Source organism: Pseudoalteromonas sp. T1lg48 (assembly GCF_002964785.1).
Classification (GTDB): domain Bacteria; phylum Pseudomonadota; class Gammaproteobacteria; order Enterobacterales; family Alteromonadaceae; genus Pseudoalteromonas.
This window is the reverse complement of sequence record NZ_PQCC01000004.1, coordinates 460,347-652,175: the sequence shown is the minus strand read 5'-3', so window position 1 is coordinate 652,175 and position 191,829 is coordinate 460,347. Positions and strand designations below refer to the sequence as shown.

Here is a 191,829-nt window from a genome sequence, read left to right as displayed (position 1 = left end):
ATTTATACAAGGCGGCACATGTGTGGTGTAGTTATTCTACATAAACATGTAACAACACAGTAGAAATGCGCTACAAGCGCTGCCCTACGGGTTCATCTAAACGCATCCTGCTCTGTGTTACTCGCTATGAACATAGAATGACTATGCATCATAACGAGCGTCGTGATCAGAATGCGTTTAGATTGAACATAAAGTAAACCGCAAAGATAAACAGACCCTATGGCCGCACAAGCGGCCCTTTTTTTACGTATTGGTATCGCATCCGAGATGATGTAAAATTAACCGCCCCTTTAGCGGGGACTATGTTTTACAAAATCGAGCGACAGATATGCAGTACTTCAAATATACCCTCATCGTTTTAACCTCATTATTTATGTTTGGCTGTGGTGGCCATGGGTATGAAGGGCACTATGTCAGCACCTCTGACAACAAGGTATTTAATGCCTTGTCGGAACTGGCAGGCGCGAAAAAAATCTACATCGGCGAGAACTTTATCGAAGCGGATGGTCAGCGCACCGAGTTTGACGAAATCTTTGTGCGTGAGCTTAAATCGGGTGACTACCTGGTGTTTAAATCGGGTAATGAAGAACAAACCTGGTTGATAGAAGACGGTGACGTACTGGTGCGCGATTTAGGCTTGATGTCTTTACGCTTTGAGCCGGTAGAAAAGTAAACCCCACTTTATATTGCTAGTGAGTGACTACTCGCTAGCACCGAATCCAAGGTCTCTTTTTAGTTTTGATTTATATAATTCCAAAATAAACCAAGACGATTGCACGCAAAAAGACGATAATTGGAACATTAAATTCATTAGATTGACCGATATTGCCACCCAGTCTGCTTAGCAGCGCTGGCAAGCTCGGTCATTGCGATTTTTAGAGTACCGATAACACATGGAAATTAAAGTTAATTTTCTCGATAACCTCAGACTTGAAGCCAAGTTTGATGACTTCACCGTGATTGCCGATCAGCCGATACGTTATAAAGGCGATGGCTCTGCACCCAGCCCGTTTGATTACTTTCTGGCATCATCGGCTTTGTGCGCAGCTTACTTTGTGAAGGTGTATTGCAACAGTCGAGAAATTCCAACCGATGGTATTCGCATTTCGCAAAACAACATCATAGATCCGGAAGATCGCTACAATCAGATCTTTAAAATTCAGGTTGAGTTACCAGAGAGTATTTCTGACAAAGACCGCCAAGGTATTTTGCGCTCAATCGAGCGTTGTACGGTTAAGCGCGTGGTGCAAACAGGACCTGAGTTCCAAATCGATCCGGTAGAGAATATCGACGAAGATGCCCAAGCCATGCTGATGGTGGAGGCCGACCTTGATCACAGCACCTACATTTTGGGTAAAGACTTACCGCTTGAGCAAACAATCCAGAACATGACCGCCATGCTGGCCGATTTGGGGATGAAGATTGAAGTGGCGTCGTGGCGCAATATCGTTCCGCATGTATGGTCTTTGCACATCCGTGATGCGGCTTCACCCATGTGTTTCACTAACGGTAAAGGCGCAACCAAAGAAAGTGCCCTTTGCTCCGCACTGGGTGAGTTTATCGAGCGCCTAAGCTGCAACTTCTTCTACAACGATCAGTACCTGGGTGAAGAGATCGCACACAGCGACTTCGTCCATTACCCCAATGAAAAGTGGTTCCAAGCGGGTGCAGACGATGCCCTGCCAGAGGGGATCTTAGACGACTACTGTTTAGAGATTTACAACCCGGACGGTGAACTGCAGGCATCGCATTTGGTTGATACCAACTCGGGCCGTGTTGACCGTGGTGTGTGTTCGATTCCATATACGCGCCACTCAGACGGCGAAACGGTTTACTTCCCGCAAAACCTGATCGAGAACTTGTTCTTGAGTAACGGTATGAGTGCGGGGAATAACCTCAACGAGGCGAAAGTTCAGTGTTTGTCTGAAATCTTCGAGCGCGCGATTAAACGCCAGATTATAGAGCAAGAAATTGTGCTGCCGGACGTACCACAAGAGGTGCTGGCCAAGTACCCGGACATTGTTGAGGGTATCGAAAAGCTCGAAGAGCAGGGCTTCCCGATTGTTGTTAAGGACGCGTCACTGGGTGGTCAATTCCCAGTTATGTGTGTGACCCTGATGAACCCAAGAACCGGTGGGGTATTTGCCTCATTCGGTGCGCATCCAAGCCTGGAAGTTGCGTTAGAGCGCAGCCTCACAGAGTTGCTGCAAGGTCGTAGCTTCGAAGGCCTGAACGATGTGCCGAAGCCAACGTTTAACTCAATGGCCGTGTCTGAGCCGGAAAACTTCGTTGAGCACTTTATTGACTCAACCGGTGTGATCTCATGGCGTTTCTTCAGCGCGAAAGCGGATTACGATTTTGTCGAATGGGATTTCTCGGGCACTAACGAAGAAGAAAGCGACGCCTTGTTTGGCATTTTAAAGGCGCTGGGTAAAGAGGCATATATTGCTGAATTTACAGAAATCGGCAGCGCATGTCGTATTCTTGTGCCGGACTTTTCAGAAGTATACCCGGTGGAAGACCTGATTTGGGATAACACCAACAAGGCACTGCAATACCGTGAAGATATCTTGAATCTGCACTCGCTATCGGACGATGCACTGGCCGCCTTGGTAGAGCGTTTGGAAGAAAGTCAGCTGGATAACTACATCGACATCATCACCCTCATCGGTGTTGAGTTTGATGAAAACACCGTGTGGGGACAGTTGACCATTCTTGAACTTAAGATTCTGATTTACCTGGCACTGGGCGAGTTGGAAGAGGCCATCGAGCTGGTGGGTGACTTCTTACAATACAACGACAACACGGTTGAGCGTGGCTTGTTCTATCAAGCCGTGAACGCGGTGCTTGAAGTAACCCTGGATGAAGAGATGGAGTTGGCCGACTTTATCCATAACTTCTCACGCATGTTTGGCAAAGAAACCATGGAAAACGCTGTGGGCTTGGTCAGCGGTGAGGTGCGTTTCTATGGCCTAACCCCAACCAATATGAAGCTAGAGGGCTTGGACAAGCACCTGCGTTTGATCGACAGCTATAAAAAGCTACACAAAGCCCGTGGTGAGTTGTTTAACAAAGGCTAGTCTGAATTAGTTTACCGCCCAGAGTAAGGCGTTGAATTAAAAACAAAAAAGCGAACCTCAGTGGTTCGCTTTTTTGTTGGCTATGTTAGCGAATGAGTTTGTGACTGAAAACATGTCGGTGTAAACGCCAATTGCAGGGTATAATGCAAGGCGACGTCATCAATCACATATCGAAACCACGCATCGAAACAATGAACCGTAAAAAGAAAATTTTCACCAAGCTTAAAGCCAAAGACAAGCGCGCGAATGCCAAATTGCACAAAAGCAATAAACCTGCCTATATCTCAAAAGCCGAGCGCGAAAAGTTAGAGCAACAAGAGAATTCGGCATCAGAAGAGTAATTCCACCCGTTTACTGACACGCGATATCCATAAAAATAAATTCGACGATTCACAGCCGGCCGCCAAATAGCCGTTGCTGCCACGCAATGCCTGCTTGATGCCGACCTCCACCTGATAAAACTCGGCGTTAAGCGGCTTGGTGATTATCCTAACTAATTGCTTTTTCTGCTTAATTTCTTAATTGGCTGGCATATTGCCCGGCGCTCATATAGGCTTTTAGCGGTTATTCATTAGCTTATTTACGCAGGGAAATTATGGAAAAGAAGGTTATACAGCTGTCTATTGCCGAACTCATGCTACACAAACGTGGCCCCATGGACGGTGCCGAAGACATTAACTTGTTTCGCTTTGTGCTGAGCTATCCGGCGGAAGGAATTTCGGCCATCGAATCGGTGAAAACCCTGCTGTCGACCGACGACCTGCCGACCGACTGGGACAGCGACTTCGATAAGGCGATTTTGTTTAAAACGCCACTGAGGGGCAAGGCCCAGCTTTCTATCGAGGCCTGCAGCGTCGATAAGGACTCCCAGGCTCAGGCGTCATTTAAAAAGCTGTTAAACAGCATCCTCGGCTCGACCCTGGGCATTTTTACCGGCGGTTTTGGCAGCGCCTATGTGGGTAAGATCACCAATACAGTGGGTAAATCGGTCATCGACGTAATTGGCGACGACGAAGACGTGGATATTGTCGGCAAAGCCACCTATTTGCTCGACTCCGAGCAGTTGCCCGAGACCATTGACCTGCCCTTAGTGGTCGACACGCCCGTAGTAGAGAAAAAATATGTGCTTGTGGGTCATGAAAACAGCGTTAATCGCCGCCGAAAAGTGGTGGAAAACGAGGTGATCCCGGCGGGCAACAACGGCCAAATTCGCATTAAAGTCACCGAGCTTTAGCGGGACTGATTGAATCAGCCTCGCTATTATTAACTCGTTTTACTATTGGCAGCTGACGGCGAAATAGCCGTCACTGTTATTCACCGCCAGCTCTGGCAGTAGGGTGATTAAATGCTGGTATATTTCGGGCTGCTCAAACCTGTTTTTCATCATTAGGCGACGGTGGTGAGGTCGTATCTCGGCGCCGTTATCCCTCAGGTGCTCTAAAAATCGGCGGTAATTGATAGGTCTCTCGGTTCCCGACTCGGGCGGCAGATAGTGATCTAAGCGATAGTTTTTAAGCACAAAATACAGCGGGTCTAAGCGCTCACCATTAGTTGCACCCAAGTAAGGCTCAAGCAGTTTATATTGCGCTATATGCCCCTTGGCGGCGACCGCGTTGGCCAGCTCTAAGGCCGTTTGCTCCGGGATATGAGAGAAGGTCTTTAGCCACAGGGTCAGCTCTTTACTGCCGGCAAACTGTGTCAGTACCTGATAGGCTTCAATACTGGGGGCCAACCCGGCGTTACTGAGTTTATTGACTATCTCCTGCTGCGCAAGCTTGTTATCAAGCACCGCCATCGATGAGATAAACATCCCCATGGCTGCTTTTTGCTGCTCGGACAGGGGCGGCAAATTAAGATTATCCAGCTCCAGGCGCATCAGCTCGGACAGGGGTTTGTTTTGCGCCAGGCTCATCAACAGGGCCGCCGAGTCATTGATAAACAGCTCCATCTCCTTGTCATTATGGCTTTGGCAGTAGTCAAATTCGGGCGATTGGGTAACCGCTTCAACAAACTCTGAGTCGGTGAACTCTTGCCATTGCTTTATGGGCTTTTCTCGTTCTTCAAACCATGTGTTTCGCGCTGAGCAGGCCTCTAATTGCACCTGTTGCTGCGCATCCAAGGCATCGGGGGCTGCAAACGTTAATGGCGTGCTGCCATTATCCCTTGGTAGCTCGGTTAAAGGGTGTATATCGATATGAATACCCAATTGCCTTAATATGCTCGGAGCGCGCTCTATGGCCAGTTGCCCCTGGCGGTGATAATAGTAGCGTTTGCTCCCCAGCTGTGTGCCTTGAATCAGTCGCGATAGGGCGTCTGCGTCGGTCAATGTGCTGCCAAAGGCTTCTATATGTTCAAGCACCACCTGCTGCATGTCACTGATAAACAGAGAATCATTGCGAAAAGCCAGAGGGTATTGCTCACTGAGCATGGCCGCCGCTTCGGTTTTTCCCAGCATCAACAAGGAAGTGAAAGGAATTTTAAGCGGGGTGAGTTGTGGGTCGTTCACCAAGGTGGTGTCCACGTCATAAATAAGGTCTTTGACTTTTTGCGCCAGCTCATAGGCCGGCACATTACCGATTATCAGCTCCTCCAGGCCTTGTTGAGCTAAGGTGTTTCTGTAGAGATAGTCCATGTGAAAGCTTGAAGGCAAGCGTTTATCTTGCTGCATTTGCATCGGCAGTTCGTCAAGACGCTCGATAAAAGACGCCATGGCCCTGGCCTGGGCCGTCTCAACTTCCGTTTGAGGGTTGGCAGGGATATTTTTTTGAATGTAACTTTTAATGGCCGTGCGCTGCTTGAGGCTTGCCTGCAAGGCTGCGGTGCTATTGTGCCAATAGACAAGCGCTCTGGCATCCATGCCAGCGGCCCACAGCGCTAGGCTAATATCGTCCAGGCTATGGCCTTGTTTTAAGGCGCGGGCGGCTAATAGCTCCAGCTGCTGACGATTTTGAAAATGATGCTGATTAAAGAGCTCTTTTAAGTTCTCACACAGCTCGCTATCCAGGGTTTGCTCGGGAAAGGGCTCAGGAACATAGCGCTTTGTGGGCTTCTTTTGTCCTTGGGAAGCATTTTGTTGTTGCGTATTTTTCTCTTCGGAAACCTCAGTTATCTGCATTGCTTGTTGCTTATCCGCCGACGGCAGAAAAAAATAGGCCAGAAGGCCTCCCAAAGCCAGCATCCCCAGGGTCAAAGTCGTTTTTTTCATGGCTTTCCTTGCTTACTATTTGAGCATGACATCATAACGCCATTGTTAATCTAATTTGGTTATAAAACAACCTTATATCCTCTATGTACAGGGGATTGTCCAACAAAGCTTACAGCGGATGAGTGGGTCCAGTGGCTCGGGCTTTTGTTTCTATTTCTTATAGGTGAAAATGCGCCATTAGTTAATAAAGCATTCAGTTATGGAGACATTGGAATGGCAAAATTGCTGCAAGTCGACTTTCAATATAATGGCCCGTATGGACAGCAAATGACGGATCAGCTGGTTGAACTGGCTAAATCTATTAATAATGAGCCGGGCATGATCTGGAAAATTTGGACCGAAAGTGAGCTAGAGCAGTTAGGCGGCGGCATCTACTTGTTTGTGGACGAAACCAGCGCCAAGAATTATCTAGAAATGCACAGCGCGCGTTTGCAGAAAATGGGTATTGATGAGGTGCGTGGAAAGATCTTTGATGTCAACGAAGCGCTGACGCTTATTAATAAGGGGCCTGTTGGCCAAGAATAACAGCGTGTTATTGACGAAAATGCGTATAAAAAAGCCCACATTTGTGGGCTTTTTTGTGGTTACATCTTGCCTAGAGTAAGCATCATGGCGGTGTACATTTTCAGGTTGAGTGCCAGTTGCTCCTCGGTAATAAACTCATGCTCCGAGTGGCCGGTGTAGGGCTTGCCTGGCATTGACGGGCCGAAGGAAACGGCATTGTCGAACAGCTTGGCATTGGTTCCGCCGCCTATGGAGACAAAGGAGGCATCCTGATCGCCGGTGTAGTGTTTAAAAATATCCAGCAGCGCCTGGGCATGGGGGGCATTATCAAGCAGCATGGGGGTGCCTATTTCCACTTCCACATTGCTTAAGGTCACCTGGTGTTGTTGTTGCCACGTCTTTAGAGCAGTATCGATTTGCTGGGCCAAAAGCGCTTCATCTTTGCCCATGGGACGGCGTAGGTTCACCGACAAGGTGATGTCGTTGCTTTGCTCGTCGCGGCTTAGCAGCGTAGGCGCCACCGTCATCGGACCCATAAAATCGTGCTCGTAGGCGATATCTCCGAATTGCTTACCGTATAAGCCCAGGCCAATCAATTCGTTAATAAACATCAATGCCTGACCATCGCTGTTCTTAGCCAGGGCTACGTCGTCAAATATGGCGGCTAGATGAGCAATGGCGTTAACGCCCGCTTCCGGCTCCGATGAGTGTGCCGACGTGCCTTTTACCCTAATATGCAGGCCGTCTTCTTGCTCGACCATGGACACTTTAACGCCTTGTAGGGCGCTGATATTGCGCTGTAGTAGGTTTTTAGTCTGATCGTCGGCGTTATGCACAATGACACTGGCGTCTTCGGGAATTTGGCTGACAAAGGCACCGCCTTTAAGATTTGATGCATACAAGCCGTCGTTTGGATTGGCGCCGCTAAAGGTGGGGGCAATCAGGCTCCAGCCTTTTTCCGCCACCACCACCGGGTAGCTGGCGTCTATGGTGACCGCATATTTGGGCTGCTCATAGGTTGTCATAAACTCACGGATCGGACCCCAGTCCGACTCCTCAGCCAGGTAAACCATCAGCTCGATACGGTTATCAAGCTCTATGTCCTTGTCTTTTATGGCTTTCATGGCATATAAAGCGGTGGCAATGGCGCCCTTGTCGTCTTCACTGCCACGAGCGATAAGCTTGCCTGGCTCGGTGGTTTTATCAAGCTCAAACGGGCTCTTTGCCCATTTGCTGGCATCGGCTGGCTGCACGTCGCCATGAGTCACTATGGTCACCTTGTCGCGTTGCTCACCCATGCCAATGAGCACCGTGTAGCCGAAATCCTGATAGTCGAATCCAAATTGTTCCGCCTTCAATTTTAAGTAGGATTTGAAACCGATAAAGACCGGGTTGTTTGGCGCTTTGATGTCGCCGGTATTGACGGTGGGAAAAGACACCAGGTTTTCCAGGGTATGAATTTGTGCTTCTTGGTACTGGGAGAGAGCGTACTGCGCCACGGCATCTTTGTCGCTGCTAACCGTTGCTGCCAGCGCCGATGTGCTTAGTAACGCCAGGGCTGAGGCCAAAATAGAGATTTTCAATGTTGTTCCTTGATGTTGATGTGCGTTAACGACCAAGATTGTAACGCTAGCACTGGAGACGATGCCAGTTTTTACCGTATCTTGGGTCTGATTATCTTTGCGTTTTACTTTAGGTTCATTCTAAACCCCTTCATTAGCGCGTCGCTGGAAGGACGCCAATGTGTTGCCTGACACACGCATCGGTGAGAATACGAATGGGAAAATAGATACCATCGAAGCCTAAAGTTATTTACCATATCAGGCCTATGGTTAAATTCTTCTTTGTTAAATATCTGGCCTTTTTAGTTGGTTGTACGCTGTGCTTTGTATTGCATGCGCAATTTGCCGTGCCCGTGGTGTTGGCGGCCAGTGTCACCGGCTTGTTGGGCAGCTTTATACCCCTTACTCAGGCCTTTGGCTCACATCCACGGGGGGCCGTTTATGCCGGTAGCTTTGCCGGCATGTGTTCGGCGGAGCTGATCACAGGTTATTGGCAACTGGGGCTGCTGGCCTTTATCGGTGCCTCTTTATATGCACTGACCTTAAATATGTTTACCGGCTTTGGTGGTAAACTCGGTGGTGTGGCCTTTGTCAGCGTGGCGCTGTTTATGCTCACCCGGGAGGGCCTATGGTAACCCTGGCGTTTGTTCTGCTGGCGCTGCTTGGCACCCTAAGCACCTATATGTTGGCGCAACGTCGGCGTTTTGATGCCATACGTGCTTCGGCTTTATCGGCCATATGTGCCTACGGCCTGCTATGGTTGTTTAGCGATAATCCCGACCTCTATGCCTTGGTATTTTTCGGGGGCACCTTTATCGGTATGAGCGCCCCCCATCGTTTCGGTTTTTATACCCTGATCAGCTCGGCCATTATTTTTGCGCCTTTATTTCAATACCTGGTGCCTAAGCTCAATGGTTATGGGGGCGCATTGGGGCTGAGTGCCTTTATGGCCATTTGTGTCTGTCATGTTGCCATCTTGTTGGGGGCACCGCGGAGCATAAAAAAACCGCCGGGTTGAAGCGGCGGTTTATCTTGGTTACTTAATCTTAATAATCGAATTTGTGCTGGCTAAAGAGGCCTTGCACTCGTTGCCACATGGGTCCGGGTCGGCCTTTGCCTATTTGTTTACCGTCGACCTTAAGCACCGGCCCCACTTCTTTGGTGGCCGAGGTGATCCACACTTCATCGGCGCTCAGCAGCTCGTCCTTGGTAATGATCCGCTCCTCAATATGCAGTTCGCTATGGCTGTGTACGATTTGTAAGATTAACCAGCGGGTGATCCCCGGAAGAATCTGTGTGTCCAGCGGTGGCGTGGCAATCACCCCATCCTTAACGATAAAGACATTACTGGAGCTGGCCTCGGTGATCTCACCCAGGGCGTTGAATAAAATGGTTTCCTTGTTACCGGCACGGGCGCCACTTTGATAGTGCATCACATTTCCGAGCAGGGCGGTGGACTTGATATTACAGCGTTGCCAACGTCGGTCTTGTTCCAGGGAGACCTCGTAGCTGGTAGCCGTATCGGCATCGTTGCTGGGCTCGCCGGCCAGGGTAAAGCAAAACGCAAATACCGTGGGAGCGACGCCGCTGGGGTAGGCGTGATTACGTTTGCTGTCGGTGCCTCGGCTCACGTGCAGATAGATGCCCTGGTTTGGTCCGGGGTTTGTGCTTAACAGTGTCTCGCAGATCTCTCGCCATTGCGCGGTGCTGTAATCAAGGGCGATTTCGATGGCGGCCAGGCCCTGTTGCATGCGCTCGATATGAGCATTAAAACCAAGCATTTTGCCATGATAGGCGGGGATCACCTCATAGATGCCATCGCCAAAGAGAAAGCCGCGATCCATGGGCGAGATCTTCGCCTCCTCGGGGGCCATATAGTCGCCATTTAAATACACTTGGCTCATTGTGTTTCCTCATTCAGTGGGCAAAAAGCCCGTTAACCGTCGTAATTCTGTGATCACAGCTTGCCCGTGAGTGGCATCCAGGCTGTCTTCGGTGGCCTCGTTGCGTTTGGTGACGCCATCGACGCTGCCATGCTTGCTTAAATACGCCAACCAATGCTGCGGGTCAATGGCTGCGAGCATGTCTTCTCGTTGCCACAGGGAAAAAAAGGCGATTAAGCCATAGGCGCCCCAGTTAGAGACATCGGCAATAATCAACTCATCGCAGCTGGTCACGCTGGGGGTAATGGCCAACTGGCTTAGTGCCGACGCCACTTTACCCATGCCGATTTCATTACCGCCATCGCCGATAGCAATGCTGGGGCACGGTGCGGTTTCGACAAAGGGATCGAAACTGGCACAGCCTTGGCTAATATCCTCGCCGCGCATATTGCAATAGCCGCCGCCTTGATTGAGCCCCGGGCGTTCTATGGACAGCACACAGCCTACCTGCTCGGTGGCGAAATACTGCTGGGCCAGAGACTGTGCCTGCGTCAGATTGTGGATGGGCAACTCAAAACAATTAAAATCTTCGGCCAGCTTGCTGTAAAGGGGGTTGCCACAGACCAGCAGCGGATCTTTACCTAGCTTTTGCAGTGCTAAATACAGGGCAATGGCGCCAACCGGGCCATCGGTTTCAAAGGTGCCGGCAACCCAAAAGCCGGTGCCGATCAGAATTTTGCCTTCGGCCTGATACAGCGCCTGGGCGCTGCGATACACATAACCTGGCTGCAAGGCCGGTTGTATCTGCGCCATGCCGCGTAGATTTCGGGCTACCAGGAGATCTTCGATGCGGCGACTGAGCTGCAACTCGGGGTTTAGCGGACACATAAGGCGCGGATCTCGATAATGGCGTTCACCGCTTCCAGGTTGTCGCCGTGGACACACAGGGTGTCGGCTTTTAATGCCAAGGTGTTGCCGCCATCGGTTTGCACCGTTCTGTCACTGACCAGTTGTTGCACCTGCGCTAACATTTCGGTTTTGGTTAACACGCTACCGGCCTGGTTGCGCGGCATCAGGGTGCCGGCATCGGTGTAACGACGATCGGCAAAGGCTTCAAACAATAGGCTCACGCCTTGTTTATCGGCCAATTCACGGTAGTTTTCGGAGTTGTTGCCCGCCAAAATCATCAATTTGAGGCTTGGGTCGTATTGAGCCACGGCTTGCAGCACACAGACAAAAATCTGCTCCTTGGCCATCATATCGTTATACAGGGCGCCATGGGGTTTAACATATTCCAGCCGCAGCCCTTGTACCTTGGCCATGCCGGCCAGGGCGGCGATTTGATAGTGCAGATCGGCAATAAGCTCGGTGGGGCTCAGCACCATGGAGCGACGGCCAAAGCCTTGCCGATCTGGGTAGCTGGGGTGAGCTCCAATATGTACCCCGTGTTGCTTGGCCAGCGCCAGGGTGCGTTGCATCACCAGGGGATCACCGCCATGAAAGCCACAGGCAATATTGGCCAAGTCGATATGGGCCATGGCCAATTCATCTTCGCCCATGGTCCAACTACCAAAACTCTCGCCTAAATCACAGTTCAGTAACATGGTGCCTCCTACAAGGTTGCCAATGAGGTATTTTTGATGTCGAGTATCAGCATATGCCCGGGGCTATGGGTAATGCAAAAGTCCGGGCGGGCATTGCTGATGGCCACCTGAGGAGTAACGCCACAGGCCCAAAATACAGGCACCTCACCGTCGTTGATGGTCACCGCCTCGCCGAAGTCGGGGCGATTGATATCCTTAATGCCAATCGCAGCGGGCTCGCCAAAATGCACCGGCGCGCCGTGTACACTGGGGTAGCGACTACATATCTGGATAGCACGAATGGCGTCTTTGGGTGTCATTGGGCGCATGCTTACCACCTGGTTGCCGACAAAAGGCCCGGCGCCGGTACAGGCTTGATTGGTGATATACATGGGCACATTTTTATGTTCGCTGATGTTGCGGATTTCAATGCCGTCGGCTAACAGCGCTTCCTCAAAGGAAAAGGAGCAGCCGATTAAAAAGCTCACCAGATCATCGCGCCATATATCATTAACCTGGGTTGGCTCGCTGACCAACTGTCCTTGCTCAAACACCCGATATTTTGGCAGGTCGGTGCGTATATCCAGATCCTCAGCCAGCGCCTTGAGGCTCACCGCACCCGTCTCGGTTTGTCCCAGCAAGGGACAGGATTTGGGGTTGGCCTGACAAAAGCGCAAAAAGTCATAGGCGTATTTTTGCGGCAAAATTACCAGGTTTGCTTGTACAAAGCCCGGTGCAAAGCCCGAGGTATGGCCGGTGTAATCACCGGCGCGGATCAACTTGCGGATATCCGCGGGGGTGTGTAGCGAGGCATTGGCATCCATTTTCATACGCCTTATCGGTTCGTGCACTCGGAAAAGCCCAAGCGCTTAAGTTATTGCTTAATAGTAACAGGTAATTGCCCGCGTGGGGTTTGCTCTCCGAGCAGCACCTTGGCCAGGGCACTAAAGGCAGGGCCTTGTACCTTCTCGCCCTCATCCACGTCTATGTTATAGGCGTAGGTAGCCAGTATAGCATCGGCATAGTGGCCAAAACGGGCGATGTCGTAGGGGGCGCGCAAACTGACAAATACCGTAGGCTTGTGCGTTTGTTTCGCCTGCTTTAATAAGCGCTCTAAGGCTTCGGGCTGCTGCGCCTGACTCAGGGCAAACTGGGCAATGGCGTCGCCGTCATCCATACCGCCAATTTCCACGGCACTTTGTGCCGGGCTGGCATTACCGGCAATAACCAGATCAACCTCTTTAATTAGCGCCTGTGCCTTAGCAGGATCATGACCTTGCAGGCTCAGGCAGTGAAATTGGATGTCGGTGAGCTGTCCCTTCAGCGCTTGTTCCAGGGCCATGCACTTGCGGGTGTCGGGCATAATAATGGCCACGCTTTTGGCACCCTTGAGCAGAGAAGCGGTGTGCTTGCCATTTTTGATATCTGTTATTGCCGCGCTGGCAAGCTCCGCCTCAGTGGCGCGGTGTTTGGCGTTGCCAAGCACTTGTTTGGCCAGGGCCTGCTGTTTGCCCAGATCCCTATGGTGTTCTGGCAGCAATTGATAGCTGGCCTTGAGCGCCATCACCCGGGCTGCCGATTGGCTAAATTCACCTGCATCCAGATCGCCCGTTTGCACCGCCTTGGCAACGGCATCGATCAGCGCCGAAAGTTTGGCGATATCTCCCTGGTTACGCACGGCAATGGGCATCAGGGCAATATCCACACCGGCCTTAAAGGTGTTGATAACGGCGTCTTCGGCGCTAAAAAAGTGACTGATCCCGGCCATATCCAGGGCGTCCGTGATGGTTACACCGTTATAACCGAGTTCATTGCGTAGCAAGTCGGTCATAATGGCTCGGGACATGGTGGCCGGTTTGATCATGGTATCGCCATCCTTGCTGACAAAGGTGGAGTTGTCCAGCGCCGGATATTGAATATGGGCGGTCATGATCATCCCCGGCGCATGACCGGCATCGATAATGCGTTTAAAGGGGGCAAGATCTTGAGCCATCACCTGCTCCTTATCATGTGCTACGCGTGGTAAACCCGTGTGGCTGTCTACATTGGTATCCCCATGACCGGGAAAATGCTTTAATGCGGCTATTACCTGTTGTTCCTGGTAGGCGTCGACCTGAGCACCGCCGAGTTCGGCCACAAGTTGCGGGTCTTCACCGAAGGAACGGACATTGATCACCGGGTTATCCGGGTTCATATTCACATCGACCGTGGGGGCATAGTTTAGGTTAATGCCCACGGCACGCAGTTCACTGGCGATGATTTCGGCACTGCGGCGGGCAAAGTCGGTGCCATGGCGCGCATAGGTGGCGCCAATGGACATATTACCGGTCATGGCCGTGCCTAAATCCCGAGGGATCCGGGCTACTCGACCACCTTCCTGATCTATGCTGATAAACAGCGGAGCACCAAGCTCGCTTTGTTGCGCCGCCTGTTGCAACTGTTGCGTTAACTTAACCATTTGCTCGCTGCTTTCAAGGTTTTCTGCGAACAGGATCACGCCGCCTATTTGCTGCTCTGTAATGAGCTTGGCCAAAGGCTGGGGTAAGGAGGTCATGGGGGTGCGACAGCGGGCGCTGTTAATATCCTTATCCTCACAGTAATAGCGAAAATCCAGCATGAGTTTTTGGCCGATTTGCTGTTTTAGCGTCAGCGCTGGGGCGGCTAGGCTAGATGCACTCATAAATACACATCCTAAAATGGCGAATTTGGTTAGTCTGTTTGGTTGCAGGCGAAGCGCCAACGCACTCGTTAAGCGGCGGAAAATCATGGCGAGCTCCCTTGGAATAAAGTATTCATGATTTTATAGTGAGCAATGGCGTAAACACAAGGCCTTAAACTCGCCTATTTCTCAGCTAACATCTTCTATTCTTTGTGGGTATCCCCTAATTTGCGAATACGAGTTTAATAATATTTTATTCCAAGCTATGCTAGGGCAATCACGTATCAGCTATTGCCTCATTATGTCAGAGTCTCCTAGGGCTATGGAAGCCTTCATTGATGCCATGACCGCCGTCCTTGGTCGCGAGCAAGTGCTCACCGATTATGCCTTGCGTTATGCCCTGGGCACAGACGCCAGCTTTTATCGCTTAACTCCCCAGTGCGTGGTCTTGGTCAAAAGCGCCGAACAGGTTCAGAAGGTGGTGGTAAGCGCTGCCGAAAACCGGTTGGCGATAACCTTTAGGGCCGCTGGCACAAGCCTTTCCGGGCAGGCTATTAGCGACAGTGTGCTGGTATTGCTGAGCGATGATTGGCAAGACTATAAGGTGGCCGAGGACGGCAGTTGGATCAGCCTGTCGCCCTCGTTAATCGGTGCGCGGGTGAATCGCATTTTGGCTCCCTATGGGCGGAAAATTGGCCCGGATCCGGCGTCTATAAACAGCTGTAAAATAGGTGGTATTGCTGCCAATAATGCCTCGGGCATGTGCTGTGGTGTCAAACACAATAGCTACCATACCCTCAAAGACATGGCGATTATCTTTGCCGATGGCAGCTATCTGGATACCGCCGATAAAAACTCCAAGGCGGCGTTTCGACAAAGTCACAAAGATTTGCTCACCGCCCTTGAGCAACTGGCGCAGCGTGTGCGCGAGAACGAGGCGTTAAGCACTCGCATTGCGCATAAATACCGCTTAAAAAATACCACGGGGTATGGCCTTAATGCCCTGGTGGATCACCATGACGGCATAGAGATCATCAAACACCTGATGATAGGCTCGGAAGGGACTCTTGGCTTTATTGCCAACATTACCTATAACACGGTCGTTGAGCCCGCCTTTAAACGCACAGGACTGTTTACCTTTGCGGATGTGGATAGCGCTTGTGTGCTGATTGAACAGCTGAGCGCCTTGCCCATCGCCGCCGTAGAAATGCTCGATAAACGGGCGCTACTCTCGGTGCAGCAGCATGCGGTGATACCACAAAATGTCGCCGATTTCCCCTCTGAGGCCACCGCTTTATTAATAGAGATTAGCGGTGAAAATCAGCAGGCCCTCGACGAACTTGATAACGCGGTGAATGCTATCTTGGCGCAATATCAATCGCAGCTCGTGCATCACTATCCCCTGAGCGATGATATCGAGCTGGCGCAGGCTCTATGGAATGTGCGTAAGGGCACCTTCCCTGCGGTGGGGGCGGTGCGCGAAACGGGGACCACGGTGATCATCGAAGATGTGGCCTTTGCGCTGGCGGATTTAAGCCGGGGCATTAAGGCGCTGCATCAATTGTTTGATAAACACGGGTACAGCGAGGCCATTATTTTTGGCCATGCCCTGGCCGGTAATCTGCATTTTGTCTTTACCCAGGCCTTTGACAGCCCAGAGCAGCTCCAGCGCTATGATGAGTTTATGGCCGATGTGGCGCACCTGGTGGCGGTTGAATTAAAAGGCTCTTTGAAGGCGGAGCATGGCACCGGGCGCAACATGGCTCCCTTTGTCGCGCTCGAGTGGGGCGACGAAGGCTACGCGGTGATGCAGCAAATTAAGCAATTGTTTGATAAGCAGGGGATTCTTAACCCGGGCGTGATCATCAACGGGGATCCCCGCGCTCATCTCCAGCATGTTAAAACCATGCCCGCCAGCGATATACAAATCGATAAATGCATCGAATGTGGCTTTTGTGAGCCGGTGTGCCCATCCAAGGAATACACCTTAACGCCGCGCCAGCGTATCAGCTTAAAACGACACGAGCAGCAGTTACTTGATGAACGACCCACGCATCCTGATGCCGTTGGCCGTCTCTTTGCGGTGCAGCAGGGCTATCAACATCTGGCCATCGACAGCTGCGCCGCCACAGGCTTGTGTGCCACCCGCTGCCCGGTAGGAATTGACACCGGAGCCTATATTAAATCATTGCGCGTCAAGCAGATGAACGCCAAGCCGGTGATCACTAAAATCGCCAATTGGACGGCAAACCACTTTGCCATGACCAGTGCCTTAGCCCGAGTGGGCGTGCGCGGCGCTCATCTCAGCGCCAGACTCCTGGGTGCGCAGCGGCTTGAGGGTTTTAGTGCCCAATTACAAAGGCGCTTCGGTACACCACTTTACTACAGCGCCTGGCCCGAGGCGCAACACACCGAGCAGAGACGCGTCAAGGCCAATGGCGGCGAGGCCAATGGCGGCGAGGCCAGGGATAAAGTGGTTTATGTGCCCAGTTGCGCTAACCGCATTTTTGCGAACGCCGCCGGGCCGAGTATACAGCAAAGGCTGCAAAGGCTGTGCGACAAGGCGGGATTAAGCCTGGTTATACCCGAGGAGGTCACCGAGTTATGCTGCGGCATGCCATGGCAAAGTCGTGGCTTAAGTGAGGTGGCGATGCAAAAACAACAGCAGTTGCAACAAACCATAGCACGGCTGAGTGAGGGCGGACGCTGGCCCGTGGTTATGGACGCCAGTCCCTGTGCCCTACAAAGTCAGCCTCAGGAGCTGGGCGGCGCTCGGGTGCTCGATAGTATGGGTTTTGCGTGCGAATACTTGCTACCCCGTCTGGCCATTGAACCCAGCAGCGAGCCGCTGTGGCTGCACATTACCTGTAGCTCGCAGCACTTAGATGGCGGTGTCGCCATGCTAACCCTGGCCAGGGCGTTGAGCTCCAAGGTGAGTACCACTGAGGTCAGTTGTTGCGGATTTGCCGGCGATAAGGGCTTTACTCATCCGCAGTTAAATGAGCACGCGCTGCGCCATGTGAGCGCCAATAAACCCAAGGGATGCTCGGTGGGTTATTCAAATAGCCGCACCTGTGAGATTGGCCTAACAAGGCACAGTGGAGTGATCTTCTCTTCCCTGCTGGCTTTGTTGGATGAGCGAGCGGCGACACTCGCTAGCTAGACGAGGGAGCGAGCCTTAAGCAGCAATTGGTGGGCTTTAAGCCCGGCGATAATTTTAATTCTGGCGTCGATGCACCCGAGCAGGGAAATGGCCGCGGCCGTGAGCAGCAAGGCATCGTCGAGTAAACCTGGCATGGGGCTGGTGTCGGCCAAGAGATCGTAAGGAAAGAGGGTATAGGCCATAGTTGTAACGAGTGCGAGGCGATGTATCAGTGTGCACTTATCGCCGCGGATGGCATAATACAAAAGCAAGGCCCGTGTTAGGGTCGCGTGCAGTCGATCAAAAAACCAGCTTGGCGTAGTCTTCGTGACTCCTGCCTTTGAGGCTTTGCAGCGCTGTGATGTATAGGTTCTCTTGTTCATTTCATCCCCTCCAACGGCCACCAATTTACCTCGGGAGGGGACAAAATAATATTACAGCTAATTACGCCGTCGCTAGTTTATTCTTTGCAACTAAAGCGATAGGCGTCGTCCAGCTCAAGGGGCAGGACGACCGAGTAAATGCCCAGTGCGTCGGTAGTGGCGCACATCTCGCTAAACTCGGGGCTACCAACACCACTCACCCCCAGGTATTCAACGTGAAATACGGGTTTGTTGGCATCGACAAAGGGACGTAGCATGTCACATTCATTCCAGCGAATGCATGACTCGTTGATAGCGAAGTCATAGTAGCTGTGCAGGTCCGCCAATTGGCTCAGATTATTCTTTAAACCCACCGCCAGTTGTTGATCATGGGCCGCAGTTGCCAGAAAACGGTTATAGCTGAGCTGCTGTTCATAACTGATACTAAAGCCGCTTTTCTGGGTGTGTACGTCGACATTATCCGGATCGACGGCGTCGCAACCCTTGCTTTTAGCCAAGGCGATACGTGCAGACATCACCGCCTTCACCGATTCATGGGTGGTGTCCAGCCAGTGCTCACCGGGCCAGTCGCCAAGCGGAGCGCCTATGGCTTCGGCGGCGAAATCATTGGCATCAGGGCGCCATTCTTCGTGGGTGCCGGCAGAGAAATAGCAAATCGCTTTGGCGCCGCTGCTTTTAATTTCGGCTATGGTCTGAGCGCTGACATCAAACAGATCAAAGACATAGGCATCGACAGCGTATTCGGTATTGAGTGCCCCTTGGAGCTGCATTTGATAACTGGCGCCGGCACTGAGAAACCCTTCACTCGGTGGCTGAGGTTCGGGCTCGGGTTCCGGCTCCGGATCGGGTTCTGGAGCCGGGTCGACAGGCTCTTCACAGAGCTTACGCGGACGGCATTGTTTGCCGGTATCCGGACCTGCATTCTTAAATATGGTGTAATCCGCAAAAGCCGTGGTTAGTTCTTTTTGTTGGGTGCTTGGTGCGGCGTTTAGCGCACCGCAACTAATCAATAATGACAAGAGTAAGACATTGTATTTTGAGCGCATTTCAAGCCTAAAGTATTAATTTTTAGTATGAAAAAAAGTGTATGACGCAAATTCGAAGTCCACTAGTTTTTTTCGTACAAAAGGGTTAAAAATAAGTAAAAAGTATTAATATTTTGCGTGTTTTAAGCTGAATTTTCCCTGAAAGCCGGCGGTGTTTCGCCTATTGTGATGCCGAGTCACTGACTGCAATCGGGGGGGGGGCATTAGCTATCTGAATTTAATAAGGTAAATGCAGGTTGAAAAACCATCTTAAACGGAGGCGCTGGGTATAAGGCTATTCAGTTTTTTGCATCAGTGCTGAGGGGGGAAGGTGGCTTGATATGGAGTGGGTTTCAGGTGTTAGAGCTGTCGCGGCCAGCAGATGCGAATATGAGCTCCACCTGTCTGCGGATGGTTACCCAAGGATAACTGGCCGCCATGCCATAAGCATATACGCTCGACGATATAAAGACCGAGACCGTAACCGCTGGCAACCGCACTGTCTTTGGAAGACGAGAAGGGCGCTAACAATAAGTCGGCGTCGTTGGGCAGGCCAGGGCCGTCGTCATAGACTTCCAGCACCTGCATTTGCTCTTGTTGATGAAGCCTTAATACCACTTGATGTTGGGCATATTTAACGCCATTAAAGAGCAGATTCTGAACCAGAATTGCAAAGCTATTAGGTTCACAATAGAGCTTGTCCAAGGCCACCTGGGTCTCGATATTGACATCGGTAAAGAGCTGATTTTTACTCGCTTCTTGATTGATAAACTCTTTTGCATCAAGCGCCTGTAATTGCAGGGGCTGAGTTAAATACTCGACCCGGGCAAAATCCAAATATTGACAAAGACGGTTTTCGATTTCGTCGATATTGCGTTGCATGGTGTGTTGAATTTCTTCATCAAGATCGCTATGCAAGGAAAGGACAAAGCGCATTCGTGACAGCGGTGTGCGGATTTCGTGAGAGATGATCCGCGATAAATCTTCGTGTAGTTGAATAAACTTACTGATGCGCTCCGACATCTCGCTCAGGGTTTGCGCCAAGGGATAGACGGTAGAGCTGGGCTTGACCTTGGCGGTGAAGGCTTTCTTTTCTCTGGCGAAGCGTCGAGAGGCGCGTTTTAGCTCGGCTAAGTCTTTGAATACCGGCCAGATAAATGACATCACCAGAAGTGCAATGGCGCTATAGACCAACAAAAAATAGATGCTATGTTCATCCGGCGGCGGCGCCACGGTAATAGGTCCGATGCGATACACTGTGTCGGCCTTATCGCCGCTACCAAGGACATAAACAAAATTGCCCTCACTTTGGACCACCGTCAGCATTTTCTGCTTGTTAAGCTGCTGTGCCAAGGTTGGAGGCAGGGCGAGATCGTGTCGATTTAAACTGACCAGGCTATCGCCCTTATTATCGATCAGCGCTGGCCATTGGCTTACCGGCAGGGCAATGCTGGGGGATTGTTCAAATACATAGTTTTGATAGATTTGCCCAAAGGCGATCAGTGCTGCGATAACACTAACAATGATAAATACGTAGAGGCGAAAAAACTGCTTACGCATCGTGCTCGGTCGGTACTTGAAGCAGGTAGCCTTCGCCGCGAATAGAGATAATGTCTAGCCCTTCAATGCCATGATCGCGAATTTTGCGGCGCAAACGGCTCACTTTAAGATCGGCGGCGCGATCTAGGCCGTCGTATTCTCGGCCGATGATTTCCTTAAACAAGGTCTCCCGTGACAAAGGCGTGGGATAGTTTTGGATAAACAGGGTAAAGAGTCGGATTTCATCGTCATTAAGGTTGAGCTGATGCTGTTGATACTGGAGTTGACGATGCGTGGTATCTAATTTTAATGGGCCTATGGCCTTGGTGGCTTCGCCTTTGCCGCTGATACGCAGGCTGTTGTTGATGCGTGCGAGTAATAATTCCGGGCGAATAGGCTTGATCAAATAATCGTTGGCACCCAGGTTAAGCCCTTTTATTTGTGAGCGATCCGAGTCTAAGGCCGTTAAAAAGAGCACCGGGCAGCTAAAATGCTTTTTGAGCAGGGGAAAGAGCTCGAAGCCATTGCCATCTGGTAGCATTACATCGCAGAGAATGATATCCGGCTGTAGTTGGTCGAAGCAGGCCTTAAAGGCGGCGATACTATTTACTATGCTTACATCAAGTCCATTTTTGCTTAAGTAACGACTAATTAGGCTGGCTAACTCCTTGTCGTCTTCTATAAGTAGAACCTGGTGCGTCAATGTTAAATACCCCAACCAAAACGTCTTCTTACGCGATAGTTTTTTGAGGCGAGTTTCCCCACCTCGAGTTTTTGTTCTGCCAGTACCATTCCGGATTGATCGGTGAGAGTGATAGTGGTGGTGGCTTCAAGCGTGACTCGATAGGTCACCGACACCCTGTTGCCGTTAAAACATTCATATTGTCGCTTTGGCAGAGCAATACTGATACACAGTTGCTCCGCCAAAGCCGACGCCGCATTGACATGGATTTCCATGGTGCAACTGGCGGCTTGCAGCTCGCCGATGCAGGTGTGAGGAGATACCTGAAGGGTACCCTCCACAGCAGATTGCATGGATGCGGGTAGCATAGATAGGGCGACAAAGTAATTAACTAGCATAAGATGTTAGTACTGCTAAAACTCAAAAGTAATCCCGGTAAAGCCAGTCATATACTGGTCTCGATCAAACATAGGTGTATCACTTAAGTCACTGTCAATCCAAGTGTTTGAGATATTTAGCATAGCACTAAATTGCTCACTTAGACGATATTTGTACTCCAGTTTTACATGGTAATTAAGTGCGCTACTTAATTTGTAGCGGGGGATGCGTGACAATGCTTCACCCGGATGGACGCGGTAGTAATATTCTATTAGCTCGGTGCTTTTATGAGTGAGTCCGGCCTCGGCAATGAACTGACCACCGAGCAAATCCTGACTGTAATAAGCAATAAATTTGTTTTCCAAGCCATTATGTACGCTACTGATATCATGCAGGGTGCTAAGTTCAAGGCCCCAGTTTTTGGCGCTGTAACCGAGTGCCAGACCTCCTTCGTAGGCCAGGCTGCGCTCTATCGGCGTCAGATTGATTGGCGTGGCATTGGGTCTTCCTGGGCGCGGCGAGTTGCGTACCGCCGAGGTGGCAAAGAGCTTATCTATGCCGTCGAGCTCGAAGAAAAAGCCGTCTTCGTTAAATGAGCCAATAATATCGACGTACCAGGATTGGTCCTGGTGCAGGCTGTAACCCAGAGCAAAGTCGTCGAAATACCACTTCTCACCATAATAAGCCAGGTGCGGAAGAAGAACAGAAGTGACGTGATCTGCTCCCCGAATCGGGTTTTCGATGCCACCATATCCCACGGTGATAGACGCCTCTAATGTACCTACCTCAATATATTGCGCCGACTCACTGGGCGCATCCTGGCACAGTACCGAGGCGGAAAATAATGTACACGCAAGGGCGATATGTTTATTCATGTTTCAGTTGTGTTCCTTCTCTGTATTAACTGAATCTTAATTATTTGTCGATATTACGCAAGCCACGTTAGCGCAGTGTTAGGGTTTTGGCAAAGCACGAATCGGCGGGTAAAACATTGTAAACTCCGTATGTTTATGATTTTTATAGTGTTCTCATATTGTTAACAGGATTTCCTGTACAAATTGCTACATTACTCCCGTGTTAGGTTTTTCGCTGTTTTCAATGTTAATGGGGTGTTTTTATTTTGTGTTGATACTGTACAAAAGTGTACACAGAGTTGTTGGTGATTGCTGTTGTTAATGTGATTGAATCGGGCTGTTAAAAAATTTCGGCTGGTTCGAAATTACAACTTAATTACTTACTAAGTTAGGGTCCATCATGAAAAAATCAACCATCGCAACAGCGGTTGGTGTGGCACTGTTTAGCGCTACATCTTTGTATGCCGCCGTTAATGCTAATGACCATTCGGTCAGCGCAGAAAATAAACTTAAAGCACCTAGCCTTACCCTTGAAGGCGTTCAAGCACTACAACAAGAACTAAATACTCAAGGCTTGAACAGTGCCGATGTACAAGGCGTAAACGTACAACTAAACGCGCATGGAAGTAAGTTTGTTAAGGAAAACATTGAAGGTGAACATATCTATATCGTGCGCCTGCGCGATGCGTCTGTAGCCGTTGCGGCAAATGATCCCAATTCAGCGCTAACGCGTTCAATCGGTGACAACACGGGTAAACTATTCGAACGTGGTCAACCGACTTCTAAAGCGGTCGTCACTTATGAGCGTCAATTGCGTTCTAAGCAACAAAGCGTGATGCAAGAAGTAACGGCGGTAACCGGCCGCACCGAAATGCGTCGTCAATTCACTAAAGCTATCAATGGCTTCTCGGTGAAAATGACTGAGCAGGAAGCGGCGCGCATTGCTAACCTGGGCAGTGTTGCCTCGGTTATGCGTTCTAAACATTACGATTTACTTTCAGATCAAGGTCCTAAGCAAATTGCAGCGGATCAGGTTTGGTCTGGCATGGCTTCTCCTACGGGAGTAAAGCACAAGGGGGAAGGTCAAATCATCGGTATTATCGATACCGGTATTAACTCAGACCACCCTTCATTCGCCGATATCGGCGGTGACGGTTACGACCACACCAACCCATGGGGTGCGGGTCAATACGTAGGTGACTGTGTTGAAGATGCAGAGCATATCCAATGTAATGACAAGCTAATTGGTGTGCGTTCATACGACGTGATCACAGATACCTACGCAGCAATGATCCCAGGTTGGCCAGCTATTGGCGAAGATTATCAGGGTCACGGTTCACACGTAGCTTCAACGGCTGCGGGTAACGTAGTAAAAGACGTGCCTTATATGCTAGCTGGTACAGGTGAGAACCAAGATGGTGTTGTACTTGCTGAGGCGTTATTCCCTGAAATTTCGGGTGTGGCCCCACACGCCAACATCATCTCTTATCAAGTGTGTCACTCGTCAAATGAAAGTGGCTACCGCGGTTGTCCTGGCGAAGCACTTGTTGCTGGTATCGAAGATGCTATCTCCGACGGCGTTGATGTTATCAACTTCTCAATCGGTGGTGCCGACTCAAACGTATGGGCCGACCCAGTTCAACTAGCCTTCCTATCAGCGCGTGAAGCGGGTATCAACGTTGCCGCGGCAGCGGGTAACTCGGGCACAGGCGTCTGTGGTGGCTCTGAGTGTCTGGGTTACCTTGATAACTCGTCGCCTTGGTTGGCTCAGGTAGCGGCAACGACACACGGTCGTACCGTGGCTATCGATACCGCCGTTGAATACGCTGGCTTTATCGACCCAGCACTGGGCTCGGAAGTACCAAGCTGGGCAGATATGGGCCTTGTTGGTGGTTCAATCAACCAAGAAGAAGTAACCGGTGTGGTAGTTTGGGCGAAAGACTATGCCGATATCAATGGTGAAAAAGACTTTAATGGTTATTGTGAATCGGAATACCCGGCTGGCACCTTTGACTTCTTTAAAGACGGTACGGCTATTCCTGGTGCAGCAGACGGTTCTACAAACGTTATCGTAATCTGTCAGCGTCACCATCCACAAGATCCAAACGCCAATGCGCGTACTGCCAAAGTAGAAAACGTTCAAGCCGGTGGTGCTGACGCATTTATCATGTACAACCGCGACCGTAACCAAGGCACAGTGCCGCAAAGCTACTCACTGCCTGGTGTGCACTTCACCTATGACCAGTGGAATGGTGTGTATCCAGACGATGGCCTGGAAGACTGGGTAGATAGCTTCAGTGAAATGGGTCATATGATCACCATTAAACCAACGGTTATCGAGCGTCGCATAAACGAAGAAGATGCCGACTGGTTGGCAAAATTCTCGTCTCGTGGTCCTTCATACTCGAACGTTGAAATCCTGGCGCCTACTCTTGCTGCTCCGGGCGTAGATATCTATGCCGCAGCTTCGGATGAGCATCCATTTGTATCAACACCTTTCGGTCAAGACTATGCCTTGATGAGTGGTACGTCGATGGCTTCTCCTCATGTAGCCGGTGCCATGGCCTTGATCCGCCAAGCAAACCCAGAGTGGACGGCGGCCGAGGTACAATCGGCGCTGATGATGACATCTGACAATGAAGTACAATACTGGCGTCTAAACCAAGAAGGTAGCCAGTCTGACAAAGCACAGATCTACCGTGCCGGTACTGGTCGTATTAACGTTGCCAACGCGGTTAAATCAGGCCTTATCATGGATGAGTCTGCTGAGAACTTCCTTGCAGCCGACCCATACAATGGCGGTACGCCGCACCAGTTGAACATGCCTAACCTGGTTAACTTCTCGTGTGCTCCTGAGTGTCAGTGGGTACGTACGGTTAAAGCAACCAAAGACGGTACCTGGACGGTAAGCCACGAAGACGTGGTGAACTGGGCGTTTGATATGCGTCAGCAAGCAGCGCAAAATGGTGTGGACATTGAAATCATCCCAGAGACCTTCTCACTGAAAGCCGGCGAAACACAAACTATCGTGGTTAAAGCGTCGGTCATGGATACCCAGGATTGGTTCTCTAACTCAGAAGTTGAGCTGCACACTAACCTTATCTTCCAGGCACAGGAAGAAGGTATTCCAGACGCGCATTGGCCAATGGCATTCAAATATGACCGTGGTGACTTGCCTGCACGTCTAAATGCCGTTGCGCATGCGAACAACGACACCTATGTGGCTAAAGGTATTACTGTTCCTTTGGTAGACAGCCCTGTAGCACGTGCATACAAGCCTGTTAAAGCCGAAGTTCAAACTGCCACTATTGCTAAAGATGATGATTGGACATTCCCTTGGGCCATGAACCGTACATCGGTGCCTGCAGAGGAAGACATCATTGATGAAGCAGTGCACACAGGTTTTGTGACCGTTGCTCCAAATTCGAAGCGCTTAATTGTTGAAGTGCTGGATGTGGTTGACTCAGAGTTTGAAGGTACCTTGACCATAGGTAACCCGGGTATTTACGTGGGTAAAGACTACAATGGCGATGGTATTATTCAGCCGCAGGATGAAATTCTGTGTGTATCTAACCACGTAATTTACGATAACTTCTGTAACATCAATAACCCGGAAGCGGGCGAATACTGGTACATGCTGTATAACCACCGTGACAATGGCTATGAAGGCACTGAAGAGACCTTTGAATATGCCGTGGCTGTTGTTAGCGACCAGGTTGATTCTTCAATCACCGCTTCATTGCCTGCCAGTGATGGTATCAACAAGGTTGATATGAACATCGCCTGGAACATGGACATGGAGCAAGATGATGTATTCTACAGCACCATCGATGTAGGTACGTCTGAAGTGAACCACGGTAACCTGGGCTCTATCCCGTTCAAACTAGAGCGTGGCGTAGACCGAGTGCACCTGGATGTGCCGCAACAAAAAGCGAAAATTGGTGATAAAGTACCGTTCACCTTCGAGGTATTACCAAACAATACGGGTATGGATCGTGAGTTCACCTTCACAGCTGATATCCCTGAAGGCTTGAATATCAGTGAGCACAGCGTATTGAGCTCACGCGGTGACGTTAATATTGAAGTAGCCGATGGCAAACTGATCATCTCTGGTACTCAGGAAGACACCCGTGATGTAACGCCTGATTACATTGTGACGAACAATGTGACTGACGAGTTCTGTCGTACACCAAACTTCGGCGGTTCAAATCCGGGCGGGTACGTTGACCTTTCAAGATTTGGTTTAACGCCACTTCTGTCTGGTTTTGATGAAAACAACGCGATCACCTATGACCGTGGTTATACGCTACCAGTGAACGCATTGTTTAACGGTATCGAAGATGTACACCTTTACAACAATGCAGAAGCAGCGAACATAAGCTATGGCACTATGTCCATACATGGTAACGGTAAAGTGTCATTTGGCCCAACACGTCACTTCACTCCATTTGGTATGCCGTTCCCATACCAATCATTCCCGTATGAGAGTATTGGTGCGCTATGGCGTGGCTGGTTCCCAGGTTTCCCGAATGACATTATGAGTGTTGGCTTGAGTTCTCAAGAGGGTATTACTCTGGCGACTACAGGTACATGGGCAATCATCGAGTGGGATAACGCCGCCGACTACGGTAACCCAGTCTATGACCGTACAACGCGTACTTATGAGTGGACAAAACGTGATAACTCATTCGATTTCGAAGTGATTTTCACACCATTTACTCGCTTCGGTGATAACCAACACGAAATCTATTTGGCCTATGACAACATTGATTTCGGTTCAACGGATACCCGCGGTAGTATCGGTATTCAAGGATACAAGGGTCAATCATACTCGCGTGGTCCTCTTGAAGCGTACCTTGGTAAGCAAGTTAACTTCAACGAAGTTGATGAAGTGGTTAAAGACGACATGGTTATCTGTATGGACTATGTTGGTCCTGAGTCATCACAGTTCGAAGTAACGGCCTGGGCCGATATCACCACTGCGTCTGCAGGTCGTGATATGGAGTTCACTGCAACAATCGAAGTGGATGGCATGGAAACCATGGTTAAGTCACACACTCTGTCTGTGCCTAGCAACATCACCGTTGTTGAGCTAGACGATATGACTACAAATGAAGAAGAGTCAATTACCTTTGACGTGACCTACATCGACGAGCTTAACTCAGCGAATGAAGTTATCGTCAGTGGCGACAACATGGCCGCAGAAGTGGATGGTAACACTGTGACAATCACTCCGGCTCAAGACTTCTCTGGTGAGATTGAAGTAACCGTAAAAGTTGCTGATATTGAGAACCCATCTGATGCTGTGAGCACAACATTCATTCTGACCGTTGAGAATGTAAACGATGCACCAACAGCCGAAGTAGCACAAACTGCTATCTCAGCGACGGAAGGCAACACAGTGACGCTTGATGCGAGTGCTTCAATGGACGTTGATGGTGACGAAATCACATTCGAATGGGCAGGCCCTGGTACGATTGAGTCTCCAAACTCAGCGGTTACCAATGTAACTGGTCTGAGCGAAGGTGAGCATACCTTCACTGTGAGCGTAAGCGATGGCGAAATGGTAACTACACGTGAAGTAGTAGTAACTATCACTGCTGAGCAAATCACAGTAACTCCAGAGCCAGAAGTTAAGAAATCAAGCTCAGGTTCACTAGCCTGGTTGTTACTACTTAGCCCGCTAGCCTGGTTACGCCGTAAAAAAGCTTAACTAACCCAATCTAGTTAACAGCTTAATGCCGCTTACTTAAGTAAGCGGCATTTTTTATGCCTGCGATAAAAGCGGGTTCTACCGCCCTTTATCCAGCTTTTTAATTAGGGTATGTTATTTTTAAAGCTCACGTGCGATTAGGCCCTAATATCATGAAAAAGCGGACTTCCTTTTACCTCGCCTCGTTATTCTTTAGTGCTTTTTTCGGCGCGAATGCAAGTGCGGCTGCCAGTAGCACCTTGCCCGAGGACTTTATTGCCATTGGTGATTTGGACTCCAGCATCGAAAAAGAAATTCGCTACTTTGGCAGCAATAATTTTGTCGGCACTCAAGTAACGGGTTATCAAGCCCCTAAGTGCATTTTGCAGCGCCGTGCGGCCGACGCTTTGGTGCGTGTGCAACAGGCGGCACGTGAACGAGGCCTTACTCTTAAGGTGTTTGATTGTTATCGACCGCAGCGTGCGGTGGATCATTTTGTGCGTTGGGTTAAGGATGATACCGATACCAACACCAAGGCTGAGTACTATCCGAATTTAAGCAAAGATAAATTATTGGGGGGCTATATTGCGGCTCAGTCCGGCCACAGTCGTGGTGCCACGGTCGATCTGACCCTGGTGGACAGTAGCAACGGCCAAGAGCTGGATATGGGCTCGCCCTTTGATATGTTCGATACCCTGTCGAATACGGACGACCCACGTATTAATGACGCACAGCGAAAAAATCGTTACTTGTTGCGGGATTTAATGATGGCCCAGGGTTTTGCTCCTTACTCCCTGGAGTGGTGGCACTTTTCTTTAAAACCCCAGCCCTATCCCAACACCTATTTTGACTTTGTGGTGCGCTGAACCAGCGCCTTAATTTCCTTTAGCACCATCTCGGGTTCATCCCTTTGCGGAAAATGATAGCTTTTATCCGTGAGGACGATTTTCCCTTGCGGGAAGGTCAAAGCCCAATCTCTGTGCAGTTCGCCCCACATTTTTCTGGCCTTATCGGTAAAAAATAACAGCGGCGGATTTTCATAGCGCTTAATCGAGGCGATCACGGTCACCGGAATATCGGCTATCTCCGGGTGATCGGGTAAGGGACGTTTGGCCCAAAAGTCGAGATACTGATTCGACATACCGTTTTTCATATCATCACGCTTTACCTGGGCTATTTCCTGCTCCGCCTTGGCTAAATCGATCTGGCGCATAATATCCACATCATGTTCGGACGCCGGCTCAATCAACATCAGCGCCGCTACTTTTTCTGGATACCGAGCGGCGAAGGTGCGGGCAATATAGGCACCATAGGAATGGGCGATATAAATAATCGGACCATCAATGTTCAGGGCATCAAGCAGTGCCAGCGCCTCGCCGGCGTATTCTTCTGAGCTGTAATTTTTGCGCACCGCGGTGGAACCGCCGTTGCCAATACGCGAATAGCGCAGGGTGCGGTACTCGCTGGCGAGCTGGTCATAGATGGGGTTCCAGTCTTCTAGGCCGGCCGAGCCACCGGCCTCCAGCAGCAAGATGGCTTTAGAGTCGCCTCGCAATTCGTATTCGACCCGATAGTCACCCAAGTCACATAAGCGACTTTGGCATTGAGGCTAAGGGAGATAAACAGCAATAAAAAGGCACTAAATTTAGTCATCCTGACACTCAAAATTAATTATTAGCTAGATGGATTAGGTAAAAGTAGCTCGGGCGAGAGAAAGCCAATACGATCCTGCAACCCAAATTTTGTACAAATAGTACTGTAACACATTGATCCTAGATTAATAATAAATGCGGTTCTGAGGTGCGGTTTGTAGGCAGCAAGGCGGATTTTCATCTCAACGAATAAAAAATATACAAAAAAATGACTTAAAGCTTAGGTGATCTCGCCCCCTTGTGTTAGGATGCTCGCGTCTGATGAGTTCTACCCAGATTCGATTTTGCTTTTGTACTTCAGTTCTTCGTGTGTTCTACCCAGTTAGTGTTCCACCCGAATTTATGCAGCGTAAGCCACTCGTGTTAGCTAGTACTTAGTTCGGCAATTCTGATGTTGCAACGCAACACATTATTTAATTTAAATATTTTGGAGACACTATGTCTAAAACAACTGGTACAGTTAAATGGTTCGACGAAGCAAAAGGCTTTGGTTTTATTACTCCAACTGATGGCGGCAAAGACGTGTTTGTACACTTCCGTGCTATCGTTGCTGAAGGCGGTTTCCGTACCCTTCAAGAAGGTCAGCAAGTTGAATTTAACGTTGAAGAAGGTGCTAAAGGCCCTCAAGCTTCTGACGTTACAGCTATCTAATTAGCTGGCATATCCAGGTGGGGCGCCCTCGCTCCACCCGTTTACCTTTCCTCTTTACCACTATTTTACCTCTCGTTTTTTATTAAAGCTTTTCAAAAGCTTCACTCCCTAATTTGCTTTGAGCATAAAAATTGTAATTGCTAAAAGAAAGCAATAAAGCCCTTAGTAACTCGACTGACGCCCTTTACCCTCTTCATCTCTATCGTTTTTTTCCTGTTAACACTAAGCCTTGCAGCCCTGAAAATTTGGCTCCGTGAGCGGCTATTTTATGTCCGTTAATTTCAATGGCGTGGGCGAGGCGTTTGCATCCATGCTAGCAAGCTCAATATTATGGGTCTGCACATGGGTGATAAGCTCGGGGAAGAAAGCTAAAAAATGTGCTTCAAAGGCATCGAAATGGCGCTCTATATCTTCGATTGCGCCGGCAAAGTCATTGCGAAAACGGATCCGGGTAGCGATCCTATCCAGTGCCAGAGCAACGCCATCGAGCTCGGCATAGGTAGCAAACCAGTCTTGTTCGGACATTTTCCCCACCACATGTCGCATGCGCGCTGGCATCAGGTCGCTACGGGTGTTGAGAAGCTGGTAACTTTGCCGGCAAAACTCGTCAAATTCGGTGCTGGTAAAGTCTTGCCAGTGACGGATCAGCAGATGATCAAACAGCACATCCAGCGCTACCGGCGCAAAGCGCCGCCGTTGTGGCGAAAACAAGGAAACGGCACAGCGCACACTGCTATGCTGATCGGTGAATCTGTCCACCAATAAATGATTCTCTAAACCTAATTGTACCGCTTTGGGCCATTGTTGATGCACCAGACCGCGGCGGAAGTCGCCGAGCAGGTTGCCAAAATGGGAATCGGCATTGGGCTGAGCTAAATACAGATGGGCGAGGTAATTCATGGCTACTGATCGCCTTGCTATAAACACGAGTATGAGTGTAACGCGTTTAAGGCGCTCAGATAAGGGGCGGCGTGCAGGGAGGTTTTACCATTTTTGAATGTGCGCGGTGACAGTTAACCGCAATCAGGTTTGCCCCGGGGTTTTAAGGCATAAAAAAAGGAGCTAAACGCTCCCTTTTTTGGTTTTAGGCCTGGCCCTTTAGCCATTGCATAAAGCCTTGCATATCGGCGTTATTTGCAAACTCGATAAAGCTTTTACCTTGATGGTGACTAATGGCCATACGGCGTTTGTTAATAGAAATACCCGCTATCGGCAGGGTAATTTCAATACGTTGATTGTTATATAAATAGGACATAATAAAACTCATTTCTTGGCGCCATAGGGCGCATTAAAATTGCCTTATTATCGTCTGGAAAGCGGCGTCAATTACGCGGCATTGGGGTTTACTGCTGTTACAAAAAGGCAGCACCCGGTTAATCTTTGTCAGACTTTTAAGGCGTTATAAATTTCGGGATGGGACTGACTGGATCAAGGAAAGGCATCACACGCGCACATTTTAAGATGTGCATTGCCCACTAACTGAGGATGAGCGGGCAATCCGATAATATACCCATGTAAAATAGATAAAGCAAGTGATTTATTTGGCTGTCGCAATCCAGTGTGCTTTATCGCTCTATATCAGGCAGGGGATGAACCCTGCCTGCGATCCATGACTAGCGGCTGATAGCCTGGTTATTAATAAACTTGCTGACGTCATCTACTTGCAAGCTCATGCTCTTCTGAGTTGGTGGAAATTCTTTAAATGTCTCTACGAACTTGCTAATTTGCAGTCCCGCAGGGCCCATAATCCAAGTACGGTTTTCCGCCCACTCATCATAACCACGTGCTTCAGTGAAGCGCTCGAACGGGTCAAGCTTAAGGTTAATCAAGTAAGGTGATGTGAGCGCCTCTTGTGTTGCGCGGAACCAATGATTTTGCTCTGTGAACAGTAGTTTCCAGTCGCTATAGCGTAAACCGTGGAAGGTTGCTTCGGTAAAGTAGTAGAAGTCTTTACGTTTCGTTTTACCATTATTTAGCAATAATTCACTTTGGTCGTACCCGTCCAGGTGTACTTTGTACTTACGGCCGTTAATTTTTTTACCTTTAAGTAGTTCTTCTTTAAGGTTTTTCTCACCGACCCATGACATGATAGTTGGCATCCAGTCTTCCATCGTCATGAATTCGCCAGTGCTAACATCAGCCGGAATGTGACCAGGCCATTTAACCAGCATAGGCACACGGAATCCGCCTTCCCAGCCACCCACACCTTTTTCACCATGGAATGGTTGGTTGCCGCCATCAGGCCAGGAGTTTGATGCTGCACCATTGTCTGTTGAGAACATGACGATGGTGTTATCAGCCACTTTGAGTTCGTCAAGCAGGTTGAGTAACTCACCTACATCATCATCTAACTCCATCATGCCGTCCGCATAAATACCGTAGCCACTGCGGCCTTCATAATATTCGTTGAGGTTGGTGCGATAGTGCATGCGGGTGGTGTTGTGCCAAACAAAAAATGGCGTGTCGGACTTAACCGCATCGCGAATGAAGCGCTTTGATTCCTTGAGTACGTCTTCATCGATATTGCGTTGTACTTCTTGTCCAAATGGGCCCAGGTCTTTGATTTCTTGTTTGCCATTACCCAGTGCTTTTGAATGGACGATGCCACGTAAAGGAGGTAAACCAACTTTCTCTTGGGTTGCTTTGTCTTTAGGGTAGTCATATTGTTCAGTATATTCACCGGCATTAAGGTGATAAAGAATGCCGTAAAACTCATCAAAACCGTGGTTGGTTGGTAAGTGCTCGTCACGGTCACCCAAGTGGTTCTTACCGAACTGACCCGTAGTGTAGCCTTGTGCTTTAAGCATAGTCGCTAAACTTGGATCGGAAGTTTGAATACCTTCTTTAGCGCCGGGTAGGCCCACAGTACTCAAACCTGTACGAATAGGGTATTGGCCGAGAATGAACGCAGCACGACCTGCCGTACAAGAAGCTTGCGCGTAATGATCCATAAACATCATGCCTTCATTGGCAATGCGATCAATATTGGGAGTGGTTCCACCCATCATACCGCGGTGATAGGCGCTGATGTTCCACATGCCGACGTCATCGCCCCATATCACCAAAATATTGGGCTTGTCGGCGGAAAAACTGGGAATACAGGTTAACAGGCAGGATATAAATACTGCGAAACGTAACATAGCTCTCTCCTTGAAATTATATGAGTCCACATTATTTATAGCAGTTCCTACTACTACAACAAGGAAAAGGTTGATTTATGAACGCCTTATCTTCTTGATTGATTTTAATCATAAAAAGTGTCCCGCTTTTGAGAAATCACCGTTATTTTTCAACCATCGTCTATAGTTACTAGGGTTTAATAATTAATTACTCAATCATTTTTTAAACCTATTTTTATCTTGCTAATAATCAAGGAGAAGTTATGAAATTGCCATTGATAGGTGTGATGGCAGGATTGTTATCGCTTGCGGTAAATGCGAAAGATGATCCTAATGTACTCGCCATTATGGTCGACGATGTTGCCCAGGTGTCGCTCAGCGCATACTCACACGGCATGACCTACAACACCCCCAATATCGACCGCATCGCCAACGAAGGCGCGCTGTTTACCGATCACTATGCCCAGCCCAGTTGTACCGCCGGACGTGCGGCGTTTTTAATGGGTCAGCTGCCGGTGCGCACCGGCTTGACTACGGTCGGGCAGCCGGGTAACCCGCTGGGCATTAAAGAAGCGGATCCGACCATGGCCGAGTTCTTAAAAGAGCGCGGCTATATGACGGCGCAGTTTGGTAAAAACCATTTAGGCGATCTGGATGAGCATTTACCTACCCGTCATGGCTTTGATGAGTTCTTCGGTAACCTCTATCACCTCAATGTTTCCGAAGAGCCAGAGCAGGAAGACTATCCAAAGGGCAAAGAATTTAAGAAAAAGTTCGGTCCGCGTGGCGTCATCGAGGCCTATGCCGATGGTCGCATTACAGATACCGGGCCGCTAACGCGCAAGCGCATGGAAACATTCGACGAAGAGGTGCTCGCTCGCAGTCTCGATTTTATGGAGCGGGCGGTTAAAGCGGATAAACCCTTCTTTATCTGGCATGCGCCCAGTCGCATGCATGTGTATACCCACCTTAAACCAGAAAGCCGCCATCTGGCCACGCAGATCAGCTCGGAAGAAGATGTGTTCGGCAGTGGTTTAATCGAGCATGATGGTCATGTGGGTCAGCTCTTGGATAAGCTCGATGAGCTTAAGATTGCCGACAACACCATAGTGATCTACACCACGGATAATGGCCCCGAGCAAAGCTCCTGGCCCGATGCCGGTACTACTAAGTTCCGCGGTGAGAAAATGACCACCTGGGAAGGCGGTGTGCGCGTGCCCTTTATGGTGCGCTGGCCCAAGTCGATCCCGGCGGGGTTAAAGCTCAATGGTATTTCTTCTCATGAAGATGTGTTTCCTACCATAGCCGCGGCGGTGGGCGAGAAAAACCTGCGTAAAGCCATGGAAAAGGAATTTAATGTCTATATCGATGGTGAAAATAACCTCGCGTATTGGCGTGGCAAGACTGAAAAGTCGGCGCGTAACCACTTTTTCTACTATTACGAGTCGCAGTTGACCGCGGTACGTGTTGGCCCTTGGAAGATGCACTTTGCCTCTAAACCTGGCGGTCGTTATTATGAAGACCTGGTAACGCACACCATGCCCAAGTTATTTAACCTGCGTAAGGATCCCATGGAGCACTATGATGGGGTCACCGGTTTCCATCAGATCATGAAGAAAAGTTGGGTATTCCAGCCAGCTATTGCCTTGTTGACTGAACATATCAAGACTTTTGAAAAATTCCCGCCACGCCAAGAGGCGGCCTCGCTTAATATTAACGAGGCCATCAGTAAGGCTAAATCGGCATCGACTAATCGCTAGTCTATTTGCCTCACTCGGCAAGATTGCTGAGTGAGGCTATCTGCTAATTAAAGCCAGCGCCGCACTCGGAGGCAATAGCGCTTGTATTCCTCCTCAAACTTTTGCCGTAAAAAATGTTCTTCCGGCCGTATTTGAAAACGGTTGAGGTAGATAACAAACAAGGGCAAAACAGGGATTGCCGCTAGGTTGGCAAGCCAGAGCGCCCACCCACTCAACATAAGTAAGAATCCCAGGTACATGGGGTTGCGACTGATTCTATAAATACCGCCGCTTACCAGGCGTGCCGATTGCTGTGGGTAGCGTGGATCGACGGTGGTTTGGGCCAGGCGAAATTGCAGCACGCCTAGAGCGGCAACGACAGCGCCGATAAGCATCAAGGCCAAGGCAAAACCAAAGCGCCCCCAAAGCTGGAAGGTCAAACCCGGAGTCAGAATAGCGGCCAGCCACATTATGAGTGCAGCGAGCAGCATCAGAACCAAAGGTGGGATTTTTAGCGCCACTCTTGTCTCCTTATTTTTATGAGCAGTCAGCTAGGGCGTGACCGACTGCATCAGGGTGAGCTTTTCTACCAGTGCCGCTATTTGAGGATCTCGTGGCACCAGCTCTTGTAGCCGGGTGGCATAGCGCAGAGCCTGGCGGTAGTTTTGCTCGTTTATGTGAATTTGTACCAGGGTGTAACACAGATCCGCGTTATTGCTATCAAGGGCGAAGGCCCGTGCTAACTGTGTTAAAGCGCCCTGAGTCTCACCCATTTCGTTCAGGAGCAAGCCGTAAGTGTAGATATGATTTACGCTGCCATATTGGGCGGCGAGTGCAAGATGCTCTTTGGCCTTGGGTCTGTTTTTCTCTCTCACCCAACTCATGGCCAGAGCGTAATGCACATCGGCATTGTTGGCATCCTGCTGTAATGCTTGTGTGAGTACCGCCCGTACCTTGCCTTCATCGCCTTGGCGCCGATATAGATCCGCGAGATTGACGTAGGCGGGGATATAAATGGGTTCCACCGCAATGGCTTGTTCATAGTGTTGGCGCGCCACTTTAATTTGCTCCAGCTCCAAGGCCAGGTTACCTAAATTGGTATGGCTACTGGCGCGCTCGCTATTGTAACGCTCCGTTTGTCGGTATTCCTCCAGCGCTTTTGCCAACTCGGCTCTGGGCGCATCCTGTAAGTTATTTGGAAAGGGTACCACCAACATCGCCGCCAACGCACGGGCTGCACCGGTGCGAATAGCCAGACGCGGATCAGCCAACAAGGTTTTTAGCAGGGTATAGCGCTGTGGCAATGGAAATCCCCTTGCGGCCTCGATGGCCCCCAAACGCTTTAACGGCTCTTCATCCCTAACTGCTCGGCTGATGGCGACCAGGGTGTTTTTATCCGGGTAACGGGCCATACGCGCCAGAGCCGAGGCGCGGATAATATCTGTATACTCACTGCTTTGAGCGATACGGGTCAGCAATTGAGACGCCGTTGGTAGGCCTTGGTCGGCGGCATAAAATGCCTGAGAAAAATGGCTTTTGCCCAAGTAGTTAGAGTCTGGGTGCCAGGTTTTAATGGCGTTCATGGCCCATTGCGGGGTTTTGTCCTCATGGCAGCCGTTACATGCATTTGGGGCCTGGGTTTGTACACTGAGATCTGGGCGCGGTACGCGCAGGCTGTGATCGCGGCGGGGATCAACCTGCATATAGGTGGTGCTGGGCATGTGGCAGTCGACGCACTGGCTGCCGGTGCTGCCAAGCGGATGGCCATGATGCTCTGTGCTTTGATATTGACTGCTGTCATGGCACTGGGTGCAGGTTTGGTTGCCGTCCAGCTTTAGTTTGCCCGAGTGAGGGTTATGGCAGTTACTGCAGGTGACGCCGGCGGCGTACATCTTGCTTTGTAAAAAGGAGCCCCAAACATAATCCTCGTCAAGGATTTGCCCATCCACATGATAAAGCTGCGATGTAATAAGGGCGGGCTTAAAGGTATCCAATAGCTCCGCCTGATTGTTGCGATCGCCCAGTTGCGAACGCCGCGCATGACAGGTGGCACACTGAGCGATCTGTGCGGTCTGTTTGACTTCCCCTTGAGGTAACAGGGAGCCATCGGCATCGCGGCTAAAGAGTGCTATCTGAGTGCCAATGTCTTTACTAAATCCCTGGTGTGCTATGTTCTTATCGCCCTCGGCCCATTGCAGGTGTTGCTCACTATCGCCATGGCAGGCGGCGCAACTGACATTGATGGCTTTATAGGTTGAGGCGAAGCGATTCGATTGGGAGGAAAATTGCTTTTTAAAGTCGGTGCTGTGGCAGTCGGCACACATATGGTTCCAGTTTTGTCCCATTTGTGTGTGATGAAACTCATCCATGCTGCGCTGTTGCGGATGCAAGATAAACCAGCGTTGGCCACCTTCTTCCTTGGCCCTGCTGTCCCACGCCAAGGGGATAAACTGATAGCCTCCACGCTCATCGGCGACCAGGTATTGTTGCAATGGCTGATAACCGAAGGTGTAGTGAATCTTTTCACTCTCTTTGCTGCCGTCCGGGTATTCACGGTACAGCACAAAATCATCCCCTTCCTTGCTGGGAGTAAGCATCTGCTGCTCAAAGGCAATACGCTGCCCATCAAAAGCGCCGAGGACAAACTCGGCGCTGGCCGGGTTCATGGCCCGATAATGGTGGGAGGCCTGCCAGTCGGCAACCTGTTCCTGATGGCAGCTTTGGCACTGCTGCTCTGATGCCTGGGTATTGCTAAGGGCACTGAGCAGAAGTAATGGCGTCAATATCCGTGCGACTTTCCTTAATATACCCAAGTACATGGCAATACTATTCCCTCACTTTCATACTGGCTTTATGCCCTTCGAGCGCTTAAAGACCAGAATATGGACAATTATTCAATAACTTATCCTGCAAGACGCGCCAGTGCAATGCTAATCTGGACGTTAGAGCTGGTAATTGAATTCGATGCGGTGATCGCCATCGAAAATATCGACGTTTTCGTTCCAGTTGGCAAAGTAGCGCACGTTCAGGCGCGGGGTGATCTGGTAACTAGCGGCAAACTCATGGGTCAAAATGTTACGCTCATTGAGGCCGTAATAATTGTCCTTGTAGGTACTCGAACCGGTGAGGGTTGTCAGCCAAAAAGGGTTGTAGTTGAGCCAGATCTTGTCGTTTAAATTAACCTTTGCATACATGCCGATCAGGCCGTAGCTGCCCATTAACGAGTAACCATCGTCTATGCTGCCATCGCTTTGGCGCTCATCTTTACCGATTGAGGCGCCAACCCCCGCCAGGGGATAAAAGTTGAACGCTCCCTTAGGTGGCAGGGCTTGGATAAGAGAGTAGGAAATGTCGGCGCTTTCATCGGCAACCAGGTTGGCGCGAAAGTTATAGTTCACATCAAGCTGGGTGGCGCGCAGGCTTTGCAGGGTAACGGCAAAGTTACGAAAACGCAGTGAGTCGAGGGACTGTGTGGTATGGCGTTCAGAGCGCCAGCCCAAGGTATCGCCGAGTAGGCCCTTGGCCTCCACTACAAACTGGGCGGCGGTAGCGTCATCACCCGTGTCGTAGGCTTGACCCAGTTTAAAATTAACGCCTTTGTCTGTGGCGCCGCCGCCAACCTGGGTGTAGATCGCCAGCGGATCCGACATATCGGCGACGTCTTGCTCTTTGGCTAAAACACCATTGCATAAGGGGAGTGTGCACAGGGTCAACAAAGCGTATTTCATTTTTCTATCCTTACTAGCAAAGTCCCTTACTGCAAATAGGGCATTTAAGTTGTTATTGCCACAGCCTACCAATTGCTGCCGGCTTGAATATATATCGCGTTTTCTTCTGGGCCATGGGCGACATCTATGCCCATGCGAAAGCCATAACGTGGTGAGACCAGGTAGCGAAATCCGGTGCCAAATGTGGTTTTGCTGCTTGCCGAAGACATCTTATCCCATCCATTGGCGGCACGGCCTATGCCGTTAAAGGCAATAACCTTCCAGCGATCGTTGAGGTGATAACCGAGCTCAAGTTCGGCAACGACTATATCTTCACCCTGGTAGCGTGACTTGGCAATACCCCGTAGGTCGATATAGGGCAGCACATAGACGGGTAAATTGCCAGCGCCCTGATTGCTTACCCCTTCATAGTCCAGGCGCAAGGCAACTCGCGCTCTATTGCCTAAATGCCAGTAGTTTAGGGCGCTAAACACATAGCTGTGGTAGTCGCTATCACTGCCAAGGGCACTATCAAAGACCATATATTCCAGATTGTAGTTGTAACCGAGCTCGGGGTTAAAGGGGCTATCCGTGGAATCGTATTCGGCAACCAGGCCCAAGCCAGAGGTGTTGTTCTCTATCTCTATTTGCTCAAGAATGTGATTGATTTCATCAATCCAACGCCCTTCAAAGACGCTTAAGGGCGACTCGGCGAGGCTGATGTCGACATGACGATAGAGTTGTTTGGCACCAAAAAACCAATGTGAGTCGCGCCAACGGGCGCTCAAGGTTTGTATTAGCGCCGGGCCACGCAAGTTGAGCTTTAGCGGCTCACCCAGTTGCAGTTGACCCAGGCTGTAAAAGTCGAGGTTAATATCGCCATAACCGACGGCGCCGCGATAGCGCAGGGTATCCTGGCGCCAAAACGCCAGATGACCCAGGGCGAAAAGGTGTGAGTGATTACTGGTATAGGCGCCGCCAATCACGCTGATGCCGCTGGGCATGATGGGAGTAGCCGTAGTGGCCTTATCCTTATTGCTTTCGCTGTCATGGAAAAATAGCCCGGCCAGGCCCAGCCCGGCACCAACGGCGGGCTCGGTGATGATGGTTGGCACCGGTAAGAAGCGCCGTGGTTTTTCCGGTAATGGCGTTTGGCTTAAGTCGGGCTCCTGCTGCGCCCAGCTTTGGGAAGAGTAGCCCAGAAGTAGCAATAACCAAAAAATGATGCGTCGGGGCCAGGCGCCTTCCATAGTTTCTGTCTTGCTCGCAAATCAAACTGTTAGTATAGCAAATTATTTTTACATTCAATGCGTTACTAATCTGGCAAAAAAGGGGTGTAATCCGCCTAGTATTGGGGTAGCTCGGTGATGGGGCTGTAATCGATTTGCAGCTCGACCAAGGTGAGCTCGGGCAAAGCTTTTAAACGAGCCATTTCGGCGGCCATATCCAGGGTTGCGGTTGCACTTAAGCGATAGTTATCACCGGCAATCTGGGTAATTGTGTACTGAGGTGTCAGCTGCTGATAGGGCAGTGCCGAGCTGGTGACGACAAAGTCTCTGCCGACGAGCCCCGGCTCACCATTGCTGAGGTTGTCGATGCGGGTTCCCGGCAGTAATTTTTGCCCACGCCAGCGGATTTTTTCACCATTATTGTCTAAGGTGAAGTAAGTTTGTGCCGACGTGGTCGATTGGGATTGATCGCGCTCGTCATTACGACATGCGGCTAATGTCATAAGTAATATCAAAATCAGCAAAAGTTTCATTAGCCCTGTTCCATCTCTTCAGTTGCAATACTGATAAGGTAGTTGCATTGGTTTCAAATAGGCAAGGTACATTATGGCTAAACAGCGATGGTTTAAGACCGAGCATTATGTAAAGACAGGCATAAGGCCGTTGCTCTTAACCCTGTTATGGAGCACTTCGGCTGCGTATGGCGCGCCTCAGCAGGGCGATTATTATCAGGCGCAATCGCAGCCGCCCAAACTATTGGCTCGAGAACAATTGCGCATAGCACAGCAACAGACCAAACTCGGTATGCCCTCGCACTTTGATCCCTTGCTTAACCGAGCCACCTTTGTCTGGGCACCGGCTACATCGGCAATTAGCTCCATCTCTCAGGGTTCCCTGCAGCAAAAAGCCCAGGCACATATGCAGCGTTTAAGCGGCATTGCCAACAATAAGTCCGCTCAGCATCAAGCTGGGCATCAAGCTCAGCTTAGTCACTGGCATGACCCGGGGCAGGGCGCGGTGATTGGTCGCTATCGTCAGTATGTGCAGGGTATTGAGGTATTTAATCGCCACTATAACGTGATGCTCGACCGCCGTGGCGAATTAGTCGCCAGCTCCGGCTATTTTGCCGAGGTGCCTAGCGAGGCACAGAACTTCAGTGCCCTTAGGGCTTTTAGCCATGCCTCTACCGCGGTGCGCCATGCCTTGCGTCAGCTAAGTGGAGCCGCGTTACAGCTTGAATCAATGGGCACACAACAGGGCTATAACTGGTTTAGGGTGGGCAGCAGCGACGCCGATGAGCTCTTTGCTGGAGTGCGCGCCAAAGCCGTGTTTTACCCCCTTAACGGAGAACTATTGGCGGCTCACTACGTGGAGGTTGAGCGACAAAATCGCCATACCTTGGTGAGTGATTACTTTGCCTATGTTATAGCCAGCGGCACCAACAAGGTGCTGTTCAAGAAGAATCTGCAAAGTCATGCCACGGCATATAACTATCGGGTGTATGCCGACGGACAAAGCGGCTATCCGATGGAAGGCCCCCATGGCGACGTGATCCCGGCCACGGGGCTGGGGCAGGAAGATGAAACAGCAATTCTCAATGCCAGTTTAGTGAGCCTAAGTTATTATCCCGGGCTGTCCACCGCCGATCCTTGGTTAAGCGACACGGCCACCCAAACCCAGGGTAACAATGTGTATGCTTATGCTGATATCAATGCGCCTCAGGGCTTTAGCGCCGGTGATCTCAATGCTGAAACCACCTCGGCTTTTACCTTTGATTATGTGCTCGACCCAGACTTACCACCCAGCGCCGAGGTCAATATTAAGGCTGCGGTGGTGAATCTGTTTTATATGAATAACTTTCTCCACGACTTCTTCTACGACCATGGCTTTGATGAAAGTGCCGGCGTGGCGCAACTGAGCAACTATGGTCGTGGCGGTGTTGAGGGCGACCCGATTAATGCCGAAGCCCAGGACTACAGTGGCCTGAATAATGCCAATATGGCAACACCTGCGGATGGTGCCAGCCCGCGCATGCAAATGTTTGTCTTTAACTCCAAAGACGCCAGGGTGGGTGAAGACTATGGGGTGATAGGCCCCAATGGCCTTTTAACCTCGACACAGCGTTCGCAATTTGGCCCGGATGCCTTTGATATCAGCGGTGAGCTGGTGCGCTATAACGATGGTAACGATGTGGACTCCGCCAGCGTCAATGACGGCTGTGAAGTGCCCCTCGACCCCAGCCTGCTTGTGGGCAAGGTCGCCATAATCGAGCGTGGTAGTTGTACCTTTGTGACCAAGGTGAAAAACGCCCAGGATGCCGGCGCGCTGGCGGCATTGATCACGAATAATGTTGATGACGGGACTGCGGCGCCCATGGGCGGTGTCGATGACAGCATCACCATAGGCAATATGGGGCTGAACTTTGCCGATGGCCAATTACTTTACACTGCCTTGAATGATGGCGTGGTCAATGTGCGTCTGTTCGACACCAATGCCCTCAAGGATGGCACCTTTGATAATGGTATAATTGCCCACGAATGGGGACATTATATTAGCAATCGCCTGGTAGGGAATGGCGCTGGCTTAGTGAACTTCCAGGGTCAGGCCATGGGCGAAGGGTGGGGAGATTTCCATTCCCTGATGTTTATCGCCAAGGAAGAAGATACGTCCATTGCGGGCAATAGTGATTTTACTAAGCCCTATGCCATCAGTACCTATGTATCAGACTTTTACTTTGGTCTTCGTCGTGTCCCTTACACCCCGGATCTGACTATCAACCCCCTTAACTTTAGGCACATTAGCGAAGGTGCCGGTGCCGATGTCGGTCTGCCGCCAACCTCGGTGGCTTCGCCTCATGACCCAGGCGAGCTCTGGGCATCGGTGCTGTGGGATACTTATGTGGCACTCATTAACCGACATGGCTTTGCCCAGGCGCAACAACGCATGGCCCGCTATCTGATTGGCGGTTACAAGATGACCCCGGTAGCTCCCCTGTACACTGAGGCGCGGGATGCGCTGCTGGCTACCATAGCCGCCGAGGATATGACCGACTACCGCTTGGCCTTGGCCGCCTTTGCCCGGCGCGGTCTAGGCTTGGGAGCGCAGTCGCCAGAGCGTTACAGCGTCACCCTGGCTGGTGCGGTGGAATCATTTGAAACCGAGCTGGCAGCGTTTGCCGTTGAGCAGGTTAAGCTCGATGCAGACAGCGATCTGTATTGCAGTTTGGATGGCTTTTTAGACGTGGGAGAGCGTGGTAGTCTGAGCGTACAGCTTACCAATACAGGTAGCGAAACCCTGACCAATGTACCGGTACAATTTACCCTTATGTCCGCTCAAGGCGTGATTTTAGGTAATGGAGGCAAGAGCACGGTGGCTGAAATTGCCCCCTTTGAATCGGCCTGGAGTGAGCCCATCAGCATCTCCTTGCTCAATGCCGAAGTAGCCAGTGAGCTCGAGCTTGAGGTGAGCTTCCCCGAGCAAAGCGTCGGCGACGATATCGTCGAGCCACAGGCGGTGACCGAACGTTTCACGGTCAACTTTCGCTTTACTGACGCGCCGCTTGTTAGCGCCAGCCAAGGCGATGATATGGAAAAGGCGGTGCTCAGTCGCGCCAATTTGCCGCTACTCTTGCTGAAGTCAGACCCCCGTGCAGAAAACACCTTGCGCTTTGATAACTCGGAACAAATCGCGCTCTTTGAGCAAGGCGGTTTCGAGCTGGGAGAGCAGGCGTTGTTCCTCAATAACAACGGCTATGAGTCCGATGTGGCGCTGACAACTAGGCCCTTTATGGTGTCGACGCAGAGTGAATTCAGCCTGTCATTTTGGCATTACTATGCTTTGGAGGCATTCTGGGATGGCGCGGTGCTTGAAATTAAGGTCGATGATGGCGACTGGCAGGATGTGACTGAGGCCGGCGGTCAATTTAGCGTCGGTTACAATGGCACGCTTAACGAAAGCCCAACGCAATCTTTGCAGTTGCGCAATGCATACACGGGTCGTAACAGCAGTGGTGGTGTGCTTGGCAACGAAGAGCAGGTGAGCTTTGGCACCCAATTAGCCGGACGGCAGGTGCAATTGCGTTTTCGCATCAGCACAGATATTAACGCTAATGATACCGGCTGGTGGATAGATAACCTCACCCTGGTCGGGATGGACAGTGCCGCCTTTTATCAACTCAGTGCTCCGGATCCGGATGATTGTGACAACCGCGCTCCTACTTTGGCGCCTTTGATGGCGCAAAGCGTGGAGGAGGGCGATGAGGTGACGTTAACCGCTCAGGCTGAGGATATCGACGGCGATACCCTTAGTTATCAGTGGCGGCAAACGCAAGGGCCCAGTGTGACCCTCAGTGGTGCGCAAACCGCCAGCGTGAGCTTTACCGCGCCGCAGGTGAGTAGTCAGCAGCAGTTGCATTTTACCCTGAGCGTAAATGACGGCGCGTTAAGCGCCGAGCAAAGTGTAGTGGTTACGGTTAACAATGTGGTTGCTCCACCACCGGTGCCAGAGCCGAGCTCTGGTGGCGGAGGGGGCTCTGTTGGTTGGCTTACGCTTATCTTGCTCGCCGCGATCAGGGTGTTGCGAAAGAACTAAAGAATAAGGCCGCATTAAAAATGCGGCCTTTTTGATGCTTACTGAGTCTTGTTCTCAGCGGATCAAGTGGGATTAGAGGTAAAGCTGAATGATTTCGCGATTCCACAACCCTTCTTTAGAGCCATCGCTTTGCAGCAATTCGTTTTGTTTTTGCAAATAGCTATAGGTCACCGTGTTGCCGATATCACCCAAGGCCTTCAGGGCCATGGCGCGATCCGACCAGGAGCCGGTGCCTTCATACAGGTCAATTAAGAGTTGCACACTGGCGTCGTCTTTCATATTACCAAGTGATGAGATAGCGGCGAGACGAAGGTATTCATCCTCAGATTTAACCAGTTCGCGTAAATAAGGCAGGGCAATTGGGTTATTACTGAAGCCAAGCTCATACACATCCAGGTAGTTGGCTTTAACGCCGGCAGCCTTAATGCTGTCGATCAAGGTCTGGGTTTTTTCATCGGATAATTTGCCGCCCATAAGTTGCTGATTGATTTTTGCGCTTAACTCTTTAACCACCAGGCTCATGGGTTCATTCAACGTTGGCTCAATAATTTCATCAAAGCTCCAGACCGGCACCTTGCCGCGCTTCACATAGACGGCAACGGGATAACTGCCTTTTGTGGTTTCGAGTTTGCCTTTGAGCATGGTGAAGGTAATAAAAGGAGTGAAGCCATTGGTTCTGTGGTTACGCATATTAAAACGTAAAATCTCCAGCTTGTTGTCGCCCTCACCTAAGGTAAGGGGCAAATCACGGGCGGCAAACTCTTCGGCCAACTGTGACTCGAGGAAGTCGACTTGCTTGAGCACCGTGCCTTCATACATCAAGGCGCTGGGCAAAATACCCGAGGTGAATGGCGCGGTTTTATCGCTGCGTTGATCGACCACCTGTATGGTTTGTTTGTTAAGCTGGGCGCTCGACTCATAGGCATTAGGCGAGGGTTGTGGCTTGCTGAGGTTGTACGAGCTGGGCGCGCAACCTTGGAGTAAAAGAGAACAGGATAGTGCAGCTGTTATTGTTATTTTTTTCATTGTAAACATCGTAGGTCCTTCATTCTGCTCAATAATTGGCCGAATGAAAATAGCAAACCGCTGAATCTAAAGCAATGAGTTTGTTACCAATATGTAAACTAAACTTTTGTGAATACCGGAATAAAAGGGAGCAGCGCTCGCTAATGGCTGTGCACGGCAAGCGCGTACAGACGCAGCAAATTAATTATTTTCTCTTTTTTAAGTTTCTTAAGACTTTCTTAAGGTTCGCTTTCTAAATTGATTCCATCGCCTCATCTTCAGTAGGGTTTGTTATGGAATCTTTATCGCTCAGCTACGACGCAATGCAGTCGCAATATCTGTTACCCGAGCCCGCATCTATCGCTCAGGGTTATTTTGTTGCCAATTCAGAGCAGCCCATCCATCGTGGTTTGGCGACCCGTATTCAAGCGGGGTTTGCCAAGCATTATGGCGCTGATGTGCAGGAGTTTATGCCGCTGTTGGCCTGTCTTGGTTACTCCGAGCAGCGCTATTGCTGTTTTGGGTTGCGCAGTGCCAGCCAGCCTTTGTTTATTAACCAATATTTGGATCAGCCACTGGCCGAGCACCTGCAGCAATGGCAATGCTTGCCGTCTCAGTGTATCGAGCTGGGTAACTTGGTATCCACCCACAGTCAGGCAACGCTGGCACACTTTGTCGTTTTGGCTAAGGCGCTGCAACGAGCCGATAAGTGCAAACTGGTATTTTGTGCCACCGCCCATATACGTAATCTGCTTACTCGCATTGGTGCCCCCTTTGAGGTGCTTGGCGATGCCAAGCCGGAGCGCCTGGCAGATTGCGGACTGAGTTGGGGCAGTTACTACACCAATACACCTCAGGTCTGCGTGGTGGATGTTGAGCAGGTTTGCAAGCATGTGGATAGCACCGACACCCTGTCCTATTTTGCCAACTCCTATCAGAATGATATCGCTAATCTGGCCGTTGAGGTGGCGCATTTATGATGGCCGAGTTAACCCGCCTTTGGCACGGCCAAGTGGTCGATGAGCAACAGCACATGGATGCAGCGCAGTTTTGGCAACAAGTCGAGCGCCTGGCCTCCCACCTAAGCAAGATGCAGTTAAGCTGTGTGGCGGTGGAGTTGGATAATGGCCTGCCCTGGCTGGTGGTTGATTTTGCCCTGATGCAGGCAGGCATAGTGTCCTTGCCCTTGCCAGCCTTCTTTTCGCCCGAGCAGCGCCAGTTTGCCCTGGATAGGGCGCGTCCCGAACTTATTATCGGCGCCGCCGACCAGGCAAAAAACGCTGCTCAGAGCTGGACTATTGGCAGTGAAAGCATTGCCCTTCAGCCGAGTAATCTGGCGGCTCCCGAGCAAGCAGTGCCCCAAGGTACGCAAAAAATTACCTTTACCTCAGGGTCTACCGGTCAACCTAAGGGCGTGTGCCTGTCCACGGCGCATATGTTTGAGGTCGCCGCGTCCTTGGTCAGTCGCACCGCGGTGGATGCGCCCAAGCATTTATGTCTATTGCCCTTGCCCGTGCTGCTTGAAAACGTAGCCGGAATTTATGTGCCCATGTTGGCCGGTGGCGATATTTATGTGCCGTCGCTGACAAGCTTAGGCTTCGACGGCGCCCGGTTAACTACCCCACAAAAGCTCTTGGCCACCATCAGCGAGGTAGAGCCTAATACCCTGATTTTGGTGCCGGAATTATTAAAGGCCCTGGTGCAAGCCTGCGCTTCGGGTTGGCAGGCACCCAGTTCTTTAACCTTTATTGCCGTCGGTGGTGCCAAGGTTGCGCCTCAGTTAATTGCACGAGCCCATGATCTGGGTCTGCCCGTGTATCAGGGCTATGGCTTGTCTGAGGCCGGCTCGGTGGTGAGTTTAGCAACGGGTGACGGCGCCGGTGTGGGCGAGCCATTGGCGCATGTTCGCTATGAAATCCGCGATGATGAAATGATCATCAAGGCACCGACCTTCCTTGGTTACCTTGGCGAGCCGAACACTCAGTCACAAGGCTTCGCCACCGGCGACCTGGTGCGCATGGAAAAAGGTGAGTTGCATATTCTTGGCCGTAAAAAGAACCAGCTTATTCTGAGCACCGGGCGCAATATTTCCCCGGAGTGGCCCGAGTCACTCTTACTTAGCCATGGGCCCATATTGCAAGCCGTGGTGGTAGGTGAAGGTCAGGCTTTTTTGAGTGCCCTTATTTATTGTCATGAGGCCGTCGATGACGCCCAGCTAGAGGCGCTTATCGACGCCACCAATACGCAACTGCCCGAGTATGCGCAAATCGTTAAAACCCTGCGCTTAAGTGCGCCGCTCAGTACTGCCGAGGGCTTGCTCAGTGCCAATCAAAGGCCCAAGCGCCCGGCTATCAATGCGCATTTTTCACAACAAATTTCTCAGTTATATCAGGAGTAGTCCGCTATGTTATTTTTCCAAAAACTGGTCGAACAAACCGAACAAGAGCGTCAATACCTGTTGTCTTCCGAGGTGATCCAAAAGGCGTTGGCCGGTCAGGTCAGCGTGGATCTCTATGTGGCCTTTTTACAACAAGCCTTTCATCACGTTAAACACACCATCCCACTCTTGATGGCCTGTGGCGCCCGCATTAGCAGCGAGCAGGAATGGTTACGCGACGCCATCGCCGAATACATAGAAGAAGAGCTGGGACACCAGGAATGGGTGCTTAATGACATCAAGGCATGTGGTTTTGATAAAGAGCAGGCCCGTTACAGCGAGCCCAATTTTGCCACCGAAATGATGGTCAGCTATGCCTACGACAGCATAGCGCGTATTTCGCCGCTCAGTTTCTTCGGCATGGTGCATGTGCTTGAGGGCACGTCCATTGCGCTGGCCGACAATGCCGCCGACACCATACGCACTCAGCTGGGGCTGCCAAAAAAAGTCTTTAGCTATCTCACCTCCCATGGTGCCTTGGATATAGAGCATGTGAAGTTCTTCCAGGGGCTGATGGACCGTATTACCGACGAGCAGGATCAGCAGGTGATAGTGAATGCGGCGAAGCGTTTTTATCGTCTCTACGGCGACATGTTCCGCACCCTGGATACTAACCATGGCCTGGCGCCCCTAAGCGAAGAAGTGGAGGCGTTATGAGCGCGCCGATTGCGGTTTTGACCGGAGCCAGCGGCGGCATCGGCGGTGCCATCGCCAAACGATTGGCGGCCCGCAATTACCGGATGATCTTACTCGGTCGCGACTTGCCCGCATTGGAGCAGGTTCGCCAACAGTTGCCAAGCGACGAGGCGTCTTATCATCTGGCCTTACAGGTGGATTTAAGCAACGACGCCGATATTAGCCGGGTGGTTGATCTACTTGGCGATATTGGCCGCTGTGATTTGTTGGTCAACAACGCCGGGGTGAACACCATGGTGCCCTTTGAATCCCTGAGCAAGTGTGATCTCGACGCGGCGCTGGCGGTCAATGTCCGTGCGCCCATGTTGCTGTCTCAAGGGTTATTACCTCTGCTGCGACAAGGTGGCGGCACCATAGTGAATATTGGCTCCTCGTTTGGCGCCATAGGTTACCCGTTACAGGCCCAGTACTGTGCCACCAAGTTTGCTTTGCGCGGTTTTAGTGAAGCGCTGGCCAGAGAGCTAAGTGATACTCAGGTGCGGGTTAAATACTTTGCCCCGCGTGCCACACAAACGGCCATCAACAGCGACAAGGTCACGGCACTCAATAAGGCATTGGGTAACGCCATGGATACGCCGGAGTATGTGGCCGAAGAATTTATGCGTTTACTCGACTCTGACGAGCGCCGCCGCAGTGTCGGGGCCAAAGAGTCCTTCTTTGCAAAAATCAATGCGTTACTGCCCAAGGTGGTGGATAACGCCCTAGCGAAACAACTTGCGACCATTAAACAATTAATGAGGTGAACTATGAAACCCTATTTCGCAATGGCTCTTGTGGCCGCGGCCCTGTCTCAAAGTGCCTTTTCTCAAAGCACCTTGTCCAGTGCCGATGAGCAGATGAACCTGCAACAACTGATGCGCCAGTGGGCCCATGTCAATTATGAGCTCAAGGGCGACGATCAGGAAGATGCCTTCGCTGAGCTGGCGAAGAGTGCGCAAACCTATCGTCAGGCACATCCGGATGAGGCCGAAGGCCATATCTGGTCTGGCATTATTCATTCCAGTTACGCTGGTGCAAAGGGCGGCTTGGGTGCCTTAGGCCTGGCTAAAGAAGCAAAAAAAGACTTTGAAATGGCCATGAGCATCAATGGTGAAGCGCTTCAAGGTTCGGCCTACACCAGTCTAGGCACCTTGTATGCGCAGGTGCCGGGCTGGCCAATCGGCTTTGGCGATGATGAAAAGGCTCAGGAGCTGTTTAAAAAGTCCTTGGCTATCAACCCTGACGGCATTGATATTAATTACTTTTATGCTCAGTTCCTCTATGATGAAAGGAAGTATAAACAAGCGAAAGCGCATTTGTTGCGTGCCCAGGCAGCGGCACCACGCGCCGAGCGACCGCTGGCCGATAAATATCGCCAACAAGAGGTGGCTCAGTTACTGGCTAAGGTGGAGCGTAAGCTAAAACGCTAACAAGGGAGACAGGGATTGCGGTTGTTACTGGTGGAAGACGATGTCATCGTCAATGAAGGCTTGAGCCGTACTCTGGCTCACGAGGGCTATGCGGTGGAATCGGTGACCTGTTTAGCCGAGGCGCGGCCCATGATAGAGCACGATGATGTGGATCTGGTGATCCTCGACCTCGGCTTGCCCGATGGCGATGGTCTAAGCCTGCTCGGTGACATTAAACGTCGCGCTAAGCCCTTGCCGGTGCTGATCCTCACCGCCCGTGACAGCCTGGATGATAAAATTCAGGGCCTGGACTTGGGCGCCGACGATTACCTGGTTAAGCCCTTTGCCGTGGACGAGCTGTTGGCGCGTTTGCGGGTGCTGGGTCGGCGCGTCAGTGGCGTGGCATCAAGCGTACTGCAATGTGGCTCGGTACAAATGGATCTCGGCGCCCATCAGGTCAGTGTCGATGGCGCCGCGATCAATCTGCCGCGCAAGGAGTACATGCTGTTAAAGGCGTTAATGGAAAACCAGAGCCGGGTGCAGTCCAAGGAGCAGCTGGAACAAAAGCTGTACCAATGGGGGGAGGAGCTCGGCTCCAACGCCATCGAAGTACACATTCACCATTTACGCAAAAAGTTGCCGGCCAAGATGATCAAAACCCTGCGTGGCATCGGCTATGTGTTAGCCACCAATGAAGGCGGCGAACCTTGAGCATTCGCACCAAGCTGATGATGCTCTTGCTGGCCATGTTGGTGCTGATCTTGTTTTTAGCCCTGGCCCAGGGCTATCAACGCAGTTTGACCCGTGCCGATAGCTTGTTTGACCAGCACCTCCAGGCCCGGACGCAATTGCTGTTTGCCGTCGCTCCCGAGGCCCTGCCCAAGCAACAGGCCGAATTTTGGCAGCGCTGGCAAGGTAATACTTTAGTGGGGGGAAGCGAAAGCTTACTCGCCAAGGTGCCGCCCCAGGGCCTGCAAACCATCAACAGCCAAGGGCAACGACTGCGTATCGCCACCTATTGCCAGCAACAAGATTGCGTGGTGCTGGGCGAGCCCATCAGTGAGCGTTTTGCCCTGTCGGAGCAATTGATCATCGCCCTGATGTTGCCCATGTTGCTTGGCATTGTTTTATTGGCGGTGTTTATCAGTTTGGCGGTGAAGCGTGCCTTACAGCCCCTCACCTTACTCTCTCACGAGCTCAAAACACGTGCCGCCAATGATTTTTCCATGTTGCGCACCGAAGCCAAGGCGCTGGAAATCAAACCCGTGGTGGACACTCTGAATGCCCTGTTACGGCGCACCGAGCAGGCCTATTTGCGCGAGCGCTACTTTGCCAGCGATGCCGCCCATGAGCTGCGTACGCCGCTGAGCGCGATGAAAATCAATCTGCACAACTTATTACAGCGTCATAATGATGAGGATGCCAAAGCGCTGAGCCTGAGTGTCGACCGCCTAAATCATTTGGTGGAGCAAATGCTGGCCCTTGGCCGTACTTCCTCCCAGCAGTGGCAGGACAAACTGGCTAAACAGTCGCTGGCCCATATTTGCCAGCAGCTAATCGCCGAGCTCTATCCGCAAATAGCGCAGAAAAATCTGGATATTAGCTTAAGCGGCGAGTGTAGCGAGGTTATCGGTGAGCCCTTTACCCTTAATGTGATGTTGAAAAACATCATTAGCAACGCGGTGAAATATACCCCAGCAAATGGCCGTATCGCCATTCACTTGGCCGATCGGGGTGATAATATTGAGCTGCGAGTGGCCGACTCCGGCCCCGGCATTGCCAGCGAGTTACGGGAGCGCATTTTTGATCGTTTCTTTCGCGTTGGCGGCGACTCGCACCCAGCTCATATTCCCGGTGCGGGTTTGGGTTTGGCCATAGTTCAGCATGTGATTGGCCTCTATCAGGGCGAGGTGCAACTCAAGCAAAGTGAATGGGGTGGATTAGAAGTGATCATTACCATGGCGGTACAGCGGGAGACATTATGCAGCGATTGATATGGATATTGATGCTGCTGAGTATGCCGGCGTTCGCCGAGCTCAAAGAGTTTAAGCTGGTGCTCAAGGATCACCTTTTCTATCCGGCGCGCCTGGAGGTGCCGAGCGGTGAAAAAATTCGCCTCTTGGTGCACAACCTCGACGGCGACCCGGAAGAGTTCGACAGCTTTGATTTAAATCGCGAGAAGGTGCTGTTCCCCGGGCGCATTAACGTTATCTATGTCGGCCCTCTGGCCCCCGGTGAGTACTTCTTTTTTGGCGAATTTGCACCCGACACCGCACGGGGAACGCTGGTAGCGGTGCCATTTGCGGAGCAAAGGCCATGATCAACAGTTTATTAGTCACCATCAATCAATTGTTGCCGCCGGCGGTATTGTTGGTATTTGCACTGGTGTTGCACGTTAAGCCCTTGGGACTTAAGCGCTGGCTTATTTTAGCCCTGTGGCTGGTGGTGCCGACGTTGAACTATATCCTCGCGCTTGAGCAGATCAGCCAGTGGTTCGATTACCTTGGCTTTGAGTATTCACAAATGCTGCTGGTGGCCTTGTTGGTGCTGGCGGCGCTCAGCGGCCTGGCACTGAGGCTGTGGGCCAGTTTTGTGTTGCTGTTGGCCAGTGCCAGTTGTTTATATTTGAGTCACTACTTACCCTGGTTGCTGCAAGGGCACATGGAGCTGGCTCGCGCCCTGGGGGTGTGTCTTGGAGTGGGCATAGTCGGTAGTTTCGCCATTTTATTTTATTTTTTTCTTACCTGGCTGGCCGAGCATTACGGGCCCTGGGGGGTACTCGGCCTATTTAGCATGCATATTGCCGGGTCCATGGTTGGCATGCTGGACATTGCCGCCGGTGCAGGCTTATTGACCATGCCCTCGCCCTTGGTGGATCTGCGAACCCTGTTGGACGAGCACGGTATTTTTGGCCGTTTGGCCAAGGTGGTAGTGGGTTATGAAGCGACCCCAAGTTCGCTGTCATTATGGGTATATATATTGACGCTGTTGGCGCTGCTAGGGGCAGCAAAATGGCAACGGAGTAGACAATAATGCGATATTTAACCTGGGCTTTATTGCTGCTGAGTGCCAGCAGTTGGGCCGATGGCATGGTGGTCGATAAGGTCTACCATCCCTATGTCCTGCCCTATGAGAGGGAGCTGGAGTGGCGCCTGGTATCGCGACAAACCGAGGAAGGCAATGTGCTGGCGCAACGCTTCGGTGTCGGCGGTGCCATCAGTGAAACCCTGAGCCTGGAAGTGTATGGCGTAGGGGAGCGAGACGATGAAGGCGACTTTGGTCTGGCCGCCTATGAGGCGGAGTTGCGCTGGCAAATGGTGGAGCAGGGGCGCTATTGGGCAGACCTGGGTGCCTTATTTGAAATCGAAAAGCAGCACAAGGAAGATAATTATGAAATCACTTCCGGCCTGTTATTTGAAAAAGAGTTCGGCATTACCAGCCTGACTGTCAATGCCTTCTTGGTGTACGAGTGGGGCAGTGATATTGATTCAGAGTGGGAGTCGGAGTTTCGGGCGCAGTATCGCTACCGTTTGCGCTCCGCGTTTCAGCCGGCATTAGAGCTCTACAGCGGCGAAAACTTTGTTGGTATTGGCCCGGGCTTTATCGGTTTGCACCGCTATGATGGTCAGCATCAGCTAAAATGGGAAGCGGGCTTTATCAGCGAGGTGGGTCATGGCGGTAAAGACCATAGCTTTCGCCTGGCCCTGGAGTTCGAGTTTTAAAATGTGGGTTGTCTGTTTATCTGCGCAAGAAACGAAGATAAACAGACCCTAGGTTTTACTTAAAACTTACTGGGTGCCGGCGGCACGCTCAGTGGTTGTCTCGGATTGGCCTCAAGTTCCTTGAGTAGCTCTTCAACGGCGCGCTCAATGGAGGGATCCTTACCCTGATAAATAAGCTCAGGACGATCAATCACCTCGATATCCGGCGTTACGCCTTCGTTCTCGATGATCCAATTTCCTTCGTTATCCAGGATGCGGAAGGTCGCCGCAATCACCTGACCGCCATCGACCAGGTTCGGGTTGCCGGAAATACCGATTAAGCCACCCCAGGTACGAGTACCAATCAGCTTACCTAAACCCGCCTGACGGAAATAGTAAGGCAGGGCATCACCGCCGGAGCTGGAATAGCCATTGATCAGCATGGCCTTGGGACCATCGTGGGCAAACTGCGGAGTTTTCGTCGGCTCAACACCACGGCGCTTCCAGTAGTTTAGCGGCTTACGTGCCAGCCAGGTGATCATGTGCTCGGGAATAAAGCCACCGCCATTGTAGCGGTCGTCGATGATCATGGCGTCCTTGGTGGTTTGCGGCATAAAGTTTTTGAACATGGCACGGTTGCCTTCGTAATGGGTGTTGGGCAAGTGCACATAGCCAATCCGGCCATTGGAAAGCTTGGCCACATAGTCGGCGCGCTCATTCACCCATTGCAGATAACGCAGGCCTTGCTCGCTGGCCACCGGCTTGACGCTGACCTTCCAGGCACCCTTTTGGCTTGGTTTGGAGTTTATTAGCAGTTCAACCTGCTCACCCTGGGTGTTTTCCAGCAATTCATAGAAGTTACTCACCTGGGTGACCGGGCGGCCGTTAACGGCAATAATGAAGTCTCCGTCGCTGGCTTTAACGCCCGTGGTGCCTAGTGGTGAGCGGAAGTCTTCATGCCAGTTTTCGCCTTGGAAAATCTGCTCGATTTGTACATAACCCGAGTTGTGGCTCGCCAGTTTGGCGCCCAGCAGGCCGTGTTTTTTGCGCTCTGCTTTTGGCATATCACCGGATTGCACATAAATATGACCGGCATTGATCTCACCGGCGATTTCGCTCAGCACATAGTCAAGATCGGCGCGGTGCGCCACGGCATTGGCCAACGGCTGATACTTGGCCAAGATGGCATCCCAATCCTGACCATGATGGTTTTCATCGTAGAACCAATCACGCAAGGTGCGCCAGCCTTCCACATACATTTGCTGCCACTCGACTTGCGGGTCGATTTTCAACGTCATCTTGGTTAAATCCAGCTTGGATGCGTTCAAATCCTGATCCGCTTTCGGGGCAATAACGCTGTAGTCCTTACCCGCTCGTACCAAGACATGCTCACGGTTGCTGGAGAGCGTATAGCCATTCACACCTTTGGCCACGGTTTTCAGTTCAGCGTCGTGTTCGGTGCTAAGCAATTGCAAGTCGCCATTGCTTAGCGTCAGTACCCCGCCTTCGACGCCAGCCAGGGTATTGTAGTCACCAGCGGGGGCGTTAAGAGCGGTCACCCGTTGCATAAAGCCACTGCTTTGCAGCTGGTTTTTCTTGCCCTTGTCTTTGCTCTTTTCGTCATCATTGAGGATGGCCGCTTCATCGCTTTGCAGGGCAATTAAGGGGGTGATCTTATTGTTGACCGCGGCGGCATAAATTCGCGTGGCGCGGTTAAACATGTAGTCAAACTCATAGCTGCTAAAGGCAAGGTTGAAGTCGCGCTCAGAGGTAAAGTACAGGTATTGGCCATCCGGGGAGAAGGCCGGGCTATGCTCATTGGTCATCTCATCGGTTAAGCGCGTCACCGTTTGCTCATCGGTATTGTAGTGCCATAGTGAGGCATAACGGTTTTCATTGTTTTTCACAAAAACGATGTCTTCGCTGTTTGGCGACCAGATGTATTGCTGAATGCCTTCTTCGTCATACAGACCGGTATCTATCTTGTGTTGCTTCCCTGATTTTGCATCCAGCCACCACAGGGTGTGGTTCTTATCTGCAAACAGCAGTTTTGAGCTATCCGGCGACCAGACCGGGGTAAAACGCCAAATGGTGCCGTTGTCGGTGAGTTGCTTCACCGCATTGTTGTTGGCGCGATCCTTGACGTAAATCTCATATTCGCCACTTTCATCGCTCATATAGGCAATGTAGCGACCATTGGGCGACCAGCTGGCATCAATTTCACGCCCCGTTGGCGTATAGGACAGGTTGCGTGTGGGCCCTTGTTTAACCGGCACGCTGAATAGCTCACCACGGGCGGTGAACAGGGCGCGTTTGCCATCATGAGACAACGACATGGAGTCGATAAACTCGCTGACATTCTTGCTGTATGGCATGGCGTACTGGCGCACGCCGGCGATATGAATGGTAAGTTTGGTGCTTTGCTCGGTAATTGGGTCAAAGCGATAGAGGTAGCCGCCATTTTCATAGACCAGGGCGTTAGGGCCGGCCGAGGGCCAGAGCACGTCAAAATCCGCGTGATTGGTGAGCTTTTTCGCCTCGGCTCCCTCGCGGTATTGATACAGATTCAGGGTGTAGTCGCTGTCGGAAACAAAATAGATGTTGTCGCCCACCCAGGTCGGTTGCTGCTCGGTGGCGCGACTGCTGGTCAGTTGTTTGGAGGTGTTGTTTTCTAAGTCATACACCCACACATCCTGGGCACGACCGCCTCGCGAGCGCTTCCAGGTACGAAACTCGCGGTCGATGGGAGTGTACACATACTTACCGCCATCGGGAGAGAGCATGCCGCCACCGGTTTCCGGGATTGCCAGTGGCTGCTCTAAGCCACCATCCGCCGGCACCATATAGGGACGGCCCATGCGCTTGCCCCAAGGTGTACGGTTGGCACGAAAGACCACGTTTTTGCCGTCGGGGGTCCAATCCAACACCCGGTAATCATAACCACCGCGCGGCGGCATAGGGCCAACATCGTTATAGTAAGTCAGTTGCTTTAGCCCGGAGCCATCGCGGTTGATCACGTAAATTTGGCGGCTGCCGTTGTACTCGGCGGCAAAGGCGATGCGTTCGCCGTCCGGTGAGAATTTAGGAAAGGTCTCAAAGCCAACATGATCGGTCAGGCGTTGGCTGGCGCCGGTTGCGGTGTTAGCCACATACACATCACCGGCGTAGATAAAGGTGACATGTTCGTTGTGAATATCGGGGAAGCGCAACAGGCGCGTGTCTTCGGTTTCATAGGCCGACACCCAGGGTGCCAGCGTGGTTGCCACGGCTAAAGCCAAGGTCGTTATTTTTTTCATGGTTATCCTATCCTTTTGGGGAGACTGTTACATCATAGCAAGGGAGCGGATAACTGCGACCGAGGTGCGACTAAAAGGTTGTTAAAAATTATGTAGATGGCCGTTTATGAGACCCTAAGCGTCCTTAATCATTAAAGGTTTGCAGCTCATGATAGGGGTTGCGCAGCTTTTGCTGGTACCAGCTTGTATCTTCGATGGCGGCAAAGGCTTCTTTAATGTTGGCCACCGTAGTGGCATCCAGATCTTTGTTGGCCGCCAAGTAGCCATAGACGCTGAGCTCTTCGATGGCGCTGATAAAACGCAAATGACTGGCGGGCAGATTAAACTGCTGCGCCATGGCACCCACATAGTTAGGGTCATCGATGATCAAATCCACCTTGCCCGAAAGTAACAGGCGATAGGAATGTTTGATATCTGTGGTTTGCAGCACGGTAAAGCCGCGCTTAACAAAGAACAAGGCGCTGATGTCATCTCGCTGCACCGCAATGCGATAGGCACGGGCGTCCTCGAGTTGTTTGATATTAATGTGTTTGCTTGAAGCTAAGCTGACAAAGCCCAAACGAAAGTAAGCGACCTTGCCGAGCCAGTGGAACAGCGGCTCGCGCTCCGGTGTTTTCGCTAAACTGTAGATCAGCGTATTGGCCTGCTTTTTGGCGAGGTAAAAGGCCCGAGCCCAGGGGTAGATGTTGATGTCGGCATCCACATTCGCTTCGCTGAGCACATGACGAACGATATCCGTGCTGCTGCCGCCGATATTGTCATTGATTAAAATCTGGTTGGGCGGGCTCAGTTCGGTCACCACCTGCACGGCGTCATCCGCAGCACTGTTAAAGGATAGAAGTGCGCATAGGAAAGATAACAAGGGGAGTGACGTTCGCAGCAAGGGGGTCATGCTTTTTCCTTAAGCCAATAATTCCCCTAAGCATAGATAAATGCATTGAAGAATGCACCTAATAACGAAGAAAACATTCCTTATTTGGGTACTTTAATGGATTTATACCAATTCTGTTAAGTATGTGAGCAGATATAGCGCCGGATAAATGATGTGATAACAAGGCGGAATTTTTCTTATGTAGTTACTCTACATCGAAAAATTCCAACGCCGTGAGCATGACATTTAGCCCGCTAGAATGATTAGCTATTTAAGTGAATTGGTATTAGTAGGGTGCAGAAACGATAAAAGGGCCTTGCGGCCCTTTGGTGAAGTATCGTTCAAGTTAGCTGTTCCCTTAACCCCTTAAGGCAACAACCTAGGTCTAAGACCCTGTTTTGCAACTGTGGCTTCTCTTTGTTTCTAAGCAATAGAGAGGAAAAACCCAGCAATTGCGGCGCTCATGAGGTTGGCCATAGATCCTGCCAACACTGCTCTGAGCCCTAGACGTGCGATGTCCTTTCGCCGGCTTGGCGCCATACCGCCAATCCCGCCTAGTAAGATAGCTATCGATGACAGGTTAGCGAAACCACACAGTGCAAAGGTTACGATTGCTTGTGTGTGCTCACTTAACTCATCACGATAATTTACAAAGTCCAAATAAGCGACGAACTCATTTACGACTAATTTCTGGCCGATAAAGCTACCGGCTCGCATGGCTTCATCCCAAGGCACACCCAATAACCAGGCGACCGGGGCGAAGACATAACCTAAAATCTGTTGTAGCGTCAGCTCCGGGTTATCGAAGAAGCCGCCGAACCAGCCTAATACGCCGTTCAATAGGGCGATTAGCGCGACGAAAGCCAACAACATGGCGCCCACGTTCAGGGCCAGTTGCATACCGCTTGAGGCCCCAGCGGCCGCGGCATCGATTACGTTTACCGGCTGCTCATGCTCGGTATCGAGCTCGGCCAGTGTTTCCTTCGGGGTTTCCGTCTCCGGCACGATCATTTTGGCCATCAGGAAACCACCGGGTGCGGCCATAAAGCTGGCAGCAATCAGGTAGTGCAGTTCAACGCCTATCTTTACATAACCGGCCATGACCGAGCCTGCTACCGTGGCTAAGCCACCGACCATGACCGCGAATAACTCCGACTTGGTCATGGTGGTAATAAAAGGTTTTACTATCAATGGCGCTTCGGTTTGGCCCACGAAAATATTGGCGGTGGCCGAGAGCGACTCGGGGCGCGACGTTTTCAATAGCTTTTGCAGCGCACCGCCTAAGAATTTAATCACCCAATCCATGATGCCGAGGTAATATAAGACCGCCACCAGGGATGAGAAAAATACGATAACCGGCAACACCTGAAAGGCGAATAAAAAGCCCAGGGTGTCTTCCTTGGCCAGAGGACCGAATAAAAAGCTGATGCCATCGGTGGCATAGCCGATTATTTTGGCCACCCCCCTGGACATGGCTTCAAGTATGTTTTTGCCAAATTCAAAAAATAATACAAAGCCACCTATGATGACTTGCAGTAAAAATGCCACACCCACGGTGCGCACGTTAATCGCTTTGCGGTTTGTTGACGCCCCGTAGGCAATCGCCAGTAGCACCAGCATACCGATCAGGCTCATTAATGTTGTCATTGCCGATGTTCCCGTTATTCTTGTAGTAGGTGTTTGATTTTACTTTTTATTATGTCAATTGCTACGCGGTTTTTACCACCTCGGGTAACGACCAAATCGGCGTTATGCTTGGACGGCTCGATAAACTGGTAAAACATAGGTCGCACGGTGCGCTTGTATTGTTCGACAATCGACTGGATTGTGCGGCCACGCTCTTCAATATCGCGTTGCATACGGCGCATCAGACAGATGTCCAGCGGCGTATCGATAAACACCTTAATATCAAATTCATCTCTCAGTGCCGGATCGCTTAATAACAAAATACCCTCGACGATGAGGATCTTTGCCGGTAAAACGCGGCGTGTTTCTTTTGCGCGGGTGTGCTCGTTATAGTCATAAATGGGCACATCCACGGCGCACCCTTCACGCAATTGGCGCAGGTGCTCGACCAACAATTCGTGCTCAAAGGCATCCGGGTGGTCATAATTGGTTTTGACGCGATGCGCCATAGGTAAATGCGATTGATCCCGGTAGTAGGCGTCTTCCTCGATAATGGCGATCGCCCCAGGCTCTAGCTCATTGACCAGTTCGTTATAAATAGTTTGACTAAACAACGACTTACCCGATGCAGACGCACCGGCAATGGCGATAATGGTTTGTGTCACAAACAAAGCATCCAGACTGAAATTAGACAATTGATTACTTTAGCAAATTCGCCACTAATAATCTCAATTGATGCCATCCCTTAGCGCTTATGCGCGCCAAAAGTGACGCAAATCCTCACGTTATTCCGACAAATGTAGCCTTTGTACCGGGTTTTTATTAAGGACTTATGTCCGCTTGAAAAAACATCAGTAAAGAGTCCCTCGTGCTCAGATCAAACCTATAATTACCGTAGGACTTTTGTCCTGTTGGTAAATTTATCAAGTGGTTAAAGTTAGCAACATAGCGTAATAGAGCGAGGCAAGTATGGCACGAGCAGTGATCTTGATGGCCGACAGTCTGGGTATAGGCGCGGCACCGGATGCCGAGGCCTTTGGCGATCTTGGCGCCAACACCCTGGCCCACATTTTAGATGCCTACCAGCAGCACTGGGGTGAACCCCTGGCGCTGGCAAACTTGTCGCGACTGGGTTTGATCGATGCCTGTGAGGCGGCGTCTGGTCGAACCCTTAACGTTGCCAATCGCCAACAGCCAATGGCTGCGTGGGGTTATGCCAAGGAGTTATCCAGTGGCAAAGACACGCCGTCGGGGCATTGGGAAATGGCCGGTGTGCCGGTGTTGTTTGATTGGGGTTATTTCCCCTTAACCACACCTAGCTTTCCTGCCGAGTTGATCGAGGAATTGGTAGCGCGCACCGGTATTCCCGGGATCTTGGGTAATTGTCATGCTTCGGGCACGACCATTATCGCCGAGCTCGGTGAGGAGCATGTGCGCACGGGTAAGCCAATTTGTTATACCTCGGCCGATAGCGTGTTCCAAATTGCCGCCCATGAACAAAGCTTTGGCTTGGATAACTTGTATCAGGTATGTGAAGTTGCACGCTCACTGCTTGATGACTACAACATCGGCCGCGTGATTGCGCGCCCCTTTGTTGGCAATGACAAGGATGATTTTAAGCGCACCGGTAATCGCCGCGATTATTCGGTGTTACCGCCGGCCCCGACAGTGCTTGATAAGCTGGCGGCCGCCGGTGGCGAGGTGATCAGTATTGGCAAAATTGCCGATATTTATGCCCATCAGGGGATCACCCAAAAATATAAGGCGCCGGGCCTGGAAAACCTGCTGGCGAAAACCGTCGAGGTGTTTAAACAGGCGCCGGACAACAGCTTGGTATTTACCAACCTGGTGGACTTCGATGAGCTATACGGTCATCGTCGTAATGCCGTGGGTTATGGCGAAGCATTGAAAGTATTCGATGACTTTTTGCCCCATGTGCTGGCGCAGTTAAAAGAAGATGATCTGCTGATCATCACCGCCGACCATGGCTGCGACCCCACCGCCCCAGGCTCGGATCATACTCGCGAGTATGTGCCGGTAATCGCCTATCGCCCGGGCATGCAAGCCGTGGCTCTGGGTGAGCGTGAGAGTTTTGCCGATATCGGCCAGACCCTGGCGCAATGGTTTGACCTAACAACACTTGAATATGGTAACGGCTTTGTTGCGGCGCTGTCGCTCGATACGCCGGACACAGCACAGTAAGAGGACAAGATATGAGTACGCCACATATTAGCGCAGCCCAGGGCGATTTTGCCGAAACGGTATTAATGCCGGGCGATCCACTGCGTGCCCAATACATTGCCGAGCACTTTCTCGACGATGCGAAACAAGTGACTGGCGTACGCAATATGTACGGTTTTACCGGCACTTATAAAGGCAAGCCGGTGAGCATCATGGGCTCGGGTATGGGCATTCCATCCATGTCCATTTATGCCCGCGAGCTGATCGTCAGCTACGGCGTGAAAAACATTATTCGTATCGGTACCTGTGGCGGCATCGCCGCGGATACCAAAATTCGTGACGTGATTTTTGCCCAGGGTGCGAGCACCGACTCCAATGTCAACCGTGCCCGTGTGCGTGGCTACGATTTTGCCGCCCTGGCCAACTATGGCTTGCTTGAAAATGGCGTACGCGCGCCCGTGAATTGGGTATCGATGCCAAAGTAGGTAATGTGTTTACCACGGATACCTTCTATCAGGCCGACCCCTCGTTCTACGAAGAGCTGCATAAGCTGGGCGTGTTGGCGGTGGACATGGAAACAGCCGGTCTTTACGGCGTGGCCGCCGAATACGGCGCCAATGCCATGGCGCTGTTTACGGTGAGCGATCATGTGATCACCGGCGAAGCAACGCCAGCCGAAGAGCGTCAAAGCACCTTTAACGAGATGGTGAAAATCGCCCTCGAATCAATTTAACTTGCGCACCTAGGGGCCACCCTAGGTTGCAACACCCGTGTTCCTTGGTAATACGTGAAAAACGTTAACCTCAAAGTCCCCGCTTTTTAGCGGGGCTTTTTTATGCCTGCAGATAAGGAGAGCGCTTTGTCTTTTTTATAGTGGGCGTTTGACTAGGGGGAGCAATTAACTTATTAATATTGAGGGTAACTTGTTTGAATTGCCTTAGGTATTTGATATGGAAGTGACTTACCAGAGCTTAAAAGCGCGACAGCGTAGCGAACGAAGTGAATACTCTGAAAACATAGGTTTGCGGGTGCACAGGGCACTGAGCTGGCTGCATAAAGCAGAGCAGATGGAAGGGGATAAAGACTCCCAGTTTATCTTTTATTGGATAGCCTTTAATGCCGCATACTCAAATGTTATTGACGATTGTTACCGTTATACCGAGCAAGATACATTCCGTAATTTTATCGAACGCTTATGTCAGCTGGACGAGCAAGGCCGCTTAGCAGATCTGGTCTGGAATGAATTTGCCAGCAGTATTAGGGTATTGTTAAACAACAAATTTGTGTTTCAGCCCTTTTGGGATTTCCACAATCATAAAAAGTCCGAACAAGAGTGGGAAGAGCGCTTTAAAGCCGCAAATTCCTATGCTAATAAAGCACTCGGCGGTAAAAACACCTCCGCCGTATTATCGGTCATATTTTCTCGCCTATATACATTAAGAAACCAGATTATCCATGGTGGCGCCACCTGGAATAGTTCAGCAAACCGGGCTCAGGTCCGTGATGCGGTTACCTTCTTATCCAAGTTTATTCCGTTCACAATTGAAATCATGATGGATAACGCCCAGGAGTTTTGGGGAGAAGCAAGTTACCCCGTTGTAGAATAAAGCAAATTACCAAGACACCCATCTCAAAGCTTAAAGTATAAGACTGGGTGTCTTGTTTATTACTCAGTTTTTCTAGCGCCTCTCTTTCAGCCCTTGGGTTCTTGAACTCTCTTGGTAGCTTTTAGTCCAAACCTTCCACGATAGAAAAGTGATGGCTGGCTATTCGAAACCCTTCCCTGAGGTAAAATTTATGGGCGGGAAAGCGTTGCACGCCTGAATCGAGGTGGATCTGCGTACAGCCGACTTGTTTCGCATAGCTTTTAAACCAGTTCATAAAAAAAGTGCCGACGCCTTTGGAACGGTATGCTTCATTGGTAACCAGATCCTCAATATAGATGTGCTTTCCCCAAGCGAGTTTTTCGCCCATGCTGAACCCGGCAACCGCCAACACCTCGCCTTCCGATATCACATAGACTAGCTGATAGCCCTGCGCTTTTTGTTTCTCTATCTGCACATGCAAACTTTCACGACTGTACTGCGGGCGCAACTGCAAGAGTACATCAAGCACCTTATCTTGAAGGTCACCTTGACCCATAAACCTAACTTCCATCTACTTCTCCATTTTGGTGTCTTTAAGCAACGAACGTCATCGTACATAAAACTTATCTCAAATCCACATTGTCGACAATTATATTCGATATACATATAAATAAATTGTTTATATGGGTTTGTAAATTAAGATTGTCGACAATGTTAATTTGGGAATTAGATGCTAATGTGGTTTAACTTTTTCGGAACGCTCAATACTTGCTTCATCTTATTTAGTTTAATAGGGGTGTATTCACAAGTACGTACCATATGGCGAAGGAAGCAAGAACACAAACAGCATCCAACGCATATCCTGTCGCTAAAAATGTTTATGGTTAGCTTCTTAGCTTACTACTCCTTCTTTGTATATGGCATGTCGATAGAGCCTTTCAATCACTATATTGTGTGGCCTAGGTTATGCGCCTCAGTGCTGGTTAGTATCATTCTTTATGAAATATGGCGAGACAGGAAGACAGGGCCGTCGTTTCTATGTTTTTCAGCGGCCTTAGCGCTACTTTTGATAGGCGCTTTGTTTGGTGTCATGGGAACTGCTTATGAAGATCAAGGACAGCAAATAATGGCGGTGATGATAGTCTGTATCACTGGGCTTATTGCACATGGCTATTACAGTCAGATCACCTTAGTGCTTAAGGCGGGGGAGACCGGGGCGCTGGATAGAAAAATGAGTGTGTTTATTTTGATGATGGACATTTCAACTATCGCATTTTCTCTGAGTATGGGTCTTAAACAAGGCTGGCCGCTGCTGCTGTTGGCGAGCATCAGTGCCATCACAAAAATCGCCGTGCTTTATTTATTCAGGTGGGTCCGTTTTAGCCCGATAGCGCAGGCCAGACGCGTAGCCCAAAACGCTGGGTCATAGAGAGTCAAGGCGGGCCAGGGCTGATTGAGCATCGTCTATATTAAAGGCGCGCAGGGGTGTTTTGTCCCGTTATTGGGCCCAAAGAGAACGCCAAACTGGTCGTATCAGCACGCCAAATTACTCCTAACTAATTAAAATAATTAAACAAATGCATTTTTATACTTTAGTCGTAGTTGATTTTTCTTTCATTTCGTATTTTTGTTGATAGGATGTTTCCTAAAGGTTAATTCGCAGGCTTGAATTAGCCTTCATAAAAGTGATTTTTATAAATCGATAATACGTGCTTTAACTTACTCTTCTTTGTCTCCACCTTTGGGTGTGTCGATTGATAAAGAAGAGTAGGCAGGATAATCAACGGGACACACATGACAACACATCGTTTAAATATGCTGGCAGTAGCCGTCGGCTTGGCCGTATCCACGGTCTCAGTGCAAGCCGAAGAAACACAACAGGTCAAAGCAGATGAAAAAATTGAGGTAATTTCGGTACTGGGGTCGCGCATGGCCAATCGCACGGCCACGGAATCAACCTCTCCTGTTGATTTGATCGACTCAGACGACCTGAATAAGGGTGGCTTTACCGAGCTGGGTCAAAGCCTGCAGGCTACTGCGCCGTCGTTTAACTTTTCTCGTACTCAGGTATCGGACGGCTCCGACCTATTCCGCCCGGCGACCCTGCGTGGCTTACAGCCGGACCAAACCTTGGTGCTTATCAATGGTAAGCGTCGCCATAACCAGTCTATCTTTGGTCTCAATGGTACGGTTGGCGCCGGTGCTGCGGGTACCGATATGAACGCCATTCCACTGACCGCGTTAAAAGGCGTTGAAGTATTACGTGACGGTGCCGCGGCACAATATGGCTCCGATGCCATCGCCGGGGTGATCAACCTTTCTTTAAATAACTCAACGGGTGTAACAACCGGTTACGTGCAAGCGGGCAGCACAGGCGAAGGTGATGGTGATACCATTTCTATCGGCCTTAACCGCGGCTTTGATATCGGCGATGAAGGCGGTTTTATCAACTTCTCTGTTGAGTATCGTGATGCCGACGGCACTAACCGTGCCCAGCGCGATATCGGTGGCTCGGTAGATGTGCCTGCGGGTACCCTGTCCGAAGAGGTGCGTTGGGGACAAGGTAACGCCGACAGCGAATTTACCTCACTGTTTTATAATATGGCCCTGCCTATGGGCGATAATGAACTGTACTCCTTTGGTGGCTACTCAAATCGTACAGCCTTAGGTAATGGCTTCTATCGTAACTTCGACCAGGCGTCTAAGAACGTGGTCCAGGTATACGGTGATGGCTTCTTGCCACGCATTGATAACGAGGCCGAAGATATCTCTTTCGCTCTAGGTTTACGCGGTGAGATAAACCCGGATTGGAACTATGATGTTTCAGCGGTTTATGGCGAAAACACCTATGACTTCAACTCGAAAAACACCATCAATGCTTCTTATGCCGCCGAGTATGTGTTTAACAACCCAGACGCCACGGACGAAGAGATCATTGCCAATTCCGGCCCTCGTGGCGGTTACTCGGGTGGCTTCCGCTTCGACCAAACAACGGTGAATGCGGATGTAACGGGTATTATCGATATCGGTCGTACCGACCCTGTTTATCTGTCAATTGGTGCCGAGTATCGTAAAGAAAACTATGAAATCGTCCCAGGTGAAGAAGCATCTTACGCCTGTGGCCTAGCAAATATGGATACCTCTTATCCGTCGGTAAACGATCCTGACCAATTTGCAGAATGTGGCTTCCAGGCTTACAACGGCTTACGTCCTGAAGCATCGAACGATGAAAGTCGCCACAGCTATGCCGTGTATGCCGATGCCGAGACCTTGATCACCGATGCCTGGCAGGTCAGTGCGGCGCTGCGCTATGAAGACTTCTCAGATGCCGGCGACGACATTATAGGTAAATTAGCGACTCGCTATGAAGTGAACGACGACTTCGCCATTCGTGGTGCGATTTCATCGGGCTTCAGAGCGCCGTCATTACAGCAAAGTGCTTACACCGCTTATACCACTAACCTGGGTGCCGGCGGCGTGTTATTGCAGTCGTTTACCGCGACGGCAGGATCGGATTTCCCTTCAGCTCTGGGCGTAGACAACTTAGAGCTAGAGACATCGGAAAACTTAAGCTTTGGTTTTGTTTACGATGTGAGTAGCGAGCTATCATTAACCGTTGATTTCTATCATGTTGAGATCAAAGACCGCATCACCCTAGGCAGCTTGATGTCAGCAGAAGATGTGGCCTTTAGCCCAGAAGCGGTTGCCGCGCTTAACGCTACCGGTGCAGAGCAGGCTAACTACTTCTCAAACTCGGTTGACTCAACTACCAAAGGGGTGGATATCATCGCCTCTTATCGCACCGATTTATACGACGGTGACTTCTCGGCGACCTTCGCCGGTAACTTGAATGACACCGAAATCGACGATGTAAACGCACCTGAAGGCGTTCCGGACAATATTGCCCTGGATGATCTACAGCGCAGCTTCCTAACGGATGGTCAGCCGGGTGAGCGTGCTACCTTGACGTTCGAATATGAGCGTGGTGACTACAACAGCATGGTGCGCTTTAACTATTTCGGTGAGACCGACGTTAAATACTTCGGTAATGACCATATCGGCCTACCGGATGAGTTATCGCCTACCGGGTCATTTAAAGACACCAGCACCGTTGAATCGGCCGTGCTTGTGGACGTAAATGTGGGTTATCAGCTTTCCGAGGAGATCATGCTGTCTGTGGGTATCGACAACCTGTTTGATGAAACCCCTGATGAGCTTGGTCAAGACGAAGCGCTTGATTTTATTTCAAATCAGGCATTTAAATACCCGCTTCGCGCAGTGCCTTATGGCTTTGATGGTATGACCTATTATGCGAAAGTAAGCTTTAGCTTCTAAACGCAATCGAATAAAAAAGCACGCGAAAGCGTGCTTTTTTTATGTCTATCACTTCTGAACGGCGCTGAACGCCTAGTGCTTATCACCTATTGCGTAGCAACTAGTTGCTGCACTTTTTACCGCGGCAGGGTTTATCACCGCCGCTGCCACCACCACTTTCGGTGACCTCCACACTCACCCAGCTCGACCAAGAGGATGCGCCGCTATTATTAAAAGCCCGAAGGCGATAGCGAAAGGTGCCGGTGCCGCTGGCATCTACTATGGCGGTCTGATCGGCGCTAATTGGGCCAATGGATGTGCTGGACTGCCACACCCCCGCCAGTTTTTTATGGGCCTTTTCTCGCTGTAATTCGTAGCCACTCTCGCCGCTCACATCATTCCAGCTAAGTTGTGCGGTGCCGTTAACGCCGTCAGCAACGATAAAATTACCGGGAGTAAGGGGTGGTTGCGGATTGCTGCTGGCGCTTAGGGCGCCGGCGAGATTAAGGCGACCGTGCTGCGACCAGGCTTGCATATTTTGCCCCCCAGCACCACTGATGTCAGCGCCTTGCTCCAAGTGCTCACGCACGGCCTGGTTACAAGGCACGCCCGGCGCGGCTTCGCAGGTGGCAGGATCCGCCAGTCCGTCACTATAGAAATGTGCCCAAACCATTGCCGCCGCACCAGCGACATGAGGGCTGGCCATGGAGGTGCCGGAATACCAATCCAGGCAGGCATCGTTGTCGGGGTCAAAAATAGTCCCCAAAATCTCCGCATAGAAGACACAGAGCTCGTTGGGTACGGTGGAGATAATATGATCCCCCGGTGCCATCATGGATATCCAATTACCGAAATTGGAAAATGAAGCCCTGTCATCATTTCGCTCGGTGGCGCCTACGGCCAATACGGGGTCGTAGGCCGCCGGGTAGGTGAGGGTGTTAACGCCGTCGTTACCGGCCGCAGCGATAAGCACTGTGCCTTTGCTCCAGGCATAGTCGACGGCATCGGACTCGGTCTGTGTCCAGCCGCCAAGACCGGCAGGGTCGCCATTTTCATCCACCGAGTCACTGGCATAACTCATGTTGATCACATGGTAGCCGTTGTCGGCGGCATAGGTGATCGCCGCGGCGGATGAGGAAACCGGGCACACCCCGACTATCACATAAATGCCCAAGGGCGGCATTAGATCTATGGTGTATTCAAAGCAGGTTTTCAGGTTGCCAACGGCGCTGTTCCAACCGACGCCGGCAATGCCGATATCATTATTGGTGGCCGCGGCGGCTATGCCAGCCACATGGCTGCCGTGGGCGGCAACATCATCGAGGGTGGTGCTGTAGTCGGCAACAAAACTGACTTCTTCAATGCATTTGCCGGGGGCAATAAATTCAAGGCTGCCGCCGGGTCGTGCAGCTGTTCGGCAGTCGACGCCGGTATCGAGAATAGCAATTTTCACTTGATTGGAGCCGGTGCTGATATCCCAGCCTTCGGGCGCATCAATATCCGCGTCCACCCGACCGACAAATTCTTGTTGCCCTGTTTCTGGGTTCATCAGCAATTGCCCGGTATTATTCAGGCCCCATTGCTCGTTAAACCATTGGTTGTCGGTGCCGGTGGGCGGCGGATCTTGCCCTTCATCGGGGATCAACAAGACCCGGTAGTGATCCGGCTCGGCGTAAACGACATTGGGATTGTTGCTGAACATCTTGATACTTTTGCCAACGCTGCCCACGGGCACTTCAATTACATGCACATTCAGCGGCGACAACACCCTTACTTGCGAGCCACCGGCCATGGCCGCCATCTGGCCGATCTCATTGGCCTTGGTGCCTGGTTTGAATTTCACCAGTACCCGATCAGGGGCGTAGGCGGGGATGTCATGACTGCCCGGAACCACTACGGCGCCAGGTGAGGCAAGGGCATGGGTATAAACCAGAGCAAACAGCAGCGACAGCAAAAGACGATTAAAACTTTGCACTTTCTCTCTCCTTTGAACTTTTTAAATGTTTCCTGTCGGCGCTACCGCAAGGTCACCTCCCGACCTTACGCCGCTTACTGTGCCCACGTTTGCCAAATTTGGTTGCCAAAGTTGGCTGCCAAGAACGGCTGCACAGAACTGCTTAATCTCCTAAGTCTAGAAGTCTTCTGGGGCTTAGCAATGTTCGATGGTGTGATTGGTACTTTAGGAGTAAGCCTAAAAGTAGAGACACAAAAGCCCCGCATAGCAGCGAGGCTCGATATGTTCTTTTGAAAAGTGCTAGAGGTTTTGTTGATGTACCAATTGGTTATGAATGCTGGTCACCAATTCCTGTGGTATGCACAGCTGATTTGCCAGCGCATCGAGGTATAGCCTTGATGCGGGCTGCGTTAGATCGATGGCGTCGACGCTGGCGGCGTAGACCTCAATGCCGGTTTGCGCATCCGGTATCGCGCTCACCAGCTCAGACAAGGTCAGGGGCTGGCGTAATTCGTCAAAGAGCATGGCTTTTTCCTCGACCGTGAGCGCCATATTTTCCACGCTGGCGAAGATTTTTTGTCGTTCTAATTCGTCGATATGACCATCTGCATAGGCGGCGGCGATCATCGCTCGCATTAACAATAATTGTCCCGACTCATTGTTATCATCGATCACGTCCTCAAACGCCTGCTCGGGCATACGATCTGGGGTGTAATCAAAGATGCGGCCACCGTGATTGTCTGAGTGCCCTTGGTACTCTTTGTGTACTTGATTGCTCTGCCTGGCATCGCTTTTTTGCGAGTATTGCTGATAGGCCTTCCAGGCAAGCCCTCCGACCGCGGCCAGGGCTCCGTATTTAAGCGCCTTTTTACCGACTTTCTTGCCTTTTTTTCCCGTGGCCAGGCTGGTCAATCCGCCGCCGGCCACGCCGCCTAAAAAGCCGCTGAGCGCCCCGGATTTATTCAGGCTGCCCACGAGTTTTTGTAATTCTTTCATCACTGCATCCTTTTCTCTGTGTTGGTCACACCTTATGCCAATTGTTTTGAAATGAAAACGCCGGTTTTGTTACAAAGCGCTACAGAGTCGGCGCTAAGTCTACATGGTGTCGACTAACAGCACTTTTTAAACCTGGATTTGGGACAAGTGGCTATCAATCCAGCGTTTTAGTGAAGCGTCTGGCGGCAAAGAAAACGCCAAAAAGGGTAAAGGCGCCAAGCCACAGCGAGTCTTGCCATAAACTGGAGAGCTCAGCGCTGCGCAGCACTAGCCCCCTGATAATACGCATAAAATGGGTGGCGGGCAGGGCTTCAGCAATCCATTGAGCGGCGACGGGCATGCCTTCGTAGGGAAACATAAACCCCGACAGTAAAATGGAGGGCAGCAGCACGAACAGGGTCATCTGCATTGCCTGCAACTGACTGCGTGCCAGGGTCGAAATCAAAAGCCCTAACGCCAGGCTTGCGGAGATAAACAACAGTGAACCGAGCAAAATCTCATGAGGCTTGCCATGAATAGGTACATCAAACATCAGGTAGCCCAAGCCTAAGACTATCACCACCTGAATTAAACCAACGAAAATATAGGGGACAATCTTGGCTATCATCAGCTCCAAGGGGCGCACCGGCGTTGTGATTAAAAGCTCCAGATTGCCTCTTTCGCGTTCACGGACAATGGCAATGCTGGTGAACAGCACCATGGTCATACTCAAGATCACCGCAAGTAATCCGGGCACTATATTCACCGCCGTTCTGCGGCTGGGGTTGTAATAAAGTGCCACTTCGAAGGTATTGTTGGCATCGAGTAATGTCTGCCCGGCATTGGCAGATTTGGGGTCCAGGGTAAACGGCATATTCTGCAAGCCGGAGATGGCGCCGCCAATCACGCTGTCGGTGCCATCCACCAGCCAGTGGGCAAGGGCGCGTTGTTGCGCCAGGCGCTGGTTTATATCATGGGGAATGACGAGCACGGCCCGTACTTCGCCCGTTCCAATAGCAGCCTTTGCCGCTTCCGGGGTGTCAAAGGTCTTGGTGAAATTCACTATTTGGGTCGCCCGCACGGTTTCAAGCAGTAAACGGCCGGTTTGATTATGGCTTTGATCAACCAGCGCAACGGGGATATGACGCACATCGGTATTGATGGCGTAACCAAACAGCGTCAGTTGTATTAAGGGGATCATTACTATCATGGCAAAGGTGAGCCTATCCCGTGCCAGTTGCTTTACTTCTTTGAACATCACCGCACGAATGCGGGCAAAGGAAATCATTCTCTGCTGGCTCCGGTCACGCTCACAAACACATCTTCCAATGTTGGGCGAGCCTGGGTGAGCTCTGCATTGTGTAGCTCTGGGTACTGGGATTTAAGCCAGTCGATTGGGTTGGGTATTTGCTCATAGACGAGGACGCGCAGGCGCACTCCTAGCTGTGCGGCGGAGCGCACCTGTTCATTGGCGATCAGTTTAGATTTTAATGAGCGCAAACCGGAGGTTTTGACCTCAACAATGTTCACCCCCATCTTCTGCATTAATTCATCCGGCGAGCCATCGGCGCGTATTGCCCCAGACTCCATAATCGCCAAGCGGTGGCATCGTTCCGCTTCGTCCATATAATGGGTGGTGACCAAGATGGTGGTGCCTTGCTCGGATAAGTCGAATAGCTTCTCCCAAAAATCCCGTCGATTTTCCGGGTCCACGGCGGAGGTGGGCTCATCGAGAAACAACAGCTCTGGTTTATTGATGGTCGCGCAGGCCAGGGATAAACGTTGTTTTTCTCCGCCACTCATGCCGCCGACCATTTGCTTTTGTAAGGCATGCAGCCCGTAGGTGTCGATTTGCTCTAGGCAGCGAGCTTTGAGCTCTATGCCAGCTAAACCGTAAATCTGCCCCATAAAAAACAGGTTTTCTTCCACCGTTAAATCTTCATACAAGGAGAACTTCTGGGTCATATAGCCGATCCTTAGCCTTAATGCGTCTGCTTGGCGAGGAATGGCCAGCCCCAATACCTCAACTTGGCCGGTGGTTGGCGTAAGTAACCCGGTAAGCACCCGAATGGTGGTCGACTTGCCGCAGCCATTGGGCCCTAAAAAGCCATAGATATTGCCTTTTTCCACCTTCAGCGAAATGTTGTCCACGGCTTTTAAGGTGCCAAACTGTTTGCTGAGATTGTGCGCTTGAATCACCAGTTCGGTCATAATGAGTCCAACTTGATCTGCACTGGAATGCCCGCAGGCAGGGCCTTGGTGCTTGCTGGTAGGTCAATTTCGGTCAAATAGACCAGACGCGAGCGATCGCCTTCGCTCATGCTGCGATAGGGTGTAAAGGCGGGCTCCACAGACACCCAACGTATGATGCCGGCGACCTCTTTTTCCACCCCATCGATACGCACCATGACTTCTTTACCGGCGATTATGTTCGCCTTGTAAGGCTCGGGCACATAGACTCGGGCATAGGGGGTGCTGTTAGCCTGTAAAATGGCGACCACACTGTGTTCATCCACCCGCTCACCTACATTGTATGGGAGTGAGTCTAAAATACCGTCGCGGGATGCCCTGACCGTAAGCTCTGCCAAGACGGTTTGTTCATATTCCACATCCGCTCGGGCCGCCGCGAGTGCCGCTCTGGCCAGTTGAATGTCTTCAATGCGCGCCCCGTTAAGGAGTTTTTTGAGGTTTTGCTGGGCTACCTCGACCGCCGCTTTGGCTAACTCCCAGGCTGCAATGGCACTGTCTAACTCTCTTTGTGAGGCCAGGGATTTGGACACCAACTCTTGTGTGCGACTAAGCTGCAACTCGGCTTCATGTGCGGTGGCGTTTGCCGAGGCCAAGTTCGCTTCGCCAGCGAGAATGTCTTCCTCGCGCTCGCCATTGAGTAATTTTGTCAGCTGCATTTGCGCTTGCTGCTCAACCGCCTTGGCCTTGTTTAAGGTCGCCAATTGTTTGGTGTGATTAAACTCAACGAGAATATCGCCCGCTTTTACCTGCGATCCTTCTGCAATCGGCTGTGCCATGATGATTTCATTGGATGTGGCCAACAGCGTGATTCTGTCTCGCTCAAGAATACCGAACGCGGTATTGGAGTCGCTGTCAGTGCATGCCATTAATGTCATCAGCAAGGTGCACAAGAGCGGGGTGAATCTAAATTTCATTTAGCGAACCTAGAGTTAGCGGCAAATAGGAATAACGCACATTTAGATATAAGTGTAATTTAATTTAAAACTATGAAAGGTTGTTTTTCAAACAGTTGCTCAGCCGCGCGCGTTCAGACGATAAACACGGTATGTGTTTTTCTATTTTCAGTAAATTGATAATGTCTAAATCAAGCCGCGCCTAAGCACGGCGCCAGCTTGGTTCGATTATTACTTTGCTACATTTAACCCCATAAGTTCATTGGCATTAGACCCCAGAACGCAAGAACAACACACCATTGCAGCACCACCAGCATTGCCAAGGTATTTAACCATGCACTGACCCCAACCTCTGGCGAGCGCATTGAGCGCCAAAGCCCATAAATCATCGCTAAAGGTAACAGGGCGGTTACCACACTCAGTACCGCACTGGCGGGTGTCAGATCCCCCAATTGCAAAAAAGATTGGCTGAAAAACAGCGGGATGGGAAGCAATAATGCCACGCAGGAGAGAAAGGGGACAAACAAGGCAGACGACGTCGTTAACTTACGCAGCATCACAGACCCAACACCGCTTATAAACAGCCAAACGATACCGAGCAAACCTAGCACTAGGCTGACCCAGATAGGTACTATCTTCCATGAGCTGATTTGTTGATAGGTTCTAAAACCATCACTGATAATTCGTTTACCATCCGCAGAGGTCATCAGTACGTGAGACGCTTGGGTTCTATCCTTATCTCGAAAAAACGCGTCACCGACGGGGACGAGTTCTTTCGTTTTTCCTTGAAATGGTGCGAGCTGTAAAGCCTGCCCGTCCCAACCAAGGCGCGCGAAGTGCAACACATAATCTAGGTAGGCAAAGCTCTCATTGCGACTTGGCGCCAGTACATAGGTGCCCTGCCAGTCGCTTACATTCGCCAGGGGGGTAGCCGTTGCCTTAGGTACCAATGGCTCAAGACCGAGTTGCTCGATCAACATCTTGTCGAATCTTTTGTAGTCAGCGGTCTCTACGTCGGCATTAAAGGCAACAAAAAACGCCTTATTCTGCTGTGGAAACACGCAGAAATTGGTACGAAAACCCACGGTAGAGCCATTGTGGCATTTGCCTAACACGCCATGCCTATCTCGGCTGGTCATCCCCAATGCATAGCCCACCTCCGTAAGCCCGGCCATTGCCGCCTCAGTTGCTACCGGCACCGCCATAGAATTGAGTAGATCTTCTGCAATAAAGACCTCGCCATCAAGCTCCCCCTTGCTCATTAAAAAGCGTGCGAACAGCGCCATATCCTTGGCCGTGGTGGTGAATTGTCCGGCAGGGCGCAGATAAAGGGGCAAAGTCGCTTGCGTGACCCCGTTTTCAAAGTGTCCCATCGCCAAGGCTGAATCGGCGTGTTGCCCCTGTTGGGAAACAAACTTGAAGGTACTCATGTGCATCCCTAAGGGACGTAAAAAGTGCGTATCAAGATAATGCTCGTAACGCTCACCCGTCACCTGCTCGATGAGCATGCCAATGAGCGTATAGCCCTGGTTAGAATAGGACACGCGGCTGCCTGGTCGACTGCGGATCAACAGTGGCCCCGTCTGCATACCGTCAATAAGTGGGGTGTCGGGCTTAGCTTCCACCGTCATGATTTGCCAAAGGTCTGCATCGTCTAATCCCGAGGTGTGATCCAGCAGATGTCGCACGCGCACAGGATCAGTTGATGCCCATGGGTTGTCGAATACAATATCAGGCAGCAGGGTTGCAACGGGCGTTTCCAGAGTCAATTTCTCCTCGGTGACAAGTCGCAGCACCCCAGTTGCTATCAGGGTTTTGACCACAGAGGCCGTTTGTACCTTGCTGTTGGGGCTCATCGCCTCTTTGCTTTGCGCGTTTGCAAGGCCCACGGCGCCCGTAGCAATTTCATGCTCAGTGATGGTGGCCCATACGGCACCGGTTAGCGCTTCCTGTTTAACCCTTTGTTCAAGTTTTTCCTGAAATTGAGTTTCAACAAGGTGTTCACCTGCTTGAACTGATGTACACAACGCAAGCCAGACAATAGCCAACGTGAGTATCCATTTACACAATGTATTCATTTCTTCCCCGTAAAGAGTGACTTAGCAATTGTCACCCAAGTGTTTATGCTCACTGCATCTCGCTCAGAGCTGCACTTTTTCTTTTTTAGCCCTAGTTGACGCGCCACTCGCTCCAGGGATTTATTTATTGTTCAACTGGATGTGCTGCAAATTGCTGGGCGCAATCACCGATTTTGAACCAAGTTGGTTTGTCCGCAACGAATTCATGGAATGCGTTTTCCATCGCAATATCGCTGTCAATGCAATGAGCATTAATCGGAAATGACGCAGACGACGATAGCATCTCCCCCAAAGCCGTGCCACACAGAGAACAAAAACAGCGATCGTATTTGTGCTCAGCGGTGGCTTTATATGTGGCAATATGGTTACGCCCCGCGGTGATACTCAATGTATTTGCCTTAATCAACGCGAGCGCGCTGGCGCCGACTTTACGGCAGCGACTGCAATGGCACATGCCCAACATATCGGGCGTTTCACTCAACTCAAATTGCACCGCTTTACAGCAACAGCTTCCTTTAATCATGATTTCACCTCCACGGTTCCACTGAATTCGCAGTGTAACCAACAGGAGGTGAAAAGGAGGTGAAATCGGTAATCTCAACTGGTTTTTTCTAGCTTAATCCTGACTAAAATTACTCACCAGAGCTGCTCGGCCAGTAAAAAGTGAGGGTGAATTTATTGTCTACAAAGGTGTAGTCACATTGCCAATGTTGTGCGCTCGCGATGCGATTGACTAAGTAAAGACCTTGGCCGATCCCTGCACTGGATTCTCCCTTGGTATGACGTGACATCGGTGACTTGGGCATGTGGCTAGCATCATTACTAAAGCGCCAATAGTGCTGCGTCGCCTCTATCACGAGTTGCGGGGTCTTGGCGTGGTTGAGTGCATTACCTAGTAGGTTGCGGATCAACACAATACACAATGCTTTGTGGGCTGTTATTTTTAAGTCATAGGGCACATTGATGATGAACTCAAACGCATCTAGTTGTTCCGGGCTCAATGCACTCATCAATGTCTCTTCAATGGTGTGGCGCAGTGAGAAGGTGTGCTTTTCGACGTCTTCGGCCCTCGCCAAGGCGATAAGGGAGTCCACGCAGTTGGTGACATAGTTCACCTGAGTCGTCAGCTCCGCCAACTCACCAGGCTGCAGGGTTCGCCCTCGTTGCAGGGTCAGGTAGTTTTTAATCACCGCAAGCGGTGTTCGCAATTCATGACCGACATCCCGAGTGAAGTCGCTTTCGCGCAACAATGAGTTTTGCAGCGCACTGAGTGCATGCTCGAATTCTCTGGCAAGTAGACCTATTTCATCTTGCCTTTTGAGCACGGCTGACGTCGCAATCAAGTGTGGTTGCGTTGACAGTAGCCCGGCAAGATGAACAAGTGGCGAGGTGATTTTTCGCGTTAATAGGTAAGCAAAGGCCAAGGCAATCAGCAGTGAGATAGCAATGAGTACAGATAAAAGAATCGTCATGTTTTCTTGCAACGACGGCATTGCCAGCCATGCGGTGGCATTGAGAAACAGATACGCGCGCTGGTTATTGGCTAACTCGACTGTTTTGATGTGCCAATGTTGTTCGCCTTCCCCGGTAACTTCGGGATCACCCATGGACGCAGCGTCAAGCAATGTTTGATATTCATCGGGCAATGCGACATCGGGCGCAAACACCACTATATTGGCAAATCGGGAGGTGAGAGGGTGTCCGTCTTGATAGCGTGTTCGCAGGTATTGCGCCTCTTGCGTCAACACGTTCTCTATCATTTGATCTTCGGTTGCAAAGCTCACCAAAAAGGCAATCCCCGAGAACATTGCCGACAAGAGAAATGCAAAAGAAACAAGTAATATCAGAACCTTACGCTGAATACTATAGGTCATGCGTTGGCACCAATTCTAGCCGATAGCCCAGGTTGGTTACGGTTTTGAGCATGGGGTGAGCAAAATTTCTGTCTAGCGCCTGTCTTAACTGATAGATGTGGGACTTCAGCGCGTCGGTGTCGGGTGGGGTATCGCCCCAAATTTTATGAATGAGCCAAGCCCGGCTAACGGGTTGCGGATAGGCCGCTACCAGTAATTCAAGAATTTGAAATGGGATCTGCCCAAGCTGCAGCGGTTGTTCGTCTCTAATCGCCGTTTTGGCAACCGTATCCAGCGCAAGTGGCCCTACCTTCAATACCTTCGGCTGGTACAATTGGTGGCGACGACAGAGCGACTGACACCGGAGCAGCAATTCATGCAAATCAAACGGCTTTGTTAGGTAATCGTCCGCCCCCGCAGCAAATCCCTGGGTTTTATCCGCAAGGGCATTTCTGGCGGTCAACATAAGCACAGGGAGGTGAATGCGCGATTCTTGTTTAATAGTATGGGTAACATTAAAGCCATTGTCGTCAGGCAGCATTACATCGACGATAATCACATCATAGGTTTCACTGAGCGCCAGATGCGTGCCTTGGCGCGCATTCATTGCATGGTCGACAATCAGCGCTTGCTCTTCCATAAACTCAACGATCTGCCTTGCGAGCACCTCGTTGTCTTCGATAAGTAACACCTTCATTGAGTACTCAGATCCTCACATACTTGTTATAAAAATTCGAATTAAATACACCTGTGGACTCTGGGAGACGCCAGTAAAACAACGGAGTGAATAATGGGCGTGAGTTTGCGGAGCAGTTTTTCGTTTGATAGTCACTTATCCTGCGTTCAAGGTCATAATGGGTTTATACCAAATCAATATCCACATTAATATCAATAAATTAGAACGTCATTAAAGTTGCTGGTGGATGGCGCAGAGATGACCGGGGTGTTCTCCAAAAGAGAAGCATGACAAGGTGTTTACCCGAGCCGTAAGCTTTTTATGTTCGGCTGTTTAATACGCTTGCCTTGAAGAGCGAGCATTTCCTCATAAATTTTCAGAAACACTTCCATAGTCATCAGACATTTCGCTGCTTTTTACAACTGACTTTTTGAGTCATGGCCCATTTAAAGCTTTGGATGAACGTATTGGCGGGAACAATATTTTTGTGCAAATTAGCAAAAAGCTATCCAGATTAACGAGAGGTGGCACAAGCCCTATTCGCTTGCACCGGGCTTTTGGCTTGAATCTTTAATCACTGACGCCCAGCAAAACCGCGGCCAATATGTCACTAAGGTGGATATTTACGGCAAAATATGCACTAATAAAATAATCACAAAAACTAAATAACTATTCACGGTGTAAGGCTTATGAGTGGTAGTGAAACCCAAAGCGTGTATGTAGTTGATGACGATCCTGTGGTGCTTGATGCCATTGCCGAGTTGCTGCAATCCGTCGAATTAAACACCCATACCTATGCCTCGGCGCAGCAGTTTTTCGATGCCTACAACGACGACATGAGTGGCTGCCTGCTGCTTGATATTCGTATGCCCGACATGAACGGCATGGAGTTGCAAAAGCGCTTAAGTGACATTAATGCCAAGCTTCCCATTATTTTTATCAGCGGCCATGCCGATGTTTCACTGGCGGTGCGGGCGATGCGCGAGGGTGCCTTTGATCTAATTGAAAAACCATTTAGAGACAATGACCTGCTTGAATGCATTTATGGCGCCTTGAAAAAAGACAAGGAGGCCAGGGCGGGGCAAGCGGGACAGGCCGAGATTAAAAAGCGCCTGGCAACCCTTACTAACCGGGAGCGCGAAATTTATGATCTGGTGGTCGCCGGCAAGGCTAATAAGGTGATGGCCATCGAGCTGGGTGTGAGCCAGCGCACGGTGGAAATTCACCGCGCCCGGGTGTTTAAAAAAATGGCCGTGCGTTCGTTAGCCGAGCTGGTTCGAATGAACACCCTGCTAGACTCTTAGCGCTCATCTATCCCAGCCCTGAGGTCCCAGCCCTGAGGTGCCGACGCTGGTCTCTCAGGGCGCCATTTATCTTTCTATAACACATCTTTTTTACATAAATATAACGCTAACTGACTTTTGTCAGTTAGCGCTCGTGTGTTTTCTGTAAATTGAACTGGCCAAGTATACAAAACCAAACTCAATAAGCGCTCGCGTGTGCATCTGCCGCGTCGGGCAAATGCGTTTCCCCCGCCTTAGGGAAACCGACAAACACATGTTGAGGAGGCTTTTGATGAATTTCAAAAAGTCACAAATTAGCTTATGCATCTCCTTGGGTGCAGCAACGTTGGTTGCTGGCCCGGTCAGTTATGCAAAATCGGCACAGCCGATCGTCAATGAAGCTGTGGTACACACCACAACTCGCCCTTTAATTCAGTTGGCCGCAGCGGTCAATAAAGACGCTAAAGCACGCCTGCAGATCGGTAAAATGGATGCCATCAGCGGTGAAGTGTCGCGTAAAACCAGCGAAGTGATTCAAAACTTCGAGCTGCCGTTTGTAACCAGCGAATCGCAAAAACATGCATCGTCATTAGACACATACAGCAATCTATCCATGCTTGAGCCGTATATGGCGGCGAAAAACGTGCAAACCGACTTTGCCGGCGATACCATGCCGGCGCCGCTGTTAAGCTTTGACGGCGTCGATAACGTCAACCGCGTAGCACCGCCCGACACCGTAGGTGATGTCGGCCCGAATCACTATGTGCAAATGGTGAACGTGTCGTTTGCGGTATGGGATAAGCAAGGCAATATGCTGATTGAGCCAACCCCGACCAATGCCCTGTGGAATGAACTCGGTGGTATCTGTGCGTCGAATAACGATGGCGACCCCATTGTACTGTACGACCAATTTGCGGAGCGTTGGATGGTGAGTCAGTTTGCCATCAACCCAAGCGATTATCATGAATGTATCGCCATCTCCAAAACCTCGGATCCGACCGGCGAGTGGCACTTATACGACTTCAAAATCAGTGAAGTCAAAATGAACGACTATCCGCACTTCGGTGTTTGGCCCGATGGCTATTATATGTCGGTCAACCAATTCTACCTTGATGGTCGTGAAGATCAGTGGGGTGGTGCCGGTGTCGTTGCCTTTGAGCGTGATAAAATGTTGCGCGGCGAATCGGCGCGGATGATCTATTTCGACGATCCGCATCCAGTACTCGGTGGTATGTTACCGTCCGATCTCGATGGTATGACGCCGCCGCCAGAGGGCGCGCCGAACTACTTCTTGCAACCCATCGATGAGTCGCAAGGTTACGACAGCGACGAAATGCATGTCTGGGCCTTTAAAGCAGACTGGGAAAACCCAGAAAACTCAACCTTTGAGCAGGTGGCCGCGGTGCCGGTGACCGGTATGGATTTCAGCAGCTGCAGCGGCGGCTGTATTCCGCAGCCGGGTGTATCAGCCGAAAACTACCTGGATAAAATCCCTTACCGTCTTATGAACCGCTTGGCGTATCGTAACTTTGGCGATCATGAATCTTTGGTGGTGAACCACACGGTTTATACACCAACGGAAACCGGTGCCGCTCGTTGGAGCCCGCGCTGGTATGAAATTCGTAATCCGAGCACCGAAGCCGTACTGCATCAGCAGGGCAGTTATGCGCCAGATGGCGACTCGCGCTGGATGGGCAGTGTGGCCATGGATGCCATGGGCAATATGGCCCTAGGTTATACCGTAAGCGGCGAAAATACTTATCCTTCAGTACGTTACACCGGTCGTTTAGCCTCAGACCCTCTTAATATGATGGCTCAGGGTGAGCAGGAAATAGTTGCTGGTGGCAGCTCACAGCTCGGTGCCAATGGCCGTTGGGGTGACTACAGCTCTATGAACATCGACCCGGTTGATGACTGTACTTTCTGGTATACCCAGGAATATTACGGCGACACCAACCCGGGCGGCATTGACTGGCGTACCCGTATCGGCTCGTTCAAATTCCCTAACTGTACCGCAGGCCCAACAGGTACCCTAAAGGGTCATTTGTATGGCAGTACCGGAGAACCTTTAGCGCAAGCGCAGATCAGCGTAGGTGCCATGACTACCTTTACCGATGAGTCTGGTTACTATGAAATTCTGGCCCCGGTAGGCGAATATGATGTCGCCATGGTGGCTTACGGTTATGCGCAGGTCGACTTCAGCGCCATCAATGTGGTCAAAGATGGCACAAAAGTGGTTGATGCCACCTTGTCAGAGCTACCGAAGACCACACTAGTGGGTCGTGTTGTCGATGGTTCAGGTCATGCCTGGCCAATTCCAGCATCTTTAACCCTGATGGGCGATCTAACCAAAGATGTGAACTTCAGCAACGACTCCAGCACCGGCGAATTCAGCATCGAAGTATATCAAGGCTGGCCTTATGCCATTAAGGTTGCCTCACTGGGCGAGGGCTATGTTGCTCAAGAGGTGAAAGTCGATACTTTGCAAACCAATGATCTGGGTGAAATTGCCCTGATGGTTGACAGCAAAGCCTGTGTAGCGCCGGGCTATCAGTCTTTGGGTATTGTTGAAGATTTCGATGGCACGGCCTTCCCGCCGGCCGGTTGGAACGTGGTAAATAATGCCAGCAGCGATGAAATTATCTGGAAAACCAGCACCGACTGGGCACGTCCTAACTATACCGGTGGCAGCGGTCATGCCGCGGCTATCGACAACGACCGTTATGGTTGGGGTCGTTACGACTCGGATCTGATCACGCCTGAGATTGCGGTTAGCGATCTGAACGGTGTAACCAGCTTGCAGTTCAAAATGGACTTCGTTGGTGGCATCTACGGTGGCTCCATGCTGGATATGGACATCAGTCTTGACGGCGGTGCCTGGAATACGGTGCTGAGCTATGGCAATACCATGCGTGAATTCCGCGTCGATTATGACCTGGCCGAACACCTGGTAGGTGCGCAGAGTTTCCGTTTACGTTGGCGTTATCACACAATCTGGGACGGCGAACAGTTCGATAACTGGGCCCAAGTCGATGATGTGACCATAGCCCAAAGCTGTGCCAGTGTTGAAGGTGGTCTGGTATCGGGACACGTGCTGGATGCCAATACCGGCGAGCCGGTGGCTAATGCGGTCGTCAGTACGGACAAAGGTCGCAGCACATCAACCAAAGCCGATGGTAGCTATCTTCTGTTCACCGATCTGGGTGACGTAGAATTGGCGGTGAAACAGGCCGGTTATACGCTACAAAGTGAGACGTTGAGCGTGGCGGTCAATGAAGTGCTAGAGCAGGACTTCACGCTTAATGCCGGTAAATTGGATGTGGATACGCAAACTCTGGAGCTGTCTGTGACCAGTGGCCGTAGCCTGTCAACGGCGTTGAATCTCGCCAATAAGGGTTCGGACGTATTGAACTTCAATATCGAAGAAATCAATGCGGCGCCGCGCCAAGACATGGTAGGTCCTGCGTTTGCTATCGGTGGCCGTAAGTTTGGCCCTAAAGATCTATGGGACTTAAACACCCGTGATATTCGTGTGCCATTTATCTTCCCGGATGCACCGAAAATGAATGCCGAGCTGGTACAAAGCTGGCCGATCGACCTGGTTGCCACCAATGGTGTTGCCTTTGACCAAAGCACCGGCGATCTATGGCTCAATAACCTGGGTGTATTCGGTGGTGACGATAAAATCTATCGCTTTAAAACCGACGGTACGAAAACGGATCAAACCATGGATGTGAGCCCCTTGCTAAGCACCCGTGGTGCCCATGCCGGCATGGCGTTTAATAAGCGTACCGGTAAGCTCTGGCAGATCATCGTTGGCGGCGACCGTTGTATCTATGAATTCGATACCAACAGCCTAAGCGCTACCGGTAACCGTATTTGTCCAGATCTGCCTAGCTCACAACGTGGCCTGGCGTATGATCCCAATGGCGACCAATTCTTCTCTGGTTCGTTTATTGATGGTCTGGTACACCGTTTTGCCAGCGATGGTACTTTGTTAGAGTCGACCGATGTGGGTCTGCCTGTGGCCGGTCTAGCCTTTAACCCGGCAACCAATCACTTGTTTGTCGCCGCTAACAGCTTTGCGCCTATGGATATCGATATCTATGTGCTGGATGTAAGCGACGAATATCGCGTGGTCGGTGGTTATTCAGTGCCTGGCCGTGCCGACGGCGGTGGCTCTGGTATCAGCCTGGATTGCGACGGCAACCTGTGGGTGTTGGATATCGAAAGCCAGCAGATGATCCAGATTAAGTCTGGTGAAACCGGGGTCTGCGAATTCAAAGAAGTGGACTGGTTAAGCTCGACGCCAAGCAAGGGTCAACTTGCTCTGGAACAGACGCAGCAAGTACAAATCGATGTTGATGCCAAAGACATGGAGCCTGGCTTCTATCAGGCACAATTGTTGATGGCCAATGATTCGCCTTACCTAGCGCAAAATGTGTTGGTTAACCTCAGCGTACTTGAGCGCACCCCCGGTGAGTTGGGCTTTACCGTGAGCCAGTATCGCGTGAACGAAAACGAAGGCTCGGTGACCTTGACCGTATCTCGTCAAGGCGGCAGCGATAATGCCCTAAGCGTAAGCTATGAAACTTTGGATGCTACGGCGGTTGCCGGTAGCGATTACCAAAGCGCCAGCGGTCAATTACATTGGCAAGACCTGGACGACGGCGACAAGGAAATCACCATTGCCGTGATGAACGACGGCGAGAAAGAACAGCCCGAGTCCTTCTCCGTGCGCTTGCACCAGGTTGACGGCGGCGCAACGCTTTCAAGCCAGGTATTGGCAACGGTTGAGATCGAAGACGCCAAGTCTAAGAGCAGCGGCGGTAGCAGCCACCCATTTGTACTAATGCTACTGGCCACGTTAGCCTTGTTTAGACGCGGCCACGGTCGTGCGCTAAAAGCTAACGCATAAAGTAGTACCCTGTAACTAAGGAGCTCTTAGAGCTCCTTATTTCCCTTAGGAGTTAACCATGAATAAATTACTTCTTATCGGTGTTTTTTGCCTAGCTGCCGGCGCTCTTTCCGCACCGGTTGAGGCGCAAAGTTGGCAAGCGATGAAACAGGAGAAAAAAAGCAAGATCAATAAGTTACACGCTTTTAATAGCGAGCAGGAGCGCCTGGTTGCGCGCTTTTTAGATTTAAATGCTCAGGTGCAGCAATTAGCGCTGCAGGTGAGTGATGCACAGCAAACATCCCCTGTGCTGGAGCCAAGCGGTCAACTTGACTTAGATTTCGACAAAGGCAGTTATTATTTTGTCGACCACTTAAGTGCACAGCTAACCCAATTAGCCGATGCCAATAATGCGCTGCTGGCGAACTTTGGCACCGCCGCCGCAGGAGGGAATACTTCCCTACAGGCTAGTTACCTGGCTCTACGTAAGCAGTTACAGGATCTGACGGTGCAACTGAATGAATTTGAACGTCGCAGCGAAAAGTTGTTGGTGTCGGCCTCGCCACTGTTAAAGCGAAAAATCCATGCTTCCTTGTCCAGCGGCTTGTTGTTGGCGGCGCAATTGCCGGCGCAACTTCAGGACAACACCACCTTGACCCTTTCCTTAAAGGCCTATCGTTAATTGATGGCCGAGCGCCAAACATCCTCTTTCCATGTTCTCCGGGCTCTTCAATTGCTGATTTGTCCCGGAATTTTCCCCCGCAAATTCATACCCCTAAGTTAAAAACAGCCGGTAAACAAAAATAACATCCTGTTAACTGATAATTGTCAGTTACAGCCCGACGATAGTTTCGTACTTTGGCATGAGTATACAAAAGGCACAAATGTAACGGCTATTTACACGTATCTAGATCGCATAATTTCGAGTTTGGTTACCGGCAGTGCGAATACGTGAGTCATAAAAGTAAATAACAGGAGACTTTTGATGAACTTCAACAAGTCAAAATTGCAAAGCTGCGTGCTTATTGGCTTGCTCGGGCTAATAGGCAGTAATCATGCCTTTGCCGAGATGCCGCAGGCTCCAGTGGTTGGTGAGTCAGTCAAGAATGTAACAAGCCAGAGTACTAGCAATGCAGCCATGGCGTTAAAACCGGTGAGCCCAACCTTGGCCACCGCGGGTAAGGCGCCGCTTTCAAAGTCAGTAACAGGCCAGTTCGAGGATCAGCTCGAATTGTATAACGCACAACAACAAAGCCTGGTTTCAATGGCTTTAGATGGATTTACCGATCCCCTGGTACAAACGACGCTGGGTGAGCGAGCCATCTCAGAACCCAGTCTTAACCTGGATGGCCAGGGCGCCGATTGGGGCGATGCCGCCGTACCGGACACCAGTTTAGATGTGGGCGGCAACCACGTAGTGCAAGTGGTCAACATGTCCTATGCGGTATGGGATAAGAACGGCCAATTAGTTCAAGGGCGTACGCCAACTACACAGCTTTGGCAGGAGCTTGGTGGCGTGTGTGCCGATCCGGATGCCAAGCCACCGGCTATTGTCGGCTGGACAGCGCAACAAGACCGCGATGGCGCGGTCCTGTATGACGTTTTAGCGGATCGCTGGTTACTAAGCCAAACTGCGTTTGACGGCGCCAAGATGCACCAATGTGTGGCGGTGTCGAAAAGTGGCGATCCCACCGGCGAGTGGCATCTTTACGATTTTATTGCCACCGACTCGAAATGGTATGACAAGGCGCAATTCGGTGTCTGGGGCGATGGCTATTATATGGCCGCGCCACAATATTCTCCTGTCGACAAGTCTAAGCAAGGGATGGCGGTTGTGGCCTTTGAGCGTGAAAAAATGCTCCATGGTCTAGCGGCACAAACCTTGTATTTCGACCAAGCCGATATGCACAACGCCTTACCGGCGGATATGGATGGCATGCGCGCACCACAGGCAGGCTCGCCTAACTACTTTATGCAAATGCTCGATGATCAGGTTCATGGCGTTGCCGCGGACGCATTGCAGCTGTGGGGCTTAGAGGCCGATTGGCAAAACCCGGAGCAAAGTAACTTTGCCTTGTTAGCGACCTTGGCCACCGAGCCTTTCGATATCGATCAAAGCTGTGGTAAAACCTGTGTTGCTCAGGACTCCTGGGGTGGCGACAGCTATAACGCCCTAGACGCTCATCAGCAAGCGCTGATGTACCGCTTGGCTTACCGCAACTTTGGCGATCATGACAGCCTGGTGGTAAACCACACGGTGGCAACCGGTGATAAGCATTTTGGTGTGCGCTGGTATGAAGTGCGTAACCCAGGTAGTGAAGCCACGATTCATCAGCAAGGCACCTATGCGCCCGATGCCGCCAGCCGTTGGCTAGGCACTATGGCCATGGATGCGGTGGGCAACATCGCTTTGGGCTATAGCGTTTCCAGTGCCGATATGTTGCCGGCGATGCGTTACAGTGGCCGTTTAGCCAGTGATCCTCTTGGCCAACTTGGCTATGGCGAAGGCAGCGTCACCGAAGGTTTAGCACCTCAGGTGAACTCGTTCGACGGCAGCTGGGGCGAGCGTGCGCAAATGACCATCGACCCAAGTGATGACTGCACCTTCTGGTTTTCCAGTGAGTACGGTGCTGACACCGACTTCGAAACCCTTTGGGGAACACGCATCGCGAAATTCCAGCTCGATCAATGTCAGGCCGAGCCGCAAGGTGTGGTCACTGGGGTTGTACGTGACAGCGAAACAAATGCTGCGCTGGCCGGTGCCGAAGTACGTTTTGGCGACTACAGCACCATAGCCGATGCACAAGGCGTCTATACACTGTCTTTACCTCTGGGCAGCTATGAATTTAAGGCACGTGCCTATGGTCACCCGATGACCGACTTGGGTTCGGTGCAGGTGGCCAGCGAAGGTGAGTTAACTAAGGACGCGTCTTTGGTTTCCCTACCTAAGGCAACCATTAGCGGTAAGGTGGTTGATGGTTCAGGTCACGGTTGGGGATTACCAGCAAGCTTGCAGCTAAGCGGCGAGTTGGTGCCTTATACGGTGATCAACACCGACCCCATCAGTGGTGAATTTACCCTGGATGGTTACGCCGGATGGCCGGTAAACCTGATGGCCTCGTCCGTCAGTTATAATCCTCAAAATGTGGCGACTCAGGCCAATGGCGATACCGAGCTAGGTAACATTGCCTTGCAGGTGAACAAGGATGTGTGTGTTGCTCCCGGTTACAATAAGGCCGATAGCAGCACCTCCTCTGTGGTCGAATTTGAAGATGTGAACTTCCCACCTACGGATTGGACCGTTGTCGATAATGCCGGTACTGGCGTGGTGTGGAAAACCAGTGAGCAATGGAGTCGTCCTAACTTAACCGCTGGCAGCGGTATGTCGGCGGCGGCGGACAGCGACCGCGGCGGTCGTAACCTTTACGATACCGAGTTGATCACTCCTGTTATCTCTGTTGCTTCGTTGCAAGGCTTTGAAACCGTGAGTTATGAGCAGGCCTTTAAGGCGTATGCCCAGTCGGTGTTCGATTTTGATATCAGCGTTGACGGTGGTCAATGGCTGAACATTCATAATCTGATCACAGACAGCATCGGCAAGGTCGTTGTTGACTTGGGCACTTACCTAGATGGCGCTGAGAGTTTCAGACTAAGATGGCGTTATTACACCCTGAGTGTTGATAATGCCTATGACTGGTATGTGCAAATCGATAATGTTGAGTTCGGTTTAGGCTGTGGCTTTGCTGAGGGTGGCTTGCTGGCAGGGATGATCACCGATGCCAACACCCAGGCCCCGTTAGCGCAAGCTCAGGTACAAAACCAGCAGGGTAAGGTTACATTAACCGCTCAGGATGGCTTCTATCGTCAGTTTAATGCCGCCGGTGAGCAGAGCATGAGCATCGCTCTTAGCGGCTATGCGCAGGCCGAGCAAAGCGTAAGCATTGCTAACGATCAGGTCAGCGAGCTTAATGTTGCCCTTAATGCCGGTCTGCTAACCAGCTCGGCGCAGAAGCTCGAACTGGATGTGGTTGCCGGACGCAAAGTTGCCAGCGATATCACCTTGGCCAACGAAGGCAGTTATGGGCTTAACTACAAGGTTGCTGAAGTCGCACCACCCAGTGGTGATAACCCGAGTGAGGCAAGCCTGGGCGATAACCAGGAAGCACAGGCTTTGAACATTGCCCGCCCATATGGCATGGTGGTTGATAAGGTGACCAACAGCGTTTGGGTTAACAGTGCCAAAGCCTTCGGCGGTGATAACAAGCTCTATCGTTTAGACGAACAGGGCCAGAAAACCGGCGATGTAATCGACCTGAATCCGCTAGCGGCAGGCGATGATCTGGTTGCGGATCTTGCGTTCAACACCCGCACCAACACCGCTTGGCAGGCCATTTTCAGTGATGCAAACTGTATCCATGAGCTTGACCTTAACGCCATGCAGTTGACGGGCAAGCGCGTGTGTCCAGACCTGGACGGTAACGGGGTTGGCGGCTTGGCCTATGATCCGCATGCCGATCAGTTACTGGTCAGTAGCTACAATGCACAGAAATTGTATCGCGTGAACTTCGATGGCAGCGTCAGCGCCGAATACGATCTTGGTCTACCTGCCTTTGGTTTGGCCTACAACCCGAATGTTGGTCATCTGTATGTCAGCGCCAATGGCGAGAATGGGGTAGGCAGTGACAAGGCCGATCAGATCTTAGATCTGTATGTTGTTGACTTGCACAACGAACTAAGCCTGGTTGGGGCAACGCGTGTAGACGGCATGAATAGCTTTTCGCAAGCGGGTCTAGACCTCGATTGTGATGGCACCTTGCATGCCATGGACCTGGTAATGTCGCGCACCTTTAGCCTTGCCTCGGGGCAGCAACAGGTGTGTGCACAGCCGCAAGCAAGCTGGTTCACCTACTCCGAAGATGGTGGAGTGTTAAATGTCGGCGAGCAACAGGCCCTGACCTTGGGTGCCGACGCGGCCGCCTTGGCTCCGGGTGTCTACCAGACCACCTTGTTACTGCAAGACGATACCGCATACGCGGCCCACGAAATTGCCGTAACCCTGAATGTCAACGAACCCGTGTTGGGCGAGTTTGGCTTTGCGGTGAGCGCCTATGAAGTTAATGAAGGTGACAATCAAGTCGTGGTGACGGTACAACGTACCGGCGGCAGCGATGGCGCCGTGGCACTGAACTATCAAAGTCTTGATGGCACAGCTAAAGCGCTGGCGGATTATCAACCTGCGTCAGGCATGCTGTACTGGGATGACCAAGATGGGGAGGCGAAGTCCTTCACCGTTAAGCTGGTGGATGACGCCGAGGTCGAAACCATGGAGTCGTTTAATATCCTGCTCAGTGCCGACGATGAGACGTTATTGAACGCCGAGGTGGTTACCACGGTCAAAATAACCGATAACGACAAGCAGAAGGGCAGCAGTGGTTCACTGTTCCACCTACTGTTCATGCTAGCAGCGTTAACTCTGGTTCGCAGAAAAGCGTAAAACTAACCCTAAGGCGCCGAGTTTCGGCGCCTTATTTGCTTTAGGAGACAGTTATTATGAAAACCTTTAAGCCCGGACTATTAATTGGCCTGACTGCGTTCATGATCCTCAATGTAAGCGCACCCGTTTTTGCCCATAACGGCGAAGTTGACACCAACCAAAGCAAGCCTCCTAAGGTGACAACCAATGTCAAACCTGAAAAGGAAGCACAGCCTGAACAAGCGGCTTCTAAACCGGAGTGTGAGGGCGAAACCAGGGTGATCCCTTTGCATCAATTGCCCGTGGAGCGCAAACTCAATGAACAGAAAACGCCTATGACTGAGCAACAAAAGCCGAACCAAACACAGCCTGCCAAGGCTAAAGTAGCTACGAATGCGGCCAAGGGCGAATCAAAATCGCTACGTGATATCAGCGCCGAGGAGCGTCAGCAAGAGTGCGCGAACGCCAAGCCCGTTAAGGTGATGCCCATTGGCCGCCTGCCGGTAGAAAACGCCATCAGCAAGCAGAAAAAGGACCAAAAGGATAAAGGAAACAATTAATTGTCGCTGTGTTTATAGTGGCTGTTTGCGCCATTTAAGGTATGGTAAAGAGAGTAATACACCGCCTTGGCGAAGGCTAAGGGGGGTAGTCAGTTGAGGACCCATACCATGCGTACCTTTTCTTCCCAGCATAGAACGGTCAGGCGGCTGATCCTCTATATCATCCTGTTTAGCTCGGCGATCACTCTAATATCGTCGGCATTGCAACTGTACTTGGAATACACCAAGGGTGTAAGCGATATCAATGCCGAGATCCATCAAATCAAAGACAGCCAGCTTGAAAGCATTGCCCTCAATGTGCAAGACCGCAATATACAGTTGCTCCAGCTGCAACTTGATGGACTGGTTAAGCTGCCTGGGATCGAGCGTATCAGTATTGTTACCACCGACAGGGTGAAATGGCGTGCCGGTGAGGTGATGTCCAATGAAATTATCGATGAACGTTTTGTCTTGTATCAGCATGGCAGGGAGCAGGAGCCGCCCCTAGGGATTTTGCAAATCGTGGTGGGTCTGGATGAGTTATATAGCCGCCTCACGGACCGGGTGTATTTTATTGTTATCAGTAATGGCATTAAAACCTTCTTAGTGGCCGGTTTTATCCTCTATCTGTTTCAATACCTGGTAACCCGTCATCTCGGTAAAATAAGTGACTTTGCACAAAACCTGACCTTTGATAAGCCTATACCACCCTTGGTGCTGGACAGGACGGAAAAGGAGCGAAGCTCTCCGGATGAGCTGCAAACCGTGGTCACAGCCCTTAATGGCATGCAATTACGCCTTGGCGATGAGCTGAAAAAGCGCCTGGAAGCGGAGCAAAAACTTTTGGCCAGTCGCGACCAAATCGCCCACCTCGATAGGCTTAACAGCATGGGCGAGATGGTCAGCACCATCACCCATGAAATCAATCAGCCTCTAACCGCCATTGCCAGTTATGCCCAAAGTGCCACCCGCCGTATCGACAACGCCCGTCCCGAGCAGCAGGCCGAGCTGCAGCAATGGTTAGCGACGACCCTAAAGAAAATTTCCGAGCAGGCGCTGCGCAGTGGCAAGGTGCTGCAACGGATCCGCAACTTTGTGAAATTGCGGGCCATGGATATGCAGCGGCTGGATGCAAATACCATGCTTCGCGAGGTGAGCGACATGGTGGAGACCACGGCCAACAGTAACCAGGTGAGTTTGGTGCTCGAACTCAATCCGTCGCCCTTGTATGTCGAGGGCGATCCGGTACAGTTGCAGCAGGTGAGCATTAACTTGATTAAAAACGCCATTGAGGCCAGTCACCCGGGCGCTCAAGTGGTTATTTCTACCTGCCTTAACAGCGAGAATAATGAGGTGGAGTTGTGCATTCACGACGAAGGGGTGGGGGTGAGCGGCGAGGCCGTCGAGCATCTTTTTGAGCCCTTTTATACCAGTAAGAAGCAAGGCATGGGCGTGGGGCTGTCAATCAGCCTAGCGATTGCCAAGGCGCACAATGGTACCTTGAAGTATCAGGCCAATGCTCAGGGCGGATGCGACTTTACTTTGACCTTACCTGCCGTTGGCGAGGAGGTGGCTTATGACGTTTAAAATGAGCTTTGCGCTGCGAGTGACCCTGCTGCTGTGCGCCATTTTTATCATCATAGCCGCCTTGGCGTTTTCCCAGCTGCAGCGAGTTGAACAAACACAGGTTGAAGACGAATTATCCAAGGTATTGCAGGTCAATTTACACGGTCACTCCAGCTATTATTCCTTTGAGGGCGAGGGCGACCAAGTACTGGATGACTTTGCCAGCTTTTGGCCAGGGACCTTGCACGGCGCCGTGCGCAGTGCCGGGAAAACCGGCAAGGGTCTAGACTTCTCGGTGCATCAGGACGCCCATATGGGTGTGGATATCTGCTGTAAAATCGGTAAGCCGCTGTCGACTACGCGTTGGCGTGAGGTGACCTTTGAAAATGGTGGCATCAGTATCGCCATGTGGCTCAAGCCCCTGGCCCTGGAAGACAAGCAAATTTATCCCTTGTATGGTGGCTGGTATGGCGATGTACAAAGTAACAAGCTGAGAGTGGTAGACAAACGCGTAGAGTTACTGATCTACTCAAGCTCCGGATACCAGCCAAAATCAGTGGTTAAAAGTAACACTCGCCTGGTAAACGGCCAGTGGACGCACGTCGCTGTGGTGCATAATGGTAAACAAGCGCGGCTGTTTATTAACGGTGAGCTTGATGCCGCCCAAGACGCCAACATTAGCGTTAGCTCTATCGTCAATGATGTGTTTTTAGGGGGGATCCCCAAGCAACATGCCACCCAAGGCAAGCATGCCTTTGCTGGCGTTATCGACGACTTTTTTATGTCGGAATTAATTTTAACGGATAAAGAAGTCAACGCATTGTTTAATAAAGATAAATTGGCGGCGCAGCAGTTGGGAGAAAACTAGCACCCAACTGCTTCAATAGCGCTTAAAACTGGTAGCTGATGGCAATGCCCACGTTTCGCCCCGGCGCGTAGGGTGCACTGTTATCGGCGCTGACGCGATAGAGGCGATCACCGGCATTGTCGAGCCACAGTCGTACCTTGGTTCGTTCATTGAGCTGATAGGTCAGCTTGGTCGAAAGCAAGGTATGGCTGGGCAGGGGTAACTCGGAGGGCCCCACCTCGTCCTTGGCACTGCGTAATGTTGCACCCAGATCCCATTGCCAACGGTCGCCCTGGTAGGTCGAAGTGAGTTTATGTTCGCCGGCGCCAATGTCGGCAAGGGGGCGCCCCTGTTCATCCTCGCCGTTAAGCCACTGACCACCGAGGCCGAGGGAGAAGTTGTCGGTTACCTGAAATGCCGCCTTGTATGCCAGTCCTTTAATTTTCCCGGAGCCCACATTGATATAGCGACGTGTATCGGCATCGATATCGATGCGTTCGATGTAGTCGTCAATATGCTGGGAAAAGGCGCTGACGCTCCAATTAAAATCCGATTTCTGGTAGGAGAGCTTGGCTTCAAAGCCCAGGCTTTGCTCCGGCTCGAGCTCGAGATTGCCTTCCACGCGGCCGCGGGGGGTTTCACCAAAAAAGTAGCTTTCCGTCAGCGCCGGCTGGCGAAAGGCCGTACTGGTGATAAACTTCGCCGCTAATTCGGGCGTGAGTGCCCAGCTAATACCGGCAAAGCCACTGACATTGGTGTCGTTGCGGCTCCCTTGTTGTGCCTTGGTTTTACTGTAATCGAGGCGGGCACCAAGCAATAGGTCGATGTTATCCAGGCTACGGGTCGCATCGTACACCAGGGCGCCCTGATACTGACTGGCATCCAATACGGTGCTGCTGCTGGTTAAACCCGAGGCTAAATCAAGCTCATTTTCTGTCGCTTGCACCCGGGCTCTGGCATCAAAGGACAGGCGCCATTTGCCCTGCCAATCGCCAAAATACTGATAGCCATAGAGCGCCGCGCCATAATCCAAGGATGAATTACTCAGGGTATTGATGCGCTTGTTGGGGCGTTCAATATAGGTATCGAGATGAGCATTGTGCACATAGACATCGGCATAAATCTGGTCAAAATCAAACTCCGCCTTGGCTAAGAGATGATCATTGCGTGGGTAGAGGGTGCGTTTCTTGCTCAGTGGCTCGGCACTGGCCTTACCCAGGTTGTTGCCTTCGCTATAGAGCACCCAGGCACGCGTGAGGTAGGGCAGCTCAAGGTCGGCACTTAAAAACACGTTGTGGTTTTCATAGCCGTTGTAGATGCTGTTGCCGTCGGCGCTTTGTCCTTCATCGGCAGTGCGGGTCGACAGTCCCCAGGAAATGCCTTCCTTGCTCCCTTGCCAGGCCAGATGTTGCGCCTGGTTATTGCTTTGCCATTGGGCATCCAATTGTTGACCTTCGGCGCGGTTCAGTTTGATATCCACGGCGCCGCCCATGGCCCCGGAGCCATAGTAGGTTGAAGCGGCGCCAGGAATTACCTGCACCTGTTTAATTAACGCCGGGTCGATAAACTCAGCGGCGCTGCCGGCGCGACGATCGCCATAGATGGGAATGCCCTCAACAAGGGTTTGCACTCGCCAGCGGGAAAAGCCGCGCATGCTGTACATTTGCATCATGCCGCCCTGACCGTTGAGGGAAATGGTCGGTTCCTGCGCCAGCAATTCCGACAATTGCAATGGCGAGCCCTGGGCTTGCTGCGGGTCGATGTGCTGGACCTCGATTAATTTCAGACTGGATTGATAAAAGTTCGAGGTGCTGCTGAGCACCTCAATATGCTCCATGCCCTCGGCGTGGGCAGCCATAATGACAAATCCTGGAGCGGATAAAACTAAAGGGATGAGTGCGGTGCGTAATAACTTCATGGACAGGCCCCGACCTAGAAAAAAATAACTGATAAGGCACGCTACCATGTTCACTTTTACGTCAATATAGGTAGTTTCCGATCCCCCATAGGTACATCTACGCATAGCGAGCCCCCTTGAAGTTGGCTAAATTAGTGGCTTGCGAGTACACCAAGATCGAATTGAATGTAGCGAGGCACCCATGATTGATCACAACATGCCATTGAACAGTGTGAATTTGGAGCTGGCTATGCAAGGAAGTATTTTTAATCTGTTGGCACCTAAGCTTGGCTTAGGCAAGCAGGTCAAGGCCGCTCAGAAGACACCTCAGGTGCGCCTAAGCGAGCTGGTGAAGGGCAGCAAATCCCTTGACGCCGAGCAGCACTTGTTCCGCCAAGAGGATGAATTTAAAGCCCTTTACCTAGTGCAATCCGGTGCATTCAAAAGTTATCGACTGACTACCTCGGGCAAGGAAGTAGTCACAGGGCTATATTTTCCCGGCGATGTCATTGGCGTTGGCGGTTTGGCGCAGCAGGAACACTTTTATTCGGTGTCGGCGCTGCAGGACTCGCGAGTGTGCGAAATTCCTTTTGCTCGTCTGCTACAGGACTCGGTTGCCAACTCCGATGTATTACTGACCATGCTGAGTCTGATCAGCCAGGAGTTTTCCGCCGATCAACATCTGCGTCAACTGCCTACCAAAAGCATCAAGTCGGCCGTTGCATCCTTGTTGCTGAACCTTTCTTCGCGCCTGGGCAAGAACAAGGTGCCGACCCTGTGTTTTGAATTACCCATGAGTCGTGCCGATATTGCTAATTTGCTTGGTGTGTCATCCGAGGCGGTCTGCCGCGAGTTCACCCGCTTAAAGCAAGAGGGCGTACTCGAGGTTAAGCGTAAAAAAATCTACATCAGTGATATCGACGAGTTATACGCCCTGGCCAATGAGTAAAGGGCGTATTGGTTAGGTTGGCTCATCAACTATGCATAGACTTCTTCTGAGCTCATCCATATAGTCCCAACTTGGGTGCAGGCGCGTTTTTAACGCGTCGGTGCCCATACTTTTCAGCGCTGCCGGAGCAGTTATCTCGGCCGTTGGATTCCCCCAAAACGCATAACTGCCAATCGAGGTAACGGAGTCGGGCAGGATCACCTCGGTGAGCTCGTTACTATCAAAGGCGCTAGTGCCTATATGGATCAGCGAGTCTGGCAAGGTGACGGCCGTTAGGTGTTGGCAATCAAAGACATGAGGGGCTATGCTGGTGACCGAATCGGCCAGGGTAATGGCCTTACGTTCGCCGCCATAGGCAATCAAGGTGCGGTTAGACTCTTCCCCATAAATAAAGCCATGTGTGATCTTGCCGTTTACCTTTTCAATTCGGTTATAGCGAAACGCGGAATAGTGAATATGCTCCAGTGTTTTTGGCAGGGTGATGGCCGTGAGGGTATTGTGCTCAAAGGTGCCTTCATCAATTCGTGTCACCGCCGCGGGAAGAGCGACCGAAGTGAGCTTGTTGACCCGAAAGGCATCCGCCCCCAAATGACTCAGCGAGTCGGGCAGATTAACTTGGGTCAGCAGGTTGTACTCGAACGCCCCGGCGTCAATCCTGCTCAGCGTGTCCGGTAAATCTACACTTACTAACTCATTAAATCTAAAGGCATCTTCGCCAATGTGTGTCAGGGCTGCAGGCAGGCGAACGTCGCTGAGTTTGCTGTCCCAAAAGGCGCGCTTGCCGATGTGGGTGACCGCCTCGCCAATAATGACCTTGGAGAGCCTGATACGCTCAAACGCCGACGGTGCGATGTGGGTGATGCTCACCCCATCTAAGCTACTAGGAATGCGTATGCCGACATAATCCGACAATGGGGTGCGTGGGCCGTATTCGCCCTGGTATTTGACCAGGGTGCCGCTGCTGCGATCTAGAATGACATCCTCTGAGGTCAGCGTGTACGGGGTATAGGTGTAGGCGACAAGGCCAGGTAAAACAATGGCCAATAAGGGCGCTAAAACGAACACCAGTGGTTTTAAATAGCGGCGTAACTTCATCTACTCATCCATGACTTTAGTGGTTAATGTGCTTCCTTGCGTCATTTACGCGGGCGCATTATAACGCACCCGGGTAGGCAATTGAATTTAACAAAGTATTTTACATCAGGGGATTGTTTGGCCTGGCGCCGGTGTTATCGGGGTCGATAAAGTCAATTTGGGTAAGATGAAAGGGCGTGCCCCATTGCTGTATGGTCATCATATCGCGCTGCTCGTACCCACGCAGTTTGATCCTGGCGCCATGGTGTGAGAATTTTGCCGGTAAATTTAATGGCAACAGGCGTTTGCCATCGCTGGTAAGCAGACCAAAAAAGCCCCCTTCGAGGTTAAAATAACAAACCTCGGCCTCCAGCCAGGTGTCGTCCGTATTGTTTTGCTCAGATGCTGATAATTCGGTCATGGCATGGGCTCCGTTGCGTCATGGTCTGCTAATTCGTTGTTTTAGTTTACTCTAGGTTGAAGAGAGTAAGCTTTTTCCTGGCTCGGCCCCGGTATTCGCATCCGGGATTATAAACAAACGCTCTAGCTCTTCTGCCGAGACCGGTTTGCTGAAATAGTAGCCCTGATAAGAATCGACCTTGTAGCTTTTTAGTAGATTAAAATGCTCTTGCATTTCCACGCCTTCTGCCACCACGGTGAGATTAAAGTTATTGGCCAAATCGATAATCGATTTAACCACCAGGTGGGCATGCTCGTCGCTGACCATGTCTTGCACAAAGGTGCGGTCGATTTTTATTTCATCTATGGGCAATGAACGTAAATAACTGAGTGAGGAATAGCCGGTACCAAAGTCATCCAGGGCAATCGACACGCCAAACTCTCTGAGTTTGTTGAGCTTTTCGGTGGCATCATTGATATCGCGGATCAGCACTGACTCGGTAACTTCGACGATCAGCTTGCTGTGGTCAATTTGGTATTGCTCAACCACTTTAATAAAGTCTTCGACAAAATGGGCACGCCATATCTCTTTGGCACTAAGGTTCACCGCGATATGCAGATGCTTGCTATGGGCTTGACGCTGCCACTGTTCGAGTTGCTGGCAGGCCCGTTCCAGCACTATGGCGCCGATGGGCACGATCAGGTTACTTTCTTCGGCCATATGCATAAATACATCGGGGGTGAGTAAGCCCAGGCTGGGGTGCTGCCAGCGAACCAGGGCCTCGGCGCCTATCAGGATGGCATTCATATCGAACTTGGGTTGCAGATAAATGCAAAAATCACGATTGTTGATGGAGTCATGCATGGCTTTTTGCAGTTCACTGATCTGGCGCAGCTCATCCTGCATATTGGTATCGAAGATCATCGCTTTTTGGCCACCGCTGGCTTTGGTGCGATACAAGGCCATATCCGCCAGCTGCAGCAGTTTCATGGTGCACATATCATCGGCGGTAAACACCACACCGCCAATGCTGCCGGTGATCGAGTAGTCGATATCGATATCCTGCACGTCGCTGGCTAACGAGGTCGACTTGGATATTTCTTTAAGTACGCGCTCGGCATATTGCTCTGTGGCCAGCAAGGCTTCGCCTTGATCGGTATTGAGTTGCGGCAAAACAATTACAAATTCGTCACCACCAAAACGGGAGATAACCCCCTGGCCCTGAGCTTGGTCCTGATTGATAAGCTTTAGGCGCTCGGCCACCACCTTGAGCAACTGATCACCGATATGGTGGCCAAAGCTGTCGTTGAGTAACTTAAAACGATCCAGATCGAGAAACAATAACGCGCTATAACTGTTTGTTTTTTGGTTTTCTTTTATTGTTTTTTCTAGCTCTATTTCTAACTGAGCACGGTTTAGCAGGCCGGTCAGCTGGTCAAAGTAGGCAAGGTTAACAATCTTGTCCTGGTTGTTTTTCTCTTCGGTGATGTCCAAAGCCAGACCTACCAACCACAGCGGTTGGTTGTTTTCGTCAAATTCGGCAACACGGCCGCGATCCCAAATCCAGATCACTTCGCCGTTGGGCTTTTTCATACGGAATTCGATGCTGTAGGACTGGTGATTTTGCAGCAATTTTTTCAGAACCTTGGCCACCATGGGGCGATCTTCGGGGACAATACAACTTTCGAACTCTTGGAATGATTTATCGCTATGCTCTATGCCGGTGATCAGTTCCCACTGGCGATTATGCAACACCTGGTTGGTCTGCACATTCCATTCCCACAGTCCTTCTTCGGACACGTCGAGCACATGCTCAAGGCGTTTTTTGTTTCTGTCTGCTTCTTCTTTTAAGCGAGTGATTTCGGTGATGTCCTTGGCTATGACCGCGATATGAAGTTGGTTGCGAACGTCGCGAAATGGCACTTTTACGGAATGAAAATGGCGGATTTCGCCGGTATTTGCGTCGGTGGAAGATTCGTACACTTCTTCTATTTCAAAGCGACGCATGATGGCCTGTACATTGTCGCGAAAGAACTCGGCTTGCTCCTTATTTTGGGTAAAGTAAAAGTCATCTTTACCGACCATATGCTCCGGTGAGCAGTTGTACAGCTTGGCCATGGTGTCGTTGCAAAACTTGAAGTTACCTTGATAGTCCTTGATCAGCACCACATCATTAATGGAGTTCAGCAATCGCTTTATGACGCCCGCATGCTTGTTTACCTTGCGGATCACAAACATCAGTAAGCTCATGGTTAATAACAGCTGTGTGCACAGAAGAAAAAGCACTTTGGAGATGTCATTCATATTTTGCGCAAAGAGCTTATAGACCAGTATCATAGCTAGGGTTGATAAAGCCGATATTGCGACTGCAAACAAAAAAATCTTACCCTTGTAAATTTTGTTTATATCAAACATTTATAATCCTAAATTAGCATGATATGGCAAGTCCTTACCCATATCATTACCATACAAGCTAGGTGAATTTAGCGCCAATTATTCACGTTCCTGGTGTGCAAACGCGTTATTATTATTTTTACTGCTCTGCGCCTACCAAAAACGGCCTTATATAAGGAAGTAAAGCCCACATTCGCTTAGTTGCAAACTCGGTTGAGGACTCGGTTGAGGACTCGGTTGAGGACTCGGTTGAGGACTCGGTTGATAGCCAAGCACCGCATTTAGCCGCATCACTGAGTCAAATGCATATTCTTGGTAACGCATTTTTGCCTATTAGGGCAGTTTAATATTATTTGGTTACTACCCATTATGCCCAAAAATACCAGTTAATCTAGCCACAAAAAAAATATAAGTATTTGTAAAATCAATTAAGTATGGGTTCAGTGAACGGTTAATAATATGGCCATTCACTCCTGTTAATGTTCATTTGAACCTTTATTGTTGTTAAGCAGGTTAGCCAGCTATATTTGTAGCTGGCTTTTTTTTGCCTGCGCGTCGCCAAGCTGGCATCATAGGGGCTGCCAAAAATAAGAGAAAAGGATCTAAGCATGCTGAGATGGGTCAGTTACCTACTAGTTGGTTTTATGTTGAGCGCGTTGACGGTGCCGCAGGTTTGGGCACAAGCTGAGCAGCCATCGGATTCGCTACCAGAGCAGCAAGCGAAAGGTCTTTCTCAAACGCAACAAATGCAGGCGCAGCAAACGGTGTCTGAGTTGAACGAGCCCATGTATCGTCCTTTGATTGAACGCTATATTCTCGATGAACTGCAGGCGGTTCGCAAAGATCAGCAAGCGCTGCGCGCCGAGTACGTTGAAAAGATAGCGCATGCCCAGCTGGACACGGCCGATCGCGCGCTTGGCTACACCACAGACACAATGAATAATCTATTTATCCTGATCACGGCAACCGTATCTATCCTTGTCTTGGTGGGCTGGAATTCATTGCGTGATGTGAAAAACAAGGTAGAAGACATTGTAAACACGCGGGTCAAAGCGATAACCGAAGAATATGAATCGCGACTGGCCGGGTTAGAAAGTCAACTTAGAGAACGCTCTGAAGAAATCCTCAATAACCAGAAAAAGATTACCATTACCAATGAAATCCACTCATTGTGGATGCGCGCGAACCTTGAAAGCGACTTCGGTACCAAGGTGGAGATCTATGACGAAATTCTCTCTCGCAAACCGGAAGACGTTGAAGCCATCGCCTACAAGGCCGATGCACTGCTTGAGCTGGGTGATATTCAAGAGGCGGTTGTTCTGTGTAACCAAGCTCTGGAGGTTGACTCTGACTATGGCTACGCCTACTGGCAACGGGCCTGTGCTTACGCCATGGCTCATAAGCACAGCGATGCCCTTGCCGATATTCGCATGGCGTTAGAATACTCGCCGAACCTGCGCAATGAGTTGCTTCATGAAAGCGCTTTTGCCAGCTTGCACGATAATGCCAGCTTTAACGATATCGTTAACGGCTAATCGAGACAGATGAAGATAAAAAAATGGCGGCCAGTGGCCGCCGTTTTTGTTTTACAATACAGGCACTTGATAGCTGGTCGAGTACAACTGTTGTGCCCCAACGTTATATACATTTAGGTGCCAAGTGCCCGCCGTTTCATTACTTAAACGCAATAAGTTGCTCCATTGCCCCCGGGGCGAACCCCGCTGGATATCATAGCGGGTAGCGAGAAGCTGACCATCGGCGTCTAAATGCTGCCATTTAAGGAAGACGATAAAGCGGCTTTTGCGCGAATCCATACCATCTTCGTCCAATTCATAGCGTAACCCAAAGTAGTCGGCTTGTTGGTGCTGATCGTTGTACGGCCACTGTTGACCCAGGTGCTGGTATTCAGTTTTGCCTAAGTGTTTCTCGCTAAATTGTTTGTGGTAAAAGCCATCGTCGATGAGTTTCAAACTGTATTTCTCATCGGTTAGTTCAAAAGCTTTGGAAATAATGTTCAGGGCCCGTTGACGTTGTGGTTGGGCGAGATTGTTCTCAATCACAATAGCCGCAATTAACTCATTAAAGTCAGAAACGTAGGGGCTTATTGCTCCTCGCTGCTCAGCAAGTTTCAAAAATTCAAGGCAACGTTCATCATCACCTACTGGGGCGGGGGCATTACAACGTAATCTCGCTAACGCCAAGAGGTTATGTTTGTTGCTTTCGAGAGCATACGCTTGTTTAGCAGACGTTAGGGCCTTGTCAAAATCCGGCTTGTTGTTGATGCCTTGCCAGTACAGTTCCGCCAAATACCTGTGAGCATACTGGTTGCCTAATTCGGCCGCCGTTTCATAAAGGGTGGCAGCACCTTCTAAATCTTTGTCTGTGTCCTTGCCATAATGTTTACCGTAAGCTGCGTGCAGCGTTGCTTCAGCGTGAGCTAAATTTGCCGCTTGAGTAAAATAATGTTGCGCCAAGCCAGCCCGAGAAGCAGATACGTCATTGGCGGCTAGGGTATTGGCTATCGACCAGAAGTCGTGCGCAATTGCCGATTTATCCGTGGGACTGTTGAGGCGACTTTGCCAATCGGGAAGAGATAATTTGCGCTGGATAAAATCGGCAACCAATGCGGCATAAGCTTGCTCATGACGCCAAAGGTCGAAACCATGGCCTACGCCTTCAAAAAACACATGCTCAATGTCAGCACCTTGCTGTGTAAGCACATAATTGAACCGGTAACTTTGCTCAAATCCTGAAATATCGTCCTGCTCACCGGCGATTAGAAGAATTGGAGCCTGCAGCTCTTGGTGGCGGTATACGGGAGATAGCTGAGTAAGGCTGTCGTCATAGTCACCCACGGTGCGCGCCACAAATTCTCTAAATTCTTTCTGAGCTCGCAGATTACTCATGTTGAATAATAACGGCAGGTCATAAATGCCAAACCCCGCAATAACACACTGAAAGTCATCGGGGTGCATCATGGCTAATAAGGTCGCCGAGTAGCCGCCGTAACTATTGCCCATGGCGCACTTGTATTTGAACCTTTGCTGGGCCTTGATATGGGCCAGCGTCGCCATGATGTCTTCTTCAATTAGCTGACCAAATTGTCCTACGCCCATTTTTTGGAAGGATTTTCCATAACCGGATGAACCGCGAAAGTTAACTTTTAATACACTGAACCCGCGATTAGCCAAGTACTGTACGGTAGCATTGAACTCTTGTGTATCTTGAACCCCTATAGGGCCGCCGTGAGGATATATGAGTAAGGTATCATTGCTAAAGTGTAGGGGCTGTGTGAGAAAAGCTTCAATGGTGTGGCCGTCGCCAGCCTTAAACTGAATAAACTCTGTTTTTGCTAATTGCAAAGGTTCACCTTCATATTCAGAAAATAGTTGTTCTAAATGTTTCTCTTTGCCATTAAATAAGTAATAGCTGCCGCGGCTATCTGAGCCATGAGTAAAGATAATATATTGCTCGGTGGGTAAATTTACGGCGGTAAAAAAGAAGGAGGTTTCGGCCAACAAGGGGGCAATTTGTTGCTTGACACGGCTGTAGCTGGAGGCCAAATATTCTCGTTTATAACGACCAGATTGATAGTAGGCTATGCTTTGCAAAAGCGGGCCTTGCTCACTGACCCAGGCGTCTTGTACGTCATAGCGGTCGTGGGCATACAGTACCTCGCCTAGTGTTTTTGTTTTAATATCAAAACTATGCACCTGAATTTTGTCGCTTTTCTGGTTGCTTAGAACGGCTAGCTTATTGGCGGTTAAAAACCCGATGGGCAAAAAATAGGAGTCGTCGTTCTTAATTGATAATACCTCTTGCCATTTTCTTTCCCCCATTGCTCGCTGCTTAATTTGAATGCGGTTTTCTTCTTGTTGATAGGCAAAGGAAATGAGCTTATTTACTTTAGTGTCGAAAAAAACACGGGTGTTTTCGTCAATGTTCTTTTCTATTAGCCTAGCCTTGCCAAATTGGCTATTGAGTAAATCCTCAATGGAAATTTTAAACAGTCGATAGCCATGTTCTGTTGATTTTGCATATAAAACGTAATTTGGCTCAGAGGGTAAAAAGCTGGCGATATATCCTGCTTGCTGGAGTTCCTTTTTTTTGCTTTTTGGCTCGCTATCTAGGTCCGATAAAGTCAGGACAAATCGATATGGTTTATTTTTATTAACAACAGTGAGGTAGAGCTGCTCATCGTTAAGCCAGCGGTACTCCCTGATCCTCAATTTTGCGGATATTTCGAGAATATTCGTTTGTTGCATTGAGTCGAGCTTAGTTAATAAGATTCTCTGTTCACCAGTTAGCTTCGGTAAATTAATATGACTCATCCATTGCCCGTTCGGAGAGAGCTGAGCATCGTAATTGTTTGCAGAACGAAATAGCTCTTCACTGGATATGAATTGTGCTTGAGCCAGGGAGCAGAAAAGTGAACAAATTAATATAAGTAAGTATTTCATTTTTGCTCCTGACTAATATTGTGCTGTTGGACGTACTCTAGGAATCCATCTTCACCCGGCCCACCATAGGCGATGTGTCTTTGTTGCAACAGATTAGGAAAGCTTTCTTCGAGGTAAGCTAAGGCTTGAGCACTTCTGTTTATTAATTCGATATAGGACCGTGTACGCCAAAAGCCAGTTGTAGCTATGTCTAAGTGGCCAACATAATTTATTTGGCTTTTTTGCAGGGATATTTGCCAATTTTGTTCATCATCTAGCTTCAGGTAGCTATATCTATTCAAGTCTACCCGCTCTATATGATAGGTTCCTAAGGGCAAAGCAACGAGTATGTAGTTGCTGCCTTGGCGAATGTCTTTAGGGGTCAAAAGAATGTTTTGAGGGCCGCTAATACGGATAGATTTTAAACTGCGGTTAGTGTTGACGCCTATTAGAAGATAACCCTGCTCGTCTGATTCGAGACGATCGGAATCTATCTTCTGGTGGCTCACTTTAGTTGCACAAGCGCTTAAAAATAGCGTCAAGGCGAAAAGTAAAACTCGTTCCATCGATATGTACCATGTCAATATTTGTCATTATCAATTGACATGATACACAAATGTAAAACTTTCGTTAAGTTCTAGGTTTGGTTTTAGCTTTACCTAGTAATAAAACCTTTCTTAGCACCAGTTACTTCCCTCTAAAAAACAGCACCTTGGTGACCTTGGCATTATTGATTTCATAGCTGGCGACCACTTCGCCGCGCTTATCCACCACCTCGGGGTCCTGGCTGCATGACTCTGAGAGCTCCTGATCTATCACGTATTTACCGTGCACGATGCGTTTTATAGGCGTGCTTTTTACACATTGCAGATTCTTGAACATGGCGCCATAGCGGGCAATTAACTGCTCCTTGCCGCTGAACATCAGTTTGTCGGGAAACATATAAAAGGAAATATCTTCGGCAAAATAGCTAATAAAGGTATCTATGTCCTTGTCGTTGTAGGCGCTAAGCAGGGCGTCAACGACGGCTACGGCCTGCTGTTGAGCCGCGCTTAATTGCTTTGCGGTGCGCTTTTCAAGTTGATTTTCAACCAGTTCGCTTTCTTGGGCGCTTAGGGGGGCGGCACTTTCGCTGGCCTGTGCCGGTTGCCACAGCAGGGCCGCGAGAAGAGCGACAATATAGGTTTTCATAGTTAGTCCTTTGGTTACTACCAGTATTGCTCTACGGTTATGTGCCCCGGGGTCCGGCGGCGGTTGCGATTGTAGCCTAAATCGTTTAAACATTGCGTGGTTTCTTTGACCATGTCGGGATTACCGCAAATCATGAACTGTGCCACATCCGGGGTGGCCTCAAGCTGAACGTGTGCAAAAAGCTCGCCACTTTTAATTAATGCTGGGATACGCTTTTTGAGTGGCGTCGCCTCGTCCTCGCGGGTTACTACGGGCACATATTGTAATTGTGGGTGTTGTTCCTGCAGCTCCTGAATCATCTCCTTGTAGCTGAGATCCTTGCTGTGTCGCACACAGTGTACCAGCACTATATGTTGAAATTGTTGCCATACCTGCTGCTCTTGCAGCATAGATAAAAACGGGCCGATGGCGGTGCCGGTACTGAGCATCCACAGCTGCTCGGCGCTCGGTACCTCGTCCAGGGTGAAAAAGCCATTGCTTTGGGCGGCAATTTGCACGCTGTCACCCGGTTGTAAGCGTGCCAAGGCCGCTGAAAGAGCACCATCGTCTACCTTGATCAGATAAAACTCGAGGTTTTTCGAGCTCGGTGGGTTCACAAAGGAATAAGCTCTTGCTACGCGCTCATCGCCGATTTGTAGCGCCAGTTTGGTGTATTGTCCTGCCGTAAATGGGTCTATGTCTGCGGTAACAATCAAACTAAATAGCTTTTCGTTCCACCATACCAGCCGTTTTACTTTTGCCTCTAACCAGTTTGCCATTGTTTGCTCCAAAGCCTTTAGCTTCAATAACTTAAATCTGGCAATACAATGGGATAAAGTCAATGAACAATCATTATGTTAATGCCACCCAAACCTTCAGTATCGCGCTGAATTACTTACGCATGGGGTGGAACGGGCGAGGTGATGACAAGGTACCCACACTTAAAAACGCATCGCTTGTTCAATAACGATACCGTGACGCGCCGCTAAGCGGGCATGATCCTTGTCATAGCCACCGCCTATTACGGTTGCTACTGGGGTATTGTGCTCCAGGCAGCGTTTGAGAACCAGGTGATCCCGACGTGCTATACCCTGCCAACTGATATCCAACTTGCCAAGGCCATCGTCTTGCCAAATATCGACGCCGGCATCATAGAGCACTAGATCGGGGTTTAGGCTCTGCAGTAGATGAGAGAGGGTATCATCGACTACGCCCAAATATTCATCATCACCCATATTATCGGCCAGGCCGATATCCAGGTCACTGGCGCACTTTCTAAACGGGAAATTCTTCTCACAATGGATTGAGCAGGTGAAGGCATAGGGCTGATGCTGCAAAAGTGCCGCCGTGCCATCGCCCTGATGTACATCCAAATCAAAGATAAGCACATTGGTCACCTCGCCCGATTGGATCAGGGTTTGGGCGGTGAAGGCCAAGTCATTCACCATGCAATAGCCGGAGCCAAAATCGTAATGCGCGTGGTGGGTGCCACCGGCCAAGTGACAGGCAAGTCCATGTTCGAGTGCCAGGCGGGCGGTTTTTAGCGTGCCCAAGGGGGCGGTAAAGGTGCGGGCCATCAGGCTGGGAGACCAGGGTAAGCCGATGCGGCGCATGGCTTTGGCATCGAGGCGGTTATGCCACAGGTCGTCGACATAGTTGTCGCAGTGCACCAGGGCGAGATCCTCCGGGTAGCCTATTTCCGGCTGATGCAGGTTGCGCTGCACTAAGCCTAGCTCCTTCACGTGCTTATAAAGGCGCGCAAATTTGCTCATCACAAATCTGTGATTGGGATCAAAGCTAAATGAATAATTAGGGTGATACACCAAGGGTAAATGCGGGTTAAAGCTCATAAGATTCGACAGCCGTACTTTTGTAAAGAGTCTACCGAATGATGAACGTCTTTGCCCAGGTTTCTTCTTTATCAGGTGAGTGACGCTTTATTACCTAGGGTTACATTTTGCAACCTGATGCCGACTTGAAAGCCAGGTGAGCGCCCCAACCTTACTTGAGTAATCATTCAAGAATGCTTAGGAGTTAATAAAATGAACCGTCAAATCCTGTTGAACTCACGCCCGGTAGGGGAGCCCACGGCCGATAATTTTCGTTTGCACCAGGGGGAGATCCCAAGCCCAAAACAGGGTGAAATGCTGCTGCGCACCGTTTATCTCTCGCTTGACCCTTATATGCGGGGGCGCATGAGCGATGCCAAGTCATACGCCGAGCCGGTTGCTCTTGGCGGGGTGATGTTTGGCGGTACGGTCGCGCAAGTAGTGGAGTCTAAACTGGATGGCTATGCCAAAGGTGACTGGGTGCTGTCGATTAATGGTTGGCAGGACTATGCCATCAGCACAGGTGAGATGGTCATTAACCTGGGTAAAAACCCAAGCAAGCCATCCTGGGCCTTGGGCGTCTTGGGGATGCCCGGCTTTACCGCCTATATGGGCTTATTGGACATCGGTAACCCTCAGCCAGGCGAAACCGTGGTGGTCGCGGCGGCCAGCGGTGCGGTGGGCTCTAATGTGGGTCAGATTGCAAAAATTAAAGGTGCCAAGGTGGTGGGCATTGCCGGTGGCGAAGAAAAATGCCGTTACGTGGTTGAAGAGCTTGGCTTTGATGCCTGTATCGATCATAAGGCCGATGATTTTGCCGAGCAATTAGCCGCCGTGTGTGACAAGGGCATCGATGTCTATTTTGAAAACGTCGGCGGTAAGGTGTTTGATGCGGTATTACCGCTATTAAATCCCTGCGCCCGTATTCCTTTGTGCGGCAATATCTCCCAGTACAATAGCGACGAGCTGCCGGCTGGGCCGGATCGCTCATACCAGCTGATGTCATTTTTGCAGGTAACGCGTGTGACGGTAAAAGGCTTTATTATTTATGATGATTACGGCCACCGTTATGACGAGTTCGCCAAGGATATGCAACAGTGGGTGAGCGAGGGCAAGATCAAGTACAAGGAGCATATGATAGAAGGCCTTGAAAATGCGCCGGCGGGATTGAACGACGTACTCAATGGGCGCAACTTCGGTAAAATGGTCGTTAAAGTTAACGAACCGCTTTAATTAGAAAAGAAAAAGCCGAGTTTAACTCGGCTTTTTTCTTCTATTTACTCAACTTTATTGAGCAGTCTTAGGCTCTGATATGAGTAGTCACTTGCACCACTTTTTACGGCAAAGCTGTAACTAAAGAGGATCTGACCACCTTCGCTGTGCAGCGGACGTAGCGAACGCATAAAATACACTGCCTCCGGAGTCGCCAGCGTCTCGGTATAACATTCATCATAGTTTGTAGCAGTAGGGCAATAATAGTTTGAGATAAACTGAATTCTGCCTTCTTCATCAAGCTTCCATAGGTCTCGTCCACTGTAGAGCTCATTCAGGTTTGGCTGATAATTAAAGAGCTCGCTATAATTGCCAAAGCCGTCGCTGTGCAACCACATATAATTAGTGGTGTCTTTGCTATCCAAGCTGGTGAATGCATCCTGATGCTGGTATATGCCGATAACATCGCTCAGCGTGTTAGCCGATGCCAAGTTGGTATCCACCTCCATAAAGGGGTAGGCAAGATAACTTTCTGACTCTGCAAAATACCGCGCAGCCCAGGTTCTCTCTCCATTACTAAAGAAGCTGTATTCCGTGGTTGTAGTACCATCATTTACAGCCAAGATATCCGCGCCTTGAGTCAGTGTGACAGTGCGTTCCTCACTTTGCTTGGTTTTAGGACTGTAAATGTGCGTTTTAGCCTTGGTTGCGGACTCCAGTGTGAGTACCGTACCACCAATCAAATACTCTTCTTCACCAATTGTGGTCGCCTCAGTAATAAAGCGTCCCGAGTAACTAGCACCAGTCGCCAGCGCCGGCGCAGATATCTTATCTACCTTGCTATAAATGAGCACATCCGCTTGCGGCATAAGTGCGTCTTCGAGCTCACTCGGATTAAGCAAGCTGACACCTTGCGACTCTGCCTTTAAATCATTGTGGTGCAGTAACTCAATGGCTAAGCCTTGCTCCGTTTGCGCCAGTACTTTAATGCCGTCTATATGATGGGTAAAAAATAATTCCACATAGTTATAATCGATATCATAGAATGACCTCGAAAAATCCTCTGAAAGAGTAGGAATAACCAGCCGATTACCTTCTATTTGGGTATTGATAGCCGTGCTATTGAAGTCTTTCCCTTTTATTCTTGCAAAGAATACAGGCAGGCTGGCTTTATTGGTGCTTGGCGCAAGCTGGCCGACCCCATAATAGCTTGATGGCTCGTCGATGAAGAAATAGCTCGGTTGTAACTCGGGCTGAACCGTTTTATTTAAATTCATAACGGTTTCTGTTTCACCCGTGCTCAGCACCACACGAATCTTCCCTTGTTCCTGAGCAACAATATTGAACTCCAACCAGTCATATTCTGTGCATGATAGACAGGCATATTTTTTGATATCTGTAGTAAAGCCTGTGTCACTCACTTCATAGGAAAAATGATGGATATCACCATTGGCATCGGTCATAACGCCGTTGTTGCTTTCGGTGAATGCTAAAGAATTGCCATTAGCAGGGTTAGTCCATAAACCTTGGAGTACTCCATCTCCAAGCGCAATGTCTTGCCACTTATCCGGGTTATCCCCTACGGTTAATGTCAGTTGATAATCGACACTGGCCTTGCCATCGCTTACTTTCAAAGTAACTGCGTATTCGCCAATATCAAAAAAGCCTGGAGCGAGAGTTAAGGTTAGCTGTGAGTTTGCTACCTCTGTGCTTAACCACGCAGGTTTATCTGCTACCGAAACCGAGACGGTGTCGCCATCGGCATCGGCCAGATTTAATACCTCCTGGTATTCGGCGGCTGCTTTTACCTCGTAAGTGAGGGTGCCGCTAAGGGTTGGGGGAGTGTTTGTGGTTACCGGAGACGGAGTCGAATCGTTATTATTATCTGAGCCTCCACAACCTACTAATGTTGCAGAGATAAGAGCGGCTAGCGTGAGCTTCTTCATGGATAATCCCTTTATCTTTGTTATTATTTTGTAATTATAATGTGATTATATTCTCTTTTTCGGGACGGTTTCTAGTCATTTATTCCGTTATTTCCGCGAATTTAGTGCATAGACTGGTTATATTTTAACTAGATATAGGGATAAGTCGCCCTTCCAATCCCAATAAAACGCCTTATGTAATGTTAAGTAATGTTAATGAAGAGATGCTTGATATATCATGCCCGCCATCCGCGCGTCTGCTATCTGGCCTGCTGCATAGCCAGGCGTGGCAAAGCAATAATAAATCCAATTAATGAGAAAAACGCAATGACAACAAGAATAGCGCTGCCTCTGGCCGTGTGCTTTATGCTGAGTGCCTGTGACTCCAGCGATACTCAAACCCAGGAGCCACCCGCCGTTGAGGCCTCTGCGGTAGAAATTGAGCTGCAAAGCCTGATCGCCACAGAGCAGATCACGCCATTAGCTCCACCGCAAGAGGCCGTCGCCATTGACAGCCCGTTGGCACAATTAGGCAAGCAGCTATTTTTTACCAAGGCGCTCAGCGGCAATTTAGACACCGCCTGTGCCAGTTGCCATCACCCCAATTTAGGTGGCGGCGATGCCCTGGCCCTGCCGGTGGGCGTTGAAGCCTTGGAGCCGAACTTACTTGGACCCGGGCGCCTTCATGATGCTAACGGGTATCACCATGATGGCGGGCCGACCGTGCCGCGCAATTCCCCCAGCACCTTTAACCTGGCATTTTATCAGCGCACCCTGTTCCATGATGGGCGCATCGAACTGCTGGATGAACAAGGCAGCATGCGCACTCCAGACTCCGCCTTCGGCGAGCGTGATGACAAGGCTGGCGTTTCTCTGGCTCAGGCGCAAGCGCGATTCCCGGTGACCTCAAAAGAGGAGATGCGCGGCTTTGATTTTGTTGCCGATGGCAATAACCATGATTTACGTGCCGCATTACAAGCGCGTTTTCAGGGCGACACCAATGAGCTGGCCATTAACAACTGGCTGGAAGCCTTTCGCCAAGGCCTAGAGCAAGCCGATGGCAGCGCTGCTTCATTGCTGACCTTTGACAACATCACCCTGGCCATTGCCGCCTATGAAAATTCCCAGGTGCTTATCGATAACCCCTGGGCCGCGTATCTCAACGGCGATCACGATGCCATTAGCGAGCAGGCTAAACGTGGCGCGCTGCTCTTTTACAAAACCAGCGAGCAGGGCGGCTTTGCCTGTGCCAGTTGCCATCAGGGTGGCTTTTTCACCGATGAGTCTTTTCATGTGCTGGCGGTGCCGCAGTTAGGTCGTGGTAAAGGCGATGGCGTGTGGGGAGACGATGACTTTGGTCGCTATCGCGAAACCAAGGCTGACGATGATAAGTATGCGTTTAGAACGCCGACCCTGCTGAACGTCACGCAAACCGGGCCTTGGGGGCACAGTGGTGCCTTTACCGAGCTCAGCGACGTGCTTGCCCATCACTTGCAACCTCATCAAAGCATCAATGATTATGTGCCCGATGACACTCAGCCGGGAATACAAATGGCGCATTGGCGAGACAATACCGAGCAGGCGTTAGCGCAATTCGACAGGCTGCAAAGTGAGGGTAAGTCGTTATTGCAGCCAACCAGCTTTGAACCCCAGCAATTGGATGATTTGTTGGCGTTTTTAGCAACGCTCACCGACCCCTGCACACAAACGCCCAGTTGCATGAACAAATGGGTGCCAAGTGAGGATGAACAAGACGCCGACGGTTTGCGTCTAAAAGCCTATGGCCACGGCGGTAACCTGCTTTAATCGCGCCCTGCGGCGTTACAGTGTATTGCTTATTACACAGTTGCGCCGCAACCGTTTGCCTCGATACAGGCATAAATCCGCCTGCTTAAACAGGGCGTTCACCTGAGCCTTGGTGTATTCGGTGCTGGCCACCCCCAAGGTGGCGGTAACTTCTATCAGCTCCTGATTAATGCAGATACTGGCGTGGGCGATCTTCTCTCGGATTTTTTCGGCTACACCCACCCCTTGCTCCTGTGTGGTATTGGGCAAAATAATGGCAAACTCTTCGCCGCCAATGCGGGCAACGATATCGTATTTACGGATCACCGTATTGAGCAACTGGGCCACGGTTTGCAGCACCAAATCGCCGCCATGATGGCCGAAGTTGTCGTTAATTTGTTTAAACAAGTCGAGATCGAGGATGATCAAGGCCAGGGTTTGCTCCTCGCGCACCGCTTGGTCGAGGCGTAGCTGTAACTGCTCGAAGAAATAACGGCGATTATAGAGCCCGGTCAGCGGATCTGTGGTCGACTCCTTACGCAAACGCAGCTCCAGCAGTTTACGCTCGGTAATATCGATCACCATGCCGGTCCACATAATGCCACCGTCGGTTTGCCGCTGCGGTATGGCATGGGCAAACAGCCACTTGTAGCCGACGCTCAGCGTGACCTTAAATTCACATTCGAAATCTTCCAGCTTGGCGGCCGAATGCACGATTTCTTCGAGCATGTTTTCTCTGTCGCCATGGGACACCTTGCTTAACATGCGCGCTGGGTTTTGCAGCGCTTGCTCGGGCGTGACCTCGAAAATACGTTTAACTCCTTCACTGGCATAGAGAAAGTGCCAGGAGCGCGAGGCCGTTAGGACAAATTGATAAATCATGCCGGGGATGATCTGCGCCAGGGCATCCATGCGCGTATGCAGGCTCATGTTCTCGGTTTTATCGAACAAGGAGCCTACCAGGGCATCTTCCGCGCCATTATTACCCCTGGGCGCTTTAAGGCGCTGACTATGCTCACACAGCCACACGTAATGGCCCTGACTGTGACGAAAGCGATAATCACATTTACATACGCCCCGGGCGCCCTGAGCAAGCCAGTGGTTGTATTCCGCCTGCAGCGCCTCTCTGTCTTCGGGATGTATTTGCGCCAGCCACCAATGACTGTTGCGTTGAATGCTGGCGACGTTGTAACCGGTGATTCGCTCGACCTCAACCGACATATAGGTAAAGTGGCCCAGTCGATTGAGCGGGCTTTTAAACACCGCCGCCGGCAAACTATCGATAATAGAGTTGAGCTCATTGCGCACCTGTTGCAGCTCGTTAATGGTGTTGATGCGCGCACTGATATCGATATGGGTGCCGGTGATCCACTCCGGTTGATTATCCGCGGTGCGGGTGGCCACCCGGCCGCAATCCCGAACCCAGACCCAATGGCCGTCCTTGTGTTTTAAGCGCACTTCGCACAGGTAAACATCGTCATCGCCACAAAAGTGGCGCTCCAGTGCGCTGTTGGAGCGCTTAATATCATCCGGGTGGGCAAACTTAAGCCAGGTATCGATGGAAATAGGGGAGAGTTCTTCCAGGGTATAACCGATGATCTGCGCCCAACGTTCGTTGAGTGTGACCTCGCCGGTTTGATAGTTCCATTCCCAGGTGCCGGCGCAGGTGCTGTCGATAATGGTTTGCAAACGCTCGGCATCACTGAGTTGCTGGTAGCCGGTTAGGCGCCGCTGCAAGGACACCATGATATAGGCCTGCTCACCACAGCATACATGTAAGTCACCCTGATACTCGCCGTTCTCACACTCGGTTTTTACCCAATAATGTTCGTCTAAAAGCAGAGCGCTGAAGTCCAGGGTTTCGACACTGGTTCGAAAAGCAAATTCGTTTATATGCAAGCCCAGATATCGTTGCAAATGACGTGGGAAGACCGCATTGCAAAGACCGGCACAATCGAAAAGCAAGATAATGGTATTTTCGTTGTTGCTCAATTTGGTTCCTACAACTGTTTAGCTAAGAGTTATCGAGCCTGATTCTTTAGTATTAGTTGTTGGTGGCAGGGCGCTCGGTGTTAGAAAAAAGTATAGTGGAGGGATTTTTATCTGCGTACTTTTGTTCAGTTTTCATTAAGGGATACGGGCGGTTTGTAAATAAGTGTAAAGAATGCGTTGGTTTACCTGGGGTTCATGGAACCGCCACTAGAGTAAAGATATTACAAAGAGGTCAACTGACCGAAAAAGGAGGTCCTTATGCGACTCACTACATTTTGTATCGGTGCAGCACTATTTTGTTTGGCACCCCTAGATGCGGCCCTGGCTAAACCCGATCACTTTATGCCGCCAGGCCAGGAGAAAAAACTGGTGAATCACGACGACCGTGATCACAAATATCGCCATGAAGGTGACAGAAAGCGGTATGACCACCACGAGCGGGACAGAAAACGCCATCACAAGCACGATCGTAAGCATAAAAAGGACCGTCATTATGACCGTCACCATGATCGCCACTACTACGGCTATCATAAAAAGCATAAACGTAATCGTCACTACTACTGTGACCATTACAGCCATCGCCACCATGATCGTTACTGGCGCGTAGGTCATCATATTGATTACGATCTATACCGTCATGGCAGAATACTGCGCCGCGACCGCCATGGTCATGTGATTGTTGATATGCACGGCGACATTTTCCGGGTTCTGGAAAACAGCCTGGAGATAGTCGAAATTCTCAGCCGTCGCCATTAATTCATATACGCACCAGAACGCCCCGCAAGGGGCGTTTTTTTGTGCCAAGAAAAGCTTATCTGTGTTTGTCATTATTATTGGGTATGTTATTTTCCACTTATAACTATAAGTAATGGAAAGGATTCTGTTTGAGCTCCCAGTTCTACAACCAAAATGCCTCGCAATTAGCCGAGCAATACCTAAGCGCCGATTTTGAAAAAGTACATGCGGCCTGGTTGCATCTGCTTCAGCCGTTACTGCAAAAACCACAATGTCGTATGCTGGACATTGGTGCTGGAGCCGGTCGGGATGCCTTATATCTGGCTCAGCAAGGACAAGATGTTGAGGTATATGCGGTTGAACCGGCGCAAATGCTTGCCGAGCTAGGCGCCAGGCATACCAAAGACTATGCGGTTCATTGGCTGGAAGATTCCTTGCCGGAATTAGAATGTATTACCAGCAAAGAAATCAGTTTTGACCTTATTTTGCTCAGTGCCGTGTGGATGCATATTCCCGAAGGGCAGCGTCCGCGAGCGATCCGCAAGCTGGCAAACTTACTGAAACCCGGCGGACAACTGGTGATCTCCTTGCGCCATGGGCAAGGAGAGGTGGAACGCAAAGAGCGTGGCATGTATCAAGTATGCGCCGATACGTTAAAGCAATTAGCAACGCAAGTTGGCTTGCAGTGTATTTTGTGCACCGAGCTCCAAACTGACGAGCTCAACCGCGCAGATGTACATTGGCAAACCGTCGTACTGCGTTTGCCGGATGATGGTAGCGGCTCCTTTAGTTTAATTCGTCATGTAGCCCTGAATGATGGTAAATCTGCGACTCATAAATTGGCATTGATGCGGGTGTTGTTGCGTATTGCCGATGGCCACCCCGGAGCAGTGATACGCAGGGAGGACAATCGTGTCATCTTGCCTGCGGGCTTGGTCGCCCTGTATTGGTGTCATCAGTATAAAGATTTGATCGATCACTACGAGCTGTATCAAACGCCCAACGCCAGTCCAAACATGGGGTTTATGAAAGACGATGGCTGGCATAAGTTAAGGCACCTGAACTCAACAGATTTTCGCGTCGGCAACCGATTTGTGGGTGAGGATGCGCGAGCCTTGCATCGAACTCTCTCCCACGCGGTGCAAAATATTCGCGATATGCCCTGCAAATACATTACCTTTCCCAACACCGAACGATGCGTATTCGAGCTTACGAGCCAAGTAGTTCGCGCCAAGGACACCCTGTTTTTAGACTTTGAGAGCCTGTGCCAATGGGGCGAGTTTTCCCTGCCCGAGCATGTTTGGACAGCTCTGAATCGTTATGCCTGTTGGATTGAACCCGTTTTAGTCAGCGAATGGGCAAAAACCATGGCAAGTTATCGCGGTAATGCGATTCACTTAAACCAGCAGCCATATATCTTTTCCCAGGCATTAAACTGGCTTGAGCCGAAACGTACCACGACCGAGGTACGTCAGCGAGTAAATGATATCACCGCAAGTGGCAAGGCGATTCATTGTGTCTGGACACAACGTTCGCTGCAGCAAGGTTTTGATGTTGATCATTGCATGCCTTTTTCACGTTGGCCAAACAACGATTTATGGAATTTATTACCGAGTACACCGAAAGCCAATAATGAAAAGCGCGACCGTTTGCCAAGCCACATTCGTTTGCGTCAGGCCGAGGAGCACATACTTCATTGGTGGCAACAGGCTTGGTTAAGCGATAAGGAAAATAACAGTATGCAAGCGCAGCGCTTTTTCGCCGAGGCGAATCTGGCGCTACCCGGGTTAGAGAGGGGTAATCGTTCAATCAATGAGCTGTTTGCCGCTTTGGTATTGCAACGCGGGCGTTTACGTGAATTGCAGCAGTTGCAGGAGTGGTAACTTATCGACTCTATTGCACTATTTACACAATAAAATGGCGCCCATCGGGCGCCACTTCGCATTAAGATTTTTCGTTTTCCAACGGGCCGGCGCCTATGTCTATTTTTTCTTCCTGAGGGGTGAAGTTGGGGTCGAGGGACAGGTTGGCAAAGGGGTTGTCCTTGGCCTTTTTGCTTGGCTCTTCCTCGCTACTTTCTTCTTCGCCTTGTTCGGCTGATTCTGGCGTTTGTTGTGCCAGGGCTGACTCCAATTCCATCAGAGCGTCGTCCAGTGATTGCGCTTCGGCGTCGTTGAGTTCCAGATTGAGCTCTGGCTCAGGCTCGATTTCGCTCGGCTCGTCTGTAATAGCCTGGGTGGTGAGAGGTGGCGCTTCGGCTTGTTCCACTTCGCCTTGCTCGTCTTCAAGCATTGGCGTTGAAAGAGGTTCAACTATCTCAGGTTGGGCCTCAACAGGTTGGGCCGCAACCGGCTGCTCTATAACCTGCTCGTTAACGGGTTCTCCGCTATCTAGCTGTGGCTCTGGCGCTTGCTCGAACTCCGTTGCTTGAGTCAGATTACGGTCACTGGGTTCTTCCTCAACAGGGAGTTGTGACGCATCGCTGCTTGGTTCACTGTGGTGACTTTGCGGCTCTTGCTCAGCAGGCGTGCTCTCAGTCGTTTGCGTTGTGCTCGAGCCGCTTGCCTGGTTTAAATAGGCCTGAAATTCCTCATCGGACATGCTAGACCAATCTTTACCGGTCGGCTGCGATGGTGTTGCCGGCGTATCCTCTTGCGGTTGCGTTTTTGCTTCGGCTTCGGGAACAACACTTGGCTCGTTAGCAGTGCTTGGCTGCTCAATAGAGGCCTCGGTTTTTTTGCGCACAAAGGGGTGGATTTCGGCACTCTGTTGAGGCTCGCCCTGGCTAGAGGCTTTGCTTGCAGTGGCTGTACGACGCAGTGGCGCCACATTTGGCACTTGTGGTTCATCTTCGGCATCAGCTTGCGGTGTTTGCTCGGTTGAGGGCTCGGCTGAGGGCTCGGCTGACGGTGTTCCCAACAGGGCATCCGCTTTTTCGTTCAACAGTGTCCTGGCCAATTCCGGGCTGAGCGCCGCGTGGGCCCCATAGCTTAGCAGATGCTTAATCTTGTCTTTGTGAATGGAGCTTAGCTTTTCGCCGTAGTCATGGGTGCTAATGCTCAGCACATGGTCAACAAACTCTTTCTCATGAAGAACGAAACTCGGCATGGGCGACTTAAATACCGCCTCGTTATTAAACACGATAAGGCAGTGGATCTCCTGCATCGGCATTGCCAGCAGCTCAGCCAAACTCTGCGCTTGTTCACGCAACGCGGTAAGAGGGTTAACAAACTTTTCGTCTTCGCCATGGTGTCGGGCCGTCCAATCCTGGGCCTTTTCGCCGCCATAAATATCACCGACTGCATCGATATGGGCGACCATAAAGACACCAAAGGGGCTCAGCAAGAGATGTTCTATGTTTGTGCTTTTGCCTTCCTCACCCGTGGCGATGGGCACGTTGGTAAACTTGCTGTAAAGCTGCGGGTCCAAGGTGGCTTTCTTATTGCCGAGCAATTTCTTCAACGCCTTTTTAAACTCTGAGGGCTTCCGCATAGCTTGCGGCTTGCCTTCAGAGGAGAGCTTAGGTTTAGCGACCTTAATTGAACTTTGGCGTTTTTTGCGCACCACTAACAGCGTGGCGATGCCAACTATAAGCACAAGCAAACCGAGAAGTGCAGGGAGCATCATGTCCATCAGGCCCGATGTTGCGGTTTGTGCAACGGGCTGCGGTTTTGGTGTCACCTTGGTTGGCGCTACCTGGGCTTTTGGCTCGGCCTTGGGCTGCGTTGAATTTATCTGTGCAGCCTGATTATCGGTTGCGCTCATCTCTACGGCAGGCTCGGTCTTGGCTTGGTCCTGGCCAGAGGCTGGCTGTGGCGCACTCGCCAAGGTAGCCGCTGCTTCTAGAGTGGCGGGCTCACTTTGGCTGTCTTTTGCCTGAGTCGATGCCAGTTCAGTGTCAGCATTGCTTTCGCTTTTAACTTGCTCTGTAAAAGGCTCAGGTTTGACTAAGGTCGAGCGATCGGGCTCGGCCGATGTAACCTGAGTTCTTGTTTGTTGCTGCGCTTGGGCATTATCAAACTGATGACAGTTTCTGTCATAGTCGCGTCGCGCGCTACGGTAAGTGGGATGCGTACGCGAATGGTCGAACTGTGCCATTTGTTGTTTTAATAGAATGCACATGGCGCGGTTATATTCGCGCGCCTCGGCCCCATGAGCTTGCAACAGCACCAGGGTGAAAAATAATATAAAAGCTAATCTCATTTTTCGAATATAAGTAAACATAGTGTTATCTGCACCTAGTCTAACAGTTAATTCATAAATTACGCTAGAGCCTTATAGAGTCATTTTAAAATTCAATAGGTTAATTCGCTTCTGTATGCGACAATGGTACTAAATTAAGTGAGAAAATAGCGCTTTTCTTGGTGCGATTTTATTTACTAATAACAAATTATTAGCATGAGTTTGTGTTACCCTAAATTGGTAATTAAGTATTAGTGGTGGGAAGTTAATGCGTTTTACGCGGTTGTTTGTACTCGATCTGCGCCAAGTGATCCTCGGTTTTACCCTGCTCCTGGTACTCATTACCCTGGCTAACCAGTTTGTGATCAGCTATCGGGTTTACACTCAGCAGGCGATGACGCAAAGCCTGGAAGCAAATCGTGCCTATGCAGGTAAAATGGCCGATATTACCAGCCAGTTTATTCAATCATTACAAATGCAACTGGCCTTTAGCGCTCAATCCCTTAGTCGTGACATGGATAATGCTGCTCGCCGTAAGCAAGAAGTGCAGCGCTTACTGGCACAGACCGAGTCCTTTAATTCCGTGGTGTTAATTGATCATAACGGTGAAGTGATCAGCGCCGCCCCAGAGCAATTAGGGGCCGTGGGCTTAACCTTGCAATCGAGTGAGGCAAGGCAATCATTAAGGGCGCAGCGGCCATTAATGCCGCAGCCCTTTGTCTCGCCTTTGGGCAACCTGGTGGTCAGCCCCTCACATCCTATTTTTTCTGAAGCAGAGCCCAAGCGTTATCTGGGCTACATTGCCGGCACCATTTATTTGCATGGCAACAATATCTTATCGCGGCTGTTAGGCACTCATTTCCATGGTGCTGAAGCGCGTATTTTGGTGCTCAGTGAGAACGGGGCCGTGGTGTACGATAATCAGCGTCGACACATTGGTGTGACCTTAGGTGATACTCACCCGCTTTGGCCTGCGTTTATGCAAGCGCAAGCGGGTGAAAGCGGTGCTATGATCAGCAACAAAGACGACGCACAGTTAATAGGTTATGCACCGGTAAACGACATGCGTTGGGTGGTTTTGGTTGTCAGTGCCCAGCAGCAGGTGGTCACCAGTGTCGGAAACACCATAGGTAACCTAATGGAAAAGGCGGCACCAGTGACCTTAATCACGCTTTTAGCCATTTGGCTGCTCGCCGGCACCATCAGTGCACCATTGCAGCTATTGGCACGGAGAGTACGTGACAAAGACAAAACCTTTAGCGATATTCCCGCCTGGTATAACGAAGCAAAAACCCTCAAGCGTGCCATCGAAGCCTTTAGTAATGAACAGCTGCAGCGCATCAGTGCGCTTAACCTGGCGAGTAACACCGATCCTTTAACCGGCATTGGCAACCGCCGTTATATGCAAGCTTGCCTGGATTCAATGAAAGAGCAGGGACAGTCTTTCGCGGTACTGGCCCTGGATATCGACCACTTTAAGAATATCAATGATCACTTTGGCCATGACATTGGCGACGAGGTGATTAAGACCCTGGCACAGTTACTTAAGCAGGGATGTCGCGAATATGACAGCGTGTGCCGTAGCGGCGGCGAAGAATTTATGCTGTTACTACCCGGGCTTCATGTTGAAAAGGCACAGGAGTTGGCCGAGCGCCTGCGTCAGCATATAGCCGAGCATGGGTTTGCTCCTGTGGCACAAGTGACGGTGTCGGTGGGAGTGAGCTTGTGGCAGCCGGGTAATGAGATTGGCGCGGCACTTAAAGCCGCCGATAACGCCTTGTATAAGGCGAAACATAATGGCCGTAATCGCACCGAGGTGCAGTGGCTGTAGGAGCGGCTCTACCTTTTTCGCTGGCGTTCCAGCAGGGTTAACAAACGTTGAGACAAGGCCCAGACCATGAGTAAGATAACCAGTAATGTGATGATCAACAGCATGGTTTTATCGCTAATAAATAGCCAACTCAGGCTTAAGGTAAAGCACGAAAACAGGCACGTTTTAAATAAGGTATTCTTTTGTTTTTGAGCTGGTTTTTTCATAATTTCAGTCACCTAAGTTCATCGCCCTAGTGTAGCAAAGAAAAACCTGACTTTTTGCTGGAGTAAAAAAACTGTCATCTTAAGGTCATTGTTTTATATTGCCTTGATATATAACAATATGTTCAGGTTCACAGACGATATTGTGCTAAGCTACAAGCAAATAAGACAAAGAATTACTTCACTTCATGACCCAGTCCTTCAACGCACTGTACCAAACAAGCAGCAGCGAGCAAGCCTATGAGCTTGCCTTATCGATGATCGATGAGGTATTTGCCGCCAAATACTGTTTTGTAGGTCGTCTGAGTGATGATGGCTCACGGGTACGCACCGAGGCCTTTCACGGGCAGGGTAATGTATTGGCCAACATAGAGTATGGGCTCCAAGAGACCCCCTGCGCCGATGCCTTACAAAGCCTGGATATCTGTATCTATAACGACCAAGTTGCGTCCTTATACCCTAAAGACACCATGCTCAGAGAACTGGGCATCAACGCCTATCTAGGCGTGACGTTGCGCGATGTGGCCCGCAACCCTATTGGCATCCTGGTGGCCATGTTTGAACAGCCGCAGGACTTTAGCGCGCAAAGCCTGCAATGGTTTCAAGACCTGGCCTTTATCGTGGCTGCACAGGCACGACATGATATAGATATTGAAAGAAAGAATACCATGCTGGCGGAGCTGTCGCTGCGCAATATCGTGTTCGAACAAAGCAAAGAAGCCATTATGATCACCGACAGTGAGAATAACATTCTGCGCGTGAATCCGGCGTTTGAACTCTATACCGGCTATCGTGAAAGCGAATTATTAGGACGCTCACCCGGGGTGTTGGCCTCGGGTCGTCACGACCAACAGTTTTATGCAAACATGTGGCAGCAGTTGCACAATCACGGTCATTGGCGTGGCGAGGTGTATAACCGCCGTAAAAATGGTGAGGTGTATCCGGAGGAGTTATCGATCACCGTTAATCGCGATGATCAGGGTGAAATCTCTCATTACATCGGTCTTTTTCGCGATATCAGCGATTGGAAGGAAAGCGAGCGGCAACTGCGTTTTTATGCCAGTCAAGAGCCACTTACCGGGCTGCATAACCGCCGCAGCTTCCTCGAACGGGTAGAGCAGCATATTGACCTGCATTGTGAGCAGCGCACACCGAGTTCACTGTTGTTTTTAAATCTCGACCGCTTTAAGGATATTAACGATCTTTATGGCCCGGAGGTGGGTGACAGGGTACTGGTGGCGGTGGCCTTGCGATTGCAACACTGCGTATTAAGCTCGGATGTGCTTAGCCGCTATGGTGGCGACGAGTTTACCCTGCTGCTGGCCAACAGCACAGCGCAGCAAGCCTATGCCTGTGCCCAGCGTATTTTAACGCATATCTGCCAGCCCATACGTCTTGGCGAGCTTAATATCGAGCTCACCTGCAGCCTGGGTATCGCCCATATTGACGACCATACCAAGAACGCCACGGTGTTCGTCCGTAACGCCAATCACGCCATGCTCAGCGCTAAACGGGCACAGACACAAAGCATAGTGGTCTACAGCGACGAGATAGAAGGTCAGTACTTACGCAAAATTCAACTGCGCGATAAGTTAGCCAAGGCCCTCAAAGCCAATGAGTTAACCGTGGCTTATCAGCCAATTATCAGCTTACGCAGTGGAAAAATCACCAAGTTTGAAGCGCTTGCCCGATGGCATGATGAGGAACTGGGCACCATTTACCCCGATGAGTTTATAGCCATTGCCGAAGAGTTTGGCTTGATCTCCGTGCTTGGGCAGTTCGTGCTTAAACGGGCATTGGATGATTTAGCGACGGTACACAAACGAGGCTATCGCCATATCGGTGTCTCGGTGAACCGCTCGGCCTCTGAGTTTAATCATTTATTGCAGCCGGTTGAGGCCATTTTAGCGGCGTTGCACGAGCATCAGATTGCCACCCATCAGCTCACCATAGAGGTGACCGAGTCGGTGGCCATTGGCGCACAAAAACAGGTGCAGGATCAGCTTAATGAGCTGCGCGACAAGGGCGTTAAGGTGGCTCTGGATGACTTCTGTACCGGCTATTCTTCGCTGAGTCACCTGATCGATCTGCGCGCCGACTACCTCAAAATTGATAAATCTTTTACCCAGCAACTGCTCGGTGAGCATAAGCACCAGGTGGTGATCGCCAGCCTGATAAAAATTGCCTCCGAGCTGGAGATGGAAGTGATCGCCGAAGGCGTTGAGTGCACCGAGCAGCACCAACAGCTCCGTGATTATGGCTGTCACTTTAGCCAGGGCTTTTATTATTCCGAGCCGGTTAACCTGGCTCAGGCTCTGGCCTTGCTCGAACAAGCGGACGCCTTGGTCAACCCTGTTGAGGTCAGCCAGTAGCGGCGAACCTCAGGCGTTCACCCCTTTGTTGTCAGCGCTCGTGCCCCTAATTAACAGTGTGAATTTTTATCGCCACGATAAAATAATCTTGTTTTACCGACGATAAGTGGCAACGCATAATGCCGCCTTTTGCTTATTGAGAGGGCACTATGCGCGGCTGGATAATCTACACTGATGGCGCCAATTTATTAAAACCAGAGCGATATGAAATCGAGCGACTACTGGCCGTTGCCAAAGAAGAGAATATCGAGCTGGAAGTTTACGCCCCGGATCAATTCGATCTCCTGGTGACTCGTGAAGATGACAAAAGTATCTTGATCGATGGCAAGCCGGTGCCTCTACCGGACTTTGTAATGCCACGCATGGGGGCCGGTACCACCTATTTTGCCCTCGCCATTATCCGTCATTTAGAACGCCTTGGGGTGTACTGCGTTAATGGTGCCCATGCCATCGAAACGGTAAAAGACAAGCTCTATGCGCAGCAAATCCTAGCCAAGCAAAACCTGCCGACGCCAACCACCATGTTGGTCAAGTTTCCCGTGAATATCGCCCTGGTTGAGCAGCAACTTGGCTTCCCCGTGGTGGTGAAAACCCTCTCTGGCTCCCAAGGCAGCGGCGTGTTTCTAAGTAAAACCCGCAATGAATTCGATGATCTGATGCAACTTATCGAGGCGACCAGCCCGCAGGCCAATATTATTCTGCAAAAGTTCGTCAAAAGCAGCCATGGCCGTGACTTGCGGGTGTTGACCATAGGCGGCCGAGCTGTTGCCTGTATGGAGCGCAACAGTGGCGGCGATAACTTTAAGGCCAATGTCAGCGCCGGCGGCACGGGCTCGCTGTATGCCATTACCCCAGAAATAGAATGGTTGGCAACGCAAACCGCCAATGCCCTGGACTTGGACGTGGCCGGTATCGATCTCTTGTTCGATGACCAGCATTTTAAAATTTGTGAAGCCAACTCCAGCCCGGGCTTCGAGGGGCTAGAGCAGGCCACCGCCATCGATGTGGCGCGGGAGATCTTCCACTTTATTCGCATTCGTCTGGGTATTTTCGATAAGCCGCAGTCGACACCCAAGGCAGCGAAAAAAGCGGCTAAGGAAGCCTTAGAAGAGCTGTAAAGACAGGCGGTCGGCAAATTGCTCCAGCGCATAAATACCGGCGCTGGAGTTGCCATATTCGTTGAGTTTGGGTGACCACACCGCGACCGTAAACTGCCCCGGCACCACGGCGATAATGGCTCCGCCGACGCCGGATTTACCCGGCATACCGACGCGGTAGGCAAAATCCCCGGCGGCATCATACAGGCCACTGGTAAAGAGCAGGGAATTAAGCTGAGAGTTTTGCTTGGCGGCGAGAATACGTCTTTTTGACGCCACATCGACGCCCTTATTCGCCAAATACGAAAAGGTGCGCGCCAATTCGGCACAATTCATCTCCATGGCACAAAAGCCAAAATACACCTTTAAGACTTCTTCCACCTCATTTTCAAAGTTATCGAATGACGCCATCAGATAGGCCATGGCGGCATTGCGATGACGATGCTGAAACTCCGAGCGTGATACCTGCTGGTTAATATTGATACGCGGGTTGCCGCTGAGCTGACGTACCGTTGCCAGCATATGATGGGTGGGCGCACTGAGGCGCGAATACAGGGCATCGCAGGTGACGATCGCTCCAGCATTGATAAAAGGGTTACGTGGAATACCCTGCTCAAACTCGAGCTGGGTCAGTGAGTTAAAGGCGGTGCCCGATGGCTCTTTACCCACCCGCTGCCACAGGGTGTCGCCATAGCGCTGCAGCGCCAGGGTGAGGGTCAAAACCTTGGAGACCGACTGAATGGTAAAACGCTGTTCGCTGTCGCCGCTGTAATAGCTTTGTCCATCTACGGTGTGCACCGCCATGGCAAACTGCTCGCCCTTAACCTGCGCCAGTGCCGGAATATAACTGGCTACCCGGCCCGGCATATCGGGCAAACGGCTCCGCACCTCGGTATTAATCTCGTCAATCACCTGCTGAATATTCATAGCACCCCAATCACTGCTTGGCTAATGTGTAATCATACGGAATTCGGCGGACGGTAAAAAGAGCCGGGAAGAAATTGACGCGCCCGAAGGGCATAACCTCGGGCGCGTTTTTGCGAGCGTGTGCCTTAGCGTTGCAGCATAAAGGTTTCGTATTCGAGGCGATCAAACTGGCGGTTAAGCCATACCAGCCCAAGCAAGGTGGTGAGCAGCATGGACATGGCAAAGCCGTAGCCGTACATTTGCGGCCCTAACATAATAGAGACCTCGGTCAGCACAAAGTTGGTCAATGCCATCACCGCCACCAGTGACAGAGCCTCATAACGTCTGTCTAGGTAGAACATCACGTTGAGGATCGCCATGACGATAACCTGCAAAGATACGCCCACCAAATCCACATAGAGCAGGTGCAAATAGGCCAGGTCGATTTGCAGCAGGGTGAGAATTTCTTCACTCCACAGCAGCAAGAGCGCCAGGGTTAACCCCTGCACCTTGAAGATCTGATAGAGACTGTTTTTACAATCCAGGACCATTTGGTCTTTGAGCAGATACACGGACTCCAGGGTGCCGCCGTCACGCACGGAATTATAAAATTTCTCGTTGGATTTGGCGAAATCCGTCTCCATATGCAGCATAAACACGGCCATGCCGGGAATAATTGCCAAGTAGGCGACGAAAATGGGCAGATCGTAAATATAGGAGGCACGAAAACCGCCGATGACCTCGAAGGACACCTCGGGATGCGACCAAAATACAAACTTGTCCACCCAAACCCCAAGGTTATATAAAAAACCAACCAGGGCGAGGGAGAAAAACGCTTGTCGTGGGTCTAAAAAGTCGAACGCGATCAGTTTGTTGGCGCTAAACGTGCGCAAAATAAAGAACAGCAGGACAAAGGCTATCAGACCCTGACAGGCGGCAAAAATAATCAGCAGCCCAAGGACACCGAAAGGAGGTAATAACCAGGCGCCCAGTACCATGAGGGTGTACCCGCCACAGAGGGTAAGAACAATGCGGTAATATTGCTTCATACCGCTTAAAAAGCCGATGATCAGCCACAGGTTACAGAGCACCACAAAGCCACAAAGCAGGCTCATTTTAACCGCCGAATCGAGCTCGGTCAGACCGAGTATGGCAATGCCAAGGACGCTGGCCAACATGGAAACGACCAGCATACAGCCGAGCAGATTCGGGGTCACCTTATGATCATTATGCTCAAATAAGCGGTCGGAGATAAAGCGGGTCAGTAGCACTTGGAATGCCCCGCTCAAGAGCAGCGAGCCCGCCATCATATAGGTCACCAGCACCAAAAACTGCACGATCAGGCTGCTGGGAAAAATGCGCCCTATGCTCAGCAGGCCGATGACCATCAGCGCCAGAATCGACAGCACCCAAGGGCCGGAGCCGACCACGGCGGCCAGGCCATAGGCTTCCACATAGGAGAGCAGGGTGTTTTTGCGCAGAATACGACGCAGCTCAAAACCTATTCCTGCCATGCTAATAGCTCCTCATACAGACCTTGGTAATGGTTATACATGGTGTGTTCCTGATAAAACCGCTGTACCCGCTTATAACCATTGTCACCTAGGCGGCGCCAGGTTCGCGCATCATTGAGCAAGGTTAACATTGCCGCGCTGGTTTGGTTCGGGTCGGCAATATTGGTCACATAGCCACTGCGACCCAATGCTTTGTCTTCATCGTTCATGCCTTCGAGTATCTCCCGGCAGGAGCCTACTTCGGAGGCAACGCAAGGCACGCCGGCGGCCATGGCTTCAAGCAGCACCAAGGGTTGTGCCTCACTGATCGAGGTGAGTACGCAGACACCGATATGGGGCATGATCTCGGCCACATCCTGCATGCCTAAAAAGCGAATATTGTCTTCCAACCCCAGGCTGTTGACCAACAGCTGACACTCATGGAAGTAGCTAGGATCTTCCTCGGTGGGGCCAACAATCCAGCCTTGTAGCTCGGGCTCTGTATTTACCGCGACCCGAATGGCACGGATAAAGGTTTTAATATCTTTAATGGGCACCACCCGACCAATTAAACCGGCGACTTTTGGCGGTGCCACCAGTCGTGAGTCGTAGGCTTCGGCAAAGCGAGCCATATTGATGCCGTTGACTATAATTTGTGTTTTCTCGGCCGGAGCGCCATCGTGGATTTGTCGCTGTCGGTTACCCTCATACAGCGCCACAATTTCATCGGCGCGATCATAGGCGGTGCGCCCGAGCTGCTCGAAGAAATCGATCCAGGTTTGCCGTGTCTGCTCCATCTTTTTATGAATACTGGTGTCCAACGCGCTGTGGCGGTCTTTGATCCAGCTCGCCTGGGTGAGGTCGATTTTACGTTCCTTGGTGTAAATACCATGTTCGGTCAGCAAAAGGGAGCATGTTGATGTTGTTTCGCCAAGGCGCCTAAAAATCCGGCATAACCGGTAGAAATACTATGGAACATGCGTGCCTTAGGCAGGTTCTCGGCGATTTTTACCAGGGTGAAAAGCGGGCTGTAAACATGCCTGAAGGTCCAGAAGTAATCGACGAAGGATTGCTGCTGAGCGTGCTGATAATATAAATCGACGATCACTTCCCAGGAGCGCTCGCTGTAGAGAAAATCGCTAAAACTCAGCCCTTGTTGTTTACCCAGGTTATCGAGCAGGCCTTGCAAGTGCTCGGGAGAAAGCGATTCCTCGGGGCGTTTAAAGCGCTCGATCACCGATTGCCACATGGTAAAGGCGGTTTTTTTACCGCGACGAGGGCGCGGCGTAAAGAGTCCGTGATGGTCCATCAGGAAGTGCTTTTCCATGCCCACCACGTTATCCGGTAATTGATAATATTGCTCGCCATACGCCGACTTACAGCCACCGATAAAAACCAGATAAAAATTATACTGGGGCAAGCCGGTGATCAACTGATGCACCCAGCTGGAGACGCCGCCACGTACATAGGGATAGGTACCTTCAAGCAGCAGGCAGATATCAATAGGCTTCACGACGCCAATACTCCCTTAATTCGTTGAGCGCTTCGCCTCGCTCCGTGGGTAAGTGACTTACCAAGAGTGCGGCATGACGGTAGTCCCCTTGCGCAAAGGCCGCTTCGGCTAAATAGGGGGCCACCTGTTTCATCAACAGGCCACTGCGCCTGGCTTGCTCCAGGTATTGAGAGGCGCCCTGATAATCTTGCAGTTCTAACAGTACCTTACCGAGTTGTAATTCGCTGCGCGCCGCCGGGGCAATTTGTTGGGCTTGCAACAGGTATTTTTTGGCCTGCTCCAGATAATGGGTGCGCAGTGGGCCATCGGCGAGACCCAGATAACACAACTCCCAATAGAGTTCGGCAATTTGAAAGTGTTGCGACGCGCGTTGTGTGGATTGTTGTTGTTTTAGGGCATCGATTTTTTGGTTGATGGCAAATTCAATCTTTTCGATGGCAGCATAGGCAAGCAGACGCACATCATCGGCCTTATCGGTGAGGGCCAGTTTCAGGAGCGGAATCGCCACTCGCTCTGGTAAGAAACGACAGGCATTCACGGCGATCTGGCGGCGCTCGTCCGAAGGGTTAAACAGCAAAATATCTTTGAGTGCGGCGGCGCCGTATTGACCTTGTTCCAATTGCTCTGGGTGCTGCGGTAACTCGAGGACCTCGGAGCGCTTCCACAGTGCCTGAGACTGTCCCTTGGGCAAATACAGGGCGAGAATAAACACGGTGGCCAGGCCGAGCATGCCGATAATGGGCATGCTAAAGGCGATGACAAAAATAAAGGCCATGGACGCCAGTACCGGCTTTTTATAACGCATCGGCAGCGCCAACCAACACAAGAGGGTGAAGGTTCCCGCTGCGGCACCGTGGCTGCTGGCATAGCCTAGCCAGCCAAGTAATCCGAGCTGGCTTTCACCGAGCAGATATAGGCTGGCGGACTCAAAGAGTATCGTTTGAAGAATCAACCAAATCTTCATCAAAGGCTCCTAAATCATCCAACAGCAGATTCACTTGCTGATGCTGTTCAAATACCAGCAGTGGTCCCACTACGTCCAGTTCATCGGCGGCATAGTTATGTTTATCGCTGAGGATCGCTGCTATGCGCTCGATAAATTGTTGCGCTTCTATGGCCGTGGTCATGGGGAGCAGCACACAAAGTACCTGTTTACCCTCGCTGTTTTCGCAGGCCCAATACACATCGGCACCCCGGCGATAGTCGGTGACCCGATACAGGTCGAGGTATTGTTTGGCACTGTTGTCGGTAAAGACCACCAGGGCACTGTCGACTCCGTAATGGCGTTTGTACCACAATTGATTGTCGAGATACTGGCTAAATAGCTGGCGTTGCTCTGGTTGCAAGATGGGTGCAAATAACTGGTGCGACATAAAGTTAGCTATATAGCCCGCAAGTAGCGCCATTAAGGCGATATTACCCTCGGTCAGGGACACAAACTTCACCTTTTCGGCCAAGAGCACGCCTTGAATTTCGCCGCTGACATCAACCATGGGCACCACCAGTTGATAGTGCAACTGATGCTCGTCGGACTCGATAAAGTCCGCAGGAGAAAGCACCGCCTTGGAGACCAGTACATCGGCCAACATGGGATCGCCCGGGTGTAACTGATGGTCGCTGCCCACCGTGGCCAGGGCACCGGGAACGAGCTTGCCGTCCCGTACCTCGTACAGTCCGGCCTGATACATGGTGATCACATCGGCGAACACCTGCAAACTCTTTTGCGCCAAATTGGCCAGGCGATTTTCGGTATGACCGGAAGCCGCCTGTTGCAACAATTGAATGCCGGTGCGCAAACTCATTTGCTTGCCCGCGGCGCGTTGTTCGAGCTGATCGTGAGAGATCTTTAACAGGTGGTAGTTTTGGGTAAAGCTTTTCAGCTTTTGTTCCATATATCTGTGGTTGAGATCGAATCTTTGGTTGATCTCGTGCCAGTGATCGCGAAACTCACCAACCAGCATGGTGACGACGGCGGTGCCCACCGACACCGAGAAACTAAGCTGAATTTGGGTGCCAAGCAGACGATCAAATAGGCCCGCGCCAAGCAGCAATAATACAAAGCTCATCATGCCGCGGCCAAAGCCATAGCGCAGCGCTATCAATACCGGTCCAAACATGGGCCAGTAGAAATAGTCGGTGGCCCTGTCATGACTCAGGGTCGATTGATAACCCCATATACTCAGCGCTAAGAAGGTAATGAACACCAACTCAAACCAGGCTATTGGCTGGTTATCGCTGCCAAGCAAGAGGCGATTGATAAGGGCATTGATACCCCGGCGTTTGCTATGTGGCATGGCCAAATTATTCCCAATCTAATTGGTCGAGTAAGTCTTCAATAGCATCTAAGGCAACGCCAGACAAGGACTCTCGTCCCCAGCCACTGTTAGATGCCGAGCCGCGCCACAGTTGTTCACCCGTGCTGGTGGCCAGCGTCAGAGTCAGGCCCACCGCAGGCTCGCCATCGAGACCATACTTGTATTGCCATTCCTGTACCGAGCCCGCAAGAACATAGCCCGCCGGTTGTTGCATCAGCCAGGCCTGCGCTTCTTGTTGGCGTTGCTGCGGCTCTAAACTGGCTTGCAGGTCGCCGACCTGAGCCTTGGGATACACGCGCACCTTGATGCCTTGCTCGGCCAGCGCCGAGGCCACCAGTTGTTCTGCCTGAGCCTGTGCCATGGGCATATTTGACTGGTTGGCAAAGGGCATAATGTACAGGGTATTGCCGCTATTCAGGGCCGGACTTTGGGCACTGTATTGGGAAGCACAGCCGGCCAAAAAAAGCGCTAACGCGGTAGTAAGTAAAGTTTTCATCTTGCTGTCCTCGGATCAAAAATCTAAAAAGTAACCTAAGTTAAAGGTGAGGCTTTCGCGACCATTCGGATCGGCGCTTTGCCACGCTCCCTTAATAAAGAATTCATCATTGCCAAACACGCGAATACCCAGGCCGATATTGGCGGAGTAGTCCGCTTCGTCGGTGACAAAGTTGTAACCTATGGCGCTGTCGAGCCAATAGCGCATGCCCGGTACCTGCTTGCCTGGCTCGCCGACATTACCATGCAGCAATTGTTGTCCCAATGCCAAACGGCGATAGCGGGGCGAAATAAAATCAGCTGCCACTACCGGCCTACCCAGATAGTCCGAGACACCGGTGAGGGCACGCTGGTCCAGGGTGTTTTCCTGGTGATCATATTGCACATAGGCCTGCCAACTCGGGGTAAAGTTAAACTGCTCGCTCAGGCGCACCGTGCTGTGCCATTGCTGCGCAATGGGATCATCGAAATCGGACTTAAACAGCGAGCGTGACACGCTGACACTCACCTGTTCATAGCGGGTGGGCTGCCAGTTTACTTCCCACTTGGCACTGTCTTCACGGCCGAGCAGGAACAGGTTTTCACTCTGTTCGGTGGCCATATTATGGCCTAGCTCGAGGCTGTGGCTGAGGCGTGACGAGGGTTGCCACATCAGGGTGGCAAACTGACCATAGAGTGTTTGCTGGTGACGGTCGCTGAGGGTCATGCCTACCTCACCGCGGTTGAGCAAATAATGCTGTGGACTTAAACGCCAGGTTAGCTTTGCGGTTCGTTGCTGGTAATCATCAAGCAGATCGCTCTTGGGTCGACCATGGTCATAGTAACCGTCGAGCAGCCACTGTCCGTTTTCAATGGGGCGGTAATACCTGAATTGCTCCGAGCGGACCTGCCATGAATCTTTTATCACATGCTCATAACGTAAGCCGTGGCTGGCCAACGGGTGCTGCTGTGCAAGCAGGCGTTGCAGCGGCGCGATGTCTAGTTTGGCGGTATGTGCGCCCAGCTGTTGCTCCGCTAATTGCCAGGCATGGGCGTTTTCACCTATTTGTGCCAAGGCCGATGCTCGAGTGAAATCATCGAGTTGCGTTGAGTTGTAAGTAAGCTGGTAGATGGCAGCACGGTCTTCGCGCGCCAGGGCCAAGGCCAATTGCACATAGACGTTGAACTGTGCATCCTTCAAATTGCTTTGCGCTTGCCACAACACTAGCTTTTGCAGTGCACTGGGCTGTGAGCTGGTTAACAGCATGCCGATATCCGCCGTGTTGCCTCCGGTCTGCAGGTGTTTGCTGAGCTGGGCATCCGCCAGCGCCGGGGATACGAACAGGGCCACTAGCGAGCGGTAACTCACTTCGCCATCGTCAGATTGGCGCAATTGTTTACTGAGGGTGCTGAGCACCTGCCAACGTAGGCTTGAGGCCTGGGCCAGACTGCCTTGATGCTCAAGGATTTGCGCCCAGCTTAATTTATCGGAGGCACTCATGGGAGCGCTATTATTGAGGCGTTGGAACCATAAATCCGCTTGTTGGAATAGACCCAGTTGTTGTGCTGCGATGGCGAGCACCTGGTATATCTCGCTGCTGTCTTGATCAGTGCCTATCAGGCGCCAATAGAGTTCACGCAACCACAGCTTGTCTCGCATGGAAATGGCCAGCCAGATGGCGCTTTGTTGCACGTCGTCATGCTGTGGATGGCTGCTCAACAACTGCTGTAACAAGGTCTTTGCGCTGGCAAAGCGCTCTTGATGCATGGCCAGGCGGACTCGTAATAGCTGCATATCCAGGCTGACATCGTCGCCATGGTTAGTAAGCAGGGCGGTACTGGTGTCTTTGAGTAATTGCGCGTCGCCTTGCTCCAACGCCTGGTTTAACAGGTAGTTAAGCAGCACTGGCGAATGGGTGCGCTGATAATAATCCCAAAGTAGGTTTATATCCTGGCGTTGTTTGCCGTTATGAGTGGCTACCAAGGAATAAGGATCTAAGCTGGTGTCGCCACGGTCGATACGTTGGTGCTGATAATAACGTTGTAGCTCGGTTGCTGCGGTGTAACTGGCCAGCTCCTGCAAGGTGATGAGCTGGTCGAGCGCCAAGCCCTGCGGAGTTGTGTATTGATGCAAAAGAGCCAGGGCCTGCTGCGGTTGGCCAATGGCCATAAAGCTTTGGGCGAAGTAGTTGAGATCGTTATAGTTGCTTGGCGTAGGAACCTTGAGCTGGTGCCATAGCTCAGTGGCCCTTTTGGGCTGGCCGATAAAGTTATAAAAACGTGCCAGTTGAAACCAATAAAGTGGCTCTTCGGGGAAGCGCTGATATAGCTGCTCAAGGCGCGTAACCGTGGCTGTGGCGCCGTAGGCCTTGTCGTTGAAGTTAACCCATTGCAACCGTTCTTCCTGGCTCAGTTGTTGAGCCTGCGCCAGTTGGTAGTAAAAATCACTTAGCGCCTGAAGGTCGCTTTGTGCCAAAGCTTCATTTATCCCTTGGCGCAGTTGTGCCACTTGTGGGTTGTAGCGCATTAAGCTTTTACTCATGGCGAGCGCATTATCAAGGTCGCCCAGCCATAAATAGTAGCTGTGCAGGGTGCTGATATGCTGTGCCGACGGCGTCGCCTCATTGACCTTGGATAGCCAGGTAATGGCGGTGGCGATATCGCCTACACCAATTGCTAGCTCGCTGGCCTGCAACCAGTCCCGACTATCGGCGCTGATGCTGGCCTTTTGCACCGCAAATTGGCTGGCATAGTTACTGTTATCTGCGCTGCGTGCAAAGTCGATGCCCTGTTGTAAACAGGCAAGCTCACAGAGACCGGCTTCCATATGTTGGTTGATCAGCGCAAGCCCCCGGGGCCAGCGTTGATGCTGCCGATACAGTGCCAATAATTGTTCAAAGTGCGCCTCAGAAGGCTGGCGTTGATAAAGTTGTACGCCGTGCGCCATGGCGGAGTCATACAGGCCGGCTTGCAACGCAAGTGTGAATAAGCGCTGCAGATCGTCTTGGCTATGATTTTTTAATAGTTTATGGGCCACTGCGGGTTGGCCAATTTGCAGGGCATACTCGGCAAAGGTTTGTCTTTGCTCGGGGCTAAGGTCATCGGGAAGGTATTTTAGGTAACGGCTGAGCTCACGTGTTGCCTGCTCTTTAAAGCGCGAGTCATGACTTAGGTACAGTAGGCTGCTGGCGTACATGCTTTGAGCGCGCAGCAATTGATCCGCATCGTTAAACTGGTTGAGCGGTGTGAGGTGCTGCAGCACTTTCTCATAGTCTTTTAAGCGGTAATACTGTTTGGCAAAGGCCATTTGCAGGCGCGGGGAGGGATCATCCGCGTCTTTTAACACCCGTAAAAACGCCAACGCCACGTTGGGGTCCTGCGCTTCGTCCAGGATATCAAGCAGCAGACCGCGGTTAGGTTGCAGTATCCATAACAGGGCTAAGGTGGCCAGGGCCAAACTGATCAGCGTACGGCGGTTGGTCAGAACAATGCGTTTATCCTGTTTGTTACGGCTGCCCAGTACGTACTTAGGTGTGGTCATCAGTGCTTACCACCCTGAGGTTGTGTATCACAGCTAAGGGTAAATCGCACCCGGCCCTTTTGTTTGCTGGTAAGGGTAAGCCGATCGCCGTTGTGCTTTTGTGTAATTGGTGCACCACTGTGTTGTTGTATGCGACAACCACGCGCCTGAGCAAAATGGGCTTGCAAGGGCTGGTGACTCATGAAGATGATATCTGTCTTGCCTCCTTCTTGCTGCCAATGCTCAAGCACCGCATTGGCACTTTGCAGATACATGTCCCCGGAAAAAGGCTTGGAATTTTGCGTCAGCTCGAGGCGAGCGCGCCTCGAAGACAAGGTCACATAGTTGCCATCGGGGCCGGCATTGACCCCGACCACTCCCTGGCTTTGACCACTTGGGAGTTGCTTTTTATGAAGGCGCAGGCTTTTGACGCCGGTGCTGGTGATATACCAGGCATCGTCATTGATTGATCTGGCTAAACCGGTCTCATACAAGGCGCGGGCGCGGTGCGCGTATTCGCTGAGGTACAAGGGCGTGAGCGGATGCTTATCCACCCAATCATAGATCTTTTCCAAAGCATCTAAGGACGCCGGGTAAACGCCGGAGTACATATGATAATAAACGCTCACCGGTTTTAGGCGGCGGGGTTCGCCAAGCAGTTCAAAGGTTTCAATAGCACGGCCAAAACCGCTGAAATTTTCCGTCCACAGCTCGGTATAGAGGTTTTCGTTCATTACCGGCGCATACACTTGCACCGCATCTTCGTACCAATTGAGGTGCGGCGTGACCTGGGCAATGGAGTAATTATCGTTCAGCACATAGGTATTACCGCCATTGATATTGTACAGGCCTAATTGATCGACCTTGGCGATGATATCGGCGGTAGGGTTAGCGGCGCCGGACCATAAGTAAACCTCGACCTGCTTGTCTTTTGGCGCCAGGCGTTCGTTGATATAGCGCACACTGGTAAAAATTTCGCGGTCGTAATCGAGGACATAACCGGGCACGGCTAAGGCATCGCCATAGAGCTTTTCCTTGGCTTTAATGCGCGGATCCCAGAAAAAGGGGTGGCTAAAGGTGTGTGACGCTATTTCAACATTATCCAGGGCAAAGATGTCTCGGGCAATGGCTTCAAGTTCGGGGCTCAGCTCGGGATAAAGCCCGGTTTTCGCTACCTCGGCCTCGATCACCGACACCGTATGAGGCAACTGAGAACGACGCAAGATATTGTTATAGATAGAAGCACCAGCAAAGGGCTTGCCCGGTAGCCAAGCCCGGGAAGGAAAACCATCGCCATCTATGTGAGCGGTAACGATGCGTTGACCCGACTCACTGGTGATATCGGCACTGGGAATAGGCGCCAATTGCAACAAGGGCACCAGATATTCAAATGGGTCAACGGGCCAGCGCTGGCGATCGCCCGGCAGTTCCTGCACCGTTAACGGTTCTAACCAAAGGCCACCCCATTGGCTGGCAGCAACGCCTATGCCTTGCTGTCCCTGCTCGTCGATAAGGGAAAGCTGGTCTTTTTGTGTTTCATCTTGCCAACGGTAGCGGGGAAATTGCTCACCTTGAGCCCGCGGCAGTGGGTACTTAAGTGTGGCGCCTTCCAGTTGTATAGCGCCGCGATAGTTGCCTTGCTGTTGCACACCCAGGCGAGCCAACAGGCCTGATTGTTCAGGCAATTCGCCGACTAAAACCGTAGGCAGCATGTCCAGGCTCTGTAACAGGGCATCGCGGGCGCTGGGTTGCTGATAGCTTACTTGGGGCAACCAGAACACCGCTGCGGCATAGCGATTCCAGTCCAGTTTGGGCAAAGCCGGTCCATGAATATCGATACACTGGGGCACATAGCCCTGGTATTCAATCAAGGTAGCCAGAAAGCGATGGCACTCGGATTGCTTTTTGACATTGACGGACGAATCATACAGGCCTAGCACGCGACGGCGCACCGGATAGCGAGTGGACACGCCAAACTGATAAAGCATGGGGTCGCTGATATAGGGGGTAAAGCCTAACACCGCTATGTCTTGTGCGGCCTTGATGCGCTGTGCATCCTCGGCGGGCAGATAATCAATGACTATGACTTCAATATTACTGGCTTGTACTTGCTGCAATTGCGCCATAAGCCATTGGGTGTCTTCGGCGCTTTGTTTTTGGTAGTGCTTGCCCTGATAATCATACGAATGAAACAAGGATTCGGCGACCACGGCCAGTGGCGGTTGTGCCAGATGAGGATAGAGTTCAAAGCCTCGGTTAAGGAGGATGGGTCCATGCACCTGTAACTCATCAATCAGGCTTATCAAGGCTTGCTGTTGGGCGTTAAATTGCCCTTGTTCTAGTACCAGTTGATAGCTATCCAGGGTGTCGAGAAAGAAACCGTCAAACCCGGCCGCACGCAGTTGTTGCGCCTGTGTAAACAGGTGCTGGCGCCAAGACTTGGCGCTGGCATCCATAATGCTGGCTTGCCACTGCTCGTTGTAACCGAGTACCGCCGAGGAGAAACGCGGTGCCAGTTGTTCATCGGCTTCGCCCAGGCTCAAGTAGGCAAATACCTGGGTGTTGGCACTTTTAAGCTGCTGTAATTGTGCCGCGGAGAGCTGCTCGGGGCTGACGACCACGCGCTCATAGCTGAGTAACTCCCGCGTTGAGTCGATATCACCGTAATAGAAGGCAATAGACTGGGGAGCCTGTGGCGTTTGTGCGACTCCCTGCTTTGTACTTATTAAAAGCATAAAACATAGTAGCGACGCGGTGATTATTGAGCGAAGTGCGTGATACAAGAACGTAAATACCTATAGCTGTTATTGTGTTAGCGCCTTGAGGTGGAGGAAATCCTTTCAAAAGCAGCAAGTTATAATTATCACTAATACTTTGATACTAATTTTATGTTATTTAGTTTCAATTACAAGTGATTTATTTATTTTACAATTGGTTTAACTCTTACATTTGTAAACCTAGGGCTTTTAAAGCAGATCACACCTAAGGCCTGCGACAGCACCACTTTGTAGCGATGTAAATGCAATTATGCTTTTGCGCGCAGTGTCGTTTCAGTAAGTGCCTCAGGTAGCTCTGATTCATTATCTGTTCAGTATAGTAACTCATTGGCAAATTTGGAAAATATTGCCAAGGTTAAAAACTAGACTGGTGAATTAAGGGCGTGAGGTCTCACTTATATAATGACTAATTTGCTAAAAGTTTGATCTAGATCAAGCTTTCACCCTGGAGAGATGAATAAAGCATCATTAAGGCTTTGATCCCAAAGTATTTATGAGGCGCAAAGCCAACTTTTTGGTAATATCCCGCCTTTAAATTTAAGACTATTGTTGTGTTTTGAATGGGGGCCAACAAATGCGTACGAATCTGCCGGTGACACAGAATGAACGTCACTTCGCGAAAGACCAAAAATTGATCTCGGTGACCGATTTACAGGGCAACATCCTTGACTGTAACCAGGCGTTTATCGATATAAGCGGTTATAGCCGCGAAGAGCTTATCGGTCAGCCACATAACCTTGTCCGCCACCCGGATATGCCAGGCGCCGCCTTTGCTACCATGTGGCGTTATCTTAAGGCTGGTCAGCCTTGGATGGGACTGGTTAAAAATCGCTGTAAAAATGGCGACCACTATTGGGTGGATGCCTATGTGACGCCCATTACCGAGCACGGCCAGGTGGTGGGGTATGAGTCGGTGCGCAGTTGTCCCGCCCGAGAGGATGTTAATCGTGCTGCGGCCCTATATGAGCAGGTCAATGCCAATAAAAGTAGGCTCACGCTGCCCGACAACAGTGAGTTTTATGTGCTTATGGTCGCCTTTGTGGCGGCAGCTGTGCTGTGGTTTTTCGAACAGACATTAGCCGCCGAGGTGGTGATGGTGGGCAGCGTCATTCTTTTTGCAGCCTTCAATACCTTCTCTCGATTACGCCTTAAGAAGCGTTTGGACCAGCTTATTGAAGGGCGTTTTAACGATCCGCTGGCGGTATTAAGTTATTGCGATCACAGCGGTCCCCTCGGGCGTCTCCATGTAGCCGTAAAGGCGGAGCGCGCCCACCTTGGCACCATTTTAACGCGTATCGATGATGCCGCAGCCCGCGTGGCCGACGATGCCCAGGTGAGCTTTAATCTGTCTACTAATGCCGGTCAGCAAATCGACGCTCAACATCAGCAAACCGAGCAAGTGGCGACGGCCATGAACGAGATGACGGCGACCATTGCCGAGGTATCGCAAAATGTGAACCTGACCTCTGAGCAGGCCCGGGCCGCCAATGAGCTGGCTATCGAAGGGGCTGAGGTGGCGCAGAAAACCCGCGCTTCAATCGAAACCTTAGGGCAGACGGTGGCGCAGATCAGCGATTCGGTGCGCGGTGTCTCCGAGCAATCCGGCTACATTGCCGCGGCGGCACAGATGATTGAGCAAATTGCCGAGCAGACTAACCTTTTGGCCTTGAACGCGGCCATCGAAGCGGCGCGCGCCGGCGAGCAAGGGCGCGGCTTTGCCGTGGTTGCCGATGAGGTGAGACAACTGGCGCAGCGAACCCAGCGCTCAACCGGTGAAATTCAAGGCATTATTAATGAACTCAATGCCCGCAGCGAGCAAGCCGTGGTGATTGCCGAGCAGGGACAACAGGAATCACTTATGGGCCTGGAAGAAGTGGAGCGCAGCACGCAGATGCTTGCGGGTATCGTCCAGGCGGTGGCCAATATTAACGATATGGCGACGCAAATGGCCGCGGCCGTGGAAGAGCAGGCCCATGTGTCCGAAGACATTAATAGACAAGTAGTGGGTATTGCCGAGCTCGCCAATGATTCACAGCAAAGCTCGGTGCAGGCGCAAAGTGCCATTACCCGCTTGACCAAGGTGGCCGACGATTTATGCGAGTTGGTGGTGCGCTTCGCCAAACACTAGGTGTATTTTGCTGGCGCCTGTCACCCCGAGATGGGGAGTCAGGCACGGCAAACAATTTGAGTTCTGCTGGTTGTTAGCTTAGATTGGCGATAACAGAATCTTCAGGTTTCCCCTATGCATGCACATATTGAGCGCCTTTATGGTATTGCCGCTAAGCCAGAGCGTATTATTATCGGATTAATGAGCGGCACCTCCATGGATGGCCTCGATGTCGCCCTGTGTCGCGTACGTGGTGCCGGTACCAAGACTCAGGTTGAGGTACTTAAATTTACCACCTGCCCCTATCCCGATAGTTATCAGCAGCGGGTGCGCCAGGTCTTCGCCAAGCGTGAGATCGATCTGCAGCACCTTACCTTGATCAATCCCTGGATTGGGCAGTTGCATGGGCAATTGGTGAATGAGTGCTTGGCGCGTTGGCATATAGATACTGACAGCGTCGATGTTATCGCCAGTCATGGGCAAACCGTTTTTCATTGTCCGCAGAGCCAGCACGGGCTCAGCGACTTTGGCAACGCCACACTGCAGCTCGGTGACGGTTGTCACCTAGCCCGTACAACCGGAATTATCACCTTAAGTGATTTTCGCCAAAAACACATCGCCGCAGGGGGCGAAGGCGCGCCATTGGCTGCTTATGGCGATTATTGGTATTTTGCCAGTAACGAGGAAAACCGAGTGCTGCTGAATATAGGTGGCATAGCGAATATTACTGTACTGGCAAAAAATGCGCCTTTAGAGCAGACCTTATGCGCTGACATCGGCCCAGGCAACACCATGTTGGACGCCTATGTGCAGCGTTATTTTGCTCCCCTTGAATACGACCAAGACAGTAAACTGGCTAAACGGGGCAAGGTTGATCCGGCATTGCTTCAGGCGCTCACGGCCCAGCCGTTTCTTGCTAAAGCCATGCCCAAAACCACGGGCCCGGAAGTATTTAATCTCGCCTATTTGGCGCAATGCCAAAAGCAAAGCAATACCCAGGAATTAAATCATCATGATGTACTGGCCACCCTGTGTGAATTCGCCGCGCTGGCGATTGCCAAGCAGCTTAATGTCCTGGCAGAGCAGCTCGGTGAAATTAAGGTCTATGCCAGCGGCGGGGGCATTCACAATCCATTGCTGATGGCGCGCATTCGTGCCCATTGCCGCGCGGGCATAAGCCTGGACTCGTTGCAACTCTTAGGCATAGAGCCGGATGCCAAGGAAGCGGTGTTATTTGCCCTGCTCGCCAATGAGACCTTGGCCGGCAGCACCACGAGCGATGCCGGTCATGCGGGCATGCCGGCGGTAAGCATGGGCAAAGTCAGTTTTCCCGACTAACCCCAAATGCGTTGGCAGTAGTCGACCAAACGGCGGGCTTTGGATTTACTTTGCAGGCTAGGGGTCAGGCTTTCGTAGAGGCTTTGCGGGTGCAGATGAACGCTAAACTGAGCACTTTCTTTGATGATCTCATGACGACCATGCAGGCTTAGCTGCAACAGTCCCTGACCCTGCATTTCAAGTTGAGCCGACGCGGTGTTTGGGCGAAGTGTTAGAGCCACTATAGCACTGTTAAGATCGCGCTCACTGACGCGGTAGTGCGCCTGCAACTGGGCATGGCGTTGTTCGGCAAAGCTCACGCTAGCATGAAGACAGTCCCCGGGTTGGGCATTGTTCGGCAGACGGCAAAGCAGTTGCGGCAACTGTTCGGGCGCGCCTAAAAGCACGGGCTGCTGCGTTAAACTATCAAAGTCTGCTAAAGCATTGTCGTTACGCAGTGAAAACACTGCCAACGGAGAGCGAAACTGGGTCATATCCTGTCAATTATTGCCGATTTGCGGACAATTATGCGCCGTCTAAATGACAGTTTTATGACTTAGATCGAAATTTATACTTTTTTGTTAGCTTAACGTAGCTTTATGCCCGTGTTATTTATTCGCTCGCTCGTTCGTTATTAGGAACCCAGTTTAAAGTCTAATCGGACCTTGGTTGTGGCCGCAACCGGCTGCCCATTTTCAAACTTGGGGGCATAACGCCATTGTTCAACCGCTTTACGTGATTCGAGTTCAAATCCAGCGCCCCCCTCTGAATCCAGTATTTCCGCTTGCTCTACAAAGCCGGCCGAGTCTATGGTGATTTGCATTTCCACCCAGCCATTTTTGCCTTTCTTGGCTTCGGCGACGGGGTATTTTGGATGAACGCGGTATAACGGGGTTTGCTCTGCGTCTGCAGTCCAAGGGCGCATCTTTGCTATGGCCAGGCAATGTTCGGTGGCATTGTCGCTCTCCCCCTTTGCCTCGTAGAGCTCCACAAGCATGGAATGTGCCTGTAGCTCTATGGTGTGATCAAACTCAAAGTTGTCGTCGAAGACGTTAACCACATTAAGCAATCGCTCTATAGCATGGTTAACGTTGCGCTTCGATGCCTCTGCAAATGCCTGATTCAGGTTTAAACGTACATACTCGACCGTGTCTTGTGCGAGTTTGCCATCATAATTACCTTCTGCCTCATCGAGGTAGACCCGAGCTTGGATCATGGCGGCTCGGCGGAATCTATGGCGCTGGATTAACACCTCCGCAGCATTAACCTGGATATCCGCTACAAACTTGGGCTTGTCACTTTCTTTGGCTATCTCTATGGCTTTTTCCAGATACTCTACGGCACTTTTCCACTCATCGGCGCTTTTGGCCAGCCCAAAGAGTGGGTCTATTAAAGTGAGTTCAGACGTCTGCTTGTCCTTGGTTAAAATCGATAAGGCCTGTTGATAAAGCCCTCTGCGCTGCTCTCGTAATTCTTTGGAGTGAACGCCAAGGGTACCGGCATAGTTGATTGCCAGGTTAGCTGCATTGACGGAGTCTTTGCCGAATTTCTCGACGCCTAGCTCGTAGGCTTCTTTGGCGTATTCTCCAGCGGGTTTCCCGGCGGCGACGGCCTCGTTGTACTTTTGGTAAGACTGGCTAAAGTCATCACCTTGTGCCGATACTGAGGTGCTTAATAATGCCGAAACGGCGAGTGGGAGTATGGCCTTTAACATTTCACTGTCCTTGTTATGGTTAGAATCTCAATTACCACAATGGAGAAAATAATTAACTAAATTTATTTAAATATTTACTTTTAGTTACAAGTATCACAGGTAAAAGTGTAAATCAAAGGCTATGGGTAATAGGGAAGCTTTTGACAAATAAGTTAGTGGCAGTGACCTAGTTTTAAACTTGGCTTAACATTCAGGCCAGGGTGTGAAAGCGGGTTTATCGAACACGGCTTAAAAGCAGGCGGAGGTGTTGGTTGAGCACAAAAAATAGCGCCTAAGGCGCTATTTTTTGCTTTGGAGTCAATTAGGCGCCATGGTATTTTGCGCCTGGCATGGATTTATTTAAACACCACTTCTTTTTGCGAGCGGCTATAGTGACGCTGTTGTTCCGGGGTCCATTCACCATTTTTTAAATATTGTGTTGTGACCACAAACTGCCCATCTACGTATGAGCTGGTGGATTTCACCCGAGTGATCCCTTCAATGCTGCCGCTCACATCTTCATAGGCAACAAAAGAGCCGTCGTCAGTGACTTCTAATGTACCCTGAGTGTAAAAGCCTGCGGTGGTGAAGTAGTAGAACACCAGGGATTCTTTATCTTTATCCCAAAAAATCAGAGATTCTCCGCCATAGGCACCGTCATTAATACTGTGCATAGTGCGTATCGCAGTGCCGTTAAGTGCTCGTTCCCACTTGCCCACATCGGTGACATCAGGTTGTTCGGGGCCCATGCTGAAGGTTGACTCCCAGGTACCCAGGTAAGGTTCGAACACTTGCAGTTCGCTGGCAAGTTTGCCATTAGCACTCGCTATATGGGTACACAGTAGTAATATGGCGGTTAGTAAGTATTTCATCGGCGTTTTTATCTCGCGTAACCTTGGTTGCCTTTAAGAGTGAACGACAATCCTTGCGGGATCAAGAAAGAAGCAATAAATACAGTTAATTAGCAAGAATATTCCGGCCCTTTGTGGGTACTCAAAGGGCCGGAATATCGCCAACCATTACAGCAGTGATACAAGCTTGTAAGCGCTTAAGCCGACCACGGTAATAATAATCGGCAGGCTCAATAGGTTTACCAACCAGTTATTTTTATATTGGCCCATCACGTTTTTGTTATTTAGTAACCATAAAAGGTATATACAAACAATGGGCAAAAGTAAGGCATTGCTGGCTTGGGCAAAGATGATCACCGCTACGGGGTCGAGCCCCAAGCTGGCAACCGTGGTGCCAAAAACCAAGATGGCGAGGGCTACCAGCTTAAAGCGCATATCTTCTACCGCGTCTTTGCCTCCGAGCATACCACAGACCGCATAAGCGCCGGCTAACGGAGCGGTAATCGCACTGGTTAGGCCCGCGGCAAATAAACCAATGGCAAAGAAATACTGAGCATAGCTGCCGAGTAGGGGTTCCAGCTGATTCGCCATATTAGCGGCATTGAGTGGACCCGTATGCTGGCCAAAGAAGGCAACGCTGGCGGTGGCGACTATGGCCAGGGTGATAAGGCCACCAAGGCCCACCGAAAGACCCGTGTCCCAATTGTGAGTTCGAATGGCTTGGCCTACATCCTGTGGTTTGGCATCTTCTCTGGCTATCACTCCAGAGTGTAAAAACAGGTTATAAGGCACTATGGTGGTGCCAATCAACGCCAGCACTGTGGTTAATGAGTCTGTAGGCAGGCTAGGCTTAAATCCGGCAAATAGCTCGCCAAACGATGGCGCTGCAAGCACCATGGTGGCTATAAACACTATGCTCATCACACCCACCAGGAGCATCAAGGTGCGCTCAATTAATTTGTATTTGCCGCTGTAAAGAAGCAGGGCGCTGACAAGGGCAATGACCGGTGTCCAGAGGCTACCCGTCTGCTGTCCAAAGAGCCCTTGTAAACCCAGGCTGGCGCCACTGAGGTTACCAGCCTCATAGGCGGCACTGCCGATGCCAATGGCGCTGATCACCAAAAAGATAGCCAAATACTTTAACAGCGGCTGGTTAATATTATCACGCAGGGCCGGCGCTAAGCCTTGACCGCTAACCACGGCCAACCGGGCTGCCATGCTCTGCAATAAAATCGTGGCAAACACCGAAAACACCAGCGCCCAAAGCAGGGTAAAACCAAAGTTGGCGCCGGCGACGGACGCGGTGGTAATGGTGCCTGGACCGATAAAAGCGGCGGCAACGAGCAGGCCTGGGCCGAGTTTTTTCATATTATTAACCCTGTCTTTTTTAGTGCTATCCAGCTAAGCGCTCATCAATATTCTTGTTATCTAGTGCAGGCTAATAAGATATAGAAAAGCTGGCAATAAAGAAACGAGTCTACTTTTCAGTTTTTTCCAGTTCGGGGTGCTCCAGTAACACAGCACCGCTGCTATGCTCCGCTAATTGGTCGTCTGGGTTGTATATAGGGCAATGTTGCATCGACAGGCAGCCGCAGCCGATACAGCCATCAACCTTGTCTCTAAGCCTCTGCATATAGGCAATCTTCTTATCTAACTGCCTTTGCCAATGCTTCGATAGGCGCTGCCAGTCGGCCTTGGTGGGTGTGCGCTGATCCGGCAAGGTACTCAGCGTCTCCTTAATTTCTTCAAGCGTTATGCCCATAGTTTGTGCCGCCTTGATCACGGCGATGCGCCGTAATACATCACGTTTATAGCGGCGCTGGTTACCCTGGTTGCGCCAACTGCGGATCAGTCCCTTTTTTTCATAAAAGTGCAGTGCTGAGATACTTATGCCGGCGCGGTTGGCGACCGTACCAACGGAGAGTTCTGTGGCTGCCATCTGTACTCTGCTCCAAGTCAAGGTCTGTTTATAGAGCGAGATTAATATCGTGACTTAAACAGCGCAAGTAACTTCTTTTTTAAGGTTTAATATGTATCAAATTGTATTTTAGTGCTGAATATAACGCTTCTCTTATTTGGCGTGTTTTACGCAAAAATAAGCGCGTTTTCTAGTCTTTTCGGTGGTAAATCGAGCGCGTTTGTAGCTGCTGTGTAAATAAATATTTATCATCTAATGAAAAAATGTGGGTTTTTTAATCCTTTTTATGTTGTCAAATGTAACTTGAGTCGGTAAAAAAGGAGTGTGCCCAATATTAACTGTGCTGATTCAGCTCAATTACCGGTCTTTTTTTGGGTAGGTGATAATAATAATTCAGGGAATATAAAATGTTTAACAAGTCTAAAATCGGCAGAGCGATTCAATACTCTTTGCTTCTAGGTTCAAGCGTTACAGCGTTTTCCTCTTTTGCCGCTGATGCTGAAACGGCAGTTGAAGAAGAAGCTCCAGAACGTATCGAGGTTACAGGCTCTCGTATCCGTACCGACAGCTTCGCCAGTGATACCCCAATCGATATCATTTCTGTAGAAAGTGCCACCGAGCAGGGTATCAACACCCTGGGTGAACTACTACGTACCAGTACCATTGCCGCAGGTTCAAGCCAGGTAACTTCTGCCTTGACAGTAGGTTATGTAACCTCAGGTGGTGCCGGTGCTGAAACCATTTCAATGCGTGGTCTAGGCGCAAACCGTACCCTAGTACTACTAAACGGCCGTCGCGCCGGTCCTGCGGGTACCCGTGGTCAGGTATCGGCGTTCGACATGAACGCATTACCAATTTCAGCCATTGAACGTGTTGAAGTATTAAAAGATGGTGCCTCGTCACTATACGGTTCTGACGCGGTAGCAGGTGTAATCAACATCATCACCAAAAAAGGCGATGATAAGTCGGTATCTGTAGACATCAGCCAACCATTTGAGTCGGGCGGTGAAACGCAGCGTATTAACTTCTCAATCGGTGAAGAATTTGAAGATGGTTCTGTACGCCTAGTGGGTGACTACAACGTACAGCAAGAGCTACTTCGTGGTGACCGTGATTTCTATGACTGTTCAGCTCGTCGTTTCTATGACCAAGATGGTAACCGTGCCGATCCAATCGATCCGCGTACCGGCGATTACCATTGTAATGACGCCCCATACGGTATTTGGCTAGTGGGTGTGGGTGCAGAAAACGTACCTGGTGGCTCTCGTGCATTTTATGACTATGACGGCTTCTTTGCCGCCAATGGTTACGATAGCTTCAATGACTGGGCAACGGGTGCTCCCGCTGACTTCACTACCCCAGAAGGTTGGTATCCGGTTGGTTACAGTAAAGAAAGCGATGGCCTTTGGCACCGTGATCATCCTTTCCTAGACAAGGAAACGATGACTCCTGAGACCAAAACCTGGTCACTATACTTCCAGGGTGACTTTAGCTTTACCGAAAATGTACGCGGTTACTCTGAGTTGCTGCACAGCTCACGTGAAACAACAACTCAGGCATATCGTCAATTCTGGACTGCCGACTATGGTTTCCAACCTGCGGGTGTGGCTGATGGCTTCGGCGGTGCTGCCTACATCCTGCCGGTGGCGCTAACCGATCATTACGGCTCTGACACCGAAGTAGATTATACCCGCGGTGTACTAGGCCTTGAAGGTAATATCGGTTTCTGGGAATGGGACGTTTCTTACCAGAACAGTTACAACAAAGGTACTTACGGCAATAAGGTCATTTTCCGTGACTCTATGCTAATGGCGCAGGATCACTTCGCCAATGGTACATCATGTAGCGGCGAAACGACCCAATATTCAGGTAAAACTTGTGTCGATGTGCCTTGGACCGATCCTCAGTTCCTATATGGTAACCCTTCTGCCGAAGTACGTGACTTCCTATTCGGTAAGGAAAAGGGCGAAACTATTTATAAGCAACAAACTATTGAAGCTTATGTCACTGGCGACCTATTTGAACTTCCTGCCGGTGCGGTAGGCAGTGCATTCGGTATGTCTTTCCAAAAAGACGAATTAGATGACACTCCTGGATTCCACAGTGCAAATGGCAACTCCTGGGGTCTATCAAGTGCAAGTCGTACTGCGGGTGATCAGAATACTCGCGCGGTATTCGGTGAAGTACGTATTCCAATCGTAGAAGGTCAGTCTTGGGCTAACCGTATGGATTTAACCGCATCGGGTCGTTGGACAGATGTGTCAACTTACGGCAGCGATACAACCTACAAACTAGGCCTTACCTGGGAAGTGGTTGACGGTTTCACCATCCGAGGTTCACGCGGTACATCTTTCCGTTCACCGGCTTTGTTTGAGCTATACCTAGCTGGTCAAACAAGCTTCGGTGGCCAAATGTCGGTGGATCCTTGTTATAACTGGGGTAACCGTCTAAGTGAAGGCTCAGTAACTCAACAAGTTGCTGATAACTGTGCCGCCGACGGTGTTCCTGCCGATTATACTGGTGCAAACACCAGTAGTGCGACGCTCGTAACCAGTGGTGGTGAAGGCCGTCTAGAAGCAGAAACTTCGGTATCTGAAGGCTATGGTTTTGTATGGACCAGCCCAGCAGACACCTATGCGTTCTCAGCCGATTACTACGATGTCAAAATTGATAACCAGGTTGCTAACCTAGGTGGCTCAGATATCACGGGCAGCTGTTACCGTTCAGAAAACTTCCCGAACGATCCATTATGTTCGCAGTTCACTCGTAACGACGGTACGAACGGCGACTACGGTATCGATACTATCTTCGGTGGTTACACTAACGTTGCCAGCCAAGGTACGCGTGGTGTGGACTTAAACTTCACCTATCAGGATGACTTCGACTTCGGTTCACTTCGCTTTAGCTTAGAGCACACAATCCAGATTGAGCGCACTTACCAGCTATTTGCTGATAGCGAGCCAAGCCAGTACATCGGTGAAATCGGTGATCCTAAGCACGTAGGTATCGGTCGACTAACTTACTCTAACGACGATTGGAGCGTTACTTGGACCACTCGTTATATCGATAAGACAAACGATTACGAGTACTTCGACGACAGCAACGAAACTACGTACCGTGGTGAGGACGTGACCTTTATCGCGGAAACACCAACAACCTTCTACCATGCACTATCAGGCAGCATGCAGTTCGATAACCTAGACGTTACTATGGGTATTTCGAACCTGTTCGACAAGATTCCTCCTCAGGTTTCTCCGTCTTACGTGCGTGCAACGGGTAACTCTGCATTGTATTCACAGTATGACAACCTAGGTCGTCGTTTCTTCGCAAACGTGACTTACAACTTCTAATTTAGGTTTTAACCTGGATTAGATGCTGAAATACTAATAAAAGCCCTTCGTTATGGAGGGCTTTTTTTTTGAAAGGGAATATCATGATCAAGCAGCTAACTTATGCGTGTGCCTTGGCTGTAATAGGCAGCAGTGGTTCAGCCATGGCAAAGGTCAATCAGCAAACTCTTGAGGACTACGCCCGTCATGCCAAGTTTATCGATATGAAAATATCGACCAAGGGCTCTTATTTGGCGGCCACGGCACGTGCCGACGACGGCTCAATGCGCTTAACCGTGTTGAGTGTAAAAGACAGAGAAATAGTTTCTATTATTCAGGGTAAACCGGGGGAGTCCATTTTCCAGTTTGATTGGGCCAGTGACGATCGCATCGTTGCCGCTACGGCACGGGATTATGGCATGTATGAGCAGCCATACCTAACCGGTGACATTATGGCCGTCAATGCCGATGGTTCAAACAAAAGAGTGATTGCCGGGCCACGCTCCGGTGGTGACAATATGAAAATCGCCTTTATTGCCGATGTTCTGCCGGAAAATGACGATCAAATTATGATCACCAGCCGATCGCCATTTTCCAATGAACCCTATATTGAATTGGAGCGGGTCAAAATTTCTTCTGGGCGTAAGCGGAGCGAGGGGAAAATTCCATTACGCGCCTATAAAAATGTTGGCGTCGGGGTTATCGTCGATGCAAAAGGGAATCCCAGGGTGGCGCTGGGTACCGATCCTAACGGCGGCAATCAGTCGGTCATTGTGGCGCGTGAAAACGAGGATGCTCCATGGCAGGAAATCATGCGCTTTGACGCCAACGAGGGCAGCTTTACGCCTTTAACCTTGCTTGATGAGCACACCCTGGTCGGGCTGAGCGATAATAATACCAATACCCAGGCCATCACCACCTTAAATTTAAAAACCAACAAGCAAGAAGTGTATGCCGCCCACCCTAAGACAGATCTGCTTCCGGTGTACAGTTATAAGAATGGCCGCCCGGCGGAGGTCATAGGTGCCGCCTATGAATACGACGAGATTGATGTCTTATTCTTCGATGGTATTAAGGATAAGGGTTTTGCTTCGGTTATCCATAGCTTAAGAAAAGCCTTTAAAAACCAGATTGTAACCATTACCTCATCGACCTTGGACAACAAGTTGATGGTGGTTAGAACGGCCTCTGCCAACAACCCGAGACAGTTTTACCTGTTTGATAATGAGCGACGCAAATTATTGCCTTTGAGCAAGGCCAAGCCTTGGCTTGACGTCGCGGTTATTCCTCAAACCCAAATAATCGACTACCAAAGCCGCGATGGCCACACCATAAAAGCCCTGCTGACCTTACCTCTGGGAGAAGCGAAAGACTTGCCATTGATTTTGCTGCCCCATGGCGGCCCACACGGTATTCGCGATTCCATCACCAGTATGGATGGCGATGCCAAGGTACTGGCCAGCCATGGTTATGCGGTGCTGCAGCCGAACTTCCGTGGCTCAGGCGGCTATGGCAAAGACTTTGAACAACTTGGTCATCGCAATTGGGGCACCACCATGATCAATGATATGACCGACGGGGTGCAGCACCTGATCAGTTCGGGCATTGCCGACAAGCAAAGGGTCTGCGTCTATGGGGCCTCTTACGGCGGCTATGCCGCGGTACAAAGTGCTATTCGAGAGCCGGACTTATACCAATGCGTGGTCGGGTTTGTCGGTGTGTACGACCTGGACATGATGTTTAATGAGGGAGATATTTCCGAGGCTAAGGCCGGTATTAATTATCTCAACCGGGTCTTGCCAGCAACCAAGGAAGAGCGCCAGGCGCAGTCGCCTGTGTATAATGTGGATAAGCTTAAGGCGCCTATCTTTATCATCCAGGGAAGTGATGATGCGCGGGTGCCTAAAGAGCATGCGTTTGCCCTGCGCGATGCCTTAAAGGAAAGAAATCATCCTTTCGAATGGATGATGAAAGACGGTGAGGGGCACGGTTTTTACAACCCCGACAATAACATCGAGCGTTGGCAAAAGATGCTCGCGTTTTTTGATAAATACATAGGTGAATAACTCGGGTTATTGATATATAAAAAAAAGCCTGCATAGCGCAGGCTTTTTCATAAAGAAGGGTGTGCTTAAGGCAACGCCTTAGTCTTCTTTTTGTGCGTCTTTTACCGCTTTGAGTTTGGCGGCGTGGTCAATCTTAAATTCCGGCATGTCTTTGTTGCCTTCCATCAAGTAGTTGTCCATCCAGCGCATTAAACGCAGGCTGTAGTCATATTGTGCCGCAACCTTACGGTTACCATGGCCTTCGCCCGGGTAGTACACCAAGCGTACGTCTTTGCCTTGCACCTTCATGTAGCGATATAGCTCCATGGATTGTGCCGGGTGCACGCGAGGGTCGTCTTTACCATGCATAATAAGCAGTGGCGTTTTCGATTGACCTGCCCAGTAGATTGGGCTGCGCTCAAGGTACCATTGCCACTTATCCCACGGGTAAGAGCGGGCGTGAACCAGGTGCATTTCGTTGGAAATATCCGTGGTACCAAACTTTGAAAGCTGGTTGGTCACACCCACGAACATCACGCTGGCGGCAAAGTGTTCGGTCAGCTTGGTTGCACCCCAAGCCGAGGCATAACCACCGTACGAACCACCTGTGATACCCACGCGTTTGCTGTCAACCAGGCCCATGTCTACGAGGTATTGTTTCATGTCGACTAGGTCGTCGAACTCTTTACCGGCATAATCGTTTTGACCCAGCTTAGAGTACTCTACGCCTTTACCCGTTGAACCACGGTAGTTCGGGTAGAACACAGCGTAACCGCGAGCTGCGCCCATTTGCCCCGGATCTGAATAGCTTGTTACCCAGCCATTTTTGTCATGGCTTTCAGGACCGCCGTGTACCGCCATGATCAACGGATACTTCTTACCTTCTTCATAGTCGAGTGGGTAAACCAAGACACCACCGATTTCAACGCCATCGCGGGCCTTAAAGGTCAGCGCTTCTTGCTTAGCGAAGCGTTTGTCATTTAACCAAGGGTTTGAGTCGCTTAAACGCGTCGCCTTTGAGCCACGCACCATATACACCTCGTTCGGGTGTTTGGCGGTGTTGGCACTCAGGGCCAGAGTCTTGTCCGAGTCTGAAATGCTCAAAGAGCCGGCGATAAATTTGCCTTCTTTTACCAGCTTCTTGTATTTGTTTGAGCCTACTTTGATCTGACCGATAAAGCTTTCAGGGCTAACCTGAGCCACAAAGTTTAAGGTGTTGCGCTTGTTCGACCATTCAAAATCGCTGATATGACCCATAAAGTCAGGCAGCCATTCATTGATCTCACCGGTTTCGGTATCGGCAAGGTATAAACGACCGGTAGCCGGATCGTGCTTGTCGTCGGCGCCAAGAATCGCCACGTAGCGGCCATCGTGAGAAAGCTCGGCAGCGCCTAGCTTACCTTCGGTTTTAAATGACAAGGTCACTTGCTTGGATGCGACATCGAATAGGTGCCATTGTGACTTCATATACTTGTCATCAATAAGCGCCGTAGGTTGGGTCTTCACCAAGAGCTTTTTACCATCGGCTGAGTAATTCATGTCGCTGACATAACCATCAATGCTAATGGCTTCTGGGTCTAATGGCTCGTCTGACTGGCTAAGGTCAACCAGGTGCAGTTGTTTGTTGTCCAGACCAAGTTCGTACACCTCGGCCATAAAGCCAAGTTTTTTCAGCTCTTTTTCAGACTTGTCTTTTGCCGGCATGGCCAGCAAGGCTACCTGCTCGCCATTGGGGCTGAGCTCGTAGCTGGCAATGGCGCGACCTTTGAGGGCCATTACCTTTTGGGCCTGACCGCCATCAACGGGGATCTGATACAGGGCCGTGAATTTATCTTCTGCAAGCTTGGCCAGGAAATAGATGTGTTTGCCGTCGGCAGACCAGCTAATGCTCTTGATATTGACCTTGCCGGTAATAAACGGACGCTCAACGCCTTCATCATCAATAACGTACAACTCGCTGTAGTTAAGACCGTTTTTGTCCTTGTATAGCTCACGTGGCAGTGAGCGAGTAAAGGCCACCTGCTCGCCATCCGGGCTTACTGCGGTTTGTAAAACGCTTTTAATTTTTGGAATGTCTTCAACGGTAATGGTGTCATTGGCAAACGCCGGTGCGCTTATGCTCACGGCCATGGCCAGGGCCAGCGTCGATTTTAATAATTTCATGTCTGTCCTTCGCTTGTTGTCAGTAGTCGATATTCTACAAAAGCGCGACACGAAAGCCAGTGTTTGCGATTAAGGCCAGAATCAGTGGGTTAAACAACGGGTTGGAATAAGGTGTTGGCAGGGCCTGGTTGCCGTGCGCCTACCAACATGGGTTGGGAACTGCTGTTTAGAATTTGCGTTAGGGAAAGACGTTGATAACTATTGAGCCAGTTCTTCGCTCTCGGCTGCCACCGTATGCAAGGTGGTCAGCTTATAACCCGAGGCGGTGCTGGCATCGGCCTCCAAGATCAGTATGTAGTTACCATCGGCGGTCACATCCACATTTCCTTCCTGGTGTAGCACTATCTCCTGACCGTTATCTTCTAAAATGGCATAAAAGCCGTATTGTTTATCGAGCAGGGTCAAGGAGTTAGCACTGTAGCTGTTGACGCTATCAAGGTGGTGCTCGGTTTGCGAAATGGGCTGGCCTTCGAGAGTAAAATAGATGTCCAGCTTGTGTACCGGCAAACCGGCGTATTCATCGACCAGGTTTACCAGGGTTACCTGATGACTGACGCTATTAGGCACCAGATTTTGCGCCACACTCATTAGCCTCGGACCGTGTTCGGCATCCTTATAGAAGATGCCCAGGGCACTTTGCTCTTGCTCCAGGGTTAACAGGTAGCTATCTACCAGGGTATTACCCTGCTCATCATGCATGGAAATAGAGTAGCTGTTCGGTGTCAGTTGCAGCGTCTGTGACAGGGTATCGACGGCGGTGCTTGCCGTGTTTAGCTGGAAGTCCCCCTTACTGGCGCTGAATTGGGCGCTTGGGTACTCGTCTATGCTGTTGTAAAACTGCACCCGAGCATGGGCATCCTTGTTTTTAAGGCTATACGGGGTGTTGCCATTGGTAATGATATCCACCGTCAGGTAGTCGCTGTTATTGTCATAGCTGGGGCGAATGGCCATCACTAGGGCGTCGTCCGCGCTGATCCGGGTTTCATCCGATTGCCAAATAGGTGTGGTTGTGCCGGCCTCGGTCAGGTAGAAGGTGTGGGTATCGACCTTATGCTCGGTGCTCGGGCTGAGAGTTTCAAACATTGCCGAGCCCACCAGTTCGGCCTGCTCGAAGACGCCATCCTCCGCGGCCATATACAGATCGAAATTGCGCCCTTCTCTGGTGATATTGAGCATTTGCAACGAGAACATATCACTGGCTTCACGGTAGGGGAGTTCAAGGCTGAGCAGCTTTTTATCTTCGATGTTGCCATACATCATTAATAAGGTTTTGGTGTCGTCCACAATACTCAGGGTGTCGCCGATAATATCGACCAGGTTACCCTGATCATTGCTGTATTGTATGGCGTAGTCGTAATCGTCGGCGGTGTAGTTGTGTGTTGATGTGACATCCCCCAAATCTGCGGTGGTGCGAGCAACATCGGCGATGCTCAGGGTCATGGTTGGGCCATTTATGGTACCGTTGTATAGCTGAATACTGCCCGAGTCGCTGTTGCCGTCGGAGCTGCTGCCGCAACCGCTGAGGGTGACTAGGGCGGTGCCTGCTAGCGCTGCCAGGGTTGGATTAAGGCCTTTATTCTTGTTGTGTTTCATACTTGATTCCATAGTGAACTAGGTGCCCAGTATGACCCATAAAAAAACAAAAAATCCCATGTTTTACATAGTATTACTCCACTTAACAGATGTTTACACAAGTGTGAAAAAGTGTGCAACTTTACGTTTGGCGGGTTACATATGTAGCCCCAAAAAATGCCGCCCGTCTTTCATCTGGTTAAAGCGGTTATTGGGGTTTATACAGGGAGTCCAGTTCGGGAATATTCAACTCCCAACGGGGCACGGGCTCGCCGATATAATGACGCACCGCATCCAGAAGTAAGCGAGTACGCACCGGTAGATCGCGATGAGGATAGAGGGCATACATGGCGCCATAGTCGGGTAAATTAACATCAGGCAAGAGCGGTGTTAGCAGGCCGTCGCTTATTTCATTTTCGATTAAAAACGCCGGCACCAGACAAAAAGCGGTGCCAGAAATCACCTTATCGAGGATAACCTCACCGTCGTTGGAGGTATACACGGCGTTGATCACCTGCTCACACTCCTCGCCCTCGGCATTTATATAGTTAATGGTATCAAGACGGGTATGTGAGGTGGCGTAGGTGGCCGCCGGCAATTGTCCGAGCTCCTCTATGGATTTGGGGTTGCCATAGGTGGCGATAAACTCCGGGCTTGCCAGCAGCAGCATGCGGTTGCGGGCTATTTTTCTGGCGATTAAGGATGAGTCTCGTGGCTCACCGATGCGAAAAGCCAAGTCAAAGCCTTCAGAAATCATATCGACAGGGCGGTCGCCCAAGCGCATATCCACATTGACCTGAGGGAAGCGCTTTTGAAAGTCGTTGATTACCGGCTGAATGTAGCGTCGTCCAAGGGTATGCGAGGTGGCAATGCGCAGCAGGCCGCGAGGTTCCTGATGGTAGTTTTCCGCCAGTTGCACCGTGTCCGTTAACAGCATCCGTAGATCCCGTGCTTTTTTCACCATTTCCGCCCCAGCGGCGGTCAATGAAAACGACCGGGTGGTGCGATTAAGTAAGCGCACGCCCAGCTCATCTTCTAACTTACTGATCTGTTTTGAAATTACCGAGCGATCTATGTTGCGCATGGCGGCGGCCTTAGAAAAAGAACCCTGTTCCACTACTTCAAGTAGCATAATGAGTCGGCTGGTTGTATCCATAGCTAGGGTCTCGGTGGGGCAGCATCAATTGATGCCATTCTGGCATTAATGTTTTTATAAAACCAGTGTATCTGGCGCCGCTGTGGTTATTTAACATGGTTATACCAATTCTGTTAAGTATGTGACCAGATATAGCGCTGGATAAATGATGTGATAACAAGGCGGAGTTTTTCGTATGTAGTATTCTCCATAGAAAAACTCCAACGCCGTTAGTATGATATTTAGCCCGCTAGAATGATTAGCTATTTAAGTGAATTGGTATAAGGTTGAATTTCGGCGTCTATTTACTCAGTATTGAGCGCAGCAATTGACGTCAGCAGTGATAATTACACTCGCCGTAAGGCGGTGATATGAATTCTCAATGAGAGGAATTAGGTTATGCCCGGCCCCACGAATACCATGCAGGCACTTGTTTTAAATGAGCCTTCGCCGTCTTTGGCGTTACAGATGCAGGAGCTGCCAGTACCGCACATTGGTGCTAATGAAGTGCTGGTGGAAGTCGAGTATGTGGGCCTTAACCATATTGATGCGCGCCTGGGTGCCGAGGGCTTTTGTCGTTGGCAATATCCTCATGTGTTGGGTCTGGATGCAGTGGGCACGGTTGTTGAGGCGCCGGTAGGAGTGTTCCCCAAGCGCGGAACTCGGGTGATATTTACCACCAGTTTGGCCGAGCAGGGGGTGCTAAAGCGCTATACCAAGGTGGCCAACTATGCCGTGGCCGAAGTGCCTGAGTCCATTCCCAGTGCTGTGGCCGCCACCTTGCCCAACGCCGGGATGACGGCGCTTGCGGCTCTGGACAAAATCCAGCTGCAGGCGGGGGAGAGCATCTATATTAATTCCGGCTGTGGGGCGGTGGCCCATTTTGCCATTCAATATGCGCGAAAGCGCGGGGCCAAGGTGTTTGTCAGTGCCCCGCAAAGCGAGCATGAGCGCATTAAGGCCTTGGGCGCCGAGGTGTTGTTTGCCAGCGAAGGTGAGCAGTTAGTGCAGGATATCAAGCACGAACTCGGCCCAGACGGTTTTGACACCATACTCAACAGCTGCGGTGGTGAGACCTTTGTTGCCGATTTGGCGCATCTGCGCTTTGGTGGTCGTATTGCCTGCCTTAATGGTTTCGCCCAGATCCCCCAGGAGCTGCTATTTAGCCGGGCACCCATTATCGCAGCCGTGTCTTTGGGCGGAGCCTGGTTGGCAAACAGCCTGTGTGCGCAGCAAAAGTTGAGCTTTATGGGGCAGCAGTTATTGCAGGATGTGGGCGCCGGTCATATTCAGCCCCCCGCCCATCGTACCTTGGCCTTTGATGCCGAGTTGGTCAGTGAGGCACTGCGTCAGCTCTATCAAAAGGGTTCCAGTTTACGTCCGGTAGTCGACGTGAAATCAGGCGTCTTGCCATAACCTTATCGAAGAGCGTTATCTTTAGTACTGGATGGAGCTTTACGCTAACAAGGCAAAATATTTCATCCAGTTAGCGTGGCCTGACTCACTAAAATGAGCGCGAATAGGACAAGGAAATAAAATCCAGTCCCGGGTTTGGGCTTTCAAAACCGGCATTGGAATAATGCAGATAGCGCAGTCCGAATTCGGCATTTTCCAGCTTATACACTACGCCAATTCTGTCCTCAAACTGATAGTGGGTGCTAACGTCCTTACCGGCAAACTGTGTGTCATCTAAAAGCGAAAAGCCAATACCAAATTCAAACAGCAGCGGGTGGCCCCGATATTGCGTGATCGGGTATTGAAACACCGGAGTCAGTGCCACAACAAAGTTGTGATCATAATCATTGTTGTCGCCATAGCGCCAAAAATTCACACTGCTTTCGAAAAACATTTCGACGTTATTGAAGCGCTCCGGCAGGTAGTCGCTGAGATAATACTGATAGCCCAACTTAATCCCTTGTACATCCCCTTCACCCTGAATGTAATGCAGGGTGTAACCGTGTCGCGGCGCTTCCTGAGCCTGACTGGCTGCCATGGGAGCCAGGCTTAGGGCGCCCGCTAAGGTGGCTAAAATTATTGATTTCATACGCTTAACCTCACAACAAAAGGGCGCGTACTATTTATTTTGTGGGGGCTTAGATCAATGCACAAAAATGCACAGCGGTGGTGCAAACACGGCAACAATAAACTAACTTCATGAATAATAAGAATAAAATTATATGTGCATAAATGGAATCAATAATGTGCGTATTTGTTGCTTATGTTCCAAAATACAATCCGCTACTATGGCCGCCAATTCGATGTGAGGAGAGTGGCCAATGCGAGCACCTAAGCTGTTATTACTATTTATTATTACCGCCATGCTGACGCTGTCGGCCGGCAAGGCACAGGCCGCAACTGCTGAAGAGCCGTACACCATGCTTAAACAGGTTGGCGAGCAGCTCTTTGTTGATATCGGTAATATCGATGCCGATGACCAACAGAAAAAGGCGCAATTACGCAACCTGGTAAAGGCGCAGCTAATTCCGCACATCGACACCAAGTTCGTGTCCTTTAAGCTCCTTGGTAAGCATGTTCGCGAGATCAATAAGCAACAGGCACTCACCTTTATCAATGCCATCGAGTCATACCTGACCAATACCTATGCCAATGCCCTGATGAGTTATAAGGGTCAGGAAGTACATTTTATTAAGCCTAATGCGGCACCAAGCAATGGTTATACGGCGGTGAAAACCGAAATCGTCGAAGCTGGCAAGCCGACCATAGATATCGTCTTTAAATTGCGTCAAGACAAGGCCGGCAGCTGGCGCGTCTATGACCTGGTAGCCGAGGGTATCTCGCTACTCGATGCCAAGCAGAAAGAAATTATCGCCCGCATCACCGAGGTGGGTATCGACCAGGTTAATCAAGAGTTGTTAGCCAAGGGCTAATGGAGAGTTTTGTTCCTGCAGTGCTTTGGGGAAACTTGTAGCCTTTTACCCATGAGGCTCTCTACCTGGGGTTATCCCAGGAGTTCCCCTTTTTTTCTCTGCTTGAACGCGTTTGTACTGATTGCTAGTACGTTGTTGTTATTGTTGTGACAACACTTTTTGGGGTGAACTTATAGCCTTTTCCCTGTGGCTTCCTATCAATAAGTTCACCCTTTTTTTTTTTGCTTAGAGACTTTTCTTCGGTGGCAGCACCACATTCGCAAAAATAAGCCCAGCCACAAGTGACATAAAGATCAAAAAGGTTTGTTGGCCGATATGGTCGGCATAGACAAAGTCTTGCCCTTCTATCAAAGAGTTAAGTCCGATGTAGGTTTTTGAACCCGGCACCAGAACGATCAGGCCCTGCATGGCAACGATGGAAGCCGGAGCGTTGGCGATGCGGTTAAAGAGGTTACTAAAAATTCCCACCGCAAGGGCGCCGACAAAGGTACCCAGGGTGTAATCCAGGTATGCGGCGGAGCCTATGCTGGCACCATAGGCAATAAAACCGGCGGCCAGAGACCAAAGCGCATGCTTGGTTTTGGTTCTAAAAATCACCACCAAAGACATACACAACAGCAAAATAGCGAGCCAGGCGGTCCATTTAGGTAAGGGCTCTGGCGTCACAAAGTCCGCTTGTCCAAAGAGAGCAAAGCCAATTCCTATGCCGATAAAGGCACCGAAATAGAGCTTAAACAGCAGCATAAAGGAGTCCATCACTCGCGCCGTGCCGGATACCAGATGTCGCGCCGCCAGCTCGGCAAGACCGAGCGCCAAGGCCAGACCGGGGATAAAGACAATGATACTGGAGAGCACCACCAGACGAATGTTGATCTGGGCGTCCAAATACACGCTAATGGCACAGGCTAAAATGGCCGAGACCACGGCAACCAAGGGCTCGAGCATGTGTGCCACACGGCGCGAATAGCTCGACCAGAGCACGAACAAATACACCACCAGGGTGAGCAGGCCGGAATAAAAGACATCATTCCAGCTGGTACCCATCAACATGGCGAAGGCGCCGCCTGAGAAGGCAAAGGCACTGGCGGTGATCCACTTGTTGTAGGGCGCCGGCATCACGGCGATTTCATCAAGGCGTTTGTCTGCCTCGTTAATGGTTAATTCGCCCTTTAGCAGCAAATTCACCACCTCGTCGGTGTTGGCTAACGAGCCCAGATCGTGCTCGCCCGGGTCAACACGAGCAACATGGGTGTACTCGTTTTCATGACCCTCGGTCCAGATCACAAAGGTCACCGAGGTGGGTGACATTACGAAAGAAGACTTCAGCTCCAGGTAGGTCGCGACCTCCATCAGGTGCGCCTCGAGTCGATAGGCCGGGGTACCGTATTTGTGCAGCATCTTGCCGAGCTTAACGATAAATTTACGTTTTTCTTTAAAGAGAGCGTCTTCCACGCAGCGGTCCTCGGTTGTCGATCATAATGCATAGAGCGTGCGCATTTTATTGATCTAAGGTTACCTGTCTACTGATTTCTATCAAGATTTTATTGAATTTTTTGCTTCAATCCATTGTGCCATGTACTGGGTACTGCGCATGGTGTGGTGTTTTAGCATTTGCCCGGTGAAGTTTGTGTGGCGGTGCTGCATCAGGTTTTGCTGTAACTCCTTGATGCGTGCCAACAAGTTAGAGGACAAAGTATGGCTGTCGTAGATCTGGTTGAGTATTTGCTGGCCGTGACCCTGGGCGGTAATGAATTCGGCTTCATTCTCATGTAAGCGCACCGCGGCATCGGCAAATTGCTGCGGGTCGTTGTGCACAGCTCCGTTCCACGGCAAGTCTAAGTGCATACCTTCGGCGCCAATGCGGGTGGTTACCGAAGGCGTGGCGGTGATCATGGCTTCCAATAGTTTGCCCTTAATGCCGGCGCCAAAGCGCAAAGGCGCCAAACACACCCGTGCCGAGCTCATTACTTCCAGGGCGTCATCGGCCCAGCCCTTAATTAAAAAACCTGTTTTTGGATTATGCAAGGCGGTGGCCTTAGGCGGCGGTAAGAGCCGTAAATATGCAGCTCCGCCTTGGGCAGTTGCTTGCGGATCAAAGGCCAGATCTGCTGTAAATACAGCACCGCATCCCAGTTGGGTGCATGCCTGAAGTTGCCAATGGTCATAAAATGTTGGCGCTCGGCAAAGCTCGGTGTTTGTTTTGGCAGGGCGCTTAAGTCGACCATAAAGGGCAGGTGATGCAGCAGCGCGCGGTCAACCTTAAATACCTCATTGAGCAGCTGCATTTCGTAGGTGGAGATGATCAAGCTGAGATCGCAGCGCAAAATAGCGGCGATTTCGCGCTTGGCCAAATCCGTGTGCAGGTCGCTCGTCTCAAACTCCTTGCCCGCTTTATGGGCCTCATGGCGAGCCCCGCGCAAACACTGAAGGTCTTCGGTATCGAGGATTTTCAGGGCATCCGGTGCATACTTATCGACCCGCCAGCCGAATTGCTCTTCCATCATAAAGCGATCGAACATCACAATATCCGGGTTTAATTCGTTGAGGTAGGCGTCAAAACTACTGCAATTGAGGGCGATATCCGCGCTGCTGATCCCATATTGTGCCAAGTCTTCCATATGTTCTGTGCGCTGCGCCGGTGAGGCGAATTCCACCTGCCAACCTTGATTTCGAAACAGTTTGAGTAACGACATCATATGGCTGCCAGCCGCCGACGAATTGGGCTCTGGCCACACATAGCCAATCACTAATACTTGGGTCATAAACAAGACGCTCGTTTAATAAGGGTTACATCGATAAGCGTGCGGCGGGGCACGTTTTGATCACTGAGTAACGCGGTTAAAATGCTTAGGCTATGCTCGGCCAGATCGCCGCTGCGATAGGCCACCGAGCTGAGCGGACAAGGCAAAACAGCGGAGTCGGGCAGATCGCCAAAACCCACGATCTTAAGCTCCTTGCCGACACTCAGGCCATGACTTGGCAGGGCATCGAGCACGCCATAGGCGAGTTGGTCGCTGGCACATAAAAGCCCCACGGGCGCCGCCCGGTCATCGGTACGCACTTTGGCGATCACCTGGGCCAGTGCTTGGTCATTCAAGGCCTGCTGACCTGCCTGGCGGGTATTATTACAGGGGATGTATTGGCTGCTCGGGGTACCTGGGTGCAAATGTACCGCCTGCTCAAACCCCTCTTTAAAATGTGCATAATTGCTCAGAGAGGGGCCGCCCACCAAGGCCAGAGCGTGACAGCCCTGCTCCAGTAATGCCTGAGTTGCCAAAAACGCCCCGCGCTGAGTATCGGCCAATACACAGGGGGCCTCGCTAAAGGGCACTTCACGGAGCACATTAATGATCACCATGCCGCTATTGTTAAGTGCGTTTTGCCAATTAACATCCGTGCCCGTGGCCGGACACAAAATCACCGCGGTCACATTGGATTCCTTGAGACGTTCCATCAACCGTTGCTGGGTGTCGAGCTCATCATTACTGCTAAGTAGCATGGGCACAAAGCCGCGCTCCAGCACGCCTTGTTGCAGCGTCGTTGCCAGCTCTGTGAATTTGGGGTTATCCAAGGTTGGCAGCATAATGGCTACCAGGCCCGAGCGTTTTGAGCGCAGCGCTGCCGCATCCCGGTTATACACATACCCCAATTCGGCCATCGCCTGGCGCACCTTTTCCCTGGTTGTATCGCTGACCTTGTCCGGTTGCGTTAGCACCAGCGAAACGGTGGATTTAGACACCCCGGCGAGCTCGGCAACTTGGATAATGGTGACTTTGGGATGTGGTGGTGTGCTGTTCATGGCATTATAAGGCGCTGATTAAGCTCTACATGGTAGCAGATTCCGCGCTTTAGCGTCAGTACAAATACAGGAGTTAACCCATGAAAACCGTCCTTATTACCGGTGCCAATCGCGGCATAGGTTTAGCCCTTGCCAAACTCTACTTGGCGCAAGGCTGGCAGGTGCTTGCCTGTTGCCGAAAGCCGGAGGAAGCCATGCAATTGCAAGCGCTTGCCCAGCAAGATAACGCGCTGAGCGTGCACCGACTCGATATCACCGACTTTGAGCAAATAGACAAACTCGCCGAGCAGATTAACGACCAGGCCATCGATGTGTTACTCAGTAATGCGGGTATGTATGGTCCCAAGGGGTACGGCCTGGATGACATCGACTTTGCCCAGTGGCAGCAGGTGATGAATACCAATGTGCTGGCAGTAGCCAAGTTGGCGCAGGCCTTTTTACCACACCTCTTAAAAGCCTCGGCCCCGGTTTTTGCCGCGTTATCATCCAAGGTCGGCAGTCATACGGAGAACACCAAGGGCGGCGGATATATCTATCGTAGCTCCAAGGCTGCACTCAATTCGGTAGTGAAAAGTTTGAGCAATGATCTGCTAAGCCAGGGGATCAAAACCGTCTCCTTGCACCCGGGCTGGGTGAAAACCGAGATGGGGGGTCCTAACGCGCTGATCGATGCGGCCACCTCGGCCAAGGGGCTGAAACAGGTAATCGATGCGCTCAGCACTGAGCAAAGCGGCGGCTTCTACACCTATTTGGGTGAACGCATTCCCTGGTAATTGTGAACAAAACTAAGAAGTTAACCCTATTTAGTTGCTTGGTTTTTATACCGAGGTAGACTGTACCCAAGAGTCTGTTTATCGAGATAAATAGGCTCTGGAGGATAATAATCACAACAAAAGGGTTTTCTATGAAACAACACCTCATCGCCTCAGTGCTCCTTGGGGCATTGGGCCTGGGATGTGCGTCGACGGCGCTTGCTCAGCAAGAGGCGCCGGCCGGGGCACAAAATGACGCTGGCTATCAAGTGCCATCGAAAGAGCTGGCGCAGGTCGTCGATGCCAAGTTGGCACCGCGTTCCATGCTATCACCGGACGGCCAATGGCTGGCGTTACTTGAACGCCGCCGCGTTGAGAGCTTACAGGAGCTGGCCAAGCCAGAGCTGAAACTGGCCGGTATTAAGCTCAATCCAGATAATTTTTCTCGCTCACGAGTGCGTAACAAGTACACGGCGCTGACGTTTAAATCCCTCGAGGGTGATATTAGCCTGGACGTAAGCGGTTTGGATGAGGGCATTATGCGCTCGCCACAGTGGTCCAGTGACAGCCGCTATCTGAGCTTTGTCTATGAAACGCCGGCGGCGGCCACCCTGTGGGTGTACGATATCAATACTCGCGCCCTGAAACAGCTGAGTGAATACGCGCTCAACTCTGTGGTTACCGCCACCCCGTATCAATGGATGCCCGATGCCAGTGGGTTAATCATTAACCATGCGGTGAACCTGGGTAAGGCCCAGCCACAAGACGATGCCAATACGGTTGTGCCTGTGATCCAACAAACCACGGGTGAAAAGGCGCCGGCCCGTACCTATCAGAATCTATTGACCAGTCCCTACGACGAAGCGCTGTTTTCCTTCTATGGTCAGGGTCAGTTGATGCGTGTGAGTTTGGATGGCCAGGCCAAAGCCATCGGCAAGGCCAAGCTATTTAGTAATTTCAGTATCTCACCCGATAGCAACAATATTCTTGTGGCGACCTTGGATCAGCCCTTCTCTTATCAGGTGCCGTATTTCCGTTTTGCCACTACCTGGTCTGTGTGGGGAATGAGTGGCTACGAGCTAACAGAGCTGGTTAAACAGCCGTTGGCCGACAACATTCCCCAGGGTTTTGATAGTGTGCGCACCGGCCCTCGCGACTTTGAGTGGCGCAGCGATAAAGGAGCAACGCTTATTTGGGCCGAAGCCCAAGATGGCGGCGATATGAAAAAAGATGTGCCGCATCACGACCATATTTACACCCTGAGCGCGCCGTTTAAACGTAAGCCTAAGTTATTTGCAAAAACAGAGCGTCGTTTTGCCGGGGTGACCTGGGGCAATGAGAATCTGGCGATGCTTTCCGAGTGGCGCTTTAGCGACCGTCAGGTGCGCAGCTGGATTATCGCGCCTAACGATGCCAGTGCTTCACCTGTGCTCTTCTCCGAGCGCAGTTATAACGATGCCTATAAAAATCCGGGCGACCCCATTTACACCCACAATGATTTGGGTGCGCGGGTAATGCAGGTCGTGGGTGACCGCTATATTTACCTGCGCGGCGATGGTGCCTCGGAGCAGGGTAATATCCCGTTTTTAGACCGTTACGATGTTAAAACCAACAGCACCGAGCGCCTGTGGCGCAGCGAGGCACCTTACTATGAGCGCGTTGTTGACTTGCTAGACGAAGAGGGTGAGCGCTTTATTACCGTGCGTGAGTCTAAAACCGAACAACCCAATTTGTTCGTACGCGATTTGGATGACGATTCCCTGACGCAACTGACTCAGTTCCCTCATCCTTATCCGGCCTTTAAGGGCATTCAAAAAGAGCAGTTACGCTATAAACGTGACGATGGTGTTGAGTTGTCCGGTACCCTGTATTTGCCAGCCGGTTATGAGCCGTCACAAGGCCCAATCCCCGTGCTGATGTGGGCCTACCCACTGGAGTACAAGGACAAAAATGTGGCCTCGCAAGTGCGTGAATCGCCTTATGAATTTACCTACATAGGTTATTGGGGCCCTATGCCTTATTTGGCCAAGGGCATTGCCGTGTTCGACGACCCGAAAATGCCCATAGTTGGGGTAGATGGCAAGGAGCCGAACGACACCTTCCGCAAGCAACTGGTAGCCAGCGCCCAGGCGGCGGTGGATGTCTTGGTTGAAAAAGGCGTGGCGGATAAGGACAAGATAGCCATTGCCGGGCACTCCTATGGTGCCTTTATGGTGGCTAACCTGCTGGCCCACAGCGACCTGTTTAAAGCCGGTATTGCCCGCAGCGGCGCCTATAACCGCACGTTAACGCCATTTGGTTTCCAGGGTGAAGAGCGTAACTTCTGGGAAGGCCAGGCGGTGTACGCCAATATGTCACCGTTTTTCCATGCAGAAAAGATTAACGAACCCATGCTGATGATCCACGGCAAGGAAGACCCTAACAGCGGCACCTTCCCGATGCAAAGTGAACGCATGTATGCGGCAATGAAAGGTTTGGGTAAAGACGCCCGTCTGGTGATGCTACCCTACGAAGCACACGGCTACCGTGCCCGCAAGAGCCTGCTGCATGTTTTATGGGAGCAAGAGCAGTGGCTGGATAAGTACCTGCTCAGCGACACTAACGCTAACGCCGAGTAAATTGCGTTTTAAAAAGTAAAACCCACGCCTAAGCGTGGGTTTTTTATGGGGGAGGCTAAGCCTTTTGCTCGCTGTAGATATCGGGTTGCCAAATCTGCATTAGTATTTCCGGGTTCTCTATCCCTTTGAAACCATATTGAGCATATAAACCATGGGCATCTCTTGTGGCCAACACCATACGCCTTAACCCCTGTAGATCCGGGTGAGAAACAATCGACTCTACAAGCCATTTGCTCAGCCCTTTACCGCGATGCGCTTCGACAACAAATACATCGGCCAGGTAAGCAAATGTCGCTCTGTCCGTGATTAAACGGGCGAAGCCCACTTGTATGCCGCCATTTTCAAACACACCAAAGCACAAGGAATTATCAATTGCCTTGCGCAAGGTTGCTCTTGGAATACCCATGGCCCAATAACTTTGAGAAATGAATTGATAGATTACCTCGAAATCCAGGTCTTCATGTTTGGTACTGATTCGATATCCTTTCATTCAACAATCCTCTCATGTTACTCGCTATCGCTTTGCTGTTGTTCACTTTTTATTGGTAATGTTCCGGTCAAAGTGAGGTAGCCAGTCAAATACACCCATGCAGAAAACGACATAATGAGAATAACACCTATAATTAAGCGTTCGAGGTTAACCCCACAATTAACCATGGAAATATATTGTTTGCTTATGACTGAGTACAACCCGTAAACCCCGAAAGCGAGTAGAGCCCCGGTTAAAATCCGAAAAAATACACTTAATTGAATCTGCTCATTATTTGTTTCCATTTTCCATCATCCCTAAGAAAAATATATAGAGCTCGCGTCACTAGCAAATTGTAACCTTGGTTTTGATCCCAAGTGACGCTTACTGGCACAACAAGCAGACTTAAATTTGGTCCAAGCAGGCTTATTAAAAGCCTAATTTGCTTTGCAGATTACACTTCACCGATGGCCATTCTTTAGCAATGATTGAATAAACCGCCGTATCGCGCAAAGACCCATCTTTCATGATCTGATGACTGCGTAATATACCATCTTGCTTGGCCCCCAGACGTTCTATGGCTTTGCGAGAGGTGGTATTGTCAACATGGGTTCTAAACTCCACCGCTATGGCATCGTATGACTCGAATACTTCTCTAAGAAGAAGGAGTTTGCATTCGGTGTTAACAGACTTCTCCTTACTGCGTCCGAATACCAGGTGTAACCTATCATGGCACGCCGGTTAGAATTATCGACGTTATAGAATCGTGTGGTACCGACAATGTTATTCGTAGACTTGGTGCGTACAGCGTAAGCAATATTACCTTTGCTACTTGCTTCTATCGCATCCTGGACGTATTGAGGCATTTGATTGGGGCAGGGAACATTTGCATACCCTAGCTTCCAGTGCTCACCATCTTTAACCGCTTCAATTAACGCCGGCACATGTTCTAACCTGAGAGGTTCTAAGGTAACGAAGTCACCCTCAATTAATTTTTCTTCAATCCACATAATTTCCATATCCCTTTTGCTATCAAGCGCTTTTTCGGGCCGCGCATGGTTTTCGCGACCCCGCCAAACTTATTTTATGTGACGTTACCTAATTGATGTGACCACATTTTTATCGTCAATCATTTTGAATGCTATTTTGGCTGACATACCTACATCAAGTTGGTCTAGGTGCATTCTAATCAGAGGGTTAGGTAAACCGTATCCTTTATAGAAAGCTGAATTTAAAACCAGGTATTCTTCGTTTTGGCGATCAACAAACTTAAATAGCCATGGTTGCTCCTGTATGAAGCTCACATTGGTTACCCTTACTAGCATTGAACTCCCGTTAAACCAATGCCCTGATTAACCCTAGAAATGAACCGATAGATGCTGACCTTTAGAAAGCTGTTTCCATTGCTGGTTTAGGCTAAGAAGTTCTTTTACCACATTTTCAAATTGCAGTTGAGTGATGCTTGGGGTGGGTATATTGCGACTAACACAGGCTTGCTCAGTCATGTACATAAAGCCATTATAATCGGGCTCACTTCCAGTCCATAGCAGTGACTGTAATGATTCAACCATAGATTCTGTTTGCCAGACGTCAATTTTATCTGCAACTTCTTTAGAAAGCTCATTATGTTCTAATTGAAAGCTGATGCTTGCGCCTGCTTTCAATTGCCCATAAAAAGCACCTTTTACGGCAAAATGCTTTTCTACTACAAAATGGATCATATCGTGAGGCGCAACGCCTTGCTCAGGCATTTTAGTTTCTGTAGATGAGCCATCTTTTCGAATACACTTTAAGTGACCGTATTTTTTATCACCTTTGGTAAATACTATATCCATAATGCCATACTTTTATTTAGGATATACGCCATGCGAAGCTGCAGTAATAGCTGGCTAAAACTGGCGTAAGCGACAACGAGTTAACAGTTATGTATCCGACTATTCAACCGCTTTGTTAGCTGTACTGTACCCCTTAACTACATATAAAACAAAGATATTTTCTTGCATTTCAATAGTGAAATAGCTACCTGCTGATTGATAATTTCAGAATTTTTCATCTACTTTAAGCCTGGCTCTTCGTATCGTTAAGGAAAAATGGTCAATAGAGCGTCTAAAGAATCTTGCCCGCAATAAAGGCACGTCGGAAATGACGAGAAATGCATTAATAGCAAGGAGTATCAGATGTGCTGATCTGGTTTTTACGAGGTGTTTTTATGCGTTATTCTCTTTGGCTGTAGATTGCCTGAAGCCATCAAGTGGCATGGTGATAGCAAAGCATACGCCTCCTTCACTCTGAGACTTATATTCCAGCGTTCCGCAAAAATATTGACTAATAATTTCATGTGCTAGACACAAGCCCAGTTCCGTAACCGTTGCATCGCGGTTACCGACAACAAGGGTATCGAACAGGTTGCCTTTTATAGCATCAGGAATACCGCAGCCGTTGTCGCAAACCCTTATGGTTAGCTCTTGATTAGTTAAACTGGCTTGAATATGTAATTTATATTGGGTGGATGGATGCTCAAAGGCATGATTGAAAGAATTTTCTATCAATATAGCCAGAGGCAGGTGCAGTAAAAATCGAGGTGCTTCAATTTGAATGTGTTCATCGACTTCGATGTCTAACTCTACATCCATCCCTTTGTTATCCGCGTCTTCAACACAGTCGCGTATTTCATCTGCAAGCACGAGCATTTGTGCTTTTTCGTCAAATCCATACTGAGTAATCACTTTTAGCTTGGTCATTATATTGCTGATGCGACTGGCGCTGTTACCGACTAAATTCGCACAATTTTCTATGCTTTCAATTGATTCAAGTAAGGATTTTTTGGCTAATTTATTCTCGTTAACACAGGCTTTGACCTCTTCAAGGGCAAGAAGCTGACTACTTGATGCGGTCACGGCAATGCCAACCGGCGTGTTTATCTCATGCGCTAGCCCTGGAATAAGGCGCATCAAGGTTGCCGACTTCTCGGCGTTAACCAACCTGGCTTGTACCCGCTCAAGATCGGATACTGCGGCACAGAGCGCGTTATTTTTTGATACGAGCTCGTTGGTTTGGCTTTTTACTTCAGAATTCAAAAAAGAAATAATGTTTTTGCGTATGCGTGAACGGGCGTTGTAGAAGAAAATGAGGACGCAAAGTAGGGATAAAAAGCAAATCACTGCAGCGAAATAATAGACGTTGAGCTTCATCGTAGAGTAAGCGATAAACTCGCCCAACTTTTGTTCTCGAATAGATAAAAATTCGTTGATGTGGCTCATTATGCGTACCTTACTTTGCAGGTAGGCTTCGCTATATAAGATTGCTAACGCTTCTTGATTTTTACCTTGGCGCACTAAATCAAAGGCTTGGTTTTCTAAGAGCACCAAAGATTCACTTTGGTCATAGGCACGCGTCAGGGCTGTTAACTCTTGCTCGGACGCGCCATTTTCTTTGAGTAGGTCGAGCAGTGATTTAGGTTCGCCACTGGGGAAGGGGGGTGACCCATCGGCCACCATAAGCATGTCCCAGTAAACTCTATTGAGGTGTTTAGGCCTGGGGCTCTCGCCGGAGCGAATACTCAGGATTTGTTCAAAAAACTCTTTAAACTTGGGATTCGATGTAGCGGCATAGGCTCTTGCCATCATGGTGAGTTGATCTGAACTCAAGCGCAGTTCTTGAGAGAGTCGTACTAGGTTAAAGTTTTGCTCCAAGCCTTTTTGTTGCTCACTCTTACTGACAAAGGCTAGAACCACAAACACTAATGCGGCTATAAATAAGGTTAAACACAGTCCGATAATATATTCGAAGTATTTGAAGCTAAGAAACTTTTGATATTGCTTTTCATTCATTGGCCAATTCAGCTCGTAACTAATATAAAGCTCAACCCTTGGTTCTTAGTATAGGTGAAGTTTTTTTGGCCCTGCGTGTTCTTCTTATTGGGGTGTGAGATTTATGCAGGCGAACTGCTATTTTCCAGCTAATTATTCAGACCTTGATAGCGGCCAGAAAGCAAACCAAAGTAGGTCTATAAACTCCCTGATTTATATCTAAAAGGTAGTGAGTTAGTGGTGAAAATGCAGCACCAAAAAAGTGCTGCATATGTGTTCGGTTTTATATTTAAAGCCCAAAAGGGTTATCGATACTGTGCGCCGGCTCGGTAAACCATATCGGACCTTTTTCCGTGGTATAGAAGTGATCTTCCAAACGCACGCCAAATTCGCCCGGGATCACCAGCATGGGCTCATTGGAGAAACACATGCCCGGCGCAAGCAGCTGCGGGTTGTTTTTAACCAAATACGGCCATTCGTGAATATCCATGCCAATGCCGTGGCCTGTGCGGTGCGGGCAGCCCGGTAGTTGATAATCCGGTCCCAGCGTTTGCTCTGCTAGATAACTGCGCGCGGCAAAATCTACATCACCACAGGTGTTACCCACTTGTGCCGCTGCAAAGGCTTTTAATTGAGCGTTTTTCTCAAATTCCCAGAACATACGCTGGCGCTCGGTGGCTTCACCAAACACATAGGTGCGGGTGATATCGCTTAAATAGCCTTTGAGCTGACAACCGGTATCGATCAGCACCATGTCACCTTTTTTCAGGGTTTGCGGGTCTTTCACGCCATGGGGGAAGCTGGTGGCCTGGCCGAATAGCACGATGCAGAAATAGTTACCGGCCACGGCGCCTACTTTCTTGTGCGCCGCATTGATAAAGGCTTCTACTTCGCGGGTGGTGATCCCTTCATGAAGAATCGAGGCCGCTGCCTTGTGTACTTCCAAGGTCATGTCCATGGCACGCTGGATCAGCGCCAGCTCATTGCTTGATTTGTGCATGCGACAATGGGCTGTTACCTGACCGCCGTTAACCAAGGTGTAATTAGGGGCCGCTTTTTTAATGCCATCGGCAATAAAGAATTGCGCGCTTTCATCAATGGCCAGTGTAGCAGTGTTGCCATAACCTAGTTGTGTCATCACCTCGCGAACCAGTTCATAGGGGTTTTCTTCTTCCTGCCAGGCATGAATTGGCGCATCAATCACCTGGTAATCGCGCAATGAGCCAATTTCAAAAAACGGTGCCACAAAGGCGATGTCACCTTGTGCGGGCAGAAGTGCACCGACTAAGCGCTCACTGGCATACCATTTTAAGCCGGTGAAATAGGTCATATTGGTGCCAGCATTAAGGTAGACGGCATCGATTTGATGCGCCTGCATATAGGCTTGCGCCTTGGCAATACGCGCACGGTATTCCGCCTCTTCAATGGGCGTGATATCCGTGGTCATGTCGCTCAGTTGCGCCAGTGCTTGTTCTTGTGTTTGATAGCCAATGCCTTTCATTGCGCCTAGCTCCTTACTTATTGAAACCGCGAGATGCAAAATGCATCGAGATTTATCGCAGTGGGTTGTTCGTTAATACTTGCTGCAATCAGCTCGCTCGTTATTGCTGCTTGGGTTAGCCCTAAGTGCTGGTGGCCCAGGGCAAAATAAACATTTGGGTGTTTGGGCGCCGGGCCTATCACTGGCAATGAATCCGGTAGTGATGGTCGTGCCCCTTGCCAACAATCCTGTTGTTTGTATTCTTCGTTAATGCAGGGTACCAGCTCTTTGCCATGCTTGAGCAGGTTCTTGGCGCGGCGATAATCCGCTGGCGTATGTAAGCCAGCAAACTCCACGGTTCCTGCCAAACGCAGCCCCTGCTGCATAGGCGTTACGATAAACTGACGTTCAGCACAGGCAATGGGGCGCGTCACATTGTGGTGCGTTTGCAATTGATAGTGATAGCCGCGTTCTGCTTCTATGGGAAGCCTGTAACCAAGCCGTTGGCACAATACTTTACTGTATGCACCGGTGCATACAACCACTTTGCGATAAGCACGTGTCTGGCCTGCGGTAACTAACTGGCAAAAAGGCCCTTTATCCTGTATTGCTTCGACGTGCAAGGCCAAATACTTCGCGCCCGCTTGAATTAATGTATCAAAAAGATGATCGCTCAGGGCTTGTGGGGAGGCGGTATGGCCAACCTCGGTGAAATAAAGTGCATAAGTGATATTGGCGTTTAGCTCAGGCTCCAGGGCCTGCACTTGCGCTTTATTGAGCACTTCAACGGCAATGCCGTGCGCTGCGTATTTATCGGCAAGTGCCTGAACCCTGCTCAGTGGCGTGCGCTCAAAGGTCAGCAATGAGCCATTGCATTGAATATGAGTATCAAAATCATCGGCCAGTAGACATTGCCAAGCGCGAAGCGCCTGTCCATTGAGCGCTTTAAGGGCCTGGGTATGGCGCGTAAATGGGCGCTGTCGCATGTTCATACAAAACCGCCAAAGCCAGGGCAGTAGTTTAAAAAAGTAAGCAGGGCGAATGCGCAGCGCACTGGTTGGCGTGAACAGCATTTTAGGTAACTTAGGCAGTAAGCTTTTGCAGGCAAGGGGAAATACTTGCTCGGTAGCAAAATGCCCGGCATTACCAAGCGAGCATTGACTGCCCGGTCGCTCTGGGTCGTATAAATGGACCTTGTGCCCTTGGCGCTGTAATTGCAACGCACAACTTAAGCCGACAACTCCCGCGCCGATCACCGCTATGGGTAAATCGTCTATGTTTACGTCGCTAGAATGATTTTGCATCTAACCCTTCCTGATCCTACACCGCTATTTTCTTAGGTTTCTTTGTTTACTCTTTGCAATGTGTTGCATTTTTCTTGTGTGCTTAAACGGGTGTTGCAAGCACTTTGTCAATCTAATTTAATTTTGCATGTTGAATATTGTATACAATATATCTATCATGGCAAGCACAACGACAACATGAGGAATAACCATGAAGGTAAATTGGCAGGGTGTATACCCAGCAGTCACGACCCAATTCAATAGCGATGACAGCATTAATTTTGAAACCACGGCAGCGATGATCGACACCCTGATTAAAGAGGGAGTGCACGGCATTATTGTGCTCGGCACCGTGGGCGAGAATTGCTCATTACGCAGTGATGAAAAGCGCCAGGTATTAGCCATGGCCAAAGAGGTGGTGGCAGGTCGCGTACCATTGCTAAGCGGTGTGGCTGAAACCACTACGCAATTTGCTATCGAGTTTGCCCAGGATGCCGAAAAGCTGGGTATCGATGGTTTAATGGTGCTACCGGGTATGGTGTATCGCAGCAGTGAGCGTGAGGCCATCGACCATTACCAAAAAATAGCCCGCGCTACCGCATTACCCATCATGATTTACAACAACCCGGTCACCTACGGCGTTGATGTGTCTATTGAAGGTATGCGTGTGCTGGCCGCGGAAGCCAATATCGTGTCGGTAAAAGAAGCCACCGAAGACACCCGTCGTATCACCGAGCTATTTAGTGCCTTTGGCGATCGTTATGTGGTGTTCGGCGGCGTTGATGATATCGCCCTTGAGTCTATGATGCTGGGCGCAACCGGTTGGATTTCTGGCTTAACGAATGTGTTCCCTCGCGAGTCTGTGGCCATTTATAAACTGGCGCAACAGGGGCGTTATGAAGAAGCGCGTGAGTTGTGGCGCTGGTTCTTACCACTGTTACGTTTGGATACCATCCCTACCTTGGTGCAGTGCATCAAGTATGCTGAGCAGTTGGCTGGTCGCGGCAGTGAGCGCACCCGTGCTCCGCGTTTATCCCTGACCGCCGATGAAAAAGCGTACGTTGAGCGCCTTTACAACGAAGCGCTTGAGAATCGCATCGACCTTAGCAAGTACAACCTGGACTAGCCTATGAACCGCGGAACCTTCTTTTGTATCGACGGCCATACCTGCGGGAATCCGGTGCGCTTGGTCACAAGCGCCCATCCTTCTTTAGAAGGGCAAAGTATGAGCCAAAAACGTCAGCACTTTTTGCGTGATTATGACTGGATCCGCAAGGCGTTAATGTTTGAGCCGCGCGGCCACGACATGATGTCGGGCTCATTTCTCTATCCGCCGACAACAGCAGACGGTGACGCGGCCATTTTATTTATCGAAACATCGGGCTGCTTGCCCATGTGTGGTCACGGCACTATCGGTACCGTGACCTTTGCCATCGAAAACGGCCTGCTAAACCCAAGAACACCAGGAGTGGTCAAGCTGGATACTCCGGCAGGAAGAGTCGAAGCTCACTACCGCATGCAAGGTAAAAAGGTGAAGGCGGTGAAAATTTTCAACGTGCCCGCCTACCTTGCCTATGAGCAAGTGCATGTTGAGGTGCCTGAGCTCGGTTCCTTGTGCGTTGATATCAGCTTCGGCGGAAACTTCTACATCATAGTCGAGCCACAGGCGAACTTCCCCGGTATCGAGTATTGCACGGCGGCGCAGTTATTACGCTGGAGCCCTTTACTGCGTGATGCCATCAACGCGCAGCTTGAGTGTGTGCATCCGGATGATGCAACCATGCGCGGTGCCTCTCATGTGCTCTGGACCGGGTTACCTAAAAATGGCAATTCGGATGCCGCTAACGCTGTGTTTTATGGCGACAAAGCCATTGATCGCTCGCCCTGTGGCACAGGCACCAGTGCCCGTATGGCGCAGCTCTTTGCCAAGGGCCAATTAGCGCAGGGGCAGTCGTTTGTGCACGAAAGTTACATTGGCAGCCAGTTTATCGGTTGCATCGAGTCGGTGACCGAAGTGGCGGGCAAAACCGCCATAGTGCCCAGTATTGAAGGCTGGGCTAGGGTAACCGGTCACAACGCCATCGTGGTTGATGATGACGATCCCTATGCTTTCGGGTTTCAAGTTTTATAAGGAGACAGTAATGCCACATACACTGAAGGGTTATAGTTACATTGCCGGGCAATGGCAGCAAGGCAGCAGTGAGCGCTTTTTTAGCTTTAGCCCTGTAAACAATGAGCCACTAAACCAGGCCTATTACGATATCACTCTGGATCTAGTCGATACCGCATGCGAGGCGGCACAGCAGGCGTTCGTTATTTATCGACAAACCAGCATGCAGGTGCGCAGCGCGTTTTTACACGCCATCGCCGATGAAATTGAAGCCTTGGGCGAACAATTACTCGATGTAACCCATCAAGAAACCAACCTGCCCATAGCGCGCTTGCAGGGCGAACGTGGTCGCACCATTAATCAATTGCGTGCGTTTGCCGATGCCTTGGCGGATAACTTAGCGCCTTTGCATGTCACCCGCGAAGATCTGGCCGATCCAGAACGACAGCCGTTGCCAAAGCCGCATACCAGACTTAAATATTTGCCGGTTGGCCCAGTTGCGGTATTTGGTGCCTCTAACTTCCCTTATGCCTTCTCTACGCTTGGCGGCGACACCGCTGCGGCACTGGCGGCAGGGTGCCCCGTGGTGATGAAAAGTCACCGCGCTCACCCAGGCACCAGTGAACTGATGACCCGTGCAATCGATAAGGCCATCCAGCGCTGTGATATGCCTGCGGGGGTGTTCTCTATGCTGCAAGGCGTAAACTATGACATCTCCCATCGCCTGGTAGCCGCACCGCAAATAAAAGCAGTGGGCTTTACCGGCTCCATGGGGGTTGCCAAAGCCTTGATGGCCACTATTCAAAGCCGGGCTGAAACAATCCCCTTTTATGGGGAACTGGGCTCCATCAACCCTCAAGTTATCTTGCCAGAGGCATTGCAAAGTAAGCCTGAACTTGCAGGGCAATTGTGCGCATCCATGTTGATGGGCAACGGTCAATTTTGTACCAGCCCGGGGTTGTGGTTGGTGCCGGCCGATGGCTGTGATGCCTTTATGGATAAGGTGATAGAAAGTATTAACTCTGCCCCTTCCGATACCTTGCTAACACCGGGGATTGTGCGCTCATTTGAACACGCGATTGAAAGTCTCACCGACTGTAAGGCAACTAGGCTGGTGGCACAGGGGGAAAGACAGCGAGATTTCCACGCCAACGCCCATGTGTTTAGCTGTGATGCCAAGGCATTTTTGCAAACGTCCTTGCTCCATGAAGAGGTGTTTGGTCCTTGCGCCCTGATTGTGCACTACCAGGACTTGATGCAATTGATGGAGGTGATCAATGCCTTAGAGGGACAGCTTACGGCTTCTGTACATGGTGCCAATGAGCAAAACGATGAGCATCAGGCTTTGCTGGAGGCATTGAGCTACAAGGTAGGGCGCCTGATCATGGAGCAAATGCCAACGGGTGTTGAAGTCTGTCCGTCGATGAACCATGGAGGGCCGTTCCCATCGTCTACCGATGTACGTTCAACCTCGGTAGGCCTGGAGGCCATGCGCCGCTTTATGCGTCCCCTGTGCGTACAAAAATAATTTCCTGATAGGAAATAAACGTTAAGCAAAACGCCCCCAAGCGCTGCCTCATCCCGTGCGTGGTAGCGCTTTTTCACCGCCACAAAAGTATACAATGTACTCGAAATAGCTTGGTGGCATCGGTATACTGTATAAAAGATGCAACTTATTGAAAGTACTATGGCAATCGAACATAAAACCCGCACCCAGCTGGTCGCCGAGGCGATCCGAGAAAAAATTCTGACGGGTGAATTTAAATCAGGCTCACCACTGCGTCAGGCGGCCTTGGCCCAAGAGCTTAATGTTAGCCGTATTCCGGTGCGTGAAGCCTTGTTGCAACTTGAAGCCGAAGGCCTGGTTAATTTTGAAGCCCACAAAGGGGCCACGGTGACCGAGGTCAGTGCATCACAGGTTGACGAAATCTTTGATTTGCGTGCGTTGTTGGAAGCAGAGTTGCTGCGTCACTCCCTAGAAAAACTCTCCGCACAAGACTTGCAAGATGCCGAAGCCCTTTTAGAAGAGCTTGAAACGGCCATGGCCGCCGGTGATACTCAGGCTGCGACGGGTCATCTTAACAGCGCCTTTCATGGCAAGCTGTATAGTCGCGCCGAGCGTCCACAAACCCGTGAACTGGTGGAGCAATTCAGTAAAAACTCCGAACGTTACGTGCGTATGCATATTCTCCTTGCCGGAGGCCTTAACACCGCCCCAGAAGAGCACCGCGAATTGCTGAAACTCTGCCGGGCGAAAAAAGTGGATGCGGCCTGTGATTACCTTATTCGCCATATTACCGCGGCCAAAGAAGACATCAAAAAGCTGCTTATTAAGATGGAAGAGCAGAGCGTTTAAAGAACAAAGCAGGCTGAATTGCCTGCTTTTTTAATGCTTCAAACTAGCCCTCCATGAGGGGCGACAGCTCTTTAAGCGTCTGCTGATCACCGTTTTCTTTGAGTACCGGCCAAATCTTCTGGAGGACTTTTTTAGCGCCCTCATCATCACCCGCACGCAGCAGCTCTCGTGCATATGAACCTGTCATCAAGGCTAGCATGGTTAATGTTATTGGATTATCACCATACTCAAGCATTTGACTAACGGCGCTTGACAGCGATTTACTTGCGCTTGGATCATTATTTCGGCTGGCTATAAGCCCTTCTATCCAATCTAAAAATGGTAAGTAAATAGGAGGCAACAAATGCAGCTCTATGTTCGACATAAGCTCTTGGGCATTATTGACGTCACCGTAGCGGGCTTCCATCAAGATGAGATCTAACAAAATGGTTTGATTGTTATCGGACTTAGCGTAGGCATCGCGCATCATACCTAACAAAGATTCAAAATCACCACTGATATAGTATATGACAGCAGCTCTACTTTCATACATGCCGGGAGACATGGCCTCAAACTCTTGTTGCCAAGGCGCAAGCAAGTCAAATGCCCCTTCGATATCACCTTTTTTCGCCATGATAGATGCGTGTCTAACGTCCAGGTCAAAAGCCATTTCAGGTGCTTTTAGTTTTGGCTTTAGCTTCTTGATCAAGCTGAGTGCGTGCTCATATTCACCAAAAGCATCTGCTTCTTGTAGCTTGTTATATTGAGATAGGGTTATTAAGTTTTTCAAGCTAATTACAGGGGCAATTAAGGCGACAATGCCGCCCAGCACAAAGAAAAATGCACTCCTGTCATAAACACCCCATGCACAACCAAGGAGACCAAAACTGATAAATAGCCAGTTTTGCTTGAGTGCTTGGGCAAATAACGCGCCAGAACTCATGCCAGTCATTGATTTTAATTCGATGTTGGCGATACGTTCGAGTTCTTGCTCGTTTAACCCGTCGAGATCGTCTCGGTGAGCACAATTGATGGCATCGTAATGAAGTAAGATATCTGTGAAACCATTTTCCTCGAGCTTCTGCATTGCCTCAGAATTTGTGTTGGCGTCGACATAACCACTGCGTTCGTTTCCCTGTGCATCCGTTGCCGTAAACAATACTTTTTTTTCGGTTGTATCCATGTTCGTTTATGTCCCTGTGATCCTGTTGAGTAATTGAAATTATTTAATTATTTAGATTCAAATCTTCAATTTATTAATTATTGATATCAGGTTCATATGAAAGATACAACGAGCGGAACACGGATTAAATTACCTAAAAACAAAAAAAGCGCTCACTAGGAGCGCTTGAAGTAACGATTATAAAGGAATAAAAACGAACTCGTTTAGCCTTGACCGCCTTTCATGTTGCCTTGCGGAGCTTGGCAGCCATTGGCCTTGATATAGTCGACCGCATCCTTGGCCTGAACCAGACCCCAGCCATAAGCATAGTCATAGCCCGACTCACCTAAGTCCTGCGCCGATGCTCTAAGCGCTAAGCGTATGCCTTGGGCAGAACACTCCGGGAAGTTACTCCACACCAGGGCCGCAACGCCCGAGACATGCGGTGTCGCCATAGAGGTACCTGACATAAAGTCATGATCCGGGAAGTTGGCCGTTGAAATCGTGGTTTCCTTGCCAAGATTATCCATTAACTTCATACCTTCTTGGTAGGTGACCGCTCCGGCAATCATGTCAGTTGGATAGATCATGGGGATCAATTTACCAGGCATGTTATTGCGCACGATAACGCCTACACCACCATCGGCTTCACACTGTTCCACTTTTTGGTAGAAAGGAATTTGGCCACGTTCTATTAAGCAAATTTTGCCTGTGACATCGCCACAACTTTCGGTACCCAGGCCACAGTCCACAAGCTCACCGGTGACGCTACCTTTGGCCGAGTTTTCCATGGCGTAGTGAAGCAGGTTTAGGCCGTCTTGAACCACGTTAAACTTATCAAAGCGAGCGCCTCGTCCTTGAGGAACGGTCGAAAAGATATCCACGCCAGGGGCGCTTAACTCAACCTGACTCGTACGTTGGGAGAAAGGGGCACGATCTTTAATGCTATCGACGGCAGCTACTGAAACCACGCTGTCGTATGAGGCAGGATAGCTGTGGCTTGGCTGGCCCGAGTTACCCGCGGCGGCAATCATCAACACATTGTTGCGAGCGGTCTTGGCGATGGCACGTTCCTCAAGAGGGCTCGAGAAGGTGCCGCCTAAACTCATAGAAATGATATTGGCGCCCGCTTGATCACATTCATTGATGGCATGAGCCAGATCCGAGGCATAAGCCCAACGGCCATTACCACCAAAGACACGCACAATATGCATCTCGAGGGAGTGATCCGAGACCAAGCCCACGGTGCCGATGTCGTTGTTCACGGCCGCTATGGTGCCGGCAACATGGGTGCCGTGACCAAATGGGTCTTCATACCATACGCCAGCGCCTCCGTCTTCGGCACCTGTTACAGCCGCGCTAGGCAGATCTGGGTGGCTTAATCCATAACCGCTGTCAATTACGCACACCTTCTGGCCGCCTTGGTAGCTTACTTGATCACCTTGCACCATGGGCAGGCCATAAGGAATAAATTGGGTGCTGCCTTCAGACATAAGTTTTCGCGGCATATCCGGGTAAAATGCCTGAATGCCCTTCAATGCAGAAACATTGCTCAGCTGACTTTTATCCAGGGTGATCGCCAGGCTATCTAACTCTGAGAGTTCGCGATTGATTTGAATGCCTTGCGCAACAAGCTGTGACTTAACACTATCAAAGTCGCTGGCATTGACTTCTAATACCATGCGCAGTGGCTCGGCGGCTGTTGCGGGTAGGCTAAGTAGGGTGGCGATACTCGCTGCAAGTAGGGTTTTATTTTTTAGTACTTTCATTTTTTGCTCCTTGCGCTTAGGCGTCGTCATCGCTAGATGGACAATCGTGTACTTGAACGTTACCGCTCATGGTTCCGGCGTTGTGATAACCCTGATATGGGCCAGACTCAAGCAACATCACATTTAAGATGCCGTTGGCGCCAAAGCCGGAGTTGATCCCCTCGCCGATATCCATCATGCAGGCAAAGCCTGTACCTTCACCGGGCGCCGCTGGGTTAGTGGAGTCATAATTGAACTCAACCTGGAACATGCCTTCGGTACAGATATCCTGTTTACAATGACGTGTTTCGTCTTCTAAACCATCCGGAGCAACGGGATCTTCACTGCATAACCCGGCACCAGTAACGTTGGCTTTAAAGGCGATGCCGCCGAATTGTTGCCAATCGATTGCGGTTTTATCCTGGTAATTGACGCGGCCTTTAATGTCGCCATCACAGCGTGCTGCATGGGCAGTAAAGACCGCCTTGCCATCACCGCCTTGCGAGTGCAAGGTGCCGCCAGCCGTCACACGGCCATCGAGCTTGGCGCAACCGCTTAACGTGGTCATTGCTCCAAGTATGAGTAATCCGAGATATGTTGTTTTCATTGGACCTTCCCCAAAAAATTTAGGTTTTCACTTTAAAAATTTGTTGCCGCTGATGCTCAAATGGCAATTGTTGCAAAATGAGCAGCTATTAGGTGCTTTGCCGATAAGCAGCCCCTAGATTAGTAAAGGATGGGCCCTTTGATTGCAATGCCTGTCATGGCGAAAAGTACAAGAGATGGCGTGAAGAAAAATTAGGCGAAATTAAAAACCCAGTGTTAACGGCGTGTTAAAAGGTGTTTTTAATAAATGTCACAACTGATGTTAATTTGTGCCATTTTGTACCAGTGCTTGACATTTAATACTTTCTTGGTGCTTTTAGATTATAAGCTCTATAGGACTTGGTTTTTTTAGAATACAAACTCTACTAGTTCTTTATTATCAGTCACTTAATGGTTTTATCTTGTCGCCTGCATTTACTCATGGCGAGAGCTTGTGCGTCGACTAAGGAAATGGCATTATGGATATTGTATACAATTAAGTGGTGGGCACCGCAATAGATTGCAGGCGTTATGTAGAGCCAAGGGGAAAATCGCTGCCTTGGTCTGCAGTAGTGAACTCTAAAAGAGGCGCTGAGGCTTTGTTAAGGGGGAGGCTTTTTTGGGTCTTGATAGTGCCATTGATAGCAAAGGATCCCATGATTGCTGTTAGCACCTTAGTACACGCATGCATTGGCCGTAATGGCCGGTTTACCTTATTTTTAGGGTCTTCTTACAAGGGTTTATTTTTTGATGAGTCAGGTCTTTTTAGCGCGTTTAGCGCGATTACAAAATCTTCTTACCTCGTTGGGTGACGAACTGTTAGTAGTGCAAGGGTTTGAGAATATCTCTTACCTTACCGGCTTCTCTGGCCACGCGGCAACCCTCTTGGTGATGCCGCAAAAAGCGATGATGATCACCGATTATCGTTATTACCAACGCGCCCTGAGTGAAACCCAGGATATCGAGGTGGTGCAGCGGGATCGCGACAATGAAAGTCTGGGGGCCTGTATTGCACGACTCGGTGGCGCAAACCTGCGCATTGGCTTTGAAGCGGCGCACTTTAGCGTGGCGCAGTGGCAAGGCATAGCAAGTGAATTGAACGCCGCCGCGCTTACACCAAGAACCGATATGGTCGAGTCCTTACGCCGGGTCAAAGACGAGTATGAAATTGACTGTATACGTCAGGCGGCCGCTATCGCCGACAGTGCCTTGGCACAGACGCTCACGCAAATTAAAACCGGTATTACAGAGCGCGAATTGGCCATTGAGCTGGATTATCAAATGCAGTTGCGTGGCTCCACCGGCACCTCGTTCGACACCATTTTACTCTTTGCTGAGCGCAGCGCCTTGCCCCATGGAAACCCGGGGAATAAGCAACTGCTTGAGGGCGATTTTATTTTGATAGATTTTGGTGCCGTGGTGAATGGCTATCGTTCGGACATGACCCGCAGTTATGTGTGGGGGCAGCCCAGTGCCGAGCAACAGGCGATTTTCGATACGGTGCAAAACGCCCAGCGTGCGGCGCTGGATGCGGTGCGCCCTGGAGTAAGCGCCCATGAGCTCAATGCAAAAGCCCACGAGGTGCTCCAGGCAAGCCCGTTCGGCCAATATGCTGGGGAAGGGTTAGGGCATGGTCTTGGCTTATTTTTGCATGAAATTCCATTTTTAAAGCCCGGCGAGCAGTACCGTTTGCAAGCCGGTAATGTGATCACCATAGAGCCGGGCATTTATATCCCACACCTTGGTGGCGTGCGTTTGGAAGAAGACATAGTGGTCACGGCTGAGGGTTATGATTGCCTGACCCAGGCGCCACAACAATTCATTTTAGGAGGCTGATATGCACATCATTACCGCCGAGCAGGTGCAACAGGTGATGGCCTACACGCCACTGCTACAGGCCTTACAAAAGGGCTTTGCCGGTGATGCGGGCACGCCCAGGCGCACTGTCTATGCGCTAGATAATAAGCCGAATAACCACGATGCCTTTGCCGTGTTACCGGCCTGGAATGACGAGGTAATTGGCGTCAAGGCGTTTACTTATTTTCCCGAGAACGAGCGCCAAGGTCGCTCGTCTTTGTACTCAAAAATTATGCTGTTTTCCAGGGAATTTGGCGAGCCGCTGGCTTTGGTGGATGGCACAGAAATCACCCTTTGGCGTACCTCTGCGGTATCGGCCCTGGCCGCCGATTATTTAGCGAGGAAAGACGCGAAACACCTGGTTTTATTTGGCGCGGGAAAACTGGCACCCTTTATGGCACGGGCCCATATGGCGGTTCGCAACTACACAAAAGTAAGCATAGTGGCGCGCAATGAACAAAAAGCACAGGCAGTGATAGCGCAGCTTGAGGGGGAATACACCCACTGCCAGTTTAGCTATCAACAAGTGAGTGAGGAGCTGATCGCCAGCGCCGACACCATTTGCTGCGCCACCGGCAGTCATGCCCCCTTGTTTGACGGCCAGTGGCTAACGGCCGGCACCCATGTGGACTTAATTGGTAACCACCATCGCGATGCCAGGGAATGCGATACCCATACGGTGGTAAGTGCCAAGGTATTTGTTGATAGTCGAGAAAATGTATTAAACGAAGCCGGAGAGCTGCTTCTTCCAATCAATGAAGGTGTGTTTAGCGAAACGGATGTAATGGCCGAGCTCAGCGAGCTCGCCCGTGATAATGCCTATGCCCGTGAAAATGACACCGACATTACCCTGTTTAAATCGGTCGGTACGGCCTTGAGCGACCTGGTGGCGGCTAAATATGCCTATGATCAAATCACTTCTGTGGCGTAAGCCCAAAGCGCGCAGCTGTAAGGTGGTGGATATCACCGCGGTGCGCGACAACCGCGTCCTTCCCCTGGAGCTGGTAGGTCAGCAGCAGATGCTGCTGACCTACCGTTATGGCAATGAATTGCGCTCGCAACTGATGCCCCTGGAATCAGCGCAGGCGGTGCCGCGTTATATTTTGGCGGATGAGCAGGGTGTGATAGCCACATTATCACAACGGCGATTGTTTTATGTGATGTGGGCTCTGGTAGGGGCTGTCATTGTTTTGGCTGCGGTGGTCACTTTACGCCAATAAACCTCCGGTATTTAAGTCCTTAGCCAAGGTGTTGGGTTTGGGCTAATTAGCTTATTTATGCCTTTTTCGTTGATTTATTGGGTACAATTATTTAAATTGAACCATACAAAGGATTAACAATTAGCGGCATTATGATTAAAAAAACAAAAACAGCGCTTTTTGCGCCAGGGATCTTGAGTTTGGCGTTAGTGGGGTGTGGCGGCGGTGGCTCGAGTGAGCCGGAACCTCAACCCGTTGAACAGTCTTATACGGTGACCATTAATATCAATGGCAATGGCTCGGTCACCACGGATGACACCAGCTATTCTAACGAACAGGTGGCCGTATTTACCGTGACCCCGGATGAGGGCTATTTGCTGGAAAGCTTCACCGGGTGTGGTGTTGAACTAAGCCTAGACCAACAAAACGCCACGACCAGCTTTGAAACCTATTCGCAGGCCATGACCTCAAATTGTGAAGTCACCGTGACATTTGCTGCGCGCCTTGAGTTAACTGCAATAATTGCCGATGACAACCTACTGGCTTGTGCGCAAGGTACTGGCGGCGACAATGTTGAAGGTAATCACTATGCCGATGAGGTCTATAATCTTTATTGTGGGTATCAAGCGGTGAGCTCAACACAAGGGGTTGAGCATCTTGTGAATTTGGAAACTCTGAACCTAACGTATACAGGTATCAGTAGTTTGGATATCTTGGCAAATACCAGATTAAACTATCTAGCTGTTGCTCAGAACAAACTCACCGAGTTGGACACGTCCAGTAACCCATATTTATCGCGTATAGAAGCCGATTATAATGAGTTAGCCCACATCGATACCAGCAATAACCCCCTGCTAGAAAACCTCAGTGTGTATGGTAATAAGTTGTCGGCAATTGATGTCAGCCAAAATACCCAGTTAAGCCGGTTAAGTGTTGGCGCAAATGCCATTGCAGAGGTTGACCTATCGCAAAATGATTCTCTGACCTTTCTCAACGTGGAAGCTTTGCAGCTCTCTGACCTTATCCTTGCCCACAATCCCAATCTTGAAACGCTTTATGCCGGAGGCAATCAGCTGGGCAACATTGATCTGTCAAACAATCCGCTGCTTGAAACCGTCGCTTTGAGTGGCAATGTGCAGTTAACACAGGTCGATGTGTCCGTATTACCCCAGCTAACCGATCTTTTTATCGTTATGAATGAGGCTCGCCCAGGTGTGATGTCGGTGTTGGACTTAAGTCAGAACGCAAACTTAGAGCGCCTGTGGTTGGGTTATCAATCTTTTACCCAGATAGACCTGGCTGCAAACCAGAAGCTCACCGATCTTAATATCGAGAACAATAAATTGACCAGTATCGATGTCACCAATAACTCAGCGCTTACCTCGTTGACCCTCAACGATAACCAACTGACCAGTATTGATCTGGCCAATAACCCAGAGCTTGATACCCTGTATCTGAACAATAACTCATTGACATCCTTGGACTTAACGGCAAATACCAAGCTTGCGTATGTGTATTACGATGCCGATGTTCAATGCGTGGGTACAGCCTGTAACTAAGCGTTTGTCTTAGCTTCTAGGTAAAAAGTCATGCCAACAAGGCGGGGTGCATTTACCCCGCCTTTTGCATGCGTCGGTCAAAAATAGCCCCATCGTTTTGCTGGTACACAGTGAATAGCTGGCGCAGGGCGCCTTGGGTCATCTTTATTGGTACCAGGGTAAAATAGACAGAAGCAATCACTACCATCACAGGGTCGGCAAACACCGCGTACTCTGTCAGTCCTGCATAGCTCAGCAGGGAAGCGATAATAAACCCGGCCATCACCGCGGCGCTTATCACCGAGTCCATCAGCCATTGTTTCGACTCCGCCTCAATCAGCGCCGACTTAGTCTGGCGGCCACGCTTAGCCAAGAGCCAATAGGTGCCCACGCAGCCAACAAGGTTGATCACCCCGAATACCAATGCCAGTCCGGTATTTACCTCGCGCCCCCCAGCAAAAATCGCCAAAACTGCCGAGATAAAAGAGGCGCCGCACATCAAGGTAATGGCAAAGCCTTTAAAGGCGATGACCGCTGGCTCAATCAAGTTGCTATGGGATGTATTCCGGTGTTTTCGAGGTGAGCGGATATACCAGGCCGCTGTCAAAGACAGGGTTGTCAGTAACAGGCTCACGAGTGAATAGGCGCCGTCAAAAAGGATCACCAGCGAGCCCATCCAGACTCCAAGGCCGATACCCATCAGGGCAAACACTAAGGCCGATGCGGTAGAGAAGGTTAATAATTTTCGCTCTAAAGAAATACTGCAGTGCATAGACACCTCGGTTGTGGCAATTATTCGTCAGCAAACACGGCTGTTTTTGTTGCTTGGTGCCATTCTAAGGGGGATTTTGCTATATCAATAATCGCTGAGCGACGATATTATCGTCGCTGGAGGCGCCTGCTATTTCTAGGCTGCTGTGTTATGGCCGTTAAATACTTAGATATCAACGGATCTGTTTAGGTGTAAATGATGAAGATCAGCCAGTTGGAAATGTTTCTTGCCATTAGCGAGTCGGGATCGATTGCCGAAGCCGCACGGCGGCTGGGCAAAAGCCGCACCACATTGAGCTCTTCACTGAGTGCATTGGAGGATGAGCTGGGTGTTGAACTCTTAGAGCGCAGCGGTAATCAGGTGACCCTGACCAACATAGGGCGGGTGATCAAGAACGACTGCGAGCGTATGGTGATGATAGCCAATGACATTACCGGGCGTTGCCGGCAGCATTTGCAGGGCGTTGAGTCCGTGCTGCGTATCGCCCGAGACGATGCGCTGCCCGAGTCTTATTGGCGCCAGCTTATTCATGAGATGAGCGTGCAGTTTCCAGGCACCAGTGTGTCCGTGTATATGGCGCCGCCGCCGGAGCTTAACGACATGGTGGAGCAGAATATGGTTGATATCGCCTACTGCCTATTGCCTCACAGCAACCGTTTACCGAGCACTCATCACGTCAAGCTGGGTGAAATTCGCATGATGACGGTGGCCAAAAGTGACCATCCACTGTGTAAGCTCTCACAGGTTGTCAGTTCCGATCTGGCCCGTTACACCGAATTTGCCCTGGCGACCATAGACGATGAGGGGTTGCACGCCGTCGCGCCGGCCTCTAGCAATTACATTGCGCTGCCGTTTTATGAGCATCTGCGCAATGCGGTGCTCGATGGCACCGGCTTTTCCAACGTCCCCTCGGTACTTATTAACCCCTACCTGCGCGATGGCAGCGTCAAGGTGCTTAATTATGATCAGGCCATGAAACGTCAGGCCTATGGCATGATCCAAAATCGCTATAGCCAGCTTGGTGGCCTCACTCAATGGTTAGCCGAGCAACTTGAGGACTATTTGGCGGAGGATTAAGCTTGCCAACAGCTTGCTAACAGAGGGCTAAGAGCTCGCGTATAACAGGCTAATTATCAGGCTAACTATCAGGCTCATTGTTAGGTAAGAGCGAGCGCAGCACAGTTTCCAGCTCCTGCTGCGTCATAAAGCAGGGCACTGGGTAATCCGGGTGAGCCTCGGCCAGTGCCTGCCTGGCAATGAGGGAGATATCCTCGGCTTTTAAATCGGTAATGCAGTGTGGAATAGCCAGCTCATCCAGCAGCGCATAAATTCTATCGCATAACTCAGCGGCCGTGCTGTGCTCACCCAAGGAGTGCTTGGCTAAGCGCTTCATCTGGGCGTCTATTCTATCGCCATAAAAGTCCAGTATGGGCCTGAGTACCAGGGCATTGGCGAGGCCATGACCTAGGCCATAAACAGCCCCTAGCTGATGGGCGATGGCATGCACATAGCCGACCGAGGTGCGGGTAAAGGCCTGACCGGCGAACATGGCGGCCCAGAGCATGTCGGTGCGGGCGCCGAGGTCGTCGGGATGGTGATAGGCCCTGGGCAACGCATCGAGAATAAGCGCCACGGCTTTTTCACTTTTATCTCGCGTATAGGCGGTGGCATTGATGCCAATGTAGGCCTCTAGGGCATGGGTGAGCGCATCGATGCCGGTGCTGGCTGTCAGCCCCGGTGGCAGCCCTGTGGTGAGCTCGGGCAAAAACAGCACGCCCTTAGGCATCAGGCAGAGGTCATTGACTGCGAATTTAATTCTGCGCTCGGTATCACTGACTACGGCCGCTACCGTTACCTCGGAGCCGGTGCCTGCCGTTGTCGGGACACCATACACAGGGGGCAAGGTGCGCAGCACCTTAAACAGCCCGCGCATTTGTCGTAACGACTTTTTGGGGCGAGCAATTCGTGCGGCGATAAGCTTGGCGCAATCCATGGCCGAGCCGCCCCCTATGGCTAACAGGGTATCGCATTGGTTTGCCTGGTAGCAGCGCACGCCTTGCTCTATCTGTTCGATACTGGGATTGGCACTCAGGTCGCTAAAGGTTACCACCTCAATGTGATTGGCCAGCAGTTGTTCTTTTAGCTGGGCATGCAAATTAAGGGCGAGTACGCCCGGATCGCTGACCAGCAAGATACGTTTACACTTTTGCGCTTCTAGGTATGCCAGCCATTGTTCAATGGCCTTATCACCGTGAAATACATGGGGCTCGGGAATAGGCAAAAGCATCGCCGCCAGGCGCAAACCCAGATGATACATGCGATAAAAAAGGTGTTGAATGGCCATGTTTTCCCTGTGCTAACTCATTGAATAAAAGCCTGTTCTTATAAAAGCAAATTTAGGTACTAAACACCAGGGCCGCAGAGCATGCTGTTATTTTTGGTACTGAGGCGGCGCCGAAATCGGTTAGCGCCTAACCACATAGCGCTGTACGCATTTATCGCCGACCTCTATCTCGGAGTCGAGCCGACCGCCGCAGGAGATGATGGTTCGGCCGGAGGCCTGATTATCCTTATAACAATGGATGTGCACCTCATTGACCTGGCGCTGCTGCAAAAACGCGATGGACTTGGCCATCAGCACCTTGCCCAAACCCAGCCCGCGTTTGGAAGGGCGAATACTTAAACCGATATGGCCGCCACAATGGGCAATGGCGTCATTCAGGGTGTGGCGAATATTGGTCACCCCGATGATTTCACCCTTATCGACCAGCCACAGGGTTGAGCTCGACACAAAACCTGCGGGCAGGTTGATCCCATGTGCAAAATCATCCAGCCGTGCCAGCAAGGCGGGAAAATCCTGGTGGTCAAAATCGAGGGGAAACGGGTAGCGCTCTTCAGCGCCTAACTCGACGATATAGTCGCGGTACGATTGCTCCAATGCCTGGCTGGGGGTAACTAACTCCATGTATTCGCTTCACTTTATATTGCGGTTTTTATTTGAGTCAGCATATATCAAGTGCGCGGCAAACGACTAGCGTATTTGCAAAAAAAGGGGGCCAGCTGACCCCATATAAAGTGATTTAAAATAAATGTCGATGCTGCTCATCGTAGCTGAGGTGCTTTGGCATCAGGTAGTCGCGATACAGATAGCGATAAAGCTTGTTGATCTTCTGTTTTGCTTTGTCTTCTGCGCTTTCCTCCGTCGCCGGGTAGTTGTCCAAAAAGGCGGTGAAGCCATCCTGGTGTTTCTTGGCAAGCTTGGCCAGGTTATTGGCGTAACCTTGATAGAAATCCCCTTTTAGGTGCTGTTGCAACTGGCGCAGGGCATTTAAATCCTGCTCGGCCAGATAGCGAATGGCAAGATAGGACCATTGGTAAATTTGCTGGCTCGAATCCTCATAGCTGGTGGCAAAAATGGCCTCCAGTGTCGGGCGCTCATGCTTTGGCGTTTCGGCAATGGCTTTATAGGCTTTGGGGTTGTGCTCGCCTTTGGCGACTAATTCCGCTAAGCCTTCACTCCACCACACCAGTTGTGCCGGGAAGTGCCCAAAGCCGCCGTATTTATTAAAACGGCCATCCAGGTAATGCACGTATTCATGGTTTAAATTCCATACCTTATTTCTGTCTTGTAGCCAAAATGCCCTAAAGGTATAAAACGTGGCCTGGTTATTGGGGTCGCTTGGTGTGCCTTCGATATACATACCGCCGTTATTGGTATCTATGTCGAACAGCAGTTGGCCGTAGCGGTTATAGTCAGCATATTGGTCAAAAATAATCACCCGCAGGGCTCGGTTATGATCGTTGGCCACGGCGTGGTATTGGGTGTCGAGCAGGGTATGAAAGTCCTCCTCCTGTGCGGTAAGCCTGTTACAGCTATAGGCGAGTTGCTCGGCGTCTAATGAGGTGGCGCGAATAAACAGGCGTTCGCTGCACTCATGATTTATTGGTAGCGCCTGGTCGATATCAATTTCCAGGCACTGGCCTTTAAAGGTTTCACCACAACTGCTTTTGCCGCGAAAGCTATTAACCAGGTAAACGCCTGAGAACAGCGTTTGTTGCTGGGTCTTGTTTGGTTCTGCCTTGGTCAATGCCTGCCATACCTGAGTGTCCAGTAGCTGCTGTTGCTCCCGCGGCAACAACTGGTGCACATAGCCCAGCACCCACAGGGCATGGGCCTGCTGCCAATCGCCTCGTGCGATGCTCTTGAGCAAGACCTGGCGCAGCCTAGCGTCTGCGCTGATGCTCTGGGCCAGTTGCTCGTTGTCACGGGCGCTAAAGGCTAAAAAACCCAGGGCGCGATAGCTTTCCCACAGGGCATAATCACGCTCTAGCGAAGGTGCTGTTTGCTCTTTAGTTAGGGTATTGAGCGTATTTTCAAGCCATTGCGGCGCCTGGTCATAGAGCTTTGGGGTATCGAGTAGGCGGTACAGTGTTACCGCATAGTGCTCTAAAAATCGCTGTTGCTGCGCCTTTGGCGCATCCTCAACTCGCACTATTAAGGCCTGCAGCGTAGAGTTTAGGTTCACTAATTGCGACTCGCTAATGGCGTCTAGATCGCCCTTGTAACTGTAGGCGCGCAAAAAATACAAGGCATTGTTTAGCGCTGTCCAATCGACCGTGCGCGCATCGGCCTGTGTAGAGATAAATGTCAGCGTGTCCTCAAGGGCACTGGCAAAGGCTGCGTCTGACGGGGTGAGTGTCGGCGCGCTGTGCCAGATATCAACATAGTTATAGGTAGTTGTTGTCGATGGGGTTTTCTGCACCGAGGTGCTGCAGGCGCTGAGCAGGGTCAGCGCGATAAGTGCTGTAATTTTTGTCATTGTGATCGCGTTAGAGTGAACGAATAGAGCAACAAAATACATTTAAAATATATTGTATACAATAATTTGGGGTGACTTTTGTTGCGAATAGTTAGATTTTGATCAATTATATTGCACACAATCTAAATGAGGTTACCTTATGTCTATTTATGAATTTTCCGCGACCAATAACCGGGGCGATGAGGTGGCGTTATCCGCCTATAAAGGCAAGGTGATGCTGATTGCCAATACCGCCAGTAAGTGTGGTTTTACGCCTCAATATCAGGGCTTAAATGATCTATACAAAGACCTGCAAGCAAAGGGCTTGGTGGTGCTAGGTTTTCCCTGTAACCAGTTTGGTGAGCAAGAGCCGGGCAGCGATAGCGAGATCAGCGAGTTTTGCGAGCTGAACTATGGTGTGTCTTTCCCCATTATGAGCAAGATAGACGTTAATGGCGCGGGTGCTCATCCCTTGTTTGACTACCTCAAGGCTCAGGCCCCGGGCCTGTTGGGCACCAAGAAGATCAAATGGAACTTTACCAAGTTTCTGGTCGACCAAAACGGCAAGGTGTTAAAGCGTTATGCACCACTGACCAAGCCCGAAGCGATCCGCGCCGACATCGAAGCCCTGCTAGCGAGCTAAACATGAGCATGGATCAGGATCTCTATTTGCAAAACCAGCTGTGTTTTAAGCTCTATACCGCTTCTCGGCTGGTGATCCGCGGTTACCAGCCGATGCTGAAAGACTTAGGGATCACCTACCCCCAAT

143 protein-coding genes and 4 pseudogenes (1 of these 147 cut by a window edge) are annotated in these 191,829 nt (G+C 50.5%); 63 read left to right on the top strand and 84 right to left on the bottom strand.

Annotation, left to right across the window (positions count from 1 at the left end; genetic code table 11):
- Positions 1-328: 328 nt before the first annotated feature.
- From C2M29_RS08310 to C2M29_RS08295, 4 genes are all read left to right on the top strand, one after another.
- A complete protein-coding gene (locus C2M29_RS08310; protein WP_105189303.1) occupies positions 329-673 on the top strand; it encodes a hypothetical protein in 345 nt (114 codons plus the stop codon).
- Positions 674-893: 220 nt separating this feature from the next.
- Entirely contained in the window at positions 894-3,080 is a 2,187-nt protein-coding gene (locus C2M29_RS08305; RefSeq protein ID WP_105189302.1) for an OsmC domain/YcaO domain-containing protein, read from the top strand.
- A gap of 191 nt (positions 3,081-3,271) precedes the next feature.
- Positions 3,272-3,421, top strand: coding sequence for a DUF2986 domain-containing protein (locus C2M29_RS08300; RefSeq protein ID WP_105189348.1), 150 nt, complete (start codon positions 3,272-3,274; stop codon positions 3,419-3,421).
- A 254-nt stretch (positions 3,422-3,675) separates the two neighbouring features.
- Positions 3,676-4,314 (top strand): hypothetical protein, encoded by a 639-nt coding sequence (locus tag C2M29_RS08295; protein ID WP_105189301.1) that lies wholly within the window; start codon positions 3,676-3,678, stop codon positions 4,312-4,314.
- A gap of 42 nt (positions 4,315-4,356) precedes the next feature.
- Here C2M29_RS08295 and C2M29_RS08290 read toward each other — a convergent pair whose 3' ends face one another.
- Positions 4,357-6,285 (bottom strand): hypothetical protein, encoded by a 1,929-nt coding sequence (locus C2M29_RS08290; RefSeq protein WP_105189300.1) that lies wholly within the window; start codon positions 6,283-6,285, stop codon positions 4,357-4,359.
- Between the two features lie 213 nt (positions 6,286-6,498).
- Between C2M29_RS08290 and C2M29_RS08285 the strand changes: the two genes are divergently transcribed.
- A complete protein-coding gene (locus C2M29_RS08285; protein ID WP_105189299.1) occupies positions 6,499-6,810 on the top strand; it encodes a monooxygenase in 312 nt (103 codons plus the stop codon).
- A 59-nt stretch (positions 6,811-6,869) separates the two neighbouring features.
- Here C2M29_RS08285 and C2M29_RS08280 read toward each other — a convergent pair whose 3' ends face one another.
- Positions 6,870-8,366 carry a dipeptidase gene (locus C2M29_RS08280; RefSeq protein WP_442792545.1) on the bottom strand — a complete coding sequence of 499 codons (1,497 nt, stop codon included), beginning with the start codon at positions 8,364-8,366 and terminating at the stop codon, positions 6,870-6,872.
- 251 nt (positions 8,367-8,617) lie between these two features.
- On the opposite strand from C2M29_RS08280, the gene C2M29_RS08275 reads away from it, so the two are divergent.
- Together C2M29_RS08275 and C2M29_RS08270 are read left to right on the top strand one after the other, a co-directional pair.
- The gene (locus tag C2M29_RS08275; protein ID WP_199774872.1) at positions 8,618-8,986 is read left to right on the top strand and encodes a hypothetical protein; all 369 of its coding nucleotides are present in this window, start codon (positions 8,618-8,620) and stop codon (positions 8,984-8,986) included.
- Positions 8,980-9,369, top strand: coding sequence for a hypothetical protein (locus tag C2M29_RS08270; RefSeq protein WP_105189297.1), 390 nt, complete (start codon positions 8,980-8,982; stop codon positions 9,367-9,369). The genes C2M29_RS08275 and C2M29_RS08270 overlap by 7 nt, the downstream gene beginning before the upstream one ends.
- Positions 9,370-9,397: 28 nt before the next feature.
- On the opposite strand, the gene C2M29_RS08265 is transcribed toward C2M29_RS08270, so the two are convergent.
- The 5 genes from C2M29_RS08265 to C2M29_RS08245 are packed head-to-tail and all read right to left on the bottom strand — an operon-like array spanning position 9,398 to position 14,497.
- Positions 9,398-10,255, bottom strand: a complete 858-nt coding sequence (locus C2M29_RS08265; RefSeq protein ID WP_105189296.1) for an aminotransferase class IV — start codon at positions 10,253-10,255, stop codon at positions 9,398-9,400.
- Between the two features lie 9 nt (positions 10,256-10,264).
- Entirely contained in the window at positions 10,265-11,122 is an 858-nt protein-coding gene (locus C2M29_RS08260) for a glutamate cyclase domain-containing protein (protein ID WP_105189295.1), read from the bottom strand.
- Entirely contained in the window at positions 11,110-11,838 is a 729-nt protein-coding gene (locus tag C2M29_RS08255) for a 5-oxoprolinase subunit PxpA (RefSeq protein WP_105189294.1), read from the bottom strand. The genes C2M29_RS08260 and C2M29_RS08255 overlap by 13 nt, the downstream gene beginning before the upstream one ends.
- An 8-nt stretch (positions 11,839-11,846) precedes the next feature.
- Positions 11,847-12,641, bottom strand: coding sequence for a putative hydro-lyase (locus tag C2M29_RS08250; protein ID WP_105189293.1), 795 nt, complete (start codon positions 12,639-12,641; stop codon positions 11,847-11,849).
- A gap of 50 nt (positions 12,642-12,691) precedes the next feature.
- Positions 12,692-14,497, bottom strand: coding sequence for a glycoside hydrolase family 3 protein (locus C2M29_RS08245; protein ID WP_105189346.1), 1,806 nt, complete (start codon positions 14,495-14,497; stop codon positions 12,692-12,694).
- Positions 14,498-14,798: 301 nt separating this feature from the next.
- On the opposite strand from C2M29_RS08245, the gene C2M29_RS08240 reads away from it, so the two are divergent.
- Positions 14,799-17,639 (top strand): FAD-binding and (Fe-S)-binding domain-containing protein, encoded by a 2,841-nt coding sequence (locus tag C2M29_RS08240; protein ID WP_199774871.1) that lies wholly within the window; start codon positions 14,799-14,801, stop codon positions 17,637-17,639.
- Here the strand turns inward: C2M29_RS08240 and C2M29_RS08235 are convergent.
- The 6 genes from C2M29_RS08235 to C2M29_RS08210 form a co-directional block, all read right to left on the bottom strand.
- Positions 17,636-18,001 carry a DUF1232 domain-containing protein gene (locus C2M29_RS08235; RefSeq protein ID WP_105189291.1) on the bottom strand — a complete coding sequence of 122 codons (366 nt, stop codon included), beginning with the start codon at positions 17,999-18,001 and terminating at the stop codon, positions 17,636-17,638. The genes C2M29_RS08240 and C2M29_RS08235 overlap by 4 nt on opposite strands.
- 77 nt (positions 18,002-18,078) lie before the next feature.
- Positions 18,079-19,047, bottom strand: a complete 969-nt coding sequence (locus C2M29_RS08230; RefSeq protein WP_105189290.1) for an endo alpha-1,4 polygalactosaminidase — start codon at positions 19,045-19,047, stop codon at positions 18,079-18,081.
- Positions 19,048-19,386: 339 nt separating this feature from the next.
- Positions 19,387-20,586 carry an ATP-binding protein gene (locus tag C2M29_RS08225; protein WP_105189289.1) on the bottom strand — a complete coding sequence of 400 codons (1,200 nt, stop codon included), beginning with the start codon at positions 20,584-20,586 and terminating at the stop codon, positions 19,387-19,389.
- Positions 20,579-21,268, bottom strand: a complete 690-nt coding sequence (locus C2M29_RS08220) for a response regulator transcription factor (protein ID WP_158684686.1) — start codon at positions 21,266-21,268, stop codon at positions 20,579-20,581. Before C2M29_RS08220 ends, C2M29_RS08225 begins: the two co-directional genes overlap by 8 nt.
- Before the next feature lie 2 nt (positions 21,269-21,270).
- Positions 21,271-21,645: a DUF3019 domain-containing protein gene (locus tag C2M29_RS08215; RefSeq protein ID WP_105189287.1), complete on the bottom strand. Its 375-nt coding sequence runs from the start codon at positions 21,643-21,645 to the stop codon at positions 21,271-21,273.
- Positions 21,646-21,660: 15 nt separating this feature from the next.
- Entirely contained in the window at positions 21,661-22,500 is an 840-nt protein-coding gene (locus C2M29_RS08210; RefSeq protein WP_105189286.1) for a MipA/OmpV family protein, read from the bottom strand.
- Between the two features lie 379 nt (positions 22,501-22,879).
- Between C2M29_RS08210 and C2M29_RS08205 the strand changes: the two genes are divergently transcribed.
- Together C2M29_RS08205 and C2M29_RS08200 are read left to right on the top strand one after the other, a co-directional pair.
- Entirely contained in the window at positions 22,880-28,192 is a 5,313-nt protein-coding gene (locus C2M29_RS08205) for a S8 family serine peptidase (RefSeq protein WP_105189285.1), read from the top strand.
- Positions 28,193-28,344: 152 nt separating this feature from the next.
- Positions 28,345-29,037 carry a M15 family metallopeptidase gene (locus C2M29_RS08200; protein WP_105189284.1) on the top strand — a complete coding sequence of 231 codons (693 nt, stop codon included), beginning with the start codon at positions 28,345-28,347 and terminating at the stop codon, positions 29,035-29,037.
- Here the strand turns inward: C2M29_RS08200 and C2M29_RS08195 are convergent.
- Complete coding sequence (locus C2M29_RS08195) at positions 29,013-29,753, bottom strand: alpha/beta fold hydrolase (RefSeq protein WP_199774870.1); 741 nt, start codon at positions 29,751-29,753, stop codon at positions 29,013-29,015. The two genes, C2M29_RS08200 and C2M29_RS08195, sit on opposite strands and share 25 nt — an antisense overlap.
- Before the next feature lie 508 nt (positions 29,754-30,261).
- Here C2M29_RS08195 and cspE point away from each other — a divergent pair.
- A complete protein-coding gene (gene cspE / locus C2M29_RS08190) occupies positions 30,262-30,474 on the top strand; it encodes a transcription antiterminator/RNA stability regulator CspE (RefSeq protein ID WP_105189283.1) in 213 nt (70 codons plus the stop codon).
- 261 nt (positions 30,475-30,735) lie between these two features.
- Here cspE and C2M29_RS08185 read toward each other — a convergent pair whose 3' ends face one another.
- From C2M29_RS08185 to C2M29_RS08175, 3 genes are all read right to left on the bottom strand, one after another.
- Complete coding sequence (locus C2M29_RS08185; protein ID WP_105189282.1) at positions 30,736-31,374, bottom strand: acyl carrier protein phosphodiesterase; 639 nt, start codon at positions 31,372-31,374, stop codon at positions 30,736-30,738.
- A gap of 184 nt (positions 31,375-31,558) precedes the next feature.
- Positions 31,559-31,729 carry a hypothetical protein gene (locus C2M29_RS08180; RefSeq protein ID WP_158684685.1) on the bottom strand — a complete coding sequence of 57 codons (171 nt, stop codon included), beginning with the start codon at positions 31,727-31,729 and terminating at the stop codon, positions 31,559-31,561.
- A 358-nt stretch (positions 31,730-32,087) separates the two neighbouring features.
- Positions 32,088-33,614: an arylsulfatase gene (locus tag C2M29_RS08175; RefSeq protein ID WP_105189280.1), complete on the bottom strand. Its 1,527-nt coding sequence runs from the start codon at positions 33,612-33,614 to the stop codon at positions 32,088-32,090.
- 242 nt (positions 33,615-33,856) lie between these two features.
- Here C2M29_RS08175 and C2M29_RS08170 point away from each other — a divergent pair, with 242 nt between their 5' ends.
- Complete coding sequence (locus C2M29_RS08170; RefSeq protein WP_105189279.1) at positions 33,857-35,353, top strand: arylsulfatase; 1,497 nt, start codon at positions 33,857-33,859, stop codon at positions 35,351-35,353.
- A 47-nt stretch (positions 35,354-35,400) separates the two neighbouring features.
- Here the strand turns inward: C2M29_RS08170 and C2M29_RS08165 are convergent, their stop codons facing one another.
- The 5 genes from C2M29_RS08165 to C2M29_RS08145 all read right to left on the bottom strand — a co-directional run bounded on the left by C2M29_RS08165 (position 35,401) and on the right by C2M29_RS08145 (position 40,801).
- Positions 35,401-35,853, bottom strand: a complete 453-nt coding sequence (locus tag C2M29_RS08165) for a methyltransferase family protein (protein WP_233998384.1) — start codon at positions 35,851-35,853, stop codon at positions 35,401-35,403.
- Between the two features lie 30 nt (positions 35,854-35,883).
- The gene (locus tag C2M29_RS08160) at positions 35,884-38,115 is read right to left on the bottom strand and encodes a tetratricopeptide repeat protein (RefSeq protein WP_233998383.1); all 2,232 of its coding nucleotides are present in this window, start codon (positions 38,113-38,115) and stop codon (positions 35,884-35,886) included.
- 159 nt (positions 38,116-38,274) lie between these two features.
- A complete protein-coding gene (locus tag C2M29_RS08155; protein ID WP_105189277.1) occupies positions 38,275-39,060 on the bottom strand; it encodes a hypothetical protein in 786 nt (261 codons plus the stop codon).
- 65 nt (positions 39,061-39,125) lie between these two features.
- Positions 39,126-40,289, bottom strand: coding sequence for a BamA/TamA family outer membrane protein (locus C2M29_RS08150; RefSeq protein ID WP_105189276.1), 1,164 nt, complete (start codon positions 40,287-40,289; stop codon positions 39,126-39,128).
- A 95-nt stretch (positions 40,290-40,384) separates the two neighbouring features.
- Positions 40,385-40,801 (bottom strand): hypothetical protein, encoded by a 417-nt coding sequence (locus tag C2M29_RS08145; RefSeq protein ID WP_105189275.1) that lies wholly within the window; start codon positions 40,799-40,801, stop codon positions 40,385-40,387.
- A 73-nt stretch (positions 40,802-40,874) separates the two neighbouring features.
- On the opposite strand from C2M29_RS08145, the gene C2M29_RS08140 reads away from it, so the two are divergent.
- On the top strand, positions 40,875-44,858 hold the full coding sequence (locus C2M29_RS08140) for a rhombosortase-dependent M36 family metallopeptidase (protein WP_105189274.1): 3,984 nt from the start codon (positions 40,875-40,877) through the stop codon (positions 44,856-44,858).
- Positions 44,859-44,930: 72 nt separating this feature from the next.
- On the opposite strand, the gene C2M29_RS08135 is transcribed toward C2M29_RS08140, so the two are convergent.
- On the bottom strand, positions 44,931-45,893 hold the full coding sequence (locus tag C2M29_RS08135) for a HEAT repeat domain-containing protein (RefSeq protein WP_105189273.1): 963 nt from the start codon (positions 45,891-45,893) through the stop codon (positions 44,931-44,933).
- Positions 45,894-46,156: 263 nt separating this feature from the next.
- Here C2M29_RS08135 and C2M29_RS08130 point away from each other — a divergent pair, with 263 nt between their 5' ends.
- From C2M29_RS08130 to C2M29_RS08085, 10 genes are read left to right on the top strand one after another with little or no spacing between them, the layout of a single operon-like run.
- Complete coding sequence (locus C2M29_RS08130) at positions 46,157-46,843, top strand: thermostable hemolysin (RefSeq protein WP_105189272.1); 687 nt, start codon at positions 46,157-46,159, stop codon at positions 46,841-46,843.
- Entirely contained in the window at positions 46,840-48,261 is a 1,422-nt protein-coding gene (locus C2M29_RS08125; protein ID WP_105189271.1) for an AMP-binding protein, read from the top strand. Before C2M29_RS08130 ends, C2M29_RS08125 begins: the two co-directional genes overlap by 4 nt.
- A 6-nt stretch (positions 48,262-48,267) precedes the next feature.
- Complete coding sequence (locus C2M29_RS08120) at positions 48,268-48,957, top strand: TenA family transcriptional regulator (RefSeq protein WP_105189270.1); 690 nt, start codon at positions 48,268-48,270, stop codon at positions 48,955-48,957.
- The gene (locus C2M29_RS08115; protein ID WP_105189269.1) at positions 48,954-49,739 is read left to right on the top strand and encodes an SDR family oxidoreductase; all 786 of its coding nucleotides are present in this window, start codon (positions 48,954-48,956) and stop codon (positions 49,737-49,739) included. Before C2M29_RS08120 ends, C2M29_RS08115 begins: the two co-directional genes overlap by 4 nt.
- Positions 49,740-49,760: 21 nt before the next feature.
- Positions 49,761-50,405 (top strand): tetratricopeptide repeat protein, encoded by a 645-nt coding sequence (locus C2M29_RS08110; RefSeq protein ID WP_105189344.1) that lies wholly within the window; start codon positions 49,761-49,763, stop codon positions 50,403-50,405.
- Between the two features lie 15 nt (positions 50,406-50,420).
- The gene (locus C2M29_RS08105; RefSeq protein WP_105189268.1) at positions 50,421-51,095 is read left to right on the top strand and encodes a response regulator; all 675 of its coding nucleotides are present in this window, start codon (positions 50,421-50,423) and stop codon (positions 51,093-51,095) included.
- Positions 51,092-52,378, top strand: coding sequence for a sensor histidine kinase (locus tag C2M29_RS08100; RefSeq protein ID WP_105189267.1), 1,287 nt, complete (start codon positions 51,092-51,094; stop codon positions 52,376-52,378). The genes C2M29_RS08105 and C2M29_RS08100 overlap by 4 nt, the downstream gene beginning before the upstream one ends.
- Complete coding sequence (locus C2M29_RS08095) at positions 52,363-52,704, top strand: cupredoxin domain-containing protein (RefSeq protein WP_233998393.1); 342 nt, start codon at positions 52,363-52,365, stop codon at positions 52,702-52,704. The genes C2M29_RS08100 and C2M29_RS08095 overlap by 16 nt, the downstream gene beginning before the upstream one ends.
- Complete coding sequence (locus C2M29_RS08090; RefSeq protein WP_105189265.1) at positions 52,701-53,417, top strand: hypothetical protein; 717 nt, start codon at positions 52,701-52,703, stop codon at positions 53,415-53,417. Before C2M29_RS08095 ends, C2M29_RS08090 begins: the two co-directional genes overlap by 4 nt.
- The gene (locus C2M29_RS08085; RefSeq protein ID WP_105189264.1) at positions 53,417-54,106 is read left to right on the top strand and encodes a hypothetical protein; all 690 of its coding nucleotides are present in this window, start codon (positions 53,417-53,419) and stop codon (positions 54,104-54,106) included. The genes C2M29_RS08090 and C2M29_RS08085 overlap by 1 nt, the downstream gene beginning before the upstream one ends.
- 59 nt (positions 54,107-54,165) lie before the next feature.
- On the opposite strand, the gene C2M29_RS08080 is transcribed toward C2M29_RS08085, so the two are convergent.
- From C2M29_RS08080 to udk, 4 genes are all read right to left on the bottom strand, one after another.
- The gene (locus C2M29_RS08080) at positions 54,166-57,381 is read right to left on the bottom strand and encodes a S41 family peptidase (RefSeq protein ID WP_105189263.1); all 3,216 of its coding nucleotides are present in this window, start codon (positions 57,379-57,381) and stop codon (positions 54,166-54,168) included.
- A 124-nt stretch (positions 57,382-57,505) separates the two neighbouring features.
- Positions 57,506-58,273 (bottom strand): substrate-binding periplasmic protein, encoded by a 768-nt coding sequence (locus C2M29_RS08075; protein ID WP_105189262.1) that lies wholly within the window; start codon positions 58,271-58,273, stop codon positions 57,506-57,508.
- Positions 58,274-58,675: 402 nt separating this feature from the next.
- Positions 58,676-59,899 (bottom strand): NupC/NupG family nucleoside CNT transporter, encoded by a 1,224-nt coding sequence (locus C2M29_RS08070; protein WP_105189261.1) that lies wholly within the window; start codon positions 59,897-59,899, stop codon positions 58,676-58,678.
- Between the two features lie 14 nt (positions 59,900-59,913).
- On the bottom strand, positions 59,914-60,543 hold the full coding sequence (gene udk, locus C2M29_RS08065; protein WP_105189343.1) for a uridine kinase: 630 nt from the start codon (positions 60,541-60,543) through the stop codon (positions 59,914-59,916).
- Between the two features lie 304 nt (positions 60,544-60,847).
- Here udk and C2M29_RS08060 point away from each other — a divergent pair, with 304 nt between their 5' ends.
- The 3 genes and pseudogenes from C2M29_RS08060 to C2M29_RS08050 all read left to right on the top strand — a co-directional run bounded on the left by C2M29_RS08060 (position 60,848) and on the right by C2M29_RS08050 (position 63,666).
- The gene (locus tag C2M29_RS08060) at positions 60,848-62,080 is read left to right on the top strand and encodes a phosphopentomutase (RefSeq protein WP_105189260.1); all 1,233 of its coding nucleotides are present in this window, start codon (positions 60,848-60,850) and stop codon (positions 62,078-62,080) included.
- Between the two features lie 11 nt (positions 62,081-62,091).
- Positions 62,092-62,792: pseudogene (gene deoD, locus C2M29_RS08055) on the top strand (purine-nucleoside phosphorylase).
- Between the two features lie 217 nt (positions 62,793-63,009).
- Complete coding sequence (locus tag C2M29_RS08050) at positions 63,010-63,666, top strand: HEPN domain-containing protein (RefSeq protein ID WP_233998381.1); 657 nt, start codon at positions 63,010-63,012, stop codon at positions 63,664-63,666.
- Between the two features lie 121 nt (positions 63,667-63,787).
- Here the strand turns inward: C2M29_RS08050 and C2M29_RS08045 are convergent, their stop codons facing one another.
- Complete coding sequence (locus C2M29_RS08045; RefSeq protein ID WP_233998380.1) at positions 63,788-64,201, bottom strand: GNAT family N-acetyltransferase; 414 nt, start codon at positions 64,199-64,201, stop codon at positions 63,788-63,790.
- Positions 64,202-64,735: 534 nt separating this feature from the next.
- Here C2M29_RS08045 and C2M29_RS16720 point away from each other — a divergent pair.
- Positions 64,736-65,074: a hypothetical protein gene (locus C2M29_RS16720; RefSeq protein WP_233998379.1), complete on the top strand. Its 339-nt coding sequence runs from the start codon at positions 64,736-64,738 to the stop codon at positions 65,072-65,074.
- 365 nt (positions 65,075-65,439) lie between these two features.
- Positions 65,440-67,980, top strand: a complete 2,541-nt coding sequence (locus C2M29_RS08035) for a TonB-dependent receptor plug domain-containing protein (protein WP_105189258.1) — start codon at positions 65,440-65,442, stop codon at positions 67,978-67,980.
- 100 nt (positions 67,981-68,080) lie between these two features.
- On the opposite strand, the gene C2M29_RS08030 is transcribed toward C2M29_RS08035, so the two are convergent.
- The 9 genes from C2M29_RS08030 to C2M29_RS07990 all read right to left on the bottom strand — a co-directional run bounded on the left by C2M29_RS08030 (position 68,081) and on the right by C2M29_RS07990 (position 78,659).
- On the bottom strand, positions 68,081-69,934 hold the full coding sequence (locus tag C2M29_RS08030; RefSeq protein ID WP_105189257.1) for a S8 family serine peptidase: 1,854 nt from the start codon (positions 69,932-69,934) through the stop codon (positions 68,081-68,083).
- Positions 69,935-70,213: 279 nt separating this feature from the next.
- Positions 70,214-70,909, bottom strand: coding sequence for a tellurite resistance TerB family protein (locus C2M29_RS08025; protein ID WP_105189256.1), 696 nt, complete (start codon positions 70,907-70,909; stop codon positions 70,214-70,216).
- Between the two features lie 154 nt (positions 70,910-71,063).
- Positions 71,064-72,176 carry an ABC transporter permease gene (locus tag C2M29_RS08020; protein ID WP_105189255.1) on the bottom strand — a complete coding sequence of 371 codons (1,113 nt, stop codon included), beginning with the start codon at positions 72,174-72,176 and terminating at the stop codon, positions 71,064-71,066.
- Positions 72,173-73,099, bottom strand: a complete 927-nt coding sequence (locus tag C2M29_RS08015; RefSeq protein WP_105189254.1) for an ABC transporter ATP-binding protein — start codon at positions 73,097-73,099, stop codon at positions 72,173-72,175. Before C2M29_RS08015 ends, C2M29_RS08020 begins: the two co-directional genes overlap by 4 nt.
- On the bottom strand, positions 73,096-74,052 hold the full coding sequence (locus tag C2M29_RS08010; RefSeq protein WP_105189253.1) for an HlyD family secretion protein: 957 nt from the start codon (positions 74,050-74,052) through the stop codon (positions 73,096-73,098). Before C2M29_RS08010 ends, C2M29_RS08015 begins: the two co-directional genes overlap by 4 nt.
- 224 nt (positions 74,053-74,276) lie before the next feature.
- On the bottom strand, positions 74,277-76,109 hold the full coding sequence (locus tag C2M29_RS08005; protein WP_105189252.1) for a serine hydrolase domain-containing protein: 1,833 nt from the start codon (positions 76,107-76,109) through the stop codon (positions 74,277-74,279).
- A 124-nt stretch (positions 76,110-76,233) separates the two neighbouring features.
- Positions 76,234-76,632: a GFA family protein gene (locus C2M29_RS08000; protein ID WP_105189251.1), complete on the bottom strand. Its 399-nt coding sequence runs from the start codon at positions 76,630-76,632 to the stop codon at positions 76,234-76,236.
- Between the two features lie 109 nt (positions 76,633-76,741).
- Complete coding sequence (locus tag C2M29_RS07995) at positions 76,742-77,983, bottom strand: sensor histidine kinase (protein WP_105189250.1); 1,242 nt, start codon at positions 77,981-77,983, stop codon at positions 76,742-76,744.
- Complete coding sequence (locus C2M29_RS07990) at positions 77,973-78,659, bottom strand: response regulator transcription factor (RefSeq protein ID WP_105189249.1); 687 nt, start codon at positions 78,657-78,659, stop codon at positions 77,973-77,975. The genes C2M29_RS07995 and C2M29_RS07990 overlap by 11 nt, the downstream gene beginning before the upstream one ends.
- A 668-nt stretch (positions 78,660-79,327) precedes the next feature.
- On the opposite strand from C2M29_RS07990, the gene C2M29_RS07985 reads away from it, so the two are divergent.
- The 7 genes from C2M29_RS07985 (at position 79,328) to C2M29_RS07955 (ending at position 93,264) form a co-directional block, all read left to right on the top strand.
- On the top strand, positions 79,328-79,942 hold the full coding sequence (locus C2M29_RS07985; RefSeq protein ID WP_105189248.1) for a response regulator transcription factor: 615 nt from the start codon (positions 79,328-79,330) through the stop codon (positions 79,940-79,942).
- 271 nt (positions 79,943-80,213) lie between these two features.
- The gene (locus C2M29_RS07980) at positions 80,214-84,839 is read left to right on the top strand and encodes a carboxypeptidase regulatory-like domain-containing protein (RefSeq protein WP_158684684.1); all 4,626 of its coding nucleotides are present in this window, start codon (positions 80,214-80,216) and stop codon (positions 84,837-84,839) included.
- A gap of 58 nt (positions 84,840-84,897) precedes the next feature.
- Positions 84,898-85,500: a hypothetical protein gene (locus C2M29_RS07975; RefSeq protein ID WP_105189246.1), complete on the top strand. Its 603-nt coding sequence runs from the start codon at positions 84,898-84,900 to the stop codon at positions 85,498-85,500.
- Positions 85,501-85,803: 303 nt separating this feature from the next.
- Positions 85,804-90,312 carry a carboxypeptidase regulatory-like domain-containing protein gene (locus tag C2M29_RS07970; RefSeq protein WP_105189245.1) on the top strand — a complete coding sequence of 1,503 codons (4,509 nt, stop codon included), beginning with the start codon at positions 85,804-85,806 and terminating at the stop codon, positions 90,310-90,312.
- A gap of 56 nt (positions 90,313-90,368) precedes the next feature.
- Positions 90,369-90,851, top strand: a complete 483-nt coding sequence (locus tag C2M29_RS07965) for a hypothetical protein (protein WP_105189244.1) — start codon at positions 90,369-90,371, stop codon at positions 90,849-90,851.
- 108 nt (positions 90,852-90,959) lie between these two features.
- The gene (locus C2M29_RS07960; RefSeq protein ID WP_105189243.1) at positions 90,960-92,417 is read left to right on the top strand and encodes a sensor histidine kinase; all 1,458 of its coding nucleotides are present in this window, start codon (positions 90,960-90,962) and stop codon (positions 92,415-92,417) included.
- A complete protein-coding gene (locus tag C2M29_RS07955) occupies positions 92,407-93,264 on the top strand; it encodes a LamG domain-containing protein (protein WP_105189242.1) in 858 nt (285 codons plus the stop codon). Before C2M29_RS07960 ends, C2M29_RS07955 begins: the two co-directional genes overlap by 11 nt.
- Positions 93,265-93,286: 22 nt before the next feature.
- On the opposite strand, the gene C2M29_RS07950 is transcribed toward C2M29_RS07955, so the two are convergent.
- Positions 93,287-95,101, bottom strand: a complete 1,815-nt coding sequence (locus tag C2M29_RS07950; protein WP_158684683.1) for a TonB-dependent receptor — start codon at positions 95,099-95,101, stop codon at positions 93,287-93,289.
- 289 nt (positions 95,102-95,390) lie between these two features.
- Between C2M29_RS07950 and C2M29_RS07945 the strand changes: the two genes are divergently transcribed.
- A complete protein-coding gene (locus tag C2M29_RS07945) occupies positions 95,391-96,089 on the top strand; it encodes a Crp/Fnr family transcriptional regulator (protein ID WP_158684682.1) in 699 nt (232 codons plus the stop codon).
- Between the two features lie 12 nt (positions 96,090-96,101).
- Here the strand turns inward: C2M29_RS07945 and C2M29_RS07940 are convergent, their stop codons facing one another.
- From C2M29_RS07940 to C2M29_RS07930, 3 genes are all read right to left on the bottom strand, one after another.
- On the bottom strand, positions 96,102-97,184 hold the full coding sequence (locus tag C2M29_RS07940; protein WP_105189239.1) for a leucine-rich repeat domain-containing protein: 1,083 nt from the start codon (positions 97,182-97,184) through the stop codon (positions 96,102-96,104).
- Between the two features lie 100 nt (positions 97,185-97,284).
- The gene (locus tag C2M29_RS07935) at positions 97,285-97,584 is read right to left on the bottom strand and encodes a hypothetical protein (RefSeq protein ID WP_105189238.1); all 300 of its coding nucleotides are present in this window, start codon (positions 97,582-97,584) and stop codon (positions 97,285-97,287) included.
- Positions 97,585-97,635: 51 nt separating this feature from the next.
- On the bottom strand, positions 97,636-99,813 hold the full coding sequence (locus C2M29_RS07930) for a sensor domain-containing protein (RefSeq protein ID WP_158684681.1): 2,178 nt from the start codon (positions 99,811-99,813) through the stop codon (positions 97,636-97,638).
- A gap of 890 nt (positions 99,814-100,703) precedes the next feature.
- On the opposite strand from C2M29_RS07930, the gene C2M29_RS07925 reads away from it, so the two are divergent.
- A complete protein-coding gene (locus tag C2M29_RS07925; protein ID WP_233998392.1) occupies positions 100,704-101,492 on the top strand; it encodes a tetratricopeptide repeat protein in 789 nt (262 codons plus the stop codon).
- 51 nt (positions 101,493-101,543) lie between these two features.
- On the opposite strand, the gene C2M29_RS07920 is transcribed toward C2M29_RS07925, so the two are convergent.
- The 5 genes from C2M29_RS07920 to C2M29_RS07900 form a co-directional block, all read right to left on the bottom strand.
- The gene (locus C2M29_RS07920) at positions 101,544-104,417 is read right to left on the bottom strand and encodes a prolyl oligopeptidase family serine peptidase (protein WP_105189236.1); all 2,874 of its coding nucleotides are present in this window, start codon (positions 104,415-104,417) and stop codon (positions 101,544-101,546) included.
- Positions 104,414-104,962, bottom strand: coding sequence for a hypothetical protein (locus C2M29_RS07915; protein WP_105189235.1), 549 nt, complete (start codon positions 104,960-104,962; stop codon positions 104,414-104,416). The genes C2M29_RS07920 and C2M29_RS07915 overlap by 4 nt, the downstream gene beginning before the upstream one ends.
- Before the next feature lie 121 nt (positions 104,963-105,083).
- Positions 105,084-105,587 carry a nuclear transport factor 2 family protein gene (locus C2M29_RS07910; RefSeq protein WP_158684680.1) on the bottom strand — a complete coding sequence of 168 codons (504 nt, stop codon included), beginning with the start codon at positions 105,585-105,587 and terminating at the stop codon, positions 105,084-105,086.
- Between the two features lie 17 nt (positions 105,588-105,604).
- The gene (locus tag C2M29_RS07905; protein WP_105189233.1) at positions 105,605-106,345 is read right to left on the bottom strand and encodes a ferredoxin--NADP reductase; all 741 of its coding nucleotides are present in this window, start codon (positions 106,343-106,345) and stop codon (positions 105,605-105,607) included.
- Positions 106,346-106,507: 162 nt separating this feature from the next.
- On the bottom strand, positions 106,508-107,416 hold the full coding sequence (locus C2M29_RS07900) for a histone deacetylase family protein (protein WP_105189232.1): 909 nt from the start codon (positions 107,414-107,416) through the stop codon (positions 106,508-106,510).
- A gap of 192 nt (positions 107,417-107,608) precedes the next feature.
- On the opposite strand from C2M29_RS07900, the gene C2M29_RS07895 reads away from it, so the two are divergent.
- Complete coding sequence (locus C2M29_RS07895) at positions 107,609-108,628, top strand: NADP-dependent oxidoreductase (RefSeq protein ID WP_105189231.1); 1,020 nt, start codon at positions 107,609-107,611, stop codon at positions 108,626-108,628.
- Positions 108,629-108,672: 44 nt separating this feature from the next.
- Here C2M29_RS07895 and C2M29_RS07890 read toward each other — a convergent pair whose 3' ends face one another.
- Positions 108,673-110,553: a hypothetical protein gene (locus C2M29_RS07890; RefSeq protein WP_105189230.1), complete on the bottom strand. Its 1,881-nt coding sequence runs from the start codon at positions 110,551-110,553 to the stop codon at positions 108,673-108,675.
- 306 nt (positions 110,554-110,859) lie between these two features.
- Here C2M29_RS07890 and C2M29_RS07885 point away from each other — a divergent pair, with 306 nt between their 5' ends.
- A complete protein-coding gene (locus tag C2M29_RS07885; RefSeq protein ID WP_158684679.1) occupies positions 110,860-112,338 on the top strand; it encodes a cytochrome-c peroxidase in 1,479 nt (492 codons plus the stop codon).
- A 15-nt stretch (positions 112,339-112,353) separates the two neighbouring features.
- On the opposite strand, the gene C2M29_RS07880 is transcribed toward C2M29_RS07885, so the two are convergent.
- A complete protein-coding gene (locus tag C2M29_RS07880) occupies positions 112,354-114,309 on the bottom strand; it encodes a GGDEF domain-containing protein (protein WP_105189228.1) in 1,956 nt (651 codons plus the stop codon).
- Positions 114,310-114,567: 258 nt separating this feature from the next.
- On the opposite strand from C2M29_RS07880, the gene C2M29_RS16580 reads away from it, so the two are divergent.
- Together C2M29_RS16580 and C2M29_RS07865 are read left to right on the top strand one after the other, a co-directional pair.
- Positions 114,568-115,065, top strand: coding sequence for a hypothetical protein (locus C2M29_RS16580; protein ID WP_158684678.1), 498 nt, complete (start codon positions 114,568-114,570; stop codon positions 115,063-115,065).
- Between the two features lie 128 nt (positions 115,066-115,193).
- The gene (locus C2M29_RS07865; protein ID WP_105189225.1) at positions 115,194-116,927 is read left to right on the top strand and encodes a class I SAM-dependent methyltransferase; all 1,734 of its coding nucleotides are present in this window, start codon (positions 115,194-115,196) and stop codon (positions 116,925-116,927) included.
- Between the two features lie 61 nt (positions 116,928-116,988).
- Here the strand turns inward: C2M29_RS07865 and C2M29_RS07860 are convergent, their stop codons facing one another.
- Entirely contained in the window at positions 116,989-119,247 is a 2,259-nt protein-coding gene (locus C2M29_RS07860; RefSeq protein WP_158684677.1) for a nuclease-related domain-containing protein, read from the bottom strand.
- Positions 119,248-119,494: 247 nt separating this feature from the next.
- Here C2M29_RS07860 and C2M29_RS07855 point away from each other — a divergent pair, with 247 nt between their 5' ends.
- Positions 119,495-121,057 (top strand): GGDEF domain-containing protein, encoded by a 1,563-nt coding sequence (locus tag C2M29_RS07855; protein WP_105189223.1) that lies wholly within the window; start codon positions 119,495-119,497, stop codon positions 121,055-121,057.
- 8 nt (positions 121,058-121,065) lie between these two features.
- On the opposite strand, the gene C2M29_RS07850 is transcribed toward C2M29_RS07855, so the two are convergent.
- Complete coding sequence (locus tag C2M29_RS07850; protein WP_105189222.1) at positions 121,066-121,263, bottom strand: hypothetical protein; 198 nt, start codon at positions 121,261-121,263, stop codon at positions 121,066-121,068.
- Between the two features lie 185 nt (positions 121,264-121,448).
- Between C2M29_RS07850 and C2M29_RS07845 the strand changes: the two genes are divergently transcribed.
- Positions 121,449-123,632 carry a bifunctional diguanylate cyclase/phosphodiesterase gene (locus C2M29_RS07845; RefSeq protein WP_105189221.1) on the top strand — a complete coding sequence of 728 codons (2,184 nt, stop codon included), beginning with the start codon at positions 121,449-121,451 and terminating at the stop codon, positions 123,630-123,632.
- A gap of 149 nt (positions 123,633-123,781) precedes the next feature.
- The gene (locus tag C2M29_RS07840) at positions 123,782-124,750 is read left to right on the top strand and encodes an ATP-grasp domain-containing protein (protein WP_105189220.1); all 969 of its coding nucleotides are present in this window, start codon (positions 123,782-123,784) and stop codon (positions 124,748-124,750) included.
- Here C2M29_RS07840 and glsB read toward each other — a convergent pair.
- The 8 genes and pseudogenes from glsB to C2M29_RS07800 form a co-directional block, all read right to left on the bottom strand.
- Positions 124,736-125,656, bottom strand: a complete 921-nt coding sequence (glsB, locus tag C2M29_RS07835; protein ID WP_105189219.1) for a glutaminase B — start codon at positions 125,654-125,656, stop codon at positions 124,736-124,738. The genes C2M29_RS07840 and glsB overlap by 15 nt on opposite strands.
- A gap of 125 nt (positions 125,657-125,781) precedes the next feature.
- Positions 125,782-127,149: an exopolysaccharide Pel transporter PelG gene (gene pelG, locus C2M29_RS07830; RefSeq protein ID WP_105189218.1), complete on the bottom strand. Its 1,368-nt coding sequence runs from the start codon at positions 127,147-127,149 to the stop codon at positions 125,782-125,784.
- A pseudogene (gene pelF / locus C2M29_RS07825) lies at positions 127,137-128,569 on the bottom strand (GT4 family glycosyltransferase PelF). The gene pelG and the pseudogene pelF overlap by 13 nt, the downstream one beginning before the upstream one ends.
- A gap of 58 nt (positions 128,570-128,627) precedes the next feature.
- Positions 128,628-129,605: a hypothetical protein gene (locus tag C2M29_RS07820; protein ID WP_105189217.1), complete on the bottom strand. Its 978-nt coding sequence runs from the start codon at positions 129,603-129,605 to the stop codon at positions 128,628-128,630.
- Positions 129,568-130,935 (bottom strand): PelD GGDEF domain-containing protein, encoded by a 1,368-nt coding sequence (locus C2M29_RS07815; RefSeq protein WP_158684676.1) that lies wholly within the window; start codon positions 130,933-130,935, stop codon positions 129,568-129,570. The genes C2M29_RS07820 and C2M29_RS07815 overlap by 38 nt, the downstream gene beginning before the upstream one ends.
- A 7-nt stretch (positions 130,936-130,942) precedes the next feature.
- On the bottom strand, positions 130,943-131,452 hold the full coding sequence (locus C2M29_RS07810) for a penicillin-binding protein activator LpoB (RefSeq protein ID WP_105189215.1): 510 nt from the start codon (positions 131,450-131,452) through the stop codon (positions 130,943-130,945).
- Between the two features lie 15 nt (positions 131,453-131,467).
- Complete coding sequence (locus C2M29_RS07805; RefSeq protein WP_105189214.1) at positions 131,468-134,971, bottom strand: tetratricopeptide repeat protein; 3,504 nt, start codon at positions 134,969-134,971, stop codon at positions 131,468-131,470.
- Positions 134,971-137,685: an endo alpha-1,4 polygalactosaminidase gene (locus tag C2M29_RS07800; RefSeq protein ID WP_105189213.1), complete on the bottom strand. Its 2,715-nt coding sequence runs from the start codon at positions 137,683-137,685 to the stop codon at positions 134,971-134,973. Before C2M29_RS07800 ends, C2M29_RS07805 begins: the two co-directional genes overlap by 1 nt.
- A 616-nt stretch (positions 137,686-138,301) precedes the next feature.
- On the opposite strand from C2M29_RS07800, the gene C2M29_RS07795 reads away from it, so the two are divergent.
- Positions 138,302-139,855 carry a methyl-accepting chemotaxis protein gene (locus C2M29_RS07795; RefSeq protein WP_105189212.1) on the top strand — a complete coding sequence of 518 codons (1,554 nt, stop codon included), beginning with the start codon at positions 138,302-138,304 and terminating at the stop codon, positions 139,853-139,855.
- A gap of 114 nt (positions 139,856-139,969) precedes the next feature.
- Positions 139,970-141,172, top strand: coding sequence for an anhydro-N-acetylmuramic acid kinase (locus tag C2M29_RS07790; RefSeq protein WP_105189211.1), 1,203 nt, complete (start codon positions 139,970-139,972; stop codon positions 141,170-141,172).
- Here C2M29_RS07790 and C2M29_RS07785 read toward each other — a convergent pair.
- From C2M29_RS07785 to soxR, 5 genes are all read right to left on the bottom strand, one after another.
- Positions 141,169-141,645 (bottom strand): hypothetical protein, encoded by a 477-nt coding sequence (locus C2M29_RS07785; protein WP_158684675.1) that lies wholly within the window; start codon positions 141,643-141,645, stop codon positions 141,169-141,171. The two genes, C2M29_RS07790 and C2M29_RS07785, sit on opposite strands and share 4 nt — an antisense overlap.
- 140 nt (positions 141,646-141,785) lie before the next feature.
- Positions 141,786-142,865 (bottom strand): energy transducer TonB, encoded by a 1,080-nt coding sequence (locus tag C2M29_RS07780; protein ID WP_105189209.1) that lies wholly within the window; start codon positions 142,863-142,865, stop codon positions 141,786-141,788.
- A gap of 335 nt (positions 142,866-143,200) precedes the next feature.
- Positions 143,201-143,716, bottom strand: coding sequence for a hypothetical protein (locus C2M29_RS07775; protein ID WP_105189208.1), 516 nt, complete (start codon positions 143,714-143,716; stop codon positions 143,201-143,203).
- A 147-nt stretch (positions 143,717-143,863) separates the two neighbouring features.
- Positions 143,864-145,063: an Nramp family divalent metal transporter gene (locus tag C2M29_RS07770; protein WP_105189207.1), complete on the bottom strand. Its 1,200-nt coding sequence runs from the start codon at positions 145,061-145,063 to the stop codon at positions 143,864-143,866.
- A 109-nt stretch (positions 145,064-145,172) separates the two neighbouring features.
- Positions 145,173-145,634, bottom strand: a complete 462-nt coding sequence (gene soxR / locus C2M29_RS07765; RefSeq protein WP_105189206.1) for a redox-sensitive transcriptional activator SoxR — start codon at positions 145,632-145,634, stop codon at positions 145,173-145,175.
- Positions 145,635-146,020: 386 nt separating this feature from the next.
- On the opposite strand from soxR, the gene C2M29_RS07760 reads away from it, so the two are divergent.
- Complete coding sequence (locus C2M29_RS07760; protein WP_105189205.1) at positions 146,021-148,963, top strand: TonB-dependent receptor plug domain-containing protein; 2,943 nt, start codon at positions 146,021-146,023, stop codon at positions 148,961-148,963.
- 83 nt (positions 148,964-149,046) lie between these two features.
- The gene (locus tag C2M29_RS07755) at positions 149,047-151,008 is read left to right on the top strand and encodes an alpha/beta hydrolase family protein (protein ID WP_105189204.1); all 1,962 of its coding nucleotides are present in this window, start codon (positions 149,047-149,049) and stop codon (positions 151,006-151,008) included.
- A 78-nt stretch (positions 151,009-151,086) separates the two neighbouring features.
- Here the strand turns inward: C2M29_RS07755 and C2M29_RS07750 are convergent, their stop codons facing one another.
- From C2M29_RS07750 to C2M29_RS07740, 3 genes are all read right to left on the bottom strand, one after another.
- On the bottom strand, positions 151,087-153,150 hold the full coding sequence (locus C2M29_RS07750; protein ID WP_105189203.1) for a S9 family peptidase: 2,064 nt from the start codon (positions 153,148-153,150) through the stop codon (positions 151,087-151,089).
- Positions 153,151-153,348: 198 nt separating this feature from the next.
- Entirely contained in the window at positions 153,349-154,743 is a 1,395-nt protein-coding gene (locus C2M29_RS07745) for a hypothetical protein (RefSeq protein ID WP_105189202.1), read from the bottom strand.
- A 187-nt stretch (positions 154,744-154,930) separates the two neighbouring features.
- Entirely contained in the window at positions 154,931-155,878 is a 948-nt protein-coding gene (locus C2M29_RS07740) for a LysR family transcriptional regulator (protein WP_105189201.1), read from the bottom strand.
- A gap of 378 nt (positions 155,879-156,256) precedes the next feature.
- On the opposite strand from C2M29_RS07740, the gene C2M29_RS07735 reads away from it, so the two are divergent.
- Positions 156,257-157,273, top strand: a complete 1,017-nt coding sequence (locus C2M29_RS07735; RefSeq protein WP_105189200.1) for a zinc-binding dehydrogenase — start codon at positions 156,257-156,259, stop codon at positions 157,271-157,273.
- An 88-nt stretch (positions 157,274-157,361) separates the two neighbouring features.
- Here C2M29_RS07735 and C2M29_RS07730 read toward each other — a convergent pair whose 3' ends face one another.
- Positions 157,362-157,901 (bottom strand): acyloxyacyl hydrolase, encoded by a 540-nt coding sequence (locus C2M29_RS07730; protein WP_105189199.1) that lies wholly within the window; start codon positions 157,899-157,901, stop codon positions 157,362-157,364.
- Positions 157,902-158,133: 232 nt separating this feature from the next.
- Between C2M29_RS07730 and C2M29_RS07725 the strand changes: the two genes are divergently transcribed.
- On the top strand, positions 158,134-158,745 hold the full coding sequence (locus C2M29_RS07725; RefSeq protein WP_105189198.1) for an MlaC/ttg2D family ABC transporter substrate-binding protein: 612 nt from the start codon (positions 158,134-158,136) through the stop codon (positions 158,743-158,745).
- Between the two features lie 225 nt (positions 158,746-158,970).
- Here the strand turns inward: C2M29_RS07725 and C2M29_RS07720 are convergent, their stop codons facing one another.
- The 3 genes and pseudogenes from C2M29_RS07720 to C2M29_RS07710 form a co-directional block, all read right to left on the bottom strand.
- Positions 158,971-160,197 (bottom strand): threonine/serine ThrE exporter family protein, encoded by a 1,227-nt coding sequence (locus tag C2M29_RS07720; RefSeq protein ID WP_105189197.1) that lies wholly within the window; start codon positions 160,195-160,197, stop codon positions 158,971-158,973.
- Between the two features lie 81 nt (positions 160,198-160,278).
- A pseudogene (locus C2M29_RS07715) lies at positions 160,279-161,507 on the bottom strand (glycosyltransferase).
- Complete coding sequence (locus tag C2M29_RS07710; protein WP_105189196.1) at positions 161,504-162,544, bottom strand: LacI family DNA-binding transcriptional regulator; 1,041 nt, start codon at positions 162,542-162,544, stop codon at positions 161,504-161,506. Before C2M29_RS07710 ends, C2M29_RS07715 begins: the two are co-directional and overlap by 4 nt.
- Before the next feature lie 80 nt (positions 162,545-162,624).
- Here C2M29_RS07710 and C2M29_RS07705 point away from each other — a divergent pair, with 80 nt between their 5' ends.
- Both C2M29_RS07705 and C2M29_RS07700 read left to right on the top strand, forming a co-directional pair.
- Positions 162,625-163,317, top strand: a complete 693-nt coding sequence (locus tag C2M29_RS07705; protein WP_105189195.1) for an SDR family oxidoreductase — start codon at positions 162,625-162,627, stop codon at positions 163,315-163,317.
- Positions 163,318-163,448: 131 nt separating this feature from the next.
- Positions 163,449-165,914, top strand: coding sequence for a S9 family peptidase (locus C2M29_RS07700; RefSeq protein WP_105189194.1), 2,466 nt, complete (start codon positions 163,449-163,451; stop codon positions 165,912-165,914).
- A 55-nt stretch (positions 165,915-165,969) separates the two neighbouring features.
- Here C2M29_RS07700 and C2M29_RS07695 read toward each other — a convergent pair whose 3' ends face one another.
- The 7 genes and pseudogenes from C2M29_RS07695 to C2M29_RS07660 form a co-directional block, all read right to left on the bottom strand.
- Complete coding sequence (locus C2M29_RS07695; RefSeq protein ID WP_105189193.1) at positions 165,970-166,404, bottom strand: GNAT family N-acetyltransferase; 435 nt, start codon at positions 166,402-166,404, stop codon at positions 165,970-165,972.
- 17 nt (positions 166,405-166,421) lie between these two features.
- Positions 166,422-166,688 (bottom strand): hypothetical protein, encoded by a 267-nt coding sequence (locus C2M29_RS07690; RefSeq protein WP_105189192.1) that lies wholly within the window; start codon positions 166,686-166,688, stop codon positions 166,422-166,424.
- Positions 166,689-166,812: 124 nt separating this feature from the next.
- A pseudogene (locus C2M29_RS07685) lies at positions 166,813-167,393 on the bottom strand (GNAT family N-acetyltransferase).
- A 348-nt stretch (positions 167,394-167,741) separates the two neighbouring features.
- The gene (locus tag C2M29_RS07675; protein WP_105189190.1) at positions 167,742-168,218 is read right to left on the bottom strand and encodes a cytoplasmic protein; all 477 of its coding nucleotides are present in this window, start codon (positions 168,216-168,218) and stop codon (positions 167,742-167,744) included.
- Between the two features lie 372 nt (positions 168,219-168,590).
- Positions 168,591-170,213: a sensor histidine kinase gene (locus tag C2M29_RS07670; protein WP_105189189.1), complete on the bottom strand. Its 1,623-nt coding sequence runs from the start codon at positions 170,211-170,213 to the stop codon at positions 168,591-168,593.
- A gap of 268 nt (positions 170,214-170,481) precedes the next feature.
- A complete protein-coding gene (locus C2M29_RS07665) occupies positions 170,482-171,693 on the bottom strand; it encodes a M24 family metallopeptidase (protein WP_105189188.1) in 1,212 nt (403 codons plus the stop codon).
- 17 nt (positions 171,694-171,710) lie between these two features.
- A complete protein-coding gene (locus C2M29_RS07660; protein ID WP_105189187.1) occupies positions 171,711-172,976 on the bottom strand; it encodes an NAD(P)/FAD-dependent oxidoreductase in 1,266 nt (421 codons plus the stop codon).
- 190 nt (positions 172,977-173,166) lie between these two features.
- Here C2M29_RS07660 and C2M29_RS07655 point away from each other — a divergent pair, with 190 nt between their 5' ends.
- The 4 genes from C2M29_RS07655 (at position 173,167) to C2M29_RS07640 (ending at position 177,421) form a co-directional block, all read left to right on the top strand.
- A complete protein-coding gene (locus C2M29_RS07655; protein WP_105189186.1) occupies positions 173,167-174,081 on the top strand; it encodes a dihydrodipicolinate synthase family protein in 915 nt (304 codons plus the stop codon).
- 3 nt (positions 174,082-174,084) lie between these two features.
- The gene (locus tag C2M29_RS07650; protein WP_105189185.1) at positions 174,085-175,086 is read left to right on the top strand and encodes a 4-hydroxyproline epimerase; all 1,002 of its coding nucleotides are present in this window, start codon (positions 174,085-174,087) and stop codon (positions 175,084-175,086) included.
- Between the two features lie 10 nt (positions 175,087-175,096).
- Entirely contained in the window at positions 175,097-176,593 is a 1,497-nt protein-coding gene (locus tag C2M29_RS07645) for an aldehyde dehydrogenase (NADP(+)) (RefSeq protein ID WP_233998378.1), read from the top strand.
- A gap of 159 nt (positions 176,594-176,752) precedes the next feature.
- Positions 176,753-177,421 carry a GntR family transcriptional regulator gene (locus C2M29_RS07640; protein ID WP_105189339.1) on the top strand — a complete coding sequence of 223 codons (669 nt, stop codon included), beginning with the start codon at positions 176,753-176,755 and terminating at the stop codon, positions 177,419-177,421.
- 43 nt (positions 177,422-177,464) lie between these two features.
- Here the strand turns inward: C2M29_RS07640 and C2M29_RS07635 are convergent, their stop codons facing one another.
- From C2M29_RS07635 to C2M29_RS07625, 3 genes are all read right to left on the bottom strand, one after another.
- On the bottom strand, positions 177,465-178,583 hold the full coding sequence (locus C2M29_RS07635) for a hypothetical protein (RefSeq protein WP_105189183.1): 1,119 nt from the start codon (positions 178,581-178,583) through the stop codon (positions 177,465-177,467).
- 203 nt (positions 178,584-178,786) lie between these two features.
- Positions 178,787-180,331, bottom strand: a complete 1,545-nt coding sequence (locus C2M29_RS07630; protein WP_158684674.1) for a S8 family serine peptidase — start codon at positions 180,329-180,331, stop codon at positions 178,787-178,789.
- A 16-nt stretch (positions 180,332-180,347) separates the two neighbouring features.
- Positions 180,348-180,917, bottom strand: a complete 570-nt coding sequence (locus C2M29_RS07625) for a hypothetical protein (RefSeq protein WP_158678884.1) — start codon at positions 180,915-180,917, stop codon at positions 180,348-180,350.
- Positions 180,918-181,645: 728 nt separating this feature from the next.
- Between C2M29_RS07625 and C2M29_RS07620 the strand changes: the two genes are divergently transcribed.
- From C2M29_RS07620 to C2M29_RS07605, 4 genes are all read left to right on the top strand, one after another.
- On the top strand, positions 181,646-182,731 hold the full coding sequence (locus tag C2M29_RS07620; RefSeq protein WP_105189180.1) for a M24 family metallopeptidase: 1,086 nt from the start codon (positions 181,646-181,648) through the stop codon (positions 182,729-182,731).
- Position 182,732: 1 nt separating this feature from the next.
- Complete coding sequence (locus C2M29_RS07615) at positions 182,733-183,683, top strand: ornithine cyclodeaminase family protein (protein WP_105189179.1); 951 nt, start codon at positions 182,733-182,735, stop codon at positions 183,681-183,683.
- Positions 183,658-183,972 (top strand): hypothetical protein, encoded by a 315-nt coding sequence (locus C2M29_RS07610; RefSeq protein ID WP_158684673.1) that lies wholly within the window; start codon positions 183,658-183,660, stop codon positions 183,970-183,972. The genes C2M29_RS07615 and C2M29_RS07610 overlap by 26 nt, the downstream gene beginning before the upstream one ends.
- A gap of 131 nt (positions 183,973-184,103) precedes the next feature.
- Positions 184,104-185,510, top strand: a complete 1,407-nt coding sequence (locus tag C2M29_RS07605; RefSeq protein WP_105189177.1) for an InlB B-repeat-containing protein — start codon at positions 184,104-184,106, stop codon at positions 185,508-185,510.
- A gap of 52 nt (positions 185,511-185,562) precedes the next feature.
- Here the strand turns inward: C2M29_RS07605 and C2M29_RS07600 are convergent, their stop codons facing one another.
- Positions 185,563-186,261, bottom strand: coding sequence for a cation transporter (locus C2M29_RS07600; protein ID WP_105189176.1), 699 nt, complete (start codon positions 186,259-186,261; stop codon positions 185,563-185,565).
- A gap of 195 nt (positions 186,262-186,456) precedes the next feature.
- On the opposite strand from C2M29_RS07600, the gene C2M29_RS07595 reads away from it, so the two are divergent.
- Positions 186,457-187,338: a LysR family transcriptional regulator gene (locus tag C2M29_RS07595; RefSeq protein ID WP_199774869.1), complete on the top strand. Its 882-nt coding sequence runs from the start codon at positions 186,457-186,459 to the stop codon at positions 187,336-187,338.
- A 61-nt stretch (positions 187,339-187,399) separates the two neighbouring features.
- Here the strand turns inward: C2M29_RS07595 and C2M29_RS07590 are convergent, their stop codons facing one another.
- From C2M29_RS07590 to C2M29_RS07580, 3 genes are all read right to left on the bottom strand, one after another.
- Positions 187,400-188,605 (bottom strand): iron-containing alcohol dehydrogenase, encoded by a 1,206-nt coding sequence (locus C2M29_RS07590; protein ID WP_105189174.1) that lies wholly within the window; start codon positions 188,603-188,605, stop codon positions 187,400-187,402.
- A 120-nt stretch (positions 188,606-188,725) separates the two neighbouring features.
- Positions 188,726-189,226: a GNAT family N-acetyltransferase gene (locus C2M29_RS07585; protein WP_105189173.1), complete on the bottom strand. Its 501-nt coding sequence runs from the start codon at positions 189,224-189,226 to the stop codon at positions 188,726-188,728.
- Positions 189,227-189,341: 115 nt separating this feature from the next.
- A complete protein-coding gene (locus C2M29_RS07580; protein ID WP_158684672.1) occupies positions 189,342-191,081 on the bottom strand; it encodes a collagenase in 1,740 nt (579 codons plus the stop codon).
- Positions 191,082-191,220: 139 nt separating this feature from the next.
- Here C2M29_RS07580 and C2M29_RS07575 point away from each other — a divergent pair, with 139 nt between their 5' ends.
- Entirely contained in the window at positions 191,221-191,703 is a 483-nt protein-coding gene (locus C2M29_RS07575; RefSeq protein ID WP_105189171.1) for a glutathione peroxidase, read from the top strand.
- A gap of 2 nt (positions 191,704-191,705) precedes the next feature.
- Positions 191,706-191,829: the 5' portion of a MarR family winged helix-turn-helix transcriptional regulator gene (locus C2M29_RS16835; protein WP_105189170.1), read on the top strand. It continues 329 nt past the right edge of the window; the window shows 124 of its 453 coding nt (coding positions 1-124); its start codon is at positions 191,706-191,708; its stop codon lies off the right edge, out of view.

Excerpts from the sequence above, each read along its gene's own strand:
- C2M29_RS07970 (WP_105189245.1), top strand. The coding sequence starts at position 85,804 with ATGAACTTCAACAAGTCAAAATTGCAAAGCTGCGTGCTTATTGGCTTG.
- C2M29_RS08080 (WP_105189263.1), bottom strand. The coding sequence starts at position 57,381 with ATGAAAAAAATAACGACCTTGGCTTTAGCCGTGGCAACCACGCTGGCA.
- C2M29_RS07625 (WP_158678884.1), bottom strand. The coding sequence starts at position 180,917 with ATGAAAACAACATATCTCGGATTACTCATACTTGGAGCAATGACCACG.
- C2M29_RS07990 (WP_105189249.1), bottom strand. The coding sequence starts at position 78,659 with ATGAAGGTGTTACTTATCGAAGACAACGAGGTGCTCGCAAGGCAGATC.
- C2M29_RS07755 (WP_105189204.1), top strand. The coding sequence starts at position 149,047 with ATGATCAAGCAGCTAACTTATGCGTGTGCCTTGGCTGTAATAGGCAGC.
- C2M29_RS08150 (WP_105189276.1), bottom strand. The coding sequence starts at position 40,289 with ATGGAAGGCGCCTGGCCCCGACGCATCATTTTTTGGTTATTGCTACTT.
- C2M29_RS07690 (WP_105189192.1), bottom strand. The coding sequence starts at position 166,688 with ATGGAAACAAATAATGAGCAGATTCAATTAAGTGTATTTTTTCGGATT.
- C2M29_RS07640 (WP_105189339.1), top strand. The coding sequence starts at position 176,753 with ATGGCAATCGAACATAAAACCCGCACCCAGCTGGTCGCCGAGGCGATC.
- C2M29_RS08120 (WP_105189270.1), top strand. The coding sequence starts at position 48,268 with ATGTTATTTTTCCAAAAACTGGTCGAACAAACCGAACAAGAGCGTCAA.
- C2M29_RS07580 (WP_158684672.1), bottom strand. The coding sequence starts at position 191,081 with ATGACAAAAATTACAGCACTTATCGCGCTGACCCTGCTCAGCGCCTGC.
- C2M29_RS07735 (WP_105189200.1), top strand. The coding sequence starts at position 156,257 with ATGCCCGGCCCCACGAATACCATGCAGGCACTTGTTTTAAATGAGCCT.
- C2M29_RS07955 (WP_105189242.1), top strand. The coding sequence starts at position 92,407 with ATGACGTTTAAAATGAGCTTTGCGCTGCGAGTGACCCTGCTGCTGTGC.
- C2M29_RS07850 (WP_105189222.1), bottom strand. The coding sequence starts at position 121,263 with ATGAAAAAACCAGCTCAAAAACAAAAGAATACCTTATTTAAAACGTGC.
- C2M29_RS08205 (WP_105189285.1), top strand. The coding sequence starts at position 22,880 with ATGAAAAAATCAACCATCGCAACAGCGGTTGGTGTGGCACTGTTTAGC.
- C2M29_RS07895 (WP_105189231.1), top strand. The coding sequence starts at position 107,609 with ATGAACCGTCAAATCCTGTTGAACTCACGCCCGGTAGGGGAGCCCACG.
- C2M29_RS07630 (WP_158684674.1), bottom strand. The coding sequence starts at position 180,331 with ATGAAAGTACTAAAAAATAAAACCCTACTTGCAGCGAGTATCGCCACC.
- C2M29_RS08295 (WP_105189301.1), top strand. The coding sequence starts at position 3,676 with ATGGAAAAGAAGGTTATACAGCTGTCTATTGCCGAACTCATGCTACAC.
- C2M29_RS08180 (WP_158684685.1), bottom strand. The coding sequence starts at position 31,729 with ATGTCCTATTTATATAACAATCAACGTATTGAAATTACCCTGCCGATA.
- C2M29_RS07980 (WP_158684684.1), top strand. The coding sequence starts at position 80,214 with ATGAATTTCAAAAAGTCACAAATTAGCTTATGCATCTCCTTGGGTGCA.
- C2M29_RS07930 (WP_158684681.1), bottom strand. The coding sequence starts at position 99,813 with ATGAGCTTACTGATGTTTGTGATCCGCAAGGTAAACAAGCATGCGGGC.
- C2M29_RS08245 (WP_105189346.1), bottom strand. The coding sequence starts at position 14,497 with ATGAGTGCATCTAGCCTAGCCGCCCCAGCGCTGACGCTAAAACAGCAA.
- C2M29_RS07605 (WP_105189177.1), top strand. The coding sequence starts at position 184,104 with ATGATTAAAAAAACAAAAACAGCGCTTTTTGCGCCAGGGATCTTGAGT.
- C2M29_RS07750 (WP_105189203.1), bottom strand. The coding sequence starts at position 153,150 with ATGAAATTATTAAAATCGACGCTGGCCCTGGCCATGGCCGTGAGCATA.
- C2M29_RS07635 (WP_105189183.1), bottom strand. The coding sequence starts at position 178,583 with ATGGATACAACCGAAAAAAAAGTATTGTTTACGGCAACGGATGCACAG.
- C2M29_RS07740 (WP_105189201.1), bottom strand. The coding sequence starts at position 155,878 with ATGGATACAACCAGCCGACTCATTATGCTACTTGAAGTAGTGGAACAG.
- C2M29_RS08145 (WP_105189275.1), bottom strand. The coding sequence starts at position 40,801 with ATGAAACTTTTGCTGATTTTGATATTACTTATGACATTAGCCGCATGT.
- C2M29_RS07745 (WP_105189202.1), bottom strand. The coding sequence starts at position 154,743 with ATGAAACACAACAAGAATAAAGGCCTTAATCCAACCCTGGCAGCGCTA.
- C2M29_RS08115 (WP_105189269.1), top strand. The coding sequence starts at position 48,954 with ATGAGCGCGCCGATTGCGGTTTTGACCGGAGCCAGCGGCGGCATCGGC.
- pelG (WP_105189218.1), bottom strand. The coding sequence starts at position 127,149 with ATGGCAGGAATAGGTTTTGAGCTGCGTCGTATTCTGCGCAAAAACACC.
- C2M29_RS08260 (WP_105189295.1), bottom strand. The coding sequence starts at position 11,122 with ATGTGTCCGCTAAACCCCGAGTTGCAGCTCAGTCGCCGCATCGAAGAT.
- C2M29_RS07855 (WP_105189223.1), top strand. The coding sequence starts at position 119,495 with ATGCGTTTTACGCGGTTGTTTGTACTCGATCTGCGCCAAGTGATCCTC.
- C2M29_RS07935 (WP_105189238.1), bottom strand. The coding sequence starts at position 97,584 with ATGACCGAATTATCAGCATCTGAGCAAAACAATACGGACGACACCTGG.
- C2M29_RS07845 (WP_105189221.1), top strand. The coding sequence starts at position 121,449 with ATGACCCAGTCCTTCAACGCACTGTACCAAACAAGCAGCAGCGAGCAA.
- C2M29_RS08130 (WP_105189272.1), top strand. The coding sequence starts at position 46,157 with ATGGAATCTTTATCGCTCAGCTACGACGCAATGCAGTCGCAATATCTG.
- C2M29_RS08275 (WP_199774872.1), top strand. The coding sequence starts at position 8,618 with ATGGTTAAATTCTTCTTTGTTAAATATCTGGCCTTTTTAGTTGGTTGT.
- C2M29_RS07665 (WP_105189188.1), bottom strand. The coding sequence starts at position 171,693 with ATGAAAGGCATTGGCTATCAAACACAAGAACAAGCACTGGCGCAACTG.
- C2M29_RS07700 (WP_105189194.1), top strand. The coding sequence starts at position 163,449 with ATGAAACAACACCTCATCGCCTCAGTGCTCCTTGGGGCATTGGGCCTG.
- C2M29_RS07620 (WP_105189180.1), top strand. The coding sequence starts at position 181,646 with ATGAGTCAGGTCTTTTTAGCGCGTTTAGCGCGATTACAAAATCTTCTT.
- C2M29_RS07615 (WP_105189179.1), top strand. The coding sequence starts at position 182,733 with ATGCACATCATTACCGCCGAGCAGGTGCAACAGGTGATGGCCTACACG.
- C2M29_RS07915 (WP_105189235.1), bottom strand. The coding sequence starts at position 104,962 with ATGGAACGAGTTTTACTTTTCGCCTTGACGCTATTTTTAAGCGCTTGT.
- C2M29_RS07820 (WP_105189217.1), bottom strand. The coding sequence starts at position 129,605 with ATGAAGATTTGGTTGATTCTTCAAACGATACTCTTTGAGTCCGCCAGC.
- C2M29_RS08085 (WP_105189264.1), top strand. The coding sequence starts at position 53,417 with ATGCGATATTTAACCTGGGCTTTATTGCTGCTGAGTGCCAGCAGTTGG.
- C2M29_RS07800 (WP_105189213.1), bottom strand. The coding sequence starts at position 137,685 with ATGCTTTTAATAAGTACAAAGCAGGGAGTCGCACAAACGCCACAGGCT.
- C2M29_RS08140 (WP_105189274.1), top strand. The coding sequence starts at position 40,875 with ATGGCTAAACAGCGATGGTTTAAGACCGAGCATTATGTAAAGACAGGC.
- C2M29_RS08155 (WP_105189277.1), bottom strand. The coding sequence starts at position 39,060 with ATGAAATACGCTTTGTTGACCCTGTGCACACTCCCCTTATGCAATGGT.
- C2M29_RS07695 (WP_105189193.1), bottom strand. The coding sequence starts at position 166,404 with ATGAAAGGATATCGAATCAGTACCAAACATGAAGACCTGGATTTCGAG.
- C2M29_RS08265 (WP_105189296.1), bottom strand. The coding sequence starts at position 10,255 with ATGAGCCAAGTGTATTTAAATGGCGACTATATGGCCCCCGAGGAGGCG.
- C2M29_RS07810 (WP_105189215.1), bottom strand. The coding sequence starts at position 131,452 with ATGAAAACTTTACTTACTACCGCGTTAGCGCTTTTTTTGGCCGGCTGT.
- C2M29_RS07795 (WP_105189212.1), top strand. The coding sequence starts at position 138,302 with ATGCGTACGAATCTGCCGGTGACACAGAATGAACGTCACTTCGCGAAA.
- C2M29_RS08125 (WP_105189271.1), top strand. The coding sequence starts at position 46,840 with ATGATGGCCGAGTTAACCCGCCTTTGGCACGGCCAAGTGGTCGATGAG.
- C2M29_RS08005 (WP_105189252.1), bottom strand. The coding sequence starts at position 76,109 with ATGAATACATTGTGTAAATGGATACTCACGTTGGCTATTGTCTGGCTT.
- C2M29_RS08230 (WP_105189290.1), bottom strand. The coding sequence starts at position 19,047 with ATGCGCTCAAAATACAATGTCTTACTCTTGTCATTATTGATTAGTTGC.
- C2M29_RS07785 (WP_158684675.1), bottom strand. The coding sequence starts at position 141,645 with ATGACCCAGTTTCGCTCTCCGTTGGCAGTGTTTTCACTGCGTAACGAC.
- C2M29_RS07730 (WP_105189199.1), bottom strand. The coding sequence starts at position 157,901 with ATGAAATCAATAATTTTAGCCACCTTAGCGGGCGCCCTAAGCCTGGCT.
- C2M29_RS08225 (WP_105189289.1), bottom strand. The coding sequence starts at position 20,586 with ATGCGTAAGCAGTTTTTTCGCCTCTACGTATTTATCATTGTTAGTGTT.
- C2M29_RS07815 (WP_158684676.1), bottom strand. The coding sequence starts at position 130,935 with ATGCCACATAGCAAACGCCGGGGTATCAATGCCCTTATCAATCGCCTC.
- C2M29_RS08290 (WP_105189300.1), bottom strand. The coding sequence starts at position 6,285 with ATGAAAAAAACGACTTTGACCCTGGGGATGCTGGCTTTGGGAGGCCTT.
- C2M29_RS16720 (WP_233998379.1), top strand. The coding sequence starts at position 64,736 with ATGGGAACTGCTTATGAAGATCAAGGACAGCAAATAATGGCGGTGATG.
- C2M29_RS08185 (WP_105189282.1), bottom strand. The coding sequence starts at position 31,374 with ATGAATTACCTCGCCCATCTGTATTTAGCTCAGCCCAATGCCGATTCC.
- C2M29_RS08175 (WP_105189280.1), bottom strand. The coding sequence starts at position 33,614 with ATGTTACGTTTCGCAGTATTTATATCCTGCCTGTTAACCTGTATTCCC.
- C2M29_RS08050 (WP_233998381.1), top strand. The coding sequence starts at position 63,010 with ATGGAAGTGACTTACCAGAGCTTAAAAGCGCGACAGCGTAGCGAACGA.
- C2M29_RS08305 (WP_105189302.1), top strand. The coding sequence starts at position 894 with ATGGAAATTAAAGTTAATTTTCTCGATAACCTCAGACTTGAAGCCAAG.
- C2M29_RS07960 (WP_105189243.1), top strand. The coding sequence starts at position 90,960 with ATGCGTACCTTTTCTTCCCAGCATAGAACGGTCAGGCGGCTGATCCTC.
- C2M29_RS07705 (WP_105189195.1), top strand. The coding sequence starts at position 162,625 with ATGAAAACCGTCCTTATTACCGGTGCCAATCGCGGCATAGGTTTAGCC.
- C2M29_RS08240 (WP_199774871.1), top strand. The coding sequence starts at position 14,799 with ATGGAAGCCTTCATTGATGCCATGACCGCCGTCCTTGGTCGCGAGCAA.
- C2M29_RS07670 (WP_105189189.1), bottom strand. The coding sequence starts at position 170,213 with ATGAATGAAAAGCAATATCAAAAGTTTCTTAGCTTCAAATACTTCGAA.
- C2M29_RS08200 (WP_105189284.1), top strand. The coding sequence starts at position 28,345 with ATGAAAAAGCGGACTTCCTTTTACCTCGCCTCGTTATTCTTTAGTGCT.
- C2M29_RS08000 (WP_105189251.1), bottom strand. The coding sequence starts at position 76,632 with ATGATTAAAGGAAGCTGTTGCTGTAAAGCGGTGCAATTTGAGTTGAGT.
- C2M29_RS08210 (WP_105189286.1), bottom strand. The coding sequence starts at position 22,500 with ATGAATAAACATATCGCCCTTGCGTGTACATTATTTTCCGCCTCGGTA.
- C2M29_RS07610 (WP_158684673.1), top strand. The coding sequence starts at position 183,658 with ATGATCAAATCACTTCTGTGGCGTAAGCCCAAAGCGCGCAGCTGTAAG.
- C2M29_RS07925 (WP_233998392.1), top strand. The coding sequence starts at position 100,704 with ATGCAGGCGCAGCAAACGGTGTCTGAGTTGAACGAGCCCATGTATCGT.
- C2M29_RS07590 (WP_105189174.1), bottom strand. The coding sequence starts at position 188,605 with ATGGCCATTCAACACCTTTTTTATCGCATGTATCATCTGGGTTTGCGC.
- C2M29_RS07995 (WP_105189250.1), bottom strand. The coding sequence starts at position 77,983 with ATGACCTATAGTATTCAGCGTAAGGTTCTGATATTACTTGTTTCTTTT.
- C2M29_RS07595 (WP_199774869.1), top strand. The coding sequence starts at position 186,457 with ATGATGAAGATCAGCCAGTTGGAAATGTTTCTTGCCATTAGCGAGTCG.
- C2M29_RS07940 (WP_105189239.1), bottom strand. The coding sequence starts at position 97,184 with ATGAAGTTACGCCGCTATTTAAAACCACTGGTGTTCGTTTTAGCGCCC.
- C2M29_RS08035 (WP_105189258.1), top strand. The coding sequence starts at position 65,440 with ATGACAACACATCGTTTAAATATGCTGGCAGTAGCCGTCGGCTTGGCC.
- C2M29_RS07725 (WP_105189198.1), top strand. The coding sequence starts at position 158,134 with ATGCGAGCACCTAAGCTGTTATTACTATTTATTATTACCGCCATGCTG.
- glsB (WP_105189219.1), bottom strand. The coding sequence starts at position 125,656 with ATGAATATTCAGCAGGTGATTGACGAGATTAATACCGAGGTGCGGAGC.
- C2M29_RS07885 (WP_158684679.1), top strand. The coding sequence starts at position 110,860 with ATGACAACAAGAATAGCGCTGCCTCTGGCCGTGTGCTTTATGCTGAGT.
- C2M29_RS08310 (WP_105189303.1), top strand. The coding sequence starts at position 329 with ATGCAGTACTTCAAATATACCCTCATCGTTTTAACCTCATTATTTATG.
- C2M29_RS07575 (WP_105189171.1), top strand. The coding sequence starts at position 191,221 with ATGTCTATTTATGAATTTTCCGCGACCAATAACCGGGGCGATGAGGTG.
- C2M29_RS08215 (WP_105189287.1), bottom strand. The coding sequence starts at position 21,645 with ATGCTAGTTAATTACTTTGTCGCCCTATCTATGCTACCCGCATCCATG.
- C2M29_RS07780 (WP_105189209.1), bottom strand. The coding sequence starts at position 142,865 with ATGTTAAAGGCCATACTCCCACTCGCCGTTTCGGCATTATTAAGCACC.
- C2M29_RS16580 (WP_158684678.1), top strand. The coding sequence starts at position 114,568 with ATGCGACTCACTACATTTTGTATCGGTGCAGCACTATTTTGTTTGGCA.
- C2M29_RS07775 (WP_105189208.1), bottom strand. The coding sequence starts at position 143,716 with ATGAAATACTTACTAACCGCCATATTACTACTGTGTACCCATATAGCG.
- C2M29_RS08025 (WP_105189256.1), bottom strand. The coding sequence starts at position 70,909 with ATGAAAGAATTACAAAAACTCGTGGGCAGCCTGAATAAATCCGGGGCG.
- C2M29_RS07950 (WP_158684683.1), bottom strand. The coding sequence starts at position 95,101 with ATGGCTGCCCACGCCGAGGGCATGGAGCATATTGAGGTGCTCAGCAGC.
- C2M29_RS07710 (WP_105189196.1), bottom strand. The coding sequence starts at position 162,544 with ATGAACAGCACACCACCACATCCCAAAGTCACCATTATCCAAGTTGCC.
- C2M29_RS08255 (WP_105189294.1), bottom strand. The coding sequence starts at position 11,838 with ATGTTACTGAACTGTGATTTAGGCGAGAGTTTTGGTAGTTGGACCATG.
- C2M29_RS07945 (WP_158684682.1), top strand. The coding sequence starts at position 95,391 with ATGCAAGGAAGTATTTTTAATCTGTTGGCACCTAAGCTTGGCTTAGGC.
- C2M29_RS08235 (WP_105189291.1), bottom strand. The coding sequence starts at position 18,001 with ATGAACAAGAGAACCTATACATCACAGCGCTGCAAAGCCTCAAAGGCA.
- C2M29_RS08010 (WP_105189253.1), bottom strand. The coding sequence starts at position 74,052 with ATGAAATTTAGATTCACCCCGCTCTTGTGCACCTTGCTGATGACATTA.
- C2M29_RS07900 (WP_105189232.1), bottom strand. The coding sequence starts at position 107,416 with ATGAGCTTTAACCCGCATTTACCCTTGGTGTATCACCCTAATTATTCA.
- C2M29_RS07910 (WP_158684680.1), bottom strand. The coding sequence starts at position 105,587 with ATGAAAACCTATATTGTCGCTCTTCTCGCGGCCCTGCTGTGGCAACCG.
- C2M29_RS08075 (WP_105189262.1), bottom strand. The coding sequence starts at position 58,273 with ATGACCCCCTTGCTGCGAACGTCACTCCCCTTGTTATCTTTCCTATGC.
- C2M29_RS07920 (WP_105189236.1), bottom strand. The coding sequence starts at position 104,417 with ATGAAATACTTACTTATATTAATTTGTTCACTTTTCTGCTCCCTGGCT.
- C2M29_RS07655 (WP_105189186.1), top strand. The coding sequence starts at position 173,167 with ATGAAGGTAAATTGGCAGGGTGTATACCCAGCAGTCACGACCCAATTC.
- cspE (WP_105189283.1), top strand. The coding sequence starts at position 30,262 with ATGTCTAAAACAACTGGTACAGTTAAATGGTTCGACGAAGCAAAAGGC.
- C2M29_RS08020 (WP_105189255.1), bottom strand. The coding sequence starts at position 72,176 with ATGATTTCCTTTGCCCGCATTCGTGCGGTGATGTTCAAAGAAGTAAAG.
- C2M29_RS07890 (WP_105189230.1), bottom strand. The coding sequence starts at position 110,553 with ATGAAGAAGCTCACGCTAGCCGCTCTTATCTCTGCAACATTAGTAGGT.
- C2M29_RS08015 (WP_105189254.1), bottom strand. The coding sequence starts at position 73,099 with ATGACCGAACTGGTGATTCAAGCGCACAATCTCAGCAAACAGTTTGGC.
- C2M29_RS07600 (WP_105189176.1), bottom strand. The coding sequence starts at position 186,261 with ATGCACTGCAGTATTTCTTTAGAGCGAAAATTATTAACCTTCTCTACC.
- C2M29_RS07975 (WP_105189246.1), top strand. The coding sequence starts at position 84,898 with ATGAATAAATTACTTCTTATCGGTGTTTTTTGCCTAGCTGCCGGCGCT.
- C2M29_RS07790 (WP_105189211.1), top strand. The coding sequence starts at position 139,970 with ATGCATGCACATATTGAGCGCCTTTATGGTATTGCCGCTAAGCCAGAG.
- C2M29_RS07905 (WP_105189233.1), bottom strand. The coding sequence starts at position 106,345 with ATGGCAAACTGGTTAGAGGCAAAAGTAAAACGGCTGGTATGGTGGAAC.
- C2M29_RS08300 (WP_105189348.1), top strand. The coding sequence starts at position 3,272 with ATGAACCGTAAAAAGAAAATTTTCACCAAGCTTAAAGCCAAAGACAAG.
- C2M29_RS07645 (WP_233998378.1), top strand. The coding sequence starts at position 175,097 with ATGCCACATACACTGAAGGGTTATAGTTACATTGCCGGGCAATGGCAG.
- C2M29_RS07805 (WP_105189214.1), bottom strand. The coding sequence starts at position 134,971 with ATGACCACACCTAAGTACGTACTGGGCAGCCGTAACAAACAGGATAAA.
- C2M29_RS07760 (WP_105189205.1), top strand. The coding sequence starts at position 146,021 with ATGTTTAACAAGTCTAAAATCGGCAGAGCGATTCAATACTCTTTGCTT.
- C2M29_RS08250 (WP_105189293.1), bottom strand. The coding sequence starts at position 12,641 with ATGGATGCCAATGCCTCGCTACACACCCCCGCGGATATCCGCAAGTTG.
- C2M29_RS08110 (WP_105189344.1), top strand. The coding sequence starts at position 49,761 with ATGGCTCTTGTGGCCGCGGCCCTGTCTCAAAGTGCCTTTTCTCAAAGC.
- C2M29_RS07860 (WP_158684677.1), bottom strand. The coding sequence starts at position 119,247 with ATGAGATTAGCTTTTATATTATTTTTCACCCTGGTGCTGTTGCAAGCT.
- C2M29_RS07840 (WP_105189220.1), top strand. The coding sequence starts at position 123,782 with ATGCGCGGCTGGATAATCTACACTGATGGCGCCAATTTATTAAAACCA.
- C2M29_RS07965 (WP_105189244.1), top strand. The coding sequence starts at position 90,369 with ATGAAAACCTTTAAGCCCGGACTATTAATTGGCCTGACTGCGTTCATG.
- C2M29_RS08170 (WP_105189279.1), top strand. The coding sequence starts at position 33,857 with ATGAAATTGCCATTGATAGGTGTGATGGCAGGATTGTTATCGCTTGCG.
- C2M29_RS08270 (WP_105189297.1), top strand. The coding sequence starts at position 8,980 with ATGGTAACCCTGGCGTTTGTTCTGCTGGCGCTGCTTGGCACCCTAAGC.
- C2M29_RS08135 (WP_105189273.1), bottom strand. The coding sequence starts at position 45,893 with ATGTTTACAATGAAAAAAATAACAATAACAGCTGCACTATCCTGTTCT.
- C2M29_RS08060 (WP_105189260.1), top strand. The coding sequence starts at position 60,848 with ATGGCACGAGCAGTGATCTTGATGGCCGACAGTCTGGGTATAGGCGCG.
- C2M29_RS07650 (WP_105189185.1), top strand. The coding sequence starts at position 174,085 with ATGAACCGCGGAACCTTCTTTTGTATCGACGGCCATACCTGCGGGAAT.
- C2M29_RS07585 (WP_105189173.1), bottom strand. The coding sequence starts at position 189,226 with ATGGAGTTAGTTACCCCCAGCCAGGCATTGGAGCAATCGTACCGCGAC.
- C2M29_RS08090 (WP_105189265.1), top strand. The coding sequence starts at position 52,701 with ATGATCAACAGTTTATTAGTCACCATCAATCAATTGTTGCCGCCGGCG.
- C2M29_RS07985 (WP_105189248.1), top strand. The coding sequence starts at position 79,328 with ATGAGTGGTAGTGAAACCCAAAGCGTGTATGTAGTTGATGACGATCCT.
- soxR (WP_105189206.1), bottom strand. The coding sequence starts at position 145,634 with ATGGCAGCCACAGAACTCTCCGTTGGTACGGTCGCCAACCGCGCCGGC.
- C2M29_RS08045 (WP_233998380.1), bottom strand. The coding sequence starts at position 64,201 with ATGGGTCAAGGTGACCTTCAAGATAAGGTGCTTGATGTACTCTTGCAG.
- C2M29_RS08285 (WP_105189299.1), top strand. The coding sequence starts at position 6,499 with ATGGCAAAATTGCTGCAAGTCGACTTTCAATATAATGGCCCGTATGGA.
- C2M29_RS08070 (WP_105189261.1), bottom strand. The coding sequence starts at position 59,899 with ATGACAACATTAATGAGCCTGATCGGTATGCTGGTGCTACTGGCGATT.
- C2M29_RS07770 (WP_105189207.1), bottom strand. The coding sequence starts at position 145,063 with ATGAAAAAACTCGGCCCAGGCCTGCTCGTTGCCGCCGCTTTTATCGGT.
- C2M29_RS07675 (WP_105189190.1), bottom strand. The coding sequence starts at position 168,218 with ATGGATATAGTATTTACCAAAGGTGATAAAAAATACGGTCACTTAAAG.
- C2M29_RS07660 (WP_105189187.1), bottom strand. The coding sequence starts at position 172,976 with ATGCAAAATCATTCTAGCGACGTAAACATAGACGATTTACCCATAGCG.